Source organism: Mycobacteroides sp. H003 (assembly GCF_001440135.1).
Lineage (GTDB): Bacteria > Actinomycetota > Actinomycetes > Mycobacteriales > Mycobacteriaceae > Mycobacterium > Mycobacterium gwanakae.
The window spans coordinates 114,242-342,494 of the sequence record NZ_LJYL01000010.1; the positions used below are offsets into that span (position 1 = coordinate 114,242).

The window sequence follows — 228,253 nt, forward strand, 5'->3', positions numbered from 1 at the left end:
CATTGTGACTCCTTACTGGTCGTTGTATCTGACGCGGGGCTGGGCGCCAGAGTTGTCGATACGTGCAGCGGAATATGCGTCGTACAGGCACAGTCACCGTTGGCGATGGTGGCGAGCCGCTGTACATGTGTTCCCAACACCTCGGCGAAGGCCTGCTGTTCCGCCTCACAGAGTTCAGGGAACTCGGCCGCCACGTGCGATACCGGGCAGTGATGCTGACATATCTGCACACCGCTGGAGGGTCCACCGGCTCCACCGACCCGCTGGGTACTGGCTGCGTACCCGGCCTTGGTCAGGGCCGCGGCCAATTGATTCACCGTGGCCTCGGTGTCGTGAAACGGTCCACCGGCGACGACATCGCTCAGGATCGAGTCAATGCGACGGCGCGCGAACACGCGCACCGCATCGTCGCCGCCGATCTCGCGCAGCTGACGCATGGCGGCAGACGCGAGGTCGTCGTAGGCGTGATTGAGCTTGGCGCGACCGTCCGCGGTGAGCTGGAACCGCTTGGCCGGGCGGCCTCTGCCGTTGTGCTGCCATGCGGCCGCCGGATTCGAGATGGCGTCCCCGGCCTCGATCAAGGCGTCGAGGTGACGACGCACACCCTGGGGCGAAAGACCGAGCCGTTCGCCAATCTCACCCGCGGTGACTGGCCCGGACTCCATAAGCAGCCGCACCACGGCCACCCGTGTCTGCCCGTCATGAGACACGGCCGGGGCAGCGTCCAGCACCTGCGACGTCGCCGCAGCAGACGCCACCGCAGAGGGCTGGCCGAATTTCACAACACCAGTGTGACGCAATTCAGAATGCCACGTCTAGCAAGGGTTACCTATGTTGATCGCCGCCGCGCCTGCCGGACAGGCCCTGCCCGGCAGGTTCCATGGAGCCGGCACGACGGGCCGATACGCTGCTCGCGTGTCGGTACGTGGTCAGTGGCTGAGTTCGTCGCTGTCGCATCTGCATGATGACGAACGTTCCTCGGCCCCGCTCAATGAGCGCGAGCTCACCGCCATGAACCGAACTCGGCTGTTCGGCGCGACGGGAACCGCCCTTATGGCGATTGGCGCACTCGGCGCCGGCGCGCGTCCGGTGATCCAAGACCCGATCTTCGGTGTTCGGCTACTCAACCTGCCCTCGCGCATTCAAACGGTGTCACTGACGATGACGACAACCGGCGCGGTGATGATGACGCTGGCCTGGCTGATGCTGGGTCGATTCGCCATCGGCAGCCTGCGCAACAAAGGTCCGGACGGGCGTCCGGATGGAACCAGAGGCCCGGTGCGCAGGATGTCCCGCGGCCAACTGGACCGGACCCTGCTGCTCTGGATTCTGCCGCTGCTCATCGCGCCGCCGATGTACTCCAAGGACGTGTATTCGTACTTGGCCCAGAGCCAGATAGCGCGCCTGGGCAAGGATCCCTACACCGAAGGACCAGCGGTCGCCCTCGGACTGGATCACGTGTTCACGCTGTCGGTACCCAGCATGTGGCGAGAAACACCTGCCCCCTACGGTCCCTTGTTTCTGTGGATCGGCAAAGGCATCTCGCGGCTCACCGGCGATGACATCGTCGCCGGAGCACTGTGCCATCGGATCGTCGAACTGCTCGGTGTGCTGTTGATCATCTGGGCAACACCACGTTTGGCCCAGCGCTGCGGCGTCGCAGAAGTCAGCGCGCTGTGGCTCGGCGCCGCGAATCCGCTGCTGCTAATGCATCTGGTCGCCGGAATCCACAATGAAGCGCTCATGCTGGGCCTGATGCTGGCCGGCACCGAGCTGGCCATGCGCGGTGTCGACTCGACACGCCCCCTCATCGGGGTGCGTACCGAATGGGCGACCTGGGTACCGCTGGCCAATCTGCTGGCCGGCACGGTGCTGATTACCGCGTCATCACAGGTCAAGCTGCCTTCGCTGTTAGCGCTGGGATTCGTCGGCATGGCGCTGGCGCGCCGGTGGGGCGGCGGCGTGCGCGGGCTCTTCCAGGCCGGAGCATTACTGGGCACCATCACCGGCGCCTGCACGGTTCTCATCGGATTCGCCAGCGGACTCGGGTTCGGCTGGGTGTTCACACTCGGCACCGCCAACGCCGTCCGCAGCTGGATGTCTCCGCCCACGCTCGTCGCGCTGGGCACCGGGCAAGTCGGCATCCTGCTCGGCCTCGGCGATCACACCACCGCGATCCTGTCCCTGACCCGCGGCATCGGTATCGGCATCATCGGTATCGCGGTGTCGTGGCTGCTGCTCGCGGTGCTGCGGGGGCGCCTGCACCCCGTCGGCGGGCTCGGTGTCGCCCTGGGCATCACCGTGTTGCTGTTTCCGGTCGTCCAGCCCTGGTACCTGCTGTGGGCGATCATTCCGCTGGCCGCGTGGGCCACCCGCCCCGCATTCCGCGGGACGGCCATCGGCATCACCCTGCTCGTGGGCATTTTCGGGCCCACCGCCAACGGTGACAGATTCGCCCTGTTCCAGATCATCGACGCCACCGTGGCCAGCGCGATCATCGCGCTACTGGTCATCGCTATCACGCACGACTATCTGCCGTGGCGTCGGCTGCCTAACGGCGACAAAGACGCGCCGCTTACGCTGACTGACCGTGACGCAACCACCGACAAGGACCGCGCCGCCGGTGCGGATGCGGTCGGTGACGAAGCGATACGGGACAACGACAGCACTCCACAGCCTCGACCTTGAGGTAGAGCAGGCCCAGGTCTTCGCGCTGCTCGGCCCCAACGGCGCCGGAAAGACAACGACCGTCGAACTGTGCGAGGGCTTCCTGCATCCCGACGAAGGCACCGTTGAGGTGCTGGGCATGGATCCGGTCGCGAAGAACTCGGCGGTGCGCGCGCGTATCGGCGTCATGCTGCAGGGCGGCGGCGCCTACCCCACCGCCCGCGCCAGCGAGATGCTCGGCCTTGTCGCCTCATATTCAGCCAATCCCCTTGACCCGCAATGGCTTCTAGACACGCTGGGGTTGACCGACGCCGCCCGCACTCCGTATCGGCGGCTGTCCGGAGGACAGCAGCAGCGCCTCGCGCTGGCGTGCGCACTGGTGGGCCGGCCCGAACTGGTCTTCCTCGACGAGCCAACAGCCGGTATGGATGCCCATGCCAGGTTGGTGGTGTGGGAACTCATCGACTGCCTGCGTCGTGACGGCGTGTCGGTGGTGCTGACCACGCATCACATGAAGGAGGCCGAGGAACTGGCCGACCAGCTCATGATCATCGATCACGGTGCTGTGGTGGCGGCCGGTACACCGTCGGAACTGATGCAAACCGGCGCCGAGAACCAGCTGCGCTTCTCGGCGCCACCACGACTCGACTTGACCCTGCTCACCTCGGCGCTGCCGGAGGGATACAAGGTGGCCGAGGTTACGCCCGGCGAGTATCGCGTCGAGGGCGTGGTCGATCCGCAGGTACTGGCGACGGTGACCGCGTGGTGCGCCCGGATGGATGTGTTGACCACCGACCTGCGCGTGGAGAAACGCAGTCTCGAGGATGTGTTCCTGGAATTGACCGGCAGGGAATTGCGATGACCGACACCACACCCCGTTTCGACCCGGGAACGTTCACGCCGGATCCGCGTGCCAGCGCAGTGCACACCATGCTCTTCGCGCAGTTCTGGCTGGAGCTCAAGCTATTGCTGCGCAACGGCGAGCAGTTGCTGCTGACCATGTTCATCCCGATCACACTGCTCATCGGGCTGACCTTGCTGCCGCTGGGCCAATTCCCCGGCTCGCGTACCGACATCTTCGTGCCCGCCATCATGGCGCTGGCGGTCATCTCCACCGCCTTCACCGGGCAGGCCATCGCCGTCGGGTTCGATCGCCGTTACGGCGCACTGAAACGCCTGGGCGCCACCGCATTACCGGTGTGGGGCATCATCGCCGGCAAGGCGCTGGCGGTGGTGACGGTGGTGGTCCTGCAGGCCGCTGTCATTGGCGCCATTGGTGCCACGCTGGGCTGGCGCCCGCATCCGGTCGGACTACTCCTCGGCGCGGTGCTCATCGCTCTCGGCACCGCGACATTCGCGGCGATGGGACTGCTCCTCGGCGGCACACTGCGCGCGGAAATCGTGCTCGCCCTGGCGAATCTGCTGTGGTTCATCTTCGCCGGACTCGGCGCGTTGACCCTGGAGGACGGTCGCACCACCGATGCGATCCCCCACTCCGTGGTGCTCTTGGCGCGGCTGTCGCCCTCCGGTGCGCTCTCGGAGGCACTGGCCGCAGCCATGACGCTTTCGGTGGACTGGTTCGCGATCGCCGTGCTCGCTGTGTGGGGCTCGCTCGCCGGATACGGTGCGCTGCGCTGGTTCCGGTTCACCTGAGCCGATGAGATCGGGGCTTACCACCGGTCTATACCCGTATGTCCCATGCCAAGCCTCTGCCCCCGATTGCCTCCCGTAACAAGTGGCTCGAAGCGAGCGCCGAGTTGTTGGTCCACGAGAAGGCCGCAACGCGAGCCCTCGATGATCTGGCCGCTCGGCGTCGCCGGATGCCGATGGTCGCGATGCCCGGCGGTTACACGTTCACCGGCCCCGGCGGCGAGCTGTCACTACCGGATCTGTTCGACGGGCGCGACCAGCTCATCGTGTACCAGTTCATGGACAACGGTACCGACGACTTCTGCTCCGGGTGCGCCTCGGTATGCGACAACATCGGCAGGCACGAGCATCTGAACGCCCGCGGGACCAGCTTCGCGGCGGTGTCGGACATGCCGTATGCACAAATCAACGCCTTGAAGCACCGCATGCAGTGGTCGTTCCCGTTCGTGTCATCCCGTGAGACGACCTTCGCCGAGGATTGCGGCGCCGGGAGCGGATTCGGCATCAGCGTGTTTCTGCGCGACGACCACACTGTGTATCAAACCTACTTCAGTACGGACCGGGGCGGGGACAAGATGCGCCTGGACTTCACGCTGCTCGACCTCACACCCTATGGCCGTCAGGAAGATTGGGAGGACTCCCCCGATGGCTGGCCGCAGACGCCGCCCTATCAGTGGTGGCGCTTGCACGACGAGTACTAGCAAAGGCCCCGTACGCTCCCCCCATGGCAGATATCGCGGCAGCCCTGGATCGCTTCGTGGCTGCCTTCAACACCAATGATCTCGACCTGGTGATGGAACATTTCGCCGAGGACGCCGAATACCTGCCAGGGGATGGATCACGCCACGTGGGTCTCACCGCCATTCGCCGTGAATTCGAACCCCAGTTCCGGGGCGCCTATGGCGCGATGACATTCGATGAGCACGACCGGATAATCGACGCGGCCGCACGTAAGGCCACCATCCGATGGACCTGCCGACATGACATCCGCGGGCGCCGGTCCCCCGCGCCACTGCTTGGGTTGGCGACCCGCCTGGTGGCCATTTTCTGCCCCCGATTTGGCTGGGAAGGCTTGGATGTCTTTCACTTTGACGTGCACGGCAAGGTCATCGGCAAGTACTCGTACTCCAACTACGTACTTCCGCGAATCAGCCGCAAACTCGGCTAGTCGGCGGGTGGGCCCACTTTTGCCGCCGGCGACCCGTCAGCGAGGAGTGGCTCGCAACGCCCGATACGCGGCCCGACCGACGATATCGGCCAGGTCCGTTGCGGACCATCGTGTTTCGGGGCTGAGCATCAACCGTATGGCCCCCTCACTGATCGCCAGGAGGGTTTCAACCAGCGGCGGCAAAACAAAATCGACGTCACGAACCTGCCACCGCTGCAGCAGAGGCCGCATGACTTCGCAGATCTGTGTCCGAATCTGCGCCCGGCCCTGCGAAATAGCTTCGGCAAGAACAGGATCCGACTGCGCTGCGGCGATGATCTGCCACGAGGCAGGGCGCGCGGCAACGTCGCCGAGCAGAGCTGCGAATCCGTCGACGAACATCTGCTCAACGGAGCCCGTCCGCTGGGGCGGAAGGATTGCCCGGAGGCTGGCGAGCGCCAGCCGCGTTTCGCGTTCCAGCAGTTGCGTCAGCACTTCATTTCGCCCGTTGTAGCAGGCATACACAACGGGGCGGGTGACACCCATGCGCGTGGCGATGGCAGCCATCGTCACATTCGCCACGCCCTGTTCAGCGGTGATCTGCAAGGCGGTATCCAGGACGTGCGCCCGCCGCCGTTCCGGTCCGAGATGTTCGGCCCGGGTGCGCGGATTCGTCGAGGCTGGCGGCGCAGTGACGGTGTCCTCCTACGGCTGGCCCGGCTATTGCAGATACACGTTGGCGATGATGAGCACCGGCCAGGCGACGATTTCTCCCAGCATAGAGAAGAGCTTGTCCAATCCGGTGAGTTGTTCGAGGTGTCCCCGATGAGTCAGGGCCCAGACAAACCCGATCACCACATACGGCAATCCAATGACTAGCGCCAGATAGACAAGCTGGCGGATGCTGAGGCGACGGTCGAGCAGGTCCTTAATCACGGTGTGTTCCTTCCGAATCATCCAACGGTGCCGAGAATCGGCTCGGACTCTCTAATTCCCTCGTCGCTGGGAGGCTGTCCCTCTCCGAACACGCGGGCCTGCTGCCTTTCCCGGAGTTCTCGATGCGCCCGGCTCGGAATCTCGTAGCCGTAAAGTTCCTGAGCCTCCCTGGGCGTCATGGTTATCGAGCTTTTCGGCGGTACCGACAGCAGAACACGGGCGCCGATGGGCACAGTGGCCGGCGAGATCAGGCGGAGCAGGATCAATTGCAGCCGCTTACTCATGCTGATCGCGGTGAACGCGGCGCTTATCGGTGGCACGATGGCCGCGTCAAGCAGGGGCGCAACGCTTAGCCCGGACATCTCCCGCATCCACCGAGGCATGGTCGCCAAGGTGCCCCGGCGCAAAAACCAGGTGATCACCCTGGTGAAGGGCCGCAACAGCAGCGGCATCGGCGGCAGCATGACCTCCGCGCTGAGCAGGTGCCGCATCGCCTGCCTCGCGATGTCCGAGCCGATGAGCTGTGGCCGCATCTTTTCGAAGTACTCGCCTACCCCCTCACGTGTTCGGGGGATATCACCCGGATCGCACGTCTGCAGTTCCGCGGCACGGGCGCATTCACTCCAGAACTGCGTTTCTTCGTTGCGGGAGAGCCGCCCTGGGCCGTACTTCTCGTAGGCAAGAAGAATCGAATGCCAGGCTGTCAGGTGGATCCACAACTGCGATTCGGGATTATTCGCGTCGTAGTTCTCGCCGGTGACGGGATCGACGCCGATGGCCTTGGAATGAATCTTCACCAGCACATCAGCGGCCTTGGCTGTAGACCTGCTGTCGTCAAAGGCCACCATCGCGAAGTACCGCAGCGTTCGGTCGTAACGAGTCCGTGGCCTCGAATAGATCTCGTGCGTCTTGTCCACGGCCGCGATCAATCCGGGGTCAAGTTCCTCGATCACCACGGCACGCTGAAATCCGATGGACAGCGACGTCGGGTAGCTCCACACACGCCAGGAGACCGATTCGGGGCCGAAGAAGCCGTAGTCCTCAGCAGGTTCAACCTTCGGTAGTGACAGCCAATCCCGGATCACACTCACAGGCCCGCTCCCTCTGCGCCGAATTCCTACGTGATGTAGGAATTTCATACACAGCGTAGGATTCATCACGGGACTGCTTACGTCAAGAGGACAAGCGCCAACTGGTCGATCCATCTGCCCGAACCCCTCGCCAGCACCGGATCGGCAGTGATTACTACAATGCGTAGTTGGCGGTGGCATAGACTCATCGCGTGTTATATCGGGCGTTTTTGCGGGTAGTCGATCTGCTGCCGATGCCGAGCCTGCGCACGCAGCGACTCATCGCCGCGGCGGTCGTGCTGACCCAGGGCGGAATCGCTGTGACCGGCGCCGTGGTTCGGGTCACCGCCTCGGGCCTCGGATGCCCGACCTGGCCGCAGTGCTTCCCCGGAAGTTTCACCCCGGTCGCCGTCGCCGAAGTGCCCCGCATCCACCAGGCCGTCGAATTCGGCAACCGGATGATCAGTTTCCTGGTGGTGATCACCGCCGCGTTGGCCGTCCTTGCGGTAACACGTGCGCGCCGCCGCCACGAGGTGCTCGTGTACGCCTGGCTGATGCCGGCCTCGACCGTGCTGCAGGCTGTCATCGGTGGCATCACCGTATTGACCGGCCTGCTGTGGTGGACGGTTGCGATCCATCTGCTGGTGTCGATGGGCATGGTGTGGCTGGCCACGCTGCTCTACGTGAAGATCGGTGAGCCCGACGTCGTCTCCGACTTTCCGATGGTGCCCCCGCCGCCCGCACCGTTGCGCCGCCTGACCGCGCTGATCGGCGTGACCCTGGCCGCCGTCCTGGTGGCCGGAACGCTGGTAACCGGAGCAGGGCCACATGCCGGCGACAAAAGCGTCACGCGCGTAGTGCCCCGGCTACAGGTGGAAATCACCACGCTGGTGCATCTGCACGGCACACTGCTCATCGCCTACCTGGCGCTGCTGGTGGGGCTGGGATTCGGGCTCGCGGCCGTCGGCGTGACCCGGCCTATCTGGGTGCGCTTCACGGCATTGCTGGCGCTCACCCTGGCGCAGGGATTCGTGGGTGTGGTGCAGTTCTACACCGGCGTGCCAGCCGTGCTCGTCGCCGTCCACGTCGCAGGTGCGGCAGCGTGCACCGCGGCCACCGCCGCTCTCTGGGCGGCGCTGACCACCCCGGCGCTAGCCGCGTCGGTGCTGCCCCAGCGGGCCCAGGCCCAAACGCTCTAACGCCTCGTCAACACCGATTACGAACTTTCGTTGCGCCAGATCGCGCTCTTCGGTCTCCAGCTGACGCCAGCCCAGAGACGGCTCAACCAATTCCAGCTCCAACAGCCGTGGGTCGTCGTCGTGCACTCCACCGATCACGTCGACACGCGCATACAGCAGCTCGGCCATGGCGATGCCGGATTTGGTGGCCGCGGCAGCCAATGCCGAAGCGCCGAACTTCCACAGCGCCGAGGACGGTTTCACCGGCGCCAACCGCTCGGAGTGGAACAGGCCCGACTCGTCGACCTCGGCGGCAGCACCCGGCGGAGGTAGTAGCGCGCCCTTGGTAAACGCATGGGACGGTTCGCCGTTGAGGAAGACCAACGCCGTTTCGCCGTGCACGTCGACTCGAGGGTCGTAGGGCTGGATGAGAACGGTGCGGCCCTCGTCCTGCAGCGCCTCGGCATGATCACGGGCGGCTTCCGGGCACGTGAAACGCCCCGCGCCGCGCGAGCCTCCGGCCACCGCGGGCTTGATCACCAGTTCGCCGTCGGGCAGCACGACGGGCTCGTCGGGTGCGAAGAAGGTACTCGGAACCGTCGGAATACCAGCTGCGGCAAGATCATTCAGGTAACGCTTGTCGGTGTTCCAGCGCACCACCGGCAGTGGGTTGAGCAGGTTGCGCATCGACCCGGCCCATCGCAGGAACTCATCGAGGCGTTCGGGGTAGTCCCAGGTAGCGCGCAGGATCACCAAATCGGCTTGCGCGGTCTCCGGGTCATCCCAGGACAGCCAACGCGCGTGTAGGTCACGAACACGCAGTGCGGCAACAAGTTCAGCGTCGTCACCGTCACCGGAGACGAGTTGGGGGCAGCCGGCCAGAACGATGCGCGGATGGAAGATATCCGGCCGTCCCAGCCTTACGTCCGGGCGACCCACCCGGCCATCTTCTTGGCGTGGCCCGGTGCCGGGGTGGCGGTACTGACCAGCTCGCGGTCCCACTCCTCAACGGCCTCGATGCCTTCGACGGCCTCCACGGCGGCGTGCGCGGTCGCCAGGTCGGTAACCACCTGATCGCCGAGGATTCCGTCGGCGCCGACCAGGGTGATGCGAACACCCGCCTGCCCGATGGGCTGCAGCACTGCCTTGGTGGGCATGTGATGCGCCTTCACGAACGCCGTCAGTGCGCGATGCACGGTCGACGGAACGGACACCTTCCGCTGCTTGTCGGCGGGCTGGGCTTCATCGGTCATGTATAGAGCGTACGTGCCTGGATACTGGTACCCATGCGCGCCATCGAAGTGCCGGTGACCGGCGGACCCGAAGTGCTCACCCTCGTCGAAAAGACAGCTCCGACACCGGGCCCCGGCGAGGTACTCATCGACGTCGACGCGGTGGGGGTCAACTTCCGCGATATCTATCTGCGTAACGGCAGCTACGCCGCCCCGCTCCCCCACATTCCGGGATCCGAGGTCACCGGAGTGGTAAGCGCGGTGGGTGAGGGTGTCGAACACCTTGCCCCTGGCGACCGGGCCGCCAGCCCCGTGGCCGCCTGGGGGTACGCCGAATCGACCACCGCACCAGCCGATTACACCGCAAAAGTGCCCGAGGGCCTGTCTTCGGAGGTTGCCGCGAGCGCCCTGCTTCAAGGCATCACCGCCCATTACCTGCTCACCTCGGTGTACCCCGTCGCCGCTGGTGACACCGTGCTGGTGCACGCCGGAGCCGGCGGAATGGGCTTGCTGCTGACCCAGTGGGCGTCCCATCGCGGGGTCAGGGTCATCACGACCGTGTCGAGCGCGGCCAAGGAGAAACTGTCCCGCGAGGCCGGTGCCGCCGAGGTGCTGCCCTACCCGGATCCCACAGATCCGGCGGAATTCGCCGAGAAGATCCTCGAGCTGACCTCGGGTGAGGGTGTCGCGGTCGCCTACGACGGCGTCGGCAAGTCGACCTTCGAGGCAAGCCTGGCGGCAGTCCGGGTGCGTGGCCTGATCGCCCTGTACGGCGCGGCCAGTGGCCAGGTGCCGCCCTTCGACCCGCAGCGCCTCACCGCGAAGTCGGCTGTGCTGACCCGACCGACCATGGGGCATTTCATCCGCACCCCGGCAGAATTCGCCTGGCGCGCCGATGAGGTCTTGGACCTGGTGTCGCGCGGGACATTGAAGATCACCGTCGGAGCCAGCTATCCGCTGGAGCAGGCCGCCCAGGCCCACATCGACCTGGAGGCACGCAAGACCACCGGGTCGGTCGTCCTAGTGCCCTAGCAGCCCATTGCTGAACAACAGCGGCCAGCCGACCACCGAGTCGACCGCCAGGGCGCAGAAGACCACGGCCAGGTAGTTGTTGGACTGCAGGAACAACCGCAGCGGTTTGATCGGCTGCCCCTTGCGCACACCCGAGTACAGCTGGTGCGCCATCGCCAGGAACCAGACCCCGGCCAGGAACGCGACCGCGGCGTAGATGACACCTGCGGCCAGCGCGAGTGCCAGCGTGGCCAGCACCGTCAGCCAGGTGTAGATGAGGATCAGCCGGGTGACCTTCTCCTCGGTGGCGATCACGGGCAGCATCGGGACCCCCGCAGCCCGGTAATCCTCCTTGTAGCGCATGGCCAGCGCCCAGGTGTGCGGCGGAGTCCAGAAGAAGATGATCAGGAACATCACCACCGCCGGCCACTCAATGGTGCCGGTGACCGCCGACCACCCGATCATCACCGGCATGCACCCGGCCGCCCCACCCCACACCACGTTCTGCGCGGTGCGGCGCTTGAGCACCAGCGTGTAGATGAACACGTAGAAGGCGATGGTGGCGACGGCGAGCACGCCGGACAGCAGGTTGGCAGTCCACCATAGCCAGGCGAAAGCCCCCACGCCGAGCACGATCCCGAAGGTCAGGGCGTTGCGCGTGGTGACCGTCGATGTCGCCAGCGGCCGCCGCGCGGTGCGCTTCATGACCTTGTCGATATCGGCATCGGCCACGCAGTTCAGCGTGTTGGCGCTGGCCGCCGCCATGATGCCGCCGAGCAGCGTGTTCAGGATCAACAGCGGATTCACGTGACCGCGGTCGGCCAGCAGCATCGCGGGGATCGTGGTGACCAGCAGCAGCTCGATGACCCTGGGCTTGGTCAGCGCCACGTAGGCGAGGATTGTCGAAAGGAACGGGCCGCGAGCACGCGCGCCTTGCGTCTCTCGCATCCGCACCGCGCTGATCCTCCTGGGTAATTATCCGGTGAGCCAGCCGACCCGCGGCACTGAGCGCTCTACTACACACGATGGTAGACCGCCAGGGTCGCGCGTCGACAACCAAGGTCGGCCCCCGGAGGTGAACATAGGTTGTCCGCCACCGGACTATCACATTGCCTAGACGGCGTGACCCGGCCGTGAGGCAGCGGCGGGAAATCGGCAGCACTACGATGGGCCCCGTGACCGCGATCGACGAGATCCCGACCGATATCCCAACCCTCACCCGGGCCGACCACCCGGATGACTGGACAGACCTGGACTCGCGTGCGGTAGACACCGCACGGGTGCTGGCCGCCGATGCCGTGCAGAAGGTCGGCAATGGCCACCCCGGCACCGCGATGAGCCTGGCACCCGTGGCATACACGCTTTTCCAGCGTCAGCTGCGCCACGATCCCAGTGACCCCTCCTGGATCGGGCGCGACCGGTTCGTGCTGTCCTGTGGGCACAGCAGCCTGACTCTGTACCTGCAGCTGTACTTGGGCGGATTCGGCCTGGAACTCTCCGATATCGAGGCACTGCGCACCTGGGGCTCGTTGACCCCCGGTCACCCCGAGTACCACCACACCAAGGGTGTCGAGATCACCACCGGGCCGCTCGGCCAGGGCCTGGCCTCGGCGGTTGGCATGGCGATGGCCTCTCGGTACGAGCGCGGCTTGTTCGACCCCGACGCCGCGCCCGGGACCAGCCCGTTCGACCACTTCATCTACGTCATCGCCTCCGACGGCGACATCGAAGAGGGCGTGACCTCGGAAGCGTCCTCCTTGGCCGGTACCCAACAGCTCGGGAACCTCATCGTCATCTGGGACGACAACGAGATCTCCATCGAGCACGACACCAAGATCGCACTGAGCGAGGACACCCCCGCGCGCTACGAAGCGTACGGCTGGCATGTGCAGACCGTCATCAGTGGTGAGAACGTCACCGGCATCGAGGAAGCACTGGCCAACGCCCGTGCGGTCACCGACCGCCCGTCGTTCATCGCGCTGCGCACGATCATCGGCTACCCCGCTCCCACCAAGATGAACACCGGCGGCGTGCACGGCTCGGCGCTGGGGGCTGACGAGGTGGCCGCCACCAAGAAAATTCTGGGCTTCGATCCGGAGAAATCCTTCGACGTGGCCCCAGAGGTCATCGCCCACACCCGCGAGCTCGTGCAGCGCGGCAAGCAAGCACATGCGGAGTGGGACAAGGATTTTGACGCCTGGGCCGCCCGCGAGCCCGAGCGCAAGGCACTGCTGGACCGACTGGAGGCGCGCACCCTGCCCGAGGGCTGGGACGCCGACCTGCCGTCCTGGGAACCCGGCTCCAAGGGCGTGGCTACTCGCGCCGCGTCCGGCGACACCCTGTCAGCGCTCGGCGCCAAGCTTCCCGAGCTGTGGGGTGGCTCCGCGGACCTCGCGGGCAGCAACAACACCACCATTAAGGGCGCCGATTCCTTCGGCCCAACGTCCATCGCGACATCGGACTGGAATGCCCAACCATATGGCCGCACACTGCATTTCGGCATCCGCGAGCATGCGATGGGGTCGATCCTGTCCGGCATCGTGCTGCATGGCCCCACCCGCGCGTACGGCGGAACGTTCCTGCAGTTCGCCGACTACATGCGGCCCGCGGTGCGCCTGGCGGCTTTGATGAACATCGATCCGATCTACGTGTGGACACACGACTCGATCGGTCTCGGCGAGGATGGCCCCACCCACCAGCCGGTGGAGCACCTGGCCGCCCTGCGCGCCATCCCCAACCTCTCGGTGGTGCGCCCCGGTGACGCGAACGAAACCGCCTACGCTTGGGCGACCGTCCTGGAGCGCCAATCCAGCACCGGCCCAGTCGGTTTGGCGCTCACCCGCCAGGGTGTGCCGATCCTGGAAGGCACCAGCCGCGAGGGTGTGGCCAAGGGCGGCTACGTGCTGGAGGCAACCGATGGCCAGCCCGATGTGATCCTCATCGGCACGGGCTCGGAACTGCAGCTCGCCGTCGAGGCCAAGAAGATCCTTGCCGCCAAGGGAATTACGGCCTCCGTGGTGTCGTTCCCCTGTGTGGAATGGTTCGAGTCCCAGCCCCAGGAATACCGCGACAGCGTGCTGCCGCCGTCGGTGCGTGCCCGGGTGTCCGTGGAAGCCGGCATCGCGCAAGGCTGGTACAAGTTCGTCGGCGACGCCGGTCAAATCGTCTCACTGGAGCACTTCGGAGCTTCCGCTGACGACAAGACCTTGTTCCGTGAGTTCGGCTTCACCCCGGATGCAGTGGCTGCGGCCGCCGAAAGGTCCATCGCAGCAGCTCAATAACCCCGAATCAGGAAGGGATGAATCCCATGAGCACATCTGATCAGAACGCTAATCTCGCCGAACTGAGCGAAGCCGGAGTCGCCGTCTGGCTCGACGATCTCTCCCGGGACCGACTCAACTCGGGCAATCTCGCCGAGTTGATCGCGACCAGAAGCATCGTCGGGGTGACCACCAACCCTGCGATCTTCCAGGCCGCCCTGTCCAAGGGGCATGCCTACGACGCGCAGATCGCCGAGCTGGCCGAGCGGGGGGCCGATGTCGACTCGGCGATCCGCACCGCCACCACCGATGACGTGCGCGCCGCCTGCGACGTGTTGGCTCCGCAGTACGAAGCCTCCGAGGGCGTCGACGGCCGAGTGTCCATCGAGGTGGACCCGCGCCTGGCACACGACACCGACAAGACCATCCTGCAGGCGATCGAGCTGTGGAAGATCGTCGATCGGCCCAATCTGTTGATCAAGATCCCGGCCACCAAGGCCGGTCTGCCCGCGATCTCGGCGGTCATCGCCGAAGGCATCTCGGTCAACGTCACCCTGATCTTCTCGGTGGAACGCCACAAGGAAGTGATGGATGCCTACCTGGCCGGTCTGGAGGCCGCCAAGGAAGCCGGACGCGACCTCTCCAAGATCCACTCGGTGGCCTCGTTCTTCGTCTCCCGGGTAGACACCGAGATCGACAAACGCCTCGAGGACATCGGCAACGGTCAGGCACTGTCCCTGCGGGGCCGGGCCGGGGTCGCCAATGCCCGCCTCGCCTACCAGGCCTACGAGAAGGTCTTCGATCACGGTCACAGGTTCGCCGAGCTCAAGAAGGCCGGTGCGCGCGTGCAGCGTCCGCTGTGGGCCTCGACCGGAGTCAAGAACCCCGACTACGACGACACCCTCTACGTGGTGGACCTGGTGGCTCCGCACACTGTCAACACCATGCCCGAGAAGACGTTGGAGGCCGTTGCCGATCACGGCATCGTCACCGGCAACACCATTCACGGAACATATGACGGCGCGCACGCGGTCTTCCATGAGCTCAGTCGCGCCGGAATCGATCTGGACGACGTGTTCGAGGTGCTCGAGACCGAGGGCGTCGACAAGTTCGAGGTCGCCTGGAACGAGCTCATCGACGCCACCCAAGCCCAACTCGACGCGGTATCCACCAAGGAGTGAGCGTGGATGACGGTCTTCACACGAAAGGCTCATCCATGACTGACATTCTTCGCGCGAACGGCGCATCGGCGACAAACCCGTTGCGGGACAAGCGCGATAAGCGTCTTCCACGCATCGCGGGACCCTGCTCGCTGGTGATCTTCGGGGTCACCGGCGATCTGGCCCGCAAGAAGTTGATGCCGGCCATCTATGACCTGGCCAATCGCGGGCTGCTGCCACCGAGCTTCGCGTTGGTCGGGTTCGCCCGCCGGGACTGGGCCAACGAGGACTTCGGCCAGATCGTGCTCGATGCCGTGAAGGAACACTCACGCACCCCGTTCCGTCAGCATGTCTGGGACCGTCTCGCCGAGGGAATCCGGTTCGTGCAGGGCAGTTTCGATGATGACGCGGCCTTCGAGCAGCTCAAGAAGACCCTGCAGACGCTCGACGAAGAACGCGGCACCGGCGGCAATCACGCCTTCTACCTGTCGATTCCGCCGAAAGCATTCCCCACGGTATGCGAGCAGCTGTCCAAGTCCAGACTTGCACAGCCCGTGGACGGCGCATGGCGCCGCGTCGTGATCGAGAAGCCCTTCGGCCATGATCTGCAGAGTGCCCGCGAGCTGAACGCTGTGGTCAACGAAGTGTTCCCCGAGGAATCGGTCTTCCGGATCGATCATTACCTCGGCAAGGAGACGGTGCAGAACATTCTGGCGCTGCGGTTCGCCAACCAGTTGTTCGACCCGATCTGGAACGCCCACTTCGTGGACCATGTGCAAATCACCATGGCCGAGGACATCGGATTGGGCGGCCGCGCAGGCTATTACGACGGCATCGGGGCAGCACGCGATGTCATCCAGAATCACCTGCTGCAGCTGCTGGCGTTCACCGCGATGGAGGAGCCCATCAACTTCTCCCCCGCCGAGCTGCAGGCGGAGAAGATCAAGGTGCTCTCGGCCACCCGGCTGGCCGAGCCGCTCGCCGAAACCACTGCCCGCGGCCAGTACGGACCGGGATGGCAAGGCAGCCAGCAGGTTCCGGGCCTCTTGGAAGAGGAAGGCTTCTCCAAGACCTCAACCACCGAGACGTTCGCCGCCATCACCCTGGAGGTCGACAGCCGCCGCTGGGCCGGGGTCCCGTTCTACCTGCGCACCGGAAAGCGGTTGGGCCGCAGGGTCACGGAGATCGCGTTGGTGTTCAAGCGGGCACCGCATCTGCCCTTCGATTCCACGATGACCGAAGAGCTCGGCGCCAATGCGCTGGTCATCCGGGTGCAGCCCGATGAGGGCGTCACACTGCGGTTCGGCTCGAAGGTGCCCGGTACCGCGATGGAGGTGCGGGACGTCAACATGGACTTCTCGTATGAGCAGGCCTTCACCGAGGAATCACCGGAGGCCTACGAGCGGTTGATCCTCGACGTCCTGTTGGGAGAACCGTCGCTGTTCCCTGTCAATGCCGAGGTCGAATTGTCCTGGCGGATTCTGGATCCTGCGCTGGATTTCTGGGCATCAGAAGGCAAGCCGGACACATACGAATCGGGTACCTGGGGGCCGCAATCGGCCGTGGAAATGCTGGCCCGCAGTGGCCGGGAATGGAGGCGGCCGTGATCATTGATCTGCCCGACACCACCACCAACGACGTCAACAAAAAGCTGGTGGAGCTGCGCGAAACCGGTGGTGCGGTCACCATGGCGCGCGTCCTGACCCTGGTTGTCATCACCGACGCCGGCGATGACGTCGAAGAGGTCATCGAGGCCGCCAACGGCGCCAGCCACGAGCATCCGTGCCGCATCATCGTGCTGGAGCGCAATCCGCTGGCCCCCACCACCGGGCTCAATGCCCAGATCCGAGTCGGGGGTGACGCCGGAACCGGCGAGGTCGTCGTATTGCGGCTGCGCGGCCCTCTCGCCGCCCACGAGCACAGTGTCGTGATCCCGTTCCTGTTGCCCGATACACCGGTGGTGGCGTGGTGGCCCAACCAGGCGCCCGCCATTCCCGCGAAAGATCCGCTGGGACGTCTGGCGATCCGCCGCATCACCGATGCGACGACGGCACCAGACCCCTTGAACGCCATCAAGAACCGGCTCGCCGGATACACCCCCGGCGACACCGACCTGTCATGGAGCCGGATCACCTACTGGCGTGCGCTGCTGGCCTCGGCCCTGGATCAGCCACCGTACGAGGGCATCAACTCGGCAGTGGTATCCGGGCTCGCCACCGAACCCGCGCTCGATGTCACCGCGGGCTGGCTCGCCTCACGTATCGAAGGACCCGTCACCCGGCTGGTCGGCGAGCTCAAGGTGGAACTGCACCGGGACAGCGAGGTCGTCACCCTGAGCCGGCCGCAGACCGGGGCCATCGCGACCTTGGCCCGCACCGGGCGCCCGACAGCATCACTTCCGTTGCCGCGCAGAGAGACACGAGATTGCCTGGCCGAGGATTTGCGCCGCCTCGATCCCGATGAGATCTACCGCACGGCGCTTGAGGGAATCGCGAAGGTGCAATACCTATGAGTGAAACAATCATCGAAAAGTACGCGGATACAGACACTTTGGTGACCGCGGCAGGCGACCGGCTGGCATCGGCAATCGCCGGAGCCCTCGCCGAACGCGGCAAGGCGCTGATCGTGCTCACCGGGGGCGGTACCGGCATCGCCCTGCTCAAGCATCTGCGCGAGGTGGCCAGCGATCTCGACTGGGCCAACGTCCACGTGTTCTGGGGCGACGACCGGTACGTCCCGAAGACCGATCCGGAACGTAATGCCTGGCAGGCCTGGGAGGCACTGCTTGAGCATGTCGACTTCCCGCTGCGCAACATGCACGCGATGCCCAACAGCGAAAGCGAGTATGGCACCGACCTGGACGCGGCCGCACTCGCCTACGAGCAGCTGCTGGCGGCCAATGCCGAGCCCGGCCAGGACTGCCCGGCCTTCGACGTCCACCTGCTGGGCATGGGCGGCGAGGGGCATATCAATTCACTGTTCCCGCATACCGATGCCGTCAAGGAAACACACCGACTGGTGGTTGCGGTGCCAGACTCCCCCAAGCCACCACCGCAGCGGATCACGTTGACACTGCCCGCAATTCAGCGTTCACGCGAGGTGTGGTTGATCGTCTCCGGCGAGGCCAAGGCCGAAGCCGTCGCGGCGGCGATCGGAGGGGCCGATCCGATCGATGTGCCCGCGGCGGGCGCCAGGGGCACCGAACGTACCGTGTGGCTGCTGGACGAAGCCGCCGCGAGCCAGCTGAACTAGGCGCAGGCCCCAACCGGGCCCTCATGCGGCCGCGATCGGCCTACACCCTGTGCGTGGCGGTCTAGTTCTCGTTGCCCTGTCCCGCGGCGAAGAGCGCGTCCGGGTCTACGGACAGGCCATGCGCCGCCTGGGCCGATGTCGGAGCAGACAGCTGAGCTGGCGCACCCGGCGAGGGTGCGACGGCGGGTCCTGGCGCGGGCGTTTTCAGACGCTGCACACTGATCGCGAACTCCGCCACCGCATCCCGGATCGCTGCCGCATGCTCGTCAAGACGGTCCAAGAGCTGCGACAGCGTGCGGCCCATCTTGTTTCCAAGCTCGGAGGCATCCGCCACGGCGGAGGCGATCGTGGTCGCCACGCTGCCGCCCTGGGTGATGGGTGAGGCCGCCCGGGCCGCCGTGAACTCGGTAATGACGTCGTCCACATACCCTTCCACCCATTGCCCGAGCATGCTCCGGGTATGCGTGACCAGGTCCGTCACGACGTTGATGCGCTGATTGACATTCGCCGCGACGAGGCGCAGCTCCTGCAAAGCGTCATCGAGAGCACCTGCCGCCTCACCGAATCCTGTTGCGGCCGCCCCGCTGTGACCGTCGCCCAGCGCACTGAGCACCGCCGACAGTTCCTGTTGCACATTGGTGACATCGGCAATGCAATAGCGCCAGAAGGTGGCTTCGGCGGACGCCGCGACGGGGTCACCCCGCATCGCATTGAGCGGTTCTTCCAGGAACTGCACATGCTCGACCAGGAAGCCCAATCCGGCGTCATAGAGGCGAGTGAGCGGTTTCAGCTCGGCATCAAGGGTGTCCACCGAACCCTTCACCAATCTTCGTCATCGCGGCGACAGTCTGGTCCTCCGCCTCGGCGATCTGCCGAGCTTGATCGTGAAGGCGCTGTCCCGTCTCCACGATGACATCGCCGAGCGTGCGGACCGCGTCAGACAGCTCATCGATGCTTCCCCGCACCGACATCACGAAATCCGACGACACAGACCCCAGGTCCTGATCGCCGAGCCCCTCGCCGTGATGCTCGAGCAAGTACCGCACGGACTCCCCGGCGCTCTCGAGGTTCGCCGCCTCGTGCAACACCACATCGCGGTCAAAGTGGAAGGTCCCGCCCGGCTCATTGCTCATGTGGACGGTCCCAGATGTTCACCCTCCCCAAGGTGCCCCCCGTCCAGGTAGCCCTTGACGTAGTCCATGGCCGGTCCGTCACCGGTGAGGTCATGCAACGTGCTGTGGATCTGGCTGGCCGCATTGACCTGTGCCGCGGCGATAGTCCTGGTGATGATTGCCGACAGATCTCGCGCGTCCATCGACAGTGTGGACTCATCGAGATCCAGCGCCTCGATGCGGCCGCCGGACCCAACGGTCACCGCGACTCCCACATCATCCTTGGCGTGGCCGCGAACCAGGCCCACGGTCTGCTGCACGTACTGGGCGCGTTGCCCAAGAACCTCCAGGCGATCCTGGTACTCACGGATCCATTGGCGGGGGTCACCACGGCACTCCGACATGTCGAGGGGCTCCTTTCCTGGGGGTGCGGCCGGTGAAACGGGAACGTCCCCTCCGCGTCCCCGGTCCACCGACCGCTGATGGCACTCGTCGACTTCTGTGCCATACATAGAGATTGATGGTCCGAGGACATGAATCGGTTCCATGAATTTTGAAGAAATTTCTCGGCAAATAGATGAAACATCAACTACCAGCGAGAATATCTACCGCAGAGACAAAACAGCGGACTACCTGTGGAGTAGTCCGCTGCCGGTAAAACGTCGTTCCGCTATCCGCCGAGCTTGATCTCCAGCCCGACGCCGATGATCGAGATCACCCAAATAGCAGTGACGAAGTAGGTGAGCCGGTCCAGGTTCTTCTCCACCACGGTTGAACCGGAGAGGCTCGACTGCACGCCACCACCGAACAGCGTGGACAGACCACCGCCCTTCGCACGGTGCAACAGCACCAGCAAGACCACGAGCAAGCTCGTGATCACCAGGATGATCTGCAACGCCAATTCCATGGTGGGTAGCCTACCGGCTCGGTTCCGCTCACCTGCGCAGGGACTCCGTTCAGCTCACCGCCGAACTATCGGCCAGCCAGGTATTGCATTCCCACAGCCGATTCTTGAGCGAACCATGCCGCCACCATGCCTCGGCGTGCTGGTTGGAACCGTGGTCACGCGTCGGCTGCTGTCCGTCTCCGCGATCCTGGTCATTCCAGGCCAGGTCGAGTTCCTGCTGAGTGATGGTGCCACCACGTCGGGAGCCAAGGAACATTCCCGAGAAGCACTGGGCCTGCAGTTCCAGTCGTCGGGAGAGCTCAAGTCCCAGCGGTGAATCGACTCCGGCAGCGCGGCGCTGGCGCCAGTACTCATCCCACATCCCGCTGAGCTCCTGCGCATGGTGCCCATACTCGTGGGCGTAAACAGCCAGGTAGATACCGTCATGATTCCCATACCTGCCCGGAGGCACACCCACGATCGACATGTAGATGGTGTTGTTCGAGGGGCAGTAAAAGGCGGCCCTCTCCCTTCCGAAATATTCGCCTCCACAGGGCGAATCCACATAGTCTCCCGCCACTACCAACCCCGGCGACGACCACGGCAGGCTGTGCCCGTCAAGCAGCCGCCGCCACTCCGGATCCATGCACCCGCGAAGGTCGCGGTAGAAGGCGTCGGCGTGCGGGATGTCGAACGGCCATGTGCTCGTGGAGCACGGCGCATTCGTGAATCCCGCGTCCTGATTCCGAAATAACGGATTGTTGCCGAGCGCGAACACCGGCTTGGGGCCAGGAGGCGGCGGGGGCGCCGGTGCCGTGGTGGGCCTCGTCGACGATGAGGTCCACACGGCGGTACTGCGAACTGTGGTCGAGGGGTACTGCCACGTGGTTGTGGCTCGCATCGAACGGTCTCTATTCGGACGCAGTGCCCATACCGCCATCGTGCCCAGCACGAAAGCGACAACCAGAGCGCAACCTACGCCGGCGACGATCAGGCCGGTGTGAGACCCACCGTGCGCACCCGGCCGCGGTCCGTATCCGGTCGGCGGCAGATATACCGGACGCACCGGTGGCACTGGGTAGGCGGGCCGCGGTTGAGGCGCAGGGTATCCCGGCAATGGCGCAACGGGCGGTGGACGCCATCCACGCGGAGGTGGCGCCATCGGAGCCTGCGCGGGCGGCGGTAATGGTGTACCCCAGCCGGGCACCGGCCTGGATTGGTAATACGGCTGCTGCCCCATGTGGTCCGCCCCCTGAACACCTTCGGTGAATGCGCGCCAGCATATCGACCCTGACCTAGGGTTACCGCCGTGGGAGAGATGATTCGCGGGGCGGTGTTGCGGCTGTTGATCTGTTTAACGCTCGGTACCGGATGGCTGGTCGCGGCGACGCCTGCGCGCGCAGACGATCCCGCCGGCACCGTGGCGGTCGCCATGAACCTGGCCGAGGACGGCACGCTGCACATCACCGAAACCATCACGCCTGCCAAGGACCACGTGCTGCAACGTCGCCTGCTGCTCGACACGGCCGTCGAAGGCAATCGGGTACAGCATTTCGAAGTCGACCAGGTAGCCACTACCGGTGCCGCCCAGGCGATCTCGGACGGTAACGCGTTGACCGCCGTCGCTCACGGCCCGGCCACGATCAGCTACACGGTGCGCGGCGCTGTCACCGACATCGGTGATCGGCAACAGGTGTTGTGGCCCGTAGCCTCCGGATGGGACTCGGGACTGCGAAACGTCACGGCCTCGTTCGTGTCCCCGAGCACCAAACCCAGCTCTCCCGAATGCTCCGTGGGCGCACCAGGTTTTCAAATACGTTGTACCTCAGCGCAGGTCGATCACACCGGGGTAATCCGGCTTCAGCAGAACGAACTCCCACCGGATTCTGTCGTCGTCTTCAGTGTCATGCTGCCGGCCGGTACGGTCCCGGCCAGCGCCACCTTCACAACAATCCCCGGGGCGTCGGGGCCGTTCGCGCTGACGAGGTCGTCGATCACCGCGCTCACAGGGCTCGGTGGCACTGCGATCGCGCTAGCCGGCTGGGTGATTACCGCGCGCCGTCGTGATTCACGGGCCGCCGAAATGGCCATCGCCTTGGCCGATCCCCTCGTGCACGATGACAAGGGGGCACGATTCGCAGCACCGGACGGTGTCCTACCGGGACAGGTTGGCACCGTTGTCGATCTGCGTGTCGACGCTGTGGACCTCACCGCGACGATCGTCGACCTCGCGGTGCGCGGATACCTCTGGATCGCCGAAACAGACGGCCCCGGTGCACAGCTCGATTGGCAGATATCCCATCGCGCTCCGATGGATGGCCTACTGACCACATACGAGACCCAGCTGCTGAATATCCTGCTCCCCCAAGGCACCGAGACGGTCTTCGTATCTAGCTTCCAGACACCGGATTCCCGGCTGGATCTTGGCGGCATCTCCGACACGATGTATGCCGACGCCCAGCGCAATCGGTGGTTCCGCCGTTCGCCAGAACACGTTGGCTCCCTTACCCGTTGCGGGATCGGCGTGCTACTCGGCGGTCTCGTGATCACGGTCGCCCTGGCGCTGAGCGTCGGCAGCGCCATGATCGGTGTGGCGGTATGCGGCGTAGGAGCCGTCTTCGCACTGGCCGGAATGCTACTTCCGGTGCGGACGGCTCGTGGCCGGCTACTGGTAGCGCATGTGGCCGCGCTGCGCCGCTACTTGGGTGAGCTCAACATGGAGGACTTGGAGCCCACCGACCGGGAGATCATCCTCACCCGGGCGGCGCCCTACGCTGTGGTCCTGGGGCAGCTCGACGCATGGCTCAAAGCCATGGAAACACTCGATACCGCCGCAGACGGCTCACCCGGAATCGATTGGTACGAAACGACTTCCGAAGAACTCAACAAAACCACGGCGAACATCACCGCGAATCTGCCGACCTTCCTCACCATTCTGGACGGCGTGTTGGCGCGCGGCGCGCACCTACAGAACCTGCCGCAGAACTGAGTTAGAGCAGCGGGCCGCCCGCCGCGATCGCCGACATCTGGGCGAACTGCTCGCCATCCAACGAGGCGCCGCCCACCAGAGCGCCGTCCACATCTTCCTGCGCAACCAATTCGCCCACGTTCTTGGCATTGGCCGAGCCGCCATACAGCACTCGCACAGACGCTGCCACGTCGGCGTTGGCAATCTGCGCCAACTCGGCCCGGATCGCCGCACACACTTCCTGAGCGTCGGCGGCACTGGCCACCCGGCCGGTGCCGATCGCCCACACCGGCTCGTAGGCGACGACGACCTTCTCAACCTGCTCGGAGGTAAGCCCGGCCAGCGATCCCCGTAACGAGTCCACGTTGTATTGCACGTGGTCGCCCGCTTCGCGGATGTCCAGGGCTTCTCCGATGCAGACGATCGGCGTCAGACCGTGTTTGAGGGCCGCAGCCGCCTTGGCGGCGACCAGCGCATCGTCCTCGGCGTGGTACTGACGACGCTCGGAATGCCCGACCACAACGTACGTGACGCCCAGTTTGGCCAGAAATGCACCGCTGATCTCGCCGGTGTAGGCACCCGAGTCGTGTACCGACAGGTCCTGTGCGCCGTAGGTCAACCGCAGCTTGTCCCCGTCGACCAGAGTCTGCACGCTGCGGATGTCGGTGAACGGCGGAATGACCGTCACATCCACCTTGTCGAAATACTTGTCCGGCAACGAGAACGCGATCTTCTGCACCAGGGCGATGGCCTCGAAGTGATTGAGGTTCATCTTCCAGTTGCCAGCGATCAACGGCTTACGCGACATGCGATGCTCCTCTAGCTTTCGAGAACGTCGATACCCGGAAGCGTCTTGCCCTCAAGGTATTCCAGGGATGCGCCACCACCGGTGGAGATGTGCGAAAAGCCGTCGTCCGGCAGATCCAGCGCACGCACCGCGGCCGCCGAATCACCGCCTCCGACCACGCTGAACGCACCCTTCTCGGTGGCCGCGATGATCGCCTCGGCCACCCCTCGAGTACCCGCGGCGAAAGCCGGGAACTCGAAGACACCCATCGGACCATTCCAGAAGATGGTCTTGGCGTTCGACAGCACGGCCGTGAACCGCTTCACCGACTCGGGCCCGATATCCAGACCCATCTTGCCGTCCGGGATAGCGTCTGCAGCAACGATTTCCGAGGGTGAATCGGCGGCGAACTCGTCCGCTGCCACGATGTCCATCGGCAGGTGAATCACGTCGGCATAGGTATCCAGCAGCCGCTTGCACGTATCGACCATCTCCGGCTGCACCAGCGACTTGCCCACCGGCAACCCCTGCGCGGCCAGGAAGGTGAAGCACATCCCGCCACCTATCACCAGGCTGTCGGCCTTGGTGGCCAACGATTCGATGACGGCCAGCTTGTCGGAGACCTTGGACCCGCCGAGCACCACCGCATACGGGCGCTCGGTGCTGGCCGTCAGCACGCGCAGAACTTCCACCTCGGCGGCCACCAGACCACCCGCGTAATGCGGCAGCAGTGTCGCCACGTCGTAGACGGAGGCCTGCTTGCGATGCACCACGCCGAATCCATCCGAGACGAACGCACCGTCGGTACCCGTTGGGCCGCCGACCAATTCGGCGAGCTCCTGGGCAAGCGCTCGTCGCTGCGCGTCATCCTTGCTGGTCTCACGCGGGTCGAACCGGATGTTCTCCAGCAGCAGCACGTCACCGTCGGTCAGGCCTTCGGCACGCGCCAGCGCATCCGTCCCGACAACGTCGCCGGCCACCTGCACGTGCTGCCCCAGGAGTTCGCTGAGCGCCGCACCGACCGGAGCCAGGGACAGCTTGGGGTCCGGCGCACCGTCCGGGCGGCCCAGGTGCGCGGTGACGATGACCTTGGCCCCGGCACCCGCGAGCGCGCGGATGGTCGGGACCGAGGCCACGATGCGACCCGGGTCGGTGATGTTGAGATTGTCGTCGAGCGGGACGTTCAGGTCCGACCGGACCAGCACGCCCTTGCCCGAAACTCCCTCGGCCAGCAGGTCGTTGAGGGACTTGATCGCCATCGTTACAGCGACTTGCCGACCAGGCCGACCAGGTCGACGAGGCGGTTCGAGTAGCCCCACTCGTTGTCGTACCAGGAGACCACCTTGGCCTGGTTGTCGATCACCTTGGTCAATCCCGCGTCGAAGATCGAGCTGTGCGGGTCGGTGACGATGTCCGAGGACACGATCGGCGCGTCGTAGTACTTCAGGATGCCTTTGAGCTTGCCCTCCGCGGCGGCCTTCATGGCGGCGTTGATCTCGTCGGCGCTCGCGGCCTTGGCGAGTTCCACGGTGAGGTCGGTCGCCGAACCGGTGGGGATCGGCACACGCAGGGCGTAACCGTCGAGCTTGCCCTTGAGCTCGGGCAGCACCAGACCGATGGCCTTGGCGGCACCGGTCGAGGTCGGCACGATGTTCAGCGCGGCGGCGCGGGCACGGCGCAGGTCGCTGTGCGGGCCGTCCTGCAGGTTCTGGTCCTGGGTGTAGGCGTGGATGGTGGTCATCAGGCCCTTGACGATGCCGAACTCGTCGTTGAGGACCTTGGCCAGCGGTCCGAGGCAGTTCGTGGTGCACGAGGCGTTGGAGATGATGTTCTGGCTGCCGTCATACTTGTCATCGTTGACGCCCAGCACGATGGTGATGTCCTCGTCGCTGGCGGGCGCGGAGATGATGACCTTCTTGGCACCGGCGTCCAGGTGGCCCTGCGCCTTCTCACGCTTGGTGAAGATGCCGGTCGATTCGACGACGACGTCGACACCCAGGTCGCCCCACGGCAGCGCCGCCGGGCCTTCGCGGACCTCGAGGGCCTTGATCTTGTGGTCGCCGACCACGATGGTGTCGTCGCCCTCCAGGCTGACGTCGTACGGCAGCCGCCCCAGAATGGAGTCGAATTTCAGCAGGTGGGCCAGGGTGGCGTTATCGGTCAGGTCGTTGACCGCGACAATCTCGATGTCGGTGTTGATCCCTTGAGCCTTCTGCGCGTCCAGTGCCCGAAAGAAGTTCCGGCCGATCCGGCCAAACCCGTTTACGCCTACCCGGACAGTCACGTAGCGCTCCCTCTTAGTCTGTTTGATCTGTGGTGTACCCGTTATCGGCACTCACATTAGCCCAGGGGGTGAGCCATTTCGTCCCGGCCCAGTCGCGCGACGATATGGGCGATGACCGCCAACACCAGCGGCGCCACGCCAGCGATGACGAACACCGTGGTGTTGCCGATGATGTGCGCCACCGGAACCACCAGTGCGAACGAGGCGGGCAGGCCGACGAGGGACACGAAGAAGTCCATGCTGGCCGCGCGGCCGAGCATCTCCTCGGGCACGCGACGCTGCATCAGGGTGCCCCAGATGACGTTGGCCGCCTGCATGGTGCCGCCCACGATGATCATGGCGAGGGCGATCATCCAGACGCGTCCGGTGAACCCGATGAGCAGCAGGGGCAAGGACCCCGCTCCCCACATCAGGATCATCACCGTCAGGTACCGGCGGGCAAGAGGCAGTGACGACACGATGAAGGACCCGGCCGCGCCAGCCAGACCGAACAACGCCAGCACCGTGGCATGTGTGCCTGGGTCTCCGCCGTGGTCCCGGATGACGAACGGCAGCAGAATCTCGATGGGCCCGACGACCACCAGCACATAACCGATCGCGAACAGCAGCGTGGCGAAGAACCACGTGGTGCGCACCATGTAGCGGAACCCCTCCGCCAAATCGGCCAGCGCACGGCGCACGGGATGCTGACGTACATCGGGCGCGGCGGCCGGCTCGTGGGTGTGCCGAACCAGCAGCAGACAGCCCAGACCCGCCGCCACCAGCGCACCCTCCAAGAGGAACGCCCCACCCGGTGACCACACGCTGACGATGGCGGCACTGACCGCGGGACCGGCCGCGAGCTGCATCACGGGCCGCAGCACACCTTCGATTCCGTTGGCCGCCAACAGCTCATCGGCGGGCAACAAACTCGGCAACAACGCGGTGTAGGCCGGGATGTAGAAACCCTCGGCGATCCCGAACAACAGTGAGTTGAGCGCCAGATGCCAGATGTGGGCGGCACCCGTCAGCGCGAGCGTCGCGGTGGTGAACATCAGCACCGTCTGCACGGCCAGCGAGCACCGCATCACCCACAACTTGGGCAGTCGATCAGCGGCGACACCGGCGGGCAGCACGCTGATCAGTAGACCCACGCTGAAGGTGGTGCCGACGATGGCCACCTGCGCCGGCCCGAGTCCCATTCGGATGACCTGCCAGACAAGCGCCACCGTCCACATGCCATTGCCCAGCAGGGTCACCGCCAGGCCCAGAGTCAGCAGTCGATAGTCGCGATGCCGCAGCGGACGCAGTGCGCGCGGGAGTCCGGTGCTCTGATGGTGTGGCTCTTCGCCCGAAGAGTCCTCGGGCATTTCCCCAAGGACCGCTTCGGTTTTCACCTGCTTAGCGAAGTCCACCGATTCAGGGTACGAAAGCGCTCCGACAATTCGCCATCGGTTTTCGCTCGGCGTGAGGGGACTTGTTACGCCTCTTCGAGCAGCTCCGGGGTCACCGCGGACTCGGTATCGGGGATACCGTCGGTCTTGGCCTTGCGGTCGGCCATCGAAAGCAATCGCCGAATACGGCCCGCGACAGCATCTTTGGTCATCACCGGATCGGCGAGGCGGCCCAGCTCCTCAAGTGATGCCTGCCGGTGCTCAACGCGCAGCTTTCCGGCGGCCGCGAGATGGTCGGGCACTGTGTCGCCAAGGATTTCCAGGGCACGCTCCACGCGCGCAGCCGCAGCGACCGCAGCACGCGCGGACCTGCGCAGGTTCGCGTCGTCGAAATTCGCGAGCCTGTTCGCCGTTGCTCGCACTTCGCGGCGCATCCGGCGTTCTTCCCACGTCAGTCGGGTGTCCTGCGCGCCCATCCGGGTGAGCAAGGCACCGATGGCCTCGCCATCGCGAACCACCACCCGATCACTGCCCCGCACCTCACGCGCCTTCGCGCTCACGCCGAGCCGTCGGGCCGCACCCACCAGGGCCAGCGCGGCCTCCGGTCCCGGGCAGCTGACCTCCAGCGCCGAGGACCGGCCGGGTTCTGTCAGCGAGCCGTGTGCCAGGAACGCGCCACGCCAGGCGGCCTCAGCATCGGCCACGCTGCCGCCGACCACCTGTGCCGGCAGCCCGCGCACCGGGCGGCCCCGCAGATCGAGCAGACCGGTCTGCCGCGCCAACGCTTCTCCGTCCTTGGCGACGCGGACCACATAACGAGTGGTCTTGCGGATACCGCCCGCGGACAACACGTGCACCACGGCGTTATAGCCGTACAGATCGAAGATGTCCTTGCGGAGACGCCGCGCGATACTGCCCTGGTCGACTTCTGCCTCGACGACAACCCGGCCGCTGACGATATGCAGTCCGCCGGCGAACCGCAGCAGCGACGCGACCTCGGCGCGGCGGCTACTGACCTGAGTCACCACCAGGCGGCTCAGTTCGTCTTTGACCTCGGCGGTCATCGCCACGGGGTGTCCCCTCTCTGAATTCCATGCTGCGTGCTCCCGCCCCCCGCTGCCAGGCGCACCGTGGATTCGGCATCTGTTCCCGCGGCCGCGGCCGCGCTACCCGTTCGTACTCGATCCAAGACCGCCGACAGTTTCGCAGGGTCATGTAAATGTGTACCAGGGCGCGAGACGTCAGCGAACTGAACGTGCGCATTGAACAGGGCGGCTGCCCTGGTCAAGTGGTCGCGTTCGGTGTCATCTGCGGATGCGGATTCGACGACGATGTCGTGTACACCGAACTCGGGCGCGTGTTGCGAGAGTACGTGCAAATGACGCTCCGCGGAAAAGCCCGCCGTCTCGCCCGGCTCCGGTGCCAGATTCAGGATCAGGGCCTTGCGGGCCTGGGTCTGCTGCAAAGCAGCGAAAAGTTCGGGCACCAGGACATGCGGGATGACACTGGTGAACCAGGACCCGGGCCCTAAAACCACCAGGTCGGCGGCCATGATGGCCTCCACGGCCTGCCGGGTGGCCGGCGGGTTGCCCGGATGCATCCGTACGCGGCGCACCTTGCCGGGGGTAGTCGCCAGCGCCACCTGCCCGCGGATCACCCGGCTCATCCGCGGGTCGGACTCCAGACCGGATACGTCGGCCTCGATCTGCAACGGAATCGGGCACATCGGCAGCACCCGGCCGGTGATGCCGAGCATGCGGCCCATCTCGTCGAGCGCGGAGACCGGATCGGCGAGCATGTCGGTGAGCCCGGCCAGGATCAGGTTGCCGATCGGGTGCCCCGCCAGCCCGCCATTGCCGCCCAGGCGGTGCTGGATGGCCGTGGCCCACATGCGCCCGCGCGGGCTGTCGGAGGCGAGCGCCGCTAACGCCATGCGCAGATCGCCGGGTGGCACGATCCCGAGCTCGGAACGAATTCGCCCGGACGAGCCGCCGTCATCGGACACCGTGACCACGGCGGTGATGTCATGGGTGAGCCGTCGCGCCGCCGAAAGTGTGGCGTACAGACCGTGGCCACCACCGAGGGCAACGATCCGGGGTTCGCGGCGCGTGAACGGCTGGTCGATGCCGGGGTTCATTCGCGCCCCAAGTCGCGGTGCAATACCCGCACCGACAGGTCTTCATCGGGGGCAAAGGAAGCGGCCAGGGCCTCGGTGATCGCGACACTGCGATGCTTGCCGCCGGTACAGCCAACCGCGATTGTCATGTAGCGCTTTCCCTCTCGCCGGTAACCGTCGATGACGAGGTTCAGCAGCCGATGGTAGGTGTCCAGGAACTCGTCCGCGCCGGGTTGGCTCAATACGTACTGGCTCACCGACGGATGCTGACCGGTATGCGGTCGCAGCTCGTCAACCCAGTGTGGGTTCGGTAGAAATCGGACGTCGACGACCATATCGGCATCCATCGGTAGCCCATATTTGAATCCGAAAGATTCCACGGTGACGCTCAGATGTGCGACCGTCTCGGTGCTGAAGGCACGCTCGATAGCGGCACGTAGTGCGGGCACGGGCAACGACGATGTGTCGATGACCAGATCCGCCGAGGCCCGGATGGGTGAGAGCAACGTGCGTTCGGCGGCGATGCCCTCGGCAAGGGTCTGACCGCCCTGCAGCGGGTGACTGCGCCGGTTCTGTTCGTAGCGGCGCACCAGGCTCTCGTCGGATGCCTCCAGGAAAAGCACACGTGGGCTGATCCCCCGGGTGGCCAGGTCGGCACGCACCGATTCCAGATCGCCGGTGAAGCCCCGGGAGCGAACATCCATCACCACCGCAAGCTGCGTGATGCGTGAACCCGCGGCAAGACCCAGGTCCACCATCCGGGTGATCAATTCGGGCGGCAGGTTATCGGCGACATACCATCCCAGGTCTTCGAGCACCTTGGCGGTGGTGCCGCGTCCCGCGCCCGATAGGCCCGTGACCAGGACGACGTCGATATCGGCGTTCGCGGGTCCGCTGGCCACGCTAAGAGGATCGATTGTCATCGACTCCATTTTCGACCATGGCGGGCAGTGGTGCTTCGGTTGCACCGGAAGTCGCCTCCGAATTGACTGGACCAACGAGCGCCTCACGTACCGCCAGTGCGGTGGCCGCACCGATGCCCGGAACCGCGGTGATCTCCTCGACGCTGGCCTTCTTGAGCTGCGCCACCGAACCGAAGTGCGAGACGAGCGCGGCCCGGCGCGCCTCCCCCAGCCCCGGTATGCCATCGAGCACCGAGGCGGTCATCCGCCGGGACCTCTTGCTGCGATGGAACGTGATGGCGAATCGGTGCGCCTCGTCGCGAACACGCTGCAGCAGATACAACGCCTCACTCGTCCTCGGCAGAATCACCGGATCCGGCTCACCCGGCACCCACACCTCCTCGAGGCGCTTGGCCAATCCAATGACCGCGACATCGGTGACACCCAGCTCGCTCAGTTCGGCAGCGGCCGCGTTGACCTGGGGCGCGCCCCCATCGACGACGAAAAGGTTGGGCGGATAGGCGAACTTCCTCGACCTGCCTTCCGGAGCCGCAACGCCGGCGACGTCCAACCCCGGAGCCGCAACGCCGGCGACATCCAATACCGCACCACTGTCACCGTGAACCTGCTGATCCTGCACGTGCCGGGCGAATCGGCGCCGCGTCACCTCCGCAATGGACCCGACGTCGTCGGAGCGCCCATCCCCGGCAGCCTCCCTGATGCTGTAGTGGCGGTAGTCCGACCGGCGGGACAGCCCATCCTCGAAGACCACCAGCGAGGCCACCACGTCGGTGCCCTGGACATGGCTGATGTCGATGCACTCGATGCGCAGCGGCGCCTGCTCCAGGCCGAGCGCATCCTGAAGCTCCTGCAACGCCGCCGACCTTGTGGTGAGATCGCCTGCGCGCTTGAGCTTGTGCTGCGACAGGGCCTCTTTGGCATTGCGCTCCACCGTCTCGGCGAGCGCCTTTTTGTCGCCACGCTGCGGTACCCGCAATGAGACCCGGGAACCCCGTAGACCGGTCAACCAAGAGGTCATGCCCTCGGCATCACGCGGCAGCACCGGCACGAGAACCTCACGCGGCACCGGGGCCACGTCGGCATCCGTGTCGGCGACATAAGCGAGATCGGCCTGGTCGCCGTAAAACTGAGTGAGGAACTGTTCGACGAGTCCCTCAAGATCGGAATCGCCCGGGTCCCCCGACTTTTCGACAATCCAGCCACGTTGGCCGCGAACCCGCCCACCACGCACATGGAACACCTGCACCGCGGCTTCCAGCTCGTCGTCGGCGAAGGCCACCACATCGGCGTCGGTGCCATCTCCGAACACAACAGTCTGTCGCTCCAGTGCACGCTGCAAGGCAGAAATGTTGTCGCGCAGCCGCGCCGCCCGCTCGAAATTGAGTTCCTTAGCCGCGTGGTTCATTTCACGTTCCATGTCCCGGGCCAGACGATCCGTCTTGCCAGAGAGGAAGTCGCAGAAATCGAGAACGATCTCCCGGTGCTCTTCGGCGCTCACCCGCCCGATGCAGGGCGCCGAACATTTCTCGATGTATCCCAGCAAGCAGGGGCGGTCAATCTGTTTGTGCCGCTTGAACACTCCGTTAGAGCAGGTGCGGGCCGGGAAGACCCGGGTAAGCAAGTCGAGCGTCTCCCTGATCGCCCACGCATGCGAGTACGGGCCGAAGTAACGCACGCCCTTACGGCGAGGCCCGCGATAGACGAACAGCCGCGGGTACTCCTCGTTGAGCGTGACGGCGAGCACCGGATACGACTTGTCGTCGCGGTAGCGCACATTGAAGCGCGGATCGAATTCCTTGATCCAGTTGTACTCGAGCTGCAGCGCTTCGACCTCAGTGCCCACCACGGTCCACTCCACGCTGCCCGCAGTGGTGACCATCTGCCGGGTACGCGGATGCAGACTGGCGACATCGGCGAAGTACGAGGTGAGCCGGCTACGAAGGCTCTTGGCCTTGCCCACGTAGATGACCCGTCCGTGCGGATCACGGAATCGATAGACCCCCGGCTCGACGGGTATCGAGCCGGGAGCCGGTCGATAGGTCGAGGGATCAGGCACGTATCCAGGCTAGTCGCGGAGTCCGACTAACCCTGGCGAGCAGAGCACGTCCGGCCCGGCCCGTCAGTGGTCGGACCAAGGAATCCCCAGCAGCTCCTGCTCAACCTCGGACTCCCACACGCCAAATGGATCGTCCGCGTAGATCTTGCATCGATAGTGCTCGGGGTCTTCGTGCGGGGCGCACGGCGGAATGTCCGCGTGCGCAGCGTTCAGACTTGCAGTGGCAAACAACGCCAATGCGGCCATTCCGATGATGGATCCTCGCTTCAGGAGGCCAGTGATAAATGCAACACTGCGCATCGCCATTGCCCCCTATTCCGAATCGCCGACTGATTCAAGCGACTCGGCACTGCACCTGCTCTTGAAATCGGTGAGTGGCCGACGAATATCCTGAAGATCTTGTTTTACATCCGGGTGTGAGCTCATGTACTGCCGCAGTTCAGTACGAATTTCCTTAGCATTTTTGCCCTTCAAACCGGACAAGAAGTCATTCACGTCAGGGTGCGTGTGCAGATAGACCGATTCCGAGGCGGAAACCCCCGCCACAATCCCCGCTAAGTCAGCAGCCGAGCAGTCGGGCGGTTCGGCACTTGGGTCTGCGTGAGCAATATTACAAAGAAATACACCCCCGATAAGCATCGACGACACGCATCCAGACATCACCTTCGCCACGGCTATTCGCATAAACAACAGTATGCATCGAGCTAACGTTGTTAACCCATTGATGGGTAGCTGTTTACTTGATCAGGCTCAATCGTTGGATTGCTGTTCATGCGACAACCCGGCACGTATCCGCACCCGACCAGGCTGGGCCCCGCACTTAACGCAGCTCAGAATCACGGGCTTCCAGACGCGGCGCGTGTGATCGGCTAGCCTGAAAAGAGAATCAACTACAAGGTGAGGGCTTTATGACGGTGCGTAGATTGCCTGGTGGATTCATACCCGTCCTGCTCGTAGCGGCTTCCAGCTTTTCTCTGGCGACGGCGATTCACGCGCAGGCCCGACCGTCGAACGACGCCGATGCGGTGATCAACAGCCTGCAGGCCAGCGGCTATCGCGTCACCGTGACGAGAATCGGATCCGGTCATCCAGATAACTGCACCGTCCAATCCGTCAATCAGCAATCGCCGGTTTCCAACGTCGCCAGCGCGCGTGATATGCGCAACAGGCCGACATCAGTTCCAGTCTCCACCAAGGTCGCCCACGTCACGCTGGCGTGCTGACACAGAAGGACGAATTGAATGAAGTTCGGCATTAGTTCCCTGGCCACCGCATTGCTGACGATGAGCGGGATCGCCTTGTCACCCGCGATCGCCGCGGCCGATCCCGACACCCCGGCGCCCGCACCGAATTCTGAAGCCGCCACGCGCACAGCGATACTTCCCGTCTTCGCGCAGGAGGGCATCAAGGTCAGGACCGGTAAACCCGGCGAGCTGCTGACAATCCACCTGCCCGACAGCGCACCCCTCATGCCCGCCGAATGGGGCCCCGACGGAGAGGCGACCTATCGGTCTGCCGACACCGACTTCACGGTGACTCCCCTTGTCGACGGCGGCGAGTACTTCACCATCGTGAAGAAGAACCCTTCCGACTCATTCGACTACAACCTGCACCTCGCGCTTCCCGCGGGCACACACTGGGTGCGTCATGACACCACGCTGCTGATCGAATCCGATGCTGGTCCGGATCAGCCGCCACTGCTGGTCGGGATGTTCGCATCCCCGGCAGTAACCAACAGCAAGGGCACCGCGATCCCGCTGACCGTCACGATCGATCCCGATGGCCAGTCGGTGCTGTCCGCCCGGAGTTCTGAACTCACCAACACGCCCGTCGAAATCGGTTTCTCCTACCACCCGGTGGATCTCACGCGGTAGCCGCTAACGTCATGGAACTGTGAGGATTCCACCACGACCGCTAGCCGTCCTCGCCCTCGCCGCACTCGTGACGGTCGGCTGCTCGACCGACCACGCAATGCGTCCGGGCGCCGGATCCGAGCCGTGCAGCATCGTCACCAATGGCGTTCCCGTCACGAACACCGCCACTGCGGGTCCCTCCGGGGAACACGATATCTCCACCAACCCCGAGGTCGCGACCGGCTATCGCACGGGCATGACTGCCGTACGCACTGCCAGCTTTGCCGTCGCGACGGCCAACCCGCTGGCCACCCAGGCGGCCTGTCGGGTGCTACGCGACGGCGGCTCCGCGGCGGACGCATTGATCACCGCGCAAGCCGTCCTCGGGCTCGTCGAGCCACAATCCTCCGGGATCGGTGGCGGAGGTTTCCTCGTCTACTACGACGCCAAGACCGGTGCCGTCGAGACATACGACGGCCGCGAGGTGGCTCCCGCGGCCGCCACCGAAAACTATCTGCGCTGGATCGATGACGCCAACAGAGCCAAGCCCATGCCCGATGCCCGATCATCGGGCCGCTCCATCGGGGTTCCCGGCATTCTTCGTTTACTCCACGACGCCCATTCCGCGCATGGCACCGTTTCATGGCGCGATTTGTTCACACCGGCAGTTCAATTGGCCGACGAAGGTTTCGAGATCAGTCCGCGCCTCGCCGCCGCCATCGGCGACTCGGCGGCCGGCCTAGCCATCGATCCCGAGGCGGGCACGTACTTTCTCAACCCCGACGGGTCAGCGAAATCCGCGGGGACCAGGCTGACCAATCCGGCTTACGCGAAAACCCTCGGCGCGGTGGCCACCGACGGACCTGAAGTGTTCTACCGGGGCGCCATCGCCGAGGATATCGTCGCGGCGGCAGCAGATACCTCGTCCGGCCGCACCCCGAGCCTGATGACGACGGCCGATCTCTCCGGGTACACGGCCAAGCGCCGTGAATCCCTCTGCACCACATACCGCGATCACGAAATCTGCGGTATGCCGGCACCATCCTCGGGTGGCATCGCCGTCGCCGCCACCCTGGGCATCCTGCAGAACTTTCCGATGGCCTCCTACCGCCCCACCGACGTCGACCTGGACGGCGGTAGACCCACGGTGGACGGAGTGCACTACATCGCGGAGGCCGAGCGGCTGGCCTACGCCGATCGCGACAAGTACGTCGCCGATACCGATTTCGTGGCACTGCCGGGTAATTCACCCAACACCCTGCTCAACCCGACCTACCTCAGCGCACGTGCCAGGCTGATCTCCGGCGATAAGACGATGGGCACCGCCAGGCCCGGCGAATTCAACGTTCCAGCCTCTGCAGCGGTGTCCACTCCCGAACACGGCACCAGCCAGGTGACGGTCGTCGATAGGCAAGGCAATGCCGCATCGCTCACCACGACAGTGGAATCCGCATTCGGCTCATTCCACATGGTCGACGGCTTCATCCTCAACAATCAGCTCACCGACTTCTCCGCCGAGCCCGTGGGCAAGGACGGGCTTCCCATTGCCAACCGGCTACAACCAGGAAAACGGCCGCGCAGCTCCATGGCCCCCACCCTGGTCTTCGAACGTGCGGAGTCCGGCAAGCGTGGCGCCCTGCTGCTGGCGCTGGGTTCTCCCGGCGGTGCGGTGATCATCCAATTCGTGGTGAAAACCCTTGTCGGCATTTTGGATTGGGGACTCGACCCGCAACAGGCGGTTTCCATGGTGGACTTCGGCGCCAACAACTCACGCAAGACAAACGTCGGTGGAGAACACCCCAACATCGACGCGCACAACAACGGCTCCGATGATCCACTGGTCCAAGGGCTGCGCAGTCGCGGACACACTGTCGATGTCGCCGACCAGTCCAGTGGGCTGTCGGCGCTGGTGCGACGAGGTCAGGGGTGGATCGGCGGTGCGGATCCGCGCCGTGAGGGCCTCGTCATGGGTGACACGGGGTAAGCACCCAGATCAGCCCAACTCGCCCTGCCCGGCCCCGTCGATCACGCCCGCGCGCGAAGTGTCCTTGAGTGACACGCCAGAACGGCCCAACCGGCGCGCGCCACCGACCAGACTCGCCGCGATGTGTGCGGCCTCCCGGTAACTGAGCCCGTCCGGCGGGTGGATATTGGAAATGCAGTTGCGGTCGGCGTCGGTACAACCCGGGCGCGGCAGATGCGTGAGATAGATGCCGAGGCTGTCGACAACGCTGAGGCCCGGGCGCTCGCCAATGATCACAATCAGCGTGCGGTACCGTCCCTGCGCGGCGATGTGATCGCCCAGCGCCACCCGGGACTGCGTGGCGATCACGGGTGCGGCCAGGCTGTAGGAAACGCCAAGCTGCAGAACGAGTTCGCACAGCAGCGGGACGCCGTGGCGCATGAGGGCCGTGGGTGACAGACCATCGGCCAGCACGAAGCCGATATCGGCGCCTTCCCGCGGCACCGACGACAAGTCCGCCGGCAACCGCCCGAGGTCGGGTCTGCGTAAATACTCTGCGCGCGAACTCACTTGACTGGTGACCACCGTGGGTGCCCCCAGTCCGATACCACCGACTTCGGCGGTGAGACGCTTAGTGTCCAGGGGCACGTGGACCGCATCGCGGGCGGCCGCGTGCGCGGCGGCCAAGTCCAGCACATCCCGCGTGTGCAGCGCATTGCCCGCCCGGTCCAGACCGATCCGGGCCTGGGTGTTCACCCTCAGTTCTTTCCAAAACTTTTGGCGGGCAACATCACCTGTCGTCATCAGGCACCCGATGCCGTCAGCGCACGCAACGGCGAGCTCATCACGTCAAAGGGAGTGAGAGCGCCGGCTTCGTCGACCATTCCGATGGCACGCAGCCACTGTTCGAACTCGGGTGCCGGACGCAGGCCCAGCGTCCGGCGCGCTTGCAGGACATCATGAAACGACAGACTCTGGTAGCCGAGCATCACATCATCGGCACCGGGAACAGTGATGACGAATGCCACCCCGGCCGCGGCAAGCAGGATCAGCAGTGTGTCCATGTCGTTCTGATCTGCCTCTGCGTGGTTGGTGTAACAAACATCGACACCCATCGGCAGACCAAGCAGCTTGCCGCAGAAGTGGTCCTCCAATCCGGCGCGGATGATCTGCTTTCCGTCGTAGAGGTATTCCGGCCCGATGAATCCGACAACGGTGTTGACCAGGAATGGCTCCAGATCGCGGGCCACCGCGTAGGCGCGCGTTTCGAGGGTCTGCTGATCGACAGGTTTGTCGCCGGTACCCAGGTGGGCCTGGGAGCTCAGCGCCGAACCCTGCCCGGTTTCGAGGTACATGACGTTGTCACCGACGGTCCCGCGCCGCAGCGCCCGGGTCGCATCGCGACCTTCACGCAGCAACGCAATGTTCACTCCGAAAGCAGAATTGGCGCCCTCGGTGCCGGCGATCGACTGGAACGTCAGATCTACCGGCGCGCCCCGCTCGATCAATCCGATGGTGGTGGTGATGTGTGACAGGACGCATGACTGGGTCGGAATGTCGTAGCGCGACCTGATGGAGTCCAGCAGATGAAGCAGCTCCGAGGTGGCTTCCGGCGAATCGGTCGCCGGGTTGATACCGATCACCGCGTCACCGCACCCCAGAAGCAGTCCATCGAGCACGGCTGCGGCGACACCCCGGGGATCGTCGGTGGGGTGATTCGGTTGTAGCCGGGTGGCCAGCGTGCCCACGCCACCGACCGTGGTGCGGAAAGCCGCGCTCACCCGCATCGCCGACCCGACCGCGACCAGGTCTTGATTGCGCATGATCTTGCTGACCGCCGCCGCCATCTCCGGGGTTACCCCGGCAGACACGGCAGCGATGCGCTGAGCGCCGTCGTCGCGGGAAGCACTCTGCAGCAACCAATCCCGAAAGCCGCCTACCGTCAGATGCGAGATGTCCGAGTAGGCGCGACGATCGTGGCTGTCGATGATCAGCCGGGTCACCTCATCGGTTTCGTAGGGCACCACCGCTTCGTTGAGAAAAGTGTCGAGTGGCAGGTCCGCGAGAACCCATGCCGCGGCTGCCCGTTCGGCATCAGACTCCGCCGCGCAGCCGGCCAGCTGATCACCCGACCGCAGCGGCGTCGCCTTGGCCATCACGTCCACCAGCCCGTCGAAGGCGTAGCTGACTCCCGCGACCTGTTGCCGGTACTTCACGTGAGCTCGCTTTCCGCCTCCGCCAGCATCGCGAACTCCTCGTCGGGCGAATTCGCCACCAAACGGTGGCGGCTGTACAGCGCGAAATAGACCATGAATGCCGCGAACACCGCCAGGCACAAGCCCGCGGCGACCGGGTTGACCAGGAAGGTGGCTATGACCGCCAGCACCGCGATGGCCAAAGCGAAGCCGGTGGTGACCACACCGCCCGGGGTACGGTACGGCCGCGGCATGTTGGGCTCGCGCACGCGAAGCACGATGTGGCTGACCATCATCAGCACATAGCTCAGGGCCGCACCGAAGACCGCCATGTTGAGCAGCAGGTCGCCATGCCCCGTCAACGACAGCGCGAACCCGATAGCGCCGGGGACGATCAGCGCCAGCGTGGGCGCCTTCCGCGAATTGGTCACCGACAGCACCGTCGGGAGATAGCCCGCACGCGAGAGCGCGAACAGCTGCCGTGAGTAGGCGTAGATGATCGAGAAGAAGCTGGCGATGAGTCCGGCCAAGCCGATGTAGTTGACCAGCTTGGCGGCAGTGCCGTGGCCGAGCGCCTCGACCAGCGGATTGCCCGAGTCCGACATCTGTTCCGCGCCACCGGCACCCGTGGTCAGCACCAGTGCGATCGCACAGGTCACCAGCAGCACGCCAATCGCCGCGGTAATCCCTCTCGGCACATTGCGTTCCGGATTGGCGGTCTCCTCCGCTGCCAGCGGTACACCCTCGACGGCCAGGAAGAACCAGATCGCGAACGGGATGGCCGCCCAGATACCCAGGTATCCATGCGGCAGGAAACTAGAAGCCCCGGCCGCGCCCGCATCGACCGCGATGTTGGTGAGATTGTGAACGTCGAACTGGCCGGCCGCCGCAACCGCGAAGATCAACAGGCCCACCAAGGCGATCGCGGTGATCACGAACATCACCTTGAGCGCCTCGCCAACCCCGGATAGGTGGATCCCGATGAACAACGCATAGGCGGCCAGGTAAACCCACCATCCGTTGGTGATGCCGAACAGACCCAGCGATTGGACATACGCGCCGATGAAGGTGGCGATGGCGGCCGGAGCGATCGAGTATTCGATGAGAATTGCTGTGCCCGTGGCAAATCCGCCCCACGGGCCGAGCGCACGGCGCGCGAAGGTGTAACCGCCGCCGGCCGTCGGCAGCGCCGACGAGAGTTCGGCCATCCCCAGCACCAGTGCCAGGTACATGCCGGCGATCACCACGGTGGCGATGGCCAGCCCACCGAAACCACCTTGACCGAGGCCAAAGTTCCAGCCCGAATAGTCGCCGGACACCACGTAACTCACGCCGAGACCGGCCAGCAGCAGCCAGCCCGCGCTCCCCGATTTGAGTTGGCGCTTGCGCAGATAGTCCGCGCTTTCCAGATGCTCCTCGACGAGGCCGTGCTTGGTGATCGCCATATCGTTTCCTTGCTCTCCAGAGATCAATTCAGTTGAATGACTTCGCTTTCGAGTGATGTCGCCAGTGGCGTTACTCAGAAGAAGCCCTGTGCCTTGGAGCTGTAGGACACCAACAGATTCTTGGTCTGTTGGTAGTGATCCAGCATCATCTTGTGGTTCTCGCGGCCGATACCCGACCGTTTGTAGCCGCCAAAGGCGGCATGCGCGGGATACTGGTGATAGCAGTTGGTCCACACCCGGCCGGCCTTGATGTCACGCCCGGCGCGATAGGCGATGTTGCCGTTGCGACTCCACACTCCGGCGCCCAGCCCGTACGGAGTGTCGTTGGCGATGGCGATGGCGTCGTCGTAGTCCGCGAAGGAGGTCACGGCCAGCACCGGCCCGAAGATCTCCTCCTGGAAGATCCGCATCGAGTTCGTGCCGGCGAAGACCGTGGGTGTCACGTAGTAACCGCCCGACAGATCGCCCCCGAGCTCGGCCCGCTCACCACCGGTAACCAGCCGTGCGCCTTCGGATTTGCCGATGTCTATGTACGACATGATCTTTTCGAGCTGCTCGTGGGAGGCCTGCGCCCCCATCATCGTCTCGGTGTCCAGCGGATCACCCTGGCGGATGGCCTTGGTACGGATGGCGGCCAGCTCCAGGAACTCATCGAAGATGTCGGCCTGTATCAGGCTCCGCGAAGGACAGGTGCACACCTCACCCTGGTTGAACGCGAACATCGTGAACCCTTCCAGGGCCTTGTCCTGGAAATCGTCACCGGCAACCATCACGTCGGAGAAGAAGAGGTTGGGGCTCTTGCCACCGAGCTCCAGGGTGACCGGAATCAGGTTCTGGCTGGCGTACTGCATGATCAGCCGGCCGGTGCTGGTTTCGCCGGTGAAGGCTATCTTGGCGATCCGGCTGCTGGATGCCAGTGGCTTACCCGCCTCCACCCCGAACCCGTTGACGATGTTCACCACACCGGGCGGCAGAAGATCACCGATGAGAGAGAACAGGTACAGGATGGATGCCGGGGTTTGTTCGGCGGGCTTGAGCACCACCGTGTTGCCCGCGGCGATGGCCGGGGCGAGTTTCCAACTCGCCATCAGCAGCGGGAAGTTCCACGGGATGATCTGCCCGACCACGCCGAGGGGCTCGTGGAAGTGGTAGGCGACAGTGTCCTCGTCGATCTGCGAGAGTGAACCCTCTTGCGCCCTAAGGACACCGGCGAAGTACCGGAAATGATCGATGGCCAACGGGATGTCTGCGTTAAGGGTTTCCCGGACGGGCTTGCCGTTGTCCCACGACTCGGCCACGGCAATGGACTGCAGGTTGGATTCCATCCGGTCGGCAATCCTGTTGAGGATGAGCGCACGATCGGCCGGCGAGGTCTTACCCCAGCCCGGAGCCGCGGCGTGTGCGGCATCGAGAGCGTTCTCCACATCGGCCTCACCGGAACGCGGTATCTCGCAGAACACCTCCCCCGTCACCGGCGTGCGATTCTCGAAGTATCGGCCCTCGGCCGGGGGAACCCATTGCCCACCAATGAAATTCTCGTAGCGGGATGCGAAAGTCATCAGCGATCCCGGCGCACCCGGGCGGGCATAAACAGTCACGGCGTTCTCCTACCTTCAAGACATCACATGTGTCGGTGATCACTGAAGGTAGGTTTTGGCCCGTTGCAGCACGGTTGCAACTTTCGGCCAGCAGTGGCGGTGCTCAGGCGAGATCGGAGTCCAACGCAATGAGGTGGCCACGCGCTGCGGAGCGGCCGACAACGCCCGCACCATGATGATCGTGCAGCGCCTGCCATCCCTGGCGGTCATCGCGCGCCTCCGGCAGGTCGAGCCAACGGCGCAGCAGCTGCAGATCACCGTCGGCAAGCACAGCGCCGCGAAGGCTGGTGCTCAGCTCCAGGCGCAGCCGCGCAACGGCCGGCGCCGCCGAACGCGGCAACAGCTGGCCCGAGTAGTGGTCCATCGCCCTGGCGATATCTCCGGATCGAAGCGCGGCGAAAACATCACCCATATCGCTTCCCACCTGTTCGAGCAGCCGATACGGGCGGGACCCGATCAACTCGTCCCCCACGATGCGCCGCAATCGCGACATTTCGGCGCGGATGGTGACGACGTCGAGATCATTTTCGTCGAGCAGTATCGCCAGATGGTCGGCGCTCAGACCCTCCGGGTGGCGCAGCAATAGCGCCATGATCTCGGCATGGCGACCAGACAGCCGGCGCTGTCCCCCGTCGGTGCGCAAAATCGGGCGGTCAGCGCCGAGCAGCGTGACACGCGGTTCGGCATCACTTTCCGGCTGGCCCCGCCGCGGGTAGTTCAGGGCGATGAAATGCTCAACGGCGACTGCCGTCGCACGGACCAAGGCCAGCGTCTGGGCCGATGCAACGGCCGAACCGCCGGTGAGATCGATGCTTCCCAGGGGCTCACCGGTCAGCGGGTCGTGTATCGGCACCGCGGTGCATGACCATGGCCGGACCAGCCTGCAGAAATGCTCGCTGCCACGGATCTGCACCTCCCGATCCAGGGCAAGGGCCGTACCGGGGGCGTTCGTGCCCACGGCCCGCTCGCTCCAGTCGGCACCGGGCACGAAGTTCATCGACGCCGCCTTGCGGCTCGCGCCCGCGTCGCCTTCCACCCACAGCAGTGCGCCGTCAGCAGCGGTAACCCCGACAAGTACGCCCGAGTCCGTGGCATGGTCCACGAGCAGACGACGGATGACGGGCAGCGCGCCGGCCAGCGGATGGCTGCGGCGCAGCTCGGTCAGGCTCCGCGCGGCGGCCGCCTCGCCGGGACCACGGTCGGGATCGACCCCGGTCGCCAGACTCCGCTGCCAGCTTTCCGTGACGAGGCGCGGCAGCGGTATCGATTCCAGATACGAACCGTCTACCTGGCCCGCCACAAAGAGGTCGTGCGCGTTACGTACGGACGCCAGCGACGCCCGAACACCCCCGCGGCGCGCGGTAGTTCTCGTAGTCGCCACGTTCTCCAAGCTCTCTGCCCTGGCCATATTCGCAGGCACGGTCGGTATTGCCACGATACGTGGACATCGCCGCCAGGACCGGAAACTGAGTGAGATGGCCGTCCGGCCCGCTCATGACCGGCTAGGCCGTGGACGGCTCCGTGTACTTGACGACCAACCCGCGCAGCGCGTCCATCGCGTCGACGGCCCGCTGTTTGTCGATGGCCTGAATTGCCATCAACGGCTCGTATTCGTAGTCGTCCAGGTCCAGCCGTGCCCACTGCGCACCGGCGGGAAATGAGACTCCGACTACCTCGGACCACGGGATGAGTTTGGGACCCAGCACATTACGTACCTCGATCCCCACCACACCGGCACGTACCCGCGGACGCGCGAACATGAGGACCACACCCGCGATGACAAAGCCCACCAACGCGATACCGATCTGGTCGGAGGTCTTGAAGATCACCCCACTATTGGGCGAGATCTTGAGCAGCACCCCCACCGCGACATGCGCGGCCGCGATGATGAAGGCGGCGGCGTACACAAAGTACGGCGAGAGATGCGGTTTGAGGACGAGTTCCCAAGCGTCGTCCCGTGGCGATTCGGTCACGCCTCGGTCCACGGCTGACGGAGCCGGCGCAGGGTCAGCGCGGTGTCGAGCGCGGCCGCCGCCGCCTGGGCGCCCTTGTCTTCGGAGGATTCCGGCAGACCGGCACGGTCGAGGGCCTGCTGCTCGTTGTTCACGGTCAGCACCCCGTTGGCCACCGGTGTGCTGGTATCCAGCGAGACACGGGTCAGCCCGGTAGTCACCGCGTCGCACACGTAGTTGAAATGCGGTGTCTCACCTTGGATTACGACCCCGAGCGCAACGACGGCGTCATGGGTACGGGCCAACGCCTGCGCCACGACGGGTATCTCGATGGCACCCAGAACCCGGACCACGGTCGGACGATCGATTCCCGCGTCAGCTGCTACCCGCTTGGCGCCCTCCAGCAGCGCGGTGCAGATCTGGTCGTGCCAGGTGCTGGCCACTATCGCCAAGCTGAGACTCGACGCGTCACCAACCGTCAGTGACGGGATGCCCTCGCCGCTCACGCGCCGTCGGCCTCAGGGTGATCGTCAAGATCCGCCAGATCATGCCCCATCCGGTCCCGCTTGGTACGCAGGTATCGAATGTTCTCCGAGTTGGCGCGCACCGGCAGGGGCACCCGCTCGATGATGTGCAGGCCGTACCCGTCCAACCCCACACGCTTGGCGGGATTGTTGGTCAGCAGCCGCATGGACTTCACCCCGAGGTCCACCAAAATCTGCGCGCCCAAACCGTAGTCACGCGCGTCGGCAGGCAAACCGAGCTTGAGGTTCGCATCCACGGTGTCCTCGCCGGCGTCCTGCAATTGGTAGGCCTGCAGCTTGTGCATCAAGCCGATACCGCGCCCCTCGTGACCGCGCATGTACAGCACGATCCCACGCCCCTCCTTGGCCACCATCTCCATTGCCGCGTCCAGCTGCGGACCGCAATCACAACGGCGAGAACCGAATACGTCGCCGGTCAAACACTCAGAGTGCACCCGCACCAACACGTCATTGCCGTCGCCTTCGGGCCCCGAAATATCGCCCAGCACCAGTGCCACATGCTCGACGTCGTCGTAAATGCTCGTGTAACCCACCGCGCGGAACTCTCCGTGCTGAGTGGGAATCCGTGCCTCAGCGATCCGCTCCACATGCTTCTCGTGCTTGCGGCGCCACTCGATCAGGTCCGCGATCGATACCAGGGCAAGGTTGTGTTCGTCGGCGAAGACCCGCAGTTCCTCGGTTTGGGCCATCGCGCCCTCGTCTTTTTGGCTGACGATCTCGCAGATCACCGCGGCGGGCCGTAGCCCCGCCAGCTTCGCCAGATCCACCGAGGCCTCGGTGTGGCCCGGACGACGCAGCACCCCACCATCCTTGGCGCGCAACGGAACAACGTGACCCGGCTTGGTGAAGTCATCGGGTGCGCTCGTCGCATCGGCCAGCAGCCTCATTGTCGCCGCGCGATCAGACGCCGAAATCCCGGTCCCGATACCATTTTTCGCATCGACGGTGACCGTGTACGCGGTGCCGTGCTTGTCCTGATTCACCGCGTATTGAGGCAACAGTCCGAGGCGATCGCAATCCTCCCCGGCCAGCGGCACGCAGAGATAGCCCGACGTGTATCGCACCATGAACGCCACCAACTCCGGGGTGGCCTTCTCCGCGGCGAAAATCAGATCGCCTTCGTTCTCCCGATCCTCATCGTCGACGACGACGATGGCCTTACCGGCGGCGATATCGGCGACAGCGCGTTCGATGCTGTCCAACCTGGTCATGGGGACCACTCTCGTTAGGGGCGTGTGGGGCATGTTAATTATGAACCACCGCAAATCGAACGATTCGAGCGCTGTTCACTCAGCGGAACCGGGAAGCTAAGAGCGGTGCTCGAGCAGGCGTTCCACGTACTTGGCAATGACATCCACTTCGAGGTTCACCGGCGTCCCGACCTCGGCAGATCCGAGCGTCGTCAACCCCAATGTGGTCGGAATCAGCGACACCTCGAACCAATCCGGCCCCAGCGCCGACACCGTCAGAGACACCCCGTCCACGGTGATCGAGCCCTTTTCGACGACGTACCTGGCCACCTGCGCGGGCAGTGAGACGCGCACCACTTCCCAGTTCTCCGACGGAGTGCGGAGGAGCACGTTCCCGGTGCCGTCGACATGCCCCTGCACGATGTGCCCACCGAGTCGGCTGTTGACCGCGGCCGCGCGCTCAAGATTGACCTTCGTGCCGGTCCCGATCTTGTCCAGACTCGAGCGCGACAGCGTTTCCCCCATGACATCGGTGGTGAAGACTCCTCCGGGGCGCACCTCGACCACCGTCAGGCAGACGCCGTTGACGGCTATCGAGTCGCCATGTTTCGCGTCCTCGACAACCAGCGGACCGAGCACAGTGAGGCGGGCAGAGTCGCCGAGATCCTCCCTGCCCAGGACCTCGCCAAGCTCTTCAACGATTCCAGTGAACATGGAACCAGACTAGGACGGCCGCGCAGCGCTAAGCGTGCGTCCCCGCCAGCGCGCAGGCCATCTGAACGTTATGAGCGTCGGTATTCAGGTCGTTGGCCTTCCCGTTGACACCGTCGACCGGCGCCCGGACGCCCATGAGGATCATGAGCTTGTTGGCGTTTGTCGCCCACGAACGCATCGGATCGGCGATCGCCGGATCCAGCTCCGGAGTATTTGCCGCCTCATTGGCGAAAGAGGCGGCTTCACGGAGCGCGGCCCGTCCCGTGCCGTTGCTGGACGAGACATACACGTCGCTGTAATTGCCCTCCATACCCGCCAGGTTGTCGGCAAAATCGGAGTAGTTGGTGGCGGCGTAATCAAGTGCCGTCGCGAATTTGGCACACGCCTCGATCGCCGCCGGAGTGGCGGTATCGGAGGTGGGCGCGGGCGCGGACGCCATGGCGGGTCCGGGCGCTACCACGGTCTGCTGCGCGGGTTGTTCCGACGGATCCGGCTGATCGGGCTCCGCATACGCCGACGGCACAACCGTCAGCCCCATGCCGAGCGCAACCAGCGTGGGCACAACCGCCTTGCGGCACAGATGTAGTGACCTCATCGATTCCTCTCCAGATTCTCTGGTGCCGTGACCGTACCGGGAATTCCATAAGACGTCGCGTTAGGGCGGCACCGATATTCGATGGTGAGTTGCGGAATTGTCACAAGTGTGAACGAAAGTTGAACAACCGTTATACGGCGCGAAATTCGACTGACCGTTGAAAAGTGTGCTGGATACCCCTACGGGGTAGTCCCAAACGGCTGCCGCGAAACGGTAACGACACCAGTGGTTTTCGTCACAATCGCCGAGGCAGAAGGCTTTTCGCGTTTCAAATCATCGCGGTTGGAATGGTGTGTACCGACGTACGAAATGGATAGACATTGGGCGATAACTGTTGTCCGTCCATTAACCGTTTAGCAATCCGGCACCCTGAACATTCGTCGGGACAGCTTCCTCACAGAAGTCATGGACATCACCACACAATGAGAGGCGCCACCGCACCATGCTGAAAAGCCTTGTCACTCTGACTGCTGTATGCGCGCTAGCCGCAACTGCGCCCCTCGCCCTGGCCGAACCCGGTGATGATCCGGCGCCCGTGCAGCCGGTGGCCGACGCACCACCTCCCCCTCCCGGCGATACTGGCGCGATGCCGTCGGCGGACCCCGGCACCTTGTCCACCCCAGACGGCTGGATCCTCGCCGTCGCCGCGAAGGACGAGAGCCTGCTGCCAGTGGCACCGTTGACCACCGCGCTGTCCTCGCGCGAATACATCGTCGGCGGCACCTTCATCGGTGGCGTGAAGGGTGGCGGCAAGACCAAGCTGGCCGGTGGAACCCTGGAAGCCGGCTACCAGATTGGCTGCGGTATCACCGGTGGCCCCGTAGAGCTGATGGGTGGCGTCAGCCTCCAGCCCTCTATCAGCATGGCGGGTGTCCCCTCGGCCAGTGCCGGTGTCGTCGGCCAGATCAAGGTCGGCCTGAGGCCCGGCACGGTAACCATCGTCCCGGTCAACAAGAAGACCTTCGAGGGCACCACCACACGCACCACCATCACCGGATTCCGCATCAAGATCGACGGCTGCGTCGGACAGTCCTTCATCCGGTCGTACGCAACCTTCACCAGCTCAACCGAAAACACCGATGACGTGGTCACCTACATGGGTGTCACCAAGGCCGTCTGACGTTGATGACCAAAACTCACTCAGCCGCCCCACCACAAAAGACCACGAGAGGCCCCATTCCCATGCTCAAGAGTCTCGTCACCCTCACTGCCGTGTGCGCGCTCGCGGCGGCGGCGCCGTTCGCCCTGGCGGACCCGTCCGATGACCCACCACCCGTGCAGCCCGTCGCCGACGCCCCGCCGCCGCCCGCCGACGGCCCCCCGCCGGACAACGGTGTCGTCGGCTCGGAAGATCCGGGCATCGTCAAGACCCCCGACGGCTGGACCCTGACCGTCGGTGCCAAAGACGAGACCCAGCTGCCCATCCCGCCGCTGACCACCGCCACCTCGTCGCGCGAATACCTCGCCGGTGGCACGTTCACCGGCTCGGCCAAGGGTGGCGGCAGCACCAAGCTGTCCGGCGGCACGCTGGAAGCCGGCTACCAGATCGGCTGCGGCATCAGCCTGAACACCGTCAAGCTGAATGGTTCCATCGGTCTGAACGTCGGTCTGACCACCGGCGGCATCGGCAGCCTCGGCCTGCCCATTCAGGGCCAGATCGAGGTCCACCCCCAGCCCGGTGAGGTCATCAACGTCTCGGTCGACAAGAAGAAGTACAAGGGCAGCGAAGTGCGCATCACCCTCAAGGACGTGCACATCAAGATCGACGGTTGCATCGGCCAGTCGTTCCTGCGTTCGTACGCCGTGCTGACCAGCTCGTCAAAGGACAACGACGATATCGTCGCCTACTACGGCGTCACGAAGACCGTCTAGTTCAGACCGTCCGATCAAGTCCAGCGCAGAGGAGACGCAGCCATGAAAAACCCCGATCGTCCGTCCATCGTGAAGATCGGGGTGGCTGCGGCTCTTGCCGCCAGTGCGCTGTTCTCCTCCGCGGCAACCGCCGGAGCCGATCCCGGGGAACCCGACCCGGCTCCGGCGCCCGCCCCTGCGGCGCCTCCCGGCCCTCCGGAGCCGCCACCGCCTTCGCAGATCGGCAATCCGCTCGCCCTGTCCGGCACCGAACAGGGCCCCGGTGGCATACCCACCAACCTGGCGATCGTGGGTAATCCCAATCTGATCGGCCAGAATCCGGCACCGGCAGCACCAGCGGCACCGGGTGTCGAGACTCCCGTCGTCACCCCGAACACGAGGGCGCTGAACAACGAGTACCTGTTGCCACAGAACCTCAAACCCGCAGAGCCCGGCAAGGGCGAGATCTACGGGGTGAACCCCGGCGAAGAGAAAGCCGATATCTCCGGCGGTGACTATCTGGGCAGGCTCGTTCGGGGCGTTCAGGACGGTCAGTGGCGAGGCGGCATCGTGGGCCGTGGAACCAAGGAATCGCTCAACCAGCCGCTACCCGGCACCGCCCCGCCTCCCGGAACACGCATTCCCGGTTTGGGTGACGACTCGCAAGGCCCCGCACCCGAGCAGTGGCACTGGACCCCGCCCGAGGCGCCCGAAGGCGCTGCTCCCGCGCCGGGGGCACCGCCGGCACCTGCCGCCGCGCCAGCACCTGCCGCGCCTACGCCTCCCGCGTAACTATCGCCGAAGCGCCTTGCGCGCCAGATAGTTTCCAAAGAACTGCGCCGCCTGGACCAGCGCGATGATGATGACGGTCGATACGATTGTGACCTGCCAGTTGAAACGCTGATATCCCTGCACGATCGCGAAATCGCCCAAACCGCCACCTCCCACCAAACCTGCCATCGCGGACATGTCCACAATCCCGATGAGCACAAAGGTGTAGCCGAGTATCAACGGCCCGAGCGCTTCCGGCACCAGCAGCGTCAGGATGATCCGCAACGGCCCGGCACCGACTGCGCGCGCCGCCTCGATGACCCCGGGGTCGATGGTCACCAGGTTCTGTTCGACAATGCGCGCAATCGCGAAAGACGCCGCGACGATCATCACGAACACCACCGCCGTGGTGCCGATGGTCGTCCCCACCACCCCAAGTGTGATCGGTCCGAGTGCGGCGATCAACACCACGAACGGTATGGGCCGGACGATGTTCACCACTACGTTGAGCAGCGTATGCAGCACCCGGTTCTGCAACAGCCCACCGGATCTGGTGGTGTACAGCAGCACTCCCAAGCCCAGACCGATGACACCGCCCACCACCAGGGTGATCGACACCATGTACAGGGTGTCGCCAAAGGCTTCGAACAATTGCGGGCGCAACCGCTCCCAATTCGTCGTCATCGCCTCACCTGCTGGATGGTCGTCACTGCGGATAAGTCCGAAATAATCTGTGCCACTTGACTATCAGGCCCCTCAAGCTCGAGTGTGAGATTGCCGAAGGAGCGCGACTGAAGAGTGGTGATACCTCCGTAGACCACCTCGAAACGCACCCCGAGCTCGGTGGCACGTGCCAGCGCCGGTCCTATCTGGACACCCTCGCTGATCTCCACTGAGACGATGCTTCCCTTGTGCCGCTTAGCTATTCGGGTGACATCCGCGGCGCTCGGCGTGTTCTGCAGAACCGTGCCGACGAAGCGTTTACCCGCCTCACTCTGCGGAGTCGAGAAAACGTCGAAAACGGTGCCGGACTCGACGACCCTGCCATCGGCGAGAACCGCGACGCGATCGGCCACCGTACGCACCACGTCCATCTCATGGGTGATCACCACGATGGTGACCCCGAACTCGTCGTTCACCGTGCGCAGCAGTTGCAGCACATCGCCGGTGGTCTCGGGATCCAAAGCGCTGGTGGCCTCGTCGGCCAACAGGATCGACGGCGATGTCGCGAGTGCGCGCGCAATCCCGACACGTTGTTTCTGCCCACCGGAAAGCTGATCCGGATAGCTCTTGGCCTTCTCACCCAAGCCGACGAACTCCAGCAGCTCGGCGACCCGCGCGGTGCGCTTCTCGGCCGTCCACCCAGCCACCCGCAGCGGGTAGGCGATGTTTCCCGCCACGGTCCGGGACCGAAAGAGATTGAACTGCTGAAAGATCATGCCCACATCGGTGCGCAGACTACGCAATTCGCGCTCCCCGAGGGCGCTGACCTCGGCTCCGTCCACCACGACCCGACCAGAGCTGGGTCGCTCCAGTCCGTTGATGAGACGCACCAGGGTGCTCTTCCCCGCCCCCGAGTAACCGATCATGGCGAACACGTCGCCCGCGTCGATGTCCAGCGACACGTCATCGACGGCGGTGACGGTCTTCTTGCCCACCCGAAACGTCTTGCTGACGTTCTCGAACCGGATGAGCGGCGCCGCTCCCGTCATTTCTCGGCGCGGATCTGCTGCTCGATCCTCGCCAGAATCGACGCGCAGTCCTGGCCACTCTTTGTCACGGTCAATTGAGTTCCCTTGCTCTCCTTGGCGTATGCCTCGGTGACGGCCGGGGAATGGAAGACATCGACGAGTTTCTGATAGGTCGGATTGTCCTTCTCCTCATCGCGCGCAACGATGACGTTGATGTACGGCTCGGCGCCCGGACTGGCCGGGTCATCGGCGTAGAGCGCGCTCTTGGGGTCGATATTCGACTGCGCCAGATAGGTGTTGTTGATGACGGCGCCATCGGTCGACTTGAGAGACAACGCGGTCTGCGCCGCGTCCACCAGCGTCACGGTGACCCTGGAGGCCCCCTTGTCTATATCGGCCACACTCGGTGTCGTACGGCCGCCCTTGAGCGCGATGAGCCCGGCCGCCTTCAACACGAACAGCGCGCGCGCCTGGTTGGGCGGGTCGTTGGGAATCGCGATCTGTCCGCCTTGTGGAATGTCCGCAATCAGCTTGTGCTTCTGCGAATAGAGTCCGAGCGGCACGATATAGGTGGCACCGACCGGCGCAAGATTCGCGTTATCGGCAACGTTGTATTCACCCAGGAAACGAAGGTGCTGGAATAGATTCACATCGATCTGCTTTTGAGTGAGTGCCACATTGGGCTGGCTGTAGTCGGTGAAGTTGGTGGTGACGAGTTTGATTCCCGCCTTCCCTGCTTCCTCGACAAAGACGTCCCACGAGTCTTTACCCGCCTCTGTGGTGCCGATACGCACGATGTTTCCCCCACGATCGTCGCTCGCGGAGCACCCTACAGTCCCCATGGCTATCGCGACGGCTGCGAGAGCAATGGCAATGCGCTTCATGTCTACCTTCCAAAATTCAGTGTGATCACAATGGTTGACATTGTGGAATTTCTGAAGGCTCAGCAAATTTAATAATGGCCCCAGAACGGCGCCACAGTACCAGAATAGAAAACGCAATGCGCCCTGTACGAACGCGAAATGAGCCGCCGAAGCCTAGGCCGCGGCGGGCACCGCGTCGACCGGCGGCGGGGTGGGCATGGCAGGCAGCGGTGGACCGCCGTTACCCGGCCCGGCAGCCGGGATCTGCGCCACCAACTGCGACTGCATCTGTGCGGATATCGCCGACCAGGACATGGCCGCGGGCTTTCCACCCCACCGCAGCGAGTAGATGCCGACCAGCAATGCCTGGCCGGGCTGGGTGATGGTGTACACCGGACCACCCGAATCACCGTGTTGCCCACCGACATCCGTCATGGTGAACCAGCCGTTGTTGATCGCATCGACCTTGCCGCACGTCTCGCCCGACACCGAGCCCATCAGGCACACCGGGAGCCCGGGTTCGGGGCCCGCGTTCTGGGTCATGCGCAGCGCAACCCCGTTGGGCAGGTTGCTGCTCAGCTCGACCCCGGGCGCGAACGTGATGCCCTCATAGTCCGAGACGACGTCGCCGGGGCCGATCGCTCCGCCTGTTGGCAGGTTCCGGCTCATCAGCAGCACCTCGCCGACACGGTTCCCTCCCAGATCGGTGACCGCGCCGGTGGCGTTGCAATGTCCCGCCGTCAGACCGATTCGCGATATCGGATCGACGTAGCCGAGCGTGCAACGGCTATCCCCCTGGACAATCGACATGCCCGGGAAAGCGACAATCTTGGGCGGAGTTTCCGAGGCTGGATCGGCGAATGAAAGCGCAGGTGAAGCAACGAGAATGCCGGCGGCAGCGGCGACCGTGGACATGCCACATGCCAGTGCTCTGCTCACGTTTTTCACCACAACCAGCCCTCGGTTGACAATCCCGCCCTGCAAATGAGCATGGCGTCGGATTGCTGGGGTGTCAATTTCATCGCCAGCAACGTCGTCGTGTCGCGAGCCTCCCAGTGGTCGCGGTCAGCCTCTACGATCGGTCCCATGCGCAACCGCATCCGACTCGCCCTTATCCCCGTAGCCGTCGCCGCCATCGCCCTGGCCGGCTGCTCCAAGACCGAGAAGGCCGACCCCAGCCTGCCCGAGGCCGCCACGCTGCTCAGCGAATCGGCGGCCACCACCAAGACCCAGACCAGCACGCACATCGTGCTCAAGGTCACCGGCGACAAGCCGACCCTCAAGCTGTCGGACCTGACCGGCGATCTGACCACCACACCCGCCGTGGCCGCCAAGGGCACCGCCAAGACCGGGGGGCTGGAACTGCCGTTCGTCGTGGTCGACGGCGAGCTGTTCGCGCAGCTCGGCAGCGCGTACTCCAGCATGGGACCGGTCAAGGACATCTACGACATCGGGCTGATTCTCGACCCCAACAAGGGGCTGGCCAACCTGCTGGCCAACATCACCGATGCCAAGTCCCAAAAGGTCGAGACCGTCGACGGTGTCGATTCGGTTCTCGTGACCGGAACGATGAACAAGGACGCCTTGAACACCTTCACCGGCGGCACCACGCTCACCGCCGACATTCCGGCCAAGGCGTGGATCCAGAAGGACGACAAGCACCTGCTGACCAAGATCAGTGTCGACACCTCGCCGGGTAACACCATCGAGATGTCGTTGTCCGACTGGGGCAAGCCGGTCACGGTCGACAAGCCCGCCCTGTGACGCACACAGCGACGGAGGAGCCCGGTACCTCCCTACCCCTGCGGCATCGCAGCATCGCCATCGGCGCCGGAAGCCTGGCGGTGCTCCTGGGCGCCCTGGACACCTACGTCGTAGTCAGTGTCTTCACCGACATCATGACTACCGTCGGCATCGCGCTGAACAACATCCAGCAGGTCACTCCGATCGTCACGGGTTACCTACTGGGATATATCGCCGCGATGCCGCTGCTGGGACAGGCCTCCGACCGATTCGGCCGCCGCCTCATCCTGCAGCTGGCGCTGGCGGGCTTCGCGATCGGTTCGATCGTCACGGCGCTGTCCACCGACCTGACGATGCTGGTCACGGGCCGCATCATTCAGGGTGTGGCCAGTGGCGCGCTGCTTCCGGTCACGCTGGCTCTGGGCGCCGATCTGTGGGCGCAACGCAATCGCGCGACCGTTCTCGGCGGTATCGGTGCCGCCCAGGAACTGGGCAGCGTGCTCGGCCCCCTGTACGGCGTACTGTGCGTATGGCTGTTCGGCCACTGGACCGCCATCTTCTGGGTCAACGTGCCGTTGGCAATCATCGCCATCGTATTGGTCCAGTTCAGCGTGCCCGCGCACCAGCACGACCCGAATCGGCCGAAGGTGGACGTCGTCGGGGGCGCACTGCTGGCCGCCGCATTGGCGCTGCTGGTGGTGGGTTTATACAGTCCCGATCCGAAAGTCTCGGCCCTACCCGAGTGGGCCCTGCCGGTTCTGATCGGATCAGGGGTCGCATTCCTGGCGTTCATCCTCTGGGAATCGCGGGCCAAAACCCGGCTGATCAAGCCAGAAGGCGTGCGGTTCGGCCCGTTCTTCGCGGCGTTGGCCGCGTCCCTGGCCGCCGGTGCGGCGTTGATGGTGACACTGGTCAACATCGAGCTGCTCGGGCAGGGAGTGCTGCAGATGAACAAGGCCGACGCGGTCTTCCTGCTGTCCCGCTTCCTTGTCGCACTGCCGATCGGGGCTGTGATCGGCGGCTGGCTCGCGACCCGATTCGGCGATCGGATCATCGCCGTCATCGGCCTGCTCATCGCCGCGTTCGGGTACTACCTGATCTCCGGTTGGCCGGTAGACGTGTTGGATGCCGTGCACAACTTCGGGCTCTTCACGCTGCCCCGGCTCGACACCGACCTGGTGGTCGCCGGTGTGGGTCTGGGCCTGGTGATCGGACCGCTGTCATCCGCGGCTCTCCGCGTTGTGCCCGCCGCTCAGCACGGCATCGCCTCGGCCCTCGTGGTGGTGGCTCGAATGACGGGCATGCTCATCGGCATGGCTGCCCTCGGCGGTTGGGGTATTCACCGCTTCTACCAGAACTTCGATGCGCTGGCCGCCAAGGAACCCAAGCCGACCGGAAAGCCGAATTTCATGGAGCTACAAATGCGGCTCCTGAACCGCAGCATCACCGCCTACAGCGAGATGTACAGCGAGATGTTCGCAATCACGGCAATCGTCTGTGTGATCGGCGCGGTGATCGCGCTGTTCATCGGTTCACACCGCAAGGCGGGGAACGAGGCTCAGTAGCACGTCGGGTCCCATGCGTTCGATCTGGTCGTACTCCCAGTGCAGCGCGCGTGACAGGGTGGTGACGCCCACGTCCTCCACGGCGGGGACGTTGCCACCCAACAGCATTGGGGCGAGGTAGGCCAGGATTCGGTCCACCAGGCCGGCACGCAGAAAGGCCCCGGCCAACGTCGGTCCACCCTCCAGGAAGATGTCGGTTCGGTCCGCCAGCGCCGCAAGCACCTCGGCCGGGTCGTGGGTGCGGATCACCATGGTGTGCGAGTCGTCGTTCAATACCTTTGCATCCGAGGAGACCTCGCGCATACCGATGACGACGCGCAGCGGCTGGTGGGGAAACAACGCGTTCTCGGGCGTGCGCGCAGTGAGCTGTGGATCGTCGGCGAAGACGGTGCCAGTACCCACGAGAACGGCATCGGCGAACGCGCGGCGCCGGTGCACGTCGGCGCGGGACTGCTCGCTGGTGATCCACTGACTGGTGCCGTCATTGGCGGCGCTGCGCCCGTCGACACTGGCGCCGTACTTCCAGGTGACATGGGGACGACCGGTACGTTGTTTGTACAACCATTCGCGCAGCGTTCCTGCCGAGACCAGCTCTGTGCCCACACCGTCGATGACGTCGATACCCAGCGCACGCAAGCGCTCTGCTCCCCCGGCCGCCTGTGGATTTGGATCGGCGACGGCGTAGACAACACGTGAAATACCCGCAGCTGCAAGCGCATCCACGCAGGGGCCGGTTCTTCCCTGGTGATTGCACGGCTCCAGGGTCACGACAGCGGTGCCGCCTGCCGCGGCATCACCGGCCTGGCGCAGCGCCACCACCTCTGCGTGTTCCTGTCCGGGCGGACGGGTGCCGCCGACTCCGGCAACCACTCCCGCCGCATCCAGGATCACCGCACCCACGGGCGGGTTCGGATAGGTACTGCCCTTGACTTCCTCGGCGGCCCGGATCGCCAGATCCATGGCGGCATCGAGACCAATCGGGTTGGTCATATCAGCGGGCCAAATGTGCTGCCGCCCTGGCAGCTTGCTCACGCAAAGCCCGCACCGCCGCTTGGGGGTCTTGCGCCCCGTAGACGGCCGAACCAGCCACGAAACAGTCGACACCGGCCTCAGCGGCCTGCTCGATGGTGTCGGCATTGATGCCGCCGTCGATCTCCACGAGCACCGTCAGTTCACCGGAATCGACGAGCTTACGCACCGTGCGCACCTTGTCGAGCACGCCCGCGATAAAGGATTGTCCGCCGAATCCCGGTTCCACCGACATCACCAGCAGCGTGTCAAAGTCCTTGAGCACCTCCAGATATGGATCCAGAGGCGTGCCCGGCTTGATGCTGAGTCCAGCCTTGGCACCCGCGGCCCGGATGTCACGGGCGACGGCGATGGGATTATCCGTGGCCTCGGCATGGAAGGTCACATTGTGCGCCCCCGCCTCGGCGTATCCGGGCGCCCACCGGTCAGGATTGTCGATCATCAGATGGCAGTCGATTGGGATATCGGTTGCGGCCAGCAGGCTGTCGACGACAGGGAGACCCAGTGTCAGATTGGGTACAAAGTGCCCATCCATGACGTCCACATGCAACCAGTCGGCTCCTTCCACTGCCGCCATCTCATCGGCGAGACGTGCGAAATCGGCAGACAGGATCGACGGGGCGATCATGGGAGCGCGGTGAGACATGCCGTTCAGCTTATGTGCCGGATCATGCGTGTTTACGCAGGAGGGCGGTGAACATGGCATCGGTGCCGTGCCGGTGCGGCCACAACTGCACCGCATCGGTATCGCCGAGCCTGTCCACTCCGGGGAACACCACACGGGCGTCCTCGGCTGCCACCGGATGACGGCGCACTGCATCAGAGACCACACCCACCGTTTCGGCCAGGTGCGGCGAACAGGTGCTGTACACGACGATGCCGCCCGGCCGGGTCAATTCGATGGCGCTGGAAAGCAATTCGCGTTGCAACTTGACCAGCGCCGGAATATCACCCGGTTGACGGCGCCAGCGGGCCTCCGGGCGGCGGCGCAATGCGCCCAGCCCCGTGCACGGGGCATCGACCAGCACGCGGTCGAAGGATCCGGGCACCAAGCCGCTTTCGCGCCCGTCCGTCGTGAGCACCGTCACCGGCAGGGATTTCGTGGCGGCGGCCACCAGTTCGGCGCGATGGGCAGCGACCTCGATCGCCGTGACGTGCGCTCCACGCTCGGCCGCCAGTGCGCCCAGTAGCGCGGTCTTGCCGCCAGGCCCCGCGCACAGGTCAAGCCATTGCTCGTCGGTTCCGTCCAGCGAAGCCAATGCGGTCGCGCGCGCGACCAGCTGGCTGCCTTCGTCCTGCACCTGTGCCAGGCCATCGCGGACTGAGTCGACCCGACCCGGATTTCCGCCGGGCAGGTACACGGCATAGGGCGAGTAACGGCCGACGGTGCCGCCCACCTCGTCGGCCAGCGTGACCGCGTCGATATGCCCAGGACGCGCGGCGAGGTGCACCACGGGACGCTCATCATCGCTGGCGAGCACATCGGCAAGCTCACCTGCCGCGGGGCCAAGTGCATCGGAGAACGCCTGCGCGATCCATCGTGGATGGGCGGTCGCGAAGGCGAGTCGGCCTATCCTGTCGGATTCCGGCGGGGCCAGCTCATCGACCCATTCCTGCTCACTGCGGCGCGAGATCGTCCGCAGCACCGCATTCACGAAACCGGCTCTGCCCTGGTCGAATTCGACGGCCACGGCATCTACCGTGGTGGACAGTGCAGCGTGTGGTTCCACGCGGGTGCGCAATAGTTGGTAGGCCCCCAGTCGCAAGGGATCACGCAACCCCTCGTCAACCTGGTCGATGGTGCGGCCCGCCGCCGACGCGATGACCGCATCGAGAAGACCACGAGCCCTGGACGTTCCATAGGTGAGTTCGGTAGCGAAAGCGGCGTCGCGCCCGGTGATACCGCGTTCACGCAGCAGTGCGGGCAGGGCCAGATTGGCATACGCATCCTGGCGCGATACCGCGCGCAGTACGTCGAGCGCGGCCTGACGTGCCGGGTCGAGCTTGTGGCGTGCACGCTCCTTCGGGCGCGCATCCTGGTTGGGCCGTCGGCGTGGTGGTCGGGTAGTCACAGTGCGCGCACCTCCGCGTCCAGCCGGGCGCCGCGCGCCCAATCGACAGCGTTCATCAGCTTCTTACCTTGGGGTTGTACCTCGTCGAGCGCGATCGGTGTGGTGCCGGTGCCCACCAGCACGTCACGCTTGCGGACCGCGAAGGCTCCGGGTGGTAGTTCCTCGGCGGGCACATCCACATCTGTTCTCACCGGTCCAACCTTGATACGAATGTCCCCGATAGTGGTCCAGGCACCGGGTTCGGGTGTCATGGCGCGGATATGGCGATCTATCGCGTGGGCAGGAAGCTCCCATCGGATGCGTGCCTGTTCCACCGTGATCTTCGGTGCGACGCTCACTCCGTCGGCCGGCTGCGGCACGGCCACCAGTGCCCCGTCTTCGATCCCGTCCATTGTCGATTCAAGAAGCCCCGCACCGGATTCGGCAAGCCGCCCCAGCAGCGCACCGGCGGTGTCACGTGCGGTGATCCGTTCGGTGACCACGCCATAGACGGGCCCGCTGTCCAGCGCGGGCTCGATGAGAAATGTCGTGGCACCTGTTATCTGGTCCCCGGCCGCGATGGATGCCTGCACGGGTGCGGCACCGCGCCACGCGGGCAACAGCGAGAAATGCAAGTTCACCCAGCCGTGAGTGGGCACGGCGAGCAGTTCTGGTTTCAGCAGGGCGCCGTAGGCGACCACCGCGCAGCAGTCCGGAGCGAGTTCGGTGAGCTCACTGACGAATTCCGCGTCGTTGGGCCGCGCCGGTGTGAGCACAGGCAGCCCGTGCTCGCGGGCCAGCTCGGCCACCGGCGACGCCGCCGCGGCCCGTCCCCTGCCCGCGCGGGCGTCGGGCCGCGTCAGTACCGCGACAACCTCGTGACGGGAGGCCAGCAGCCTTCGCAGAGACGGCAACGCCGGGGCCGGAGTACCGGCGAACACTATGCGCACCGCGTCAGTCTAGGAAGGATGCACCGTCCACATCGAATCCCAGGCGCGACGGCCAACCCTGGAGCCGTACACATGGTTCGCCGAGCAGAGCGGCACTAAGTCTGGATACATCCGATACCATGATTTCGATGGCTACCAGAGGACGAGGCCGGCCGAGTGGCGCTCCGTATGATCGCAAACTGCGAGCAGAAGAACTACTTGACGCCGCGGAGCGCGCGATTCGCAACACGGGAGGCACCGTCTCCATCGCCGAGGTTGCCAGGGAGGCCGGATTCGCCCGGTCCGCCTGCTATGCAATCTTTCCCACCAAGGCGGACCTGCTGCGGGCGTTAAGCCGCCGCCACGCCGATCGGCTGATCTCCGGTTCGTGGCGAGACAGCATGGTCGGCGATATACGCGACCAGACCCGGGCGTTTGCCGACATCGTCATCGACTGGATCACCGCGGAACCGGAGCTGTACATCGCGCTTGATCGCGACCTCACCGCGCAGGAACGGCTCGATCACGGGGTGTTCGACCTCATCGCGCAGGTCACCGAGGAACATTTGCAGGCCGAGTTCCCCGGCAATCACATGCAACAGCTGGCGCCGATCTGGTCGCGGCTGGCGGTTGGCGGTGTGCTCATGACGATCAACTGGTGGAGCGCCTCGCGGACTCTTAGCCGGGACGATCTCATCGGCTATATCGTCGAGACCTTCGCCCAGGGCATCAGCGCCGGTCCCGCGCTCGTCGCCGCTAACACCTGAGGTTCGCCCGATCAGCCCACATGCAGCGGGTCGATCTGCACTCTGACGGGTTCCGCGTCGCGCCGGGCACTCAACGTTGCCACTCCACGGCGCAAAGCTGCGGCCATCTCCAGCCCGGCTGTGCGCGGTACGCGTACGAGCATGCGCACCACTTCGGCACCATCGGATATCCCGGCCGGCCGGCGCGCTCCCGCCGGAAGATCGACCGGCCCCAACAGTTCGGCGCCCCCGGGCAGCTCCGCGGTGTCGACCAGGGCAGCCACCGCTGCGGCAGGCCCGTCGATGGCCGCGATGTGCACCTGCGGCGGCAATCCAACCTCTGCGCGCGCGACCAATTCGCCGGCGGCATGCCCCACCGGATCCCACCGGATGAGTGCCTGCACGGTGGGCAGTGTGGAGTCCGCGACCACCACCACGGCGCCACCTTCTTCATGTCCGCGCACCAACGCCGCGGCTGCCATCCACTTCCGCAACGTGTCTTCCGCGGCGCGTAGGTCCTGGCGTCCCAGCAGCGCCCATGCGTCCAAGAGCAGCGCCGCGCCATAACCGTTGGGTGTCAAGGGCTCTGCCCCCGGCGTGCACACCACCAGGCTCGGCGGCCCGGTGACCATGGTGTGCACCTCGCCGCCACCGGAGGTCACCACGGGGACCCCGGGCAGTGCCCGGCCCAGTTCCTCGGCCGTTCTGCGGGCACCCACCACCACGGCGCGGACCGCACTGGAGCCACAGCGGACGCAATGCAGGTCAGCATCCACGCGTCCGCACCAGCGGCAGCTGGGGCTGACATTGTTGGACGGCCCGCCGGGCCCTTCCAAAGCCAGTGGGCCGGTGCAGTGACGGCACCGCGCGACAGTGCGGCACCGGGTACAGGCCAACGCCGGAACGTATCCACGTCGCGGCACCTGCACGAGCACCGAGTGGCCGCGCTTCAACGCATCGCGCGCAGCCTTCAGCGCCACCATGGGAAGCCGCGCCGAACGTGCCGCCGGGTCGCGTTCCTGCGCGTACCCGCTGTCGTCGAGAGCACTGATCCGCGCGCAGGCCCTGCGCACCACAGGCCGGGCCGCCACAAGGTCGTGTGCCCAGCGGCTCTCCACGAGCGCCTGCGCTTCGGCGGTGCGCGCGTACCCACCGATCACCGCCGCGCATCGCAGCTGATGTGCGCGCAGCATGGCCACCTCGCGGGCGTGCGGGTAGGGCGAACGGGGTTCGGCGAGATTGTCGTCGCCGTCGTCCCACACCATCACCAGACCCAAATTGGCCACCGGGGCGAACACCGCGGCCCTGGTACCGATCACCACGGTCGCATCTCCACGCAGTACCGCCAGCCAGCGCCGATATCGCTCGGCGGGTCCGAGTTCCGCCGAAAGCGCGATAACGCGCGGTGCCCCAATATGTTTCACACACTCGGCGGACAACGCATCGATATCGCGCTGATCGGGGACGACTGCCAGCACTCCCCTGCCGGTGCCGGATGCGGCCACCGCCGCCTCGGCGAGGCGAGTGCACCAGGCCTCGCCGGGCAGCGCCTGCCACGCCGCGCGTGCTGCCCTGCCCTGCGACAGTGCCTCGAGAAAACGCTCGCCGCGCTGGTAACGAGCCCAGCCCGATCCGTCGACCGCTGGCAACTCGAAGTCATCGGCTGCCGACGGGCGAGTTTCCTTCTCGGCCCGCGCATGGCGTGGCGGCAGCGCGAGTCGCAACACGTCGGCGCGGGTTCCCGCGTATCGGGCCGCCACCGCGTCAACGAGCCTGCGCACATCCGGCGTCAGCACCCGCGTGGGTGACACCACGCGATCCAGCCACCCGAGCTTGCCCGCGTGATCGCTTTCGGAACGGCGTTCCAGCAGGATCGCGTCGACAAGCCGGCCATGGAAGCGCACCCGCACCCGTACTCCGGGCTGGGCGTCGTCGGATTGCTCCGCGGACACCAAATAGTCGAACTCACGATCGAGATGCGGCACGGTGAGCAGCGGCAGCACCCGGGCAACCGGCTCATGCTCGGCCACCACCCGCGTCGCAGTCACCTGGTGGTTCTAGCAGACGCCCCCGACTCGCAGGTCAGCACCCGTTACAGTGACGGCATGACCGCCACCGAAACCGGCATCGACCCGATCATCCTCAAGATCCTGGAAGCTGTTCCGATTCAGCTCGTTTCGCCGGACGGGCCGCAGGCTTCCCGGGACGCGTATCGCGCGATCGCCACCGCGCGCCCGCCGTGGATCGAGGTGGCCAAGGTAGAGGACCGCACCATCCCGGGCCCCGCGGGTGAGATACCGGTACGTATCTACTCTCCGTCCGAGGATGGAGTGCACCCGGTGTTTGTGCTGATCCATGGGGGCGGCTGGGTGATCGGCGACCTCGATACCCACGACGCGGTCGGCCGCGCCGCGGCCGTGCAGGCCGACGCCGTGGTGGTGTCGGTGGACTACCGACTGGCACCGGAGCATCCCTACCCCGCGGCGGTCGAAGACTGCTGGGCCGCACTGCAATGGGTGCATCAACACGCCGCGGAGATCGGCGGCGATCCGGATCGTCTCGCCGTGGGTGGCGATTCCGCCGGCGGAAACCTGTCCGCGGTGCTGGCTCAGCTGGCCCGCGATAACGGCATTCCGCTGGCCTTCCAGGTGCTGTGGTACCCGGCCACCACCTTCGACGTGACGCTGCCATCGATGATCGAGAATGCCGAGGCACCCGTCCTGGACACGAAGGCCGTCGCGGGGCTGAGCAAGTGGTATCTCGGGGACACCAATCCGGCCACCGCGGGTCCGACGCTGGTCCCGGCGCGTGCCGAGAGCTTCGAGGGGCTGGCCCCGGCGTTCATCGGGACCGCGCAATTCGATCCGCTGCGCGACGACGGCGCCACGTACGCCGAGCTGCTCAGCGGGGCCGGCGTGCCGGTGGAACTGCACAACGCCCCCACTCTTATCCACGGCTACCTGGGCTACGCCGATATCGTGCCCGCCGCCACCGAAGAGCGCGACCGATCACTGGCCGCCCTCAAGAAGGCGTTGCACGGCTAGCCCGGCCCGATCTCCGGCTCAACACATACATCAGCGCGCCCCCCAAGAGCGCTCCGGCCGGCCATGAAAGTGCCGTCAGGCTCTGCGCCGAGGGCGCGAGCGCGATGGCGACCGCCGCCGCACCGGAAACACCCAGTGCGATCAGCGCCGCGGGGTTGAACCCGCGGGCGTAGTAGTAGGCGCCTTCGGTGGACTCGGAGTACAGGTCGGCGGTATTGGTGCGCTGCCGGCGCAGCAGGTAGTAGTCCACCACCAGGATTCCGAACACCGGACCCATGAGCGCGCCGACCCCGCCGAGGAAGTACACGATCGCGGCTTCATTCCCCCAGATCTTCCAGGGAAGCACCGCGACCGATAGGACCGCCGTGATGATGCCCCCGGTACGAAACGAGATGTATTTCGGTGCGACATTGGAGATGTCGTAGGACGGGGACACGAAGTTGAGCACCACGTTGATGCCGACGGTGGCGATGGCGAAGAGAATCGCCGCGACGACCACTATGGCATCGGAGTCGATATCGGCGACCAACTCCACTGGGTCGGTCATCGCGCTGCCGTACTTCTTCAGCGCGGCAAGCGATATGACGATCGAGATCACCACAAAGGCGGTCTCATTGAGCGGGATCCCCAGTGCGTTCCCCCGCAGGATCGCCCGCCTGCTCGGGGCAAAACGTGCGAAGTCCGCGTAGTTGACCAGGGGGCCTGCCATGAATGCGACCATCAGGAATGCGACACCAGTGAATGCCAGCATCGTGGGCCCCGGTGCCAGCGGCGGGCCCACGCGCGCACCGAAGTCGATGCTCCAGCCCACACTGGCCAGCATCCATATCGCCAGCGCGATCATGCCGATCCAGACGACCGGACCCGCCACATCGGACACCTTCCGAACGATCTCCATGCCGTAGTTGAGAATCAGCAGCTGCACGGTCCACAGCGTCAGGAAAGCGGCCCATCCCAGTGCGTGCAAACCCAGGAACGTCGGCTCGGTCCAGGACCGTAGCCCCGGATCCAGGCGCAACAGCAGCACGATGACCGCCGTGGATGCCAGATAGGTCTGGATTCCGTACCAGAAGATGGCCACCAGTCCCCGTAACAGTGCCGGCACGTTGGCGCCGAAGACCCCGAAGGTGGCGCGCGCGAAAACCGGGAAGGGCACCCCCAGCCGCTGGCCGGCGATTCCGATCAGGTTACTTCCGCCCCAGAGCACCAGTACCCCGGTGAACAGCGCGAGCATGGTCTGCCAGCCCGTCAGCCCTAACGCGAGCATGCCCACGGCGAATCCGTAGCTGCCGAGACTGTGCGCCGAGGTCATCCAGAGGCAGAAGATGTCCCAAGTCCGCCAGGTGGCCTGCCCGGCAGTCGTGGGTGCCAGGTCTTCGTTACTCAGCCTGCCGGGCGCCAAAACCTGCGTGAGCTCTCCCTCTGTTGTGGTCATCAGCTCTTCGCCGTGATGTGTTGCGACAGAGCGGGAATAATCGTCTCTCCGTACACCCGCAGTGTCTCCTCCTTGTTGTCGTGCTGCAGATATCCGGCGAATTGGTCCACGCCCAGCGCCTTGAGCTCCAACAACTTTACGATGTGATCCGCCGCGGTGCCGAGCACACAGAAGCGATCGACGATGTCATCGCCCACGAACTCCGCGTGAGTGTTCCCGGCCCGGCCATGCTGGTTGTAGTCGTATCCCTGACGTCCACTGATGTAGTCGGTAAGAGACTGTGGCACTTCACCGTTGGATCCGTATCTCGCCACGATGTCGGCGACGTGATTGCCCACCATTCCACCGAACCATCGGCATTGGTCGCGCATATGCGTCCAGTCCGATCCCACATACATGGGTGCGGCCACGCAGATCCGCACGTCCGCCGGATCCCGTCCGGCCGCCGCGGCGGCATCACGCACCGCCCCGATCATCCACCGTGCGATGTCGATATCGGCCAGCTGCAGGATGAACCCGTCGGCCACCTCACCGGTCAGGGCGAGCGCTTTCGGGCCGTATGCCGCGACCCACACCTGAAGTTCAGATCCTCGACTCCACGGGAATTGCATGGTGGCACCGTGGTATTCGACGGGCCGCGAGTTCGCGAGCTCCCTGATGACGTGGATTGATTCACGCAATGTGGTCAACGTCGTGGGCGCGCCACCGGTCACCCGCACCGCCGAATCGCCACGACCGATTCCGCATATCGTGCGGTTCCCATACATGTCGTTCAGGGTGGCGTACAGCGACGCGGTGACGGTCCAGTCCCGCGTCGCCGGGTTGGTGACCATGGGGCCCACCACAATCCGCGTGGTCTCATGCAGGATCTGGCTGTAAAGCACGTAGGGCTCCTGCCACAACAGATGCGAATCGAAGGTCCACAGATGGGTGAAGCCATGCGCCTCTGCAAGTTTCGCCAGCTGTACGGTCCGCGCCGCCGGTGGATCACATTGCAAGACAACCCCGAAGTCCATCGCAGGTCCTCTCTATCGACCGACCTCAGATGAGGTATTGACACAGGTCGCGGCGCACGAAAGCGCCGTCTCCCTTACTGCCCAGATACTCGTCGCCGTCGACGATCACCTTCCCGCGGGAGAGCACGGTGTCGACATGCCCGTCGATCTCATATCCCTCCCACGCCGAGTGGTCCATGTTCATGTGATGGGTCTTGCCCAACCCGATCGAGGTGTGTCCGCGGGGATCGTAGACAACGATGTCCGCGTCGGCACCCGGCGCGATCACTCCCTTGCGGCCATACAGCCCGAACATTCGTGCCGGAGTCGTCGAGGTGATCTCGACCCATCGCTCCAGAGTGATCCGGCCGTCTACGACGCCCTGGTACAGCAGATCCATCCGGTGCTCAATCGAGCCGATCCCGTTGGGAATCTTCGAGAAGTCACCCACGCCTATGTCCTTCTGCCCCTTCATGCAGAACGGACAATGGTCCGTGGAGACCATCTGGATGTCGTTGGTACGCAGCGCGCGCCACATCTCGTCCTGGTGGTGTTCGCGCTTCGACCGCAGCGGGGTCGAACAAACCCACTTGGCTCCCTCAAACCCCGGCGCACCCAAGTTGTCCTCCAGAGACAGGTACAAGTACTGCGGGCAGGTCTCCCCATACACGTTTTGGCCGGCATCACGTGCGGCGGCCAACTGCGCGACGGCCTGTTTGGCCGAGACGTGTACGACGTACAGGGGCGCACCGGTCAGATTGGACAGCATGATGGCGCGGTGGGTGGCCTCCTCCTCCAGCTGCCAGGCCCGGGCGATGCCGTGGTAGTACGGATCCGTCTTACCGGCCGCAAGTAGTTGAGCCACTAAAACATCTATGGCAGGGCCATTCTCGGCATGCATCATGGTCATCAGCCCGGTGTCTGCACCCACCTGCATGGCGCGCAGTATCTGCGCATCGTCACTGTAAAAGACCCCCGGATACGCCATGAACATCTTGTAGCTGGTAATGCCCTCGTCAGCCAATCGGTGCAGCGCCGTCAGCGAGGCATCGTTGACATCGCCCACAATCTGATGAAAGGAATAGTCCACCGCACACTGGCCCGCCGCCATCTCGTGCCAGGTTTGCAGCGAATCTTCAAGCCGCTCACCGTACTTCTGCACGGCGAAATCGATGATGGTGGTGGTGCCGCCCCAGGCCGCGGCGCGCGTCCCGGTCTCGAAATCATCGGATGCCGTGGTACCGCCGAAGGGCATCGACATATGGGTATGGGCATCGATGCCACCGGGAATCACGTACTTACCGGCGGCCTCGACCACGGTGTCCACGGCGCTGGCCAGATCCACCCCGAGCAGCGTGCTGCCGGGCAACAGGACCGCCGCGATCTTCTCACCATCAACCAGAACATCTGCGGCGCCACGGCCTGTCGCGGTTACCACGGTGCCGCCCCGAATAAGGATCGTAGCCATCGCGGGCCTCCTACGGGGCGACGATCGGGTCGTAGGTGTCCGGCCTGCGATCCCGATAGAACTGCCAGTCCCCCCGCACCTCACGGACCACGGACAGGTCCAGATCCCGGATCACGATCTCTTCGGCACTCTCTGAAGCGATCTCACCCACATAGTTGCCGCGCGGGTCCACGAAGTAGGAACTGCCGTAGAAAGTCACGGCCTGATCCCCGAATTCGCCGTTCTCGGTTCCTATCCGGTTGTTGGCACCGACGAAGTACTGGTTGGCTGCCGCCGCGGCGGGCTGCTCCAGTTCCCAAAGCCTATTGGACAGCCCAGGTTTGGTGGCCGAAGGGTTGAAGACCAGCTCGGCTCCCGCGAGCCCGTAATTACGCCAGCCCTCTGGGAAATGTCGGTCGTAACAGATGTAGACACCGATCTTTCCCACCGCGGTGTCGAACACCGGGTACCCGAGATTTCCGGGCCGAAAGTAGAACTTCTCCCAGAATCGATCGAGGTGAGGAATGTGATGCTTACGGTATTTTCCCAGGTAGGTGCCGTCGGCGTCGATGACCGCCGCGGTGTTGTAGAGAACTCCCGGGCGCTCCTCCTCGTACACCGGGAGCACCATGACCATGTGGTGTTCCCTGGCGAGCGCCGCGAACCGCTCGGTGACCGGACCGGGCACCGACTCGGCGTATTCGTAGTACTTCTTGTCCTGCACGATCCCGAAATAGGGGCCGTAGAAGAGCTCCTGGAAGCAGATCACCTGGGCGCCACCGGACGCCGCTTCGGCGACAAAACGCTCATGCTTGGCCAGCATCGATTCCTTGTCGCCAGTCCAAGTCGCTTGCGTCAGTGCGGCTCTGATCACCGTCATTGGCAGACTCTATGCGCACCTCGCCCGGCGCGCGCGCCAATCCGCACAACACCGGCGCGTACGCCCGGCGGTTGGCCGCTTGTGATGGGCGCAATGCACCCGTGGTAGAACACGTTACAGTTCTGCGGCACACATCAGGGCGATGCCGCCCACTCACCGAGGGAATGGTCATGCACTGGTACACCGGCGACACCACGTACGACACCGTGCTGACGGCGGCCTTCGGTTTCGCGGCATTCGTGATCATCGGAGGTCTTTTCGCGCAGAGTTCGTACGGGCGATTCTCGACGACGAAGCTCGGCCTCAATCTGAACCCGAAACTCGGTTGGTGGCTGATGGAGATTCCGGCGACCGCGGTGTTTCTCGTCTGCTATCTGACCGGACCTGCGCGTTTCGAGCCCACGTCCTTGGTTCTCGCCGGAATATGGCTGCTGCACTACGCCAACCGCGGCTGGTACTTCCCGCTCGCCATCCGCCAGGTACCCGGCAAGCGCAGTACGTTCAACGTCTCGGTGGTGGTCATGGGCATGCTCGTCACCTCGATGCACGGATACCTCAACGGAACCCTTTTCAGCCACGACTTCTTCGGGCAGTACAACCGCGCCTGGCTACACGACCCACGATTCCTGCTCGGCCTGGCCGTCTATCTGTGCGGCTTCACGCTGCTGCTCAGTTCGGAATCGATCGTGCGAAACCTGCGTGACAAGAAGAACCCCGGCGGCGCCGAGTACCGCATCCCGTTCGGCGGTGGCTTCCGATTCGTCACCAGTCCGGCATATCTGGGCGAGCTGATCGCCTGGGCCGGCTTCGCCCTGCTCACCTGGGCCCTCCCCGGCGTCGTCATCCTGTTGATCACGGCCGGCAATCTGATCCCACGCGCATTGGCCACCCACCGCTGGTACCAGGAGAAGTTCGCCGACTATCCGGCCGAGCGAAAAGCGCTGGTCCCCTACCTCATATGAGTACAGCAGCGATAAAAAAAGCGCCGGGCGTGAACACTGTTCACGCCCGGCGCTTTTTCGCGAAGAGGCTAGATGGCTGCCTTGAGCGCATCGACCCGGTCGGTCCGCTCCCACGGCAGGTCGATGTCGGTGCGGCCGAAGTGGCCGTACGCGGCAGTCTGCGCGTAGATCGGTCGCAGCAGATCCAGATCGCGGATGATCGCGCCTGGACGCAGATCGAAGACCTCGTTGATGGCCTTCTGGATCTTGGCCTGGTCGACCGTGTTGGTGCCGAAGGTGTCGACGAACAGGCCCACCGGGGCGGCCTTGCCGATGGCGTAGGCAACCTGCACCTCGACGCGATCCGCCAGCCCGGCAGCCACCACGTTCTTGGCGACCCAGCGCATGGCGTACGCAGCCGAGCGGTCCACCTTTGACGGGTCCTTACCGGAGAACGCACCGCCGCCGTGGCGGGCCCAGCCGCCGTAGGTGTCGACGATGATCTTGCGGCCGGTCAGGCCGGCGTCACCCATCGGACCACCCAGCACGAACTTTCCGGTCGGGTTCACCAGCAGCCGGTAGTCGGAGATGTCCAGCGATTCCTGCTCGAGCTCGTCCAGAACGGTGTTGACGACCTTCTCGCGGATATCCGGGGTCAGCAGGTTTTCCAGGTCGATGTCGGCAGCGTGCTGCGTAGAGAGCACAACAGTGTCCAGGCGCACGGCCTTGTGGCCGTCGTACTCGATGGTGACCTGGGTCTTGCCGTCGGGGCGCAGGTACGGCAGCAGACCGTCCTTGCGGACCTCGGTCAGACGTCGCGCGAGGCGGTGCGCCAACGCGATGGGCAGCGGCATGAGCTCGGGGGTGTCGTTGATGGCATACCCGAACATCAGGCCCTGGTCTCCGGCTCCCTGGGCGTCAAGGGGATCTGCGGCACCCTCCACACGGGCCTCATGTGCGGTGTCGACGCCCTGCGCGATATCGGGAGACTGAGCACCGATGGCGATGTTCACACCGCAGGAGTGCCCGTCGAAGCCCTTGGAGGACGAGTCGTAGCCGATCTCCAGCACGCGATCACGCACGATCTTGGGGATATCGGCGTAGGCGGAGGTGGTGACCTCACCGGCGACGTGGACCTGACCGGTGGTCACCAGCGTCTCCACCGCGACCCGGGACTTGGGGTCCTGTGCGAGCAGCGCGTCGAGAATCGAGTCGCTGATGGCATCACAGATCTTGTCCGGGTGCCCTTCGGTCACCGATTCACTGGTGAAAAGCCGTCCCGCTGAGCTCACCGCGCAGCCCCTTTCAGATCGTTACGTGTCCTAATCATTATGGCCGACGATTTGGTATCGGGGCCATGCCGGGTTGTCAGGTTCACTGACAAAGTCCGGCGACGGCATCCACAATACGGCTTGCCATCAGAACTTTGGTGCCGTGCTCCAACACGACTTCGGCGATCTCACCACCGCCTTGAGCGGACAGCAGCCATCCATCGTTGCTATCCACCTCAAAGGCTCGCCCCTCGCCAACAGCGTTGACTACCAACAGATCACAGCCCTTGCGCTTCAGCTTGGCGCGGGCATGGAACAGTACGTCGCCGTTGGCGTCACCGGTTTCGGCCGCAAACCCGACGATGGCCCGCATCCTGGGCAGCTGCCCGTCTGAGCGCGCACGGACCACCCCCGCCAACACGTCGGCGTTACGCAGTAACTCGATGGGCGCATCGACGGGATTCTCACCGTCGGCGCCGTGGCTCTTTTTGATCTTGCTGGTCGCAACGTGCGCGGGCCGAAAATCGGCCACGGCGGCCGCCATGATCAACACCTCGGCCGCCGGCGCGTGTTTGGTCACCGCATCCTGTAATTGCGCGGCAGAGCTGATGTGCACGACGTCGACTCCGGCCGGGTCGGGCAACCCGACGGTATGACCCGCGATGAGTGTGACCTCGGCGCCGCGCTGTGCGGCCACCCGGGCGATCGCGTATCCCTGCTTACCGGAGCTGCGATTTCCGATGAAGCGGACGGGATCCAGGGGCTCACGGGTGCCACCGGCCGTCACCAGGACGCGCACACCTGCCAGATCGTGCGGGAGAGCATCGGCTCGCGCCAGCAGCAGCTGTGCCAGTGTCGTGATTTCCTCGGCCTCGGGAAGCCGGCCCGGACCGGTATCGGCGCCGGTAAGGCGTCCTGAAGCGGGCTCTAAGACCACCGCGCCATGGCTTCGCAATGTCGCGACATTCTGCTGCGTTGCCGGGTGCTGCCACATCTCCGTGTGCATTGCGGGCGCGAACAGGACCGGACAACGCGCGGTCAGCAGGGTTGCGGTCAGCAGATCGTCGGCGCGGCCAGTGGCCGCGCGGGCCAACAGGTCGGCGGTGGCAGGAGCGACCACGACAAGGTCTGCGTCCTGCCCGAGCCGAACATGCGGGACCTGCGGAACATCGTCGAACACCCCGGTTCGGGCCGGCTCACCCGAGAGCGCCTCGAAGGTGGCAGCACCCACGAACTGCAGAGCCGACTCGGTCGGTATGACCCGGACGCTGTGTCCGGCCTCCGCGAGTTGGCGCACCACAGTGCACGCCTTGTACGCGGCGATTCCTCCGCCTACTCCGACGATGATCCGCGACACAGCCGGACCTCAGGCCCGATGCTCTTCGCGCGAGCCGCTCATCGCAGCTTCTACTCGCCTTCGGTGTGCTCAAGCAGGTCGCCGTGGATCTCGCGCAGCGCGATCGACAGCGGCTTCTCCTGCAGACCCGGCTCGACCAGCGGCCCCACGTACTCGAGGATGCCGTCGCCCAGCTGGTTGTAGTAGTCATTGATCTGGCGTGCGCGCTTGGCTGCGTAGATCACGAGCGCGTACTTGCTCGATGCCCGCGCCAGCAGCTCGTCGATCGGCGGGTTGGTGATACCCAGCGGCGTGTCGAGCGCGGCGTCGTAGCTTTCGGTGCCCGGTTCGACGATGACGTCAGTCTGGGAGGTGCTCACTAAGAAATCTCCTGGATAGGTATATGGCGCTGAATGTGGCGGGCGCGGTATTCGCAGTCTTTGTTCATGCGCTGCCGATTAACGTCCGACCAATAACGATACCAACTGTGCGCAGGCATTTTCCAACTGGTCATTGACGACGACGACATCAAAGTCGCTTTGAGCCGCCATTTCGACCTCGGCAGTTTCCAATCGCCGGGCGATCACGGTCTCCGATTCGGTGCCTCGGCCGGTAAGCCGCTGCACCAGCGCATCCCAGCTCGGTGGCGACAGGAAGACGGTCAGAGCCTGCGGAAGTACCGCCTTGATGGCGCGGGCGCCGGCCAGATCGACCTCGATGAGGGTCGGCCGCCCGGCCTCCATGGCCTCGTGAACAGGCGCCGCAGGGGTTCCTGAACGCTGCAAGCCGCCATGAATATCGGCCCATTCCAGCAGCGCACCGGTGTCAATGAGCCGCTGGAACTCCTCGGTGGTGACGAAGTGGTAGTCCACGCCGTCCACCTCACCAGGCCTCGGGGCCCTGGTGGTGGCGGAGACGCTGAAGAAAAGACCATCCACGTCATCGCGTAACCGATGCACCACGGTGGACTTACCGACGGCTGAGGGGCCGGATAGGACTACTACCCGGCCCCTCGTCGAAGCTGTCATCTGGAGAAGATCAGGAGAAGTCGAACCGCTCCAGCAGCGCCTTGCGCTGACGGTCGCCGAGGCCACGCAGACGGCGGGTCGGGGCGATCTCCAGCTCGGTCATGATCTCCTGCGCCTTGACCTTGCCGACCTTGGGCAGGGCCTCCAGCAGAGCGGAAACCTTCATCTTGCCGAGGACCTCGTCGGTCTCGGCGTCCTTGAGCACCTGCTTGAGATTGGTGCCGCCTTTCTTGAGCTTCTCCTTGAGCTCGGCCCGGGCGCGGCGGGCGGCAGCCGCCTTCGCCAACGCGGCGGCACGCTGCTCGTCAGTCAACTGTGGAAGGGCCACGATTCCTCCGTCTCATACGAAACTCGTCGGTTTTTCTGATCGGCTGGAAAACAACCAGCCAGCGACAGCGACCGTACCCACGCCAACCGACATATGTGAACCCCACCCCCCTCATCTCGGTGAAAATCGCCTGCTAGAGGGGCCGCAGGCGATCCTGCCGAGCAACCATCGCTTCCATGCGTTCCGACCCGGCATTTCTGCAGGTCGCAATTGAATCATATTGTTGCACAATATGATTCACGCGGAGTTGACAACACCGCCGATTCTTGTACCTGAACCGGAGACAAGCAAACCGTGATTGCCATGAGGGCAAACTGAAAATCTTGTGTGAATCTCGTGTTGCGCGTGTCGCGACCCGTCAACGTTCAGTTGAAGAGGCGCAGGTGAGAATGCCGACGAGCAGGCGCCCGGGAAGTTGCTTAGCAAGGCACACCAGTTGCTGGGTAGGGTGCGCCATATGGGTGATTCCACGCACCCATCACGTGAGCGTGATCGGGTATTGGATGCCGTGAGGCTCGTGTCACTGGCCACCGTGGTGGCCTATCACGTCCTCGCGGGTAGCCCCACTATCGTCAAGGGCAAACCAGCCATGTCCGCGAATTACAACGTACATTGGCTATTCTGGCTGATCCCATTGATGCCGCTGTTCTTTTTTGCAGGTGCAGCAGCAAATCTCCATTCCTGGGAATCCGGTAGGTCCTGGGGGCAGTTTCTGATGAGCCGGACGACACGGCTTTTTCGCCCGGTGTTCTACTTCCTCGTCTTCGTCGCACTGGTGACCACCTTGCTGCGCATCACCATGGGCAATTCCAGACAACTCCTGTATCTCGAGATGAGACATATCGAGCTGCTTTGGTACGTCGGTGCGTATCTGCTGACGCTTGCGTTCATGCCGTGGCTGGCCCGCATCCGCACCGGACGCCGGCTGGGCTGGTTCATCGCGGCGATGTGCCTGCTCACAGCCCTGGTGGACACCGTCAGCGTGGTCACCGATACCTGGGTGATGACGGGTTGGATCAACATGATCTTCATGTGGCTTGTCCCCGCCGCACTGGGTATCGCCTATCAGCGCGCCCTGGTCCCCCGCCGGGTGGCCATGGCGGCCGCGGCCGTCGCGTTGGGCGGCACCGTCGCATTGGCCATCCTGGGGCCCTATCCATCAGGGCTGATCGCCAACATGCCGCCGACTCTGCTGCTCGCGGCCAGCGCCATTCTCGAATGCATGCTGGTCATCGCTTTCGGACCAGCCATCAACCGCTGGCTGCAGGGGGCGCGGACGTGGAAGTTCCTGCAGGTCTGCAATAGCGGCAGCATGACGATCTATCTATGGCACTGGGTGGTCACGTTCCTGCTTTCCTACGGGATTTACCTGGCTCTTCGCGTCGGATTGGTGAGCCCGCGCGACGCCTGGTACTGGCCGGGGAACGTACTGCGGCTGGCCATCGTCTGCGCCATCGTGGCCGTGTTCTTCATCCCACTGCGGGCCACAGAACGTCGTGCGCTGCCGTGGTGGGACCGTCCGGTGCCCTCGATGAGCACAGGGCGCGATACCGCGGTCGGTGTCCTGGTGCTGATCGGGGCGATACTGACGCTGGTCTACACCCGGATCTATGTGATCAATCCGCTCTGGGGTGGGTTCACGCCCATTGGACGCTGGGTGGTGGTGGCGTCCCTGATACCACTGGCGGCCGCACGTGCACTGTGCCGAAACCCATTGCACAGCAATGCGAATAGTTCAGAGAACCAATTCTCGCTTGCTCATTCGACACGCAGATAGGCGACGCTGTCCCGCAGCCTCGACACGGCCGCACGCAGCGCTGTGACGTCGGGCCCCTCGCGCAGCACCTCACGCGAGACCGCCGGTAGCAACAGCGATCCCGGAGCCCCACCCAAGCCACGCAGATCCTCGGGCTTACCGCCCTGTGCCCCAAGCCCCGGAACAAGTACGGGGCCGCCGATCGACGACAGATCCGGCGGATCGGTGACGGTGACCCCGACCACGACACCCACAGATCCCGGACCGGCCCCCTTGGCGTTCAACGCGGCCACCTGGTCCACCATCGCCTGTGCGACGGTCAGCTCCCCGGCGCGTGCGCGCTGCACCGGGGGCGCCTCGGGATTGGAGGTCGCGGCAAGGACAAAGACGCCGCGGTCACGTTCACGCGCCAGGTCCAGCAGCGGAGACAACGATCCGAAGCCCAGATACGGCGAGGCCGTGACCGCGTCGGAGCTCAACGGTGAATCGCCCAGCCAAGCCTGTGCGTATGCGGCCATCGTCGAGCCGATGTCCCCGCGCTTGGCATCGGCCAGCAACAGCACACCAGCCTCGCGGAGCCCCGCGATGGTCCGTTCGAGCACCGAATACCCTGCAGCACCATAGGTTTCGAAGAACGCCACCTGCGGCTTGACGATCGCCACGTCGGCGAAGGCCTCCACACAGATATCGCTGAACCGGGCCAGACCCGACGCATCGGCGTTTAGCCCCCAGGCGCGTAGCAGCTCAGGATGCGGATCGATGCCCACACACAGCGGGCCACGGGATGCGGTGGCCGCCTTCAGCCGTGCGCCGAAGGTCACCGGACCCACCGCTCTTCGCGCAAGCGGCTCATCGCTGCCCGACACTCTTCGCGCAAGCGGCTCATCGCAAGCCCGCGTGGAGTTCCTGCAGCGACCGCACGCCGATATCCCCACGGATACCCGCCTCGATCCCCTGCACCGCGGCCGACGCACCCTGCACCGTGGTAATGCACGGAATGTTCATCGACACCGCGGCCGAACGGATCTCGTATCCGTCGACACGGGGGCCGGAGTTCCCGTACGGGGTGTTGATGACCATCGCGACCTCACCGGCCTTGATGACGTCGACCGAGGAACGCGGGGGCAATCCGTCCTCGGCGCCCTGATAGTGCTTGCGCACCTCTTCGCACGGTATTCCGTTGCGGCGCAGCATTTCTGCCGTACCTTCGGTCGCGAGCACCTTGAATCCGAGATCGGCCAGTCGCTTCACCGGGAACACCAGGGAGCGCTTGTCGCGGTTGGCCACCGAGACGAAGATCGTGCCCTCCTTCGGCAACGACCCGTACGCGGCGGTCTGGCTCTTGGCGAACGCGCTACCGAAGTCGGCGTCGATGCCCATGACCTCGCCGGTGGACTTCATCTCCGGCCCGAGCAGGGAATCCACCTGGCTGCCATCCGCCTTGCGGAAACGGTGGAACGGCAGCACGGCCTCCTTGACCGCTACCGGAGCGCCCGGCGGCAGGGTGGCGCCGTCGCCGTCAGCGGGCAGCAGTCCTTCCTCGCGCAGACCGGCAATGGTGGCGCCCAGCATGATCCGTGAGCACGCCTTGGCCAACGGAACCGCGGTGGCCTTCGACACGAATGGAACCGTTCGGCTCGCACGTGGGTTGGCCTCCAGGACGTACAGCACATCGTCCTTGAGCGCGTACTGCACATTGAGCAGGCCCACTACTCCGATTCCGTGCGCGATGGCCTCGGTGGCATTGCGAACCTTTTCGATATCGCTGCGGCCCAGGGTTACCGGCGGTAGCGCGCACGCCGAGTCGCCGGAGTGAATACCGGCCTCCTCGATGTGCTCCATGACGCCGCCGAGGTAAACCTCGGTGCCATCGCACAACGCGTCGACATCGATCTCGATGGCATCCTCGAGGAAACGGTCGACGAGCACGGGGTGCTCGGGTGAGAGCTGGGTGGCCCGCGTGATGTAGCCGTGCAGGGTGTCCTCGTCGTAGACGATCTCCATACCCCGTCCACCCAGCACGTAGGACGGTCGCACCAGCACCGGGTAACCGATATCGGAGGCGATCTGCCTGGCCTGCTCGAAGGTCGTCGCGGTGCCGAATCGAGGCGCCGGCAGACCGGCCGACACCAGCAGATCCCCGAACACCCCCCGGTCCTCGGCGCGATCGATGGCCGCCGGGCTGGTGCCCACCACCGGCACGCCGGCATCGGCCAAACGCTTCGCCAGCCCCAGTGGGGTCTGTCCGCCGAGCTGCACGATCACACCGACGACACCCGGTCCACCGCGGCCGGACTCATTTTCGGCGTGGAACACCTCTAGCACATCCTCGAACGTCAGCGGTTCGAAGTACAGGCGGTCGGCGGTGTCATAGTCGGTGGACACCGTTTCCGGGTTGCAGTTGACCATGATGGTCTCGAATCCGGCCTGCGACAACGTGGTTGCCGCGTGCACGCAGCTATAGTCGAACTCGATACCCTGGCCGATGCGGTTGGGGCCCGACCCGAGGATGAGCACCTTGGGCCGCTCGGTCTGCGGGGCCACCTCCGACTCCGCGGCCGGATCCAGCTCGTAGCTCGAATAGTGGTACGGGGTCTTGGCCTCGAATTCGGCGGCGCAGGTGTCGACTGTCTTGTACACCGGCCGGATTCCCATCCGGTGGCGCAACGATCGCACCCCGTCCTCCCCCGCCAATTCCGGCCGGAGTGCGGCGATCTGGCGATCCGAGAGCCCGTAGTGCTTGGCCCTGCGCAGCAGTTCCTCGTCAAGGATCGGTGCCTCACGCAACTCCGTACCGAGCTGGTGAATCTGCGCGATCTCTTCCACGAACCACGGGTCGACACCGGTGATCTCGGCCACCTGCTCAACGGAGACACCGGCACCCAGCGCGTGTTCGATACCGTAGAGCCGCCCGTCACGTGGCACCCGCAGCTCCTGCAGGAACGTGTCCAGATCCTCGATGGGGCTGGCGTTGTCGGTCCAGAAGCCCGCCGCGGAGGTCTCCAGCGAGCGCATGACCTTCCCGAGTGCCTCAGCGAAGTTGCGCCCCAGGGACATTGCCTCACCCACCGATTTCATGGTGGTGGTCAAGGTGGCGTCGGCGCCGGGGAACTTCTCGAAGGCGAATCGCGGGGCCTTGACGACGACGTAGTCCAGAGTCGGCTCGAAACAGGCCGGGGTCTCCTTGGTGATGTCGTTCACGATCTCGTCGAGCGTGTACCCGATCGCCAGCTTGGCCGCGATCTTGGCGATGGGGAATCCGGTTGCCTTGGAGGCCAACGCGCTGGAGCGCGATACGCGTGGGTTCATCTCGATCACGATGAGGCGACCATCGCGCGGGTTGATGGCGAACTGGATGTTGCAGCCGCCCGTGTCCACGCCGACCTCGCGCAGGATCGCGATACCCAGGTCACGCATCTTCTGATACTCGCGGTCGGTCAGCGTCATCGCCGGAGCCACCGTCACCGAGTCTCCGGTGTGCACGCCCATCGGATCGACGTTCTCGATCGAGCACACGACCACCACGTTGTCGCGGCTGTCGCGCATCAGCTCGAGCTCGAATTCCTTCCAGCCGTAGATGGATTCCTCGATCAGCACATTCGCCGACGGGGACGCCGAGAGTCCCTCGCCCGCCATCCGCTCGACATCCTCGGGGGTGTAGGCCATGCCGGAGCCCAAGCCGCCCATGGTGAAGGACGGGCGCACCACGACCGGCAGCCCGAGGTCGGCGACGGTGTCGCGGACCTCGTCCATGGTGAAACAGACACGGGACTTCGCCGACTCGCCGCCGACCTTCGCGACGATGTCCTTGAACCGCTGCCGGTCCTCGCCGCGCTGGATGGCCTCGAAGTTGGCGCCGATGAGCTCCACGTTGTAGCGGTCGAGTGCACCGTTCTCGTAGAGCGCGACCGCGGTGTTCAACGCGGTCTGGCCGCCCAGCGTGGGCAGCAGCGCGTCGATCTTGTTGCCCTTCTCCGCCTGTGCGGCAAGGACTTTCTCGACAAACTCTGCGGTGATCGGCTCGACGTAGGTGTTGTCGGCGTACTCCGGGTCGGTCATGATCGTCGCCGGGTTCGAGTTGACGAGGCTGACCTGGAGCCCCTCTGACCGCAGCACACGGCAGGCCTGGGTGCCCGAGTAGTCGAACTCGCAGGCCTGGCCGATGACGATGGGGCCAGAACCGATGACCAGGATGTGGTTGAGGTCTGTGCGACGTGGCATCAGCGATTACCCCGATTCTCAAGTGCCGTGACGAACTGGTCAAAGAGGTACTCGGCGTCATGAGGTCCCGCCGCCGCCTCCGGGTGGTACTGCACCGAGAAAGCCGATCCGTCCAACAGCCGGATCCCTTCCACCGTGCCATCGTTGGCGCAGGTGTGGCTTACCTCGGCGCGCCCGTACGGCGTATCGAACTGCTCACCCGCCTCACCTTCGAGGGCGAAGCCGTGGTTCTGCGCGGTGATCGCGACCCGGCCCGTCGCGTGATCGATGACCGGGATGTTGATGCCGCGATGCCCGAAGGTCATCTTGTAGGTGGACCTGCCCAATGCCCGGCCCAGCAGCTGATTACCGAAGCAGATGCCGAACAGCGGGATTTTCTGTTGCAGCACCGCCTGTGTCACCGCCACCACGTGATCCGCGGTGGCCGGGTCGCCCGGCCCGTTGGACAGGAACACGCCGTCGGGCGCCAGTGCGAGCAGCTCGTCCGGGCTGATGGACGAGGGCACCACCTGTACGCGGATACCGCGTTGCGTGAAGTTACGTGGGGTGTTGGTCTTGATCCCCAGGTCCAGAGCGGCCACGGTGAACCGGTGCGCGCCATCGGGTTCCACGATGTAGGTGTCGTCGGTGCTCACCTCTCCTGCCAGGTCCGCACCCAGCATCGAGGGCTGGCCGTTGACGCGCGACAGCAGGAAGTCGGTGGGCGCGTCGGCAACTGTCCCGCTGAAGATGCCCGCCTTCATGGACCCGCGGGTACGCAGGTGACGGACGACGGCCCGAGTGTCGATTCCGGCGATACCGACAATGTGCTGCCCCTTGAGGGCATCATCCAGGGACCCTGTGGCGCGCCAATTCGAGACCCGGTTCGAGGGGTCGCGCACCGCGTATCCGGCAACCCAGATCTTTCCGCCGCGGCTCTCGTCGTCCTCGTCGTTCCATCCGGTATTGCCGATCTGCGGCGCTGTCGCCACCACGATCTGCCGGTGATAGCTCGGGTCGGTCAGGGTTTCTTGGTAACCCGACATGGCCGTGCAGAACACCGCCTCGCCGAGAGTTTCACCCACCGCCCCGAACGGCTTACCGGTGAACACCCGCCCGTCTTCGAGAACGAGCACCGCCTTGTCGCTCATGACGCCTGCTTCCATTCCTGATATTCGCTTCGCGGTCGTGCCAAAAATCCGGTGTCGATCTCGGTGCCCGAGGGCAGCCGCCACCGGATCGCAAGAATTCCTTCGTGGGTGAGCACCTTGCCCGCCAGCGCCTTGGCCGTACGGATCTCGGTGATGACGTCGGCGGGGATCCAGATGTCCGCGGTGCCGCCGCGTTCCAGCAGGATCCCGCCCGTGTACCTGGTCAAGGTGGCGTTCGCGCGGTAGCCCAAGTCGCCCACCGCGATTCGGTCCTGCCAGTCCGGCGCGATGGTGCTGCCGACGTAGAGGCCATCCGCGGGATCGATGACGATGTCGCCGCGCTCGGCGGGCACCACGGGCAGTTCCCCCACGGTATCGATCTGACGTTGGCCGCGTGCGCGCCAGCCGCGCCACATCAGGCGGGCGAGCAGCACAGTCAAGGTGAGCGAGGCGCCCGCCATGATGAGGGCACCGATGAAGTCGCCGTGGTTCACTGGGTCACCTTGCCGTCCCGTGCGGTGATGCGGCCGCGCAGCAGCGTCGCGGTCACGGTGGCAGGCAACGTCATCGATTCGAATGGGGTGTTGGCCGACTTGCTGGCCAATCCATCGCCACTGACGGTCCAGGTGGCGTCGGGGTCAACGATCGTCAGGTTGGCGGGCTCGCCGACTGCCAACGGACGCCCCTGATCGGGCAGACCGACGATCTGCGCCGGCCGCTCACTCATCACCCTGGCGATATCGCGCCAGGTCAGCAATCCCGTTTTCACCATGGTCTCCACGACCACCGACAGCGCAGTCTCCAACCCGAGCATTCCGGGGCGGGCCGCCGCGAACTCGCAGCATTTCTCGTGATCGGCGTGCGGTGCGTGGTCGGTTGCCACACAGTCGATCACCCCGTCGGCGAGGGCCCGGCGCAATGCCTGGGCGTCGGTCGACTCCCGCAGCGGCGGATTTACCCGATACACACCGTCGTAGGAGGCCAGCCGGCCGTCATCGAGCAGCAGATGGTGCGGAGTCACCTCGGCGGTGATGGAAATGCCTTGCCCCTTGGCCCATTTGAGCAGCTCGACGGTGCCGGCGGTGGATGCGTGACAGATGTGCACCGGAGCACCGCTGTCGCGTGACAAAATCGCGTCCCGCGCGACGATGGATTCCTCGGCGGCGCGGGGCCACCCGGTCAGGCCCAACTTGGCCGCGTTGGCCCCCTCATGCGCCACCGATCCGACGGTGAGCCGCGGTTCCTCGGCATGTTGGGCGATGAGCACACCCAAGCCCTTGGCGTATTCGAGAGCGCGCCGCATGATCAGCGGATCGTGCACGCATTTGCCGTCATCGGAGAACATCCGCACCCGGCCCGCACCACGCGCCATCATCGCCATCTCGGTGAGCTGCTTGCCTTCCAGCCCGACCGTGACGGCACCCACCGGATGTACGTCGACCAATCCGACCTGCTGGCCGCGCTGCCACACGTGATCGGTCACCACGGGGCTGTCTGCCACCGGGTTCGTGTTGGCCATCGCGAAGACGGCGGTGTACCCGCCCAAAGCCGCTGCCGCCGAGCCCGAGTCGATGGTCTCGGTGTCTTCACGCCCCGGTTCACGCAGATGCGTGTGCAGGTCGACGAATCCCGGCAACAGCACCTGCCCCGGCGCCTCGATGGCGGTGTCGACTTCCGTCTCGATACCCGCGCCGATACCGGCCTCGATACGGGTGATCTGGCCGTCTTCGATGAGGACGTCGACCTGCTCGCCCTCCCCGTACAGCAGTACGCCCTTGATCAGGACACTCATGCGGGCACCGCCTCTGAGCTGTCGGACGACCCGACCAGCAGGTGGAACAGCACGGCCATGCGGATATGCACTCCATTCGATACCTGTTGCAGAACAGCTGATTGCGACGAGTCGGCCACGGAGGACGCGATTTCCATACCGCGCAGCATCGGGCCCGGATGCAGCACCACCGCGTGTTCGGAGAGCAGCCGCTGCCGAGCCTCGGACAATCCGTACAGCACCGAGTACTCGCGCGCCGAGGGGAAGAAGCCACCGGTCATGCGCTCGGCCTGCACCCGCAGCATCAGCACGGCGTCGGCACCCGGTAGCTCGGCATCCAGGTCATGACTGACCGTCACCGGCCACGTCTCGACGCCAACGGGCAGCAGCGTGGGCGGAGCCACCAGCACCACCTCGGCGCCGAACGTGTTGAGCAGCAGAGCGTTCGATCGAGCGACTCGACTGTGCAGGATGTCCCCGACGATCACGATGCGGCGACCTTCCAGACCGCCCAGCCGCTGCCGAATGGTGAGCGCGTCAAGCAGTGCCTGCGTCGGATGTTCGTGGGTGCCGTCGCCGGCATTGATCACAGCGGGACCGCCGGCCAGTCCTTCTGACGTCCACTGCGCAAGCTGCGCGGCGACCCCGGAGGCCGGGTGGCGGACGATCAACGCGTCAGCGCCGATCGCGCGCAAGGTCAGGGCGGTGTCGCGCAGCGATTCACCTTTGGCCACCGAGGAACCGGACGCACTGACGTTGATCACGTCGGCACTCATCCACTTCCCCGCCACTTCGAAGGAAACCCTTGTCCGCGTGGAGTTCTCATAGAACATCGTGATGATGGTGCGCCCGCGCAGGGTGGGCAGCTTTTTGACCTCACGTCCCGCCAGGGCCTGCAGAAACCGGTCGGCGTCGTCGAGGATGGCGGTGGCCTCGTCGCGGGTCAGGTCGGCCGCCGACAGCAGATGCTTCACGAGGCCTCCCCCTGCGCACTGTTGATGACCACGGCGTCGCATCCGTCGTGTTCGGCCAGCAGCACCTTGACGTCTTCGGAGCGCGCGGTCGGCACGTTCTTGCCGACGTAATCGGCGCGCAACGGCAGTTCACGATGCCCGCGATCAACCAGCACCGCCAGCTGCACCGCCCGCGGCCGGCCCAGATCCCGCAGCGCGTCGAGCGCCGAGCGCACCGTGCGGCCCGAGAACAACACGTCGTCGACGAGCACCACCAGGGCGCCATCGACCCCGCCTTCAGGAATGGAGGTGCGTTCCAGCGGGCGGTGAGGTTTGTTGCGCAAGTCGTCGCGGTAGAGCGTGATGTCCAGGAATCCGGCGGGCACCTCAACACCGGAGAACTCGGTGATGTGGGCGGCCAATCGTTTGGCCAGGGTGGCGCCGCGTGTCGGGATACCGACCAGCACGACGCGGGGCGCGTCACTGGAATCGGAAAGAGCGGTCTTCTCGATGATTTGATGCGCGATACGCGAGATGGTCCTGCCGACATCTGCGGCGGACAACAGTTCGCGTCCCTCTGGTAATGCGCCCACGCTTACGCGAGACCTCCTTCTCCGCCTCACTGGACGGATCGTTAAAGGATGTCACTTATCGCCAGGGAGCTTAGCATCCGGGCACCCACCGGCCTCGGCTGACAGGATGGAGTTATGCCCCAGCCCAACTCAGCCTTCGACGCCGCCCTTGCCCCGATCCGGGCGGCGGTCAATGACCGCATCCTGGCCGGAGCGGTGACGCTGGTGTGGCAGGGCGGGCAGCTCAAACACCTGGCCGCGACCGGATACCGCGATGTCGAGGCGGGCCTGTCCATGGCCGAGAACACCATTTTCCGCATCGCGTCCATGACCAAGCCGGTCATCAGCGCGGCAGCCATGGCCCTCGTCGACGACGGCACGATCCGCTTGAGCGACCCGATCACCACGTGGCTACCGGAGTTCGCCGACATGCGGGTGCTCAAGGATCCGGGTGGGCCGTTGGATGACACGTTCCGGGCGCCCCGCACCATCACGGTGGAGGATCTGCTGACCCACCGCAGCGGTCTGACCTACGACTTCATCGCGACCGGACCTATCGCGAAGGCCTATCAGCCACTGCACACGGCGACATTCAGCGAGCCCGACGCATGGATAGCGGCCATCGCCGCGCTGCCGCTGGTGTACCCACCCGGAGAGCGTTTCCACTACAGCCATTCGACCGATGTGCTCGGGCTACTGATCGCCCGCGCGGCCGGGCTGCCACTCAACGAGCTGCTGCGTCAACGAATCCTGGATCCGCTGCGCATGTCGGATACCGACTTCTTCGTTCCCGAACACAAGGCCGGACGACTGGCACGCCTGTATGGCCTCGACGATCACGACCAGGTTGTGGCGGCCGACCGTGGCTATCTCACCTCGATGCCCACGTCGGCCCCGGCGCTGTGTCGTGGCGGCGGCGCGCTGGCAAGTACCGCAGGCGACTACCTGACCTTTGCGCGGGCACTGCTGGGTGGCGGCGAGGCCGACGGGGTCCGCATCCTCTCCCCGGAGTCCACCGCGGCATTGCGCGCCAACCGGCTCACGCCCGCTCAGCGAGAACTGCCGGCATTCGGCCTGCCGTACTGGACCGGACGCGGCTTCGGCCTGGGCTTGTCGGTCGTCCTGGATCCGAATGCGGCCGCGTTGTTCGGCCCCGGCGGCGCCGGCACCTTCGGCTGGCCTGGCGCGTTCGGAACATGGTGGCACGCCGACCCGAAGGCCGACGCGATCCTCATGTTCTTGCCGCAGTGGCGGATGCCCGACCTGGACCCCAAAGCCGCGTTGGCGAGCACATCCACCCTGCGCCTGCAGCTGTTGCACATTCAATTCGCGCAGGCCGTCTACGCCGCACTGTGAGCGCCGGATCAGTCCAGGTGCGCCTGTAGCAGCCAGCCCGCCATCGAGACTCGGCCGTTGGGCTCTTCGCGGACTTCGGCGAAGCTCTGCGCCGCGCCGTCCTTGAATCCCTCGCCGTTGGCGTACAGCCGCGCCGGGCTGATGTCGTCGATGGTCCAGAACTTGGACACGATCGCGCGCAGCTCGGGTTCGGTGACGGGATAGGGCCCGTCGATGTCCGGGGGGAAGCCCGCCTTGTCGAAAACCAGCACGATGTACGTGGCGCCCGGTGCCGCGGCACGCACGATCGACTGCTGATATCCCTCACGCAAGGCGACGGGCATCGAATGGAACAGCGTCGAATCGATGATCGTCCCGAAGCGTCCGTCGTACCCCGTGAAGTTCGAAATGTCGGCAACGTCAAAGGTGACATTGGTCAGGCCGCGGTCGGCCGCATAACCCTTGGCCAGCTCGATCGCCGTGGGCGCCGCGTCCAGGCCGACGGCGGCATGGCCTCGCTCGGCGAGGTACAGAGCGGTCGCGGCCTCCCCACACCCGGCATCCAACACGTCGCCGTGCACCTTGCCCTGCTCGATGAGCGTCAGGATTTCAGGCTGCGGCTGCCCGATGCTCCACGGCGGCCGAGCGGCGAGCTGCTCGGGCGCCTCACCCCGATACGAGGATTCGAACATGTCTTGCAGGTTCTCGGTCATGGACCCAGGATGCCGAATCCGACAGCCGTGTCAATGCACCTGACATTTGATCAACGAATCTCCCGGGACACCGCGTGCGCGAAATCGATGAGTCGATTCATCTGTGCCACACCATGACTGGAGTACTTCGAGAACTGGAAGTGCTCGATGCTGTGCCGGTATTCCTCCAGCGAAGCCTTGACGGTACGCGTGGTGGTCGAGGTGTAGAGCGTCAGGTCAACCGTCGTCATGGTCACGGCGCCGTCCGGCGCGACGTCGTAGTCGACCTTCAGGGACTTATCGGTGATTTCGGACAGCGGGATGGTGCGCAGGGTCACCGATACCGTGGGATGCGGGGGCCGCTCGTCATGCCCCGCGCAGTGCCCCTCCCTGACGAACCACAGAATCAGCCGCCCACTGTCGATCAGCGCAATCTCGTACCACCACTTCTCACCCCACGCCCCGTGCTCGCAGCCTCGGTTCAGCAGGAAGGTGCCCACCTGCGCTACGTCGACCACCCGGCGTAGTTGATCGATCGCCATCCAGGCATGCGGCGTGAAAACTCCAATCGCAGCACCCAAATGCGGGATGGCTGCCCAGTCGGCATCTCTGTCAAACACGTTGTGCCACCACCCGTCCGAATTGAAGAAGCCGTTCCATCTGCGCGAGACCGCCGTCCACGATCGACTTGGCGAAGTAGAAATCCTGCACTTCCCATTCGGTTTCCGAGATGGAGACCGCACGACTCTTTTCCGGAGTCACCGTCGAGAGCCACAATTCGACGGCGAGCAGCGAGCGCTCCGTACCAAGCTGTTGATACGTCGTCTTCAGCTGACGGTCGGTGATCGCGCCCAGCGGAATCACACGGATCGATGAAGTGAACTCGGAGGAGCCGAGCAGTCCGGACTTGTCCTCGCCGTGCCACATCACAAGCCTGCGGCCGTCGGTCAGCGCCACCTCCTGCCACAGACCTTCCGACTGCTCAGCTGGTTCACGATCCAGAACGAATGCAGACACCTCCGAGATGTCGACCACCGCTCGCAGCGCGTCGAGCGCCACCTTCGGGTCCCGGAGTCCGACGGTCGCGGCGTTGGTGAGGTCCGGATACGGGGCCCAGTCCTGGTACCCATCCCCCTCGACACCGCGCAGTGAACGCTCGATAGCCGCCACCTCAGCCACCCACTCAGCGGGATCCGCATCGGTCCACAGATCGGCGAGCTCACTGCCCGGAGCCTGCACCCGGGCGATCGCGCCGAGCGCCAGGACCGCAAGCGCATATGCCTGGGTTTGCTTTATGGCGATGTCGGCCACCGCTTCCGACCACCGCTCCGCGCCCGCATCGACCTCGCCCGAACATCGCAGGGCAATCACCGCAGCGGCAGCGACCACCGCCGACCCCTCCGGCGCCTCTAGGTAGTCAGCATTCGCCAGACGCAGACATCGTGCCAGTTGAAGCTCGATATCGTCGCCCTGCCTGAGATCGCCCAAGAAGTCAGCAGCGTCATCGTTGTCAAACGGTCCAGCACCCCAGGCTCCCACGCAGCTAATAGTGGCAGAACACCCCACCTAGCGCATCTCAACGTACTTGAGCCGAGGCGCGCGCCTATTGTCTATGTTGCTATCCGGATCACACTCAGGACCGGCCGATAGGCTCGCGGCATCACCGAGAGAATCGAGGCGACCATGACCGAACCATCGGGCAGCGAGCAGTCATTCAACGAGGCCAACATCGCCGAGTTCCGCGCCAACGGCGGCAAGGTCGGCGGCCAATTCGAGGGTTTTCCGCTCATGCTCTTGACGAGCACTGGAGCCAAATCGGGCGCCGAACGCGTGAACCCGTTGGCCTACTTCGATATCGACGGCAAGGCCTACATCGTCGGTTCGTCGGCGGGAAGACCGAAGAATCCCGCCTGGGTGGCGAACCTGCGCGCCAACCCCGCTGTCGCCGTGGAGATCGGCGCCAACCCGAAAACAAAGGCCACGGCCGTCGAACTCCCCCGCGCCGAACGTGATCGAGTGTTCGAGATCGTCAAACAGCGCGCACCCGGATTCGCCGAGTACGAGACCCTCACGGACCGGGTGATCCCCGTGTTCGAGATACGCCTCGACTGACCTATTCCGCGGAGCCGGAAGCCGAGCCACCCCGGATGTGCGGGGTCACCAGCATGAGCTGACCCAGCACGCCGTTCACGAACGCCGGTGACTCATCGGTGGAAAGCTGCTTGGCCAGTTCGACCGCTTCGTCGACGGCCACCACCTCGGGCACGTCCTCGGCATGGAGCAGCTCCCACACCGCGACGCGCATGATCGCGCGGTCCACCGCGGGCAGCCTGGCCAGCGTCCATCCCTGCAGATGCGAGGAGATCAGCTCGTCGATGTGCGTGGCGTGCTCGGTGACGCCGTGCGCGACCGTCACCGTGTAGGGGTTCAGCGGCTCCACGTCGGGCTTCGCCTCCGCCAGGCCGCGACGCTCATCGGCCACGGCGGCTGCCGTCATATCCCGCGCCTCGGCCTCGAACAGCAGGTCCACTGCCCGCTTACGCGCCTTGCGGCGGCCGCCCTTGGCGGAGGCGCGGCCGGTCGAACCGCTATCAGCCATTCACGCGGCCGAGGTAGCTGGCGTCGCGCGTGTCGACCTTGAGGCGGTCACCGGTGTTGATGAACAGCGGCACCTGGATCTCGGCGCCGGTTTCCATCGTCGCCGGCTTGGTGCCCGCACTGGAACGATCACCCTGCAGGCCCGGCTCGGTGTGCGTCACCACCAGCTCGACCGACACCGGCAGCTCGATGTACAGCGGCGCGCCCTCGTTGAACGCGACCTGCACGGTCATGCTCTCCAGCAGGAACCGGTGTGCGTCGCCGACCAGTTCGGGAGTGAGGTGATGCTGTTCGTAATCCTGGCTGTCCATGAACACGAACGAGTCGCCGTCGCGGTACAGGTAGGTGGTGTCGCGCCGGTCGACGGTCGCGGTCTCGACCTTCACGCCCGCGTTGAAGGTCTTGTCGACGACCTTGCCCGACAGCACGTTCTTGAGCTTGGTGCGCACGAACGCCGGTCCCTTACCGGGCTTCACGTGCTGGAACTCGGTGATCTGCCACAGCTGACCATCGATGTTGAGCACCAGGCCGTTCTTGAAATCGGCGGTTGAAGCCACAGTCGTCTATCTCCTTGCGTAACTGTTCAGTACTACTCAATTAATGACGGTGAGTTCCTTGGGGAACCGGGTCAATAGCTCCGGCCCGTCGGGCCGCACCACGAGCGTGTCCTCGATCCGGACTCCGCCCCGGTCGGGCAGGTAGACCCCTGGCTCGACTGTCACCGCCGAGCCAGCAAGCAGTGTACCGGTGGCGCCGGCACCGATACCCGGTGCTTCGTGGATCTGCAACCCCACACCGTGGCCGAGACCGTGACCGAAGTTCTGTCCGTATCCGGCGGCGGCGATGACATCGCGGGCCGCGGCGTCCACACCCTTCAGCGATGCTCCGGGTGCCAGGGCCTCCCGCCCGGCCGCCTGTGCGACCAGCACCAGTTCGTAGATCTCCTGCTGCCACGGCGACACCGATCCCAGCACCAGGGTGCGGGTCATGTCCGAGTGATATCCGGCGACCAGTGCACCGAAGTCGATCTTTACGAAGTCGCCGGTGGCCAGCACCGCGTCGGTGGGTCGGTGGTGCGGTATCGCCGAATGCGGGCCGGCCGCGACGATGGTCTCGAACGACGCGCCGTCGGCTCCGTGTTCACACATGAGGTTCTCCAGGTCGCGGGCGACATCACGCTCGGTGCGCCCAGGCCGGATCCCGCCCGTCTCGATCAAGGCAGATAACGCGGTATCTGCTGCAGCGCAGGCTCTTTCGAGGAGGAGTACCTCGGATTCGTCCTTCACTTCCCGGAGTTTCTCCACCCGGTTCGGGGCCCGGACCAACTCGACGTGTCCGGCCGCCGCGCTCAATTTGTCGAATCCGTCGACGGTGACCACGTGGCTTTCGAATCCTGCGCGCCCGGCGGCGGCCGACGCGATCAGCGCCGCGCCGTAGCCACGGTCGATCAGTGCACGCAGATCCGGAACCTGCGCGGCGGCTTGGGTGCGGTAGCGGCCATCGGTGCACAACACGGTCGCCTTCTCATCCGCTCCGTCGCTCGCGGCCACCCATAGTGCGGCGGCGGACCCCGTGAAACCCGTCAGATAGCGAATGTTGACCAGGTCGGTGATCAGAAGCGCATCGAGTCCGCCGGCGCGCAGACCCTCGCGCAGTCGTTCCCGGCGATCGATATGGCTGAGGACGGTCGTCATAGGTGTCGACGCTACCGCGATACGCTGGGCCCATGCCCGAAGCTGGAACACGTTCCATGACCGCGCAATGGCTTACCCGTGGCGCCGTCTTCGCCGTCTTTATGGTGCTGATCCGCGTGATACAGGGTCTGGCCATCAGCGTTTGGGAGACCCACGGCACCCTCATCAACATCACGCTGGTTCTGGTGTTCGTCGCGGCGGTGGTGGTCTGGGCGGTCACCGACGGCCGCGGCGATGCCCGGCGCAACCCCGATCCGGACCGCCGTGAAGATCTGGCCATGTGGTGGCTGCTGGGCGGCATCTTCGCCGGAGCGGTCAGCGGCCTGGTGATCTGGCTGATCAGCCTGTTCAACGAGGGAATCTACGCGGCGGGCGTCCTGGCCGAGCTCACCACCACCGCGGCATTCGTGGCGCTGCTGGTGTTCGGACCCGCCATGGTCGGCGTATTCGCGGGCCGACTGCTAGTGGACCGCAAGGAAAAGGAGCACGCCGCGCTACAGCAGTCGGATACCGACGTGTTCCAGGCGGTTCAGGACGAAGTGGACGTCACGAAGTAGCGCAGCGCCAGCAGGTATCCCTGCACGCCGAGCCCCACAATCACCCCGGTGGCCAACGCACTTAGGTACGACTTGTGCCGAAACTCCTCGCGTGCATACACATTCGAGATGTGCACCTCGATCAATCCGGCCGTCAATTCGGCACACGCATCCCGTAGCGCAACCGACGTGTGGGTGAACGCGCCCGCATTCAGGATCACCGGATCCTTGGCGTCCGCGGCATCGTGAATCCAGCCGAGCAATTCGGCTTCGCTGTCGGTCTGGCGCACCTGGACATCCACACCCAACGAGTCCGCTTCGGACCCAACGAGTGACACCAGCTCCTCGTAGGTGACACTGCCGTAGACGGCGGCCTCCCGTTTACCGAGACGGCCGAGATTTGGGCCGTTGAGAACCTGGATCGTCACAACATCACTCCCTCACCAGTGGTCGGCCCTGCCACCACCGAGTACGCGGCGGCCAGCAGTGACGGGTCGGGGCCTTCCAGTCGTCCCGGCTTGGCCAACCCGTCAAGCACCACGAATCGCAGTATGCCCGAGCGGGTCTTCTTATCGCCCTGCATCGATTCGACGAGCTGTCCCAGCGCGTCGGCGTCGTAACGTGTCGGCAGCCCGAGCGCCGAGAGCACTCGCGCGTGGCGATCGGCGGTCTCGTCGTCCAGACGTCCGGCCAAGCGCCCCAGTTCGGCTGCGAACACCAGACCGACCGACACGGCGGCACCGTGGCGCCACCGGTACCGCTCGCGCCGCTCGATCGCATGACCGAGGGTGTGGCCGTAGTTGAGGATCTCGCGTAGCTCGGCTTCCTTCTCGTCGGCGGCCACCACCTTGGCCTTGACCGCGATGGAGCGTTCGATGAGCTCGCGCAACACCGGCTTGGACGGATCGATCGCAGCCTCCGGGTCGGCCTCGATGAGCTCGAGGATGACCGGATCGGCGATGAATCCTGCCTTCACCACTTCGGCCATACCTGCGACGATTTCGTTGCGCGGCAACGAGTCGAGGGTCGCCAGGTCCACCAGCACCGCCCCCGGCTGGTGAAATGCGCCGACGAGGTTCTTGCCCGCCTCGGTGTTGATGCCCGTCTTGCCGCCGACCGCGGCATCGACCATCGCGAGCAGCGTGGTGGGTACGTGCACCACCTTCACGCCGCGCAACCACGTGGCGGCGGCGAAACCGGCGGTATCGGTGGCGGCCCCTCCCCCCAGGCTGACGACGGCGTCTTTGCGCCCTATGCCGATGCGGCCGAGTACCTCCCAGATGAATCCAAGCACGGCCAGATCCTTACCTGCCTCGGCGTCGGGAATCTCGACCCGATGCGCATCGATTCCGGTGTCGGCCAGGGTCTTCCGAATTTCCTCGGCGGTGGCCGCGAGGGTGGGCTGATGCAGTATCGCCACCTTGTCGGAGCCTTTGAGCGCGCCCACCAACTCGCCCAATAGACCCGTTCCCACGATAACCGGGTAGGGCGGGTTCACCTCGACGGTGATCGTCGTCGGCTCGGCGCTAGTCATTGTCGGCTCTTCCTTTAGTGTCGGTTCCGGGGGTATCGCTCTTGGTCGCCGCGGGAGTGCCGGAGGTACGGCGCCGCGATCGGGGACGCCGTCGGGGGCGTCGCCGCCGTGAAGAAGCTGTGGTGCCCGCCTCGGGGTTCTCCAACCGGGACACGATGGTCCGGACCACTGCGCCGGGATTTCGCCTGTCGGTGTTGACCTTGATGGTGGCGACCTCTCGGTACAGCGGAACTCGCTGCGAGATGAGGGCGTGGTACTTCTCGGCACGGTCCGGCCCAGCCAGCAGCGGACGCACCACACTTCCCCCGGTGCGCCGAATTCCTTCCGCGGCACTAATTTCCAGGTACACGACGGTGTGCCCGCTAAGTGCTTCCCGGACGCCTGGAGTGAGCACGGCGCCCCCGCCGAGCGAGACCACCCCATCCTGCTGATCGAGCGCCTGCCGAATCACCGATTCTTCGATACGCCGGAATTCTGGCTCCCCGTCGGTGGCGAAGATGTCGGCGATGGTGCGGCCGGCCTGTGCCTCGATGCCGATGTCGGTGTCATAGACGTTGACGTTCAACGCTTTTGCCAGCCGACGGCCGATGGTGGACTTACCCGACCCGGGCAGTCCGACAAGGACGGCTTTGGGGCTCATCCCGCTGTGTTAGCCGCTCTTCGCGCAGGCTGCTCATCGGAAGATTCTCGGCGCGGCTCCCGCAGCGCCACCGCATCCAGGTACGCACCGACGTTGGTCTTCGTCTCGGACAGTGAGTCTCCACCGAACTTTTCCAGTGCGGCACGGGCCACTACCAGCGCGACCATTGCCTCGGCGACCACGCCCGCGGCCGGGACCGCACACACGTCGGAACGCTGGTGAATTGCGACTGCCTCGTCGCCGGTGGACATGTCCACGGTCGCCAACGCCCGCGGAACGGTGGAGATGGGCTTCATCGCCGCCCGCACTCGCAGTGGCTGACCGTTGGTCATGCCACCTTCCAGCCCACCGGCGCGATTGGTGGAGCGCAAAATGCCGTCGGGACCCGGGTAAATCTCGTCGTGTGCGGCGCTGCCGCGTCGGCGCGCGGTAGTGAAACCGTCACCGATCTCCACACCCTTGATCGCCTGGATACCCATGATCGCCGCCGCCAGTTGGCTGTCCAGCCGGTCGTTTCCACTGATGAACGAGCCGAGTCCGACAGGCAGACCGGCGACCACCACCTCGACCACGCCGCCGAGGGTGTCGCCGTCCTTCTTGGCGGCCTCGATCTCGGTGATCATGGACTGTTCGGCTTGTGCGTCGAACGCCCGTACCGGGCTGGCGTCGATGGCGTCCAGGTCGGCGGCGCCCGGTACCGGACCTTCGTAGGGATCGGAGTCGCCGATGGAGATGACATGCGAAATGACATCGACTCCCAGGGCCTGCTTCAGGAAGGCCTTGGCGAGGGTGCCCACCGCCACACGCGCCGCGGTCTCGCGCGCGCTGGCCCGCTCGAGCACCGGGCGGGCGTCATCGAATCCGTACTTGAGCATGCCTGCGTAGTCGGCGTGCCCAGGACGGGGCCGGGTCAGCGGCGCGTTACGCGCGATGTTCTCCAGCTCGGCGGGGTCCACGGGGTCCGGAGACATCACCGTCTCCCACTTGGGCCATTCGGTGTTGCCGACCTCGATGGCAACCGGACCGCCCAAGGTCAGTCCGTGGCGCACGCCGCCGAGCACGGTGACCTGATCGGCCTCGAAAGCCATCCGCGCACCCCGGCCGTAGCCCAGGCGGCGACGCGCCAGCTGCCTGCCGATGTCCTCCGATGTCAGTTCGACACCGGCGACCATGCCTTCCAGGACCGCGACCAACGCGCGTCCATGCGATTCACCTGCCGTGATCCAGCGCAACACGTGCACCATTGTCCCATGCGGGCAGGCCGGTCTTCCAAATCGATCGGGACAGTGGATAGTTCTTTGTCAGATGCCCGGTGCGAGGACCGTCAGCCCGGTCGCTAACGCCGTGGCCAGACACATCGACGGTCCGTGTGGAACCGAAACTCCCCGGCGCCCGCACGCCATGAGCAGCACACCGATCAGGCCGGTCAACAGCGGCGCACCGATTGCCGCCAGAAACCACGTGTCCACTCCGAACGCCGCCGACAATCCCCCGGTGCCGAAGGCGAGCTTCACGTCCCCTGCGCCCATCGCGTGCGGCGAGAGCAGATGTGCGGCCAGGTACATGATCGTCAACGCCACCGCGCCGGCCAACATCGGTGGATTGCGGTCGAGCATTGCCACCGCGACGATCCCGGCGGCTGCGGGCAGCGTGAGCCAGTTCGGCAGCCTGCGGTACCTGATGTCGAAATATGACAGCGCCGCCATCCAGCACAGCACCGCCGCCCCCACCCCGTAAATCATGTGGGGAATGTAGCGCCGCGCGGCTAGATTCGGAGTAGTGACGAAGACATTGTGGAGCCCGCAGGAATACAGCCGATTCGGAGACGAACGCAGTCGCCCGTTCTACGAATTGCTGTCCCGGATACCAGCCTCGACTCCGCGCACTGTCGTTGACTTGGGTTGCGCCAGTGGAATCTTGACCGTCGAATTGGCCCGCCGGTGGCCCGGCGCATCGGTGCTGGGACTGGATTCCTCCGCCGAGCTGCTGGCCACCGCACCCGCTGACCTGCCCGCCAATCTGCGTCTGGAGCAAGGCGATATCGCGGACTTCCGGGCCGACGGCGTGGACGTACTGTTCACCAATGCGGCCTTGCAATGGCTTCCACAGCACCGCGAGCTCATCTCCGCATGGGCCGGGCAGCTCAATCCGGGTGGATATCTGGCCTTTCAGGTTCCGGGCAACTTCGGAGCACCCTCGCATGCGCTGATGCGCCAGGTGGCCGAATCGCCACGCTGGCTATCGCGATTGGACGGTGTGCTGCGCGGAACCGAGAGCACGGACGGAGCCGAAGGTTATGCGCGCCTGGCCATTTCCGCCGGCTTGGTTCCGGACGCCTGGGAAACGACATACGTGCACCTGCTGGCAGGCGAGGATCCGGTGCTGCGATGGGTGCATGGCACCGGGCTGAGGCCCGTGGTGTCGGCACTGTCGGTCGACGAATTCGCCGAGTTCGAGTCGGAGTACGCCGGGCTGCTGCGCCAGGCTTATCCGCGCTCCGGCGAGGTGACTCCCTTCGGATTCCGCCGAATCTTCTGTGTGGCATCCAAGCCGGAAGTGGGTCGATAGAATCGGGCGGTGCCGGATACCAATGCCAAGGAACGCTCACTCACTGGGCACGAGGCACGTTGGGAACGGCACAACTCCGCCCGCCAGACCCGCATCGTGGAGTCGGCCGTCGCGCTGCTCGATGAAACGCCGCCCGGCACCGAGATTCCCGTGCAGTCGATCGCCAAGCGGGCCGAGCTGGCCAAGTCTGTGGTGTACCGGCAGTTCGAGGGACGCGAGGACCTCGATCGGCGCATTCGTTCGTATCTGATGGAGGACTTCGATACGACAATTTCGTCGCAGCTCGATGTCACCAGAGGTTCCATCAACGACATTGCCACCAGAACCATTCGGGCGGTGCTGGATTGGATGACCGATTACCCCCATCGCTATGAGTTCATGGGCTCCGGCACCACCGACGAGGATCCCGCCGTCGATGCGGTCAGTACGGTCAAGGTGCGCATGGAGCAGCGTGTCCGGGGGGTCCTGATCCCGATCACCGAGTTACTCGGAATCGACTACAGCCCCTTCGAATCGGTCACTTACGCGGTGGTGACGATGGTCGAAGGAACCCTCTCCCGATGGTTGCGGGAAACCGACCCCGTGCGCAGCCGCACCGAGATCGTCGAGGATCTGGCAAACTACGTCTGGTACGTGCTGGACGGGGCCGGGCGTTCGATGGGCGTGTCCCTGGACCCGCAGACCGAGCTGATGGCGGCTATCGCCGAATTGTCAGGCGCCAACCGCTAGCGGCGTGCCCGCGGGCGAGCGGTCGGGCTCGCTGCGGTACCGCGACGGACGCCCGTCGATGTGCAGCACCTTCCACAGCGGGCGCACCCACCACGGCCGCATTCCGATGTCCTCGGTGAGCTTGCGCATGTCTCCGAAATACTCGGCAAGGGTGTGACGCGCATGCTCGCTGCGCCAGAAGGCCTGCTTGAAAACCTCACGCGGGATGCCGAACTCGGCGGCGAAGCTCCGTGGCGGAATCATGATCTCGTTCGCCAGCAGCTTCATGACGACCGGGAACAGCAGGGTGCACAGTGCGCGCTTGCGCGCACTCATCAGCGGCATATGTACGCGCAGGAACTCACCGGCGAAGGAGATGTGCCGCGCCTCTTCGGCCACGTGGATTTCCATGGTGCGCCGGACGGCGGGAGGCAGGTCGACGTCCTTGCGGATCAACGACTTCTGGTAGTGGTCGATGGGCTCTTCGCCGCCGAGGATGCCGATGAAGAGGACCACATGCGCCCAGCCGCCCGCTACGCCGATAATCGGCGAGAGCCTGCGGAACCACTTGCGCATGCCCGGGACATCGTCACCGATGCGGTTGACGAGTTCCTGGAACATCTGGATGTGGTTGCACTCCTCGGTCATCTCGTGGAGGCAGTAGCGGAACTCCGGCGAGCCGTTCGGCAGCTTCATGAGGTACTGCATCATGCCGCGGATCAGGATGCTCTCGAAAGCGAGTCCGACCTTGACGCTGTTGGCCAGCCGCCAGCGGCCGATCTCGATCTGACGGTCGAGGGGCAGATCCCGGTACCACTGGGTGGCGCCGAGGGTGTCCAGCTCCGGGTTCAGCACCCAGCGGGGGTCGTTGCGGTCGATCTGGTAATCGGGCGCATCCCAGTCGATGTCCGTGAAGGGATCGAAGTGCAGACGCACCGAACCTTCGGACAGCGTGTGCAGTGTCTGCAGGTACTCCGCGTCGAAATCGCTCGGCCCGGGGACGGTGTAAAGCGGCATTGCTTCCTCCTCGAATTACCTACCAATTTACTGGGACGCGGCATCCCATGCAACATCTGATGGGACCAAAAGTCCCATAAATTTCATTCGCGCAGGTCGCCTCTACTCGTGAGGCTGAATCTGCCTGGCGGCCAGCGGCCGCCAGCGCCGGGTTATCGGGTGCTCAGCGCAGGGCGGAGGCCATCGCCGCACGTGGTGCGGGCTGCCCGGTGAACAGCTCTACCTGGGTGAACGCCTGATTGAGCAGCATCTCCAAACCGCCGACGACCGCCGATCCCCGATCGTGTGCCTTAGCCGCCAGCTCGGTGGGCCAAGGGTGATAGATAACGTCGAGAATCGCCGGAGCCGCAGCCAGGGAATCCGAATAGGGTGCCGCCGCCTCCGCGGGCACGGTGCTCACCAGCACGCCGGACGATGCGCACACCGAGGACAGCGCGGCGTCCCCGAAACCAATCACCGAGGCCGGCAGGCCCACTCGCTGCGCCAGCTCCAGAGCTCCGTGCGCCCGGGTCGCATCCCGAGCCACCACCGTCAGGGACGTGATACCCATTGCCGCCAGCGCCACGATGGCCGGCCGCGCGGTACCGCCGGCGCCGACGATCACCGCCGCACGCTCCGCGGGTTCGATTCCCGCACCGCGCAGTGCTCCGGATACGCCATCGACGTCGGTGTTGTCGCCATGCCAACCGTCATCGGTACGCACCAGGGTGTTGGCGGCACCGATCAGCCGCGCACGTTCGGTGCAGCTCGACGCCGATTCCAAGGCGGCGAACTTGCCGGGCATCGTCACCGAGAAACCCACCCAATCGGGCCCGGCACCGCCCACCACATCGGGCAGCTGCTCAGCCGTGCACTCGATGCGTTCGTACGTCCAGCCCGTGAGCCCCAGCGCGCGATAGGCGGCCAGGTGTAGATCGGGTGAGCGTGAATGCCCTATCGGTGAGCCGAGCACCGCGGCGCGGCGAACCTCAGCCGCGCTCATGCTCTACGCCCGGGAGGCTCATCGCGCACTGTCCAGAATGCCGTTCTTCTTGGCCAGCTCGATGTTGGCCAAATGCTCGTTGTAGTCGGCGGTGAACAACGTGGTGCCCTCGGCGTCGATCGTGACGAAGTACAGCCAGTCCCCCGGCTCCGGATGCTCGGCCGCCTGAAGCGCCTCGGGGCTCGGCGAAGAAATCGGGGTAGCCGGAAGCCCCTGCGACACATAGGTATTCCAGAGTGTCTTGCGTTCGCGGTCGTCATCGGTGGTCGCGACTTCCTGGCGGTCCAACGGGTAGTTCACCGTGGAGTCGAATTCCAGCTTCTGATGCTTGGCCAGCCGGTTGTAGACCACCCGCGCCACCTTCGCGAAGTCACGCGGCTTGGCCTCTCGCTGCAGCAGCGAGGCCACCACCAGCACTTCATAGGGCGACAATCCGGCCGCATCGGCCTGCAGCAACCCCAGCTGCTGATACTGGTCGCTGCTCTCGCGGATGAGGGAGGCCAGAATCTGCTCCGGCTCGGCCATCGGATCGAAGTCCCATCGCCCGGCGGCGATCAGTCCCTCGATGCGGCGGTGGTCGTCACGCACGGCGTTCACTCCGTTGGACGCCCACTGCGGGACCGACAGCTCGGCCTGCGATGCCGTCGTGGCGGCCTGCCGCAAGTCCGAAGCGGCCACGCAATGCTTGTCCCCGTCCAGATCCACACACGAAGCACGCGCGATGAGGGTGAAGATGCCCTCGGTAACCGCGCCATTGGCCACCGCGGAGACGTCATCGAGCTGACGGCCCTCCGGGATGACGAGCAGACCGACGCGGTTGTCTTGTTCGGCCAGACGCGCGACGGCGTCCTTGCCGGGAATCTTGGTGCGCAGCTTGTAGAAGCCGGGCTGGATCGCGGCGATGGCCTGATTGCCTTGCGCGGCATCGGTGAACGCACTCGGAGTGGCCACCACTCCCTCGTCCTTCAGCCGCTGTCCGATGACCTTGGTGGTGTCGCCGCGATGCACCTCGAACACGAAGTCCTTGACTCCGGAGCCCGAGTAATCGGTGACCGGGGCGTCGGCACCGAAGAGGCTGTCCCACAGCTTGGCTCCGCCGACAACGGCGGCGACGGTGATGATGACAACCAGCGCGAGACCCGCCAGTCCGGCGTTACGGCGACGCCGCGCCGCAGCCCTGCGGCGCGCCCGTTCGCGACGGGTCTCGCGAGGACGCGGACCCACCGCCACCGGGACGGCCCGGCGACCGCCTCCCCAGTCGTCGTCGGGCTCCTGGCGATCGTCCCAATCGCGCCAGTCGCTCAACGCGTGCCCCCTTCACTGCCGCACCGGCGACGCTGCTCAAGCCAATCCTGCAGAATGGCCACCGCTGCCGCCTGGTCGATGATGCCGCGCTGCTGACGAGACCGTACTCCTGCCTCACGCAGGGAACGCTGGGCGGTAGTAGTAGTGAAACGCTCGTCTACTAAGCGCACCGGCACGGGCGCGATTCGCTCACTCAGCTCGCGGGCGAACCCGGCGGCATCGCGCGCCGAGGCCCCCGTACCTTCGCGCAGGTTACGTGGCAGGCCGACAACGACCTCTACCACGCTCAGCTCCTCGACCAATTCCACGATTCGGCGAAAATCACTGTCTTCCTTGTTATCCCGCGCGATCGTTTCGACCGGGGTGGCAAGAATTCCGTCGGGGTCGCACGATGCGACCCCGATTCTGACGGTGCCTACATCCACGCCGAGACGACGGCCTCGGCCCGGATCATCCGGGCCTGGACGATCAGGGGCAGGAGCTTCGCTATCGGGCACTCGGTTCAGGCCTGGCGGATCTGTTCACGCAGCGACCGCAGTGCCGCGTCAATACCGGAGGGGTCCTTACCGGAACCCTGTGCCGTGTCGGACTTACCGCCGCCTCGACCGTCCACGGCCGATCCGATGGCACCCACGAGGTCGTTGGCACGCAGCCCCGCGTCTTGTGCGGCCTGGTTGACCGACACCACGAAGGGCACCGAGCCCTCGCCCGCCGCGATCAGCGCGACCACCGCGGGGTCACTGCCGAGCCGACCCCGAATGTCTCCGATCAGGCTGCGCAGGTCACCGGCGCCGGTGCCGTCGGGCAGCCGATGCGCCACCACGGTGACGGTGCCGGCCGACGTGCTCAGGCGTTCCGCGTTGTCCACCAATGTCGAGATGGAGGCCTTCACCGAGGCCAAACGTGTTTGCTCCAGCTCCTTTTCGGCCACCTTCAGGCGCTCCACCAAAGTGGCGACCCGGCCGGGAACCTCCTCGGAGGGCACCTTCAGGCTTGAGGACAGCGCAGCCATCAAGGCACGTTCCTTCGAGAGGTACCGGAACGCGTCCAGGCCGACATAGGCCTCCACCCGGCGCACACCCGAGCCCACCGAAGACTCTCCCAGCAGCGTCACGGGTCCGATCTGGGAGGAGCTGGCCACGTGCGTGCCACCGCACAATTCGAGCGAGAACGGGCCGCCGATGTCGACAACGCGCACGTTGTCCCCGTAGTTCTCACCGAACAGCGCCATCGCGCCCATGGCCTTGGCCTTGTCCAGATCGGTGATGAAGGTGTTGACGGGGTAGTTGGCCTCGACCGCCTTGTTGGCGACGTCCTCGACCTCTTGCCGCTGCGCCTCCGAGAGCGCTCCCTGCCAGCTGAAGTCGAAACGCAGGTATCCGGGCCGGTTCAGCGAGCCCGCCTGAACGGCATTGGGCCCCAGTACTTGCCGCAGCGCGGCGTGCACCATGTGCGTGCCCGAGTGGCCCTGAGTGGCGCCGTGGCGCCACTGCGGATCCACCGAGGCCACCACCTGATCACCCTCGACGAACTCACCGGATTCCACCGTGACCTTGTGCACGAAGAGGGTTTTGGCGATCTTCTGAACATCGGAGACCTTCGCCTGCGATGTTGCGTTGGTCCCGTCGCCGCGAATGGATCCGACGTCGGCGATCTGGCCACCCGATTCCGCGTAGAGCGGGGTGCGGTCCAATACGATTTCCGCCTCGGCGCCCGCCGAGGCGACCGGCACCCGGGCGCCGTCGACAAAGATGCCCAGAATCGTGGCCTGCGAATCCAATTCGTCGAACCCGGTGAATTCCGTGGGGCCCGCGTCCACGAGTTCGCGGTATGCCGTCAGGTCCGCGTGGGCATGCTTGCGTGCGGCGGCATCGGCCTTGGCACGCTGCCGCTGCTCGTTCATCAGCTCACGGAAGCCGTTCTCGTCCACCGAAAGCCCGGCCTCGGCGGCCATTTCGAGGGTGAGCTCGATGGGGAATCCGTAGGTGTCGTGCAGGGTGAACGCGTCGCTACCCGAAAGCGTGCTTTTTCCTGCCGTTTTCGTCTTGTCCGCGGCATCCTCGAACAGCTTCGAACCGGAGGCCAGGGTCCGGTTGAACGCGGTCTCCTCGGCAACGGCGATTCTGCTGATGCGTTCGAAGTCGGTTACCAGCTCGGGGTACGAGGGGCCCATCTCGTCACGCACCACGGCCATCAGCTCACCCATCATGGGCTTTTCGACGCCAAGCAACTTGGTGGAGCGGATGATCCGGCGCAGCAGGCGGCGCAGCACATAGCCGCGGCCTTCATTGCCGGGGCTGACCCCGTCGCCGATGATGATCGCCGCCGTGCGGGCGTGGTCGCCGATGACGCGGTAGCGCACGTCGTCCTCATGACTGCCCTGCCCGTACCCGCGCGGGGCAACCGCTGCCACACAGTCGATGACCGGGCGCACCAGGTCGGTCTCGTAGACGTTGTCGACACCCTGCAGCAGACACGCGATGCGCTCGACACCCATGCCGGTGTCGATGTTCTGGCGCGGCAGCGGGCCGAGTATCTCGAAGTCGGTCTTGGAGGTTCCCTCGCCGCGCTCGTTCTGCATGAACACGAGATTCCAGATCTCGATGTAGCGGTCCTCGTTGGCCTCCGGGCCGCCTTCGATGCCGTACTCGGGGCCGCGGTCGTAGTAGATCTCTGAGCACGGACCGCAGGGGCCGGGGATGCCCATGGACCAGTAGTTGTCGGCCATGCCGCGGCGCTGGATCCGGTCCAGCGGCAGCCCGGCGATGTCCTGCCACAGCCCGATGGCCTCGTCGTCGTCGAGATAGACGGTGGCCCACAGCCTCTCCGGGTCGAAGCCGTAACCACCTTCGGACAGTGGGTTGGTCAACAGCGTCCAGGCAAGCCGGATCGCCTCGCTCTTGAAGTAGTCGCCGAAGGAGAAGTTCCCGGCCATCTGGAAGAACGTGTTGTGACGGGTGGTGATGCCCACCTCATCGATGTCCGGGGTGCGAATGCACTTCTGGACACTGGTGGCCGTGTTGTACGGCGGCGTGCGCTGCCCCAGGAAGAACGGCACGAACTGGACCATGCCGGCGTTGACGAACAGCAGGTTGGGGTCGTCGAGGATCACCGAAGCGCTCGGTACCTCGGTGTGACCGGCCTTCACGAAGTGGTCCAGGAATCGCTTCCGGATCTCGTGTGTCTGCATGTCGTCCTTGCGTGTAGCTGGGGAATCTGACCGGACCACCCTACCGGTGTGTCCACCTACCGCCGGTATACGCCAAGGTCACCAGGGGCCGCCACCAGGTATCTGCTCCGTCACAATTCACCGAGCTAACCGCAAACAGTCCCTTCACATGGACAGACGGGCTCCGGCTTGCCTCACAGCAATCGCGGTCCGGCTCTAGCCGTACGGAGCGTCGCGGATCGAGCTGTCGACGGCTCCGCCGATCGGCGCGGTTGCCAGCCCGGTGAACGGTCCCAGGAACGGGCTCAACAGGATGCCGGCTCCTGCCTCGGCGGCATTACCGGCGGCGCCCGCGCCCACGTCGCGGCCGTACTGCTCCACCCATGGGTCAACCGGTGTGGGTGGCGGCGGGCCTGGATCTTCGAGGATTGGCTCGGGGCCCGGTTCGGGTTCCGGGTCTGCCCACGCCACGGCGGGCGCTGCCATCACAGCGAGCGATGCCAGTAGTCCGCCCGCGGCCACCCGCATACGTAACGCCATGCCGTTCAGTATGCCGAGTGTGCGATTTGTGTCGGTTTTCTGGCCAGAACCGACAGAATCCGCACACTCGATCAGAACTCAGGGCCTTTTCAGCCCACGCCGGATGATGGCGCGCAGCTTGTCCAGCCGCGATCCGATGTCACGCTCGGTGCCGTGATCGGTGGGCTGGTAGTAATCGGTGCCGACCAACTCATCGGGCGGATACTGCTGTGCCACCACCCCGTCGCGGTCGTTATGCGGGTACACGTAGCCGACGGCGTTGCCGAGTTTGGCCGCCCCGCTGTAATGGCCGTCACGCAGATGAGGCGGCACCAGCCCGGCCTTGCCCGCGCGGATGTCACCCATAGCCGCCCCCAGCGCCGCGGGCACCGCACCCGACTTGGGCGCGGTTGCGAGGTGAATGGTGGCGTGAGTCAATGTCAGCTGCGCCTCCGGCATCCCGATCAGCTGGACCGTCTGGGCCGCCGCCACCGCCACCGGCAATGCGGTGGGATCGGCCATCCCGACGTCCTCGCTGGCCAGGATCATCAGTCGCCGGGCGATAAAGCGTGGGTCCTCCCCCGCGATCAGCATCCGCGCCAGATAGTGCAGCGCGGCATCCACGTCTGACCCGCGGATGGATTTGATGAAGGCACTCACCACGTCGTAATGCTGATCGCCGTCGCGGTCGTAGCGCACGGCAGCGCGGTCCACCGACTGCTCTACCACCTCGACGGTCACGGTGCCGCCCGCTCCTCCCGCGGTCTCCGCGGCGACCTCCAGCGCAGTCAGCGCGCGTCGTGCGTCGCCCGCGGCGAGTTGCGCCAGCAGACTCAGCGCCTCGGGATCGACGGCCACCACGCCGCCGAGTCCACGTTCATCGGCGATCGCACGCGTAAGCACTTCCCGAATATCGTTGTCGCCCAATGGCTGCAGCTGAAGGATCAGCGAGCGCGACAGCAGCGGCGCCACCACGGAGAAGGAGGGATTCTCGGTGGTAGCGGCCACCAACAGCACCACCCGGTTCTCCACGGCCGCAAGCAGAGCGTCTTGTTGCGTCTTGGAGAACCGGTGCACCTCGTCGATGAAGAGCACCGTCTGGCGGCCGTGAACGGCCGCGCGGCGTGCATCATCGATGACGGCCCGCACCTCTTTGACGCCGGCGGACAAAGCGGACAACGCCTCGAACCGGCGCCCGGTGGCACCCGAAATCAAGGATGCGAGAGTGGTTTTCCCCGTGCCCGGAGGTCCGTACAGGATGACCGAGGCCGCACCCGAGCCGTCGACAAGGCGGCGCAACGGCGAACCCTGTTTGAGCAGGTGCCCCTGCCCCACCACTTCATCGAGCGTGGCGGGACGCATTCGGACAGCCAGGGGCGCGTTGGGCGGCACCCCGGCGTCCGCCGGGGCCGACTCGAAAGCGCCCCCGGGCACGTCGAACAGGCTGTCTGACACGTCTCAGGCTTACCACGTCGGGCCGACGGGTTCAGCCCGCCGGTTGGGTCACGAAATCGATCAGCTCCTCAACACGGCCGATCAGGGCCGGCTCCAGGTCGGTCCAGGTGCGCACCTTGCCGCGGATCCGCCGCCATGCCTCGGCGATCTCGGTCTGGCTGCCGTGCGGCCAGCCAAGCGCCTGGCAGATGCCGTGTTTCCACTCGATGTCCCGCGGCACGCTGGGCCAGGCATGCAGTCCGATCCGCGCGGGCTTGACCGCCTGCCAGATGTCGACGAACGGATGCCCCACCACCAGGGTGTGCTCGCCATAGGGACCCTTTTGTACCGTTTCGGCGATACGTGACTCCTTCGACCCCTTCACGAGGTGGTCGACCAGAACGCCGAGTCGACGGCCCGGCCCCGGCTGGAATTCCTTCACGATGGCGGCCAAGTCATCCACCCCGCCGAGGTATTCGACGACCACGCCTTCAACGCGCAAGTCATGACCCCACACCTGTTCGACGAGCTCGGCGTCGTGACGACCCTCGACGTAGATCCGGCTGGCCAACGCCGTGCGCGCCTTGAGCCCGTGAACCGCAACCGATCCCGACGCGCTCCGGGTCGCCTTGGTGGGAGTGTGCCGCAACGGCTCCTTGAGAATCACCGGCTTACCGTCGATGAGATATCCGGGACCCACCGGGAAGCCGCGCACACGCCCGTGCCGGTCCTCCAAATCCATCCGGCCGTACTCGATGCGCACCACCGCCCCCACAAAACCCGTCTGGGCATCCTCCACGACCAAGCCCTTTATCGCCGCGACCTCGGTGGATTGCGGACGCCGCGGAGCGTGCGGGTTGTTGGACAAGATGTCGGTGCCATAGCGATCAGCCACCCGGCGATCGTAGGAACGCGTCGAGATCCCAGTGCGTTACGACTCGCCCGCGTGATTAGACCGTGACCAGGACCGGCGGGCGCACGGCGGAGAGCACCAGCAAGTCGTGCGGCGTACACCGTTCAAAGGCAACTTTCGGTGGACATTCTTCATTTGCTGATTCATAGTGCACGAGATGGCTGCGCGTTGGTTTTGGGATCACTGCCAAGCGGTGGAGCTTCTGGTCCTTGCCTTTGCCGCACCAGCTGTTCTGTACCGCGGGTGGCGATGGTGGACAGGTAGACCATCGCTCGCGTTAGCGGCAAGTGCGATTTTTGCAGTGTCCATATGGCCGTGGGCGCTGTGCGATATCGAACCAATATGGGCGGCGTTATCGCCGCAAGCACAGGCCTTTCACGCCGCGGGAGGAATCGGTGTCGTGGCGTCGGCGAGCGCCTGGGTGCTTGTGGTTGAGGCATGCGGTCAGGCCGATCGCCCGATCCGTCGGAAGAAGATCCAGAGACTCGTTGCGGGAGCGACGATTACGTTCGTAGCCGTTGCAGCGTTGACCGTTTCGACGGTATCAACACCGGGAGGGAGTGACTTCTTCACCTACCTGACTGAGCCACGCCGCGACTCACTCAGCCTTTTAGCAGCCACCCTTATCGGCCACATCTTTGCCGCGGCCGTGTTAGCCCATCTCGCCCTGCTCGCGATGCGACGGATGGACCACACGCCGGCCGGCCAAGGCCTGGGCTTGCTCGGAGCGGCCGGCGGTGCGGTCGCGATTGCGGTCGTAACTCGCGGAATCTGCGCCGAGCTTTTCCAGTGGAATGGATATTCACCTCCGACATGGTGTGGGCTAACCGTGCAGACGAGCGCCATCACGGCAGGTGCGGTACTTGCCATTTCGGCCTTGACGTGGCCCCCCGCGGCGCTACGCCGCCAGGTGCGCCACACCCTGCGCCGACTTCAGCCCTTACGTGATGCATTGATCGAACTGTTCCCCGGGCTGGCTCCGCCCCGGCAGTTCCGGGTAGGCCTGACGGCGGTGCCACCGGAATGGATTGGCCAAATTCAGGATGGACTAAGCCTACTCGCGCAGTACCGCGATCTGCCACGTGAAGCTTCTTCACCGCCTGAAAATCGCACGAAACATATTCAGGCAGTTATTGATTGGATCCATGGACAATCGCCATTAGGCATGAGCACCGTATGGCTTCACGCGCCACCACAGCTGACGAACACCGAGTGGATCCAGGTCCTCGCCGATGCATTTATGCCGAGGCGCCCAGTTCAATAGCCAAGCGCCAGAACCATTCAGCAGAATATGTCGTCAATGCGACGCCGAGACGAGGGCTCCCCGGCCGCACCTGCTCGTTCCAGACGGCGTAAAACCAGACCCGCGAAACGTTCGGCATCGATTTCCTCATCGGGCCACGCGCGGGTTTCGTCACACGATCGCTGCAGCATGAAGGCCACCAGATCTATCGAGGCAGCCTCCATGTGCGCTGTCGCGTACTCGGTGATCGCCTGCCCACGGTGACCTAGGACCATATGACCGAGTTCATGAGCAATGGTCCGCTCTCGCGACAACTCCTCTGATCGGACCTTCAGCACGTCCCGGTCCGGGAAAGATAACCACTGCCCAAAAACCCCGACCGGCAACCGCCCGTCCTCGATCGCAATTGGTCTGCCGCGCTGCAGGCCCCACGTCTCGACGAGCGTCATCAGCGAGGATGTGCCTGCCGGCGCAACAGCGAACACTCCATCGACAGCGGTTTTGATTTCTGCGTTTCTCGACCGGCGCGCAAGCACGCCAAAATGGGATATGCCTAAACCCCGCCGACTATGCATCCGCAGAAAATAACAATCCTCGACTCACCCAGCAAGACATGGCATATCCGCTACCTCCATGCAGAGGCCCTGAGAACTCAGTCCTCCATGAGAGATTCGCCGCGCAGCGCCGCGATGACGTCGGTGGCATGACCGGCGACAACGGGGTCGCCCACACGCTCAGCGGCCGCATGTAGCGCTACCCATCGCCCCAGCAGCGCGGCATGGCTGGGCGCAGGATTCCCGAAAGCCACAGTGTCGTCGTCGAGATCGACGTCGATGGTGAAGTATTCGTGCGTGGCGAGCCACACCCACATCAGTCGCGCATCCAGGACGCGCCGCGCAAGCGTCTCGTCGTCGGCCAGCCCGGGGGCGATCGACACCACATCGGAGCGCCACGCTTCGGTCATCGCATCATCGAGCTCAGCGACTTCCTCACGCTCGGCGGCACCGAGAAACTCCGGGTAGACGGTGAGTGCGTGGGCGATGTCCAGCACGATGTCGCGGAATCCGCCCCATTCGTAGTCAAGAATCCGGACACCATGTTCGGTGACGAGGATATTGTCGGGGGCGACCTCGGAGGGACTGAAGGCGCGAACGCCGCCCTTTCCGAAAAGCTCAGCTGTTTGCTGTAAACGAGAAATCAGTGCAGGCGGCACCTCGAGGGCGTACTCGCTTCTCAGGATCTGCTGCAGTGGGTCGATGGTCTCCGCCCCGCCGATGCGCTGCTGCGACGGGTCGACATCGGTCTTCTTCACATCGATGCGCCTGAGCAGCGCAGCAAAGTCACCTTCACGCCCCACGGTGGCTACGTGCATCCGCCCCAGGGCTTGCGCCCACGCCATCAGCGCATGGTTGATCGCGGCACGATTACGCTCTGCCAACAGCTCTGACATGGTCGGCGCGGAACCCAGATCGGTAAGCACGATGAGCCGTTTGGCAATCGAGTAGGCAACCAGCTCGGGGCCGGGCCGATGCTTGGCCGTCAAGGAGTTTGCGAACTGATACGACACAACCTCGCGGAGCACGGCGGCCTCGGATCCGCCTTCGGGGACCTGCTTGATCACCATCGACTTGGGCAACGCGAAAGGGTTCTGCACCGCACGGACCCGAAGGACGATCGCAGGCCCGCTGCCACCGAGATCCTCGGGTTCAGCCAACGTGACGGTTGCCCCCGCGCGCTTGGAGAGCAACTCCTCGGCTGTGGCGATAACCTGCGCGACGGGGTCTGCCAATAGTGTCGTCATTACCGCCTCACCTTACCTCGTCTTTATAAGACTGTGGGGCGGCACACATTCCTCCCGGTATTCACCTCCACGCATTTGCCGATCAACGCGGCGGGTACCACCCTTGCACGTTCTGACCGATCGGTCTAATTTAAGACCATGCGGTCTGAAGAGACGTTGACGTTCACAGAACGGGCCCGACGAGCACAGATAGTGGCCGGGGCCATCGAGGTGCTCGCCGGTGCCGGCTATCCGCAGGCTTCGCTGGCGAAAATCGCCGAACACGTGGGGGTGGCCAAGAGCGCGGTGCTCTACCACTTCACGTCGAAAACCGAGGTCATCGAATCCGTGATGGTTGAGGTCTTCACCCGGGCAGCCACCGCAATCGTGCCCGCCGTACACGCAGAGTCCACCGCGACCGCACGCCTCGCCGCCTACATCAGAGCCAACATCGCGTTCATCGTGAGCAATCGGGTGGCCGCGATAGCCCTGTTGGAGATCATCACCGGTTATCGCAGCGCCGACGGCCTCCGGTTCGACCAGGCAGCGTCCGGCACAGCGCCGCCTGCCGAGTTCGCCGCCATGGACCCCGAGGCGATCTTCGTCGACGGCATCGCGACCGGCGAGTTCCAGCGAGTGTCACCCCGGTTCATGAAGAACGCCTTACGAGCCGCACTGGATGGCGCCGTATGGGAGCTGGGCCGCGACGTGAACTACGACGCGATCGGATATGGGGAGCAACTGGTCGACATGTTCACCAAAGCCGTCGGTGCAGCGCGATGACGACGATCGTGATCTCCGCGTATGGCACCCGCGGAGATGTCGCACCGCTGACCGGGCTGGGAACTCGGCTGCGCGACAGCCTGTCTGCGCATGTGGTCATCGCCGCGCAACATCCCTATGCACAGCTGGTGCGCGCCTCCGGCCTGGAATTTCGACCGTTGCCCGGCGATACCGAGACAGCAACGCGAGACTCCCAACATGGTCAGGCGCTCGTGGACGGCGACCGGATGCGCCCCTCGGGTGCGGCTCTCGCCGAGATGCGCGCCGGACTTGTGGGCGTCGGCGAGGCGATGGCCAGCACCGCACACGACGCCGATCTCCTGTTGGCAGAGGGCCCGGTGGGCACCCTGCTCGGGTATCACGTCGCCGAGGCCCTGGGCATACCCAGTGCAGGGCTCGCACTCCAACCAGCTTGCCCCACTGCCGAATTTGCACCCCCACCACTCACCACCCGCTCGTTCGGTGGGTACGGCAATCGGTTGATATGGCGTCTTGCCCAGTCGGGTGAACGGATCTACACCCCAGTCATCAACGATCTGCGCCGCCACCTCGGACTGGCCCCGGCGTCGCTGCGTCGATATCACGGGGCCCGCGCCAACAGCTGGCCCATCGTGCACGGATATAGCCGGCATGTCGTCACACGTCCCCGTGATTGGCGCGCGCACTGGCACCAAACCGGCTACTGGTGGCCCGCCCCTGACGAAACCTGGCTACCGCCAACAGAGCTGGACGAATTTCTGAAGAACGGACCCGCACCCGTGTTTTTCGGTTTCGGTAGTACTGCCACGTCCCGGGGGCCCGAACTCTCGGAGATCATTGCCACCGCGACACATACCGCTGGGGTCCGAGCGGTCGTGCAACGCGGATGGGCCGGACTTGCCGGTCTGAGCGATGACGTCCTCACCATGGACGATCTTCCGCACTCCTGGCTGTTTCCACGGATGGCCGCTGTCGTCCACCACTGTGGCGCCGGTACGGCCGCGGCTGCGCTGCGCGCCGGTGTCCCCTCAGTTCCCGTGCCCGGCATCATGGACCAACCCTTCTGGGCCGCCCGCCTGTCTCAAGCCGGTGCAGCCACCACTCCGCTACCGCGCGTGTCGCTTCGCGCCGAGGAGCTGTCGGCATCGATTACACAAGCGATCACTGAATCACGGTATCGCCAAGAAGCCCAACGCCTCTCGCGACTGATTAACGATGAGGACGGTATAGGGCCAGCGGTGAAGATCATCGCTGCGATGTTGGACGCCACAACGATGAAAGGTGCACATCATGGCTACTGATCTACTCATGGGCAACGCGCTACTGGCCGGAGCGATAACGCTCGCCGGCGGCGCGATCGGCGCCGGTATTGGTGACGGCATGGCTGGTGCACAGCTCATTGCCGGGGTGGCGCGCCAGCCCGAATCTCAGAACCGTTTGTTTACACCATTTTTCATTACCGTGAGCCTCGTGGAAGCCACCTTTTTCATCAACGTGGCGTTCATGGCACTCTTCGTATTTGCCACCCCTGGCGGGTAGTTAAGCGGCAGCATCCCCCGCCGCCACGACAACCTCGTGGATCAGCCGCATCTTCTCCAGCACCGGACCGGGCAGCACGAAGGGGTACAGGTCATCGCGCCCCATGGAGCGGTTGACCATGTTGAGCGACCACGCCAGCGGCAGCCACATCTCGATGATGGTGTCGAATCCGCTGGGACCTAGAACCCGGCGATCGAAGGTGCCGCCCGCCGGCGCCAGCGCGAAGGAAGCTGCGGTGTCCAACGTGTCGCGGATATGCAGATAGTGCGCGAAGGTCTCCGCCCAGTCCTCGGCGGGATGCATGGTGGCATAGGAGGAGACAAAATTGGCCTCCCACCCCTCGGGCACGCCTTGCTGATAGTGGCGATCCAATGCGGCCTGGTAGTCGGCATCCGCATCACCGAACAGTGCACGGAATCTCTCGACATAGTCCGCAGAAACCCCGACGAGCCGGTAGTAGAAGTAATGCCCGATCTCGTGACGGAAATGTCCGAGCAGGGTGCGATACGGCTCATCCATGGAGATGCGAAGCTGCTCGCGATGCACGTCATCACCCTCGGCGAGATCCAGGGTGATCACCCCGTTGTGATGTCCCGTCATTACCGGTTCCTGCTCGCTGGAGAGCAGATCGAAGGCCAGCCCGAACTCGGTATCGACATCACGCCCCGTCACCGGTAGCCGCAGCTCTGCGAGTTCGGCGATGAGCCGGCGCTTGGCCTTCTCCGCCTCCGCGAACGCAGGCAGGGCCGTGCTGTCAGAGTCGTTGGGCCGGGTGCGTGTGAGCTCACAGGATGCGCATAGCGCGCCCGAAGCCGTGCCGTACACCAGCCAATTGCATTCGGCCACATGAAGGTTCGCACACAGGCGGTGATCATCGGAGTCGACGAACCCGGGTCCGTCGTCGTTGGCGATCACCAACAGCGCCTTGTCCTGAAGCGAAAACCCGACGTGACTGCCACAGGACAGGCACACCGAATTTTCGAATGCCAGATGCTGACCACACTGCGGGCAGATGAAGTCACGCATGCGCTGGGCTCTCCTCACACGGTGCGACGTCCACCGACACTTTGATCGTGCTGCTTTCGGAGTCGGTGTAGATGATGCCGCGCAGCGGCGGTACATCGGCGTAATCGCGACCCCACGCGACGGTGACGTACCGCTCGTCGGCGACGGTGTCATTCGTCGGGTCGAACGCGACCCATCCGTCGGGCGGAACCCACACCGCCGCCCAGGCATGGGTGGCGTCGGCACCGACGAGGCGGGGCTGTCCCGGCGGCGGGTTCGTCGCCAGATAGCCGGAGACGTAACGTGCCGCGAGCCCCTGCGTGCGCAGCGCCGTGACCGCCATGCGCGCGAAATCCTGGCAGACGCCTTCCCCCGCGGCCAGCACCTCGCTGACCTTGGTGGAAATGGTGGTCGATCCCGACCGGTACTGGAAATCGCGATAGATCCGGCCCATCAGATCCACGACGGCCTCCCCGAGCGGCCGTCCTGCTGTGAAACTCACTGCGGCGTAGGCCTCTACGTCGTCGGTAATCTCCGGAGGCACCAAATCCAGCACGAACTCGGTGGCCAGCGCTCCCGCCCCCGACGATTCCGCATAGGCCGGACGGGCCAGCTCCCATGCCTGCGCCCACCCCGCGCCGGGTGGTGACGGGGCACTGACGTCGACGATGGAGCGGGCCGTCACGCTCAGCTCGCGGTGTGGCGTGGTGACGTGGAAGTACGAACTGAGGTTCCCGTAGAGGTCTCTACCGGTGGAACTGTCCGAGGGTTCCGGCTCGACGATCAGCTCGTTTGATTCGCAACGTTGCCAATCGGTGTCACGTGGCGTGAGATAGCCACGGCCATAGGAGCTTGTGACGTCGTCGGAGTATTGGTACAGGGTGCGGTGCGTCACCTGATACCGGGTGACCGCTGAGCCGCTTGGGCCAAGACCGTCGGTCACGGCAACCTCCGCGTCGTGTCGGGTCCCCACAGTGGCTGCATTCCGGTCGGCATGGACAAGTGTGTCCTCGTGACCACGGTGGACAACTCGCGCAATGCCTGATGCACGTTGTCGAGAGTTTCAGCAAGCGTATCGCGCTGCCCATCCTCACCGGCGGCATCCAGATCGGACGGATCAATCCGCCGCAACTGCGTCACCAGATCCTCCACCAGCCGCTCGGGACGCGAGGTCCCCGAGGCGCTCGGCAGTGACTTGAGGTCGGTGCGCAGCGATTCCACCTGATACAGAAGCGATCTCGGGTTCACAGCATCGAACAGCAGCAGGTCGGCCACCGCCTCCAGGCTGATCTTGCCGCGGGTGCGGCGGCGGTACATCACCGAGGACTCGCAAGCCACCAGCGTGGATTCAGTGACCGACTGCTCGGCCGCGCGGCCGCGGACCGCCGTCAGCGTGGAACGCAACAGCGCCGTCAGGCCGAGGCCACGCTCGATGCGCTTGCCGATATCCATCATCGTCCAGCCGATGTCGTGAACTGTCGACTCCGCCGCCAGGCCTGATAGCGCGAGAAGCCCTGCCAATACTTGTGTTTGGGTGGCGGCGAGCACTGTGTCATCGGCGCGAGTGGAGTTGCCTCCCGAACGCGTGCTGTCGTCGTACTCGGCCGCCGCCGCGGCGATGGCCCGGTCCATGCCACCGAGCACCATCCAGGTGTCATTCGACATCTGGTCGCGAACCGCGCGGGCGGCCAGGCCGAGGCGCTCCACCGATTGGGCCAGGGAACCGACCCGCTCCTTGTCCACCGTCAGCGACCACAGTTGGGTTCCCAGATCTTCGGATCCGGTGTCGGTGCCGGTGATATCGCCGAGCGCCTTCAGCAGCACCGGGACGCATTCACTGGCCTCCATGAACTGCCGATACCGATACTCGTGGAACCGTTCCCGGGTAACAGACAACAGCCGAACGAGATTCTCGGCACGCTCTCCGTATCGCCCGAGCCAGAACAGATCGGACAACACGCGCGGCGAGCTGACCGCGTCGGCGCCCGCCAATCGCCCGGCGGGCAAATCCAGCGGCGCGACGGTCAGTGCCCGCTCGGTCTGATCGCGATCCGGCTGCTGGACCCAGATATCTTTGGCGGCAAGGCTGTTGAGTGTCGATCCCGAGTACCCGGAAGCAGCGACATAACCGAGACCACCGATCATCGGCGCATACCCGCCGCGCTGCGCGACGGTGAACAGCCGCATGCCGATCGGTGCCGCGGCGAGGGCGCCCGGCCGCAGATAGGTGGGGGCCACCGACAGTTCGGGAAGTTCCTGACCGACCCAGCGCCAGGGTGCCGCCTCGATACGTGCCCGCAATGTCTCCAGTGTCTCCGAGGACTGCAACGGTCCGGTATATACCTCGTCCGCCACTGTTGATTTGACCAACAGCGTGCCCAGGTTGGCGAGCAGGTGCGAGCGCTCCGCATCGATGCCGCCCCACCAGGTCTGGACGCCCGGCAACGCGAGCGGCTCCTCGAGCAGGCGATACGACAGCTCCGGCAGGAAACGGGCCAGGCCCGGGTTCTCCAGGATCCCGCTGCCCAACGAGTTGACGACGGTGACCGCACCCCGGCGCAGCACCTCGACCAGGCCGACAACTCCCAGACGCGAGTCTGCCCGCAAGTCCAGCGGATCGGAGTAGCCGGCGTCGACGCGGCGTAGCACCACATCCACTCGGCGCAGGGTGCCCAGCGATCTCATCCAGAGTTTGCCGTCGCGTACCACCAGATCCGCGGACTCGACCAGTGGAAATCCCAGTACCGACGCGAGGTAGGCCTGGTCGAATGATGTCTCGGAGTGGATGCCTGGGCTGAGCACGACCACCGTCGGATCCTCGACCGATTCGGGGGCGACATCGATGAGCGCCAGGCGCAGTGCCTGCGCGAACGATGAGGTCGGCCTTGGCGCGACCTTCTCGTAGAGATCGGGAGCGGCGTGCGCGACCACGCGGCGATCCGCCATCGCATACCCGGCACCCGAGGGCGCCTGTGTCCAGTCGGCGTTCACCCGGAAGTCGCCAACGCTCGTGCGGCCGATATCGCATCCGAGCAGAAAGAGCTGATGCCTACCGGGCAGGGCCATGCCGTGGGCGGCCCGCACATAACCGGGATGGGCGAAAAGCAGCTGCGGTGGCAACGCGCCGGATCTGATCAGTTCCTGAGGCCCGTACAGGTCGCTGAGAACGGCGTCCAGCAGCGTGGCCCGCTGGGTGAGACCAACCTCCAGCACGTTCCAGTCAGCGGGGTCGAGTAATAACGGGAGCCCATCCAGACGCCACGGCACCGGATGGGTGGGCGCATCGGGCCCGGACGCAGATCCCGCGACGCGCCGGGGATCCATGTAGGTGATGCCGTCGCTGTCGATCAGAGTGCGGACGCGATCCAGCAGACGGTCCAAACCGGGACGGCCGCGTTGCGCGATGGCGTCGGCCAAGTCGGTCCACGCCGGGCGGACGTTCCCGTCGGGCGCCAGGAACTCGTCGTACCCAGCCTGACTGCCCCGCCGGCCGACCTCGAACAGTGCTCCCTGGGCGCGCGCGCTGCGGTACTGCGCGATCAGCGGGTTATCGGTCAACGGGTAGCCGGGTCCGGCGGGAGCCCCCGAAGCAGGTGCTGCCACCGTCGCTACCTTCCTTCCTGTTCCGCTCTCTCACCTGCGCCCCACCGTCCTCGCACGGCGTAAATCCAGGATGCCGGGCGCGACCGCATCGGTGGACATGCGGGCTTGTTTCTCGCGCAAGTCTGACAAATCGACACGACCGGTGGTGTAACCGGTGGCATCGAAACGCCGACCGCGGCGTGCTTCGGCCGCCACCGCATTGACCGGAGGATCGTCATACGCACGGCCGCCCGGGTGCGATACGTGGTACGTACAGCCGCCGCGAGACAGGGCGTTAGCGGTGTCGATGAGCTCGAATCGCAGCGGGTCATCGACGGTGATGCTCGGGTGCAGAGCGCTGGGCGGCTGCCAGGCCCGATAACGGACTCCGGCCACCTGCACATCCGGGTTTGCCGTCGAGAGCAGCGGGATGGGCTGACCGTTGCAGGTGATGACGTACCGGGATCGGTCGGCGCCGATGACCCGCACCTGCACGCGTTCGATGGAGGAATCGACGTAGCGCGCGGTGCCTCCTGCGGTCGCCTCCTCCCCCAGCACCCGCCACGGTTCGATGGCCCCGCGCAGTTCGACCTCGATACCGTCGAACACCGCGGTGCCGATCCGTGGGAACCGGAACTCGGTGAAAGGATCGAGCCAGCTGGTCTCGAAACCGATGCCGTGCGCGCGCAGATCGGCGGCAACCTGAGCGATGTCGTGAATGATGAAGTGTGGCAACAAGTAACGGCCATGAAGATTTGCACCGTGTCGTATCAGCGGCGCCCGTAGGGGTTGTTCCCAGAACTTGGCGACCAGCGCGCGCACCAACAGAGACTGGACCATCGCCATCTGGAAATGCGGAGGCATCTCGAATCCCCGCAGCTCCAACAGGCCCAGACGCCCGCGCGCACTGTCGGGGCTGTACAGCTTGTCGATGCAGAACTCCGCACGGTGGGTGTTCCCGGTGATGTCGGTGAGCAGGTGCCGCAGCGCCCTGTCCACATGCCACGGCGCGGCGTCCGCAGCACGGTCGGGGCCGGGCGATGTCGTCAATCTCTCGATCTCCGCGAAGGCGATCTCCAACTCGTACAACGCCTCTTCGCGCCCCTCGTCGACACGTGGGGCCTGCGAGGTGGTGCCGACGAATCGTCCCGAGAACAGATACGACAACGCGGGGTGATGCTGCCAGTAGGTCAGCAGCGAGACCAGTAGATCGGGCCGCCGCAACAACGGCGACGTCGCCGGGGTCCGGCCCCCCAACGTGATGTGGTTACCCCCTCCGGTCCCGGTGTGGGTGCCGTCGGTGTCGAACGATTCGGTGGTCAGCCGGGCTTTCCGTGCCTCCTCGTACAACACCTCGAGCTGGCGGGACTGCTCGGCGAAGCTGCCGGTGGGTGTCACGTTGACCTCGATGACACCCGGGTCGGGAGTCACGCTCATGGCTTCGAGCCGAGGGTCCGGCGGCGGGCCATACCCTTCGATCACCAGTGGGCAGGTGGCTGCCGCCTCGACGCGGGCGATGAGATCTACGAAATCGTCGAGGCTCTCCAGGGGCGGCAGGAACAGGTACAGCAGCCCGTCGCGGATCTCGGCAACCATGGCTGTGGTGGGTACACCGTCCGCGGGCACGACGGCCGCGGATCCGGATCGCTGCGTATCGAGTTCGGCTGCAGCGCTGAGCGGATCCGCCTCGGCCGGGTGTGGGGCCGGCTTCCAGGAGACGGCGGCCAGTGGGAGCCGCAGACCTGCCGGAGACCGTCCTTCCGTCAGCACGATCCGGCCGCGACGCAGTTGCCAGTCGGCGCTTTCCCAGCCGCTGCCGTCCTCCCCGCGGTGCAGGGGCAGCAGATGCGCGGCCGGCCGGGTCACCTGTTCGTCCAGGCCTGCCAGCAGCTCCGAACGCCGATCTTCCGAATCTTCCTGCGGCGCTATGTCATCGGCCGTTGATACCGGATCTCCGGCCGGGCGCCGAACCGATGCGGCCAGTCGGGTCAGCGGATCCTCGTATGCCGCGCGCACCTGACTCTCGGGCAGCCCAAGATCGCCGGCCAGCGCGATCAACAACGCACGGTCAGCACCGTCCGGCCTGGACCATTCCCGGTCCTCGGCCCACGGGTCCGCCAGCAGATCGGGGTCAGACCACAGCGGCTGGCCGTCGCGGCGCCAGTACAAGCCGATCTGCCATCGCGGCAACGGTTCACCCGGGTACCACTTCCCCTGACTGCGCTGCACCAAACCGGTTGGCGCCCAGAGCGATTTCAGGCGGGCAGTCAGATCGGAGGCACGGACCCGCTTCTGGGGTCCGTCGGCCGCGGTGTTCCATTCCTCGGCAACCTGGTCATCGACCGAGACGAAGGTCGGCTCGCCGCCCATCGTCAACCCCACCCCAGCGCTATCAAGCCGGACATCGATCTCCGCACCCAGCGCGGTGACCGCCTCCCACGCCGATGCCGTGTAGGGCAGCGTGACTCGGGGGTCCTCATGCACGCGAGTGACCGTGTTGGAGAAATCGAGCGTGGACTCGCACACGTCGGTGGCGCCGGAGATTGCGGCCGATGTCGACGGATGCGGTGTCGCCGAGAGCGGAATGTGCCCTTCCCCCGCGAGCAGCCCCGATGTGGGGTCCAGACCGACCCACCCCGCGCCGGGGATGTAGACCTCAGCCCAGGCGTGCAGATCGGTGAAGTCGGCCACCGGACCGGAAGGCCCGTCGATTGCGGCGATATCCGACGTCAGCTGGACCAGGTACCCGGACACGAAGCGAGCGGCAAGACCCTTCTGCCGCAGAATCGAGACCAGCAACCAGGCAGTGTCACGGCAGGAACCGATACCCACCGCCAGGGTGGTGTCGGGGCTCTGGACCCCGGGCTCCAAGCGCACGGCGTAGCCGACATCCGAGCACAGCGCCTGATTGATGGTGACGAGGTAGTCGATGATGCGTGTGTCGGGTGCCATCGTGAAATTGGCCACCCACGCGCGGGCCAGCTCACCGGGCCCCGAGCCGGGAATCGATTCGTCCACCGGCTTGAGATAAGGCTCGAGATCGGCGGCCAACGCGGGCGGGTAGGCGAAACCGATGTGTTCGGCCCACTCCTCGATGAAGAAGTCGAACGGATTGACCGACTTCAGGTCGGCGATGAGCCCCACGGTGATCGACAATCGACGGGTCCGGTTCGGAAAGACCACGCGGGCAAGGAAATTCCCGAAGGCATCCTGTTGCCAGTTGATGAAGTGATCATCGGGGGCGATACGCAAGGAGTACGCCTCGATCGGTGTCCTGGTATGCGGCGCGGGGCGCAATCGAATCTCGTGCGGATGCACCTGCACGAGTCTGTCGAATGCGTAGCTGGTCCGATGCTCCAGCGCCACCTTGATGCCCATCGGCTGATCCCACCATAACCTGGCCTCACCCGCATGGCCTGCGAATCGGCACACAACCAACCCGCAGGCCCGCAGAGGCCGCGCAGACGCTCTACCGGTAGCTCATCGGCGACCGCTCTCGGCTAGTGACGTCGCAGTTCAAAGATCGGAATCGCCCGGTCGGTCTTCTCCTGATAGTCGGCGAACACGGGAACCTGCTCAACAACCTTCGGGTACAGCGCATCGCGCTCGCTGAGTGAAAGCTCATGGGCTACCACGTCGTAACTGTCAGTTCCGATGTCGATATGCGCATGCGGATGTACCCGCAGGTTATGCACCCATGCGGGGTCCTTGTCCGCACCGCCGAAGGAACCGACGATGTAGATCTTGCCGTCGATATCGAAGTAGGCCAGCGGATTCAGACGCTCCTTTCCGCTCTTCGCACCGGTGTTGGTCAGCAGCAGGATCGGAACGCCGGCGAATTGACCACCGACCTGTCCACCGTTGGCGCGGAATTCCTGAGTTACGCCGTCATTGAATTCGTTGATCACCGCGGCGGGCTGCTCATTGAAGGGTGTGTCATCAGTCACCTCACCAGAGTGCCACCGCTGCGCCGGGTTCTCAGGTTGCACTGTCAGGATGACTGGATGACGGTGGCCGCCTCCCGGGAACGACGCTGGCTCGGCTCGACCGAGGTCTTGGTGGTGGCTCTGATCCTGATGGCCCTGGCTGCCAGCCGGTTACGCGGGATCGTCGACGCCAACGAGAAGCTGGCCACCGCCGGAACGGTGTTCTGTGGGGTGTTCGTCCAGGCCGTCCCCTTCCTTGCACTCGGCGTGATCGTGAGCGGGCTCGTCGCGACGTTCGTCACCCCGGAACGTCTGGCGCGCTGGCTGCCGAACCGGTCCGTTGCCGCGGTGGCGGTGGCGGGAGTCAGTGGCGCCGCGCTGCCCGGCTGCGAATGCGGATCGGTGCCGGTGGCACGCCGGCTCTACGGGGCGGGATCGGTGGGTGCCGCCGCACTGACCTTCATGTTGTCGGCGCCGGCGATCAACCCGGTAGTACTGGTCGCTACCGCGGTCGCGTTCCCGGGCCAGCCGAAGATGGTGCTGGCGCGTGCGGTGGCCTCACTGCTCACCGCGATAATCATGGGGATGGTGTGGTCGCGGTGGGGGCGGGACAGCTGGGTCACCCGCAAGCTGCCCACGGCCCACGCCGGATCCGGCTCCCGCTGGACGACATTCACCGAGGCAGCCCGCCACGACTTTCTGCAGGCGGCCTCGTACCTGGCGATCGGGGCGGTGGCCGCGGCGGCCTTGCACGTGCTGGTACCGGCCTGGGTTTTCGAGCATCTGGCGGGCAACCTTGTCGTCGGTGTGGTGACCATGGCGCTGCTGGCCGTGGTGCTGGCGTTGTGCTCGGAAGCCGACGCCTTCGTCGCCGCCAGCATCACGATGATGCCGCTGATCCCGCGCTTGGTGTTCCTCGTGGTCGGACCGGCTGTCGATGTGAAGCTGATCGCGATGCAGTCGGGGATGTTCGGGCGCGCGTTCGCCGCTCGGTTCGCACCGGTGACATTCGTGGTGGCCACCGCCGTCGCGACAGCCGTCGGACTGGCTGTGCTGGGAACCTCATGAGGCGCGATACGGAGAACACCCTGCTGATCCTGTTGGGGGTCAGTGTGGCCATGATCGCGGTGACCGGAACCTTTACGCGCTACGTCAAACCCGGGCTGCTGCCGTGGCTCGCCTGTTCGGCGGTCATCGTGATCGGACTAGGTCTGGCCGCGATCATCCGCGATGTGCGCCGCGGCCACACCGAGCATGACCACAACCACGAGGGTCACGGAGACCACAGCCACAAGCACGGCGCCACATGGTTTCTGGTGTTACCAATCGTCCTGCTGATCTTCATCGTGCCGCCGGCCCTGAGCGCTCGATCAATCGCGCCGGCCAACATCTCCGCCTCGGCCAACACGCCCCGGCGAGCATTTCCCCCACTGCCACCCGGCGACGCACCGTCGGTGCCGCTGCCAGAGATTCTGATGCGCATCGCCGCAGGGTCCTCGGACACGTTGAGCGGACGCACAATCACTGTTACTGGCTTCACCTTCAAGGACGGTGAACGCACCGACCTGGCCAAGATAGTCATCGTCTGTTGTGCCGCCGACGCCCAGTTGGCCCGGCTGCACATGACGGGACCCGCTGCCGCATCGGCATCGGCGCTTCCCGAGAACACCTGGATCTCGGTGACCGGCACCGTACCCGGCGGACAGAGCTATCGCGGCCCGTCGTCGATTCCGGCTATCGAGGTCGCAGGCATCACCCGCACCGACCCGCCCAAGAGCACCTACTGAACGGAGTCACGTTGCGGTACAAGGCATACCTGTTCGATGTGCAGGGCACGCTGCTGGACTTCTTTGAGCCGGTGTCGCACGCGGTTGCCGAGTACGACCCCGACATCGACGCCGCCGCCTTCACCCGTGCCTGGCGCGCTGACTATTTCGACCGCGTCGCCAACCTGGCACAGTCGGTCGATGGCTGGACGCGGGTACAGGATCTGTACGCACACGGCTTTGCCGATGTCTGTGAGAGCTTCGGGCTGCGGCGCCCCGACTCTGCGACTGCCGAGGTAGTCGCATCGGGCTGGCAGCGCCTCGTTCCCTGGCCGGACGTACCCATCGGACTGTCTGGTCTGCGTTCGCAGACCGTTATCGCCACGTTGTCCAACACCGACATGGCCACCATGGTCAATCTGTTCAAACGCCTGGGCATTTCGTGGGATGCGGTGCTCACCGCAGAGGTATTCGGCAGCTTCAAACCGGACCCGATGGTCTACCGGCGCGCGCTCCGTTACCTCGGGGTGGAGCCCCACGAGGCCGCGATGGTGGCCGCGCATCCGTACGACCTGCGTGCCGCACAAGAGAACGGCATGGGTACCGTCTTCGTCTCGCGGCCTTACGAGTACGGAGATCCCGCGCTGGCTCACGACGACCCCGACCGGGAATTCGATCAGCGGGTCACCGATATCGGCGCTATCGCCTAGCGCAATCGGCGCGGCCGCACCAGCAGGACCAGCACCCCGGCCAGGACGATGCCGAAGAGGTTGACCGCCAGTTGCAGCGCGGACAGTCCCGCGATCTCCCATTCCCCCACGGTCGCCGCCACCACAGCGAAACCCGCGGCGGGCACGGTGGTCACCGAGATGAAGACACCCACCAGCGCGGCCGATTTCGCGGACATCAGCGAGAGCATGCCGGCCGCGCCCGCCAACAACGCGACCACCAATGAGAACGGCCCCACCTGGAAGATGAAGTCGACCTGCTGCAGTTCACGCACGCTCTTCAAGGTCACCCACCCTGCACCCTCGGCGGCCAGCGCCCCGGCGGCAGTCACCGCCATCGCCACCGGGAATCCCACCACCAACGCCAGCAGCGACCGGCGGGCAAGCGACCATTTCCGCCGCACAATCGAAACCGCCAGCGCGGCAAGCGGACCGAACTCCGGCCCGACAACCATGGCACCGACGATGGTGACCGGCGAATCGGTGACCACACCGACCGCGGCAATCAGGCAGGCCAGACACAAGAAGGCCAGAAAGGTCAGGTTGAGGGCGGATTCCTCGCGGGTGCGCCCAATCAGCTCGTCCCAGATGACTGCGTCGGCGGGGTCGCCTTCGGCGTCGTCCTCGGCCTCGTAGGCGGTCTGCGAGATCACCGTATCGAGCACTTCGGCGGTGATCGATCCCCGCTTGTCGATATCGATCGCCTTGAGCCCGTTGAGTACGTCGTTGGCCGTCTCACGAGCCACGTCAGCGGTGATCACGTCACCCGCCGGGCTGATCGCCGCCTCGGTCACCCGCACGATGTGCGCGACTCCCGCTGTGGTGGCGAGGAACTCCACCACCTGGTCGGAGAGATCGGCGGGTGCGATGACCCGAACGTGCAGCACGTGGGTTACGCGTCCGGCTTAGCCAGTTTGTCCGCCTTCTCGGGCTTGGCGTCGATGCCCGATTCCTTGCGCTGGGCCGCCGTGATCGGCGCCGGAGCATCCGTGAGCGGATCGACACCGCCACCGGACTTCGGGAAGGCGATGACTTCCCGGATCGACGGTGTACCCGCCAGCAACGCGGTCACCCGGTCCCACCCGAAGGCGATGCCGCCATGCGGGGGTGCACCGAAGGCGAAGGCGTCCAGCAGGAAGCCGAACTTGTCCTGCGCCTCTTCATTGCTGATGCCCATCACCTTGAACACGCGTTCCTGCACGTCGCGGCGATGGATACGAATCGATCCGCCGCCGATTTCGTGTCCGTTGCACACGATGTCGTAGGCGTAGGCGAGGGCTGTTCCCGGATCGGTGTCGAAGGTGTTCTCCGACTCCGGCTTCGGTGAGGTGAAGGCGTGGTGTACGGCGGTCCAGGCGCCCGAACCGACAGCCACATCACCGGCCGCTGTCGCCTCGTCGGCTGGCTCGAAAAGTGGGGCGTCGACCACCCAGGTAAATGCCCAGGCGTCCGGGTCGATCAATCCGAGACGCTGCGCGACCTCGCCACGCACCGAGCCCAACAACGCGCGCGAGGACTTGACCCCGCCGGCAGAGAAGAAGATGCAGTCGCCGGGTTTGGCGCCGACGTGGGCCGCTAATCCGTCGCGTTCGGCGTCGGTCAAGTTCTTGGCGACGGGACCGCCGAGGGTGCCGTCCTCCCCCACCAGCACGTAGGCCAGACCCTTATGCCCGCGCTGCTTGGCGAACTCTTGCCAGCCGTCCAGGGTGCGGCGCGGTTGATCTGCGCCGCCGGGCATCACCACCGCACCCACATAGGGCGCCTGGAATACCCGGAAGCTGGTGTCGGAGAAGTACTCCGTGCATTCCACCAGCTCCAGTCCGAATCGCAGATCCGGCTTGTCGCTGCCATAGCGGCGCATTGCTTCGGCGTACGTGATGCGGGCGATCGGGGTCGGCACGTGATAGCCGATCAGATCCCACAGCGCGACCAGAATCTCCTCCGCCAGGGTGATGATGTCGTCCTGGTCCACGAAGCTCATCTCGATATCGAGCTGAGTGAACTCGGGCTGACGGTCCGCCCGGAAGTCCTCATCCCGGTAACAGCGCGCGATCTGGTAGTACCGCTCCATACCCGCGACCATCAGCAACTGCTTGAACAACTGTGGGCTCTGCGGCAGCGCGTAGAAACTACCCGGCTGCAGACGCGCCGGCACCAGGAAATCGCGCGCACCCTCAGGCGTCGACCGCGTCAGCGTCGGGGTTTCCACCTCCACGAAATCATGGCGTGCCAGCACGCTTCGTGCCGAAGCGTTTGCCTTGGAGCGCAACCTGATTGCGTTACCCGGCCCCTCGCGGCGCAGATCCAGGTAGCGATACTTCAGGCGTGCCTCTTCACCTGCGGTCTCGTCCAGCTGGAACGGCAGCGGCGCACTTTCGTTGAGCACGATCAGTTCGGCGGCGTTGACCTCGATCTGGCCGGTCGGAATCTCGGCGTTGGCGTTGCCCTCTGGCCGGACCTCGACCACACCGGTGACCTCGACACAGAATTCGGCGCGCAAACGATGCGCCTGTTCGAGCACCGCGTCGTCACGGAACACCACCTGAGATACGCCGGAGGCATCACGCAGGTCAATGAAGATGACGCCGCCGTGGTCGCGCCGTCGAGCCACCCAACCGGCAAGCGTCACACGCTGCCCGGCGTCCGACTCCCGCAACGTCCCCGCGTCGTGAGTGCGCAGCACAAAAGATCCCTTCGACAGTGCTTGTTCTACAAGAGGTCAGTATTAGACGTTTGAGCCTAGCGGCCCGCGTTCGTTGCCCTGTCGGGTGCGCCGTGTCGAGGCTCAGTGCACCTGGGCCCAGGCGATCCGGCGCACCGAGTCGGGATCTTCGATGGTGACGTCGGAGCGAGACCGGATGATTCGGGTGCGTCTGCCGTCCGCGCCGTAGAGCGGCCAGTCGTCGGGGCTGCCCCCGGTGGCGAAATCCAGCCACGCTCGCTGCATGCGGCGCCCGACCGAGGGCATCATCCGTGCGCCCAGTGGGCTCAGCAGCATCCCGACGAACGAACCGTAGCTGTGGTGGACATGCACGATCTCGCTGCCGTGGGTGGCCCCGAGACCCAGGAGCCGGAGGCCCCATGCCGTGTGGTCGAACCTGTACATGTAAGTGTCGACAAAGGCGCTGTAGGCATCGGCGAAAGCCCACATGGGCGCGGCGAACATGGCATCGGAGCCCACCGCCACCAGCGCCGAACGGCTCGGGTACTGCGGGTACGCGGCAATGATCGCGTCTTGATACTCCGGGCCTATCCGATTGAAGTAACCGTTGACGGTCGGCTCGGTGGTGGGCAGCATCGGCGGTTTTACGCGCGCGAACATCGACGCCTCGTGGCTGTTTGACCCGATGATGAGCGGCACCTGATGCACCTCGCCGCGTCGCGCAGCCTCAACAGGGTGATGCGGCAGCAGATCGGTGCCGTGCGTCAGCCCGTAGCCCAGGACAGGAGTCTCGGTCGCGCTCTCGATCTGCAGCTTGGCCGCACCGCGGCGCAGCTCCCGTTGCGGCAAGACCTTGAGCCGACTGGGATCGGTCACATCGAGCAGTTCGAGATACCGATGTGCACGCCGGTCCCGCAGCGCCTTGTCGGCAATCAGCGGCAATGCCGGGCTCTGCGCGATGGCACGCCCGAACAGACCCCCTGCTGCCGGGGTCGCCAGCAGTGCCAGCACCGACGTCGCCCCGGCCGACTCGCCGAAGATCGTGACGCGGTCAGGGTCACCGCCGAACGCCGCGATGTTGTCACGCACCCACGTCAGCGCCGCGATTTGATCACGCAGCGCCAGGTTGTCGTCGAAACCTTCACCCAGGGCACTGAGTTCCAGCCCGCCCAGGGCTCCGATCCGGTAGGTGACGTTGACGACCACGACGTTGCCGTTGGCCGCGAGCCGCGCACCGCTGTAGAGCTCCAGCTGTCCGGCGCCGAAAACGAAGGCTCCCCCCGGAATCCACACCATGACGGGCAGGTTTGCGTGGATGTCCGGTGACCAGACCGTGACCGTCAGGCAGTCTTCGCCGCGAACCTTGGGGTCGTCCCGGCCTGCGCCCACGAACGATTTTCCTTGCGGAGGTAATGGCGCGTGCTCGATGGCGTCACGTACGCCGTCCCAGGGTTCCAAGGGGACAGGTGCCAGGAACCTGAGCTGCTCGACCGGCTGACGCGCGTACGGCACCCCGCGCCAGACCGAAACACCGCCTTCGGTGGTTCCGCGCAGGTCCCCCAACGGCGTGCGCACGACGGTCGGCAGGGCGACGTCAACGGCCACGCATCGAATCGTAATGCGGAAGAGCGCTCCAGAGCCGATAGGCCCCGCCGGAAAGTCCCGGACCCGACATGAACTCTTCGCCATGTAGCGGTACGTGCGTCTGTGGAGTATGCAAAGGTATCGGCAGCCGGCAGCAGTCAATAGCTGAGTGGCAGAGCTACGACACGGGAGTGACAGACCAATGACCTTCAACGAAGGCATGCAGATCGACACCAGCACCACCTCGGGTGGCGGCATGGGGCGCGGCCCCAAGATGGCCATCGGCGGCGGCGTCGGCGGGTTGCTGATCGCGGTGGTGGTGTTGCTGCTCGGCGGCGACCCGAGCCAGGTTCTGCAACAACAAGGCCAGCAGCAGGCAGGCCCCGCGCAGGAACAGACGCAGGACTTCAGCCACTGCAAGACCGGCGCCGACGCGAACAAGTCGTTGGACTGCCGCATCATCGCCACCGGGAACTCGGTGGATGCCGTGTGGACGCAGATCCTCGGACCCAAGTACCCGCGGCCGGGCGTGAAGCTGTTCAGCGGTCAGGTGAACACCGGATGCGGCGCCGCCTCCACGGAGGTCGGCCCCTTCTACTGCCCCGCCGACCAAACCGCGTACTTCGATACCAGCTTTTTCCAGGTGCTGGTGGACCAGTTCGGATCCAGTGGTGGCCCGTTGGCCCAGGAGTACGTGGTGGCGCACGAGTTCGGGCATCACGTACAGAACTTGTTCGGCGTGCTGGGTAAGAACCACCGTTGTGCCGAGGGGCAAGCAGGTGGCGGCGTGTGCACCGAGCTGCAGGCCGACTGCTACGCCGGCGTCTGGGCAAAGCATGCCTCGACCACCGTCCAGGAAGGCAGCGGCGTTCCGTTCCTGAAACCCTTGACGGAGCAAGACATTCGGGATGCATTGTCGGCAGCGTCCTCCGTGGGCGATGACCGGATCCAGAAGCGGGCCACGGGGCGGGTCAACCCCGAGGCGTGGTCGCACGGCTCATCCGAGCAGCGTCAGCGGTGGTTTACCCAGGGGTACAACACCGGCGACTTCCGCACCTGCGACACCTTCAACGCCGACAACCTGAACTAGGCCCGGCGCCCGGCGATCAGAACAGTGTGGGCTCCAACGCGGGCGTCAATTTAACTGGCCTCGTAGGGGTTTCCTCACGATGCGACGCCAGCCCGTGCTTACTCACCAATGGCCCCACACGCTCACGCAGCCACGCCCGGTACTGGGCGGGTACGTACGCGCCCTTGCGGTACAGCTCCCGGTATCGACCGACGAGCTCGGGGTGCGCTTGCGATACCCATGACATGAACCAGCCGCGTGTCGTCCCGCGCAAGTGCAGAGGAAACACGGTGACACCGGAGGCACCGGCATCGGCGATGCGGCCCAATAGGTCGTCGAGATGCTCCACCGTGTCGGTGAGGAACGGAAGCACCGGCGCCACCATCACGTGCGGTTCAAACCCGGCCTCACGCGCCGCGGCGATCAGCGACAGCCTCGCCTGCGGTGTCGCCACCCCCGGTTCAACCGCCTGGTGCAACGTCTCGTCGCCGATGGCCAGCGATATTCCCAGACTCACCGGGACCTGCTGGGCAGCCTCGGCAAGCAGCGGCAGATCCCGGCGCAACAGGGTGCCCTTGGTGAGGATCGACACCGGAGTTCCCGAATCTGCCAGCGCTGCAATAACTCCCGGCATCAACCCATAGCGCCCCTCGGCCCGTTGATAGGGATCGGTGTTGGTACCCAGTGCGACCGTCTCACGATTCCAGGACTTGCGCCCCAGTTCCTTCCTGAGCACCGGCACCAGATTGGTCTTCACGACGATCTGACTGTCAAAGTCAGCACCGCTGTCAAACTCCAGATATTCGTGGGTCGGACGCGCGAAACAGTAGCGGCAGGCATGCGCGCATCCACGAAACGCGTTGACAGTAAACCGAAACGGCAGCATCGATACCGCGGGCACCTTGTTAAGCGCGGACTTACACAACACCTCATGAAAGGTGATGCCCTCGAACTCGGGCGTACGGACGCTGCGCACCAAGCCAATACGTTCCAAGCCAGGGAGTGCACCGTCGTCGGCCGCCAGCGTCTGACCGTCCCACCGCATACCTCTATGCGAACATATGTTCGATGCCCCTGTCAATCCCCCGTCCGTGTCGGAACACTAACTCGAGTTGGAAAGTGCTAGGCGAACGAATCGTCATAGGCGGCAGTGAGAGCACCACCAGCATCACCGGTGTTAACGACCCCCGTAGGCTCGATTAACACTGCGTGCACTTCGCCGTGAGCGCGGGGGCGGTGTTCCACGCCACGAGGGACCACGAACAACTGGCCGGGGCCAACGGTGACATCCCGATCCCGTAACTGGATGGTCAATTCGCCTGTGATCACCAAGAACAACTCATCGGTCTCGTCGTGCTTGTGCCACACAAACTCCCCGCTTAGCTTCACGACTTTGACCTCGTAGTCGTTGAGCCGAGCCACCACCTTCGGCGACCATAGCTCGGAAAACAGCGCCAACTTCTCACCAAGATCCACTACCCCACCGGACATACTCCGATGGTGCCTTCCTCACAAAACGCGGTCAACCCCGCCAAGACCTAAGACATCAAGCCCCTCAGCCAGTGTCGGAACACAAAACTAGGCTGGGTTTCATGAAGCAGCAGTTGCACTTCGTCACCATTGCCGCAACGGATCTGGATGCGACCCGACGTTTCTATGGCGCGTTGGAGTGGACTCCACTGCTCGACGTGGAGGGCGAAATTATCTTCTACCAGTCAGCACCCGGGCAGCTGCTGGGCTTTTTCCTGGCAGACAAGTTCAACGAGGATCTCGCCGCAACCGGTGACCATTCGCGAGTCTCCGGGATCACCCTGGCCCACAACGTCGATTCTGCCGAGGACGTCACCGCGCTCTCCGGCATCATGGCGGCCGCCGGCGGCACGGTTCTCAAACCGCCGCAGCCTGGGCAATTCGGCGGGGTGTTCCACGCCCACATTCAGGACCCCAACGGGCTGATCTGGGAAATCGCCCATAACCCCGGCTGGCGGATCGGCCCGGACGGCACCGTTCACCTTGGGGGCTGAGTGCCCAGATGCACTCCAGATGGTGCCCTGGTTGACTGACAGCGTGACGGATACCGCAACCGAGCTCTTGTTCTCCTATGGCACCCTGCAGCAGGCCGAGGTCCAGCGCACCACGTTCGGGCAGGAACTGGACGGCCATGCCGATGCCATCGTGGGATTCGATCTGGACTACGTGACCATCACCGACCCGCATGTCATCGCGACCAGCGGCAGCGACCGCCACCCCATCCTGCGCCCCTCGGCTGATTCCGCAGCGCAGGTCCCTGGCACGGTCTTCTCGATCACCGCGGAGCAGCTGGCCGCCGCCGACGAGTACGAAGTCGATGACTACCAACGCATTTCGGTGCCATTACGCTCGGGCGCGACGGCCTGGGTCTACGTATTCGCCGGCTGATCGAACATGATCACCTGACGGATTGCCAGGCCATCGGCCAGTAGGTCCATCGCCTCGTTGATGTTCCCGAGTTCGATCCTGGACGAAATGAGTTTTTCTACGGGCAGTTTCCCGGCTCGCCACAGTTGCGCATAGCGCGGAATATCCCGTGACGGTACGGCCGACCCCAGGTAACTCCCCACCACGGTGCGCGCCTCCGCAGTCAGCGTCAGCGGAGAAATACTCGCCCGCGCCGCCGGGGCAGGCAGACCGACAGTGACCGTCATTCCGCCGGGCCGGGTTGCGGCGAAGGCTGTTTCGAAGGCCTGTGGATGCCCGGCGCATTCGATCACATAGCGCGCCGTAATACCCTGCTCCGCAATCTCATCAGGCCCGTATGCCTCGGTGGCGCCGAGTTCCACGGCCCGGACACGCTTCTGTCCGACGGTGTCGACCGCGATGATTCTCTCGACACCGATTGCGCTGGCGGTAACGACCGCAGCCATCCCGACGCCGCCAAGCCCCACCACCATGACCGTTTCCGCCACTTGGGGTTTCACGACATTGAGCACCGCCCCGCCTCCGGTGAGCACCGCGCACCCCAACACGGCCGCGACATCGGCGGGTATGTCCAGGCCCACGGGGACAACGGAAGCCCGATCGACTACCGCGTGAGTCGCGAAGGCCGATACCCCGAGATGATGGTGGATGGGTGATCCCGCGCGATGTAGGCGCACGCCGTTGCGCAACAACAGGCCCGCATTGTTGGTCGCCGAACCGGCCGAGCACGGCAATCTTCCGTCCTCAGCGCAAGCCTCGCATTGTTCACAACGAGGCAGGAAGGTCATCACAACCCGTTGGCCGCTCCGGATATCTGTCACCGCATCGCCCGTATCCACAACGATTCCCGCGGCCTCGTGGCCGAGCAGCATGGGCACAGGACGTACTCGGTTACCGTCGACCACACTGAGATCGGAATGACAGACTCCGGCCGCTTCGATCCGGACCAGCAGCTCCGTCGGTCCCGGCGCCGCCAGGTCGACCTCACCGACGGAAATTGGGCGTGAGCGCGCAAAAGGCCTTGAGAGTCCAGACTTTTCGAGCACAGCGGCGGTGATCTTCATCGCAGTCACCGACTCCGCAACAGCGATTCGAACGCGGCATCGGTACGCTGCAGCGCCTCATCGATGTCGGCGTTGGTGTGCGCCGCGCTGAGGAACCAATTGTGATACGGATGCACGTAGACGCCACGGGAACCCGCCTCGTCGCACCAGCGTCGAGTGAGGGCGAAGTCGTCGTCCTCGGCGAAATGGAGCAGCGGCATTTGCACCGGACCGGACTGCGTGATCTCGAATCCATGAGCACGGGCCTGGGTGGCAAGCCCATGCCTTAGACGCTCCCCCGCACGCCAGATATCTTGCAACGCATCGGTATCCCGCAACTCCGTGATGGTGGCGATCCCGGCCGCCATCGATACCGCGGAGAACCAGAACGAGCCCGTGACATAGGTTTGCGTAGCCGCCTCACGCAGAGCGTCCGTTCCGGTGACCGCCGCCAGCGCATATCCATTCGCAATGGCCTTGGACCAGGCGGACAGGTCGGGTCGCACCCCCAGCGGTTCCCAGCTGCCGGCCAACGCGAGACGGAATCCGCATCGGACATCGTCAAGAATCAACACCGCGCCGGTCCTGTCGCACAGCGTGCGCAGCCCCCGCGCGAACTCCAAGTCAACGAGTTCCTGATCTCGGTACACGTCATGGCGGAACGGACAGACGATGATGGCCGCGAGGTCCTCACCGGCGCGATCTGCCGCTGCGTATACCGAAGACAGATCGTTGAATTCGAAGTAATCCAAATGGGCCCGGTCCTCATGGGTTACACCGGCATTTACCGGTGTACACCACGGAACAGCACCGTGATAGGCACCACGCGCCATCAGCACTTTGCGCCGTCCGGTCGCAGCGCGGGCGATGGTCAGACACGCCGTGGTGGCGTCGGTTCCGTTTTTGGCCAACAATGCCCAATCCGCGTGCGCAATGGTGTCGACCAATAGTTCGGCGAGTTCGACCATGACTGGTGCGGACCCATTGAGACAGTCACCGCGGGCGATCTGACGCTCCACAGCACGCTGCACTTTCGGGTGGCGGTGGCCGAGGACTACCGGCCCCCACCCGCACATGAAGTCGAGGTAGGTCTTGCCCTCGGTGTCCGTGAGCCGACAGCCCTGGCCACTAACCATGTACTGCGGCAACGTGTCCGAGAACCCACGCACGTTCATGTGTCCGTAGATCCCGCCCGGGATGACCATCGCCGCACGTTTGGACAGGCCCGTGTCGTTGTCGGCAGTCATCGAACGAGTTCCTTGGCGACCTCGGCAATACCCGGCGCGTCCAGACGGTATGCCGCGTAGAGCGCGGCCGGCGGCCCGACCGGGATGTACTCATCCGGCACACCGTGCTTGCGGAATCGCACGCCCTGGGCACCCGCCTCGAACAGCACCTCGGCGACCGCCGAACCGAGCCCATTGGTGATGTTGTGCTCTTCGACGGTGAGGATGGCCCCGGTCTCGCCCGCTGCGGCAAGCACCTCATCGGCATCCACCCGGCTCACCGTGTGCATGTCGAGAACTCGTGTACTGATACCGCATTCGGCCAGTTCTTCGGCCGCACCCAATGCGGGATGCACCTCGGTGCCGGTCGCGATGATGGTCAGGTCGGTGCCTTCACGCACTCTGATGGCCCTGCCAAACGTGATCGTTGGGACCGCGGGATAGACCTCTGGATCGCGACCACGGCCCAATCGGATGTACATCGCACCGGGATGATCTACGGCCGTCCGCAGGATCGCCCGCAGGTGGTTCGCATCGGTGGCGCACACCACCGTCAATTCGGCGAACGTGCGTAACACACCAAGGTCTTCCAGCGCGTGATGACTGGTCCCGTAAAACCCCATTGACATGCCCGAGTGGTGGCCGACGATGCGCACCGGCATCCGCGGATAAGCGCAGTCGGTGCGAATCTGCTCGGCGCACAACAGCGCCGAGAAGGAGGCGAAGGTCGCCGCGAAAGGTACATAGCCGCACGACGCCATGCCTGCCGCCGTGGTGATCATGCCCTTCTCGGCTATCCCCATGTTGAAGAAGCGATCAGGGTGCCGCTCGGCAAAATCGGTGGCGCGGTTCGCACTGGCGAGATCGGCGGTGAGCACCACGACCCGCGAGTCCCTGTCCGCGAGATCGGCGAGCTCCTCACCGAATACGAACGCCGGGATCGCACTGACATCGCTGCCATCGAACGAGCGCTTGTCCCGTAGCTCGGTGGCACCGCCACCGAAGATCTCTGCCTGGTCCTGGGTCTCGGTCATTTCACGGCCTCCAGCGGGCGCAGGCCGGCTTCCAGCTCCGCGATCACGTTGTCGTAGTCGGCCCCGACAAGATTGCCGACATGCCAGTCGGGGTTGTATTCCATCAGTCGCACACCGCGTCCCTTCACTGTGTCGGCCACGATCAGTTGGGGTGGACCGTCCTGCACATTCGGCAGACTGTCGAACACGTCGAGCAGCGCATCCAGGTCGTGGCCATCCACACGATGTGTCTGCCAGCCAAAAGCACCGAATCGATCCTCGATGGGCTCGACAGCCATCACGTCATCGGTGAACCCGTCGATGCACAGCATGTTGCGATCGACGATGGCGACCAGCTGGCCCAGTCGATAATGGCCCGCGGCATTGGCTGCCTCCCATATCTGTCCCTCGTGCAGCTCTCCGTCGCCGAGCATGCAGAAGGTTCTGTACAGCCGCCTACCCACGCGTCCGGCTAAGGCCATCCCGACGGCAATCGAGAGCCCGTGCCCCAGCGAGCCTGAGCTGAAGTCGACTCCGCGAACCTTTTTCATGTCGGGGTGGTCCCCGAACGGACTGCCCAGCCGGGTGTAGCTCTCGAGTTCAGATGGATCGAAGTAGCCGACGTCGGCCAGAATCGGGTACAGACCGATCGCCGCGTGCCCCTTGCTGAGCACGAATCGATCGCGGTCTGGCCATTTCGGGTCCGCGGAGTTGTATTGCAGGATCTCGTAATACAGCGCCGCGAAGAGCTCCGCGGCCGAGAATGACGACGTGTAGTGCCCGGCGCCCGCGATCCTGGACAGACGCACCGTCTCGAGGCGCACGAACTTGGCACGGTCGGCGAGGTGTTTCAACAGGGCGTCGCGGTCGGCCGTTCCCTTGGTCGGAATCATCGGTTTCTGCTCCTTTGCAGGTGACGAGGCTGGATGCGACCTCGATCGCCAATGGTGTTGTGGGGCAACAGGTGCGATTTCTTGTGCCGGCTTCGAGTGGGCCGGTGTTCCGCTATGGTGGGACACGCTTCGGCAGAATGCCTCGCATACTGAACTTCCTTCGGAATTTCAGCCAAACCAAGCACTTTTTTCGTTGGCCATCCGTATCGTGCGAGTCGATCCGAAGGAACTGCCGCACCTCGGGGCGGCACGGTATGTACATGTCATTTCGGTCGATCAGGAGGTCATGCATGCAGCGGTACGAGGACGAACGCCCACGTGAGGTCAAGACCGATGAGATCGACGAACTCCTGCTGTGGGAGCTCAATGCCAATGGCCGCATTCCCAACAACGAGCTGTCGCGCAAGGCCGGAATCGCACCATCAACCTGCCACGCGCGCATCAAACGACTTGAACAGCTGGGCTTGATCAAGTCGATCAACGCCTTTGTCGATTACGAGGCACTCGGATTCCCCGTTCAGGCCATCGTGTTTGTCCGGCTGCCTCCCCCTGCCCGGGACCAGGTCAAGGACTATGCCAGCAGGGTGATCCAATTTCCGCAGGTGCTCAACGTATTTCACATGGGTGGGCCCGACGACTTCTTGATTCATGTGACCTGCACATCGACGAGCCAATTACGTGATTTCGTTGCCACCAAGCTCAGCTCCGGACCTGTCGCGGCTACCACCACCAGCATCGTCTTCGACCATTACATCGGCATGCAGCACATGGAGTACGTCAGCGGCTACGAAGAAATGCGGCGACCGATCCGCTAGCCACCGAAGAACATTCGGCAGAATCGCCTTCTGGCCCGCGCCGACCGAAATTCTTGCCGACATCGCAGCCGAATCAGGCACGATGTTCGGAGTTCGTCCGTGGTTGGCCGCATGTTTCGCATCATGAGCACGTCGGCCCGATGCATAAGTGCGTAGGCCTTGCCCGCGAGAGGAACTCACGAATGAGTGCACCGATGCACACACTGATCGGACACCGGATGTCGATAGCCGGCCAGGCGCGCGACAGCAGCTCCGGAGAGGTCATCGAGATCCGAAACAAGTTCGACGGCAACCTCATCGGGACGGTGCCCGCGGGCACTGCCCAGGACGCTCAGGACGCCCTGGATGCCGCCCCCCTCGGATTCAAGGCATGGTCTGAGACACCGACATTCCGCCGGGCCGCGGTCCTCGCGGACGCCGCCGCGCAAATCCGCGCCCGCCGAGACGAGCTCAGCGCAATGCTATCCGCCGAGAACGGCAAGACCGTCGCGCACGCTCAACTGGAGATCGATACGACGGCGCGCATCTTTGAAGGTTTCGCCGAGGAATCCAAACGGCTTTTCGGACAGACCATCCCGCTGGATATCCAGGAGGGCATGCAGAACGATCTCATGGTCACTATCCGTGAACCGTTGGGTGTCATGGTCGGCATCGTTCCGTTCAACTTCCCCGCCGAGCTCTATGCGCACAAGGTCGGTGCCGCGCTTGCCGCCGGTAACGCGATGATCGTGAAGTCGCCGGAAGACGATCCGATTGTCACCATCATGCTGACGGAGATCTTGCACCGTGCCGGAGTTCCTGGTGCCGCACTGCAATTGGTGACAGGCTATGGCGACATCGTGGGAGACCATCTTTCCAAGAGCCCGGACATTGCGGCGGTCACTTTCACCGGCAGCACCGCGGTCGGTGCCATCATCGCCGCCAACACAGGCAAGAACATCGTGCGGGCGTTCCTCGAACTCAGCGGCAACGACGCGTTCATCGTGTGCGATGACGCCGATGTCGACGCTGCCGTGCGGCACGCCATCGCGGGGCGCACCTACGCCAACGGCCAGGTCTGCGTCGCCACCAAGCGCATCATGGTGGTGCGCTCCCGGTATGAGGAATTCCTCGCCGTACTGACCAGCAGAGTCGGCGCCCTACGGGTGGGCGATCCCTCATGCGAGACCACCGATGTGGGTCCGCTCATTACCGAGGAGGCCGCACGCGCCGTCGAGCAGCAGATCCTGGAGGCAGTGGAACAGGGCGCGCGTTTGTTGGTCGGTGGCACCCGGCGAGGTGCGCTGATCGACCCGGCACTACTGGAGATCGATCCCGCCATTGGTATCGCCACGGACACAGAGATCTTCGGTCCGGTATTCGCGGTGCTCGCGGTCGACACCCTCGACGACGCCATCGACATCGCCAACGCCTCACAGTTCGGCTTGAATGCGGCTGTCTTCACCAGCGACCTGAATCGGGCTATCGATGCCGGGCGGCGAATCAAGGCCGGAATTGTTTCGGTCAACGGAGGCAACACCTATCGGCCGGATGTGGCGGCATTCGGTGGGTACAAGAAAAGTGGCCTGGGCCGCGAGGGGATCGCCTACACCCTCGACGAGTTCACTCAGGTGAAAAGCATCGTGCTGCGCGGGGTGCTGGGCGCTGTGTGAAACGCCACCGAGCAGACCCGCACTAGCCGACAATGCCGTCAGAAGGTGACAACGATGATCAACACATCGCACGCTGAATCCCGGGACATCGACGACTCCCCCAGCATGCTGAACCGCGGACTCGGCGTCGGATCGATCGTGTTCATGGTCGTCGCGGCGGCCGCACCGCTGGCTGTCGTGACGGCCAGCGTTCCCCTCATCATCTCGGTCAGTCACAGCTCCGCCGCACCGCAGTTCTTTCTGGTGGCGATGGTCGTGCTGGCGCTGTTCTCGGTGGGTTTCACCTCGATGGGCAGGCACGTACCCAACGCGGGTGCGTTCTACTCCTACATTCAGTGCGGGCTGGGCCGTCATTGTGGTGTCGGCGCCGCGGCGCTGGCGTTGGGGTCGTACGCCGTCATGCTCCTGGGGCTCTACACCTATCTCGGTGTCGCGACCTCGGCCTTGCTGACCACTATCCATCTCGGCGTGCCGTGGTGGGCCAGCGCCCTCGGGTGGATTTGCCTGGTCGGTGTGCTTGGCTACCGCGATATCGAGCTCAGCTCGAAGGTGCTGGGTGTCCTGCTGGTGGCCGAAACACTGGCCGTCGTCGTCGTGGACATCGGCATCATCGCCAGGGGCGGAGCCGATGGTCTCACCCTGGAACCGTTGTTGCCCAGGGCCTTCGCGACGGGTGCACCGAGCCTGGGCCTGATGTTCGGGTTCTTCTCCTTCATCGGTTTCGAGGCCACGGCGGTATTTCGCAACGAAGCCAGGGATCCCGACCGGACCATTCCGCGCGCGACGTTCATCGCAGTGGTTTTCATCGGCCTGTTCTATGCCTTCGCCGCGTGGGCGGTGGTCACCGGGCTGGGCACCGGCAATGCCGTCGGGGTGGCAGCGGCCGAGCCGGAGGCGGTGGTGCAGAACTTGGCGCGCAGCTACGTATCACCAATCCTGACCGATGTGATCCAGGTACTGCTCGTGACAAGCTTCTTCGCGTGCGTGCTGTCCTTCCACAATGTGATCACCAGATATCAATTCACCTTGGCCACAAAGGGTTTACTGCACAGCACGTTGGCCGTGATCGACCGCCGGCACCGCACACCATCGCGATCTTCATTGACCTTCACGATGATTTCGTTGATCGCGATGGTCGTCATCAGCGTGGTCGGGTGGGACCCCATCACACAGACCTATATGTGGTGTACCGGCGCATCGACGCTCGGACTCGTTGCCCTCATGGCGATGACCAGCTTGGCGGTGATCGTGTTCTTTCGGAACTCCGAGCGTGCGCCGAGTCTTTGGCACAGCGCCATTGCGCCGGGACTGTCGTTCATCGGACTCACTGCGGTGCTGTTGTTGGTGGTCAAGAACTTCCCACTGCTAGTGGGCGACACCACGACGGCGGTGGTGCTGGGCGGGCTCATCGTGGCGATCTTCGTCACCGGGCTGGCCGTGGCCGAGCGTGTCCGGCGCGCACGGCCTGATCTATACCAGGCGCTGACCCAGGACTAGCGGGTTACCACTTTCGCAGCGAGCAGGTGACGGCGGTCTCGCCATCGGCCTGGGTGGCCAGGGCACCATCCACGTACACCTCACAGTGGAAGACAGGTGCGCCGGTAACCGCCTTGGCCGCCGCGCTCGCACTCACATATGCCCACTGAGTCGGATCGTTCAACGTGGTCTCCACGACGAATGGAGCATCGGGTGCGATGCGGGTCGATGCGCGCACCAGATACTTGCTCGACTCCGAGTCATACGCCGATGCGCTCGGCGGCTCGTTCTGCAGCACAAGGGTCTGCGACAGGAAGTCACGGTCGGAGCTGATCACATACTTCACCTGGTGCGGTGCCGCCTCCGCCATCGGGGCCATGGCCATCGACGCCAGCGTCAACGTTGCGGTACTGGCCGTGGCGAGCAGAGCTGCTGTGATACGTCCCATACGTGTCATATCCGCGATGCTAGCCGCGCCGTTACTTCGTCGACAATCGAACCGATCGGCACGGGCTGCTGAACTCCGTCCGCCAGCGTCTTGAGCTCGATGTTTCCCTCACCGATTTCCCGGTCCCCGGCGACCAGCGCAATCGAGGCTCCAGAGCGATCGGCACCGCGCATCGCTCCCTTGAGCCCGCGGTCGCCGTACGCGATATCGGTCCGAATACCCGCGGTGCGCAGTTGCGCCGCCACCTTGACGAGCGCCGATTTCGCGTCCTGCCCAAGTGGCACGCAGAACACCTCGCAGCGACCGCTATCGCCCACCGTCACACCCTCGGCCTGCAGGGCGAGCAGGGTTCTGTCCACACCGAGCCCAAATCCGATACCCGACAACGACTGTCCACCAAGCTGCGCCATCAGTCCGTCATAGCGACCTCCGCCACCGATTCCGGATTGCGCACCGAGGCCGTCATGCACGAACTCGAATGTGGTCTTGGTGTAGTAGTCAAGGCCGCGCACCAGCCGGGGGTTCACCACGTATTGCACGCCCAGCGCATCCAGATGGCCCAGAACCTGATCGAAATGTGCCTTGGACTCCTCGGAAAGATGGTCGAGCATGAGTGGCGCATCGGCCGTCATCTCGCGCACCTCGGGGCGTTTGTCGTCGAGCACCCGAATCGGGTTGATACGGGCCCGCTCTCGCGTCGCCTCGTCCAGATCCAAGCCAAAGAGAAATTCCTGCAACAGCTCTCGGTACTGCGGGCGGCAGGACGCGTCGCCCAGCGAGCTGATCTCCAACCGGAAGCCGGTCAGGCCCAGAGAGCGGTACCCGGCGTCGGCGATGGCGATCACCTCAGCGTCCAGGGCCGGATCGTCCACGCCGATCGCTTCCACGCCGACCTGCTGCAGCTGACGGTAGCGACCGGCCTGCGGTCGCTCATAGCGGAAAAAGGGGCCGGCGTAACGCAGTTTCATCGGAAGCTGGCCACGATCCAGGCCATGCTCGATGACCGCACGCATCACCGAGGCCGTGCCCTCCGGACGTAAGGTCACCGACCGATCACCGCGGTCGGCGAAGGTGTACATCTCCTTGCTCACCACATCGGTGGACTCGCCCACTCCACGCGCGAACAGCCCGGTGTCCTCGAACACGGGCAGCTCGATGTAGCCGTACCCGGCCAGCCGCGCCTGCTCCAGTAGCCCGTCACGAACAGCCAGGAACTGCGCGGAGTCCGGCGGCACATAATCCGGGATGCCCTTGGGGGCACTAAAAGTCTTCTCGCTCACTGGATTCCCTCGAGAAAAGGGTTGGCGCGGCGCTCATCGCCGATGCTGGTGGCGTTGCCGTGCCCCGGCAGCACGACGGTGGAGTCGTCGCGGGTGAGCAACTTGGCCGCAATGGAATCGAGCAGCTGCTGATGGTTCCCACCGGGCAGATCGGTGCGCCCGATCGACATCTGGAAGAGGGTGTCTCCGCTGAAGACCACGTCGATGGGCCCGTTGTCACTGTCGACCTCGATGCCGAACACCACAGAGCCACGGGTGTGCCCCGGCGTGTGGTCGACGGTGAGCGTGATCCCGGCGAGCTCGAGCTTGTCCCCATCACCGATCTCGACGAGCTCCTTGGGCTCGGTGAACTCCATGCCCTGGATGAACTGAGCCAGCCCCGGACCGATGCCGGCGAGCGGGTCGGCGAGCATCACGCGGTCCTCGGGGTGGATGTAGACGGGAATCCCGTACTCATCGGCGAGCGGCTGCGCGGTCCAGGTGTGATCCAGATGCCCATGGGTGAGCAGCACCGCCTCAGGGGTGAGGTCGCGCTCGGCGAGAATCTCCTTGACGCCAGGGATCGCCTCCTGGCCGGGGTCGACGATGACGGCTGGGCCGCCCTCGTGGGGCGCCACGATATAGCAGTTCGTGGCGAACATGCCCGCGGGAAAACCGGTGATCAGCACCCGACCAGCTTAGGCGGCGGGTCCTGCTCCATCTCTCAGGTGTGGCTGGCACACTCTCTGGCGACCCAAATTCTTCAACGAAAGCCCTAAAGGAGAACCCGGTGCCGACCAACGAGCAGCGACGCCAGACTGCCAAGCGCAAGCTGGAGCGACAGCTGGAGAACCGTGCAGAGCGCGCCCGTAAGCAGCGGATCTGGGCGATCAGCGGTGCCGCGGTCGTCGCCGTCGTCGTGGCCGTGGCCATCACCGCGTGGCTGGCCATCAGCAAGAGCGATAAGACCGATGCGGCTCTGGACACCTCCACCACCCCGGTCTCCACGGTCGACGCGCCACCAACCTCTTCGTTGCCGACACCCGATGAGCCGCCCGTCACCGGGCCCGCGCTTCCGAAGTTCGTACCCTCCGCGGAGGTGGGCGCCAACTGCCAGTACCGGCCGGCAGATGCGCCCGCCAAGACCATCGAGAAGCAGATGCCACGGTCCGGCAAGATCCCAACCGATCCGCCGACCCTCACCGCCAGCATGAAGACCAGCCAGGGCAATATCGGCCTTGTTCTGGACAACGCCAAGGCTCCGTGCACGGTGAACAGCTTCGCCAGCCTGGCGCAGGGCGGCTACTTCGACAACACCATCTGCCACCGGATCACCAGCGGCGGGTTGTCGGTACTGCAGTGTGGCGACCCCAAGGGCACCGGTTCGGGCGGTCCGGGATACGAGTTCGACAACGAGTACCCGACCACTGCGTACAAGGCCGATGATCCGGCCGCCCAGCAAGCCGTTGTCTATCCGGCCGGCACGTTGGCGATGGCCAATGCGGGGCCAGGGACCAATGGCAGCCAGTTCTTCATGGTCTACAAGGATTCGAAGCTGCCACCGCAGTACACGGTGTTCGGCACCATCGATAAGACCGGGATGGACACCCTCGCCAAGATCGCCAAGAACGGGATCAAGCCCGGGCCACGTGGCGCAGGCGATGGCGCACCCGCGCAAGAAGTGAAGATCATCGATTTGCAGCTCGACTGACATGATCTCGCGTCGCGCAGCACTCGTAGGTGGATTGTCGGCAGTTGCTCTGGCGGCTGTTGGTTGTTCACGAAGCACCGAAAGCCGAACCTCGCCATCCGAACTCGCCTCCCTCGAAAAAGATTTCGGTGGACGCGTCGGCGTGTTCGCGCTGGATACCGGTTCGGGCGCCACCCTGGGCCACCGGGCAGATGAACGCTTCCTGATGTGCTCGACCGTGAAGACCTTCATCGTGTCGGCCATCCTGCACCGCCGCCTGAGTGAACCGGGGCTGCTGGACAAGCGGATTCGGTACGCGCAGTCCGACCTCATGGAGTGGGCACCGATTACGTCCCAGCATGTGGCCGAGGGCATGACCGTCTCGGAACTGTGCGATGCAACCCTGCGCTACAGCGACAACACCGGCGCCAACCTGTTGATCGCGCAGCTCGGTGGTCCGAAGCAGACAGAGAAATTCGTTCGGAGCCTGGGCGACAACGTCTCTCGCATGGATCGCACCGAGGATCAGCTGAACGTCCCGGACGGCGATCTGGACACCTCGACCCCGCAGCAGCTGGTGACCAATCTGCGCAGGCTGGTGCTCGACGAGGGGCTCGATGCGCAGGGCCGTGATCTGCTCACCGACTGGTTGAAGCGCAACACCACCGGCGACCAGTCGATTCGGGCGGGAGTCCCGACGGCATGGACGGTCGGCGACAAGACCGGCAGCGGATTCAAAGGTGAGACCAATGACATCGCGGTAATCTGGCCGACCGGCCGTGCGCCGATTGTCGTCGCCGTGCTGACGGTCCCCGATGATCCGAAGTCCACTCAGGGCAAGCCGACCATCGCGGCGGCCACCCGCATCGCGCTCAAGGCATTCGGCGCCTAGCCGTCTGGCGCGCCGATAACGGGCGTTAGGCGGCCGACGTCACCCGATAAACGTCGTAGACGCCCTCGACGTTGCGCACCACGTTGAGAACGTGGCCCAGATGCTTGGGGTCGCCCATCTCAAAGGTGAAGCGGCTGATGGCCACGCGATCATTCGAAGTGGTCACCGAGGCCGACAGGATGTTCACCCGTTCGTCGGCCAGGGCGCGCGTCACATCGGAGAGCAACCGGTGCCGGTCCAGCGCCTCCACCTGGATGGCGACCAGGAAGACCGAGGACGCCGACGGCGCCCAATTCACTTCGATGATCCGTTCCGATTGCTGCTGCAGAGATTCGGCGTTGGTGCAGTCGGTACGGTGCACGCTGACTCCCCCGCCGCGCGTGACGAATCCAAGGATCTGATCCCCGGGCACCGGGGTGCAGCATTTCGCGAGCTTGGTCAGCACACCCGGTGCGCCCGGGACGGCCACGCCCACATCATCGGAACGCCGCTGGCGAATCGGCATGGTCGACGGTGTGGACCGTTCGGCCAGTTCCTCTTCAGCACTGTCCACACCACCGAGCTGAGCGACCAGTCGCTGCACGACATGCCGCGCCGACACATGCCCCTCGCCCACCGCGGTGTAGAGCTGCGAGGTGTCCTGGTAGCGCAGCTCGCGGGCCAGCGAGGCCATACCTTCGCCATTGACCAAGCGCTGCAACGGAAGTCCACCACGGCGCACCTCACGCGCGATCGCGTCCTTACCGGCCTCGAGCGCCTCTTCGCGGCGCTCCTTGGCGAACCACTGGCGGATCTTCGCCTTCGCGCGCGGCGAAACCACAAAGGTCTGCCAGTCGCGTGAGGGGCCGGCGTTGGCAGCCTTAGAGGTGAAGACCTCCACCACTTCCCCGTTTTCGAGCTTGCGCTCCAGCGCCACCAGCCGTCCGTTAACCCGCGCGCCAATGCAGCGATGCCCCACCTCGGTGTGCACCGCGTACGCGAAGTCGACGGGGGTCGATCCGGCGGGCAAGGTGATGACATCACCCTTGGGGGTGAAGACGAATATCTCCTGCACCGCCAGGTCGTAACGCAACGATTCCAGGAACTCGCCCGGGTCGGCGGCCTCACGCTGCCAGTCGAGCAGCTGACGCATCCACGCCATATCGTCGATCTCGGCCGCCGCGTGTGACTGCGGTACCGCGTTGCGGCCCTTGGCTTCCTTGTACCGCCAGTGCGCGGCAATGCCGTACTCGGCGGTGCGGTGCATATCGCGGGTACGGATCTGCACCTCCAGCGGCTTGCCCTCGGGGCCCACGACAGTGGTGTGCAAGGACTGGTAGACACCGAAACGCGGCTGGGCGATGTAATCCTTGAACCGGCCCGCCATCGGCTGCCACAGGGAGTGCACCACACCGACCGCGGCGTAACAGTCACGAATCTCGTCGCACAGAATCCGCACACCCACCAGGTCGTGGATATCGTCGAAGTCACGGCCCTTGACGATCATCTTCTGATAGATCGACCAGTAATGCTTGGGTCGCCCCTCAACGGTGGCACTAATTCGCGAACCATTGAGCGTGGCAACGATTTCCGCGCGCACCTTGGCCAGATAGGTATCGCGCGACGGTGCCCGGTCGGCGACTAGCCGCACGATCTCCTCGTACTTCTTGGGGTGCAGAATCGCGAAGGACAGATCTTCGAGCTCCCACTTGACCGTGGCCATACCCAGGCGATGCGCCAGTGGGGCAATGACTTCGAGCGTCTCGCGGGCCTTGCGCGCCTGCTTCTCCGGCGGCAGGAACCGCATGGTGCGCATGTTGTGCAGCCGGTCGGCGACCTTGATCACCAGCACTCGAGGGTCACGTGCCATCGCGATGATCATCTTGCGGATGGTTTCGCCCTCGGCCGCGTTGCCCAGCACCACTTTGTCGAGCTTGGTCACGCCGTCGACCAGGTGGGCGACTTCGGTGCCGAATTCGGTGGTCAGCTGCTCCAGGCTGTAGCCGGTGTCCTCGACGGTGTCATGCAGGATCGCGGCAACCAGTGTGGTGGTGTCCATGCCCAGCTCCGCCAGGATGTTGGCCACGGCGATCGGGTGGGTGATGTAGGGATCGCCCGACTTGCGGAACTGTTCGGCGTGCCGGCTCTCTGCCACCTCGTATGCGCGCTGCAGCACCGAACGGTCGGCCTTGGGGTAGAACTCGCGATGGACGGCAAGCAGCGGTTCCAGGACCGGGCTGACGGCGCCACGCTGGGCTGTCATCCGGCGGGCCAGCCGGGCCCGCACCCGGCGCGAAGCACTCATGGTGCCGCTGACCCGCAGCGAATCCGAGGTCGGTGCGGCTGGATCGCTCACGACAGGCAGGGATTCGACCGCGACCTGATTCTCGCTGGGCGCTTGCTCGTCAGCCACGGTTCACCTCCTACCGCCTAGATTAACGCTCAGATCACACGGAGCGCAGTTAATGGCAGCGGCGCCACGACCGCACGGCCGCCCAGACCAGCGAGTTCCAGAACAACACCGGCGCTGACAACCTCTGCTCCGGCGGTGCTCAAGAGCTTCACTGTCGCCGCGAGCGTGCCCCCGGTCGCCAGCACATCATCGATGATCGCCACGCGGTGGCCGGTCAGGTCCACCCCGTCAGCGGGAATCTCCAGCGCCGCGGTGCCGTACTCGAGTTCATAGGTCTGAGAATGCACCGGCGGCGGCAACTTTCCGGCCTTGCGTACCGCCAGGACGCCTACCCCGAGGCGAATCGCCACGGCCGCGCCGAGCAGGAAGCCCCGGGCGTCGATACCGGCGATGAGCGTGGCACCCGAGGCCGCCTGCGCCAACGCATCGGTGACCTGCGAGAGGCCATCGGCGTCGGCGAACAACGGCGTCAGATCCTTGAACTGGACCCCGGGCTCGGGGAAGTCGGCGACCTTCCGGGTCAGCCCGTCGATGAGCGCCGTCACGGCGTCGGCCGAAGTCACGCGGGCAACACCCAGCGGTCCATGTTCCAGCCGGTGCCCCACCGGGTGACGCTCGGGGTGGCGGCGTACATCGTCTTGGGTGCGATCAGTACGCGCGGCTGCCGGTACAGCGGCAGTGTCGGCAGGTCATTCCACAGAATCGCCGAAGCATCGGCGAGCAGCCTGCTCTGATCCCGGGCGTTGGTGGTCACCGCCAAGGCAGCGATGATGCCGTCGATCTGGCCGTTGGCATAGTTCGCCGGGTTCTTCCCCTCGCGGGAACGCAGGGCGTACGCATCCATGAGCCACGAACCCGTCGATCCACTTCCCGGGGCTCCGCCGATGGAGCTGAGCAGCGCATCAATCTGGTTGTTCCGCAACGACTGTGGGGTGATCTCGGGCGAGCTGACGTCCTGCACGGTGATTCCGGCGGGTTCGCAGGCCTGCGCCATGGCGGAGACGATGGCCGCGCGGCGCGGGTTGGGCGCCTGGTATCCCACCCGGACCGTCAGCGGACGATTGGCCGCGGCAGCGCGGGCCGCGACGGGGTCCGAACGCATGAACCGTCCCGCTTCGGCGGCGGCCTCGACCGAGGCGAACGAGTCCCCGATGCTGGTATCCAGTCGCGCATTCATCACCGGCACCCCGGCGATTCCCGCGATGGCATCGCGCGGAGTGCACAGTGCGATCGCCCGGCGCAGGTCGGGAGCTCCGACCGATCCCCCGGCGCCGAAGATGAGTTGTTCCACACCGGAACCGGGCTCCTCGGTACGCGCGAACCCGTCAGGCGCGGTGAGCGTCCCGGCTGATCCGGCAGCGACGTCGACAACCTCGAGATCACCGTCGGACAGCCGCTTTTGCACGTCGATCCCGCTGGGCCACACCGTGACCCGCTTGGTCACCGGCGGGCTCCCCCACCACTTGTCGTTGGCGACAAGCACAACCGAACCATCGTCGTTGTATCCGTCGAGCTTGTAGGGCCCTGACGAGGGGAACTTCGAGAGGTCCAGATCGGAGCCCAGATTCCACTGGTTGTTCCAGAACTCGGCGATCTTCTGCAGTGTCGGAACGTCATTGGCGGAGATGGCGCCGATCAGGTCCGCGCCCCCGCCGAGCTTGTCAGCGATCACATGCCACGGCAACATCGTGGTGGCGGCGAACAACTGGGTCCAGTCGGTGAAGGCTCGATCCGGCGCGAAGGTCACCCGGGCGGTCTTCTGCCCGGGCTTGCAATCCACCGTGGAGATGTCGGCGTATCCCGCCGTGCTTGCCGCATCGAAGTCGGGCAGCCTGCCGGATTGCGCGAACCAGGACAGCACCATGTCTTCACAGGTCACCGGCTTGCCGTCGGAGTAGACGGCCTTTTCGTTGATGGTGTAGTCGAGCACCAGCGGAATGCGGCCGACGACCTCGACGCTGCCGAAGTCGTGGTCAGCGATCACCTGGCCGTCAGGTCCGTGAAAGCCAAACCCGGTGAGCACTCGATTGAAGGCCTGTGCCCCCGCCGAGGCATTCCCCGCGACACTGTTGACGTTGTACGTCGTCAGGCGGCCATCGACGGCGTAGTCAAGCGTTTTCGCCGCCGAGGTCCAACACGAGGTCAGCAACCCCGCCGCCAGTAGCACCGTGGTCGCGATGGCGCCGATTCGAGCGATCCGTCTTGCCCCGGTCCGTGCTGGACTCCGTGAATCCATCAGTGCCGCCGTACGTTCCGCTTACCTTGAGGGCGGGCGCCGGGCCTGGGTTTCGCTGGTCGCACCGTGGTTGTCGAGGTGTCGGAGTTAGCCAATGCCGCTGCCTTGACCGTCTTGGTTCCCGAGCCGGTATCGGCCAGGGGCGCGGCGTCCGGCTTGCGGCGGCTCAGCACCTTCTTGGTGTGGCTCGCCACCAGCTCAGTGCGCTCACGCAATGCCACCAACAGCGGGGTCGCGAAGAAGATGGACGAATACGTGCCCACCAGGATGCCGACAAGCTGAACCAGCGCAAGGTCTTTCAGAGTGCCCACGCCCAGCAGCCAAATGGCCACCACGATGAGCGAGAGCACCGGGATCACCGAGATGAGGCTGGTGTTGATGGAGCGCATGAAGGTCTGGTTCACGGCCAGGTTGGCGTGCTCGGCGAAGGTACGCCGCGACGTGTGCTGGAATCCGTGCGTATTTTCCTCGACCTTGTCGAACACGATCACGGTGTCGTACAAGGAGAATCCGAGGATCGTGAGCAGACCGATCACCGTCGCCGGGGTGACCTCGAAGCCCACCAGCGAGTACACACCCGCGGTGACCAGCAGGTCGAATACCAGCGCGGCCAGTGCGGCGATGGCCATGTAGCGCTCGTAACGTACGGCAATGTAGATACCGGACAGCACCAGGAACACACCCAGCGCCCACAGCGCCTTGTTGGTGATCTGTCCGCCCCAGGTTTCCGATACCGCCGAATCGCTGATGGCGTTGATGGACGGCTTGCCGTCAGATCCCTTGGGCGCGAACCGATCGAAGAGCGCCTTGTGGAGCTTCGTCGATTCCTCGTTGTCGAGTGTCTCGGTGCGAATCTGAATCGAGGCCGAGTCACCGGTTCCCGTGACGACGATCGATTCGGCATCGCGGCCCAGTGTTTGGCTGAAGACGTCCTCGGTCTGCTGGACGGTGGCCTGGCCCTTCGGGAACGACACCTTGGTGCCGCCCTCGAAGTCGATACCGAAGACGAATCCCTTGATCGCGATCGACAAGATCGCGACCACCATGAACGCGCCACTGATCGCGAACCACAGGGTGCGCTTGCCGACGACGTCGACGGCACCGGTTCCGGTGTACAGCCGATAGAAGAACCCGTGTTCTGGTGCCGCAGTGGTGGTTTCCACCGCGCTGGACTTGGCGTCCGTCGCGGTGGCCTTGTCCGTGCCGTCCACGACGTCCTTTTCGGTCCCGTTGCCGTTGCTCACGGTGTCGTTGCTGGTGCTCATGCGTGTGCCGCCGCCTTACGTTCGCGGGCAATCTGCTGGACCGCGCCGAGCCCGTTGTACACGGGCTTGGACAGGGTCGCGGACTTGGAGGACAGGTAGACAAGCGGCCACGTCACCAGGAACACCACCACGACGTCCAGGATGGTGGTGAGGCCCAGGGTGAACGCGAAGCCCTTCACCTGCCCGATGGCCAGGGCGTAGAGCACCACGGCGGCCAGCAGGGTCACCGCGTTACCCGACAGGATCGTCTTACGGGCACGAGCCCAACCGCGCGGCACCGCCGAACGGTAGGAACGGCCTTCTCGTATCTCATCTTTGATGCGCTCGAAGAACACCACGAAGGAGTCCGCGGTGGTGCCGATGCCGATGATCAAACCGGCGATGCCGGCCAGGTCCAGGGTGTACGAGATGTACCGGCCCAGCAGGACCAGGATGGCGAACACCATGGCGCCGGAGGCGACCAGGGACAGCGCGGTCAGGATGCCGAGCACGCGGTAATAGATCAGTGAGTACAGCAGCACAATCGCCAACCCGATGGCGCCCGCGATCAGACCGGCCTTGAGCGAGGTCAATCCGAGTGTGGCTGAAACGGTTTCGGCATCGGAGGATTCAAACGACAGTGGCAGTGAACCGTACTTGAGCGCCGCGGCGAGCTGCTTGGCCGAGTCCGACGTGAACTGCCCGCTGATTTCGGTCTTGCCGCCCGGGATGGGTTCGCGGATGGCCGGAGCGCTGATCACCTTGGAGTCCAACGTGAATGCCGTTTGGGTGCCCTGCTGCCAATGCGCAGAGGTGTAGTCCGCCCAGACCTTCGCGCCGGTCGGCTTGAATTCCATGCTCACCACATAGATACCGCGCTGCTGGTCGAGTCCGGAACTGGCGTCCTTGATCTCTTCCCCGCTGATGATCGACTTGTCCAGCAGGTAGGCGGCCTTGCCACCCTGGCTGTCGTCACCGCAGGTGACCAACGGAAGGTTCGGATCGTCGTTGCCCGCGAGCGGGTCATCGGGGTCGAAGCAGCGCGAGGACTGAACCTGCAGGGCCAGCATCTGGATCCGCGGATCCTCGCTCTGCCTGATCTGCTTCTCGAAGTCGATCAGTTGCTTGCGTTCCTCGCCGCTACCCGGCTTGGGCGGCAGATCGGCGGGCGGAGCCGCCGGAGACGTTGTGGCATTCGGCGTCGCGGGCTGCGTCGCCGGTGCTGGCGGCGGAGGTGGCGGCATCGTGGTGGTTTGCGCCGGATACGGACGAGGCTGCGGTTTCGGTGAAGGCGCCGCGGGTGCGGGCTTGCCACCGCCGGGCTCCGGTGGTGTCGCCTCCTGGCCGGCGCCGCCCGGCTGACCGCCCTGTGGGGCCCCGGGCTGGGGATTCTCCCTGGGCTGCGCCGGCACCATCTGAATGACGGGCCGGATGTAGAGCTTGGCGGTCTGACCGAGGTTGCGGGCCTCGCTGCCGTCGTTACCCGGCACGGTGATGACGAGGTTGTCGCCATCGATGATGACCTCGGACCCGGAGACGCCGAGTCCGTTGACGCGCGCATTGATGATCTGCTGCGCCTGCGTCAGTGCTTCCTTGGTCGGCTTGGAACCGTCAGGGGTGCGCGCCGTCAGCGTGACGCGGGTTCCACCCTGCAGGTCGATACCGAGCTTGGGTTTGGCGTGCTTGTCGCCGGTCAGGAACACCAGCAGGTAAGCGCCAATCAGCAACACCAGGAAGGCAGCTAGATAACGCGCGGGGTGCACAGGGGCCGATGGCGAGGCCACGTGTCCGGTCTCCTTGCTTGTCGAGGGCGGGTCGGGAGGCTTTCAGGGGTGAGTAACGGCGGAGCCGTTACTCCTTGGCCAGCTCGACCCCGGAGCTCTCGACGTCGCGCGATGCCTCGCCAGCGGTGTCATCGGCGTCCTCGGCCTCATCGACGATCTTGTCGCGGATTGCGAGCTTCATCCAGCGCGTCACGACACCCGGCGCGATCTCCAGGTCCACGGTGTCGTCAGTGACGGCGGCGATGGTGCCCTGCAGGCCGGAGGTGGTGTGCACCCGGTCACCGATCGCCAGGGACTCGTGAAGCTCGATGGTGGCGTCCAGAGCTTTGCGCTGCCGCCGGTTCGCGAAGAAGAGGAACGCGCCCATAACGAGGATGAGCGGCAAAAAGACGATGATCGATTCCATGGCGGCTTTCGGGATTCTTTCCGTTGGGTCTTCACGAGGTCAGGCAGGGTCTGCGTGAAACAAGCACGCGACAAGTCACCAGTGTGCCATCCGACTCTGTGGAATTGACGCGAACCCCGGACCTGCGCGTCCTGGACTCAAGCGTCCTCTCAATCGAACAGCCCGGCCTGCCCCAGCACTTGCGGCGGCGGGGTGAGACCCAGATGCGTCCACGCCAACGCCGTGGCCACCCGCCCGCGCGGCGTTCGCGCGAGCATCCCGGCGCGCACCAGGAACGGCTCGCATACCTCTTCGACGGTGGTCGACTCCTCCCCGACGGCCACCGCCAAGGTCGACAGCCCCACCGGCCCGCCGCCGAAGCTGCGGGTCAGCGCGGAAAGCACCGCCCGGTCCAGGCGATCCAGCCCGAGTTCGTCCACGTCGTAGACCTCTAGAGCGGACTTCGCAACGTCCACGGTGATGACGCCGTCGGCACGCACTTCCGCATAGTCACGGACCCGGCGCAACAATCGGTTGGCGATGCGCGGGGTGCCGCGCGAACGCCGGGCAATCTCCACGCCCGCGTCGGCTCCCAGCTCAATGCCGAGGATTCCGGCCGATCGGGCGAGCACGAGTTCGAGCTCTTCGGACTCGTAGAAGTCCATGTGCGCCGTGAATCCGAAGCGATCACGTAGCGGCCCGGTCAGCGACCCCGAACGGGTTGTCGCGCCGACCAACGTGAAGGGCGCCACCTCCAGGGGGATGGACGTCGCACCGGGGCCCTTGCCAACGACGATGTCGACCCGGAAGTCCTCCATGGCCAGGTACAGCATTTCCTCGGCGGGCCGGGCGATGCGGTGAATCTCGTCGATGAAGAGCACATCGTTTTCGACCAGATTGCTCAGCATCGCCGCTAGGTCACCCGCCCGCTCCAGCGCCGGGCCCGAGGTCACCCGCAGCGAAGAGCCCAGCTCGGCGGCGATGATCATCGCCAGCGAGGTCTTCCCCAGCCCAGGCGGTCCGGACAGCAGGATGTGATCGGGAGTACCGCCGCGATTTTTCGCACCGGACAGCACCAGATCCAGCTGCTCACGCACCCGCGGCTGGCCGATGAACTCCCGCAGCGACTTGGGCCGAAGTCCGGCGTCGATATCGTTCTCCCCGACGGTGAGCGCACCAGACATCTCGGGACCGGCATCGAAGTCGTCCTCCGCGCCATCAAACTCGTCGAAGCGGCTCATCGTGTCTTACCCAGCAACGTCAGCGCCGACCGCAGCACGGTCGAGGTGTCTCCCTCGGAATTGTCTTGAGCCAGAACGGTATCGGTGGCCTGTTCGGCTTGTTTGGCGGCGAATCCGAGGCCGATGAGGGCCTCGACGACCTGGGTGCGCACCAACGATGCGGTACCCCGGCCCAGCTCGGTGGTGCCACCGGGAGCCGCCGCCACCTTCTCGCGCAGCTCCAGCACCATGCGCTCGGCGCCACGCTTGCCGATCCCCGGCACCCGGGTCAGCGCATTGACATCACCATCGGCCAGCGCCTGGCGCAGGGCCGACGCGTCGTAGACCGCGAGCGTGGCCATCGCGATCTTGGGCCCCACGCCGGAGACACCGAGCAGCGTCAGGAACAGGTCGCGGGCATCTGTATCTGTGAAGCCGTACAACGTCATCGAGTCCTCGCGCACGATCATCGCCGTGATCAGCCGCACCTGGGCGCCGCGCCGAAGCGTCGACAGCGTGGCCGGGGTGGCGTTGACGCGGTATCCGACTCCGGCGGCCTCGATCACCACATGATCGAGCGCGATGTCGATGACCTCGCCATTGACCGAAGCAATCATCGGGCTACCGCCTTCATCCGGGCCGCGAAGGCTTTCCGCTGCTCTTCGGCGGCGGCCTCCGCTTTCGCCATTCTCGCCAGCATGGGCGCACGCCAGCAGTGACAGATTGCCAGGGCCAGGGCGTCGGCCGCGTCGGCGGGCTTCGGCGCCGTCTGCAACTGCAGGATGCGCGTGATCATTGCGGTCACCTGGGATTTATCTGCCCGGCCATTGCCGGTGACGGCCGCCTTGACCTCCGACGGGGTATGGAAATACACCTCGATGCCTCGCTTCGCGGCACTGAGCGCGACTATTCCGCCTGCTTGGGCGGTACCCATCACGGTCGACACGTTCTGCTGAGCGAAGACGCGCTCGATGGCCACCACGTCGGGGCGGTGGGTGTCCATCCAATGCTCGACGACCTCACTGATCGCCAAAAGCCGTTGCGGCAGAGGCTGATTGGCCGGAGTGCGCACGACGTCGACATCCAGGGCCACCACCTTGCGACCCGAGGAGGCCTCGACCATGGACAGACCACACCGGGTGAGCCCCGGGTCGACTCCCATCACTCGCACGCGCCAGCCCTCTCGCCGTAGAACAGTTGTTCGATAGCATATCGAGAGAGATCACCCATTCGGCATAGCAACACGCGAGGGCTCTGCAAATGTCAACATCCGTTGGCCTAAGCTCAGCGCATGTCTACCGAACCTCGGCGATCGGACGCCACTCGCGCGGCCATCCTCGAGGCCGCCCAGGAACACTTCGCGGGCGTCGGCTACGAGAAGGCAACCATACGGGCCATCGCCGCAACTGCGGGCATCGACCCGTCCCTGGTCATGCGCTACTACGGCAACAAGGCCAAACTGTTCACCGCCGCGGCCAACTTCGACATACATTTTCCCGAAGAACTAGCCGAGATTCCGCGTGATCAACTCGGAGCGAGCTTGGTCCAGCACTTCCTTACCCAATGGGAAGCCGACGACACCATGGTCGCGTTGCTACGGGCCGCGGTGTCCCACGAGTCCGCACGGGCGCGCATGGAGGAGATTTTCAGCTGCCAGATGGTTCCGGTCATCGAGTCATTGACTGCGGATCGGGCCATGGAACGCGCGGCGCTGATCGGTACCCAAATGATCGGCCTAGCGATGTGCCGTTACGTCATCCGGCTCGGCAACGTACCCGCGATGACGCACGAACAGATCATCGAACTCATCGCGCCGACCATCCAGGCTTACCTGGATTGCGACTGCGATTGCGAGGCGCCTTAACGCGCGCTCTCGGGCTGCGTCCACGGGCTCAGCCGTGGCACCCACCGCGGTACGTGCTGTGCGTACTCCGCATAGTCGCGGCCGAACCGCCGCAGCAGGCCGCGCTCTTCGACCAGCGGGAAGTAGATCGCGTTGACGGCCACGAAAACGGCCGCGTAGATCAGCAATCCCATGGAGTTCACCGCCAACGCCTCACCCAGCAGGATGGCGATGACGCCGGTGATCATGGGGTTGCGCGTGTGGCGGTACGGGCCAAGCACGACGAGACGTACCGGAGGATCGAAGGGCGCCAGGGAGCCCTTGCCGGTCTGATGGAAGAGCATGACGGTGCGCGTCACCAGGAACAGGCCGGCGGCCACCAGCAAGGTCCCGATCACCGTCGCCGTCATCGACATCTGATCCGACATCCACGACGGCACCTGCATGCCGGATCCGTAGAGGATCACCAACGGGATCAGAACCGTCACGGTGACCGGCAGCGCGAGAACCGCGCGCGCAGTGCGCCACAGGGTTGTCGTTTCAGGCGCCGGGGCGACTGCTTGTATGGCCATGACGGGCCTCCCCTCACTCGTGGATGTCCTATATGTACGCCTGCTTGACATTCAAGTCAACAGATGTTGACCAACAGTTGTTGACGTCACAGTAACGCCGTCCAGTGAGGTTTGATTCCCGGCCATCGGCACGATTCGGGCCCGCCGTCTGGGTCCGATTACTGTCGTCGGAGTGTCTGTCGGAAAACTGCCCAGCGAGAAAACGGTTCAGTGGTGGCCTCCCCTCGGCGTGATCTTGATGCTGATACTCGGGTTCTCCGTGGGGAAAGGCTCAACGCCGTTCGACAGGTGGTTTTTCGATGCGACCCAGGTCGCGTTCGGGGTGCAGCCACGCTGGCTGCTGTTCTTCACCGATTGGGTGTTCCTGGTTCCGGTGCTCGTGGTGTGCATCGGGTTCGAGCTGTATCGGCGGCGTTGGCGGGTCGCGACAGTTGTCCTCGTCTGCCCCTTCATCGCGAACTGGACCACCCAGGCCACCAAGATGCTCGTCGGGCGCGAGAAGGGCGGATACCTCGCGTATCCCAGCGGCCACACCACTTTCGTGGTGGCCGTGACGGGGATGCTGGTGCTGGTCGCCGGCGGAGCCCTCTGGGCATACATCGCGGCCGCGATTGTCAGCATGCTCGGACTACTCGGGCAGGTCGCCTGCGGGTATCACTACTTCACCGACACCATCGGTGCCGTCCTGGTCACCACCGCGGTCGTGACCCTGGCGTTCTGGGCTGCAGGTCAGTCTTCGTCGAGCGCGGCGAGCACCTCGTCGGACAAATCCACGTTGGTGTAGACGTTCTGCACGTCGTCGCTGTCTTCCAGCGCGTCGACCAGTTTGAACACCTTGCGGGCGGTATCGACATCGACCGGCACGCTCATCGACGGCTGGAAGCTGGCCTCCGCCGACTCGTAGTCGATCCCCGCCTCTTGCAGTGACTGACGGACCGCGATCAAGTCGGTGGGCTCGGAGATGACTTCGAAGGTATCGCCCAGGTCGTTGACCTCCTCGGCGCCCGCCTCCAGCACGGCCGTGAGCACGTCGTCCTCGGACAGACCGTTCTTCTCCAGCGTCACAACACCCTTGCGGGAGAACAGGTACGACACCGATCCCGGATCGGCCATGCTGCCACCGTTGCGAGTCATCGCGACCCGAACCTCACCGGCAGCGCGGTTGCGGTTGTCACTCAGGCACTCGATAAGCACCGCGACGCCGTTGGGGCCATAGCCCTCGTACATGATGGTCTGCCAGTCGGCACCGCCAGCCTCTTCGCCGGCGCCGCGCTTGCGGGCCCGCTCGATGTTGTCGTTGGGTACCGAGGTCTTCTTGGCCTTCTGGATGGCGTCGTAGAGCGTCGGGTTACCAGACGGATCACCGCCGCCGGTACGCGCGGCGACCTCGATATTCTTGATCAGCTTGGCGAACTCTTTGCCACGGCGCGCGTCTTTGACGGCCTTCTGATGCTTGGTGGTGGCCCACTTGGAATGGCCGCTCATGTACCCCTGTACTACTTTCTCTAGGTTCTGTCGCACTTCTGCGCTGCCCGAGTGTACTCGCGCACCTAGGGTGAATCACATGACTGTCCTGGTAGCCGACCCGATTGTCGACACCGTCCTGGACCGATACGCGTCAACCATCGGAGACAGCCTCACCGATTACCGCAATCACCTGTACCGGGGCATGAACTACCAGCTCCGCCTTCTCGGCATGACCCAGGCTCCGCCGGAGATCGCGCTGGCGTGGGCGACACACGATATCGGCATCTGGACGGCGGGGACCTGGGACTATCTGGATCCCTCGGTGGCACTGGCCGAGCAGCTGGCACCGGAGTTCGGTATCACCGACATCGATCGTCTCAAGGCAATGGTGGCCGACCACCACAAGCTCAGGTCGGCCGACGATCTGTGGGTCGAGACCTTCCGGCTGGGCGATCGGATCGACGCTTTCCGAGGCCTGTACGCCTGGACCGGACTGGAACGTGCCGATGTGCGCGAGGTGGTCGAGGCACTCCCCTACGGCGGTTTTCACGGGTTTTTATTGCGAACCGCCGGAAAGTGGACGCTCAAGCACCCGTCACGCCCGATGCCCATGCTGCGCTGGTAACCACCGCGTCGAGCGCATACCGCACGCCGAGAAATCGGGCGATACAGCTGCGCCTGGTATGCGCTCGGCGTCAGGCCTCGCGCACCATGTCGACGAACAGCTGGTGCACTCGCCGGTCCCCGGTGACCTCAGGGTGAAACGACGTCGCCAACGCGCTGCCCTGGCGCACCGCGACCGGATGCCCCTGCGCGGTGGCCAGCACCTCGACATCGCTGCCGACCCGCTCCACCCACGGCGCCCTGATGAACACTGCGTGCAGCCCACCATCGAGCCCCACGAAATCCAGATCACCCTCGAATGAGTCCACCTGGCGACCGAACGCATTGCGCCGCACCGTCATATCGATCGCGCCCAGCGCCACCGCATCCGGACGGGTATCGAGTATCTCGCTGGCCAACAGGATCATGCCCGCGCAGGACCCGTAAACCGGCAGACCACCACGCAGACGCTCGGTGAGCGGGTCCAGCAGTTCGAACACGCGCAGCAAGTTGCTCATGGTGGTCGACTCCCCTCCGGGAATGACCAGCCCGTCTATCTTCGAGAGTTCCTCGGGACGGCGCACGCCAAGCGCGTCCGCACCCGAATCTTCCAGAGCAGCAACATGTTCCCTGACGTCACCCTGTAATGCCAGCACGCCGATCAACGGGCTCACGCCATGTTCCCCTTGGCGATCGACGCCTCGTCGGGGTTGCGCTCGTACCGGGTCAGCCCCTCCTGCACCACCGCCGCGACCATCCGGCCCTCGCGATCGAAAATCCGGCCCTGAGTCAGCGCGCGTCCGTATCCGGCCGACGGCGAGGTCTCGTCGTACAGCAGCCATTCATCGGCACGGAACGGACGCAGGAACCACAGCGCGTGATCCAGGGACGCGGTCTGCAGCACCGCGTCGCGGTGCGGCACCTTGGAAGAACTCAGCAGCGTCAGATCGCTCATGTAGGCCAGCGCGCAAATGTGCAGCACCGGATCGTCGGGAAGCTGCTTGCGGCAGCGGAACCACACCCGCTGCTGCGCGGCCAACCGCGGGTTCCGGTCCATCAGCTCGTCGGGGACGATCCGGATGTCCCATTCGGCGAACTGCCGGAAGAGGTCGTGGCTGAACGACCCCTCCGCGTCCTGCACATCGGGCAGGTCCTCGGGCGCCGGGACGGGCGGCATCAGATCCTGATGTTCAATGCCGGTGTCCAGCGTCTGGAAAGAGGCCGACATGCTGAAGATCGCCTGCCCGTCCTGGATCGCGGTGACCCGGCGGGTGCTGAACGAGCGGCCGTCGCGTACCCGATCAACGAGAAACACAGTGGGCTCGTTGGGATTTCCGGGCCGCAGGAAGTATCCGTGCAGGGAATGCACCAGGTACTGAGGCTCGACGGTGCGGACGGCCGAGACCAACGATTGCCCCGCAACCTGGCCACCGAAGGTGCGGCGCAGGCTGCTCGGGGTCACGTTGCCTCGGAAGATGTCCTTTTCGAGCTGCTCGAGCGTCAGGATCTCTTCGATATCGGCCATCAGATGGTTTTACCAGCCGCGCTCGGCGAGCCGATGCGGCTGCGCGATGTCCTCCACATTGATGCCGACCATCGCTTCACCCAGTCCGCGCGACACCTTGGCCAGCACGTCCGGGTCGTCGTAGAAGGTGGTGGCCTTCACGATCGCCGCGGCGCGCTGCTCGGGGTTGCCGGACTTGAAAATTCCCGATCCGACGAACACACCCTCGGCGCCCAGCTGCATCATCATCGCGGCATCGGCCGGGGTGGCGATGCCACCGGCGGTGAACAGCGTGACCGGCAGCTTGCCGGCGCGCGCGACCTCGACCACAAGGTCATACGGTGCCTGCAGTTCCTTTGCGGCAACGTACAACTCATCCTCGGAGAGCGAAGTGAGCCGACGAATCTCGCCACCGATCTTGCGCATGTGCGTCGTCGCGTTGGACACGTCGCCGGTACCGGCCTCACCCTTGGAACGGATCATGGCCGCACCCTCGGTGATGCGGCGCAGCGCCTCGCCCAGGTTGGTGGCACCGCACACGAACGGCACGGTGAACTTCCACTTGTCGATGTGGTTGGTGTAGTCGGCCGGGGTCAGCACCTCCGACTCGTCGATGTAGTCCACGCCCAGGCTCTGCAGGATCTGCGCCTCGACGAAGTGCCCGATGCGGGCCTTGGCCATGACGGGAATGCTGACAGTGCTGATGATGCCGTCGATCATGTCCGGGTCGCTCATGCGGGACACGCCGCCCTGCGCGCGAATGTCCGCGGGTACGCGCTCCAGCGCCATGACAGCGACAGCACCGGCGTCTTCGGCGATCTTCGCCTGTTCCGGCGTAACGACGTCCATGATGACGCCGCCCTTGAGCATCTCGGCCATGCCGCGCTTGACGCGCGCAGTGCCGGTTCCGGTCTCGGGGGACGTTCCGTTGGTCGTGCTAGTCAACTGAGGGCTCCTGGATGTCGGTTTCTGGCACCAGTCTAATGCGGCCACACCAGCGATTTTGTCCCGGGAGGTGCGGTGACCGGGCTCACCCGATGAGGATCGGGTCGCGGCGCCCATCGGCGGCCATCGCATCTGCGGCAGTGGCGGCCTCTCCGAGCAGCTCTCCCAGCTGATTCGGGAACACCTGCTCCCCCGAGGCCGCGAGTGCGGCGATCTCCTCGGCGTCGCACCAGCGGTGCCCGGTGATGTAGCGCTGCTCCAAATTGGTGCGGCCGTCCGTCGCCGGTTCGAACCTCTTGGTCCGGTGCACGAAGAACAATTCCTCGGAGCGGATGGTGGTTCCGTTGAAGTCGAAGACGGCTACCCGACGCCACAGTGGGCCCACCAGGCGCCCGGAGGGAACCGATAATCCGGTCTCCTCGACCAGCTCGCGCACCGCGCCGTCGCACAGCTTCTCCCCCGGCAAGGTCTGTCCGCCCACGGTGAACCACCAATGCACCGCCGGGCTGGGGGCGGCGGGATCGAAGCCGCGCAGCAGCAGCACCCGGCCATCCTCATCGAGCAGGATGATCCGCGCCGAGGTGCGGAAGTTGGCCAGGGCCGGGTCTTCGGTGCCCGCGCCCTGGCGGTCGATGATTTCGAAATACGTTGGCATCGGTGCGGTTCCGCCCAGACGCAACCAGCGCACTGGTCTGCGCACCCGCAGGGCCAGAGTGTCGCGTACCGCGTCGTTGTGGAAGCGCCGCGCGATCAGCACCCGCGTCTCGGCGTCCGCGAGCTCGGCCACCAGTGCGGGGCGCAGCCGCTCGGAGTCGACGGTGGACAACGCTGAGGCCAGCTGGTTCTCCGCATACTCGCGCCGGTCACGTTCGGCCCGCTCGGCTTTCGCGGCGAGTTTGATCAGTTGGTCGTCCTTGAGCGCATCTCCTACCGCCCGTGCGACGACGGCGCGGCGTGCCAGCGCGGCATCGAGGGCCTGCCAGGACAGGTCGCTGCGCACGTGCAGTCGGTCCAGCCGGTTGGCCACCAGATAGGCCCACAACAGGCCCAGCGCGACCAGCGTGCCGATGAGGGCGATGACGATGACGGTCAACGCCGAGAAGGTCACCAACTGTCGACCTTCACACGCGCACCGGACGCGGTGACAGTCTCGTAGACGAGCATGATCTGCTGCGCGACCACCGACCAGTCGTACCGCTGCACTGCCTCGGTGCCTGCCGTCACCAGCTTCGCGCGCCCCTCGTCGTCGCCGAGCACGTCGATGATGGCCGCCGCCAAGGCATCCGCATCACCGGTGGGTGTCAACCGTCCCGCCGAGCCGTCCAGGAGCACACGGCGGAAGGCGTCCAGCGAGCTGGCGACCACCGCAGTACCCGCCGCCATCGCCTCCACCAACACGATGCCGAAGCTCTCGCCGCCGATGTTGGGGGCGCAGTAGACGTCGGCGCTGCGCATGGCCGAGGCCTTGGTGGCATCGTCCACCTGCCCGAGGAAGCGCAGATGTTTCGCCAACGGCCCTGCCTGCGTGCGCAGTTCGGCCTCATCTCCTCGACCGACGATCAGGATCTCCACATCGGAGAAACTGGCCGCGAGCTTCGGCAGCGCCCCCATTAACACGTCCATACCTTTGCGTGGCTCGTCATAGCGGCCCAGGAAAAGCACCGTCTTACCTACCCGCGGGTAGCCCTCCAGCATCGGCGCCCCGGAAAAGGACCGGACATCGACGCCGTTGGGAATCTCGACCGCGTCAGATCCGAGTGCTTCCATCTGCCAGCGCCGGGCCAACTCCGAGACCGCGATCCGGCCGACGATCTTTTCGTGCCACGGGCGCAGCACCGCCTGAAAGACGCTCAGCGTCAACGACTTCGTGGTAGACGTGTGGAAGGTGGCGACGATCGGGCCCTCGGCCACCATGAGCGCCAGCATGGACAGACTCGGCGCGTTCGGTTCATGCAGATGCAATACATCGAAGTCGCCGTCGACCAGCCAGCGCCGGGTCTTGGCATAGGTGGCTGGGCCGAACCGCAGCCGCGCCACCGAGCCGTTGTACGGAATCGGGACGGCCTTGCCGCCGGACACCACGAACTCGGGCAGCTCAACGTCCGATGACGACGGCGCGAGCAGGCTGACGTGGTGTCCGCGGTCCCTCATGACCTCCGCCAGCTGCACCACATGGGACTGGACGCCACCCGGTACATCAAAGGAGTACGGGCAGACCATCCCGATGCGCATTACGCCTGCCCACCAACGGGATCAGTCTCCCGGGGGGCTGCCCGACCATCAGTGTCCGATTCCCGGCCGGGCGCGGGATGGTTCTCCGGCGCCGGTTGGACCGGCGAGGTCCGCAACCTAGTTCGACGCTCTTCGGACAGATCATCAAGCCACAGCGGCTGCAACATATGCCAATCCGCGGGGCGCTCGGCAATATTGGCGGCGAACTCATCGGCGAGCGTCTGGATGACGACCGCGACATCGCCCGATGACGTATCAATGGGCGCCTGGATCCGCACGCCCCATTGACCGTGCGGCTCGAACCAGCAGTGTGCCGGCAGCAGGCGTGCTCCGGTGTCGATCGCCAACCGGGCCGGGCCCGCGGGCATCCGAGCTTCTGCGCCGAAGAAGTCGACGGAGACACCACTGCGGCTCAAATCGCGATCAGCCATGAGGCAGACGACGCGATTTTCCCGTAGCCGCGTTGCCAGCGTCTCGTACGGCCCGGTGGAGTCGCCGCTGGACGCGAGCACCTCGAAGCCCAGGGTCTCCCGGTAGTCCAGGAAGCGGCGGTACAGCGACTCGGGTTTGAGACGCTCGGCCACCGTGGTGAAGGTCCCGTAGGTTTGGGCCAGCCACACCCCCGCCATATCCCAGTTTCCGCTGTGCGGCAGGGCGATGATGGTGCCCCGTCCCTGGGCCTGCGACTCATCGAGATTTCGGCGACCGAACAGGGAACTGTCCAGGCGAGCGGCCAGGCGCTCCATGTTGTGCGACGGCAGCCGGAATGCTTCACGCCAGTACCGGGCATAGGAACGCATCGAGTCGATCATCAGCCGGTCGGGCACCTCGCGCGGATGCACGCCAAGCACGCGGGCCAGGTTCTTACGCAGCTGTTCGGGTCCACCGTTGCGGGCACCCACCATGGCACCGACATCGAATATGGCGCGGGCGAGCAGATCTGGCGTCATCTGCGTCAGATTCCAGCCGGCGGCATACCCCCAGTCAGCAGCACGTTCGCCCCACACACTCATGACTGATTCGTCTCCGCGGTGTCCTGTCCGGCGTCGGAATTGGGCAGCAGATCAAGTGCGCCGGGAGATGTGCGCACCGCATGCATGCGCTGCGCCACCGTCACCAGGCTCGCGATCGCGAGCACCCACATCGCTACATGCAGCGGTTCCGGTAACCCGAACCCGCCGCTGAAGATCGCTCCGGCAAGCACGATGATGAGCCGTTCCGGGCGCTCGATCAGCCCGCCGTCAGCACGCAGCCCGGAGGCCTCGGCCCGCGCCTTCACGTACGAGATCACCTGCGAGGTGATCATGCAGATCAGTGTGGCCACGACCAAAGACGTTGATCCCCAACCGAATGCCGCCCACCACAGCAGTCCGGCGAACACCGCGCCATCGGCCACACGATCACATGTGGCATCCAGCACCGCGCCGAATCTGGTGCCACCACCACGGGCTCGCGCCATCGCTCCATCGAGCATGTCGAACATGGTGAACAGCCAGACCGCCATGCCACCCCAGAACAGGTGGCCCGTCGGGAACAGGGTGAGCGCGGCGACGACCGTCGCCGCGGTCCCGAAGATGGTGACGGTGTCCGGGGTGAATCCGGCGCGCAGCACCGCGCCGGCAAGCGGGGTGATGATCTTCGCGAACGTCTCCCGGGACAAGAAGCCGCTCATGGCAGCTGCTCCCAGGCGCTGGCGAGTAGCTGGCGGGTGTCCCGCAGGAGCTGTGGCAGCACCTTGGAGTCGCCGATGATGGTGATGAAGTTGGCGTCGCCGCCCCAGCGCGGCACCACGTGCTGATGCAAATGTTCGGCCAGCGATCCACCTGCCGCCGTGCCCAGGTTGAGTCCCACGTTGAAACCGTGCGGGCGTGACACCTTTTTGATCACCCGAATCGCCTTCTGAGTGAACGCCATCAGCTCGCGACTCTCATTCTCGGTGAGGTCCTCGAGCTCGGCGACCTGCCGATACGGCACCACCATGAGATGTCCCGGGTTGTACGGGTACAGGTTGAGCACCGCGTACACGTGCTCCCCGCGCGCCACCACCAGACCGTCTTCGTCGGCCATCTCGGGAATGTCGGTGAACGGAGCGGACTCCGCCCCACTCGACTTCACCGCCTCCACCAGATAGGTCATCCGGTGCGGGGTCCAGAGCCGCTGCAGGTGATCGGGGTCGCCCACTCCCCGGTCGGTGATGGTCGAGTCCTCGTCAGTCACGGGTCCCCAGCTTCATCAGTTCGGCGGTCGGAGAAACGTTCTCGTGTCTGTTCACCCAATCGATGATGGCGGCCACGGCCTCATCACGGGGCACTCCGTTCACCTGGGTACGGTCGCGGAAGCGGAAGCTCACCGCGCCCGCCTCCACGTCACGATCGCCGGCCAGCAGCAGGAACGGCACACGCTGGTTGGTGTGGTTGACGATCTTCTTGTTCATGCGGTCATCGCTGACATCGATCTCGGCCCGAATGCCCTGCGATTTGAGCTGCGAGACAATGTCGCTCAGGTACGGCGCGTGGGCGTCGGCAATCGGGATACCAACAACCTGCACCGGCGATAGCCAGGCCGGGAAGGCACCCGCGTAGTGCTCGGTGAGCACACCGAAGAACCGCTCGATAGACCCGAACAGTGCGCGGTGGATGAGCACCGGACGCTGACGGGTTCCGTCGGCAGCGGTGTACTCCAGTTCGAATCGCTCCGGCATGTTGAAGTCGAGCTGGATGGTCGACATCTGCCAAGACCGGCCCAGCGCGTCCTTGGCCTGTACCGAGATCTTAGGACCGTAGAACGCCGCGCCACCCGGATCCGGGACCAGATGCAGCCCGGAGTCGAGCGCCACCTGTTCCAGGGTCTTGGTCGCTTGCTCCCAGTCCTCATCGGATCCAACGAATTTCGTCTCATCCTTGGTCGACAGCTCCAGGTAGAAGTCGTCGAGCCCGTAATCGGACAAAAGATCCAGCACGAACCGCAGCAGCGACGTCAGCTCTTCGTGCATCTGCTCGCGGGTGGTGTAGATGTGCGCGTCGTCCTGCGTCATGCCCCGCACCCGGGTCAGACCGTGCACCACACCGGATTTCTCGTATCGGTACACCGATCCGAATTCGAAGAGCCGCAACGGCAATTCACGGTATGAACGGCCCCGCGCCCGGTAGATCAGGTGGTGCATCGGGCAGTTCATGGGCTTGAGGTAGTAGTTCTGCCCCGGCTTGCGCACGGTGCCGTCGTCATTGAGTTCGGCGTCGATGTGCATGGGAGGGAACATGCCGTCGGAGTACCAGTCCAGGTGCCCAGAGGTCTGGTACAGGTTTTCCTTGGTGATGTGCGGAGTGTTGACGAATTCGTACCCGGCGGCGGTGTGCTTGGCGCGCGAGTAGTCCTCAAGTTCCTTGCGGATGATGCCACCCTTGGGGTGGAAAACCGGCAGACCGGAACCGATTTCGTCGGGGAAGCTGAACAGATCGAGCTCCACACCGAGCTTGCGGTGGTCGCGCCGCAGCGCCTCTTCCAGCAGTTCGAGGTGCTTGTCGAGCGCCTCTTGCGACTCCCAGGCGGTGCCGTAGACGCGCTGCATGCTGGCGTTGGCCTGATTGCCGCGCCAGTAGGCGGCCGAGCTGCGAGTGAGCCGGAACGCCGGGATGTGTTTGGTGGTGGGAATGTGCGGGCCACGGCACAGGTCGAACCATTCCCGTTCCCCGGTACGAGGATTCAGGTTGTCGTAGGCGGACAGCTCGTCGCCACCGACCTCCATCACCTCGGGATCGTCGGCGCCCGACTTATCGGAGACAAGCTCCAGCTTGAACGGCTCGTTGGCCAATTCCGCCTGCGCCTCTTCCACCGAGCCGTACACCCGGCGTGAAAAGCGTTGCCCCTCTTTGATGATCTGCTTCATCTTCTTTTCGAGGGCCGCCAGGTCCTCAGGTGTGAAGGCGTGATCGATCCCGAAGTCGTAGTAGAAGCCATCGGTGATCGGCGGACCGATACCAAGCTTGGCCTTCGGGAAGAGGTCCTGCACTGCCTGCGCCAGCACGTGGGCGGCCGAGTGCCGGATGACGCTGCGCCCGTCCTCAGTGTTGGCCGCGACCGGCTCTACCTCGGTGTCGACCTCAGGAGTCCACGACAGATCCTTCAACCCACCGTCCACCCGGACGACGACGATGGCGTCCTCGCCCTTGCCCGGCAGACCAGCCTCGCGCACCGCAGTCCCCGCCGTCGTCCCGGCCGGCACCCGGATAGGGGGCACAGGGGAAGACGGGTTGGGCGCAGTCATCAGCAGTTCTCCACTTCAGAGACGGGGGGTTTGCGAACTCATGCTATCGGTCCACACCAGCGCCTTCCCAGCCGATGGGCACCGAGAGCACTCAGGCCGAGCGCGCCCGGAAGGTATTCCGGTAAGCGAGCGGGGAGACCCCGGTGAGCCGACGGAACTGCTCCCGGAAATTCGCAGGTGAACCGAACCCCACCTCGCGCCCGATCCACTCCACGGAGTCCGCCGAACATTCCAGCAGCTGCTGGGCATGACGGACCCGCACGCCGGTGAGCCACTGCATCGGCGTCTGTCCCGTTTCGGCCCGAAATCGCCGGTTGAGGCTGCGCACGCTGGTTGATGCCTGGACCGCGAGGTCCTCCAGGGAAAGTTCTCGATGGGCGTTGTGCTCGATCCACGCCAGCATCTCGCCGAGGCCTGCCTCGGTGCGCTGACGGTTCCGGATGACGTATTGAGCTTGACCGCCGTCCCGGTGCAGCGGCGCCACGGCCACCCGGGCCGCCTCGGCAGCGACCGCCGTGCCGTGATCGCACGTGACCATGTGCAAACACAGATCGAGCCCGGCCGAAGCCCCGGCGGAGGTGAGCACCTGGCCCTCGTCCACGTACAGCACATCGGCATCCAGGCGTACGTCCGGATACATCTGCCGAAACAGGTCAGCGGCGAGCCAGTGCGTGGTGGCACGCTTGCCGTCCAGAATTCCGGCCTCGGCGAGCGTGAAGGCTCCGGCGCAGATGGAAGCGATGCGCGCACCGCGGGCGTGCGCGGCCTGCAGTGCCTCGATGACGCCGTCGGGCGTGGGCGCGGTCACGTCGTTGCGCGCGGGCACCACGATCGTGTCGGCGTTCGAAAGAGCCTCAAGCCCAAGATCTGTGGCGATGCCGAACGGTCCGGCAGAGACGACGGGTGCCGTGCCGCACACCCGCACCCGGTAGGGCCGAGTGCCGTCGGCGAGGTGCACGCGGCGAAACACCTCCACAGCGGTCGCCAGGTCGAACCCGATGGTGTCGGGAAGGGCGAGGACGAGTACCGAGTGAGGCTCGCCCGAACAGCCCGGAACGGAATGCATGCGGCGAGCGTAACTCGTTGTTGGCAATATCTCGTTGGGTACTGTCTATCTGGCCACTTCTGCCGCCGTGATCGGCCGACAACCATGGCAATCATGCAGATAGCGATCCTGGCGTACCCGGGCATGACGGCGCTCGACGCGATAGGCCCCTACGAAATGCTGAGGGGGCTGCCCGAGGCCGAGTTTCGATTCGTCTGGCACGAGCCGGGGCCGATAGTGACCGATAGCGGTGTCCTGGTGGTCGGCGCCACGCATTCCTTCCAGGAGACCCCGGCACCGGACATCGTCCTGATCGGCGGCTCGATACCGGCCACCATGAGCACCGCCGCCGACGACGGCGTTCTCACCTGGCTGCGGAAGGTTCACCTGGGCACGACGTGGACTGCATCGGTATGTAGCGGGTCGCTCATTCTCGGTGCCGCCGGGATCTTGCGGGGAAAGGACGCCACCTGCCATTGGGCCGGGCAGCGGGTGCTCACGACCTTTGGGGCCAATCCCCAGCGGGACAAGCGAATCGTCCGTGACGGCAAGGTGATTACCGCCGCAGGGGTGTCCGCAGGGCTCGATCTTGGTCTGTGGCTCGTCGGCGAGATCGCCGGACAGCCGCGCGCCGAGGCCACTCAGCTGTGCATCGAATACGACCCGCGGCCGCCATTCGATACCGGCCACATCAGCAAGGCCTCGGCCCGCAACAAGGCAGATGCGGTGCTGATGATGAAGGGCATGATCTCGGCACGCGATGCCAGCGCGGAGGTCGTGGCGGGCTCGAAGGTGCTGTGGGCGAACGTCATCGACCGGGTGCGGCGAAGGTCAGCCGCCAAGCCCTAGCGGGCTCTTCAGCCAATGCGCCTCGATTCCGGCCAGCGCGGCGACCCAGCCGACCGCACCCAACACCCACAGCGTGACCACCACCAACGCCGCGGTGAACAGCACCCCGATCCCCCGCAACCACTGAGGTTGAGTGGAAAACCAGGCCATGAACCTGTCGTACCGGGCCCTGACTGCGTGAAGAAGCTTTCTTGCCCAAGAGAACTCGGAGGCAAGAATCGCCAGGCCGAGGAAGACGATCGCCCAGCCGGGCCCCGGATAGGGGATAGCAATGATGCCCGCACCCAGCACTGCCAGACCGATGATCGCAACCGCCATGCGGTAAAAGACGTTCAATGCCGGACGGTCCCGCACCCCGTCGCGCCATCGGGCCCACCGACGGGTACGGCCGCTCACGGCTGACCGGGATTGAGCTTCACAAAGAGAGCGTCGGCCTCGGCGAGCACATCGTCGCCGTCGAGCAATCTGCTGGTCAGGTACACCTTGCGGCCCTCGACGCGGTCCAGGGTGCAGTCGAACTGCAGCTCCTTCTCGATCGGCGTGACCTTGCGGTAGTTGATGTTCAGGTACGCAGTACGCAGCTTGCGCAGGTCCGTGAGCAGCATCGTGCCGGTGCCGATGATCGTGTCGAAGAGCAGGCCGAGACATCCGCCATGCACCGCCCCGTTTCGGCCCAGGTGGTAGCGCCCGAAAGTGGCTGTGCCGGTGAGCACTCCGTTGTCGAAGCTATCGATTGTCATCGGGACCAGCAGGATGTTTCCACGCAGCGGAAGATCGGTGCGACGGCCCGAGGGCGAGTCCCACTCCGAAACCTCGTACGGGTCCAGCAGCTCGTTCATGGCCTCGAGCTGGTTGGCCAGATTGGTGATCACCTCATCGGGTGGCAGGGCGGCGCGAGCGCGATCCTGCAGAGTCCGCAGTGCATCGATGAAACGGCCGTAGTCGGGGCCGCCCTTGAGGGTCGGGTCGGGCGGATTGAACCCGCCACCCTCATGCGCTGTTACTGCTTCCTCGGTGGTCATACTCCCCTACGTTATTGGGGTGGATATTGCACGGCTGAGCCAGCTCCCGTTCACCTACTCCGAGATCGGCGCAACGGCCACCGAGTTACCCGCCGGATATCACCATGTGCGCGAATCTCGGCAGATCGGAACGGGTAGGGCGCGGTTCGACGATGCTGCCGCAAGCCTCATGCGATTCGGTATCCAACGTGGGATCGGGCTGCCCGTACAGACGTCGGCACCGGAGGCCGCCGTCGGCGTGAACGTGATGACGCGGCTATGGCCGTTCTGGGCGCTGTGCCGCATCGTGTACGTGGTGGACGAGCCGAATCGGCGCGGTTTCGCATACGGCACGCTTCGAGGACACCCGGAAACCGGCGAAGAGGTCTTCATCGTGCGCTTTGATCCATCCAATGACGTTGTCTCCGTAGAGATAACCGCATTCTCCAGGCCGTCGTACTGGTGGGTCCGCGTGGGCAATCTGGTGGTCAAGCAGCTACAACGTGTGGTAACTCAGCGCTACCTGCACGCACTGTGAGCGACGCGCGATCGGTTGCTGCACACATAACCCTCCCCCGGTAACCTACATGTTAGCTGGGTGACGGATACAGCTACTTCACTGGCGCGTCGAATAAGCGGGCGTGTCTTGGTCATTTAGCGCCGAAAGACAAACAGGCGCATTGTTCAGCAAATCTTCCGAGCATTCGAATCGTTATGATGTGTAACCTTTTGTTCAACTTCGATTCATGCTTTTTTAGGAGCTCTGAGCCTCATGGTTTCCCTGCCCGCTGGCATCGCGCTGTTCGCCGGAGCCCTGGGCGCCTCGGCCGCAATGTTCTTCGCCCCGGTGGTGGCTGCAGACCTCCCGGTGTGTTCGGCCGGCGAGACGCCGTACAACCACAGCTGCCGGACCGCGTGCGCGGGCAGCGCACCGCGCGTCGGCGGGGCCTGCACCCAGCCCGGCACCAACCTGTACGACCGAGGATTTCACGAGCCCACCCATGAGGGCGCCAACCCACGCACTCCACTGGGCACCAACCCGCAGGTCCCCTACGGGACGAACACCACAACCGTTCTCCAATAAACGATTTCGGGACGGCGCCCGCCGTGCTACGGCGACCAGTTCGCCAGGACCGCGTCCATATCGCCATCTCCGGGCCCTGGCAGATGACGCGCGCCCGGAAACCGATGAGCAGGTTCGGTATACGTGCCCGCGTCAACAAGCCTGGCGATGTTGGATCGATAGATGTCGTCAACCTCCGCGTGGCGCCCCGGTTCCCGGTGCAGCCACAGGTTGGCCGGGTGGATCGGTCGGTCGTACATGCGCCGGAACAGTTCTGTCCGAATATCCTTGAGCCAGTTTGAGTTCAAATTCATGGCGCGGAACTGGCGCAGAGCCTCGAGATCCACCGGCGCCGCGATAATCGCGTTCGCTCCCGAGGATGCCTGCCCGATGACGTGTCCGTAGTAGTCGACAATGTGACCGTTGCCGCCCGCGATGTCGACCGGGTGCTCGGAGGCGGGTGTGGAGTAGACGGGTCCGGAGTTGGGGCACACCATGTACAGGCCGTTGAAGTGCGCGTGCGCCCTGTTTTGCAGTAACCAGGTACCACCGGCGTCCGAACCGGCCGCCGTCATCGGCACCGCCTCGCTGGGCCGATACACCACCTCTGCACCGTTGAATGCCAAGGCCCGCACGGCTTCCGGATACTCACCGTCGCTGCAACACAGCGTGCCGATAGCGCCGATGTCCGGGGTACGCAGCACTGGATAGAAGGCATCGATCCCATCGCCGAACAGCTGCACCCATCGGTCGTACACGTCATGCGGGGTGCACGAGTGCTCACGGCACCAGACGTGATTCTTGGCCGCTCGGTGCACTATCTCACCATCGGGCGCGATCACCACCATGACGTTGAAGAATCGGTCTGCGATGATCTCGGGCCAGCGAGCCTTGCACTGCACGATGATGTACGTCTCATACGTCCGCGCCAGCGCAGCCAGGCGATCTGTCTCCGGCCCCGGAATGTCAATGAAAAGCTCACGAGCACTGCGGATATGCGGAAGGTTGAAGACCTCGTCGGTAAAGCCGGTCAGCGCGCCCTCGGCGAGGGCGACCAGCTTCACCGGCAGGTTGATGCCGACGATCGAGACCGCGGCATGGATGGCCTCCTCGATGTTGTCCAGGTTGCGCGCGATGTCGTCTCGCCTACCGATGCCGTGGACAATGGTCGACAACCCGACCGCCATGTACGGGGCGACCGGCGTACGCTGGGCTATCTCGGTCATTGCACACCGCACCAACGCATCGCGGCCAGTGCGTAGGCCTTGGTGGCACAGACTATTTCGTCGATCGCACAGCGCTCGTCCACCGCGTGTGCCATGGCCAACGCACCCGGGCCCATGCCGACAGCAGGAATCCCCGCAGCGGTGAACCAGGTGAGATCGGTTGCTGTGGGGAATGGTTGGACCTCCGGGGGCCCGCTGAATGTGGACCCGGCGGCAGCCTCTTCGCGTGCGGCGATCACGTTTTGGCAGAACGGGTCACACTTGTCCGTTCGCCCGCCCGGATAGTGCATCGGCCATTCGATGCGCGGAGGTTCGCGCCGCAGCCAGGGATCTGCCGTGACGACGGCGGCCACCGTCTCGAGGATCTCGGCCTGAATTTCGGCCAGGCTGGCCGCGGGCGGATAGAAGACCGCATAGTCCAGCACGGTTTCGTCGGGGATGAAGGCGACGTTGCGGCCACTGCGGGCACCCCCGTCGATCACGTCCAGACCGATGGTGAACTGCCCGCGCTCAAAGAGCGGGTCGGTGCGTGTCTGCTCCCACTGGATCTCCAGCCCGCACAGCGCCGCGTGAATCGACAGTGCCGCATCAATGGCGCTGACCGCAACGGGTTCGGCGTCTGGAGCAGTGGCCGCTTGGGCGCGCATCAGGGAACGCGCCGACGCATGACCGGAGCGGCCGCTGACGGTGATGCGCATGACGAGAACGCCGGGGGTGGCCGGCATGACGGTCAGAGGACGTCGCGCCCCGGTGGGTTCGGCGATGATCGCGCCGTCGGCGGTGTAGCCGCAGGCAAGCACGGCCGAGGTGCCCAGGTGATGTTCGAAGTTCTCTTCGCCGACCACGCCCTGCAGGATCAGGTCACCCCGCAGTTGCACACCTGATTCCCGTAATGCCTTGGCGGCAAAGGCCTGTGCCACCAATCCGCTCTTCATGTCCACGGAGCCACGTCCCCAAACGTGGGTTTCATCATGAAATCCCGAGAACGGATCGTGGGTCCATTCGTCGGAGTCGTTGGCGGGCACGACGTCGAGGTGGCCGTTGAAGATCAGCGATCGCCCTCCCCCGCTCCCCCGAAGCACACCGACCACGTTGTCTCGTCCGGTCACCGCGCCGAACAGCTCCGTTTCGGCTCCGCCCTGCCGGTAGACGCCGGCCAGTAGACGCGCCACATCGGATTCGCCGCCCACCAGGTCGTCATAGTCCTGGTCGGGGTAGGTCGGATTCACGCTGCGCAGCGCGATGGCGTGGGTAAGTGTGTCGAGCAGCTCATCGCGAAGACTGTCGACACAGTCGAGCACTTTGTCTGCCGAGCTCACGAGTGCACCGCCTGCGATTGTGCGGCCGGCGACGTCAACTCGCCACTGTCGTATACCGTCTCGCCGCCGAGGTAGGTCCGCAGCACCCGCGTGCCGCGTAGCTCGTCGAGCGGACAGGTCAGCGGATCTCGGTCGGCGATGATCACGTCCGCGTAGTTGCCCGGTGTCAGTGAACCGATTTCGGGCCAGCCCAGCACCGCGGCTGCACCCGTGGTCCACATCTTCAGCGCCTCGAGCCTCGAGATCTTCTGGTCGGGCCCGTCGTTGTAATGGTCGCTGCCTGCGAAACGGTGCGTCTGGGCCAGCTCGATCTGCTCCCACGGATTCTTCGGGCCCCAGTCCGAACCGCCGGCCAGATCCAGCCCGGTGTCGATCAACCGCTGCAGCGGCTCCAGGTCTTGCCACACATGCCTGCCGATGCGCTCGCCGTACATGGCGCCCTTTCCCCAGGCGAAGCCCGCACTTGTGGTCACCTGAAATCCCAGATCCGCGTATCGCTTGGCCTGCTTGGGTGTGATGGTCATGGCGTGCTGCAGAATCCAGCGCTGGTCACGGAAGTCGTGTTCGCGCACAACACGTTCGGCGATATCGAGGAAATCGTCGTGCTCTCGGAACGCACCCAGGCACAGATTCGCACGGATCCCCTCGGTGGCACAGAACCGCACAAATGCTTCCTCCTTGTCCAGCGACAAGAAGCGCTTGCCCCGTGTCGGGCGCCCGAAGGGGTCGGCGCACGGTTCGTAGGTCGCGAAGTATCCCGAGAAGCATGGGCCGCCCGGACTCATCGTGAGCCCGTTGAGGCGCAGCATGTCGTCCTCCAGATCGACTGCCTGGCCGGCGAGTTCGCGCAGTCTGGCGGTGAATTCGTGCTGTGGTAGCGGGTCAAACGGATAGAAGATGACGGACTCGACATCTAGAGTCGCCAGCACCCGCATGCTCAGCGCGTTGGTCGCGCGTAAATGCCGGTACAGCGCCACGTGTTCGGGTTCCATGGCGTGCCCCTCGTACACGCTGGTAATTCCTTGTGCGGTATAGCGACTCATTTCCGCGAGGGTTCCGGCGACGGCGTTCTCCAGGCTCGGGCGCGGCAGCTTGGTCAGGATCTGCCCCCAGAAAGGGTCGTAGGTGTAGTAGTTGGTGACCGGTCCGCGCAGAATCCCGGTCAGATCACCGGCCTCGTTCTTCTCGATCTCGACGTCACACACCCGGTCCGGGATGAGTGCGCTCAGACCTACGGTGCGCAGGCCGACGCTGTTGAAGGCCACCACATTCGGCATGCGCGGCGCCCACGCCTGAATCAGCACGGGGTGTGCATCGGTCGCGGTGTCCAGGATCCATCGGTCGGGCAGATGCCGCTCGGCCAGATCGCGCTCCGAGCGGCGAATGAAGTAGTGCGGCTCGCCCACCGGGGTACACATGATCCATTCACCCGGCTCGGTTTCCGCGGCCTTCGCGCGGATTCTGGCCACGATGTCCGCGTGATCGACCGCATCGGTGAGATCTACGAGTCCGCCGGAGAGCATCCCGAAATGCATGACATGCGGGTGGGTGTCGACCAGACCGGGCAGTACTACGGCGCCTTGGGCATCGACGCGGCGCGCACCGGCTCCGGCCACATCGTCCATCTCCCGCCGGTCTCCCACGGCGACAACGCGCCCGTCCGGAAGCACCAGCGCGTCGGCCTCGGGAATGGCCGGGTCGAAGGTGCGCACCAGTGCGCCGGTGATGAGTGTGTTGGTCATTGAGGCCTCCCGCCGTTCGTCGATAGGCGCCACCGTATCCCTTATTTTCTCCAAATGGAGAAGTTTATGGAAATGTGCGCCAGTACGATGACGCCCATGACGTCTCCGGTGCGCGAGCCACGCATGGCCCGGGGCGCTGCCCGCCGAGAGTCGCTTTTGGATGCCGCGATCCGTCTACTGGCACGTGAGGGTGCGCGCGCCGTGACTCACCGTGCGGTTGCCGCCGAGGCGGGGACAACTCATGGGATCGCCCGCTACTACTTCGGCACCCTCGATCAGCTCCTGGACGAAGCGCTGCGGCGCTTGGCCACCCGGCAGATCGAAGAAGTGCGGGCGCTGTTCACCGAGCTGCCCGACGCGAAGATCTCCGAACGCATCGACCGGCTGGCCCGCTATGTCACCGAGACTCTGTCCGACGACCGCGACGCGGCAATCGCCCGCTACGAATTCTTCCTCGAGGTCGCTCGCCGCCCCAGCCTGCGGGCCACCCTTGACGAATGGGGCACCACCCAGCGCGCCGCCTTCGCCCAGGAGCTGCGCGGAGCCGGCGTGAGCAATCCGGAGGCAGATGCCGCCGACCTGCTCACCGCCGTCAACGGGCTGGTTCTTGAGCAGCTCGCGCTGCCCATCGACGACTTCGAGACCTCGCGTCTGCGCCCCGCCATCGCGCGGTTTTTTCCGGCACATTGACGCCGTGTGGGAATGAAATCATCGGCGCAGAGGTAGCTACCACACATGGAACTTCATGACGCCGCGCGCACACTCATCGGGGCGGGCGCTGATGCCACGCTCGTCACCATCAATCCCGACGGCACTCCACAGGTGTCCGTGGTGTGGGTAGCCCTGCAATCCACGCCCGAGGGCGACGAGCTGGTGGCCGCTCATCTGTCCGGCAATTACAAGAAGCTGCGCAACATCCGGCGCGATCCCCACGTTGCCGTGACCATCCTGGCGCCCAGCCAGCCCGGACAGCAGCGCGAGTACCTGTCGGTCACCGGTTCGGCTCGGGTCGTAGAAGGCGGCGCACCCGAGCTGCTCAGTCAGCTGGCCATCGCCCTGCTGGGCTCCGACGAGCACTTCCCGCCGCCCGGCTCTCCCGAGGGGTACCTCACCCGCATCCGCCTCGAGTCGGTTGGCGGCCACGGCCCCTGGGCACCGCAACCCTGACATCAGTCGCGGATGATGCCCTTGGTGCGCATCAAGAAGTCCGCGAGAAATCCGTCGTGCGGAACGTCGAAAGCCGCATACGACGTGAGATGCCTGCCGCTGTACACGTTGGCCACCGTCGGCTCGTTGAGCAGATCGTCGATCAGCTCCTCGTCCTTGGTAATCGCGTTGATCACCAAGGAATGCCGCAGCGGGGTAAGGCCGTCGGCGCGTGTCCACGGTGAGATCCACACGCATGGGAACGCCAGCTCCGTGTTGAGTGGGCCGATGTCTGGTCGCGCCAGCAGGTGTACTGCCGGTCGCAGTACCGCCGAGCCGTCACCGAGGTCTGCGACCACCTGGTCGGCGCCCAGCAGCGCCGTGGTGCCGACAGATACGGCGGCCAGGTGCTCGGCATAGCGTCTGGCCGCCGCTATGGGCTGAGCCGGTAGCGCAGCGCGTTCGTCGGTGATCGGAAGCGCGGGGATCGTCGCCAGCCTGGCGGTGATCGCGTCGGCCAGGGGTTGCGGATCGCCTTCGTAGAGAACGGCGGTGGCGTTGGTGCAGGCCATCCCACCCTGCCCGCTGATCGACTCGACGATGACGTCAAGGTAGTCGCGCCAGTCCTGTTCGGCGGTGATCAGGATCTTGGTGCGGCCCGGCCCGTTCGTCAGCACCGTCGGGTCGTCGGCGTAGCCGTCGACGACGTCTTGGCCGCCGTAGACGACGGCGAGGTCGGCGGCGGTGATGATCTCGGCCGCGCCCGCATGGTCGGTGGGTAGATAGAGGGCATCTTCGGGCCGAAATCCGGCCTGGCGTAGGGCATTGATAAGCCGGTGTCCGGTAAAGGGTTCGCGCCGCGATGGACGGATGGCCACCCGGTAACCCAGCGCCAGCGCCTGCGCCCACGTGCTGTGCACACCGGGGCTGTTCCCCGACGCGTGCACGGCGAGCACCTCACCGCGGCGCGCCCACACCGCGCTTCCTCGCCGGGTGCGCTCGTCGCGCCAGTCGATGGCGGCGCCCATCGGGCGGGCAGGCGCCACCGAATCGGCGGCGACCCGTACCGCGTCTGCGATACCAAGCGCACTGGTCCGCGCAATCGCGATCGGTAGCCCCGACACCCGGCTGACCACCTCGACGTATTGCTCGAAGCCGAGGCCGCCGAGGTGCGCGTCGACGAAGATCGCGGCAGCGTCTACCAGCGCGGCGTTACACCGATCACGTGGGAAGGACTTGACCTTGCGCTGCGCACGGATGCTGCGGCTCACATACAGCGGGGGCACGATGCCCAGCTCGGCGACCGGGGCTCCGGCCACATCGGTGATCACCTCACGGTTTCGGGTCCGGTACTCGCCACCGGGGCCAAGGGCGTCAAGTGCGATCACGATCAGTAAACGCCCTCGATCACCGGCTCGCCCTCAAAGCTGGCGACCGGGACCACTTCACTGACGGAATCACCAATCTGATTGTCCGGGCCATTCATTCGAATCGCAGTGTCGCGTTCGAGATTGTTCGGAATGAACATGCCCTTGCTGATGTGATTCATCACCACCTGGCCGCGCTCACCGTAGGGCACACACTCCCCCGTATCGGGATCGATCACCCAGAACACCACGTAGGGTGAGCGCGGATCGAAAACAAAAGCGTCCCCGTCAACGCGAGTCCTGGCCTGGGACAAGATCATTGTGCTGCCGAAGGCCATCGCGATCTCGGCCGTCGGGAAGATCTCGCGGAGCAGATCGAGAGTGTCCAGGTCTACGTGGGCGCCGCTGATCAGTATGTAGCGGATCTTCTGGTTGACCAGGTCCACCATGGCGTCGTCGCGGGCGATGGCGCCCAGCAGCGGCGGGCTGGTGTGCAGGTTGGCGACCCGCTGGGTCTGCAGCACGAACCTGGCCTGCTCCAGGACGTGCTCGACATACTCAGACACTTCGGCGGTGGCGTTGCGTGCGGAGAGTTTCTTGACCCACCGTGGGTCGAGGTCCACCGGATAGAACACCGAACCCAGCCGCTCGCTGACCGCACGCGAGAAATGACCGACCCCGTGCGGGCCACTGGGCATGAGGAACAACAGACCCTGCCCTGCCACGAAGCCGCCGGCGGTGAAGTCCTCGACCTGCCATTGCGTGACCTGCTCAACCCAATCGGGTAGTTGCGCTGTGCGTTTGGGTGCACCGGTGGTGCCACCGGATTCGAAGATCTTGGGCACCGGCGCCGGGGTTCCATAGCCGCGCGGGATGAGGTCCTCGACGGGTGCATCACGCAGCTCGTTGACCAGGTTCGGGAACAGCCGAAGGTCCTCGAACACCTTCACGTCGGTCAACGGGTCGAAGTTCAGGGTCTGCGCGGTGCGCAACCAGAACGCCGACCCGGTGTCCTCGCCGAAATGCCAGGCGATCGCGGCACGCAAGTAGGCCTCGGGATCTGTGACGGGCCCGGTTCGCGGGACGTCCAACAGCGAGAGGTCGATCTCAGCCATGCGGCCATCCTCGCGCAGGAAACGTGATCCTAGAAGGAGTTTCACCGCCGTTCGTGGCACGTTAACCCTGCCGGATCGATGTGGGGCTGTCTACTAGCGGACTTTCGCCGCCCTCCGATCGTCGATTTCGCGGCGCAGTTCTGGCCCCGACCACTTCTCACCGGATGCGGTTGCCTGGTGGATCAGGCTGACGAGCGCGGCGTTGACCGGCGCACTGACGCCGAGCTTCTTGGCAAGCTCGACTACTTCCCCGTTGATGTAGTCGATTTCGGTCGGCCTGCCACGGGTGAGGTCGTCCAGCATGGACGAGCGCGCCTGAGGGTCAATCTCGACCATCTGCCGCGCCGCCCGGGCGAACACGGCGTCCGGCATCCGCAGCACCCAGGGCATGAACGCGAGCGGCGCCGCAAGAGGACTGACCACCGCCTGGCCACTGCGGCGCAGCAGCCCCAGTGCCTCGCGTTGCGCGTCGGCCAGGACCAGACGGTAGTCCCGCTGTCCCAGTTCGGCTTTCAGTGGCAAGCCCGAGAGTGCGTTGACCGCATTGTTGAGGTTGACCACGAGCTTTCCCCACTGCACCGCCGACATGTCCTCACGCACGGCGGTAGGCAACCCGCTCTCGGTCAGTGCCTGTGCCAGGGACTCCGCACCCGTAGAGATCGACAGTTTTCCCTGCGTGCCCTGATGAAAGTGCGCCGGCCCGACCTGCGCGACGTTGAAGCCGACCATTCCGGTGATCACGCGGTGTTGCGTGACGTATCGCGATATCTCGGTGGGGTTGCGTATCCCGTTCTGCAGACTGACCACCACAGCTCCGGGCCGGAGCCGGTCGGCCAGCGACGCCGCCATCTCCGCGGTCGCGGCCGATTTCACCGTCACCAGCACCACATCGGCGGCGCGCACCGCATCGATGTCTTCGGAGAACACGCATTTGTCTCCGGGAATCGTCGCCGACCAACCCAGATAGTCCGAAAGAGCGAGACCACGCTCGGTGATCGACTCGCCTAGGGCGGCGCGGCCGATGTACACCAAGTCATGCCCGGCGGCCTGTAGCCTGCCGCCCACATAACAGCCGATGCTTCCGGCTCCCGCAACAGCGATTCTCATTGGGCTCCAACCTCAACGCTCTGCGCGGTCGCGCGGGCACGATCCCAATAGTACGGATTGTGCGAGTTGATGACCTCCACGTCGTCGCGCGTGGCCAGCTCACGTAGCTGTTGCGCGTTGTACAGCCGCGAGGTGGCATCGGCCTGCACCAGGCTCTGAAACACCTTGAACACCAACGGGCATCGCGGATCTGTGAGCATTTCATCGGGGTGCATGAAGGCATCACCCGCGTGTACGAGCCACCGCGGGCGCCCGATGCCACCGGTGTCGATCACCACGCCGACATGCCCACGGCTATGCCCCGGAAGCGGAATGATCGCGATCTCCTCCGGCAGACCGTGGAGTTGCCGCACGGCGCGGAAGCCGAACCACTGATCGCCACCGATCGAATACTCGGACCAGCGGTCACCTTCTCTACGTCTCATGAGTTCGGGCTGCCCGCTGTAGCGCACCTTGTCGTGCAGTGTCAGCTGCGCGCGTATGGATTCTGCTTCGATCGCGTGCACATGCAAACGCGCGTTGGGAAAGTCGTCGACTCCGCCGACGTGATCGTGGTCGTGATGGGTGAGCACGATGTCGGTGACATCGGCAGGGTCATAACCGAGTGCCTGCACCTGGCGCACCGCTGCCTCCGATTCGACGAACCGAGGGTTGAGCAGAAGCTTCAGGGGACGGCCGATCCTGGCCACCGGATCAGCGATGTCACGGAGGCCAAATCCGGTGTCGACAAGCAGCAGCCGCGTTCCCGTGTCGACGAGCAGACAATGGCAAATCAGCCGGCCGCGCTGCCAGGGTGCTCCCGCGCCTTCCATGAGCCGTTTCCCGACGGGCCCCATCGTGCCACAGTTCAAGTGATGAATGCGCATGGTCAATCCCCTGCCCCGGAAAGCTTCGCGAGCGCATCTATCTCCACCAGCAGCCCGGGCGGGAGGCCACCGAAAAGGGTGGTCCGCGCCGGGTACGGCTTGCTGATGGTGTCCTCGAACGCCTTGTTCAGCTCGGCGAATCCTTCTGGGGCATGAAGGAATACCCGCAGCATCAGCACATCGCCGAAATCGGCTCCGGCCGCATTCAAGATCGCCTCGATGTTGCGCAATGTCTGGACGGTCTGCGCGTAGACGGTCTCTCCGGCCAGGGAACGGGTCTGGGCATTGATCCCCACTTGCCCTGACACCTGCAGGGTGTCACCAATGCATACGGCTTGCGAATAGGCGCCCACGGGATCTGGCGCCGCATTGGTTTCAATCTGAGCCTTCGCCATCAGAACTCCTTGGTTATGAGGTAGGTCCGCTCGCGGGCGGACCAGGAAGGGTTTCTTTCAGAACGCGCAGGGCATTACCGCCGAGAACCCCGGCCGCCCCGGACGCATCGAAGCCAGTCCGCAACAGTGCGTCGATCAGCGACGGAAATCCGGTGGGCCCGTCGAACCCCGGGACATACCTGGGTATGCCGTTCATATCCGTTCCAACGCAGAGATGCTCGGGACCGACGAGCTCTGCCAGGTGAGAGGCGTGCCGGGCGAACTCATCCAGATCGCGCATGCCGACGCCGCGGAACCCCATCGGCCACAATCCGATGAGGCCGCCGGTGGCGGATATCGCACGCGCCTCCTCGTCGCTGATGTAGCGCGGGAATTCATGGACCGCCAATGCGCCGGTGTGCGAACTGACCACCGGTGCGGACGTCTGATCGCAGACGGCCAAAGTGGTCGCCGCGTCGGCGTGCGCAAGATCTATCAGCATGCCCAGCCGGTTGGCTTCTGCGACAACCTCTTTACCGAGGGCGGTCAGGCCCGAGGAGTATCGTCCGGCCCGCACTGCCCGGCTGCCCCTGCTCCCGGTCACCGACGTGCCGATCGTGCCGAGGGCGTTGTCCGCGTAGTGCACCAGACCCAGCACCCGCACTCCCATGCGGTGAAGCTCGATCAACCGATCTGGTTGTGCTCCCACGACATCGGCGCCTTCGACACCGAGCATGACGGTGGCGGTGGCTCCTGCTTCGATCTGCTCGACGTTCTCCACCAGCGCGATACCCGCCGCGGAGGCCTCGGCCCGGGCCAGCTCCAGCTGGGCCTTCACGCCATTCCATGGCGAGCGCAGTCGCCATGCGGTACCCAGCAATGCGTCCCCGACCGCGGTGACGATAGCGAGGTTCACCTTGCCTTTCTGCAGCTGCGACAGCGGTTCGGACTGCATGTCTATTGTCTTGGCGCCCAATGTGCGCAGCCATCGCGGCACAATGCTCAGGCCGTGGGTGTGCATGTCGATGGTCAGCGCGGTGTCGTTGAGCTTCCTGGCTTGCTCGACCGTGGTGCTCATATCGGGCGCCCCTCGATTCCGGGCATCATCGCAGGGCTTCGGGGGCCGTTTTGATCACGTCGTCCCAGAGCGGCTGGAACTGGAACCATCCGGCGACGGGGGTGCCGATCTGGTTGTAGACCGAGACGGCGGTGTCATGGTCGATCGATCGCGGTTCACCGGCGGCCATGGCGAGCAGCTGCGCCTGGCAGGAGCGTTCCATCGTGATGAACCACCAGGCGGCCTCCGCCACCGAGTGGCCCACGGTAAGCAGCCCGTGATTCTGCAAGATCACCGCCTTGGTGGACCCGAGCGCGGATCCGATCGCCCGGCCTTCTTCGAGGTCGCTGACCACGCCGCGGTAGTCGGTGTACACCGCGTGGTCTTCGTAGAAGGCGCATGCATCCTGCGTGATGGGCAGTAGCGGCCGCCCCAGCGATGAGAACGCCTTGCCATGTATCGAGTGCGCGTGCGCCGCCGCGATCACACCGGGCCTGGCCTTGTGCACCTCGGAGTGAATGCAGAACGCCGCCCTGTTCACCGGCCGGCTGCCGGTGATCACGTTGCCGTCGTGATCGACCTGGATCAGGTCGGACACCGTGATGTGACGGAAGTTCATGCCGAAGGGGTTCACCCAGAACGTGTCGGGGAACTCCGGGTCGCGGACGGTGATGTGCCCGGCCACCCCTTCGGAGAAGCCGAATGCCCCGAAGATCCGGAATGCCGCTGCCAACTCGCGCAGTCGGCGATCACGCTCCTGCTCGACCGTCGCTGCCGGTGCCGGACTCATCGGGACGGCATCGGCGGAACCGACCATGTACGCGGACAACCCTTCGTCCACCACAACATCTCCGGAGGTCATGTACCCACCTTTCAATACATATCTGTATCTGATGATCACAAGCTCCCCCCGCCGCGGAAAACCCGTCAAGAGGAGCAGCATCCGAAGATTCGGAGGCGAATAATGTTTGATTACAGATCAACCAGATGGCTGACCATTACGAATTGCCTTACCGCCATCTCGCAGGTTCTCCAGCTGTTTTGCACGCGCTCACTGTAGGATACGTATCTGTATCGAAAATACGTTTCACGGATCACACCACAGAAGGGGCGCCCATGCCGACCGGTTCGACGCGCCGACGCGAACAGACCCGCGCCCGCCTGATGGAGGCCGCACTCGACGTGTTCGCCGACCGCGGATTCCATGGCGCCAGCATCGAGAACATCTGCGAAAAGGCAGGATTCACCCGAGGAGCGTTCTACTCGAACTTCACGGGTAAGGATGAACTCTTCTTCACCCTGTTCGATGCCAGCAGCGACCAACTGATCGCCGCGCTGCGGGCAGCGCTGGATAAATGCCGCACGAGTCCCGACCCCATCAGCACCTTCATCGCCACCATCGACGACAAGGGGCCTGCGCAACGCCGCTGGTATCTCATCAGCATGGAGTTCACGTTGTACGCGATCCGTGAGCCCAGCGCCGCGGCGGTGCTGGCCGAGCACGACGCACGGCTGCGGCGCGAGGCCGCCGGCATCATCAACGAACTGATGACGATCGCGAAGCGGGAACTAGTCATCGATGCCGAGCTCATCGCCCGGCTTGCCACCGCGCTGCGTGAAGGCGTGGCCGCACAGTTCTACGTCGAACCTGAGCTGGCCGAGACACGCATGCTGGAACGCCTGGCCTTCCCCGCCATGCTGCGCGCGTTCTCTCAGCCCGCAGGGTCGATAGCCGGTATCGAATAGCGGTGCCGCCTACCCGGTGACGCCCCAGACCTCAAGCCGGTTGCCGCCCTGCCGCTTGGCGGAGTACATCGCATGATCGGCATCGGCGACCAATTGCCCAATGAGGTTGTCCGGAGCGGTATTCGACGTGGGCGATGGGCAGCTGGCAAGCCCGACACTCACCGTCACCGTGACCATGCCATCTAGAGATTCCGAACCTGCCCGGATCTGCTCGGCGACCTCTCGCGCCTGCGAGGCGGGCCCGAGTAGTGCGACGCAGAACTCCTCCCCGCCAACACGCCCAACGACGGCGTCGCTGCCCGAAATCGCCTTGATGTGCGAGCCCACATCGGCGATCACCTGATCGCCGACACCGTGCCCAAAACGATCGTTGATCTGTTTGAACCGGTCGATGTCGATCATGATCACGCTCAGCTCAGATCGATCAGTTCGTGCCGCCTGGGCCAGCGTCGTCGACTGATCATCGAATCCTCGCCGGTTGTGCAGGCCGGTGAGCGGGTCGATACCGGCCGCCCTGGCATCGCTGGTGAGCGCCAGCTGTGCGAAGTGGATGATCGGCGGCACCCCAACCAGCAGCGTCGCGGTGACCACCGAATCCGCCATGGCCACGGCCCAACCCTGCTGCAGGTCAATAGCGATCGCAAGGAAGGTCAGTGTGGCCAGAGATGCAAGCAAGTACAGAACGATGAGCCGGGCGCCGTGGAAGGAACATATGTAGATCGCCATCAGAGACAGGGAGATAAGGCCGTGCATGCCGGTGCCCCTGTCGGAGTCCGCGAAGCAGGCGATGCACACGGAGGCAACCGAAGTAACCGAAAAGACCACAGATTCGGATTCCTTCGGCAGCGGCCCTAACCACCAGCGCAGCATCCAGAAAAATGCGAGCAGGCTGGCCAGAATGTCGAGCCACCGCCATACACCCGTACGCGGCCCCATCGGCGAAAACTCCATCGCGAGTGGGATGAGGGCCAGTGCGCCGGCGCATCCGCCGACGGCAGCACGCAGCGCCACACGCATGGAGCGCGTCGAGAAGTAGCCCATCATCTGGTCGTAGCGTGACGGCGAGCTCCACCACCGTGTTAGGTCACCGAGAGGCAACGCGCTCGTGACTCCTCCGGTGCCGGTGAACGCACCCATGTATCCCCTATCGTGCTTCAGTTCATCCCGACCGAGGCAAGTATGGCAACACACGATCCCCAGAGTGGCAAGACTGCCCTCACGTGAAGACGATCTGGCGTGGTGGCGGCCGTGCACCCACATGTCGTACATGCCACAAACCGTTGTAAATCCGGCCGGTCTACTGAAAGCCTTTTCCGGAGCTAATCAATAAGCGGGGCAATGCCAGCACGAAGGAGCACACGAACTCACTATGGTCTCGATTCCGGTCTCGGCGAGGAACTTGTTCGCTCTCACTCTCGGCGACGGGGTGCGCCCACCCATACCAACCAGCCATGTTGCCCTGTTCGACGAGCCACACCGCCAGTTGCGCCGTTACGGCACTGACGATCCGCGCGAGTCCAGCGCTGTCCCAGTCCTGTTGGTTCCGCCGCTGGCAGCGTCGGCGACATGCTATGACCTCGCACCGGGTCAGTCACTGGTGGCGCACCTACTCGAGCAGGGTCGCACGCCCTACGTCGTCGACTACGGTGAGATCGGCTGGGCAGATAGACATCTGGGGCTAGAAGCCTTCTTCGCCGACATCATTCCGCAGGCCATCGAGCGCGTACTCATCGATTCCGGCAAGGCGCAGCTGGACCTGATTGGGTGGAGCCTGGGCGGCACCCTGAGCCTTTTAACCGCCGCAGCCGACCGCGGATTGCCGATCCGCTCGATCGTCGCCATCGGCACCCCGTTGGACTACGGACAAATCCCGGGATATCCCGAGGCACGCCGAATCACCAAACGCACCAACGGCTATGCCGTCACCACGGTGTTACGAGCGCTCGGCGGCATTCCTGCCCCGGTGGTACAGGCCGCCTATCGCGCCACCTCATGGGACCGAGAGATCAAGCGGCCCTGGTTCCTCCTGAACAATCTGGACAACACCGAAGCATTGGCCAAGGCCGAAGTGATCGACCGCTTCCAGGACGCCTTCCCTGGTTATCCAGGACGGGCCGTCTCGCAGATGTGGGGCCGATTCATCTATCACGATGAGATCGCCGCGGGCGTGGTCAACGTGGCCGGTTACACCCTCGATCTGACGGCTCTGACGTTGCCGATCCAGCTGTTCGGCAGCCACCGTGATGCCATCGCACCGTGGGAGTGTGTGCATCACGGCATGACGATGCTCAAGTCTGCGGACGTTCGGTTCACCACGGTGGAGGCAAGCCACCTGGGACTGGTGGCGCTGTCGGCCGGTGTCAACGAGACGTGGCCGGCCATCGATGACTTCTTGGCCGAACTGGACGGGCGCTAGTAGGTCGCCGGCGTCCGGAGCTGACCTCATCACTGCGTGCAGAGTATGAAGATCTCTTCTGCCCTGTACTTCTACTGTGGTCCCGGCTGGGTTCGAATTAGCCGCGACGAACTTTTGGACTACTGCCAATGACCTGGCAATCTGCCTGTCTAACAGCACTTTCCATCAGATTTGAAGTAACAGTACGCACCAACAGATACCAGCGCTATACTGCCTGGAACAGCCCACGGATAGCCCGACACAGCAACTATCACTGGTCATAAGATTTCCCGGCTGGATAAGAAGGGAAATAGCTTTAACATGATCAACACAAAACAACGCCGCATGGACAGCATTGCGACAAAAATCAAGGCGTGTCGGGATTGCAACGGCCTGAATGAACCGAGCGTCACTGAGTCAGCACCCGGCTACGGATCTGTGGACTCCCCCGTGATGATTGTTGGACAAAGCCTGTGCGAGCAGTGCATGGAGTCAGGAATCCCCTTCACAGGAGGAAGCGGCAAGCTACTCGACTCCGCGTTCGAACAAGCTCACCGCGCAAAGGGTGACCTGTTCATCACCAACGTGGTGCACTGCCACCCGCCAGGCAATCGCCCGTCGAAGCGCCACGAGATAGACAACTGCCACCACTTCCTACGCGATGAACTCGACATCGTTGAACCGGTGATGGCAATCGGCTTAGGGAAAGACGCCGAACGTGCGCTGACGTCGCTCTATCCAGATGCGCGAACCCTTCCGTGGCCATTCAATGCCCCGAGACTATCCGGCACTGCGCGCAGCCCCGACCTTCTGTTCGCGAAACATCCGTCCTGGATCAAGCGCCAACATGACTCGGGGTTGGAATACGACTACATCGCAAGCCTTGCCCGCGCGATCAGGTGGGCTTTCGATGTCCGGTAAGGCAGGCCATCGCGGGTGGGGCTGGATACGCAAGCGATCATCAGGGCGTTTTCAGGCAAGCTATATCGGGCCGGACAACGTACGACATTTTGCACCAACAACTTTCGAGTTAAAAATCGACGCAGAAGAATGGCTTACCCAAGAGCGCCGCGCGATACAAAACGCTATTTCGTCACTGACGCCCGTTGGCAGTTCCGGCACACAATTGATCTGGCTCAGCCCATCCGAACGCCTAGATCTGGCGACCGAAGTCAATCGCGAAACGCTAGAACAGTACGGAAAACGATGGATTGAACAACGAAACTTAAAGCCGCGCACCAAAATCCACTACAATAATCTGCTTGAGAAGCACATCTGCCCCAAGCTCGGCAACGTGGTGGTGTCCAACCTGAAACCGGCGATGGTGCGTGCTTGGTACGCCAAAACGCTGACCGACAAGCCCACATACCGCGCGCACGCCTACCAACTGTTGCATGCGATATGCGATACGGTCATTAAAGATGAACTGCTAGAACGCAATCCATGCATGATTGACGGCGCCACCTCCACTAAACGGACACGCGAGCCGGTCGTTCCGGACATCGCTCAAATGTCGGTGATCGCAGGCAAGATAGAGAAGAAATTCAAAGCGCTGGTATTGATTTCCGCATGGTGCGGTTTGCGGTTCGGCGAAGTAATCGAACTGCGCCGCAAGGATATTGGTGTCGGATGCGAAATCATCACCGTTGCGCGTGGCGTGACACATCGCAGCACCGACAACCCCGCTGAACGCTGTGTCATCAGCAGCCCGAAGTCAGGCAAGGGCCGCACGGTCGTTGTGCCGCCACATATCCGCGACGATATCGCTCACCATCTGGACACCTACGTCAGCGCTGAGCCTGACGCGCTGCTGTTCGTGCCGGTACGGGGCGGATGCCATGTATCTGATCGGGTGGTGCGTGATGCGTTCCGGCTCTCATGCGCCAGTGCCGGGGTGACCGGGATGCGCCTGCACGACATGCGTCACTTCGCAGGCCACCAGACGGCTCGTGTGGCCAATCTCCCCGAGACCATGGCCCGACTGGGGCACAGCACCCAAACCGCCTCGCTGCGCTATCAGGGGCAGGTGTCGGGCCGTGCCGTCGAGATCGCAGACCAACTATCCGCCCTGGCAGACACAACAGGTGGACGGCTAGTAATCTCTAAATGTGACTGACGACACACATCCCGGCGTGCTTGAAGGTAAGTACCGCGTGGCGGCACTGGCGCTCGCTGACTTAGCAGAAGACGACCAGCCTGAAAGCGAGTTCTTTCACCCGTGGGGCCGGGGAGGCCGTCTATGGCAGGCCGGTCGCTATGCATTAATTGCGCTCCGGCGAAAGATCGATCGCGGCGTTGACGATCTCAATGAAGACGAACAAGCCGCGATCGACAGTTATGCGAAATACAGCGAGGACATTCGCACGCTTGAGGCGGAGACCTATCTCAGCCACGCGCATTTTCACGCCCTCAAAGCCCTTCGGGCAGAGTATGGCTTGACTCTCGAATGGGTGGGGAACCGCTAGCCCATGGCGCACAAAGGTTGTACACACGACGATCTCGACACAGCACTCAAGTTTGGCCAGGTTCGCGGTCTTCGCCTCGTCCTTGCGAGCCTTCATGGCGATGACGATGCTAGACAGATCGCGCTAGATGAGCTTGAAGACTGCCCCGAGTGCCTCCGCTGTATGGCGAGCTATCTGGCCGGTATGGCTGGCTCTATCGGAGTGGCATTAGCTGAGAGCCACGGGTTTGACGCGGATGCCGCCGTACGCCAATTCGAGACACAACTCACCGAAGCAGTTGATGATTTGCCCAGTTGATCCTCTGTCGTTCCCGACAGGTCAGGTACCAGCCGGGACACGTAAAAGTATCAGCAGGTAACGACCATATTCTCGCAATACGGATGGCCTTGTGGGCTATCCGTGGGCTGTGTGGCCCGGTGGGAGTGCGCGCCGGATCGGTCCCATGGCTGCGGCCCTACGTCGCATCTCGGCTTGCGCCTCTACCGCATCCTCCAGCGATTGCATGCCCTCTGCCTCGCCACAGAACGGCCCCGTTTGACCGGCTAGCCTGCCGTACGGCTGGCGCTGCGCGTCATCGCGGCTCATTGGTCGCCCTTGCGATCTGACATTGCCTGATTCGTCGTCAGAGAATTCGACATCAATCGGCGAAAAAGAATCGGACGGTTCCAAGGGCGGGAGATCGGTCGATGACGCCAGGGCGGTGGGGGTATCGGAATCGTCGGCAATCCCCCGTGACCTGCGGTAATCGGCACGGCCACCGGCTGTGACCACCACGTCGGCGTCAAAGATCTCTTCAAACGGTTTGGCCGTAATCTCCACTGTCGCAACAGCTTTAGTGGTCACGCCGCCCCGGTCGAGCGCTTCGGTCATCGCTTTGAGTTTCACGGCGTCGTTGACGTTCGGGTCTACAGCCATTTTCAGCAGCTCTCGGGCCATCCGGTCGGTTGCCTCGGCTAGTCGTCGCCGTGCGGCTGCCTGCACCTGGGGAGCCTTGCCTCCATGGGTCGGGCACACCGTTGTGCCGTCCATCGCCGCACGTTGGCAGCGGTTTCCGTTCTTGCGGTGCGCCTTACAACGCCGCACGCCTGGCTTGGCCTTTTCGGCCCACCATTGCTCTGACCACTTGACGATACGTGAATTTGACGATGGCTCTACACCGATATTTCCCTCGGTATTTCCATCGCCGATTTCGGAAACATTTTCAGTCCCGTTAATCTCGCTCATTTTCGCCGTCCTCTAAATCGTCTATATCTTCATCGTCAAAAACTTCTTCAATCTCCCCCGCAAGTTGGCCGTCTCGCATCCACGGATTATCTTTATCCAGCCCCAGGGATTCACATACCTTGGAATAACACTCTCTACACAGATATTTCCTGAAAACATATCCATGCCCTAATCCCAGGATTACAAAACGGTCAGTTAAGTCTCTAGATAAATCCCTAGGATCGTCCACCTTAAAAATCACGTCTTCGCATGCGCCGCATTTCCGGATCACTACGGGCTGAACTCGTGAGCTATACATGACAAGCCTTGAACTGGTTTGCAGTTAGCCGATTTCCGGACCCTACCTGGAAAAGGGTGGAAAGGGTGGAACGTCCACCCTTACGCTCCGCGAAAAACGGGCAAAGGGTGCTTACCCGCGATTGATCTTTTTCTATATATCCTGGTGAAACACGTTTCGCCGAAACGCCGATTTTTCGAATTCCGCCGACAGGCGTCCACCCTTTCCACCCTTTCCACCCTTTCTCGTACATATCGCTTATCATTTGCTGTCGCTCCGTTCTAATAGCCGCAGCCGATAGCCTTTTGAGCCACGACCAGCACTCTCGATAACCTCAATAACTCCAGATTCAATTAATTCTTGTTCAACATGTTCTTCAAAAAACGAACGATCACGACTCACTAATTTCTTGCGAACGTTGGATCGCGACTCTTCGCCGCCGAAATCCTCAAGAATTGAAACCACGTTTTTCGTGACGCGTTCTATGCGTTCGGCGTCCATGTCTGCTCGTGCTTCCTCGGCGGCAACCGCACGCACTGTGTCCGCTCGTCCCCTCGCCCGGTTGGACGCCTGCGCTTTGTCGGCAAGGGCCGCAACCACACTGCGCCGAGTCGCGTCAGAAACCGCCATGACCATCCCGGCTAGCACCCAATCCTGGTCACTCACAGCATCATTGCGCCGATCTAGCCACATCAGGGCAGCGGCAATCTTCAACCGGCACAACAACCGGTGCCCGTCCAGCGGGTCTGTGTCGGTATCCCCGCGCAACATTTTGCGGCGGTGTTCATCTATCGCGTCCCGTGCCACGTCCGGGAGGCCCAATGTGTGCAGATCCCCTGCTTTGGCGGGCACATCGAGCAGACCGACCGCGCTCGTCGCGCCGAGCACCACTTTCGATGCGCTAGCACCTATCGGCCACACCGGCAGCTCGTAGGCTGCGGGGGCTGCGGGAGCGGTCTCGGGGATGTCCGGGTCGGTGGTCGGCAGCCACACGAACCGTTGCGGAGTACCACCGTCTGCGTCATCGAGCAGGCCACTGCCACGTCCGGGCTGAACACCCACGGTCAAGCACAGCCGATATCGGTACGCGCACAACCGAACCGCCTTGGCCGGATCGGCGTAGGAGAATCCCAACTCTTCACCGCTGTACGCGGAGCGCAATTGTGGCAATAGCGTCGAAGCGTTTCGCGCCGACAATGCCGCCAGGTTATCGACTTCGGGGGCATCGAACAGCACTGCCGATTCCAAACCCACCTGAGACCACACGCCACCCGATTTCTGTTTGTACGCAAATACTTTCGCCATCCCTTCCCCTGACCCCAAGGTGGCAGTCACCGTGGCGGGATCGGTGTGCAGCCAGCGACTCGCCGCACCGGAGGCACCGCCCTTACCGGCACCGGACGGACCAACCAAGGCCACAAACAAATTCAGGGACGCCTCGGACCCGAGCAGAGCGGGCAGCACCACATGCGGCGGGATCGCACACACCGCGCGTGCGAGCACGTACCCGAGCACCGCCCATGGCGCCACGCGGCGGGCTTGGGCGTACTGGCGTAGATCGGTCAGCACGTCGCGCGCGGACCAAAACCCCTCCTCGTCTATCTCGTCGGCGTGCGCAAACGTGAGGGCGTCGAATACCCCTGCTGTGTGGCGGTGGTCGGTGCCGAATTGTCGGTTGGCCTCCGCGCGCAGATCCTCTAGCGATCTCGACAGCGCTACAGTCACCCCGTTGACGACCAGGCGGTGGTATTCGTGCGCACCAATGTGGACGTCGAAATCTTCCCCGCGCTCTGTGTAGGACTCTCTTGCGGCGCTTTCGATTTCATCTATCGCTCGCGCGAACGGGTATAGGCCGATACGCGCCTCCCCGGCGGCTATGCGTAGCGCGTTGCGGGTTTCGTCGCGGGTTCCCGACCGTGCTTGGCGCACCGCACGCGTCAATGCCGCCAGTGCCTTGGGCCGGCCATTTTCGGTCGCCTCTACGATGAACTGGCGCACGATCTCATCAGTGATTTCTTCACCCCTACCGCCCTGGTGTTGGGCAGCGAACCGTGTCCCGACGCCGCGTAGGTAAGTCTGTGCGCTCTCGGGTAGCGCTGGCACAACACCAGGGCGGTGCCAGCGATATTGACCGCCCTCGCTACCGGCCTTGGGATGCGGCGAGGGTTGGGCGATGATCACTGAATTGCCTGACCTGATCTGACCGACCACGGTGCCGCCTGCGAGCGTCAGGTCACCGGAGATGAACGTCTCCGCAGTGGCGAACACGTAGTGCCCGCGCTCACCCGAGGCACGCGACGCCTGAAACATTCCCTCGCGCATCCACGCCAGCTCACCCGGCAGCACGTCGATATCCAGATCGAACGCCACCACACCGCTGCGACCGGTGTGCAAAGCAATAGATGCGTTCGGCCAACGGCCCCACCACGCGGCGATCTGGTCAGCGTCGGCACTGGACTTCTCCGGCCAGCCCTTACCGACATAGCTGCCGGGATTCTTGGGTCGGGCCGGGTTCACCGGGAGCACCGCCAGATGAGCTGATGCGTATGCGTGAGCCGCCTCTGCAGCCGATAGACCTGACACGTCGGGAATCACGATTGACGGCGCAGCGTCAGATGGGGACGTGCGTGTGGCCTTACGCCGAACGTGTTTCCGAGTCTGGCGGGTGTCGGTGGATTGCGTTACCATGGTGTGCGGTATGCCTTTCGAATTACCGACAGAACCGCCCTCAACAAACCCCCCGTTGGTGAGGGCGGTTCTTGTTTTCTAGGCGCGAAAGTCGGCTCGATTGTTGGGCCAGGAATGTCCTTGATCAGCCGGGGTTTAATCCCGTACCCAATGTGGCTGAAATTTCATACCGTGCCACATAGTTTTGCCAGCACACCGAACAGATTTTGAAAAACACAACCTTGTCCCACGGGCAAGCGAACGGAACAATGTTGATGTGAGTCGCCAGCATCCCTCTGCACGACGGTGAGAGCGGCCAGTCGCAACCGGGACCATCGAAGTTGTGCCCTGCGCCCGCGATTCTGGCGACGGTCTCGCGAAACATCATGTCGTAAATACGCTGGTAGTCGCTGTATCCCTGGATCACCCATCGGTGTTGAGGGTATCCGGCCAACACTGCGAATCCTGTGGCTGTGCGTACGTCTTGGTGCAGCTCATCCAACCCGTCACGGGCACAGGTATCCGCCAGTTTTTCGTAGGTTGTTTTTCCTCGGACAAGCAAGTCAAGAAAATCACCCGGAAGTCTGCCCATATTTAGGTAGTGACCTAATGGTGGTTCACCTTGTGGCCCCGACATGAAGTATTTTCGGTTCGTTTCGATCGCATGATCAACCATCGTAGGAATTACGCCTAAAGGTTCACGCTTTGCGTGAAGTATGTAGGCAATTTCTATCGCGGGATTCTCGCGTGCTTTTTGCGTCACAAATCGTTTGATATCGTCCACCTGCTTTAGGTAGCGATCACTCGATGCGGTTAATACATATTTTGGTACGTCGAACATTGGTTTGCCTCTCCAATTGGTTTAATGCCGAGTTATCCCGGTTGACTGCTGTCGATAGATTCGCCACCCCGTACCTGGCTTACCATCCACTTAACTAATCCACGCTCAGAAAAATAGATCGCCCCAGAGATCAGAAAATGTTCGAGCGTACGATCCATTACCGCCTTTTTTAGCGCATAGCGAGTGAGGTCGGGAATTCCCATTTCATTTTGAGCATGCGAGATAAGCTCCTCGTACCCACGAAATCTAATGACGGGGTCGGCCTCATCAATCATCGTCTGAAATTCGGCTCGAATTTTTGTGCTCTCAGGCACTACCGATAGGCTCATCGTATATTTGCCTCTCATTTCTTTTCTCGGAATACCTAAATACCCCCAGGTGGCGCTAGGAGGTCCACTTCGGATGTTCGAATGGAAGCACACCGAACCAACCTCTGACAATGCCTAACCACGAATCGAGTCGACCAATTTTCGACCTCAGTCGCCCCAATCCGATATCCGCTGATAGAAGGCTTTTGGACTAGCCCAAAACAAATAATAAAATAGTTTTTAAGTGGTTCTCACTCCGCCGTTGCTACAACCTCATTCGAGCTCAATGCAGACCGCACACCGGTAGCTTCGCTACGACACGCGTAGTAGTGCAGTCGATTTCGTACTATCCGACGTACTCTGAGGTCAACGGAACCACACGGCTCAAATTTCACGTGTGGGGAACTAGAACTGATTTGAGGTTTGTAAAATGGCTCGTCAAGGTATTCAGGCCAGCGGGGACGTTCTCGTCAATTCTCTAGCTGACGGCACAGATATTAATGCTGTATGGGAAGATTTGATTGCAGCTTTTGATCTCTACAATTCCGAACGCACAACGATCGCATCATTGTTGTCCTTCAAAACCATCAATTCTTCTGATGCGGTTCCACAGTCAGTCGGCAGCGCAAGTTTTGAAGTTGCGACTGAGCACGGTTTGCCGAAATCTGCAGGCACCCCCGCTGATGCACTGCTTCTCGGTTACGATTTCGATGATTTCGATTTACGTACTGCATTTACATGGAAATTTCTGCGCAACGCTGATCGCCGTCAGGTGGACGCAGTAATAAACGGTGTCATGGAGTCCGATAACAAGCTGGTCACCGGGACGATTCTTCGTCGTCTGTTCGACCCGACCGAGGGCGTCAATGAATTCGGTGCGCGAGTGTTCGGTTTGTACACCGGCGCTGACGGTGTCACTCCCCCACCGTATTTGGGCAATCAGTTCCCCAGCAATACGAACCACTATCTACCGACGCAAAACGCCACCCTTGATTCGCAAGATATTGAGGATGCGCTGAACCTGATCCGCATCAAGGGGTACGGGCTGGATTCTTCGTCTCAGTTGCTCATCATCGCCAATCCTGTTGAATCAGAGCAGATTCAGACATGGCGCTCCGGTAAGGAATCACGCTCGGGTGGCCCCATCGCCAAGCATGATTTCGTCCCCTCCGTCAAAGCACCTCCCTACCTCCAGCCAGAAAATATTGTGGGCCAACCTATTTCGGGTGACTATTACGGTCGCGAAGTACTCGGCTCCTATGGCCCCGCGTGGCTGCTCGAAACCTCTTTCGTCCCTGCCGGTTACGTGGCCGTGGTCGCCTCGGGCGGGCCGAACAGCGAGCGTAACGCGGTTGGCATGCGCGAGCACACAAACGTCGCCTATCAGGGGTTACGGACCATCCCCGGCAATTTCCAGGGCTACCCGCTCATTGACGCCTTCTACCAACGGTCCTTCGGCGTCGGTGTCCGGCAGCGCGGTTCGGCGGTGTGCTTGCAGGTGACCGCAGGCAGCACGTACACCGCGCCCACTTCCCTCATTCCGGTCTAGGCTAGGTGCGCTGTGGCACAGGATGATTCGGGCTACGTGCCGGTGGAGTACACGGCGGGATTGCCCACTGGCCCCATACCCGCCAGGGCGAAGGATGCCAGTGAATTCACCTACCTGCCGGGGGAATGTCCACACCGGTCCCCCGGCAGGCTAGGCCGTCAAACCGAACGCACCGGCATCGCAGACGGCCCACCTGGTTTGTACCCCACCGGCACGTAGCCCGATGACAGGACAGGCCATGAAGCGACGCACCTACAAGCGGGATCGGATAGGCCGATTCGCCAGCGCGGGAACCAAGATGACCGGCGCAGCCCTCGGGGCTGGTATCGGCGCTGCTGCGGGCTCCAAGACGGTTCGGTCGGCGGTACGTAAGGCCACCGTTCCCGGATCGGTCAAGGTCAGTCGCACCGTGACCAAGACACAGGCCAGGGTTTCAGCGTCGGCAGCATATGCCGTGGGTGGCGTCCGGGTGGATCTGGCCGGTAGCGCCACGATCACACGGCCCACGCCAACCGCTGGCCGCAAACGTGCCCGGTAGAGGTTGCCTTTCATTCCCCTCTACCAGCACGCCACGTCGCCGGGTCGAGCACTAAGCGGAGTCCTCCGCCTCCCGACTGTGCTCCCCGGCGACGTTCGACATTCTCGCTTAATTGGCGAAGGAAACAGGCGTCCAGTGCGCCATAAATTGAATGAAGTCCAAGTCGAGTGTACGTGATTGCAACGGTTGTGCCGGACAATGTTCTTCTACGTTTAGCTCTAGACGCCAAACTCTGTGTTCTTTTGTAAGTCCTGGGATAACTTTGGTTCCCTGCTCACCTTTATCGTCCACTGATTTAAGAACATATTGACACCCCTGTGCTGGCAGAGCTGCCCGGACGGTCTCGTCTTGTTCCCGCTGCGCGGTTAATTCCTTCGCGTCCGTTGTGTTATTTCCGCGCACCACGTAGACCTTCGATACATCATGTGTGTTTAGGCCGTCAACTATTAGTTGCGCCTTTTTCTGCTGCTGATCAGCTGGAAAATTTTTCAGAGACGTCGGGTCATCTTCGGGAATGAAAAAGAAAAAGATGACCGCACCAATTACGAACGCAAGAATAATCGCACCCAGTGCGCCTAACGCCCATCGCAACTTATGTGTTTTGTTCAACTCTATTCACCCGGATATTTCAAGTGTACGAATTCGACTTGTGCAGGTCCGCCCCAGAAATCATTGGTATTAGGCCACCAATCATCGTGGACGTTCCTGGGGTCGGCATGTTGATCAACCACATCGACACCGTTCATATTGCCCACGTACATTGCGACATGGTCAATCTTCCCCTCATTAGTTCGATAATAAATCAAATCGCCCGGTGTCAAACCAGCTTTAGAGGGAGCCAGCGGGTCATATCCGGTAGGTCCTGGAGTGGGGACAACACCTTTTGTTTCTCCCAGCCCTGAATGTTGCGTGAAATAGTCGTGATTCGCGGCAGCGTTATACCAAGTCTCAGACTCGACGTTTTTCGGATTTAAACTGTTGTTATTGTAATACCAATCATCCGGGTCGCCGTGGTGCCAATCATCCAAGCCGTTCCCCACATCTTTAAAACCACCGGCCCTCAAGGCTTGCGAAACAAAGTTTGTGCAGTCTTGTTCATATTGCCGATAATCGCCGTTATAGCCATCTGCGAAAGCCTCGGCGTATTCGATAGCTTTACGACGTTCTTCCGACGTTCCGGGCGGTAGTAGTAGACCACCAGGAATTCTATCCTGACTGAATTTGTCGTTACCCATCATTTTGGTGAGCTTCCGACCCTCTAGGCCACCGGCCTCGGCCTGCAACTCGCCCGCCACTTTGGCGGCAGTAGACGCCAAACCCTTTGCATGCCAGCGCATAAACTCGGTGAGCTGCTGCGCCTCTGCCTTCTTAGCCGCACGTTGTGAGTCACTACCGCCGTTGTGGGTGCTGGTGGCCGTCAAGTCCTCGGCCACGGCATACCCCTTGCCCTCCGCCTCTTGAATCGCGTTGACGGTCGCTTCCTTGGCTCCACGAATATCCCCGGACCCACGGCGCGCGATGGCAGCGCATTCCCGGTAGATCGACGTCTGTACCCGCACTGCGTCTTGCGCCTCGCGTGCGTCGTCGTAGGCCGACGTGGCAGCACTGCCGGTCCACTGGGTTCCGCCAGGGGATGAAATATTCGCTACATGCTGCGAAAAGGCCGTCTCCGACTGCCCTGCGGCCTTTTCCCACTGGGTAGCCGCGTCATCTAAATGTGTTGTGGACCAATTCAATATCTCTGATTTTGTCGGCATGGAGGCCGGAGCGATAGCCGCCATTACGCCGTCCCACTGATTTTGCCAGCGCTGCCCTTGTCGGTGTCTTCGTACGCCGAGGCATCCGAGGCCAATGTTTGTGCACGCCCCGACAGATAGGCCGCGTGGTCGGCGCGGGCGGCGTCAATGAGCGCTGAAACTGCTTGCACTGCACCTACAGTCGGATCACTACTCGATCCACCAACTGCGGCGCTCGGCCCAGCCAGCTCAGCGGCCAAAGTCTCACTGCGCGCCCCCGCCAGCCGTAGGCCGTCAGCATCGACGCTCAACCCGGACACCGCGCACCCCCTCACGTTGACACAGCGACCCGAACCGCTGCTAGAGGGCACTCTACGCGGTAGCCGGATATGGCGCGACAACCAGTGTTTCGGGCCACGGGAATGCGGGTGCACACTTGACAAAAGCGCATTTCCGGCGCGAAAAATCGAAAACGGGCCAACCCTGGCCCCACAAAGCCGTATTTTTGGACTGTGTCAGCACTTGCGAATAGTTATCTAGATCAACACACGTGGTTACCTGGCGTTGTGGTTGCTCTCGCGCTCGGAGTGAGTAGTATCGGGCTAAATTTATATTTTCGACACAGAGATAGAGATTCCAAGACGTTAGACTACAGGGTTCTTTCCGATTCTCCAATTGTCAGAAATCGTCCTGATGATGACGCGCTAAAAGTAACCTATCTTGATGAGGAAGTGCAGACTCCACGCATCCTCCGAATCAAATTTACCAACACGGGAAAGCAGGTAATAAGAGCTACAGACTTTCTAGATTCATACACCATAAGGTGTCAGGGTTCGTATCTACTTGACACAATTATTACAGATGAATCAGACCAAAATCTCGTGACTTGGTTCGAGTCTGACGGCGCCGACCCAAAGGATGGGAAACTTACACTAACTTGCAATACATTGAACCCTGGCGACACGTTCACAGTGCAGATGATCTTAGACAGTGACCGACCTATTGATGTATCGATTTCGGGCCGAATTGAAGGGCAAACCAGAAAAACTGAAGTTCAGCGACCAAAAAGATTGCCTGTTTTCTCACCTAGAATAAACTATAGTTTCACAGCCGCGATTGCGCTGTTCGGGCTTGGGACAACTATCATTACGCGTGAAAACCCATTTCCATATTGGTTCGGTTGGTTTTGTCTATTTTTCTCACTTCTTCAATTCGCCGTCAGCGTCGTGGACTATATAGTTTATAGGCGAATACGCAAGCGCAATATCAATCCTAATCATTGGTACTATTATTGACGCACGCCAGATTTGCTTTCTTATCGCCCTAAGCCTTTTATGACTTCGTCTAGCTCGGTCCGATCAAACTTCAACAATCGCGTACCCACGCGATGTGCGGGAATTATCTTCTTAGCGACGTAGCTTCTAAGAGTGTTCTTTGACACGCCAATATATTCGGCAGCTTCGGCGGTAGACAAATACCGTGTGGGAATAGACATAAACGAAACCTCTTTATTCTCAGCGCACCGCGCCCTGGTGCTTGGGTTCCGTTTCCCTCCAATGAGATTAACGTAATTGGTGCCTAATCGCTATTGATGGGGTTCGTTGTGACGCGCCTCTCCCCTACGGCGCTAACCGTGCCTCGTTGGTACCTCGTTGGTGCCTGCTGGCATCCGCTGACGGACGGATGCACCCCGGATGACGCCAGGGCGTGTGGGGGGCGCTTGGCGATGACAGCAACCCGAGCAACGAACTCGACATAGCCCTTGGATAGCCCAAAAGGGTTGAAAATCAGGGCGATTATCCCTCTGATCTGCGAAGATAAGGAGTGGTCCCGGCTGGGTTCGAACCAGCGACCCCTCGCGTGTGAGGCGCCTCCCATAAAGTCTACGCAGGTCGATTCTGTATAGGGAAGTCCATCCAGCAGCATTTTTAGTCCAGGGCAAGCAGGTTCATCTGCCCGTTGTGGGTCATCGGTGGGTCAACGAGGGGTTTCCGGGTCCTGCCCCGCCCTGTCGACCGTCTACGGAGCCGACTTCAACGCCGCGATAACAGCGTTCCGCCGGGGTCAACGTCAAGCCCCCAGCTAACACGTCGGCAGCGGGAAGCGCCGCTCAGAGAAGAGTGAGGCCGTCGTCGCTTGCCGCGGCGCCGGAACGCCTATGGTGTCAATGAGCTTCGCGACGATATGCGGAACCTGGCGCCGGATCAGCCCATGACGGGAGCGGACGTGCTGCGCATGATGAAGCTCGCCTGCCCGGCACCGGCGTGTGCAACGTTCTACAAGGCCTCGCGCCACTTCTTTCCGCATGTACTTGCACGCCGAATCCGTGAGATACCGCGGCCCGTGCTGGCACCCACATACTGCTGCGCTTTGAGGACACAGACCAGATCTGCTGTGGGCATCGTCAAGGCGTGTCGACCATTGATGAAACGAACGTTTCTGTCGTTGTGAGATTGACGCCGAACCAGTGTCCTAGGGCGTTTTTGAGACCGTCGTGGTCAGGTTGTTCGGGTGTGCCGGCCCATGCGACGAAACCGTCTGGTCGGATGAGTATCCGGTCGGAGCCACCGGCTCAACCGGACTGCCGACGACGAGGGTCACGCGGTCGCCAAGCTCCCCGTGGAAATCGACGGTGCCGTCGGCGGTGAAGTCGAGCAAGAGGGGTTGGCCGTCGCGGGCTAGCTCGGCGAGTCGTTTTCTTCCGGTCGAAGCCTCGATGGTTAGGTCGGGTGCCCACCAGCCGGCGAGTTCGTGGGCATCTTCGGGTACGGGATAGCGAATGTCGGCTCCCGAAAGCAGGTTACTGATACGGCTGGCAGCCTGCGCGTCCGCGAGTAGTTCGCCGAAGATTTCTCGCAATGCGGTGGCTTCGGGTCCTGGGCGAATGAGTGCTAGCTGCGCACGGCTACTGGTGAGCACGCGCAGGGCCATCGGCCTGCGTTCTTCTTCGTAGGTGTCGAGCACGGTCGGGTCCACACGGCGGTGCACTACGTTGGCGAGTTTCCAGCCCAAGTTGACTGCGTCCTGCAGGCCCAGGTTGAGTCCAGGGCCGCCCATGGTGAAGTGCACGTGCGCGGCATCGCCGATGAGGAAAACGTTGCCAGCGCGGTATCGGGAAGCGATGCGCGAGTTGATGCCGGCGAAGCGGCGGAACTCCACGTCTTCTTCGGGCCCGGCGAGCCGAACCGGGAAAGGAGCGCCGATGACGCGTTCGAGGCTCTCCTGTAACTCCGCCAACGTCATCGGCGCGGCCTCGTGTTCGGGCGCACGCTCATCACGTGCTGTGGGGTCGAGCTCTAATGAGCCGAGCAAGGGTGGCTTGCCCGTTGGTGGTCCCCAGAAGTACAAACCGCGTTCGCCGCGCTGAAAGGGCAGTGGGCCGCCTATGTCGTCTGCCCAGTCATGGGGTGGCAGCACCCCGAACGCGAGCCGGGTGACTACATCTTGGGAGGACATACCGGGGAAATCGATCCCGGCGAGCTTGCGCGTCAGGCTGTGCCCGCCGTCGGCACCGACTAGATAGCGGCAGGTCAGCTCGTACGGACCACTGGGCCCTTGCACCTGAACGATGATCGCACCGTCGTGCTGGGCAAAACCGGTCAGCCGGTGCCCCCAACGTATCTCGATCCCACGTTCGCCAGCCTCCCGAGTCAACGTCTGGGCCAGCTCAGCCTGCGGCGCGGCGAGCATGTACATCCGCGAGTCCACGGCCTCGCTGAAGTCCACCGGCAACGCACCGAACGAGAATTCCGCGATCGGGTGGGGGCGATCGCAGGTGCCCGACAGCTGTTCGTAGACCCCCCGGTGGTCAAGCAGACGCGGCCCTTGTCCCGTCACACCGGCGGCCCTCGGCCCCAGGTTCGGCCCGGACGTCGGATCGAGCACCAAGGGCTTAACCCCAGCCAGAGCGAGTTCGCAGGCGAGCATGAGGCCGTTCGGCCCTGCCCCGGCGATGAGAACGTCGATCATGACGCAGCTCCTCTTAGTGTGCGCGCGGGCAAGCCCGCGCAGAAGCGATCGAGTACCTCGTGATGTTGATGAATGGCAGAGGCGGCTCTGCACCCCTGGATCGGGGTGCGATGCTGCTGCCGACGGCTAGATGTCGATGACGACCTTGCCGTGCACGTGCCTGCCAGCTTGAAGCTCGACCGCGGCGCGGATCTGCTCCATTGGGAAGCTCGCCGCGATGGGTACCCGAAGTTGGCCCGATGCAACAAAATTGGCGATCTCATCGAGGGCTCCGGCAGTGGCGTTGGCGCCGTTGGCCGCGGTGATGCCGTCGACCTGCGCAGCGATGGTGGTGATCCGCTCGTCGGGTACGCCGAGTTCCCGTGCGGCCTGCACAGTCTCGGTCCCGTGCAGGTCGACCGCAGCGGTGACACCCGCGGGAGCTAGCGCACGGACTCGCTCGACTAGACCGTCACCATAGGAGACTGGCTCTGCCCCCAGAGCGCGCAAGGCCTGGGCCGACGATGCCGATCCCGTACCGATCACCTTCGCGCCCGCGTTGCGCGCGAGCTGGACGGCGAAAACGCCGACCCCGCCTCCCGCGCCGCCGACAAGTACCGTGTCGCCTGGGCCGGGACCGACAACGGCAAGTGCGGCGGACGCCGTAGCCCCTGCGATCGCGAGGGTCGCTGCAGTGTGGTCATCAACCCCATCGGGGGTGTGGTAGGCCTGGCCGCCCGCCGCCATGGTTCCCGCGGCGTCGATAACGACATAATCGGCCACCGCACGCGAGAGAACTCCACCGAAAACCCGGTCACCAACGGCGAAGTCGGTCACACCATCACCGACCTGGTCCACGACGCCGGCGAAGTCGGTGCCGAACCCGCACGGCAAGCTCAACCCGAACCGCGCGGCGGTGTCCGCATCAGACGTCATAAACCAGTCCATGGGGTTTAACCCGGCCGCCCTCACACGTACGCGGATGTGGCCCGCACTGGCCAGCGGTGCAGGTACCTGGCGGATAGCCAGAACCTCGGGGCCGCCGAATGACTCAAGCTGGACGGCTCGGCCAGTGGCCAGGGACGTGTCGACGGGCTGTTCTTGCATGCTCAACCTGCTCTTTCCTTCGACGGAATAGAACGGAAGTGGACTATGCTCCGTTTCCGTGAGCAACTCTAACATGAAGCGGAGCGTGATCCGTTTTGGATGACGTGGAGGATCGGCGAACGAGAGCCGATGCGACTCGCAACCGCGACCAGCTCCTCGAGGTGGCCACACGCGTGTTCGCCTCCGCCGACAGCGAGCCATCAATGCGCGCCATCGCACGCGAAGCCGGAGTCGGGATCGCCACCCTCTACCGACACTTTCCCAACCGCGAAGCCTTGGTGGACGCGATTTACCGCGATCAGGTCGCACGGCTCACCACAGGCGCGCGCGACCTAATCGCACAGCTCCCGCCGCCGGCGGCACTGCGAAGATGGATGGACCTGTTCGGTGACTGGATCGCCACCAAGAACGGCATGCTCCACACCCTGGTCGCAATGGTCGAATCCGGCGAGATCGCGCACGCGCAGACCCGGGCCGAACTGCTCGCGGCCATCGACGACATTCTCGACGCCGGTCGTCTCACCGGCGAGCTCCGTACCGACGTCAGCGCCGAAGACATCGCCGCCGGCCTCATCGGCATCTTCACCGTGGCTAAACCACCTGAGCACGACGCCCGGGCCAACCGCCTCTTGAACATTCTCATGGACGGCCTCCGAACCAGACCCTGAAATACACCCCATCCCACCCAACAAGGTATTGGCCGTGGCAGAGGACCGGTGTCGGATTATTGACAAGTCACCGAAAAATCTGCGAACTGGTGAGCGACGCTCGGATGTGGTTGCGGCGTGCCGGCAGATGGACTGGAAGCCGCGCACTCCGGTCATGCCGCAGAAAGACTCAACCGGATCCACGGCCTGAGCAAGAAGACGCCTTGGCGTTATCGGCGGCATGGGAAATGATGCCGCGACACCTCGCGCCGTCCATTCAATGGTTCCCGCCAGCTCCGACCTGTCCTGGTCGAAGGCCTCACTCCCCCAGTAGCTGCCAACGGACTCGACCAAGACACGGCACGTTTTGCGCCTTAGGGACGGTAGCGGTATGCCGGGGTGCCGCTGCGCCAAATCAGTCCTTCACACTGTGGGTTTGGGATCTAATTGGACCCGCCCGAGACGCTGGCGGGGCCGTCGGTGCGGACGATGCAACCTCTATTTGTTCGCGACGCAATGAGCGGTTCTTACCACGGAAAGTAAGGCGTGAATGCCTGGGCATAGTGCTCGGCGGCCGCTACGCAGCCACGATAAGGAGCGTAATCGGTGGTCGTGGTGCTTAGTTGTACACCGTAGATACCGGTGGTTGCTGCGAGATCGACCTCGCAGGCATGGGTCTGCACCGAGTTGGGCAGCACAAAACTCACAGCACGTCGACCACCGATGGTCAGCTCGTGGCGGTCGGTGCCGAGCAGGCTGGTTTGGCCCTGATCCAGCATGTTGTTGGAAGCGATAATCGTGATGTGCTGGCTGCGGTCCGTGGACCGGTAGGTGCAAGCGCGGGTTTCCGTACCGCTAGCTGTGGTGTGTTTGGACACTACGGCCGGACTCGGATCCAGCAGCTGCTGGCGCAGGACCAGATGCGGGATCTGTTCGCAGGGCTGCACAAAGACCCGCGCCAGACCGGCTCCGTTGGTGGGAACCGGTGCCCGAGTTGCGGTTCCGGCAACAACCGAACACGATGCCAGCGTTAGAGTAGTCGCCGCCATCGCGGCCCGGCAAGCATGGTGGCGAGGCATCGCGCTGTTCACTTATCGCCGTTGGCAGGGCAGACCGCCCAGCCGGGGGTCAATATGATGCAACCGTGTCGGCGAATGCAGGGGTGCTGGGCGCCATCGACGCTGCGCGCAAGCTCGGCGCGGCGATGTGATTCATCAGCTCCGCGGACATCACCGTGCCTGGCTGCCCAGCACGGGTTCTTGACGTGTCGATTCACCAAACATGGCCACCCCAGCGGGATGTGTCGTTGTTCTGAACTCACCGCTTAATCATCCCCACATAACATGCGCATACGCAACTATTGCGCGAGAGCGAAGATGGCGTAGGATCGTCTGCGTAAGCGCAATTATTGCGCGGATGTTCGCTGCTGGCGACTGTGAGGATGGTCCACAGATATGGTCATGGACGAGTTCGTTACCGCGGTGCTTGGTTTTGCGGTGGGTTGTGCCGCCACAGCCGCGTTGTATGTCGGGCTGTTGGGCATGGTGGGCGCTACCCGTGTGGTGCGCTGCACAGCCTGTAGCCATTGGATGGTCAGCTGGACTGACTCGGCCGCGATCTGCACGCGCTGTAGACACCCTCTGCTGTGGCACCCGGTAATAGCCATGCGGCGTCGGCGCGGGATTAAAACCGAGGCGTTGACCGTCATGTACGGGCCCGTGGGCGCCCCGGTGTCCCGAAGTGATGCGGGCCTGACGCACGTCCCGGCGAGTAAGGGGTGACGGCAATGCGACTACCAGCGGGGATAGCGGCGATCAGCGTTGCCGCAACGATCGGCGCGCTGGCCGTAGGCGCGGCCCCGGCCGCCGTTGCTCAGGGCTGCCAGCCTGAACAAGCCTGCCGCGGGACGCGGATTCAGCCGGAAAGGCAAACGCAGGCAGACATACAGCCAGGGGTCGCCCCGTCCACGCAGTGTCGGGCATCGATCATGAATCACATGTGCACCGAGCCCGGTAATGCCCAGTTGCAGTCGTGGCCTAATCCGGCGGTCATCCCTCCGGTGCCGGTCACCATCCCGCCGTGGCAGGTTCTCGGAGCCCCCGGCGAGGGCCGCTATCCGTGATTGCCCGAAGGCGGTCCAATGCGAAAGTTACTGCATGTATTCATGTTTGCGATCAGCATGAACATAACGAGTTGGTAGCCGCTGCGTTGAAGTGACACCGCGCCCACCAGTTTGGCTCTGAAACCGAAACCGCACGACAATCCCCCGCGGAACACATAGATGTGTTGCTTGACCTGAATCTCGCATTTGCCCACACCACACTGAACCCTGGTGTTTGCGAATTCTTTACGGGCACACCAGGTTCTTCACAGGTTCATTGGCTAGCTTGGTGCATACATAAAGTATTGATACTGAACGGATTATCGTTATGCCACTGCCCACACATACGCATTGTCCGTACTGCGGCTTGCAGTGCGCGATGTCCGTGACGGGCACATCGGTGACCCCCGTAGAGTTTCCCACCAATCGCGGGAGACTTTGCCAGAAAGGGTGGTCGTCGGCGGATTTGCTTACGCACACCGATCGGCTGTTGCAGCCGTTGGTGCGTCGTGGCGGGCAGTTGCGGGAAACTTCGTGGGATGACGCGCTTTATCGCGTAGCACGAGGGTTTCAGCGGGCACAAGCTGTGGGGGGCCGTGACGCGGTGGGAGTGTTTGGCGCGGGGGCGTTGACCAACGAAAAAGCCTACCTGTTAGGTAAATTCGCGCGGGTCGCGCTGGGGACGGCCAATATTGACTACAGCGGGCGGTTCTGTATGGCCGCGGCCTCCGAAGCGGGATTGCGTTCGTTTGGTGTGGACCGGGGCCTTCCGTTCCCGGTGGCCGATCTGGATGATGCTGGTGCTGTGTTGGTGTTCGGTGGCAATCCGGCAGAAACCATGCCGCCGTTCATGCAGCATCTGGAACCGGCCGCCTCGTGCGGGGGTTTGATCGTGGTCGATCCGCGGCAGAGCGCCACCGCTGAACGTGCGCTGCGCGGCAAAGGGATTCATGTCGCGCTCACCCCGGGAACCGATCTGCCGCTGGCATTGGCGCTGACTCATCTGGCGGTCACCGAAGGATTCGCCGACCGCGCCTACATCGCCGCCCGCACCAGTGGTTTCGATGAATTTTGGGCGGCCGCGGCGCGGTGGTGGCCCGAGCGTGCCGAGCAGGTCACCGGGGTAGCGGTCTCGCAGATGTATCAGGTGGTGCAAACCCTGTGCGCGGCACGCGATCGCGGTGCCGGAGCCTACGTGCTAACTGCGCGCGGCGCCGAGCAGCATCGCGACGGCACCGACACCGTGAGTGCCGTTATCGCGCTGGCCCTGGTGTTAGGGCTGTGCGGGCGCCCGGGCAGCGGCTATGGATGCGTGACCGGACAGGCTAACGGTCAAGGGGGCCGCGAACTGGGCCAAAAAGCTGGGCAGCTGCCCGGCTACCGCAAGATCACCGACCCCGCCGATCGGGCGCATCTCGGGAAGGTGTGGGGGGTGGATCCGGGCGAGCTTCCCGGTGCGGGCATGAGTGCCTGCGAAATGTTCGCGGCCTTGGGCCGGCCGGGTGGGATCCGGGCGTTGATGGTGTGTGGTTCCAATATTGCGGTGTCAGCGCCCGATGCGAGCCGCGTGATCGAAGGTCTGCGATCGTTGGATCTGTTGGTGGTCAATGACTTTGTGCTCTCGGAGACTGCGCAGCTAGCCGATGTGGTGCTGCCGGTGCTGCAATGGGCCGAAGAAGAAGGAACCTTGACCTCATTGGAGGGGCGGGTGCTGCGGCGGCGGCGGTCGGTGCCTGCGCCACCGGGGCCGCGTAGCGAGCTGCACATACTGCAGGACCTCGCGGTGCGTCTAGGGCAGCCGGCAGATCGTTTCCCGACCAGTGCGCCGCAGGTGTTTGAGGAGCTGCGTGCTGCCACCGCCGGCGCCGCTGCCGACTACAGCGGCATCACCTACCAACGCTTAGATGATGGACAGGCCCTGTACTGGCCCTGCCCGGGCGCTGATCACCCCGGCACGCCGCGGCTGTTCCTGGATCGTTTTGCCACTGTCGACGGCAGGGCACGTTTCGTGCCGGTCGAGCCCCGAGGGCCCGCCGAACCCGCCGATAGCCAGTTTCCGCTGCTGGCCACCACCGGGCGGCTCTTGGCCCAGTATCAGTCGGGGGCCCAGACCCGTCGTGTTGCGGCGTTAGCTCAAGCCGCTGGCCCGACGTTCGCCCAGATGCATCCGGATGTGGCCGCGCGGGCAGGGCTTTCCGATGGAGATCAGGTGCAGGTGGTCAGCCGCCGTGGTCGCACAGCGGCCATCGTGCGCTGCGATCCCACGATGCGCCCCGACACCGTCTTTTTGCCGTTCCATTTCCCGGGCCTTGCCTCGGCCAATCGGCTCACCAACGCAGTGCTGGACCCCGACAGCGGTATGCCCGAATTCAAGGTATGCGCGATACGGCTCGACAAACCCACCGCAGCGCCCGACTCACCAACCCATGACCACACCGATCACACGAGCGGTCACCACCGCTCGCAGGAAATCAGCGATCCGGCCCAGATACCAAGGGGGTGCCCGTGACCGCCTCGCAGGTAGTGATTGTCGGATACGGTCTGGCCGGGGCACGACTTCAAGAAGAGCTGCACCGCCTGGACCCCCGCCAGCAGCGGGTGCGCCCTATCGTCTACGGCAAAGAACACATCCCGTCCTACAACAGGATTCAACTGCCCAACGTGTTGGCCGGGCGCCTTAATGCCCACGAAATCTATTTGCGGCCACCGGGCTGGTGCGATGAACAGGGCCTACAAACCCACCTCGGGGTGCAGGTCACTGGAATTGATCGCCTCAACCACACCGTGTCGTGTTCGGACGGTTCGACATGTGACTACGACACCTTGGTCATCGCCACCGGCAGCCGCCCCCATATCCCCGATATCCCCGGTGCCCGTGACGCCGATGGCGTGCTGACCGCGGGGGTGGTGCCGTTTCGGACCTTGCAGGACTGCGCCGATATCGCCGAGCGGTTGCGCCCGGGCAGCCGCGTGGTGGTGCTGGGCGCCGGCCTACTCGGATTGGAAGCCGCACGCGCCGCGCTGCTGCGCGGCGCCCAGGTCACCGTGGTACATCCCAAAGATTTCCCCATGGAACGTCAGATGGATCCCACCGGCGGGTCGGTGCTGGCGCGGGTGCTGCAAGATATGGGCCTGAGCATGGTGCTGGGCCGCCGAGTCACCGAAATCATCCCCGACACCGCCAGCAATACTGTGATCCTCAACGATGGTCAGCAGATACCCGCCGATGTGGTGGTACTGACTGCAGGAATCCGCCCCCAATGCGCACTGGCCGAACAGGCCGGACTCGCGGTCGACAACGCCATCATCATCGATGACAGTTTGATCACCTCCGACCCGGACATCCGCGCTATCGGCGAATGTGTGCAGCACCGGGGCCAGGTCTACGGCCTGGTGCAGCCCGGATGGCATATGGCCGAAGTGCTGGCCAAGCAACTCACCGGCGCCGATCCCGGCGCCCGCTACACCGGAACACGGCAAGTGACGCGCCTGAAGGCGCAGGGCATCGACCTACTGTCGATGGGCGAAATCGATGTCGCCGAACTAGATCCTGATCTGGAAGTGCTGACGTTGGCAGACCCCGCGCGTGGCCGGTACGAAAAAATCGTGGTCCGCGACGACCGGCTGATCGGCGCCATCGCCCTGGGCAGCCCCACAAACACTGGGGTGCTCAGTCAACTGTTCGACAGCCAGGGCCTTGTCCCCGCCGACCGAATGAGCCTGCTGCTCGGTACCGCTCAACCACAAGCACCCGCGCGTCCCGAAGACCTGCCCGCCGAGGCCGTCATCTGCCGATGCAACAACGTCACAAAAGGCGCCATCACCGACGCCTGGATACAAGGACAACGCAGCCTGCCGCAAATCATCGAAAAGACCAGGGCAACAACCGGATGCGGCGGCTGCTCGGACACCGTGGCCGCATTGTGCACCGCCTTGCAGGCATCTGCCCCCGATACCGACCCCGCCCCGATCAACGCTTAGAAAGGATCGCCACGTGGTGGCCCAAACAGAATGTACCCACACCCACAGAACCCGCCGGTGGGGACGATCAGTATTGACATCTATCGGGCGTCAGGAGTGGCTGGACCGGCCTAGTTACCGGCTGGAAAACATTCTGAGCTTTGGTTACAACGCTTTTGGTGGTGCCCGTAACCGGGTAACCAACGCTCTTAACGGGGTATGGCTGGGTCATCCTGTGCATCCGCCGCTGGCATCGCTGGCTTCCGGGGTGCTGGCCGCAACGATGGCTCTTGATGCTCTGGCGGTCGGCGACGCGGTCACTGGTCGGCGCACCCCGGGTGCGCACCGGCTGGCCACCTACACGTTGGGCGTGGGGATCGCCGCGAACATCGGGGCAGCCGCGACAGGGATCACCGACTGGCAACACACCCATAAGCAGGACCGGCGTATCGGTCTGGTGCATGGGCTGCTGAACATGACAGCGACTGCCCTGTACGGGTTCTCATGGCAATCCCGCCGGCGCGGCCACCGTCTGCGTGGCATCACGTTGAGCACGATCGGATACACCATCTCGCTGGGCAGCGGTTACCTCGGCGGACATCTAGTCTTTGCTTCTGGGATCGGCACCGACATGTCCGGGCCGCGGCTTGCCGCCCGCACCTGGACACCTGTGCTGCCCGAGCACCTGCTCGCCGATGGGGAGCTGTGTCATGTTGAGGCCGGCGGGGTCGGGATCGTGCTGGGCCGCGAAGGCCAGTCGGTCATCGCCGTCGGCCATTACTGCCCACACTTGGCTGCCCCCATGGCTGACGGATGGCTAGATCGCGGCAAAATCGTATGCCCCTGGCACGGATCACAATTCGACACCAGCACCGGTGCCGTGGTGCGCGGACCGGCCTCGGCGCCGCTGCCCTGCTACCACACGCGGATCAACAATGGGCACATCGAAGTATGCGCGGCAGCAACCCCGCCGCTGGCCCAAACCGCGCTCGCGCCTGATGGCCCCACTGTCGGCAGCGGTTGCCTGTCTGAGAATGCCAGCCACTGGGAAAACCCCGTCAGGCACAACGAGCCGGAGACCGAATCGGCCACTACATCCCGGTCACACCACGGATACCAGCACAACGAAAGGCACCCGCAGTGAACGCCTACGACGTGTTACGCGAACACCACAACCTGCTGCGCCAACTGGGCCGCACCATGAGCCAAGCACCGGCTGGCTCGCGGCAGCGTCAACGCTGTACCGATGAACTCCTGCGCGAATTCGACATCCACATGCGCATCGAGGACGACCTCTACTACCCGGCCATGTCCGCAGCCAGCACCCTGATCGCGATCGCACACGCTGAACACCGACAAATCTATGACCAACTCGCCGTCGCGCTACGCACCCACCCCAAAGCCCCGCACTACCAAGCCGAATGGGACAGCTTCCTGACCGTGTTGGAAGCCCACGCCGATGAAGAAGAACGAGACTTGATCCCCCCACCAGCACCAGTCAACCTCACCATGACCGAACTAGAGGACCTCGGCCAAAAAATGAGCAGTCGCATGCACCAACTACGTACTTCACCGATGCATAAACTGCGGGTCAAAACCCGGGCAGCCCTGTTGGCGTCCTTCTAACCCCGGGCACGACAAGGCCCCAACACGCGCATATGCGGACCCGTCAGCTCGAACTGCTCAGGGCCGAGGACGTACTCGCCGTGGACGGGCGGATCGCGCTACGCGATGTCCGCCACGGCTTCTAGCCCATCCGCCACCACCGCGGCAGAAGCGAAGCGCCGCACCATCAGATTCACGATCTCGGGATGTACACCCAGCGGTTGCGCGACACCATCGGCGCCGGCTTCCGCGAGACGTTGCTGAAACATCCCATGCGCCAACAGATACGACGCGACGAAGACGCGCCGACCGGTCCCGCGCAGTTCCGCGACCACATCGCGCACTCGCGGCTCCCCCGTCGCGATGTAACCCACCTTGACCGGGCCGGTGCGGCGTGCCAGCACGCTCGCCGCCGTGTGCACCTCATGCCGGGCCCGAGGATCGGAGGATCCTGCCGCGGCGAGCACCACCGCATCGCTACGGCGCCATCCGGCCTCGCGCAGCCGTTCGGCCATGACCGTGGCCAGTACCGGATCAGGCCCCAACGTTTGCGCCACGGCTACCTCGGGATGCCCGCTCAGCTCGATGTGCTGCGGAATATCTTGGTGCACATGGTATCCCGATGCCAGAAACGCCGGAAGCAACACCGTGGGCCCGCCGACCATGGCAAGCACCTCCGACGGCGTCGGGCCCATTACATCCACGAAGGCGGTGCGCACCGAACCGACACGCCGCGATACCGCCTCGGCGAGCGCTGCGATGTTCTCTACGCCTGCGGCCGAGCGGGTTCCATGGGCCACCAGTACTAGTTCAGCCGCCGATGAGCCACGTACGCAAAGGTCGTCATCCATGGCATTCCCCCAATCGTGGTCGGGTCGATCGCCAACCGGTAGCCCAGCGACCGCCCGAGTTGGTGATCATCGAGGTTCGCTACGCGGCAACGGTGTTCCGGTGTCGGCTCCTGAGCATTCCGATTTCGACGTTTCCATTGATCACCCGCACCTCGAAGACTGGCAACCGGCGCGACGCATCATCGAGACAACGCCCGTCAATAAGCGAAAAGACCTGCTTGAGCAGCGGCGATGCCACAGTGGGCTCCCCGCCACGGTCACCGGTCAAACCGCGTGACATCACGGCGGCCTGGCCGAATGGATCGATGTTACCGACCGCGTACAACTCCCCACTGGGCATGAGGAACAAGGCGGCCTGTACGTCGTCGGCCAGGAGCACCGCAGCACCCCGGCCGGGGGTAAGCGAATCCACCGGACAGACCGTTGACCACACGTACTGGTACCGCCGCATGCTGCTGCAGCGATTCTCCTGTGACACCGGCACGGGTGCCTCCCTTCATCATTGTTCCGGCCGCCGCGTATGCGTCCGTTGACTTTTCCTGGTTTAGGCAGCCACTGGCCGCGCCGGACGTTCTCGGTCGTCTCGGCGCCGTTGCCAAGACTGTGAAGTGCTTCTAGTCCCAGGACCGGGACGTTAGGACGGTGCCCGCAATCCCGGGGTGCCTAGCAGCACCGGCACCTTGCGCGGGCCACTGTCGTCGAATGCGATGGTCGAATCGGGCTGATCGGGCGCGTTGACGAATGACACAAACCGTCGCAGCTTGTCCGGGTCGGCCAGGACCGCCGCCCATTCGTCCTGGTAGCCCTGCACGTGACGGGCCATCGCCGCTTCCAGCTCGTCGGCGATGCCCAGCGAGTCCTCACACACGACCGCCCGGATATGGTCCAGGCCGCCCTCGATGGCCTCCTGCCAGGGCGCGGTGCGCTGCAGCCTGTCCGCGGTGCGGATGTAGAACATCAGGTACCTGTCGATGTACTTGATCAGCGTCTCCGAGTCCAGGTCGCCGGCAAGCAATTTGGCATGTGCCGGCGTCGCGCCGCCATTACCGCCCACGTAGAGATTCCAGCCATTCTCGGTGGCGATGACGCCGACATCCTTGCCACGAGCCTCGGCACATTCCCGAGCACACCCGGATACGCCCATCTTGAGCTTGTGCGGCGAACGCAGTCCGCGATAGCGCAATTCGAGCTCGACGGCCATTGCGACCGAGTCCTGAACCCCGTATCGGCACCAGGTGGAGCCGACACAACTCTTCACCGTGCGCAACGACTTGCCGTAGGCGTGCCCCGATTCCATGCCGGCATCGATGAGCCGCTTCCAGATCAGCGGGAGTTGCTCGACGCGAGCACCGAACAGATCGATGCGCTGACCACCGGTGATCTTGGTGTACAAACCGAAATCCCGGGCGATCTCGCCGATGACGATGAGCTTCTCCGGGGTGACCTCACCGCCGGGCAGCCGCGGCACTACCGAGTAGGTGCCGTTCTTCTGCATGTTGGCCAGGAAGTGATCGTTGGTATCCTGCAGCCCGGCCTGCTCGCCATCCAGGATGTGATCGCTGGACGTCGAAGCCAGGATGGACGCCACGGTGGGCTTGCAGATATCGCAACCAGTGCCCTTGCCGTGCTTGGCAATGAGCTCGGAGAAGGTCCGGATTCCGGTCACCTGCACCACCTGGAACAGCTCGGCACGCGACTGCTCGAAATGCTCACACAGTGCCTTGGACTGCTCGACGCCCTGGGCCGCGAGAATCTGCTTGAGCATGGGAATGCAGCTACCGCAGGATGTTCCGGCACAGGTTGCCGCCTTCAGGGCGGGCACGTCGGTGGCGCCCTCACAGATGGCTGCGCAGATCGCCCCCTTGGTCACGGCGTTGCACGAGCAGATCTGCGCATCGTCGGGCAGCGCGCCCACGCCGATCTCCGCACCCGATGGGGCGATGAGGGAGGCCGGGTCCGCGGGCAGCTCCCTGCCGAGCATGGGCCGCAGGGTGCCGTAGGCACTAGCGTCACCGACGAGGATGCCGCCCAACAGAGTTCGCGCATCGTCGGAAACCACGAGCTTGGCGTAGGTGCCCTTGGTGGCGTCATTGAAAACGACCTCGAGCGCACCGTCGGCGGTGGCGTGCGCGTCTCCAAAGCTGGCGACGTCGACCCCCAGCAGTTTGAGCTTGGTGGACAGGTCGGCCCCGGGGAACTGCGCACTGCCGCCCAGTAGCCGGTCCGCGACGATTTCCGCCGTGGTGTACCCGGGCGCGACCAGACCGTAGCAGCGGCCTTCGATCGCGGCGACCTCGCCGATCGCGTAGATGTGCAGATCACTTGTCTGACAGCCCAGGTCGGTGAATATGCCGCCGCGCTCGGCCAGCTCCAGTCCACACTCGCGGGCCAGCTCATCGCGTGGCCGGATACCGGCCGAGAACACCAGCACCGAGGCATCGATCGTCGACCCGTCCGACAGCTGCACCGACAGTGTGCCATCGGCCGCCTTCTCGATGGCCTGGGTGGACACGCTGGTGTGCACGGTCAATCCCAGGTCGGTCACCAGGCGGGTCAGCAGGGCCCCGCCGCCCTCGTCGACCTGCAGATGCATGAGCCGGGGATTGAGTTCCACCACGTGCGGGGCCAACCCCATGAGGCGCAGCGCATTAGCGGCCTCCAACCCCAGTAGCCCGCCACCGATCACAACACCAGCTGAGCCGGGCGACTTGTCCGCGGTGGCCTTGATGGCATCGAGGTCATCCATGGTGCGGTACACAAAGCAGCCCTCAGCGTCCCCACCGGGCACCGGCGGCACGAACGGGTAAGACCCGGTGGCCATCACAAGCGCGTCATAGTCCAGCACGGTGCCCGCCGCGGTGCTGACCGTCTGATTGGTCCGGTCGATACCCACCACCGGGTCGCCGAGGTGAAGTGTCACCATCGGATCTTCCGCGTAGTCGTTTCCGGTGAGCGCCAGCGTGTCCCGGTCCCAGCTGTCGATGTACGAGGACAACGCCACCCGGTCATAGGCGGCATCGGCTTCCTCACCCAGAACCGTCACCTGCCACTGATCGGTGGCATCGCGCTCACGCAGCACCTGGACAAATCGGTGACCGACCATTCCATGGCCGATGACGACGACTTTCTTGTTCATGGGTTTCACACCGCCACTTCGTTTTAGACCCAGGAATCGGCCGCGAGACCCTGACGCGTCACGGCTTTGGCACACGATGCAAACGACGATGTTCGCAACCACATCCCACCGCGTAGGAAAGACCTATGCGGACGAGAAACGGAGGAGGATACTAGTGTCGAAATACCTTGTCGTTCAGTTTCTCTCACTGAACGGCGATGCCCCGATGCACCACCGAACTGGCGTCCCCAACAGCAATACCCTTAAGCGGCCAGCTCTGCAACCGTTGCTGATCTACGGCCGTCGATACAGACAGTGTCGGTTCGCAAACCACCAACCGCGGACATCCAATGGACGCGGCCATCGGCCCTCGCCACTGCGGCGCGGCCGTATCGGCCACGGCCACACCCGAGGAAGCCGAAAGCGTACGAGAAACCGATGTCGGCCAACCCCGCCGCTCAGATCCCGGCCACGCCAGATCAGTGGGCATCGAATTCATGGATCCATCCTCAACCAGAACTATGCGTCAGCGCAACTATTGCGCTATGCGTGATAGCTCACATCAGCCCACGATGTGGGGACACAGAAGACGGGCCGGGTGCGCGCACCCATTGCACCCACAGTGCAAGTCCAATCTTTCTGCGGGTGACAAATACACGCCATCGGCGCGCCACTTGCGACAAAAGCTCCAGCTGGACAACGCATCAGCGCCACGGTACTTGTGATGACCCGCATCACATAGCGCTGCCGCCGCAGCGAGGGCTGGGATGTCAAAACGCTACTTCACCATCGTGTGCGCTGGATGCTCGACTTGGTACCGGTTTTCACACGCCCCCACCGCATTGATCAGCACGCAGGGGTCCGTGTCTTCAGAAGCGCTGCTCTCGGATTGGCAATTACCGTAGATGTTGACCGATTCGCACTGCGCGAGCACGTGCCGGACCGTTGGCGCACCGAGGGACCCTAGATGTATCCCCCCCATCAACGCGCAGGTACAAACCACTGCGCCGATACCGCACCTGACGGCTGGCCTCGCTAAGGAAGGGTGGTGCGAGCGTTTGGCGCAGTTGCTGGCCTTGCCACACCGACACGAGCGCCCATCCGCACGGACCATACGCCTTAAGCGCTGACGCACAGCGCCTGCCATTGCCTCGGTGAGATATTCGTTCTTACCCATCGATATCGGCCTCCCATCACCTCAGCGCGTGATCTACCGCAATAATTGCGTATACGCATATAAATTTACGGCGGCGCGGCCAACAGTCAAGGATTAAGCGCGTCACAGTTCGGTTGCGCCGAGGTGGCGGTCCGGTGGATTTTCCTGTCTGGCACCAAATTTGAGCAGCATTTGCCCGCCATGGCGAACCGCGTGACAGGCAACACGGTGTGCGCCGCGACCTCGAGTCGCCGCAGTGCCGACACCCAGCCAGGCGCCATCATCTCTTCGGCGCCAACCGATGAGGTGCTCTGCGTTTAGGAGGTGCCGGGGCCCGGCGCTAGCGGGGGCGCGTGGTTTAGTCGGGGTTATTCGCCGATGTCGCCGATATGGCCGCGCAATTCGACGCGGCCATCTGTTAGCCGGTATGTCAGGAAGACAATCGCGGCCTTGTTTTGGCGCACCGCCTCGGCGATCACCTGGGAGCGTTCCATAAGCTTGGCCCCGGTTTCCTGCACGTGGCAGGCCACGAATTCATCGACCCCGGTCATTGCCTCACGGCGTCCCCGCAAGATGGACGGGATCACCCGGACGACAAGATCGCGGATGTAGCCCCCGGGCATGGATCCTTCATCGAGCGCGCTCAGGGTGGCTTGCACAGCCCCGCAGGAGTCGTGCCCCAGGATCGCGATCAACGGAACTCCGAGCACGGTGATCGCATACTCCATAGAACCGAGCACCGCCGAGTCGATGACATGCCCGGCAGTGCGAACCACGAACATGTCGCCGAGTCCCTGATCGAAAATGATCTCCGCGGCCACGCGACTGTCCGAACACCCAAAGAGCACTACTTTGGGATCCTGGCCGGCGGCCAGCTGCGCCCGGCGAGCGATGTCCTGGCTGGGGTGGTGCGGCGATCCATCGATAAAGCGCTGATTGCCCGCCTTGAGGTCCTTCCAGACGGCCTTGGAATCCAATGCATCACCAACCATGCATGCGATTATGGCGCACAGCACGTTTGGCCGCGGCACCGGCTCAGAGCACCTATGTTCTATGCGCAGCGCCCGTGTTCCATGCGCAGCGCCCGCGTTCGCCGCCCGCGCGGTGACAAGGCCGTGGCCGCATCACGCGCCTAGGTCCGTTAGACCTCGTCGTTGTCCGAGGTCAAGGCTGTGCCACTTTGGTCGTGAATGCACGTGACTCCCGCATCCTCGCATTCCATGCCGGTACCGCTACTAGGCGGTGGCGGCGCGACATTGTTCGAGTCACGATCGTAGGGTCCGCTGACATCGGAATCCGGATTGCCGTTACCGGAGTTATCGGCGGGCACCGCTCCAAGACGCCCTTGCAGCGACGAGGTTGCTGCGCCGCCGGACATCGGCCCGATAGCCAGGTTCACCCTCGAAATCGCCGATGCGCCCAGACCTATCCCTGGCGCCCAGACCACCAGCGCCACAGCCGCCGCTATGCACGAGACCCCCTCTCGTACCGAGTATTTCATAGTCGTTCACCTCATGATCCACGCCGGGTGACGGTGATCGAGGGTCTCCAGACAACGACGAAGCCTGCCGCGCCACCTCTGGCAACGGCACACAGATCACCACATCAACACGGTGCGCTATCGCAATAATTGCGCCTATGCATACAATGCTACACCGGTGTTGCTCATGCGCAATGGTTGCGCTATAACAGTTAAGCGACAATGATGACGGTCATGGGTTCAGTGCGAAGCAGCACCGGCACTCGACGGGTGTCCGAAGCGCACATCGATGTCGTGATGGAGGCCTGCCGCGCGTTGGTCGGTATTGCCGCAGCCTCGGTAGCTGAGGTCGATGATCATGTCACGCTGCCGCAGCTTCGGGTGTTAATCATGATTTCAACGCAGGGCCCCCTGAATATCGCGGCGATCGCCGCCGGGCTCAAGGTCAATCCGTCCAATGCCAGTCGGGCCTGTGACCGGCTGGTGCGTGCTGGGCTGCTGGACCGCCAAGAGTCCCCGGCGGATCGACGTAACTCAACGTTAAGCCTGACCGATCGCGGCACTGAGATTGTGCAGGCCATCACCGATCGGCGCCGCGAGGCCATTGAACAGGCCCTGCGAGCGATCGACCCGGCCCAGCGTGGCCATGTGGTGTCGGCGTTCAAGCACTTCACCGCGGCCGCGGGAGAATCCGCCGAGCATCTGCAGTTCACCGTGCTATGGCCGGGCAACGCCTAAGTCCACCGGCGCTCGGCCTGTCGCTTGCGGTCCGGTCCAAGCCCCTGCGTGTTTATTGACACCCGCGTGATGCGCACAGTGTCCTAATATGACGCGCCAGATTGTGCAGTTACCGCCGTTTTGGCGCTTCTCGTTCTCAGTGAAGTCTCAGCGCCTGGTGGGCATTGTCGGGGTATGTCGAACATTGATGAAACGAACAAGGCTGATGAACCAGCCGAAGACGCGAAGGCGCAGAGCGCTGAACTGAGCCCGGAGACTGGAACAGACCGTAGGCCGCTGTTCATCCGTGCGGCAGCAATTGCGGGCGCTGCGGTGGCCGTCGTGGCGGTGCTGGGGTTGACGTTCGGTGCCGGGGTCTGGGCGGGTAGCGAGTTTGGTGATGACTATGGCCGAGATGATCGCGGGCATAGCGAGTCACGATCGCATCAGCATGACTCCCATGACGATGATGACGACATCGACGAGCGCGGGCGCCGAGATGCCGCAGAGAGTGAGGGTCGCGCCGATAACGGGGGCATGTCTAGCAAGGGCGAGCAGGTATACCCGGGCCGCGACCGTATCCAGGCTCCGGCAGCCTCCTCAACTGCACCCATCGCTGCGCCGACGACGTCTGGTCGGTCGTAGGTCTGCGATGATTGCCGGATATGGTCACCACCTGTGAGGCCGTATCCGGTGCCGGCGATGCACATCGAGGGCTGGCAGTGAAGGGGCGTGGAGTCGGTAGAGCGCTGTTGAGCCGTGTGCGGGGTTGGGGTGGTGGGATCGCGATCCGCTCAGCGCTGGTGGCGGCCGCCGTGGTGTTAGCCAGTTTGATGATTGTGGGTTCGGTGTCGGTGGTGCTGCTGTATCGCTCGATGTGCGCCGATGTCGATGACGCCGCCAATGCCCGCGCTGCGGCGGTGGCGAAGCGGCTGGGTAAGGAACCGCCCGATGAGCTGGAGTCGGTGTTGTTGTCCACCGATCAGCGGATCGTGGCGGTACAGGTCGTCAACGCCAGCGGCCAGATCGTGCGACGTTCGGACTCGGGCCCCAAGCAGCCACTGATCTTGCTGCGCGGCAATGATTTTCGCAGCCCGCAAGTGGGTGTTCCTGCTACTGCCGATGATGATATTCGTGTGGCTGCGGTGGTGGTTGACGGCCGCAAAGGCCGGTACACGGTGTTGGTGGGTGGCGGTATTGAGCCGATCGAGTCGATGACCTCGACGGTGGCCACCATGCTGTCGATCACTGCACCGGTCGTCGCGGTGGTTGCCGCAGTGGTGACATACCTGTTGGTGCGGCGCTCCTTGCGCTCGGTCGATGCGATCCGTTCCCGCGTCACCCAGATCAGCGCTTCTGATCTGAGCGGGCGGGTGCCGGTACCCGGGCGCGCTGATGAGATTTCGGCGCTGGCGGTCACTATGAACGAGATGCTGGGACGGATTGAAGCCGGGCACACCGCTCAACGCCGGTTCGTCGGGGATGCCTCCCATGAGCTCAGAAGCCCGTTGGCAACGGTGATTTCGGCGCTAGAGATCGCTCAAAACCATCCCGAGGTGTTCGACAAGACCCTCGTGCAGACCGCGTTGCTGCCGGAGGCTCACCGGATGCAGTCCCTTGTCGAAGATCTACTGCTGCTCGCCAGGGCCGATGAGCACGGCCTTCCGATGCGCCGCACCGAAATTGATCTCGATGATCTAGCCAGCGACGAGGTTACGCGGCTTAAACGGGAAACGTCGCTGCAGGTTTCCGGGGATCTGGCGGCGGTCAAAGTCACCGGAGACGCGCTAGGGCTGGCACGGGTGCTGCGAAATCTGGCCGACAACGCCGCCCGCCACGCACGCAGCCAGGTGTCCATCGTGGTCCGCGCCGACGCCGACAACGCATATCTGCAGGTCTGCGACGATGGCCCGGGCATCCCAGTCGCTGAGCGCGGCCGCGTGTTTGAACGGTTTGTGCGCCTTGACGCCGACCGCTCCCGGCACGGCGGCGGCAGCGGGCTTGGGCTAGCGATTGTGGCCGAAATCGTTGCCGCGCACAAAGGCGCGGTGGATATCAGCGGCCGCGAAGGCGGCGGGACGGTGCTGACCGTTCGGCTGCCGCTGGCGAACTAGCTGACTCGGACCCAGTGTTTCGGCTGCACATACGCTTCAGCGCCAGGTTCCTGGGGCCGTGTCGTTACGGTAGCCGGGGTCAGTTGTCGGCGGCGTACTCACCTGATTCGAGCCGGTAGCCCACGCCGCGGACCGTGATGATCAGGTGGGCGCCGATCTTGCGGCGTAGGTAGCCGACATAAACTTCGACCACGTTGTCGGGGCCGTCATAGTGATTGTCCCAAACATTTTGCAGGATATCGGTTTTGGTGACTGCGGCGTCTTTGTTGCGTAGTAGGTATTCGAGTAGGCCGTATTCGCGCGGTGTCAACGAGACCGGGGTTCCGGCGCGTTCGACGACCCTGCGGGTGGGATCTAGCGAGATCTCGCCGGCAGTGAGTACTACGGGACGTTTGGGTGCGCCGCGGCGTATCAGGGCGCGCAGGCGGGCGGTGAGCACCATGAACGAGAACGGTTTGGTCAGATAGTCATCGGCGCCCAGATCGAAGGCATCGGTCTGGTCGTAGTCGCCATCTTTGGCGGTGAGCATCAACGCTGGGGTCCACACGTGTGCGGCCCGCATTCGGCGCAGGACCTCGTAGCCGCTCAGGCCCGGCAGCATGATGTCCAGGACGATCACGTCGAAGGCTTCGTTGGTGGCCTGCCATAGTCCGTCGATTCCGTCGCTGACAGTTACCACGATGAATCCTTCGGCCCTCAGGCCAGCCGTCACCGTTTCGGCGAGCAGCGGTTCATCTTCGACGAGCAGCACCCGCACTGTGCACCTTCCCGGAGTCGCTTATGGTTGCGTTCAGTCTTACAGCCCAGGGTGCGCGGCGCCCGATGCTGGCGCTGATCCACCGACCGAGATGGCGGCGCTCTCGTGGGCGCGTTCCTGCGCCTCCGCTGCCGTGACTGCGGCACCGAACAACATCAGAGCGCCGATGATCAGGATGGCTGCCTCGCGGCGGGCGCTGGTCATAATCCGGGCCTTTCTCTGTATCTGCTGGCCTTGGGGCGCCGATCGCCCGAAGGAACTGCCGTCAGATTGACACCCGGTGGCTGTGAGGATGCTGAGCGCCGAGACCGCATCCGGTTCTCAGCAGATCTTCAGCACCGCGGCGCTAGGGTGCGGCACAGATCCCGGACACCTACAACAGATTTGGCAGGTTCATCGCCGTGTCGAGCTACAAGCTTCCCCAAGTCACCGCCCTATTCTGGGTTCTGAAGATCGCCGCAACCACGCTCGGGGAAACCGGTGGCGATCTGATAGCGCAAACCCTAGGGCTTGGCTATGCTGCCGCCTCGATCTTGTTCATTTCGATTTTTGTGGTGAGTCTGCTTGCGCAGCTGCGTGCCCGCCAGTTCCATCCGGCCTTGTACTGGACGGTGATCGCCGCGACCAGCACCGCCGGCACCACCATGTCCGATCTGATCAACCGCGGCCCCGGCTCAGACACCGACACGACCGGCGGCCTGGGCTATGGGGTCGGGGCACTTCTGCTGATCACTGGACTCGTCATCGTCTTTGCGATCTGGAAGTTGACCCGGGAAACTTTCGACGTCGCCAACATCACCACCTTGCGCGGTGAAGTCCTCTACTGGGCCGCCATCTTGCTATCCAACACCCTCGGCACCTCACTGGGCGACTACCTCGCCGACAGCTCAGGACTGGGTTACTGGGGCAGTGCGGCACTGATCGCCGCCATCATGACGATCATCTTGATTGCCCATTACCTGACCAACGTCTCGGCAGTCCTGCTGTTCTGGGCGGCGTTCATCCTGACCCGACCGCTTGGGGCCACCGTGGGCGACTTACTGTCCAAACCACTGGACAAGGGAGGCTTAGCTCTGGGCACCTGGGGAACCTCGGCGGCACTATTAGCGATTCTCGTCATCGGTATCGCGTTCGGATACCGCAAGACTGGCCCCACCGCAACCGAAGAGGACCCCGATGCCGATCTCCGAGAGCTAGCCCTCGACTAGCCTAAAGACATTGGGTACCCGTTAATCTCATAGCCCAAACGTTTCGCCTATCAAGCCGATCATCGCGACGATCGAAGTGGCCGCAGCGCAAAACACCGCCGACTTGGCCACCAGCCAATGGTCTCGGTCGATCCTGAACCGATCACCGCGACCTGCGGCATCGGCCAGCGCCGCATCAGGGTCAACAACAGTGAAACCGGATCTTCTGTTCATTTCAGGATTGTCCATGGCCTCACCATGCCGGGTAGCGCCTTATATTTCGCTGAGAATGACCGATATTCCTGAACCTGTTGCACGGCTACAGTTTCGGCGCCGCTTCTAAGGCACGGCGGCCCGTCCTGGTCCATCTGACTGCGGGCCGACCAATACCGGGCGGGCTTGGTGGAGTCAGATCGCCGTGCGATGAACATCTTTCAAAGTCCGGCGCCCTAGCCGTTTTATGCACTGGCCTGGATCCCACCGGCTATCAGTGAACGTCGGACAGCGATGAACCTGATTGTGCACCCATTGTTCGATCAGACTAGGGGTTAAGGCCACCCATGCAGGACATTCGGCGCCATTCGACACCGCCTCAACTGGATCAGCCACCTGACCGTCACCACCTGGAAGCACCGCTAAAGAAGATCCACCGCTACAAACTGATCATCGTGGACGAAGTTGACTGCGTCCCGTTCGCCCACGCCGCCGCCAATCTGGTTTGCCAACTCGATGAACGCGACGTTCTGGCAACTCATTCCTGCCGAACGCGCGACAGCTGTCTTAGCCAGTCAATATAACCCCGAACTGCGACTCGACATGATCTCAAGTATGCGGGGCTTGCATGCCTAGAAGCGCTCACACCAAACCAGCAGATTTCCTAATGGTTTTGGGATCACTTAGACAGCATGGCCGACCGCCAGCGTCCGTCGCAGACCAAATCACAAGCTGCCGCCGGCCAGTCAGTCCAGAAACTCGAGCCCACCGCGGGGCAACAAGATTCTGCGCTTGAGGATTCAAACTCCTGCCCTCCCCGCACCTATGCGTAACGCTGCAAGATATGGCAAGACCACCAAAATGGGCAGTAACGGTGCAGACCAAGTCGGACCCGCGATATGAGGTCCGGACGCACGCAAAGCGCCCGGACGGCAAGCGCTACCAGCAGAAGCGCAGATTCAAGACTCTCGCGGCTGCTGTCGAGTGGCACACGCTCGTCATGTCTGAACTCCGCAGCGGTGGCGAAAATCTCTCCGCGCCCCTGACCGTCAAGCAGGCCGTCGAGGACTGGCTGTCAGGACAACGGATCCGGGATACGACCATGGCCGCATACGTAGCCAGCCTTCGCCCCATTGTGGACATGCTCGGCGACCGGGCTATCAGCTCGATCACCAAAAACGATATCGAAAGCGTGGTGCAAGCACTACGCACGGGCGCATCGGTGTCGGGCACCTGGCACGGACCCAAGAAGCTAAAAGGTAAACAGGTGCGATCGCGTTGGGAGGCAACAAGTATCAACCCGATGCTGGCCCGGATGCGGTCAATCATGTCCGACCTTGTGGATCAGGGCGCGTTGCCCCGCAACCCCGCCTCGCTCGTGAAGTCTCTGCGGCCGGTAAGATCCAGCACGACCCGGACTCTGGAAGCCGACGAGATTCCAATCCTGCTGCAAGACACGGAGACCCACCCTTTCGGAATCGCATGGCGGCTAGCGCTCATGGGGCTACGGCGCAGCGAAATTCTCGCGTTGACGTGGGACATGATCGACTTCCAGAAGAATGAGTTGGGCATCGCTACCGCTCGCCTTGCCGTTGCGGGCGGCTCCCGCATCGGCCCGACTAAGACACTCAGCAGCACCCGTAAATTACCGATGCCCACCGACCTCGTCTGGGCACTGCTTCGTCTACAGGGCCGGCAAGCCCAGACGAGAGAAGCCCTCGGCTATCGGTGGCCGAACTCAAATTTGATCGTTCTCGACGCAAGCGGGAAACCTCCGCATCCGCGCACACTGACCAAGGAATGGAAGGTTGCGCTCAGAGCGGCCAATCTCCCCCTTGTTCGTCTTCATGACGCACGGCATTCGTGTGCCACGTTGATGCACCTGAACGGCGTCCCAGCCGTGGTAATCGCTGCCTGGTTGGGTCACGCAGACCCCGGGTTCACCTTACGGACGTATACACATTCGAACCCTGCAGCACTGTCTGCAGCAGCGCAGTATCTCGACAGCGTCACTCAGCAGATCGCGACACCGGAACCGGACGCAGTCGCGTAGCTGCCAGTTTTGACAAGCCGCTACTTCCACGTTGAGCGATTCGCAGACTGAGAGGTGAAGGCGCGAAAGCTGTTACACAAGTAGACATTGCAACAACGAGAGGTTTTTGCATCCCCCAGAAACAGCGAGACCTCCTTATCCACGGGTGCGGGGAGGTCTGCAACGAAGAGCGTACTACGCCTCAGCAAGCCACACGACTCCATTACTAATCTGCAAGAAACTGCGCAGTAGCCGGGGCGCGTTGCGGTGCGCCAAGCACTTTCAGGTCACATACACCAACGAGTTTCTCGGCTGAGCTGACATGCGTCGACCACTTGACTCGGGGTCAAGTGGTCGCAGGTTCAAATCCTGTCAGCCCGATAGAGAATTGCACAGGTAGGAGACAGTTCCGAGAGGCCGGCAGCCGTCTTTTCGACACCCGGTACGGGTATGAGTGGCCACGCAAATGACAACCCGCGTCCGAATCAGCTTCGTCCGGTTCATTGATTCGGGTCTGATTCGACGGGTGCGACCGTGACAGTGGGGAGGTGGCCGGTGAGCGTCAACTGCGCCGCACCCGGACCGACGACCACGCTGCCAAGGAATTTCAACAGATAACTCTCGGTGGTCGAGTCCGCGGCGAGGCGGCGCACCACTTTGATTCCTTCGCGTTCGGCTATGCGCTGGCCACCATTCTGTACGCCGATGGGAGTCACGATGATTCCGCCGGATGCGCCCAAGTCGCGGATCGAATACGCGAGCGCCGCCACTGCGTTCTGCTTCACCTTGGAAGTGGTCAGCCGCCGACATTCGATGACGATGACCCCACCACCGTTTGTTGGGACACCCCTGCCGTCGATCTCCCAGTCGGTCGCGTCCCCGACGAGTGTCTGTTTATGCTGGCGAGATCTTAGGAGACGGCCACAGATCCAGTCCTTAGGATTGAACACTGGAGAGAGCGTCGGGTACCCCACTCGTTCGAACCGACCGCCAGAGCCGTTGTACTGCCTGCGCATTCACTCTTCCACCAGGCCTGGTTTGTCATTTATCCGCCCTCATTCGCCGATCGCTTCCGATCTGGCCACTTCGACTGGCGAGAAAGGCAGCGTCAAATAAAGCACTACGGATTAACCACGTCACACAGCTCCTCAACGAAAGTGATCTACCGCGTCGAACACCATGCTTGGGCGCCCGGGACACGCCCGCTTAGTCTTGGGTTTCGGTACAGACGGTGAATTTGCGTACCGGGTGCGGATATCCTCCGTCAGGGCAGCTATCGAGGGTCGTTGTATCGAGGACAATCTTTGTTGGTTTGATCTTGCGGGGCGCATTTGGATCGGTGCAGGAGACTTTCGCTACAGGCTGGGCCAGGCTGATGCACGCGCCGGCATCCCAGGCTAAGTCGAGGCACGCGGTGTACTGGCCAGTGGCCTGGGAATTGTGGTAGTACGAACGGTCAATATCACCGCATTCCTGGGGAACGTTGACGCGCTGCACGATTCGGTACGTATGTTGTGGCGAGCCACAATCAACGAGTGTGAGTACGGCGTTGACTGCGGGTCCGCTCAGGTTCACGCAGCCGCCGACTGGCGCTTCAGCCTGCCCGTTCGTGGTCAGTGTCGCCGGCGAAGGGAACTGTCCGGGAATGTTATTGAAGTCTGTCGACTCACGAGCTGACGGTGATGCAGGATCGGCCGGTGTTGGTTTTTCTAATTGCCCACACGCCGTTAACGCTGCGGTACACGCCGCAATAACGAGAATCCGAATCTTCATATCCCCTCGAATGAATATAATCGGTAGCAGCCGTAATTCCGGTCTGCTATCTAGATAATGTCAATATCTAGCGAAAGCCCAAGGGCAGCTAGCTGTTTTATCTGGTCATGGCGCAAAGATATTGAAGGATAGTATCCCGCGTCCGCACTGCACTGAAATGCTACTTCGGCGCTGAGGCCCATCGCTGCCACAGTTTCGCGGAATCTCTCACCCACTGGTAAAAGCAGGGTGAGTAGCCGGTCCATTTCGCTCTCTAAGTGGACGGCCTCGTGCTTGCCGAGGTCAATTTTCCAGGCGTCTTCAGTGAAGGCGAGTTGCGGAGAGCGCGCTTCGCCTGCACGCACAGTCCGTGTTGGCGTCAGTAAAACTGCAGCTGTAAATGTGTCGGGGTCAAACAATCCCGTAACGTTCAGCAGCGTTCTGATAACAGGAATGCTGGAAGGATCGAGCTCAGATGTCATTGATATTTATCCCTAGCGGATCGCCCTCGCCACGCCCGCCTTTTGGCTTCACGTAGATATTTCCCTCTCGGTCCTTGTACAGATCGAACTTCGAGGCGTTCTTACCGCCTTTAAGCTCGTGAACATCAAATCCGGCGTTCTCCAGCTTCTTGATGTCTCCCTTGGTTAGGAGCTTATCTTGCGCTGGATTGCGACCGCTAGGGCCTTCGGAGGGCGCTTGGCAGATTGTCAAAGTGGCGCTTGTCCACTGGGCGTTGCCCGGTATGAAAACTGAGGCGCCGGGGGCCACACTTACGGTTCCCGAGAACGGCATCAAACCTGGGAAAGTGCCTAGCCAGGATAGTTGTTGTGTCGCCAAGTTATAGGTGTAATCCGCGCCCACGATCCTTTTCGGAATGCCATCGGTTGGTACGCACGGCTGACTTGTTTCATCGTCGCCAGGTGATTGTTTATGGGGGCCACCTTGCTCAGGTGCGCAACTGCATTCAAAGGCAGGACCCCACTGGCGACTGGGTTGCCCGAAGAGGTTCCCGGCACCACCCATCGCCGACGCGATAAAGCTGGCCATCTGTTCAGCAAGACCGTAATACTGAGCCTGTTGCTGACATTGCTGTTGCAGTTCGCGGTCCTGCTGGTCTTGTTGACTGGGCTGCTGAGTCTGCGTGGGAGCATTATTTTGCTGATGGTCCTGCTGGGGAGAATTCTGTTGTGGTGCTTGGTAATCCGGATTCTCCGTACCGGGTCCCTGAGTGTATGGGGTTGCTGTTTGATAATCAGGGATTTGGGTTCCGTGCGCAGGCTGCTGCCCCTGTTGAGACTGTTGTGCACCTTGCTGCGATGGAACTTGCTGTGCCCCTGGCGATCCCGTGTTGTAGATGCTGATACCAGAATTCTGATCTAACGGCGGCTGGTTGATACCGCCCTGATAGTCAGGCATCTGCGGCGGCAAGCCTGGGGGCTGGAACTGGGATCCATTCATCCCACCCGGGCCCCCGCCAGGGCCACCCGTGGGACCGGTCGGATCCGCAGCGGCTGTCTGGACTGTCGAAAACCCGCTGCCAGGCACGGTGTGGTCGCTGGCCACCTTCGCTCCGCCGAAGGCTAGCGCCACACCGGCGACCACCGCCGATGCTCTACGCAAACCCGTCGACATGCGCCAACGATCACTCATAATCATGCGCAGCTTGCCCCTCCCGATACTTGCTGTACACCACGTACGGGCGCAGCCGATGCGAGGATCATGACAGAATGCACAGGGTTATGTCCAGGCATCTGCGAGATTTTGGTGTTTGCTAAATCGAGCATCACAAGCTGGCTGACGTATCGAACTGGTACGTAACCTGCGGCTACGTGGCGATCACGTATATGCGCAACACGTGCACAGAAGCCGCCCAAGCGTTGGATTAGCTACGACCCCGAGATGGCGCTCCGGCTGTCGTTCTCTGGCGGGCCAGATCGGGCCAGGTTGTTCGGTCCACCTCGCCCGCGCAGCTGGGTGCCGGTTTGTGTGAGTGCATCGTGTATGTACCCATATGAGTGTCCATGGGCGGCCGCCAACGTGCGAATACTTGCACCAGCTTCATACGCCGCCCTGAGCTCCGCGCGCTCCTGGGTGCGTTCAACTCCACGTGTTTTCATCGCGACCTTCCCCCCGGACACTTGCTGACCAATTTTATCCGATAGGCCACACAGATACGTGCCCACCACAAGCGGCACAGCCCCGCCGCACCAGTCCAGACAATGCGCTGCAGCGCTTGTCTGGCTTTATATGCCGGATAGTTCGACCGCGAGCGCCGACCGTGCCATCAACGCCTTCTACAACACCAGACGGCGGGCCCGATCAGTTTGTCCTAGCCGATCGCCGCCCTGCCTCCGACGATGAGCACCAACTGCATTGGCGCGAACCTGGCTCGCATAACTATCAACCTGATGTTCAGCGCCGTCGCCGACCACATGCTCTACCTGCCCCGGCGGGCGAGCCGCAGCTGCTACGAGCCGGTTGGCTCAACGCCATCAAACACTGTCAGGTCGACTACACCGGCGCCAGCAGCTGCCCCGCCCTGACCCAACGCCACCTACCCCGCCGCCGAGCCGGTCCCACTCTGCCCACAATGAGGCCCACGTGATGCATAAGCAATAAGTAGCCCTGGCCGATCGTGGTGCGGGATATCTGTCATGGTCGGCGAGGCAATTATTCCGAGCGCGCGGGCAGCAGAAGAGCGAAAAAGCATGCGAATCGCCACCTGCCATGCCACCAGTAGTGCGAGGTTGCAAGGAACCGTTGCCCGTCGATCTGTGCGAGTTCATCATGAAAGCGCCTGATATAGGGCGGATTATCGGGGTTGTCGTGATCGAGGAGCACGACGTCCGCACCGATGCACACGCAACCCTGCACGTCCGTATCGCCCGCCGTACTTCCGCAGCACCGCTGCGCCTCCCGGCGGTGTGCGACCTTCCCGAAGTCGGTGCCGGCGGGAACGACGACACCTGCTGCCACAGGGAGTTCGTCTGGACCGGCGTGAACGTCACCTCCTGCTGGATGTGCCACTGGCACCGCCGCCCCGAGGATCACCGTACTGCGGTACGTGCCGAACTGCAGGACTGGCGCATGAGTGGAACGCACGAACATAGGAAGAAGTGAGTTGCAGTCCGCTAACCTCAGACGACACACCGGTCACAATTGCACCATCTGACTCGTCAGTACCTGACCATAAGGTGACGATGTCTGGGACTGAACCCGGACTCAGGGACTGACCCAGCTGAGGAGGCCCCCATGGCGGACCGTTCTGCAATCGAGTGGACCGAGGCGACGTGGAACCCCGTCACGGGCTGCGACCGCATCTCGGCGGGCTGCGACCACTGCTACGCGATGACCCTGGCCAAGAGGCTCAAAGCAATGGGCTCAACGAAGTATCAGGTCGATGGCGACCCTCGCACTTCCGGTCCTGGATTCGGCGTGACGATGCATCCCCAAGCGCTCGGCGAACCGCTGCGATGGAAAAACTCGCGGGTGGTGTTCGTGAATTCGATGTCCGACCTGTTCCACGCCAAAGTACCGGTCAACTTCATCCGCGACGTATTCGACGTGTGCCGCGACACCCCGCAGCACACCTACCAGGTGCTCACGAAACGAAGTCTGCGCCTACGCCGCATCGCCGACAAGCTCAACTGGCCGGACAACTTGTGGATGGGCGTGTCGGTTGAGAACGCAGACGTCTTGCCCCGCATCGATCATCTCCGAGAGGTTCCCGCCGTCGTGCGGTTCTTATCCTGTGAACCGCTGATCGGTCCACTCGACGGAATCGATCTGAGCGGCATCGGCTGGGTCATCGCGGGCGGCGAGTCTGGTCCGCGGTACCGACCGATGGAGCTGTCTTGGGCGCGTGGTATCCGCGACGCCTGTCGCGACGCCGAGGTACCGTTCTTCTTCAAGCAGTGGGGGGGCCGCACTCCGAAGGCGCTCGGCCGCGAACTCGACGGCCAACTGTGGGACGAGATGCCCGAGGCCGCGACGGGTTAGCGGCCGTCGTCCACACCTTCGTCGTCATCCGGGCCTTCCTCGAATATTTGGATGCGGCTTGCGGCCGGCCATGGCGAGTTCTTCGGCGCCGTCACTGGAGACACTCGGACCACGAGTCCTTCGCGGAATAAACGGCCGAGCGCAGTACGCACGTGGGGTTCGGTATAGCCGAGGAT

The 228,253-nt window shown here is 64.1% G+C and carries 229 protein-coding genes and 6 pseudogenes (3 of these 235 running past the window's edge); 76 read left to right on the forward strand and 159 right to left on the reverse strand.

Annotated features, from left to right (window positions below; all coding sequences use genetic code 11):
• Positions 1-3, reverse strand: the start of a protein-coding gene (sufB, locus tag AOT87_RS06425) for a Fe-S cluster assembly protein SufB (RefSeq protein ID WP_030093470.1). Its footprint begins 1,425 nt before the window's first position; only the first 3 of its 1,428 coding nucleotides appear in the window; it begins with the start codon at positions 1-3; the stop codon falls past the left edge of the window.
• Positions 1-782 carry the 5' portion of a metalloregulator ArsR/SmtB family transcription factor gene (locus AOT87_RS06430; protein WP_044103926.1) on the reverse strand. The gene continues 1 nt to the left of window position 1, outside the view, so the window shows 782 of its 783 coding nt (coding positions 1-782); its start codon is at positions 780-782; only part of the stop codon is in view: it crosses the left edge, with 2 bases visible at positions 1-2. Before AOT87_RS06430 ends, sufB begins: the two co-directional genes overlap by 4 nt.
• A 133-nt stretch (positions 783-915) precedes the next feature.
• Here AOT87_RS06430 and mptB point away from each other — a divergent pair, with 133 nt between their 5' ends.
• Genes mptB through AOT87_RS06455 form a run of 5 tightly spaced genes read left to right on the forward strand, consistent with a single transcriptional unit; the run spans position 916 to position 5,485 of the window.
• Positions 916-2,688, forward strand: a complete 1,773-nt coding sequence (gene mptB / locus AOT87_RS06435; RefSeq protein WP_057969103.1) for a polyprenol phosphomannose-dependent alpha 1,6 mannosyltransferase MptB — start codon at positions 916-918, stop codon at positions 2,686-2,688.
• On the forward strand, positions 2,630-3,529 hold the full coding sequence (locus AOT87_RS06440; RefSeq protein ID WP_044103927.1) for an ABC transporter ATP-binding protein: 900 nt from the start codon (positions 2,630-2,632) through the stop codon (positions 3,527-3,529). The genes mptB and AOT87_RS06440 overlap by 59 nt, the downstream gene beginning before the upstream one ends.
• A complete protein-coding gene (locus tag AOT87_RS06445; RefSeq protein WP_030093474.1) occupies positions 3,526-4,320 on the forward strand; it encodes an ABC transporter permease in 795 nt (264 codons plus the stop codon). Before AOT87_RS06440 ends, AOT87_RS06445 begins: the two co-directional genes overlap by 4 nt.
• Before the next feature lie 38 nt (positions 4,321-4,358).
• On the forward strand, positions 4,359-5,018 hold the full coding sequence (locus AOT87_RS06450; RefSeq protein WP_057969090.1) for a DUF899 family protein: 660 nt from the start codon (positions 4,359-4,361) through the stop codon (positions 5,016-5,018).
• Between the two features lie 23 nt (positions 5,019-5,041).
• Complete coding sequence (locus AOT87_RS06455) at positions 5,042-5,485, forward strand: nuclear transport factor 2 family protein (protein WP_030093476.1); 444 nt, start codon at positions 5,042-5,044, stop codon at positions 5,483-5,485.
• A 36-nt stretch (positions 5,486-5,521) separates the two neighbouring features.
• Here the strand turns inward: AOT87_RS06455 and AOT87_RS06460 are convergent, their stop codons facing one another.
• From AOT87_RS06460 to AOT87_RS06470, 3 genes are all read right to left on the reverse strand, one after another.
• Positions 5,522-6,070 (reverse strand): TetR/AcrR family transcriptional regulator, encoded by a 549-nt coding sequence (locus AOT87_RS06460; RefSeq protein ID WP_232785662.1) that lies wholly within the window; start codon positions 6,068-6,070, stop codon positions 5,522-5,524.
• Positions 6,071-6,184: 114 nt separating this feature from the next.
• Entirely contained in the window at positions 6,185-6,400 is a 216-nt protein-coding gene (locus AOT87_RS06465; RefSeq protein WP_324612977.1) for a hypothetical protein, read from the reverse strand.
• A 17-nt stretch (positions 6,401-6,417) separates the two neighbouring features.
• Positions 6,418-7,491, reverse strand: coding sequence for an oxygenase MpaB family protein (locus tag AOT87_RS06470; RefSeq protein ID WP_030093479.1), 1,074 nt, complete (start codon positions 7,489-7,491; stop codon positions 6,418-6,420).
• Between the two features lie 191 nt (positions 7,492-7,682).
• On the opposite strand from AOT87_RS06470, the gene AOT87_RS06475 reads away from it, so the two are divergent.
• The gene (locus AOT87_RS06475; RefSeq protein ID WP_057967988.1) at positions 7,683-8,669 is read left to right on the forward strand and encodes a COX15/CtaA family protein; all 987 of its coding nucleotides are present in this window, start codon (positions 7,683-7,685) and stop codon (positions 8,667-8,669) included.
• On the opposite strand, the gene AOT87_RS06480 is transcribed toward AOT87_RS06475, so the two are convergent.
• Together AOT87_RS06480 and AOT87_RS06485 are read right to left on the reverse strand one after the other, a co-directional pair.
• Complete coding sequence (locus AOT87_RS06480; RefSeq protein ID WP_030093481.1) at positions 8,622-9,587, reverse strand: hypothetical protein; 966 nt, start codon at positions 9,585-9,587, stop codon at positions 8,622-8,624. The genes AOT87_RS06475 and AOT87_RS06480 overlap by 48 nt on opposite strands.
• Positions 9,569-9,901 (reverse strand): hypothetical protein, encoded by a 333-nt coding sequence (locus AOT87_RS06485; RefSeq protein WP_030093482.1) that lies wholly within the window; start codon positions 9,899-9,901, stop codon positions 9,569-9,571. The genes AOT87_RS06480 and AOT87_RS06485 overlap by 19 nt, the downstream gene beginning before the upstream one ends.
• 33 nt (positions 9,902-9,934) lie before the next feature.
• Here AOT87_RS06485 and AOT87_RS06490 point away from each other — a divergent pair, with 33 nt between their 5' ends.
• On the forward strand, positions 9,935-10,912 hold the full coding sequence (locus tag AOT87_RS06490) for a quinone oxidoreductase (RefSeq protein WP_057967987.1): 978 nt from the start codon (positions 9,935-9,937) through the stop codon (positions 10,910-10,912).
• Here the strand turns inward: AOT87_RS06490 and AOT87_RS06495 are convergent.
• Positions 10,901-11,839 (reverse strand): heme o synthase, encoded by a 939-nt coding sequence (locus AOT87_RS06495; protein WP_057967986.1) that lies wholly within the window; start codon positions 11,837-11,839, stop codon positions 10,901-10,903. The genes AOT87_RS06490 and AOT87_RS06495 overlap by 12 nt on opposite strands.
• 218 nt (positions 11,840-12,057) lie before the next feature.
• Between AOT87_RS06495 and tkt the strand changes: the two genes are divergently transcribed.
• From tkt to pgl, 5 genes are read left to right on the forward strand one after another with little or no spacing between them, the layout of a single operon-like run.
• Positions 12,058-14,172: a transketolase gene (gene tkt / locus AOT87_RS06500; protein WP_109394815.1), complete on the forward strand. Its 2,115-nt coding sequence runs from the start codon at positions 12,058-12,060 to the stop codon at positions 14,170-14,172.
• A 26-nt stretch (positions 14,173-14,198) separates the two neighbouring features.
• Positions 14,199-15,332, forward strand: a complete 1,134-nt coding sequence (tal, locus tag AOT87_RS06505) for a transaldolase (RefSeq protein ID WP_030093486.1) — start codon at positions 14,199-14,201, stop codon at positions 15,330-15,332.
• A gap of 35 nt (positions 15,333-15,367) precedes the next feature.
• Positions 15,368-16,918 carry a glucose-6-phosphate dehydrogenase gene (zwf, locus tag AOT87_RS06510; RefSeq protein WP_057965933.1) on the forward strand — a complete coding sequence of 517 codons (1,551 nt, stop codon included), beginning with the start codon at positions 15,368-15,370 and terminating at the stop codon, positions 16,916-16,918.
• Complete coding sequence (opcA, locus tag AOT87_RS06515) at positions 16,915-17,823, forward strand: glucose-6-phosphate dehydrogenase assembly protein OpcA (protein ID WP_030093488.1); 909 nt, start codon at positions 16,915-16,917, stop codon at positions 17,821-17,823. Before zwf ends, opcA begins: the two co-directional genes overlap by 4 nt.
• Positions 17,820-18,563 (forward strand): 6-phosphogluconolactonase, encoded by a 744-nt coding sequence (gene pgl / locus AOT87_RS06520; RefSeq protein ID WP_030093489.1) that lies wholly within the window; start codon positions 17,820-17,822, stop codon positions 18,561-18,563. The genes opcA and pgl overlap by 4 nt, the downstream gene beginning before the upstream one ends.
• Before the next feature lie 61 nt (positions 18,564-18,624).
• Here the strand turns inward: pgl and AOT87_RS06525 are convergent, their stop codons facing one another.
• From AOT87_RS06525 to AOT87_RS06545, 5 genes are all read right to left on the reverse strand, one after another.
• Entirely contained in the window at positions 18,625-19,374 is a 750-nt protein-coding gene (locus tag AOT87_RS06525; protein ID WP_030093490.1) for a hypothetical protein, read from the reverse strand.
• On the reverse strand, positions 19,361-19,696 hold the full coding sequence (locus AOT87_RS06530) for a hypothetical protein (RefSeq protein WP_030093491.1): 336 nt from the start codon (positions 19,694-19,696) through the stop codon (positions 19,361-19,363). Before AOT87_RS06530 ends, AOT87_RS06525 begins: the two co-directional genes overlap by 14 nt.
• Entirely contained in the window at positions 19,693-20,079 is a 387-nt protein-coding gene (locus AOT87_RS06535; protein ID WP_030093492.1) for a hypothetical protein, read from the reverse strand. The genes AOT87_RS06530 and AOT87_RS06535 overlap by 4 nt, the downstream gene beginning before the upstream one ends.
• Before the next feature lie 266 nt (positions 20,080-20,345).
• On the reverse strand, positions 20,346-20,582 hold the full coding sequence (gene secG / locus AOT87_RS06540) for a preprotein translocase subunit SecG (RefSeq protein ID WP_030093493.1): 237 nt from the start codon (positions 20,580-20,582) through the stop codon (positions 20,346-20,348).
• A 49-nt stretch (positions 20,583-20,631) separates the two neighbouring features.
• The gene (locus AOT87_RS06545) at positions 20,632-21,801 is read right to left on the reverse strand and encodes a neutral zinc metallopeptidase (protein ID WP_057967985.1); all 1,170 of its coding nucleotides are present in this window, start codon (positions 21,799-21,801) and stop codon (positions 20,632-20,634) included.
• Positions 21,802-21,879: 78 nt separating this feature from the next.
• On the opposite strand from AOT87_RS06545, the gene AOT87_RS06550 reads away from it, so the two are divergent.
• On the forward strand, positions 21,880-23,550 hold the full coding sequence (locus AOT87_RS06550; RefSeq protein ID WP_057967984.1) for a DUF2207 domain-containing protein: 1,671 nt from the start codon (positions 21,880-21,882) through the stop codon (positions 23,548-23,550).
• A 1-nt stretch (position 23,551) separates the two neighbouring features.
• Here AOT87_RS06550 and tpiA read toward each other — a convergent pair whose 3' ends face one another.
• The 10 genes from tpiA to AOT87_RS27590 all read right to left on the reverse strand — a co-directional run bounded on the left by tpiA (position 23,552) and on the right by AOT87_RS27590 (position 33,707).
• Positions 23,552-24,337 (reverse strand): triose-phosphate isomerase, encoded by a 786-nt coding sequence (gene tpiA / locus AOT87_RS06555; protein ID WP_057967983.1) that lies wholly within the window; start codon positions 24,335-24,337, stop codon positions 23,552-23,554.
• 11 nt (positions 24,338-24,348) lie between these two features.
• Complete coding sequence (locus AOT87_RS06560) at positions 24,349-25,575, reverse strand: phosphoglycerate kinase (protein WP_030093497.1); 1,227 nt, start codon at positions 25,573-25,575, stop codon at positions 24,349-24,351.
• A 2-nt stretch (positions 25,576-25,577) separates the two neighbouring features.
• Positions 25,578-26,600 (reverse strand): type I glyceraldehyde-3-phosphate dehydrogenase, encoded by a 1,023-nt coding sequence (gene gap / locus AOT87_RS06565; RefSeq protein ID WP_030093498.1) that lies wholly within the window; start codon positions 26,598-26,600, stop codon positions 25,578-25,580.
• Between the two features lie 56 nt (positions 26,601-26,656).
• On the reverse strand, positions 26,657-27,880 hold the full coding sequence (locus AOT87_RS06570) for an MFS transporter (RefSeq protein WP_030093499.1): 1,224 nt from the start codon (positions 27,878-27,880) through the stop codon (positions 26,657-26,659).
• 179 nt (positions 27,881-28,059) lie between these two features.
• Positions 28,060-29,037 carry a DNA-binding protein WhiA gene (gene whiA / locus AOT87_RS06575; protein WP_030093500.1) on the reverse strand — a complete coding sequence of 326 codons (978 nt, stop codon included), beginning with the start codon at positions 29,035-29,037 and terminating at the stop codon, positions 28,060-28,062.
• Positions 29,034-30,110, reverse strand: coding sequence for a uridine diphosphate-N-acetylglucosamine-binding protein YvcK (gene yvcK / locus AOT87_RS06580; protein ID WP_046253867.1), 1,077 nt, complete (start codon positions 30,108-30,110; stop codon positions 29,034-29,036). The genes whiA and yvcK overlap by 4 nt, the downstream gene beginning before the upstream one ends.
• Complete coding sequence (gene rapZ / locus AOT87_RS06585; RefSeq protein WP_057965939.1) at positions 30,107-31,021, reverse strand: RNase adapter RapZ; 915 nt, start codon at positions 31,019-31,021, stop codon at positions 30,107-30,109. Before rapZ ends, yvcK begins: the two co-directional genes overlap by 4 nt.
• Positions 30,993-33,068, reverse strand: coding sequence for an excinuclease ABC subunit UvrC (gene uvrC / locus AOT87_RS06590; protein ID WP_057967982.1), 2,076 nt, complete (start codon positions 33,066-33,068; stop codon positions 30,993-30,995). The genes rapZ and uvrC overlap by 29 nt, the downstream gene beginning before the upstream one ends.
• A gap of 63 nt (positions 33,069-33,131) precedes the next feature.
• Positions 33,132-33,368 (reverse strand): hypothetical protein, encoded by a 237-nt coding sequence (locus tag AOT87_RS28995; protein WP_131727770.1) that lies wholly within the window; start codon positions 33,366-33,368, stop codon positions 33,132-33,134.
• A 12-nt stretch (positions 33,369-33,380) separates the two neighbouring features.
• On the reverse strand, positions 33,381-33,707 hold the full coding sequence (locus AOT87_RS27590; protein WP_030093505.1) for a heme-binding protein: 327 nt from the start codon (positions 33,705-33,707) through the stop codon (positions 33,381-33,383).
• A 269-nt stretch (positions 33,708-33,976) separates the two neighbouring features.
• Here AOT87_RS27590 and AOT87_RS06600 point away from each other — a divergent pair, with 269 nt between their 5' ends.
• From AOT87_RS06600 to AOT87_RS06610, 3 genes are read left to right on the forward strand one after another with little or no spacing between them, the layout of a single operon-like run.
• Complete coding sequence (locus AOT87_RS06600) at positions 33,977-34,291, forward strand: hypothetical protein (RefSeq protein ID WP_057967980.1); 315 nt, start codon at positions 33,977-33,979, stop codon at positions 34,289-34,291.
• A gap of 18 nt (positions 34,292-34,309) precedes the next feature.
• Positions 34,310-34,942 (forward strand): hypothetical protein, encoded by a 633-nt coding sequence (locus AOT87_RS06605; protein ID WP_030093507.1) that lies wholly within the window; start codon positions 34,310-34,312, stop codon positions 34,940-34,942.
• A 19-nt stretch (positions 34,943-34,961) separates the two neighbouring features.
• Positions 34,962-36,905, forward strand: a complete 1,944-nt coding sequence (locus tag AOT87_RS06610; protein ID WP_109398731.1) for a gamma-glutamyltransferase family protein — start codon at positions 34,962-34,964, stop codon at positions 36,903-36,905.
• A gap of 9 nt (positions 36,906-36,914) precedes the next feature.
• Here AOT87_RS06610 and eutC read toward each other — a convergent pair whose 3' ends face one another.
• The 10 genes from eutC to AOT87_RS06660 form a co-directional block, all read right to left on the reverse strand.
• Positions 36,915-37,688 carry an ethanolamine ammonia-lyase subunit EutC gene (gene eutC, locus AOT87_RS06615; RefSeq protein ID WP_057967978.1) on the reverse strand — a complete coding sequence of 258 codons (774 nt, stop codon included), beginning with the start codon at positions 37,686-37,688 and terminating at the stop codon, positions 36,915-36,917.
• On the reverse strand, positions 37,688-39,100 hold the full coding sequence (locus AOT87_RS06620) for an ethanolamine ammonia-lyase subunit EutB (RefSeq protein WP_057967977.1): 1,413 nt from the start codon (positions 39,098-39,100) through the stop codon (positions 37,688-37,690). Before AOT87_RS06620 ends, eutC begins: the two co-directional genes overlap by 1 nt.
• Positions 39,097-40,524, reverse strand: coding sequence for an ethanolamine permease (gene eat, locus AOT87_RS06625; RefSeq protein WP_057967976.1), 1,428 nt, complete (start codon positions 40,522-40,524; stop codon positions 39,097-39,099). The genes AOT87_RS06620 and eat overlap by 4 nt, the downstream gene beginning before the upstream one ends.
• Before the next feature lie 74 nt (positions 40,525-40,598).
• Positions 40,599-42,122: an aldehyde dehydrogenase gene (gene adh, locus AOT87_RS06630; RefSeq protein WP_030093512.1), complete on the reverse strand. Its 1,524-nt coding sequence runs from the start codon at positions 42,120-42,122 to the stop codon at positions 40,599-40,601.
• Between the two features lie 103 nt (positions 42,123-42,225).
• A complete protein-coding gene (locus AOT87_RS06635; RefSeq protein WP_057967997.1) occupies positions 42,226-43,503 on the reverse strand; it encodes a helix-turn-helix domain-containing protein in 1,278 nt (425 codons plus the stop codon).
• A gap of 121 nt (positions 43,504-43,624) precedes the next feature.
• Positions 43,625-44,095 carry a PH domain-containing protein gene (locus tag AOT87_RS06640; protein WP_057967996.1) on the reverse strand — a complete coding sequence of 157 codons (471 nt, stop codon included), beginning with the start codon at positions 44,093-44,095 and terminating at the stop codon, positions 43,625-43,627.
• A complete protein-coding gene (gene ribH, locus AOT87_RS06645) occupies positions 44,092-44,580 on the reverse strand; it encodes a 6,7-dimethyl-8-ribityllumazine synthase (protein WP_057967975.1) in 489 nt (162 codons plus the stop codon). Before ribH ends, AOT87_RS06640 begins: the two co-directional genes overlap by 4 nt.
• Positions 44,577-45,830 carry a bifunctional 3,4-dihydroxy-2-butanone-4-phosphate synthase/GTP cyclohydrolase II gene (locus tag AOT87_RS06650; protein WP_030093516.1) on the reverse strand — a complete coding sequence of 418 codons (1,254 nt, stop codon included), beginning with the start codon at positions 45,828-45,830 and terminating at the stop codon, positions 44,577-44,579. The genes ribH and AOT87_RS06650 overlap by 4 nt, the downstream gene beginning before the upstream one ends.
• Positions 45,831-45,926: 96 nt before the next feature.
• Positions 45,927-46,523 carry a riboflavin synthase gene (locus AOT87_RS06655; protein WP_030093517.1) on the reverse strand — a complete coding sequence of 199 codons (597 nt, stop codon included), beginning with the start codon at positions 46,521-46,523 and terminating at the stop codon, positions 45,927-45,929.
• 28 nt (positions 46,524-46,551) lie between these two features.
• Positions 46,552-47,118 carry a hypothetical protein gene (locus AOT87_RS06660; protein ID WP_070917552.1) on the reverse strand — a complete coding sequence of 189 codons (567 nt, stop codon included), beginning with the start codon at positions 47,116-47,118 and terminating at the stop codon, positions 46,552-46,554.
• A gap of 442 nt (positions 47,119-47,560) precedes the next feature.
• Here AOT87_RS06660 and AOT87_RS06665 point away from each other — a divergent pair, with 442 nt between their 5' ends.
• The 3 genes from AOT87_RS06665 to AOT87_RS28790 all read left to right on the forward strand — a co-directional run bounded on the left by AOT87_RS06665 (position 47,561) and on the right by AOT87_RS28790 (position 49,761).
• On the forward strand, positions 47,561-48,238 hold the full coding sequence (locus AOT87_RS06665) for an MspA family porin (protein ID WP_057967974.1): 678 nt from the start codon (positions 47,561-47,563) through the stop codon (positions 48,236-48,238).
• Between the two features lie 62 nt (positions 48,239-48,300).
• The gene (locus AOT87_RS06670; protein WP_057967973.1) at positions 48,301-48,990 is read left to right on the forward strand and encodes an MspA family porin; all 690 of its coding nucleotides are present in this window, start codon (positions 48,301-48,303) and stop codon (positions 48,988-48,990) included.
• Positions 48,991-49,032: 42 nt separating this feature from the next.
• Positions 49,033-49,761 (forward strand): hypothetical protein, encoded by a 729-nt coding sequence (locus AOT87_RS28790; RefSeq protein ID WP_044103932.1) that lies wholly within the window; start codon positions 49,033-49,035, stop codon positions 49,759-49,761.
• Here AOT87_RS28790 and AOT87_RS06680 read toward each other — a convergent pair whose 3' ends face one another.
• From AOT87_RS06680 to AOT87_RS06695, 4 genes are all read right to left on the reverse strand, one after another.
• Positions 49,762-50,424 carry a methionine ABC transporter permease gene (locus AOT87_RS06680; RefSeq protein WP_057967972.1) on the reverse strand — a complete coding sequence of 221 codons (663 nt, stop codon included), beginning with the start codon at positions 50,422-50,424 and terminating at the stop codon, positions 49,762-49,764. It lies immediately after the preceding gene.
• On the reverse strand, positions 50,421-51,452 hold the full coding sequence (locus AOT87_RS06685; protein WP_057967971.1) for a methionine ABC transporter ATP-binding protein: 1,032 nt from the start codon (positions 51,450-51,452) through the stop codon (positions 50,421-50,423). The genes AOT87_RS06680 and AOT87_RS06685 overlap by 4 nt, the downstream gene beginning before the upstream one ends.
• Positions 51,449-52,315 carry a MetQ/NlpA family ABC transporter substrate-binding protein gene (locus AOT87_RS06690; RefSeq protein ID WP_030093524.1) on the reverse strand — a complete coding sequence of 289 codons (867 nt, stop codon included), beginning with the start codon at positions 52,313-52,315 and terminating at the stop codon, positions 51,449-51,451. Before AOT87_RS06690 ends, AOT87_RS06685 begins: the two co-directional genes overlap by 4 nt.
• A gap of 153 nt (positions 52,316-52,468) precedes the next feature.
• A complete protein-coding gene (locus AOT87_RS06695) occupies positions 52,469-53,209 on the reverse strand; it encodes a hypothetical protein (protein ID WP_030093525.1) in 741 nt (246 codons plus the stop codon).
• A 171-nt stretch (positions 53,210-53,380) separates the two neighbouring features.
• Between AOT87_RS06695 and AOT87_RS06700 the strand changes: the two genes are divergently transcribed.
• Entirely contained in the window at positions 53,381-54,058 is a 678-nt protein-coding gene (locus tag AOT87_RS06700; protein WP_046253886.1) for an LppX_LprAFG lipoprotein, read from the forward strand.
• A complete protein-coding gene (locus AOT87_RS06705) occupies positions 54,055-55,602 on the forward strand; it encodes an MFS transporter (protein ID WP_057967970.1) in 1,548 nt (515 codons plus the stop codon). Before AOT87_RS06700 ends, AOT87_RS06705 begins: the two co-directional genes overlap by 4 nt.
• On the opposite strand, the gene ribD is transcribed toward AOT87_RS06705, so the two are convergent.
• Genes ribD through fmt form a run of 4 tightly spaced genes read right to left on the reverse strand, consistent with a single transcriptional unit; the run spans position 55,570 to position 59,632 of the window.
• Positions 55,570-56,592, reverse strand: a complete 1,023-nt coding sequence (gene ribD, locus AOT87_RS06710) for a bifunctional diaminohydroxyphosphoribosylaminopyrimidine deaminase/5-amino-6-(5-phosphoribosylamino)uracil reductase RibD (protein ID WP_057967969.1) — start codon at positions 56,590-56,592, stop codon at positions 55,570-55,572. The genes AOT87_RS06705 and ribD overlap by 33 nt on opposite strands.
• A 1-nt stretch (position 56,593) precedes the next feature.
• Entirely contained in the window at positions 56,594-57,259 is a 666-nt protein-coding gene (gene rpe, locus AOT87_RS06715; protein ID WP_030093529.1) for a ribulose-phosphate 3-epimerase, read from the reverse strand.
• 40 nt (positions 57,260-57,299) lie between these two features.
• A complete protein-coding gene (locus tag AOT87_RS06720) occupies positions 57,300-58,703 on the reverse strand; it encodes a transcription antitermination factor NusB (RefSeq protein ID WP_057967968.1) in 1,404 nt (467 codons plus the stop codon).
• The gene (fmt, locus tag AOT87_RS06725; RefSeq protein ID WP_057967967.1) at positions 58,700-59,632 is read right to left on the reverse strand and encodes a methionyl-tRNA formyltransferase; all 933 of its coding nucleotides are present in this window, start codon (positions 59,630-59,632) and stop codon (positions 58,700-58,702) included. The genes AOT87_RS06720 and fmt overlap by 4 nt, the downstream gene beginning before the upstream one ends.
• A gap of 179 nt (positions 59,633-59,811) precedes the next feature.
• Here fmt and AOT87_RS06730 point away from each other — a divergent pair, with 179 nt between their 5' ends.
• Positions 59,812-60,378 (forward strand): TetR/AcrR family transcriptional regulator, encoded by a 567-nt coding sequence (locus tag AOT87_RS06730; protein ID WP_030093532.1) that lies wholly within the window; start codon positions 59,812-59,814, stop codon positions 60,376-60,378.
• A gap of 11 nt (positions 60,379-60,389) precedes the next feature.
• Here the strand turns inward: AOT87_RS06730 and AOT87_RS06735 are convergent, their stop codons facing one another.
• A complete protein-coding gene (locus tag AOT87_RS06735) occupies positions 60,390-62,405 on the reverse strand; it encodes a primosomal protein N' (RefSeq protein ID WP_057967966.1) in 2,016 nt (671 codons plus the stop codon).
• Positions 62,406-62,462: 57 nt separating this feature from the next.
• On the opposite strand from AOT87_RS06735, the gene AOT87_RS06740 reads away from it, so the two are divergent.
• Entirely contained in the window at positions 62,463-63,401 is a 939-nt protein-coding gene (locus AOT87_RS06740) for an alpha/beta hydrolase (protein ID WP_057966039.1), read from the forward strand.
• Here AOT87_RS06740 and AOT87_RS06745 read toward each other — a convergent pair.
• The 4 genes from AOT87_RS06745 to AOT87_RS06760 are packed head-to-tail and all read right to left on the reverse strand — an operon-like array spanning position 63,379 to position 68,158.
• The gene (locus AOT87_RS06745) at positions 63,379-64,836 is read right to left on the reverse strand and encodes an NCS1 family nucleobase:cation symporter-1 (RefSeq protein WP_057967965.1); all 1,458 of its coding nucleotides are present in this window, start codon (positions 64,834-64,836) and stop codon (positions 63,379-63,381) included. The two genes, AOT87_RS06740 and AOT87_RS06745, sit on opposite strands and share 23 nt — an antisense overlap.
• Positions 64,836-65,852: a TIGR03842 family LLM class F420-dependent oxidoreductase gene (locus tag AOT87_RS06750; RefSeq protein ID WP_057967964.1), complete on the reverse strand. Its 1,017-nt coding sequence runs from the start codon at positions 65,850-65,852 to the stop codon at positions 64,836-64,838. Before AOT87_RS06750 ends, AOT87_RS06745 begins: the two co-directional genes overlap by 1 nt.
• A gap of 25 nt (positions 65,853-65,877) precedes the next feature.
• The gene (gene hydA, locus AOT87_RS06755; protein ID WP_057967963.1) at positions 65,878-67,299 is read right to left on the reverse strand and encodes a dihydropyrimidinase; all 1,422 of its coding nucleotides are present in this window, start codon (positions 67,297-67,299) and stop codon (positions 65,878-65,880) included.
• 10 nt (positions 67,300-67,309) lie between these two features.
• Positions 67,310-68,158, reverse strand: coding sequence for a nitrilase-related carbon-nitrogen hydrolase (locus tag AOT87_RS06760; RefSeq protein WP_057967962.1), 849 nt, complete (start codon positions 68,156-68,158; stop codon positions 67,310-67,312).
• A gap of 170 nt (positions 68,159-68,328) precedes the next feature.
• Between AOT87_RS06760 and AOT87_RS06765 the strand changes: the two genes are divergently transcribed.
• Entirely contained in the window at positions 68,329-69,120 is a 792-nt protein-coding gene (locus AOT87_RS06765) for a 3-oxo-5-alpha-steroid 4-dehydrogenase (RefSeq protein WP_057967994.1), read from the forward strand.
• A gap of 68 nt (positions 69,121-69,188) precedes the next feature.
• Here AOT87_RS06765 and metK read toward each other — a convergent pair whose 3' ends face one another.
• The 5 genes from metK to mihF all read right to left on the reverse strand — a co-directional run bounded on the left by metK (position 69,189) and on the right by mihF (position 73,062).
• A complete protein-coding gene (gene metK / locus AOT87_RS06770) occupies positions 69,189-70,391 on the reverse strand; it encodes a methionine adenosyltransferase (RefSeq protein ID WP_030093540.1) in 1,203 nt (400 codons plus the stop codon).
• Between the two features lie 82 nt (positions 70,392-70,473).
• Positions 70,474-71,727, reverse strand: a complete 1,254-nt coding sequence (gene coaBC / locus AOT87_RS06775; protein ID WP_057967961.1) for a bifunctional phosphopantothenoylcysteine decarboxylase/phosphopantothenate--cysteine ligase CoaBC — start codon at positions 71,725-71,727, stop codon at positions 70,474-70,476.
• A gap of 50 nt (positions 71,728-71,777) precedes the next feature.
• Complete coding sequence (gene rpoZ / locus AOT87_RS06780; RefSeq protein WP_225422047.1) at positions 71,778-72,062, reverse strand: DNA-directed RNA polymerase subunit omega; 285 nt, start codon at positions 72,060-72,062, stop codon at positions 71,778-71,780.
• Between the two features lie 102 nt (positions 72,063-72,164).
• Complete coding sequence (gmk, locus tag AOT87_RS06785) at positions 72,165-72,734, reverse strand: guanylate kinase (protein ID WP_057967960.1); 570 nt, start codon at positions 72,732-72,734, stop codon at positions 72,165-72,167.
• 10 nt (positions 72,735-72,744) lie between these two features.
• A complete protein-coding gene (mihF, locus tag AOT87_RS06790) occupies positions 72,745-73,062 on the reverse strand; it encodes an integration host factor, actinobacterial type (protein WP_030093544.1) in 318 nt (105 codons plus the stop codon).
• A gap of 457 nt (positions 73,063-73,519) precedes the next feature.
• Between mihF and AOT87_RS06795 the strand changes: the two genes are divergently transcribed.
• Entirely contained in the window at positions 73,520-74,839 is a 1,320-nt protein-coding gene (locus AOT87_RS06795; protein ID WP_057967959.1) for an acyltransferase, read from the forward strand.
• Here the strand turns inward: AOT87_RS06795 and pyrF are convergent.
• The 7 genes from pyrF to pyrR are packed head-to-tail and all read right to left on the reverse strand — an operon-like array spanning position 74,821 to position 83,459.
• Positions 74,821-75,648, reverse strand: coding sequence for an orotidine-5'-phosphate decarboxylase (gene pyrF, locus AOT87_RS06800; protein WP_057967958.1), 828 nt, complete (start codon positions 75,646-75,648; stop codon positions 74,821-74,823). The two genes, AOT87_RS06795 and pyrF, sit on opposite strands and share 19 nt — an antisense overlap.
• A gap of 52 nt (positions 75,649-75,700) precedes the next feature.
• Positions 75,701-79,039 carry a carbamoyl-phosphate synthase large subunit gene (gene carB / locus AOT87_RS06805; protein ID WP_057965957.1) on the reverse strand — a complete coding sequence of 1,113 codons (3,339 nt, stop codon included), beginning with the start codon at positions 79,037-79,039 and terminating at the stop codon, positions 75,701-75,703.
• Positions 79,039-80,169, reverse strand: a complete 1,131-nt coding sequence (carA, locus tag AOT87_RS06810) for a glutamine-hydrolyzing carbamoyl-phosphate synthase small subunit (protein WP_057967957.1) — start codon at positions 80,167-80,169, stop codon at positions 79,039-79,041. Before carA ends, carB begins: the two co-directional genes overlap by 1 nt.
• Complete coding sequence (locus AOT87_RS06815; protein WP_057967956.1) at positions 80,166-80,663, reverse strand: hypothetical protein; 498 nt, start codon at positions 80,661-80,663, stop codon at positions 80,166-80,168. The genes carA and AOT87_RS06815 overlap by 4 nt, the downstream gene beginning before the upstream one ends.
• Positions 80,660-81,961 (reverse strand): dihydroorotase, encoded by a 1,302-nt coding sequence (locus AOT87_RS06820; protein ID WP_030093550.1) that lies wholly within the window; start codon positions 81,959-81,961, stop codon positions 80,660-80,662. Before AOT87_RS06820 ends, AOT87_RS06815 begins: the two co-directional genes overlap by 4 nt.
• Complete coding sequence (locus AOT87_RS06825) at positions 81,958-82,956, reverse strand: aspartate carbamoyltransferase catalytic subunit (protein ID WP_193601822.1); 999 nt, start codon at positions 82,954-82,956, stop codon at positions 81,958-81,960. Before AOT87_RS06825 ends, AOT87_RS06820 begins: the two co-directional genes overlap by 4 nt.
• On the reverse strand, positions 82,911-83,459 hold the full coding sequence (pyrR, locus tag AOT87_RS06830) for a bifunctional pyr operon transcriptional regulator/uracil phosphoribosyltransferase PyrR (protein ID WP_030093552.1): 549 nt from the start codon (positions 83,457-83,459) through the stop codon (positions 82,911-82,913). The genes AOT87_RS06825 and pyrR overlap by 46 nt, the downstream gene beginning before the upstream one ends.
• Before the next feature lie 141 nt (positions 83,460-83,600).
• On the opposite strand from pyrR, the gene AOT87_RS06835 reads away from it, so the two are divergent.
• Positions 83,601-84,821: a serine hydrolase domain-containing protein gene (locus AOT87_RS06835; protein ID WP_030093553.1), complete on the forward strand. Its 1,221-nt coding sequence runs from the start codon at positions 83,601-83,603 to the stop codon at positions 84,819-84,821.
• Between the two features lie 8 nt (positions 84,822-84,829).
• On the opposite strand, the gene AOT87_RS06840 is transcribed toward AOT87_RS06835, so the two are convergent.
• The 3 genes from AOT87_RS06840 to AOT87_RS06850 are packed head-to-tail and all read right to left on the reverse strand — an operon-like array spanning position 84,830 to position 87,031.
• Complete coding sequence (locus tag AOT87_RS06840) at positions 84,830-85,513, reverse strand: class I SAM-dependent methyltransferase (protein WP_030093554.1); 684 nt, start codon at positions 85,511-85,513, stop codon at positions 84,830-84,832.
• Between the two features lie 50 nt (positions 85,514-85,563).
• Positions 85,564-86,112, reverse strand: a complete 549-nt coding sequence (locus AOT87_RS06845) for a hypothetical protein (RefSeq protein ID WP_030093555.1) — start codon at positions 86,110-86,112, stop codon at positions 85,564-85,566.
• Positions 86,105-87,031 carry a DUF4259 domain-containing protein gene (locus AOT87_RS06850; RefSeq protein WP_052399389.1) on the reverse strand — a complete coding sequence of 309 codons (927 nt, stop codon included), beginning with the start codon at positions 87,029-87,031 and terminating at the stop codon, positions 86,105-86,107. The genes AOT87_RS06845 and AOT87_RS06850 overlap by 8 nt, the downstream gene beginning before the upstream one ends.
• 144 nt (positions 87,032-87,175) lie before the next feature.
• Here AOT87_RS06850 and AOT87_RS06855 point away from each other — a divergent pair, with 144 nt between their 5' ends.
• On the forward strand, positions 87,176-87,604 hold the full coding sequence (locus tag AOT87_RS06855) for a nitroreductase family deazaflavin-dependent oxidoreductase (RefSeq protein ID WP_030093557.1): 429 nt from the start codon (positions 87,176-87,178) through the stop codon (positions 87,602-87,604).
• Between the two features lies 1 nt (position 87,605).
• Here the strand turns inward: AOT87_RS06855 and nusB are convergent, their stop codons facing one another.
• The 3 genes from nusB to AOT87_RS06870 are packed head-to-tail and all read right to left on the reverse strand — an operon-like array spanning position 87,606 to position 89,784.
• Positions 87,606-88,091 carry a transcription antitermination factor NusB gene (gene nusB / locus AOT87_RS06860; RefSeq protein WP_044103937.1) on the reverse strand — a complete coding sequence of 162 codons (486 nt, stop codon included), beginning with the start codon at positions 88,089-88,091 and terminating at the stop codon, positions 87,606-87,608.
• On the reverse strand, positions 88,084-88,647 hold the full coding sequence (gene efp, locus AOT87_RS06865; RefSeq protein ID WP_030093559.1) for an elongation factor P: 564 nt from the start codon (positions 88,645-88,647) through the stop codon (positions 88,084-88,086). The genes nusB and efp overlap by 8 nt, the downstream gene beginning before the upstream one ends.
• Positions 88,648-88,683: 36 nt before the next feature.
• Positions 88,684-89,784: a Xaa-Pro peptidase family protein gene (locus AOT87_RS06870; protein WP_030093560.1), complete on the reverse strand. Its 1,101-nt coding sequence runs from the start codon at positions 89,782-89,784 to the stop codon at positions 88,684-88,686.
• Positions 89,785-89,816: 32 nt separating this feature from the next.
• On the opposite strand from AOT87_RS06870, the gene AOT87_RS06875 reads away from it, so the two are divergent.
• The gene (locus tag AOT87_RS06875) at positions 89,817-90,341 is read left to right on the forward strand and encodes a B-4DMT family transporter (protein WP_193601824.1); all 525 of its coding nucleotides are present in this window, start codon (positions 89,817-89,819) and stop codon (positions 90,339-90,341) included.
• Here the strand turns inward: AOT87_RS06875 and aroQ are convergent.
• The 5 genes from aroQ to AOT87_RS06900 all read right to left on the reverse strand — a co-directional run bounded on the left by aroQ (position 90,314) and on the right by AOT87_RS06900 (position 94,236).
• Entirely contained in the window at positions 90,314-90,748 is a 435-nt protein-coding gene (gene aroQ, locus AOT87_RS06880; protein WP_030093562.1) for a type II 3-dehydroquinate dehydratase, read from the reverse strand. The genes AOT87_RS06875 and aroQ overlap by 28 nt on opposite strands.
• Positions 90,745-91,854, reverse strand: a complete 1,110-nt coding sequence (gene aroB, locus AOT87_RS06885) for a 3-dehydroquinate synthase (RefSeq protein ID WP_030093563.1) — start codon at positions 91,852-91,854, stop codon at positions 90,745-90,747. The genes aroQ and aroB overlap by 4 nt, the downstream gene beginning before the upstream one ends.
• Positions 91,847-92,494 (reverse strand): shikimate kinase, encoded by a 648-nt coding sequence (locus tag AOT87_RS06890; RefSeq protein WP_030093564.1) that lies wholly within the window; start codon positions 92,492-92,494, stop codon positions 91,847-91,849. The genes aroB and AOT87_RS06890 overlap by 8 nt, the downstream gene beginning before the upstream one ends.
• Positions 92,491-93,729: a chorismate synthase gene (gene aroC / locus AOT87_RS06895; RefSeq protein WP_030093565.1), complete on the reverse strand. Its 1,239-nt coding sequence runs from the start codon at positions 93,727-93,729 to the stop codon at positions 92,491-92,493. The genes AOT87_RS06890 and aroC overlap by 4 nt, the downstream gene beginning before the upstream one ends.
• A 66-nt stretch (positions 93,730-93,795) precedes the next feature.
• Positions 93,796-94,236 (reverse strand): A24 family peptidase, encoded by a 441-nt coding sequence (locus tag AOT87_RS06900; RefSeq protein WP_057967955.1) that lies wholly within the window; start codon positions 94,234-94,236, stop codon positions 93,796-93,798.
• Between the two features lie 37 nt (positions 94,237-94,273).
• On the opposite strand from AOT87_RS06900, the gene AOT87_RS06905 reads away from it, so the two are divergent.
• Together AOT87_RS06905 and AOT87_RS06910 are read left to right on the forward strand one after the other, a co-directional pair.
• Positions 94,274-95,062, forward strand: coding sequence for a methyltransferase domain-containing protein (locus AOT87_RS06905; RefSeq protein ID WP_057967954.1), 789 nt, complete (start codon positions 94,274-94,276; stop codon positions 95,060-95,062).
• A gap of 9 nt (positions 95,063-95,071) precedes the next feature.
• The gene (locus AOT87_RS06910; protein ID WP_030093568.1) at positions 95,072-95,791 is read left to right on the forward strand and encodes a TetR/AcrR family transcriptional regulator; all 720 of its coding nucleotides are present in this window, start codon (positions 95,072-95,074) and stop codon (positions 95,789-95,791) included.
• On the opposite strand, the gene AOT87_RS06915 is transcribed toward AOT87_RS06910, so the two are convergent.
• The 8 genes from AOT87_RS06915 to AOT87_RS06950 form a co-directional block, all read right to left on the reverse strand.
• Entirely contained in the window at positions 95,774-96,787 is a 1,014-nt protein-coding gene (locus tag AOT87_RS06915; protein WP_030093569.1) for a diiron oxygenase, read from the reverse strand. The two genes, AOT87_RS06910 and AOT87_RS06915, sit on opposite strands and share 18 nt — an antisense overlap.
• A 163-nt stretch (positions 96,788-96,950) precedes the next feature.
• Positions 96,951-97,769, reverse strand: coding sequence for a shikimate dehydrogenase (locus AOT87_RS06920; RefSeq protein ID WP_081343296.1), 819 nt, complete (start codon positions 97,767-97,769; stop codon positions 96,951-96,953).
• An 18-nt stretch (positions 97,770-97,787) separates the two neighbouring features.
• Positions 97,788-99,074, reverse strand: coding sequence for an endolytic transglycosylase MltG (gene mltG / locus AOT87_RS06925; protein ID WP_057965971.1), 1,287 nt, complete (start codon positions 99,072-99,074; stop codon positions 97,788-97,790).
• Positions 99,071-99,571: a Holliday junction resolvase RuvX gene (gene ruvX / locus AOT87_RS06930; protein WP_057967953.1), complete on the reverse strand. Its 501-nt coding sequence runs from the start codon at positions 99,569-99,571 to the stop codon at positions 99,071-99,073. Before ruvX ends, mltG begins: the two co-directional genes overlap by 4 nt.
• Positions 99,572-99,576: 5 nt before the next feature.
• Positions 99,577-102,264 (reverse strand): alanine--tRNA ligase, encoded by a 2,688-nt coding sequence (alaS, locus tag AOT87_RS06935; protein ID WP_057967952.1) that lies wholly within the window; start codon positions 102,262-102,264, stop codon positions 99,577-99,579.
• 195 nt (positions 102,265-102,459) lie between these two features.
• Complete coding sequence (locus AOT87_RS06940; protein ID WP_057967951.1) at positions 102,460-102,783, reverse strand: hypothetical protein; 324 nt, start codon at positions 102,781-102,783, stop codon at positions 102,460-102,462.
• A gap of 78 nt (positions 102,784-102,861) precedes the next feature.
• Positions 102,862-104,217 (reverse strand): replication-associated recombination protein A, encoded by a 1,356-nt coding sequence (locus tag AOT87_RS06945; protein WP_044103938.1) that lies wholly within the window; start codon positions 104,215-104,217, stop codon positions 102,862-102,864.
• A gap of 31 nt (positions 104,218-104,248) precedes the next feature.
• Entirely contained in the window at positions 104,249-105,091 is an 843-nt protein-coding gene (locus tag AOT87_RS06950; RefSeq protein ID WP_057965975.1) for a DUF3097 domain-containing protein, read from the reverse strand.
• Positions 105,092-105,266: 175 nt separating this feature from the next.
• On the opposite strand from AOT87_RS06950, the gene AOT87_RS06955 reads away from it, so the two are divergent.
• Positions 105,267-106,373 carry a hypothetical protein gene (locus AOT87_RS06955; RefSeq protein WP_131727310.1) on the forward strand — a complete coding sequence of 369 codons (1,107 nt, stop codon included), beginning with the start codon at positions 105,267-105,269 and terminating at the stop codon, positions 106,371-106,373.
• A gap of 17 nt (positions 106,374-106,390) precedes the next feature.
• Here the strand turns inward: AOT87_RS06955 and AOT87_RS06960 are convergent, their stop codons facing one another.
• Both AOT87_RS06960 and AOT87_RS06965 read right to left on the reverse strand, forming a co-directional pair.
• Entirely contained in the window at positions 106,391-106,801 is a 411-nt protein-coding gene (locus AOT87_RS06960; protein ID WP_057967949.1) for a hypothetical protein, read from the reverse strand.
• Positions 106,802-107,004: 203 nt separating this feature from the next.
• Positions 107,005-108,153, reverse strand: coding sequence for a hypothetical protein (locus tag AOT87_RS06965; protein WP_057967948.1), 1,149 nt, complete (start codon positions 108,151-108,153; stop codon positions 107,005-107,007).
• Between the two features lie 138 nt (positions 108,154-108,291).
• Here AOT87_RS06965 and AOT87_RS06970 point away from each other — a divergent pair, with 138 nt between their 5' ends.
• The 3 genes from AOT87_RS06970 to AOT87_RS06980 are packed head-to-tail and all read left to right on the forward strand — an operon-like array spanning position 108,292 to position 110,433.
• Complete coding sequence (locus tag AOT87_RS06970; protein ID WP_057967947.1) at positions 108,292-108,915, forward strand: TetR/AcrR family transcriptional regulator; 624 nt, start codon at positions 108,292-108,294, stop codon at positions 108,913-108,915.
• Complete coding sequence (locus AOT87_RS06975) at positions 108,912-110,195, forward strand: glycosyltransferase (protein WP_057967946.1); 1,284 nt, start codon at positions 108,912-108,914, stop codon at positions 110,193-110,195. The genes AOT87_RS06970 and AOT87_RS06975 overlap by 4 nt, the downstream gene beginning before the upstream one ends.
• Positions 110,185-110,433 (forward strand): F0F1 ATP synthase subunit C, encoded by a 249-nt coding sequence (locus tag AOT87_RS06980; RefSeq protein ID WP_046253928.1) that lies wholly within the window; start codon positions 110,185-110,187, stop codon positions 110,431-110,433. Before AOT87_RS06975 ends, AOT87_RS06980 begins: the two co-directional genes overlap by 11 nt.
• Here AOT87_RS06980 and AOT87_RS06985 read toward each other — a convergent pair whose 3' ends face one another.
• The 5 genes from AOT87_RS06985 to AOT87_RS07005 all read right to left on the reverse strand — a co-directional run bounded on the left by AOT87_RS06985 (position 110,434) and on the right by AOT87_RS07005 (position 118,967).
• Positions 110,434-111,459: a putative zinc-binding metallopeptidase gene (locus AOT87_RS06985; RefSeq protein WP_057967945.1), complete on the reverse strand. Its 1,026-nt coding sequence runs from the start codon at positions 111,457-111,459 to the stop codon at positions 110,434-110,436.
• Positions 111,452-112,381 (reverse strand): transglutaminase family protein, encoded by a 930-nt coding sequence (locus AOT87_RS06990; protein WP_057967992.1) that lies wholly within the window; start codon positions 112,379-112,381, stop codon positions 111,452-111,454. Before AOT87_RS06990 ends, AOT87_RS06985 begins: the two co-directional genes overlap by 8 nt.
• Entirely contained in the window at positions 112,378-114,981 is a 2,604-nt protein-coding gene (locus AOT87_RS06995; RefSeq protein WP_057967991.1) for a circularly permuted type 2 ATP-grasp protein, read from the reverse strand. The genes AOT87_RS06990 and AOT87_RS06995 overlap by 4 nt, the downstream gene beginning before the upstream one ends.
• Positions 114,982-115,071: 90 nt before the next feature.
• Positions 115,072-118,398, reverse strand: coding sequence for a transglutaminase family protein (locus tag AOT87_RS07000; protein WP_057967944.1), 3,327 nt, complete (start codon positions 118,396-118,398; stop codon positions 115,072-115,074).
• A gap of 122 nt (positions 118,399-118,520) precedes the next feature.
• Complete coding sequence (locus AOT87_RS07005; RefSeq protein ID WP_057967943.1) at positions 118,521-118,967, reverse strand: nitroreductase family deazaflavin-dependent oxidoreductase; 447 nt, start codon at positions 118,965-118,967, stop codon at positions 118,521-118,523.
• 57 nt (positions 118,968-119,024) lie between these two features.
• On the opposite strand from AOT87_RS07005, the gene AOT87_RS07010 reads away from it, so the two are divergent.
• The 3 genes from AOT87_RS07010 to AOT87_RS07020 are packed head-to-tail and all read left to right on the forward strand — an operon-like array spanning position 119,025 to position 121,422.
• Positions 119,025-120,014, forward strand: a complete 990-nt coding sequence (locus AOT87_RS07010) for a permease (protein ID WP_057967990.1) — start codon at positions 119,025-119,027, stop codon at positions 120,012-120,014.
• Positions 120,011-120,733 (forward strand): TIGR03943 family protein, encoded by a 723-nt coding sequence (locus AOT87_RS07015; RefSeq protein WP_057967942.1) that lies wholly within the window; start codon positions 120,011-120,013, stop codon positions 120,731-120,733. The genes AOT87_RS07010 and AOT87_RS07015 overlap by 4 nt, the downstream gene beginning before the upstream one ends.
• Before the next feature lie 11 nt (positions 120,734-120,744).
• Positions 120,745-121,422 (forward strand): haloacid dehalogenase type II, encoded by a 678-nt coding sequence (locus AOT87_RS07020; RefSeq protein WP_057967941.1) that lies wholly within the window; start codon positions 120,745-120,747, stop codon positions 121,420-121,422.
• Here the strand turns inward: AOT87_RS07020 and AOT87_RS07025 are convergent.
• The 3 genes from AOT87_RS07025 to AOT87_RS07035 form a co-directional block, all read right to left on the reverse strand.
• Positions 121,419-122,327, reverse strand: coding sequence for a DUF389 domain-containing protein (locus AOT87_RS07025; RefSeq protein WP_057967940.1), 909 nt, complete (start codon positions 122,325-122,327; stop codon positions 121,419-121,421). The two genes, AOT87_RS07020 and AOT87_RS07025, sit on opposite strands and share 4 nt — an antisense overlap.
• 5 nt (positions 122,328-122,332) lie before the next feature.
• Positions 122,333-124,123 carry an aspartate--tRNA ligase gene (gene aspS, locus AOT87_RS07030; RefSeq protein ID WP_057967939.1) on the reverse strand — a complete coding sequence of 597 codons (1,791 nt, stop codon included), beginning with the start codon at positions 124,121-124,123 and terminating at the stop codon, positions 122,333-122,335.
• Positions 124,124-124,225: 102 nt separating this feature from the next.
• Entirely contained in the window at positions 124,226-125,722 is a 1,497-nt protein-coding gene (locus AOT87_RS07035; protein WP_232785668.1) for a carboxylesterase family protein, read from the reverse strand.
• A gap of 166 nt (positions 125,723-125,888) precedes the next feature.
• Between AOT87_RS07035 and AOT87_RS07040 the strand changes: the two genes are divergently transcribed.
• Positions 125,889-126,776 carry a neutral zinc metallopeptidase gene (locus AOT87_RS07040; protein WP_046253938.1) on the forward strand — a complete coding sequence of 296 codons (888 nt, stop codon included), beginning with the start codon at positions 125,889-125,891 and terminating at the stop codon, positions 126,774-126,776.
• 16 nt (positions 126,777-126,792) lie between these two features.
• On the opposite strand, the gene AOT87_RS07045 is transcribed toward AOT87_RS07040, so the two are convergent.
• On the reverse strand, positions 126,793-127,800 hold the full coding sequence (locus AOT87_RS07045) for an Rv2578c family radical SAM protein (RefSeq protein WP_057967938.1): 1,008 nt from the start codon (positions 127,798-127,800) through the stop codon (positions 126,793-126,795).
• A 77-nt stretch (positions 127,801-127,877) separates the two neighbouring features.
• Positions 127,878-128,246, reverse strand: coding sequence for a cupin domain-containing protein (locus AOT87_RS07050; protein WP_057967937.1), 369 nt, complete (start codon positions 128,244-128,246; stop codon positions 127,878-127,880).
• A gap of 101 nt (positions 128,247-128,347) precedes the next feature.
• On the opposite strand from AOT87_RS07050, the gene AOT87_RS07055 reads away from it, so the two are divergent.
• Positions 128,348-128,779 (forward strand): VOC family protein, encoded by a 432-nt coding sequence (locus tag AOT87_RS07055; RefSeq protein ID WP_057967936.1) that lies wholly within the window; start codon positions 128,348-128,350, stop codon positions 128,777-128,779.
• Positions 128,780-128,822: 43 nt separating this feature from the next.
• Positions 128,823-129,173 carry a gamma-glutamylcyclotransferase family protein gene (locus tag AOT87_RS07060; RefSeq protein WP_057966045.1) on the forward strand — a complete coding sequence of 117 codons (351 nt, stop codon included), beginning with the start codon at positions 128,823-128,825 and terminating at the stop codon, positions 129,171-129,173.
• Here the strand turns inward: AOT87_RS07060 and AOT87_RS07065 are convergent.
• Genes AOT87_RS07065 through AOT87_RS07080 form a run of 4 tightly spaced genes read right to left on the reverse strand, consistent with a single transcriptional unit; the run spans position 129,155 to position 133,387 of the window.
• On the reverse strand, positions 129,155-130,276 hold the full coding sequence (locus AOT87_RS07065; protein WP_057969534.1) for an alcohol dehydrogenase catalytic domain-containing protein: 1,122 nt from the start codon (positions 130,274-130,276) through the stop codon (positions 129,155-129,157). The genes AOT87_RS07060 and AOT87_RS07065 overlap by 19 nt on opposite strands.
• Positions 130,277-130,281: 5 nt before the next feature.
• Positions 130,282-131,502 (reverse strand): aminotransferase class III-fold pyridoxal phosphate-dependent enzyme, encoded by a 1,221-nt coding sequence (locus tag AOT87_RS07070; RefSeq protein WP_057969535.1) that lies wholly within the window; start codon positions 131,500-131,502, stop codon positions 130,282-130,284.
• A complete protein-coding gene (locus AOT87_RS07075) occupies positions 131,499-132,515 on the reverse strand; it encodes a transketolase C-terminal domain-containing protein (protein ID WP_030093596.1) in 1,017 nt (338 codons plus the stop codon). The genes AOT87_RS07070 and AOT87_RS07075 overlap by 4 nt, the downstream gene beginning before the upstream one ends.
• Complete coding sequence (locus AOT87_RS07080) at positions 132,512-133,387, reverse strand: transketolase (protein ID WP_057969536.1); 876 nt, start codon at positions 133,385-133,387, stop codon at positions 132,512-132,514. Before AOT87_RS07080 ends, AOT87_RS07075 begins: the two co-directional genes overlap by 4 nt.
• A 290-nt stretch (positions 133,388-133,677) precedes the next feature.
• Here AOT87_RS07080 and AOT87_RS07090 point away from each other — a divergent pair, with 290 nt between their 5' ends.
• The 3 genes from AOT87_RS07090 to AOT87_RS07100 all read left to right on the forward strand — a co-directional run bounded on the left by AOT87_RS07090 (position 133,678) and on the right by AOT87_RS07100 (position 137,351).
• Positions 133,678-134,202: an Lrp/AsnC family transcriptional regulator gene (locus AOT87_RS07090; RefSeq protein ID WP_057969538.1), complete on the forward strand. Its 525-nt coding sequence runs from the start codon at positions 133,678-133,680 to the stop codon at positions 134,200-134,202.
• A 182-nt stretch (positions 134,203-134,384) separates the two neighbouring features.
• Complete coding sequence (locus AOT87_RS07095) at positions 134,385-135,854, forward strand: aldehyde dehydrogenase family protein (RefSeq protein WP_057969539.1); 1,470 nt, start codon at positions 134,385-134,387, stop codon at positions 135,852-135,854.
• A gap of 54 nt (positions 135,855-135,908) precedes the next feature.
• Positions 135,909-137,351 (forward strand): APC family permease, encoded by a 1,443-nt coding sequence (locus tag AOT87_RS07100; protein WP_057969540.1) that lies wholly within the window; start codon positions 135,909-135,911, stop codon positions 137,349-137,351.
• 4 nt (positions 137,352-137,355) lie between these two features.
• Here AOT87_RS07100 and AOT87_RS07105 read toward each other — a convergent pair whose 3' ends face one another.
• The 3 genes from AOT87_RS07105 to AOT87_RS07115 are packed head-to-tail and all read right to left on the reverse strand — an operon-like array spanning position 137,356 to position 139,726.
• Entirely contained in the window at positions 137,356-137,778 is a 423-nt protein-coding gene (locus AOT87_RS07105; protein WP_030093601.1) for a hypothetical protein, read from the reverse strand.
• Positions 137,779-137,783: 5 nt separating this feature from the next.
• A complete protein-coding gene (gene hisS / locus AOT87_RS07110; protein WP_030093602.1) occupies positions 137,784-139,058 on the reverse strand; it encodes a histidine--tRNA ligase in 1,275 nt (424 codons plus the stop codon).
• Positions 139,055-139,726, reverse strand: coding sequence for an MBL fold metallo-hydrolase (locus AOT87_RS07115; protein ID WP_057966941.1), 672 nt, complete (start codon positions 139,724-139,726; stop codon positions 139,055-139,057). The genes hisS and AOT87_RS07115 overlap by 4 nt, the downstream gene beginning before the upstream one ends.
• 101 nt (positions 139,727-139,827) lie before the next feature.
• On the opposite strand from AOT87_RS07115, the gene AOT87_RS07120 reads away from it, so the two are divergent.
• The gene (locus AOT87_RS07120) at positions 139,828-140,748 is read left to right on the forward strand and encodes a peptidylprolyl isomerase (protein ID WP_030093604.1); all 921 of its coding nucleotides are present in this window, start codon (positions 139,828-139,830) and stop codon (positions 140,746-140,748) included.
• Position 140,749: 1 nt separating this feature from the next.
• Positions 140,750-141,619 carry an MAB family class A beta-lactamase gene (gene blaMAB, locus AOT87_RS07125; protein ID WP_057966940.1) on the forward strand — a complete coding sequence of 290 codons (870 nt, stop codon included), beginning with the start codon at positions 140,750-140,752 and terminating at the stop codon, positions 141,617-141,619.
• A gap of 25 nt (positions 141,620-141,644) precedes the next feature.
• On the opposite strand, the gene AOT87_RS07130 is transcribed toward blaMAB, so the two are convergent.
• From AOT87_RS07130 to ruvC, 9 genes are all read right to left on the reverse strand, one after another.
• Complete coding sequence (locus tag AOT87_RS07130; RefSeq protein ID WP_057966939.1) at positions 141,645-144,011, reverse strand: RelA/SpoT family protein; 2,367 nt, start codon at positions 144,009-144,011, stop codon at positions 141,645-141,647.
• Positions 144,012-144,040: 29 nt separating this feature from the next.
• A complete protein-coding gene (locus AOT87_RS07135; RefSeq protein ID WP_057966938.1) occupies positions 144,041-144,574 on the reverse strand; it encodes an adenine phosphoribosyltransferase in 534 nt (177 codons plus the stop codon).
• A complete protein-coding gene (locus tag AOT87_RS07140; protein WP_057966937.1) occupies positions 144,571-146,247 on the reverse strand; it encodes an ABC transporter substrate-binding protein in 1,677 nt (558 codons plus the stop codon). Before AOT87_RS07140 ends, AOT87_RS07135 begins: the two co-directional genes overlap by 4 nt.
• On the reverse strand, positions 146,247-147,491 hold the full coding sequence (secF, locus tag AOT87_RS07145; protein WP_057966946.1) for a protein translocase subunit SecF: 1,245 nt from the start codon (positions 147,489-147,491) through the stop codon (positions 146,247-146,249). The genes AOT87_RS07140 and secF overlap by 1 nt, the downstream gene beginning before the upstream one ends.
• Positions 147,492-147,508: 17 nt before the next feature.
• Complete coding sequence (gene secD, locus AOT87_RS07150) at positions 147,509-149,275, reverse strand: protein translocase subunit SecD (RefSeq protein ID WP_057966936.1); 1,767 nt, start codon at positions 149,273-149,275, stop codon at positions 147,509-147,511.
• Positions 149,276-149,342: 67 nt separating this feature from the next.
• The gene (yajC, locus tag AOT87_RS07155) at positions 149,343-149,681 is read right to left on the reverse strand and encodes a preprotein translocase subunit YajC (protein WP_057966935.1); all 339 of its coding nucleotides are present in this window, start codon (positions 149,679-149,681) and stop codon (positions 149,343-149,345) included.
• A 149-nt stretch (positions 149,682-149,830) separates the two neighbouring features.
• Positions 149,831-150,901, reverse strand: a complete 1,071-nt coding sequence (ruvB, locus tag AOT87_RS07160; RefSeq protein ID WP_044103942.1) for a Holliday junction branch migration DNA helicase RuvB — start codon at positions 150,899-150,901, stop codon at positions 149,831-149,833.
• On the reverse strand, positions 150,898-151,497 hold the full coding sequence (gene ruvA / locus AOT87_RS07165) for a Holliday junction branch migration protein RuvA (RefSeq protein WP_046253950.1): 600 nt from the start codon (positions 151,495-151,497) through the stop codon (positions 150,898-150,900). Before ruvA ends, ruvB begins: the two co-directional genes overlap by 4 nt.
• Positions 151,494-152,051, reverse strand: a complete 558-nt coding sequence (gene ruvC, locus AOT87_RS07170; RefSeq protein ID WP_044103943.1) for a crossover junction endodeoxyribonuclease RuvC — start codon at positions 152,049-152,051, stop codon at positions 151,494-151,496. The genes ruvA and ruvC overlap by 4 nt, the downstream gene beginning before the upstream one ends.
• 120 nt (positions 152,052-152,171) lie before the next feature.
• Here ruvC and AOT87_RS07175 point away from each other — a divergent pair, with 120 nt between their 5' ends.
• Positions 152,172-152,744: a TetR family transcriptional regulator gene (locus tag AOT87_RS07175; RefSeq protein WP_030093615.1), complete on the forward strand. Its 573-nt coding sequence runs from the start codon at positions 152,172-152,174 to the stop codon at positions 152,742-152,744.
• A gap of 89 nt (positions 152,745-152,833) precedes the next feature.
• Here AOT87_RS07175 and AOT87_RS07180 read toward each other — a convergent pair.
• A pseudogene (locus AOT87_RS07180) lies at positions 152,834-153,295 on the reverse strand (methyltransferase); the annotation flags it as partial.
• A 172-nt stretch (positions 153,296-153,467) separates the two neighbouring features.
• Here AOT87_RS07180 and AOT87_RS07185 point away from each other — a divergent pair.
• Positions 153,468-154,079, forward strand: coding sequence for a phosphatase PAP2 family protein (locus tag AOT87_RS07185; RefSeq protein ID WP_109398735.1), 612 nt, complete (start codon positions 153,468-153,470; stop codon positions 154,077-154,079).
• Here AOT87_RS07185 and AOT87_RS07190 read toward each other — a convergent pair.
• Positions 154,025-154,780 (reverse strand): YebC/PmpR family DNA-binding transcriptional regulator, encoded by a 756-nt coding sequence (locus AOT87_RS07190; protein ID WP_057966933.1) that lies wholly within the window; start codon positions 154,778-154,780, stop codon positions 154,025-154,027. The genes AOT87_RS07185 and AOT87_RS07190 overlap by 55 nt on opposite strands.
• Before the next feature lie 79 nt (positions 154,781-154,859).
• On the opposite strand from AOT87_RS07190, the gene AOT87_RS07195 reads away from it, so the two are divergent.
• Positions 154,860-155,387 carry a hypothetical protein gene (locus AOT87_RS07195; RefSeq protein ID WP_057966932.1) on the forward strand — a complete coding sequence of 176 codons (528 nt, stop codon included), beginning with the start codon at positions 154,860-154,862 and terminating at the stop codon, positions 155,385-155,387.
• Positions 155,388-155,457: 70 nt separating this feature from the next.
• Here the strand turns inward: AOT87_RS07195 and pdxT are convergent, their stop codons facing one another.
• The 10 genes from pdxT to AOT87_RS07245 form a co-directional block, all read right to left on the reverse strand.
• On the reverse strand, positions 155,458-156,027 hold the full coding sequence (pdxT, locus tag AOT87_RS07200; protein ID WP_057966047.1) for a pyridoxal 5'-phosphate synthase glutaminase subunit PdxT: 570 nt from the start codon (positions 156,025-156,027) through the stop codon (positions 155,458-155,460).
• A gap of 8 nt (positions 156,028-156,035) precedes the next feature.
• Positions 156,036-156,890 carry an acyl-CoA thioesterase II gene (locus tag AOT87_RS07205; RefSeq protein ID WP_030093621.1) on the reverse strand — a complete coding sequence of 285 codons (855 nt, stop codon included), beginning with the start codon at positions 156,888-156,890 and terminating at the stop codon, positions 156,036-156,038.
• Between the two features lie 9 nt (positions 156,891-156,899).
• Positions 156,900-157,814: a pyridoxal 5'-phosphate synthase lyase subunit PdxS gene (pdxS, locus tag AOT87_RS07210; RefSeq protein WP_030093622.1), complete on the reverse strand. Its 915-nt coding sequence runs from the start codon at positions 157,812-157,814 to the stop codon at positions 156,900-156,902.
• Between the two features lie 85 nt (positions 157,815-157,899).
• Positions 157,900-158,922, reverse strand: coding sequence for an NUDIX domain-containing protein (locus tag AOT87_RS07215; protein ID WP_057966931.1), 1,023 nt, complete (start codon positions 158,920-158,922; stop codon positions 157,900-157,902).
• Positions 158,919-160,046, reverse strand: coding sequence for a glycosyltransferase family 4 protein (locus AOT87_RS07220; RefSeq protein ID WP_057966930.1), 1,128 nt, complete (start codon positions 160,044-160,046; stop codon positions 158,919-158,921). The genes AOT87_RS07215 and AOT87_RS07220 overlap by 4 nt, the downstream gene beginning before the upstream one ends.
• Positions 160,046-161,059: a phosphatidylinositol mannoside acyltransferase gene (locus AOT87_RS07225; protein WP_081343298.1), complete on the reverse strand. Its 1,014-nt coding sequence runs from the start codon at positions 161,057-161,059 to the stop codon at positions 160,046-160,048. The genes AOT87_RS07220 and AOT87_RS07225 overlap by 1 nt, the downstream gene beginning before the upstream one ends.
• The gene (gene pgsA / locus AOT87_RS07230) at positions 161,056-161,718 is read right to left on the reverse strand and encodes a phosphatidylinositol phosphate synthase (RefSeq protein WP_057966929.1); all 663 of its coding nucleotides are present in this window, start codon (positions 161,716-161,718) and stop codon (positions 161,056-161,058) included. Before pgsA ends, AOT87_RS07225 begins: the two co-directional genes overlap by 4 nt.
• Positions 161,715-162,263 (reverse strand): HIT domain-containing protein, encoded by a 549-nt coding sequence (locus AOT87_RS07235; RefSeq protein WP_030093627.1) that lies wholly within the window; start codon positions 162,261-162,263, stop codon positions 161,715-161,717. Before AOT87_RS07235 ends, pgsA begins: the two co-directional genes overlap by 4 nt.
• The gene (thrS, locus tag AOT87_RS07240) at positions 162,256-164,310 is read right to left on the reverse strand and encodes a threonine--tRNA ligase (RefSeq protein WP_057966928.1); all 2,055 of its coding nucleotides are present in this window, start codon (positions 164,308-164,310) and stop codon (positions 162,256-162,258) included. The genes AOT87_RS07235 and thrS overlap by 8 nt, the downstream gene beginning before the upstream one ends.
• 91 nt (positions 164,311-164,401) lie before the next feature.
• Positions 164,402-165,280, reverse strand: a complete 879-nt coding sequence (locus tag AOT87_RS07245; protein ID WP_234796424.1) for a helix-turn-helix domain-containing protein — start codon at positions 165,278-165,280, stop codon at positions 164,402-164,404.
• Between the two features lie 189 nt (positions 165,281-165,469).
• On the opposite strand from AOT87_RS07245, the gene AOT87_RS07250 reads away from it, so the two are divergent.
• Positions 165,470-166,204: a DJ-1/PfpI family protein gene (locus AOT87_RS07250; RefSeq protein ID WP_057966944.1), complete on the forward strand. Its 735-nt coding sequence runs from the start codon at positions 165,470-165,472 to the stop codon at positions 166,202-166,204.
• On the opposite strand, the gene AOT87_RS29220 is transcribed toward AOT87_RS07250, so the two are convergent.
• Both AOT87_RS29220 and AOT87_RS29225 read right to left on the reverse strand, forming a co-directional pair.
• On the reverse strand, positions 166,187-166,600 hold the full coding sequence (locus AOT87_RS29220; protein WP_057966927.1) for a TIGR02611 family protein: 414 nt from the start codon (positions 166,598-166,600) through the stop codon (positions 166,187-166,189). The two genes, AOT87_RS07250 and AOT87_RS29220, sit on opposite strands and share 18 nt — an antisense overlap.
• The gene (locus AOT87_RS29225; protein ID WP_030093632.1) at positions 166,597-167,226 is read right to left on the reverse strand and encodes a PaaI family thioesterase; all 630 of its coding nucleotides are present in this window, start codon (positions 167,224-167,226) and stop codon (positions 166,597-166,599) included. The genes AOT87_RS29220 and AOT87_RS29225 overlap by 4 nt, the downstream gene beginning before the upstream one ends.
• 19 nt (positions 167,227-167,245) lie before the next feature.
• On the opposite strand from AOT87_RS29225, the gene AOT87_RS07265 reads away from it, so the two are divergent.
• Positions 167,246-167,743: a DUF1990 domain-containing protein gene (locus AOT87_RS07265; RefSeq protein ID WP_057966943.1), complete on the forward strand. Its 498-nt coding sequence runs from the start codon at positions 167,246-167,248 to the stop codon at positions 167,741-167,743.
• 234 nt (positions 167,744-167,977) lie between these two features.
• Positions 167,978-168,289: a hypothetical protein gene (locus tag AOT87_RS07270; protein ID WP_057966926.1), complete on the forward strand. Its 312-nt coding sequence runs from the start codon at positions 167,978-167,980 to the stop codon at positions 168,287-168,289.
• Between the two features lie 26 nt (positions 168,290-168,315).
• Here AOT87_RS07270 and AOT87_RS29230 read toward each other — a convergent pair whose 3' ends face one another.
• The 4 genes and pseudogenes from AOT87_RS29230 to AOT87_RS07285 form a co-directional block, all read right to left on the reverse strand.
• On the reverse strand, positions 168,316-168,498 hold the full coding sequence (locus tag AOT87_RS29230; protein ID WP_030093635.1) for a hypothetical protein: 183 nt from the start codon (positions 168,496-168,498) through the stop codon (positions 168,316-168,318).
• A 99-nt stretch (positions 168,499-168,597) separates the two neighbouring features.
• A pseudogene (locus tag AOT87_RS07275) lies at positions 168,598-169,494 on the reverse strand (nitrilase-related carbon-nitrogen hydrolase); the annotation flags it as partial.
• Entirely contained in the window at positions 169,491-170,813 is a 1,323-nt protein-coding gene (locus tag AOT87_RS07280; protein ID WP_057966924.1) for a M20/M25/M40 family metallo-hydrolase, read from the reverse strand. The gene AOT87_RS07280 and the pseudogene AOT87_RS07275, both read right to left, overlap by 4 nt.
• The gene (locus AOT87_RS07285; protein ID WP_057966923.1) at positions 170,810-172,555 is read right to left on the reverse strand and encodes an amidohydrolase family protein; all 1,746 of its coding nucleotides are present in this window, start codon (positions 172,553-172,555) and stop codon (positions 170,810-170,812) included. The genes AOT87_RS07280 and AOT87_RS07285 overlap by 4 nt, the downstream gene beginning before the upstream one ends.
• Before the next feature lie 96 nt (positions 172,556-172,651).
• Between AOT87_RS07285 and AOT87_RS07290 the strand changes: the two genes are divergently transcribed.
• Together AOT87_RS07290 and AOT87_RS07295 are read left to right on the forward strand one after the other, a co-directional pair.
• Positions 172,652-173,245: a TetR family transcriptional regulator gene (locus AOT87_RS07290; protein ID WP_064409026.1), complete on the forward strand. Its 594-nt coding sequence runs from the start codon at positions 172,652-172,654 to the stop codon at positions 173,243-173,245.
• Positions 173,246-173,290: 45 nt separating this feature from the next.
• Positions 173,291-173,722, forward strand: a complete 432-nt coding sequence (locus AOT87_RS07295) for a PPOX class F420-dependent oxidoreductase (protein ID WP_057966921.1) — start codon at positions 173,291-173,293, stop codon at positions 173,720-173,722.
• A gap of 2 nt (positions 173,723-173,724) precedes the next feature.
• On the opposite strand, the gene AOT87_RS07300 is transcribed toward AOT87_RS07295, so the two are convergent.
• From AOT87_RS07300 to AOT87_RS07330, 7 genes are all read right to left on the reverse strand, one after another.
• Positions 173,725-175,089 carry an aldehyde dehydrogenase family protein gene (locus tag AOT87_RS07300; RefSeq protein ID WP_057966920.1) on the reverse strand — a complete coding sequence of 455 codons (1,365 nt, stop codon included), beginning with the start codon at positions 175,087-175,089 and terminating at the stop codon, positions 173,725-173,727.
• Between the two features lie 2 nt (positions 175,090-175,091).
• Positions 175,092-176,183 (reverse strand): phenazine antibiotic biosynthesis protein, encoded by a 1,092-nt coding sequence (locus AOT87_RS07305; RefSeq protein WP_057966942.1) that lies wholly within the window; start codon positions 176,181-176,183, stop codon positions 175,092-175,094.
• Positions 176,184-176,276: 93 nt separating this feature from the next.
• Complete coding sequence (locus AOT87_RS07310) at positions 176,277-177,290, reverse strand: 2-dehydropantoate 2-reductase (protein ID WP_057966919.1); 1,014 nt, start codon at positions 177,288-177,290, stop codon at positions 176,277-176,279.
• Positions 177,287-178,126, reverse strand: coding sequence for an MBL fold metallo-hydrolase (locus AOT87_RS07315; RefSeq protein WP_198528431.1), 840 nt, complete (start codon positions 178,124-178,126; stop codon positions 177,287-177,289). The genes AOT87_RS07310 and AOT87_RS07315 overlap by 4 nt, the downstream gene beginning before the upstream one ends.
• 32 nt (positions 178,127-178,158) lie before the next feature.
• Positions 178,159-178,551: a RidA family protein gene (locus AOT87_RS07320; RefSeq protein ID WP_057966917.1), complete on the reverse strand. Its 393-nt coding sequence runs from the start codon at positions 178,549-178,551 to the stop codon at positions 178,159-178,161.
• A 13-nt stretch (positions 178,552-178,564) separates the two neighbouring features.
• Positions 178,565-179,608, reverse strand: coding sequence for a membrane dipeptidase (locus tag AOT87_RS07325; protein ID WP_057966916.1), 1,044 nt, complete (start codon positions 179,606-179,608; stop codon positions 178,565-178,567).
• A 25-nt stretch (positions 179,609-179,633) separates the two neighbouring features.
• Positions 179,634-180,449 carry a class II aldolase/adducin family protein gene (locus tag AOT87_RS07330; RefSeq protein ID WP_057966915.1) on the reverse strand — a complete coding sequence of 272 codons (816 nt, stop codon included), beginning with the start codon at positions 180,447-180,449 and terminating at the stop codon, positions 179,634-179,636.
• Between the two features lie 254 nt (positions 180,450-180,703).
• On the opposite strand from AOT87_RS07330, the gene AOT87_RS07335 reads away from it, so the two are divergent.
• The gene (locus AOT87_RS07335) at positions 180,704-181,333 is read left to right on the forward strand and encodes a TetR/AcrR family transcriptional regulator (protein ID WP_057966914.1); all 630 of its coding nucleotides are present in this window, start codon (positions 180,704-180,706) and stop codon (positions 181,331-181,333) included.
• Between the two features lie 9 nt (positions 181,334-181,342).
• Here AOT87_RS07335 and AOT87_RS07340 read toward each other — a convergent pair whose 3' ends face one another.
• Complete coding sequence (locus AOT87_RS07340; protein WP_057966913.1) at positions 181,343-182,470, reverse strand: diguanylate cyclase; 1,128 nt, start codon at positions 182,468-182,470, stop codon at positions 181,343-181,345.
• A 232-nt stretch (positions 182,471-182,702) separates the two neighbouring features.
• Between AOT87_RS07340 and AOT87_RS07345 the strand changes: the two genes are divergently transcribed.
• The 4 genes from AOT87_RS07345 (at position 182,703) to AOT87_RS07360 (ending at position 186,193) form a co-directional block, all read left to right on the forward strand.
• Positions 182,703-183,749, forward strand: coding sequence for an alpha/beta fold hydrolase (locus AOT87_RS07345; RefSeq protein ID WP_057966912.1), 1,047 nt, complete (start codon positions 182,703-182,705; stop codon positions 183,747-183,749).
• 300 nt (positions 183,750-184,049) lie between these two features.
• Entirely contained in the window at positions 184,050-184,649 is a 600-nt protein-coding gene (locus AOT87_RS07350) for a uracil-DNA glycosylase family protein (protein WP_057969541.1), read from the forward strand.
• Positions 184,639-185,844, forward strand: a complete 1,206-nt coding sequence (locus AOT87_RS07355; protein ID WP_057969542.1) for a site-specific integrase — start codon at positions 184,639-184,641, stop codon at positions 185,842-185,844. Before AOT87_RS07350 ends, AOT87_RS07355 begins: the two co-directional genes overlap by 11 nt.
• Positions 185,837-186,193 (forward strand): hypothetical protein, encoded by a 357-nt coding sequence (locus tag AOT87_RS07360; RefSeq protein WP_131727309.1) that lies wholly within the window; start codon positions 185,837-185,839, stop codon positions 186,191-186,193. The genes AOT87_RS07355 and AOT87_RS07360 overlap by 8 nt, the downstream gene beginning before the upstream one ends.
• Before the next feature lie 393 nt (positions 186,194-186,586).
• Here the strand turns inward: AOT87_RS07360 and AOT87_RS07370 are convergent, their stop codons facing one another.
• The 5 genes from AOT87_RS07370 to AOT87_RS07385 all read right to left on the reverse strand — a co-directional run bounded on the left by AOT87_RS07370 (position 186,587) and on the right by AOT87_RS07385 (position 191,516).
• Positions 186,587-187,417, reverse strand: coding sequence for a DUF2043 domain-containing protein (locus tag AOT87_RS07370; protein WP_057969545.1), 831 nt, complete (start codon positions 187,415-187,417; stop codon positions 186,587-186,589).
• Positions 187,404-187,658 carry a hypothetical protein gene (locus tag AOT87_RS28635; RefSeq protein ID WP_131727308.1) on the reverse strand — a complete coding sequence of 85 codons (255 nt, stop codon included), beginning with the start codon at positions 187,656-187,658 and terminating at the stop codon, positions 187,404-187,406. The genes AOT87_RS07370 and AOT87_RS28635 overlap by 14 nt, the downstream gene beginning before the upstream one ends.
• Positions 187,659-187,955: 297 nt before the next feature.
• The gene (locus AOT87_RS07375) at positions 187,956-190,382 is read right to left on the reverse strand and encodes a bifunctional DNA primase/polymerase (protein ID WP_081343303.1); all 2,427 of its coding nucleotides are present in this window, start codon (positions 190,380-190,382) and stop codon (positions 187,956-187,958) included.
• 124 nt (positions 190,383-190,506) lie between these two features.
• A complete protein-coding gene (locus tag AOT87_RS28640; RefSeq protein WP_131727307.1) occupies positions 190,507-191,202 on the reverse strand; it encodes a hypothetical protein in 696 nt (231 codons plus the stop codon).
• Positions 191,203-191,234: 32 nt separating this feature from the next.
• Positions 191,235-191,516: a hypothetical protein gene (locus tag AOT87_RS07385; protein ID WP_057969548.1), complete on the reverse strand. Its 282-nt coding sequence runs from the start codon at positions 191,514-191,516 to the stop codon at positions 191,235-191,237.
• A gap of 424 nt (positions 191,517-191,940) precedes the next feature.
• Between AOT87_RS07385 and AOT87_RS07390 the strand changes: the two genes are divergently transcribed.
• From AOT87_RS07390 to AOT87_RS07395, 3 genes are read left to right on the forward strand one after another with little or no spacing between them, the layout of a single operon-like run.
• Positions 191,941-193,059: a hypothetical protein gene (locus AOT87_RS07390; RefSeq protein WP_057969549.1), complete on the forward strand. Its 1,119-nt coding sequence runs from the start codon at positions 191,941-191,943 to the stop codon at positions 193,057-193,059.
• A 12-nt stretch (positions 193,060-193,071) separates the two neighbouring features.
• Positions 193,072-193,278, forward strand: a complete 207-nt coding sequence (locus AOT87_RS27600; RefSeq protein WP_081343304.1) for a hypothetical protein — start codon at positions 193,072-193,074, stop codon at positions 193,276-193,278.
• A 19-nt stretch (positions 193,279-193,297) separates the two neighbouring features.
• Positions 193,298-193,597, forward strand: coding sequence for a hypothetical protein (locus AOT87_RS07395; RefSeq protein ID WP_234796423.1), 300 nt, complete (start codon positions 193,298-193,300; stop codon positions 193,595-193,597).
• A gap of 108 nt (positions 193,598-193,705) precedes the next feature.
• On the opposite strand, the gene AOT87_RS28645 is transcribed toward AOT87_RS07395, so the two are convergent.
• The 7 genes and pseudogenes from AOT87_RS28645 to AOT87_RS07410 form a co-directional block, all read right to left on the reverse strand.
• A complete protein-coding gene (locus AOT87_RS28645; protein ID WP_131727306.1) occupies positions 193,706-194,206 on the reverse strand; it encodes a hypothetical protein in 501 nt (166 codons plus the stop codon).
• Positions 194,207-194,208: 2 nt separating this feature from the next.
• Positions 194,209-195,378, reverse strand: a complete 1,170-nt coding sequence (locus tag AOT87_RS07400; RefSeq protein WP_057969550.1) for an amidase domain-containing protein — start codon at positions 195,376-195,378, stop codon at positions 194,209-194,211.
• Positions 195,378-195,524: a hypothetical protein gene (locus tag AOT87_RS29000; protein ID WP_005120333.1), complete on the reverse strand. Its 147-nt coding sequence runs from the start codon at positions 195,522-195,524 to the stop codon at positions 195,378-195,380. The genes AOT87_RS07400 and AOT87_RS29000 overlap by 1 nt, the downstream gene beginning before the upstream one ends.
• 1,124 nt (positions 195,525-196,648) lie before the next feature.
• Positions 196,649-196,828 carry a helix-turn-helix domain-containing protein gene (locus AOT87_RS29585; protein ID WP_081343305.1) on the reverse strand — a complete coding sequence of 60 codons (180 nt, stop codon included), beginning with the start codon at positions 196,826-196,828 and terminating at the stop codon, positions 196,649-196,651.
• A gap of 909 nt (positions 196,829-197,737) precedes the next feature.
• Positions 197,738-197,887 carry a hypothetical protein gene (locus AOT87_RS29590; RefSeq protein ID WP_341533695.1) on the reverse strand — a complete coding sequence of 50 codons (150 nt, stop codon included), beginning with the start codon at positions 197,885-197,887 and terminating at the stop codon, positions 197,738-197,740.
• Between the two features lie 71 nt (positions 197,888-197,958).
• Positions 197,959-199,302: pseudogene (locus AOT87_RS07405) on the reverse strand (FAD-dependent monooxygenase); the annotation flags it as partial.
• Between the two features lie 126 nt (positions 199,303-199,428).
• A complete protein-coding gene (locus AOT87_RS07410) occupies positions 199,429-200,388 on the reverse strand; it encodes an NADP-dependent oxidoreductase (protein WP_057969551.1) in 960 nt (319 codons plus the stop codon).
• Positions 200,389-200,483: 95 nt separating this feature from the next.
• Between AOT87_RS07410 and AOT87_RS07415 the strand changes: the two genes are divergently transcribed.
• A complete protein-coding gene (locus AOT87_RS07415; RefSeq protein WP_042789414.1) occupies positions 200,484-201,056 on the forward strand; it encodes a TetR/AcrR family transcriptional regulator in 573 nt (190 codons plus the stop codon).
• Positions 201,057-201,562: 506 nt separating this feature from the next.
• Here the strand turns inward: AOT87_RS07415 and AOT87_RS07420 are convergent.
• On the reverse strand, positions 201,563-202,084 hold the full coding sequence (locus tag AOT87_RS07420; protein WP_016888688.1) for a DUF3558 family protein: 522 nt from the start codon (positions 202,082-202,084) through the stop codon (positions 201,563-201,565).
• Positions 202,085-202,821: 737 nt separating this feature from the next.
• Between AOT87_RS07420 and AOT87_RS28650 the strand changes: the two genes are divergently transcribed.
• The 6 genes and pseudogenes from AOT87_RS28650 to AOT87_RS27610 all read left to right on the forward strand — a co-directional run.
• Positions 202,822-203,157 carry a hypothetical protein gene (locus tag AOT87_RS28650; protein ID WP_131727305.1) on the forward strand — a complete coding sequence of 112 codons (336 nt, stop codon included), beginning with the start codon at positions 202,822-202,824 and terminating at the stop codon, positions 203,155-203,157.
• Positions 203,158-203,464: 307 nt separating this feature from the next.
• Positions 203,465-205,645: a molybdopterin-dependent oxidoreductase gene (locus tag AOT87_RS07435; RefSeq protein ID WP_082634992.1), complete on the forward strand. Its 2,181-nt coding sequence runs from the start codon at positions 203,465-203,467 to the stop codon at positions 205,643-205,645.
• The gene (locus AOT87_RS07440) at positions 205,642-207,117 is read left to right on the forward strand and encodes an FAD-dependent oxidoreductase (RefSeq protein WP_165589983.1); all 1,476 of its coding nucleotides are present in this window, start codon (positions 205,642-205,644) and stop codon (positions 207,115-207,117) included. Before AOT87_RS07435 ends, AOT87_RS07440 begins: the two co-directional genes overlap by 4 nt.
• A 73-nt stretch (positions 207,118-207,190) precedes the next feature.
• The gene (locus tag AOT87_RS07445) at positions 207,191-208,240 is read left to right on the forward strand and encodes a Rieske 2Fe-2S domain-containing protein (protein ID WP_346425050.1); all 1,050 of its coding nucleotides are present in this window, start codon (positions 207,191-207,193) and stop codon (positions 208,238-208,240) included.
• Positions 208,237-208,722 carry a hemerythrin domain-containing protein gene (locus tag AOT87_RS07450; protein ID WP_016889329.1) on the forward strand — a complete coding sequence of 162 codons (486 nt, stop codon included), beginning with the start codon at positions 208,237-208,239 and terminating at the stop codon, positions 208,720-208,722. The genes AOT87_RS07445 and AOT87_RS07450 overlap by 4 nt, the downstream gene beginning before the upstream one ends.
• A 29-nt stretch (positions 208,723-208,751) precedes the next feature.
• A pseudogene (locus AOT87_RS27610) lies at positions 208,752-208,847 on the forward strand (DNA methyltransferase); the annotation flags it as partial.
• Here the strand turns inward: AOT87_RS27610 and AOT87_RS07455 are convergent.
• The 5 genes from AOT87_RS07455 to AOT87_RS07475 all read right to left on the reverse strand — a co-directional run bounded on the left by AOT87_RS07455 (position 208,821) and on the right by AOT87_RS07475 (position 215,324).
• Positions 208,821-209,552 carry a sirohydrochlorin chelatase gene (locus AOT87_RS07455; RefSeq protein WP_057966825.1) on the reverse strand — a complete coding sequence of 244 codons (732 nt, stop codon included), beginning with the start codon at positions 209,550-209,552 and terminating at the stop codon, positions 208,821-208,823. The pseudogene AOT87_RS27610 and the gene AOT87_RS07455 sit on opposite strands and share 27 nt — an antisense overlap.
• Before the next feature lie 79 nt (positions 209,553-209,631).
• The gene (nirD, locus tag AOT87_RS07460; protein WP_082634993.1) at positions 209,632-209,985 is read right to left on the reverse strand and encodes a nitrite reductase small subunit NirD; all 354 of its coding nucleotides are present in this window, start codon (positions 209,983-209,985) and stop codon (positions 209,632-209,634) included.
• A gap of 201 nt (positions 209,986-210,186) precedes the next feature.
• A complete protein-coding gene (nirB, locus tag AOT87_RS07465; protein ID WP_016889332.1) occupies positions 210,187-212,688 on the reverse strand; it encodes a nitrite reductase large subunit NirB in 2,502 nt (833 codons plus the stop codon).
• A 1,503-nt stretch (positions 212,689-214,191) separates the two neighbouring features.
• On the reverse strand, positions 214,192-214,815 hold the full coding sequence (locus AOT87_RS07470; protein ID WP_057969952.1) for a carbonic anhydrase: 624 nt from the start codon (positions 214,813-214,815) through the stop codon (positions 214,192-214,194).
• A 149-nt stretch (positions 214,816-214,964) separates the two neighbouring features.
• A complete protein-coding gene (locus AOT87_RS07475) occupies positions 214,965-215,324 on the reverse strand; it encodes a hypothetical protein (RefSeq protein WP_057969951.1) in 360 nt (119 codons plus the stop codon).
• 213 nt (positions 215,325-215,537) lie between these two features.
• Between AOT87_RS07475 and AOT87_RS07480 the strand changes: the two genes are divergently transcribed.
• From AOT87_RS07480 to AOT87_RS07490, 3 genes are all read left to right on the forward strand, one after another.
• Entirely contained in the window at positions 215,538-216,041 is a 504-nt protein-coding gene (locus AOT87_RS07480) for a MarR family transcriptional regulator (protein WP_057969961.1), read from the forward strand.
• A 174-nt stretch (positions 216,042-216,215) separates the two neighbouring features.
• On the forward strand, positions 216,216-216,665 hold the full coding sequence (locus tag AOT87_RS07485; RefSeq protein ID WP_057969950.1) for a hypothetical protein: 450 nt from the start codon (positions 216,216-216,218) through the stop codon (positions 216,663-216,665).
• 20 nt (positions 216,666-216,685) lie between these two features.
• A complete protein-coding gene (locus tag AOT87_RS07490) occupies positions 216,686-218,134 on the forward strand; it encodes a HAMP domain-containing sensor histidine kinase (protein ID WP_057969949.1) in 1,449 nt (482 codons plus the stop codon).
• A 79-nt stretch (positions 218,135-218,213) separates the two neighbouring features.
• Here AOT87_RS07490 and AOT87_RS07495 read toward each other — a convergent pair whose 3' ends face one another.
• Together AOT87_RS07495 and AOT87_RS29005 are read right to left on the reverse strand one after the other, a co-directional pair.
• Positions 218,214-218,891, reverse strand: a complete 678-nt coding sequence (locus AOT87_RS07495) for a response regulator transcription factor (protein WP_005064635.1) — start codon at positions 218,889-218,891, stop codon at positions 218,214-218,216.
• A gap of 39 nt (positions 218,892-218,930) precedes the next feature.
• Positions 218,931-219,095: a hypothetical protein gene (locus tag AOT87_RS29005; protein WP_164497063.1), complete on the reverse strand. Its 165-nt coding sequence runs from the start codon at positions 219,093-219,095 to the stop codon at positions 218,931-218,933.
• Positions 219,096-219,286: 191 nt separating this feature from the next.
• Here AOT87_RS29005 and AOT87_RS07500 point away from each other — a divergent pair, with 191 nt between their 5' ends.
• Positions 219,287-220,099, forward strand: coding sequence for a hypothetical protein (locus AOT87_RS07500; RefSeq protein ID WP_057969948.1), 813 nt, complete (start codon positions 219,287-219,289; stop codon positions 220,097-220,099).
• Between the two features lie 27 nt (positions 220,100-220,126).
• Here the strand turns inward: AOT87_RS07500 and AOT87_RS07505 are convergent, their stop codons facing one another.
• On the reverse strand, positions 220,127-220,327 hold the full coding sequence (locus AOT87_RS07505; protein WP_057969947.1) for a hypothetical protein: 201 nt from the start codon (positions 220,325-220,327) through the stop codon (positions 220,127-220,129).
• Between the two features lie 808 nt (positions 220,328-221,135).
• Between AOT87_RS07505 and AOT87_RS07510 the strand changes: the two genes are divergently transcribed.
• A complete protein-coding gene (locus AOT87_RS07510; protein ID WP_057969946.1) occupies positions 221,136-222,344 on the forward strand; it encodes a site-specific integrase in 1,209 nt (402 codons plus the stop codon).
• A 479-nt stretch (positions 222,345-222,823) separates the two neighbouring features.
• On the opposite strand, the gene AOT87_RS07520 is transcribed toward AOT87_RS07510, so the two are convergent.
• The 6 genes and pseudogenes from AOT87_RS07520 to AOT87_RS29010 form a co-directional block, all read right to left on the reverse strand.
• Positions 222,824-223,273, reverse strand: a complete 450-nt coding sequence (locus AOT87_RS07520; protein ID WP_057969945.1) for a restriction endonuclease — start codon at positions 223,271-223,273, stop codon at positions 222,824-222,826.
• Between the two features lie 256 nt (positions 223,274-223,529).
• A complete protein-coding gene (locus AOT87_RS27620; RefSeq protein ID WP_082634989.1) occupies positions 223,530-223,898 on the reverse strand; it encodes a hypothetical protein in 369 nt (122 codons plus the stop codon).
• 248 nt (positions 223,899-224,146) lie between these two features.
• Positions 224,147-224,557 carry a DUF4279 domain-containing protein gene (locus AOT87_RS07525; protein WP_082634988.1) on the reverse strand — a complete coding sequence of 137 codons (411 nt, stop codon included), beginning with the start codon at positions 224,555-224,557 and terminating at the stop codon, positions 224,147-224,149.
• The gene (locus AOT87_RS29595; protein ID WP_341533214.1) at positions 224,547-224,870 is read right to left on the reverse strand and encodes a polymorphic toxin type 33 domain-containing protein; all 324 of its coding nucleotides are present in this window, start codon (positions 224,868-224,870) and stop codon (positions 224,547-224,549) included. The genes AOT87_RS07525 and AOT87_RS29595 overlap by 11 nt, the downstream gene beginning before the upstream one ends.
• A gap of 141 nt (positions 224,871-225,011) precedes the next feature.
• A pseudogene (locus AOT87_RS29600) lies at positions 225,012-225,734 on the reverse strand (hypothetical protein); the annotation flags it as partial.
• A gap of 230 nt (positions 225,735-225,964) precedes the next feature.
• Positions 225,965-226,195 carry a helix-turn-helix domain-containing protein gene (locus tag AOT87_RS29010; RefSeq protein ID WP_082634986.1) on the reverse strand — a complete coding sequence of 77 codons (231 nt, stop codon included), beginning with the start codon at positions 226,193-226,195 and terminating at the stop codon, positions 225,965-225,967.
• A gap of 252 nt (positions 226,196-226,447) precedes the next feature.
• On the opposite strand from AOT87_RS29010, the pseudogene AOT87_RS29015 reads away from it, so the two are divergent.
• The 3 genes and pseudogenes from AOT87_RS29015 to AOT87_RS07545 form a co-directional block, all read left to right on the forward strand.
• Positions 226,448-226,683: pseudogene (locus AOT87_RS29015) on the forward strand (hypothetical protein); the annotation flags it as partial.
• A 182-nt stretch (positions 226,684-226,865) separates the two neighbouring features.
• The gene (locus AOT87_RS28655; RefSeq protein ID WP_131727304.1) at positions 226,866-227,198 is read left to right on the forward strand and encodes a hypothetical protein; all 333 of its coding nucleotides are present in this window, start codon (positions 226,866-226,868) and stop codon (positions 227,196-227,198) included.
• Positions 227,199-227,330: 132 nt separating this feature from the next.
• On the forward strand, positions 227,331-228,077 hold the full coding sequence (locus AOT87_RS07545; RefSeq protein ID WP_057969942.1) for a phage Gp37/Gp68 family protein: 747 nt from the start codon (positions 227,331-227,333) through the stop codon (positions 228,075-228,077).
• Here the strand turns inward: AOT87_RS07545 and tcmP are convergent.
• Positions 228,074-228,253, reverse strand: partial view of a three-Cys-motif partner protein TcmP gene (tcmP, locus tag AOT87_RS07550; RefSeq protein WP_157859005.1) — the end only. It continues 942 nt past the right edge of the window; the window shows 180 of its 1,122 coding nt (coding positions 943-1,122); its start codon lies off the right edge, out of view — the gene reads right to left on this strand; its stop codon occupies positions 228,074-228,076. The two genes, AOT87_RS07545 and tcmP, sit on opposite strands and share 4 nt — an antisense overlap.

Excerpts from the sequence above, each read along its gene's own strand:
- AOT87_RS06440 (WP_044103927.1), top strand. The coding sequence starts at position 2,630 with ATGCGGTCGGTGACGAAGCGATACGGGACAACGACAGCACTCCACAGC.
- AOT87_RS06445 (WP_030093474.1), top strand. The coding sequence starts at position 3,526 with ATGACCGACACCACACCCCGTTTCGACCCGGGAACGTTCACGCCGGAT.
- AOT87_RS06450 (WP_057969090.1), top strand. The coding sequence starts at position 4,359 with ATGTCCCATGCCAAGCCTCTGCCCCCGATTGCCTCCCGTAACAAGTGG.
- AOT87_RS06455 (WP_030093476.1), top strand. The coding sequence starts at position 5,042 with ATGGCAGATATCGCGGCAGCCCTGGATCGCTTCGTGGCTGCCTTCAAC.
- AOT87_RS06485 (WP_030093482.1), bottom strand. The coding sequence starts at position 9,901 with ATGACCGATGAAGCCCAGCCCGCCGACAAGCAGCGGAAGGTGTCCGTT.
- AOT87_RS06490 (WP_057967987.1), top strand. The coding sequence starts at position 9,935 with ATGCGCGCCATCGAAGTGCCGGTGACCGGCGGACCCGAAGTGCTCACC.
- AOT87_RS06495 (WP_057967986.1), bottom strand. The coding sequence starts at position 11,839 with ATGCGAGAGACGCAAGGCGCGCGTGCTCGCGGCCCGTTCCTTTCGACA.
- tkt (WP_109394815.1), top strand. The coding sequence starts at position 12,058 with ATGGGCCCCGTGACCGCGATCGACGAGATCCCGACCGATATCCCAACC.
- tal (WP_030093486.1), top strand. The coding sequence starts at position 14,199 with ATGAGCACATCTGATCAGAACGCTAATCTCGCCGAACTGAGCGAAGCC.
- zwf (WP_057965933.1), top strand. The coding sequence starts at position 15,368 with ATGACTGACATTCTTCGCGCGAACGGCGCATCGGCGACAAACCCGTTG.
- pgl (WP_030093489.1), top strand. The coding sequence starts at position 17,820 with ATGAGTGAAACAATCATCGAAAAGTACGCGGATACAGACACTTTGGTG.
- AOT87_RS06530 (WP_030093491.1), bottom strand. The coding sequence starts at position 19,696 with ATGAGCAATGAGCCGGGCGGGACCTTCCACTTTGACCGCGATGTGGTG.
- AOT87_RS06535 (WP_030093492.1), bottom strand. The coding sequence starts at position 20,079 with ATGTCGGAGTGCCGTGGTGACCCCCGCCAATGGATCCGTGAGTACCAG.
- secG (WP_030093493.1), bottom strand. The coding sequence starts at position 20,582 with ATGGAATTGGCGTTGCAGATCATCCTGGTGATCACGAGCTTGCTCGTG.
- AOT87_RS06545 (WP_057967985.1), bottom strand. The coding sequence starts at position 21,801 with ATGGGGCAGCAGCCGTATTACCAATCCAGGCCGGTGCCCGGCTGGGGT.
- AOT87_RS06550 (WP_057967984.1), top strand. The coding sequence starts at position 21,880 with ATGATTCGCGGGGCGGTGTTGCGGCTGTTGATCTGTTTAACGCTCGGT.
- tpiA (WP_057967983.1), bottom strand. The coding sequence starts at position 24,337 with ATGTCGCGTAAGCCGTTGATCGCTGGCAACTGGAAGATGAACCTCAAT.
- AOT87_RS06560 (WP_030093497.1), bottom strand. The coding sequence starts at position 25,575 with ATGGCGATCAAGTCCCTCAACGACCTGCTGGCCGAGGGAGTTTCGGGC.
- whiA (WP_030093500.1), bottom strand. The coding sequence starts at position 29,037 with ATGACCGCCGAGGTCAAAGACGAACTGAGCCGCCTGGTGGTGACTCAG.
- yvcK (WP_046253867.1), bottom strand. The coding sequence starts at position 30,110 with ATGAACCCCGGCATCGACCAGCCGTTCACGCGCCGCGAACCCCGGATC.
- rapZ (WP_057965939.1), bottom strand. The coding sequence starts at position 31,021 with ATGGAGTCGATGACAATCGATCCTCTTAGCGTGGCCAGCGGACCCGCG.
- AOT87_RS28995 (WP_131727770.1), bottom strand. The coding sequence starts at position 33,368 with ATGCGCAGTGTTGCATTTATCACTGGCCTCCTGAAGCGAGGATCCATC.
- AOT87_RS27590 (WP_030093505.1), bottom strand. The coding sequence starts at position 33,707 with ATGCTTATCGGGGGTGTATTTCTTTGTAATATTGCTCACGCAGACCCA.
- AOT87_RS06600 (WP_057967980.1), top strand. The coding sequence starts at position 33,977 with ATGACGGTGCGTAGATTGCCTGGTGGATTCATACCCGTCCTGCTCGTA.
- AOT87_RS06605 (WP_030093507.1), top strand. The coding sequence starts at position 34,310 with ATGAAGTTCGGCATTAGTTCCCTGGCCACCGCATTGCTGACGATGAGC.
- eutC (WP_057967978.1), bottom strand. The coding sequence starts at position 37,688 with ATGACGACAGGTGATGTTGCCCGCCAAAAGTTTTGGAAAGAACTGAGG.
- eat (WP_057967976.1), bottom strand. The coding sequence starts at position 40,524 with ATGGCGATCACCAAGCACGGCCTCGTCGAGGAGCATCTGGAAAGCGCG.
- AOT87_RS06650 (WP_030093516.1), bottom strand. The coding sequence starts at position 45,830 with ATGACCAGGTTGGACAGCATCGAACGCGCTGTCGCCGATATCGCCGCC.
- AOT87_RS06655 (WP_030093517.1), bottom strand. The coding sequence starts at position 46,523 with ATGTTCACTGGAATCGTTGAAGAGCTTGGCGAGGTCCTGGGCAGGGAG.
- AOT87_RS06660 (WP_070917552.1), bottom strand. The coding sequence starts at position 47,118 with ATGAGGTCACTACATCTGTGCCGCAAGGCGGTTGTGCCCACGCTGGTT.
- AOT87_RS06665 (WP_057967974.1), top strand. The coding sequence starts at position 47,561 with ATGCTGAAAAGCCTTGTCACTCTGACTGCTGTATGCGCGCTAGCCGCA.
- AOT87_RS06670 (WP_057967973.1), top strand. The coding sequence starts at position 48,301 with ATGCTCAAGAGTCTCGTCACCCTCACTGCCGTGTGCGCGCTCGCGGCG.
- AOT87_RS28790 (WP_044103932.1), top strand. The coding sequence starts at position 49,033 with ATGAAAAACCCCGATCGTCCGTCCATCGTGAAGATCGGGGTGGCTGCG.
- AOT87_RS06680 (WP_057967972.1), bottom strand. The coding sequence starts at position 50,424 with ATGACGACGAATTGGGAGCGGTTGCGCCCGCAATTGTTCGAAGCCTTT.
- AOT87_RS06685 (WP_057967971.1), bottom strand. The coding sequence starts at position 51,452 with ATGACGGGAGCGGCGCCGCTCATCCGGTTCGAGAACGTCAGCAAGACG.
- AOT87_RS06690 (WP_030093524.1), bottom strand. The coding sequence starts at position 52,315 with ATGAAGCGCATTGCCATTGCTCTCGCAGCCGTCGCGATAGCCATGGGG.
- AOT87_RS06695 (WP_030093525.1), bottom strand. The coding sequence starts at position 53,209 with ATGTCCACGGTCGCCGCTGCCGCCGGCATTCTCGTTGCTTCACCTGCG.
- AOT87_RS06700 (WP_046253886.1), top strand. The coding sequence starts at position 53,381 with ATGCGCAACCGCATCCGACTCGCCCTTATCCCCGTAGCCGTCGCCGCC.
- ribD (WP_057967969.1), bottom strand. The coding sequence starts at position 56,592 with ATGACCAACCCGATTGGTCTCGATGCCGCCATGGATCTGGCGATCCGG.
- rpe (WP_030093529.1), bottom strand. The coding sequence starts at position 57,259 with ATGATCGCCCCGTCGATCCTGTCTGCCGATTTCGCACGTCTCGCCGAT.
- AOT87_RS06740 (WP_057966039.1), top strand. The coding sequence starts at position 62,463 with ATGACCGCCACCGAAACCGGCATCGACCCGATCATCCTCAAGATCCTG.
- AOT87_RS06745 (WP_057967965.1), bottom strand. The coding sequence starts at position 64,836 with ATGACCACAACAGAGGGAGAGCTCACGCAGGTTTTGGCGCCCGGCAGG.
- AOT87_RS06750 (WP_057967964.1), bottom strand. The coding sequence starts at position 65,852 with ATGGACTTCGGGGTTGTCTTGCAATGTGATCCACCGGCGGCGCGGACC.
- hydA (WP_057967963.1), bottom strand. The coding sequence starts at position 67,299 with ATGGCTACGATCCTTATTCGGGGCGGCACCGTGGTAACCGCGACAGGC.
- AOT87_RS06760 (WP_057967962.1), bottom strand. The coding sequence starts at position 68,158 with ATGACGGTGATCAGAGCCGCACTGACGCAAGCGACTTGGACTGGCGAC.
- AOT87_RS06765 (WP_057967994.1), top strand. The coding sequence starts at position 68,329 with ATGCACTGGTACACCGGCGACACCACGTACGACACCGTGCTGACGGCG.
- gmk (WP_057967960.1), bottom strand. The coding sequence starts at position 72,734 with ATGACAGCTTCGACGAGGGGCCGGGTAGTAGTCCTATCCGGCCCCTCA.
- AOT87_RS06795 (WP_057967959.1), top strand. The coding sequence starts at position 73,520 with ATGGGTGATTCCACGCACCCATCACGTGAGCGTGATCGGGTATTGGAT.
- carB (WP_057965957.1), bottom strand. The coding sequence starts at position 79,039 with ATGCCACGTCGCACAGACCTCAACCACATCCTGGTCATCGGTTCTGGC.
- carA (WP_057967957.1), bottom strand. The coding sequence starts at position 80,169 with ATGAGCGACAAGGCGGTGCTCGTTCTCGAAGACGGGCGGGTGTTCACC.
- AOT87_RS06820 (WP_030093550.1), bottom strand. The coding sequence starts at position 81,961 with ATGAGTGTCCTGATCAAGGGCGTACTGCTGTACGGGGAGGGCGAGCAG.
- AOT87_RS06825 (WP_193601822.1), bottom strand. The coding sequence starts at position 82,956 with ATGCGACGCCGTGGTCATCAACAGTGCGCAGGGGGAGGCCTCGTGAAG.
- AOT87_RS06835 (WP_030093553.1), top strand. The coding sequence starts at position 83,601 with ATGCCCCAGCCCAACTCAGCCTTCGACGCCGCCCTTGCCCCGATCCGG.
- AOT87_RS06840 (WP_030093554.1), bottom strand. The coding sequence starts at position 85,513 with ATGACCGAGAACCTGCAAGACATGTTCGAATCCTCGTATCGGGGTGAG.
- AOT87_RS06855 (WP_030093557.1), top strand. The coding sequence starts at position 87,176 with ATGACCGAACCATCGGGCAGCGAGCAGTCATTCAACGAGGCCAACATC.
- nusB (WP_044103937.1), bottom strand. The coding sequence starts at position 88,091 with ATGGCTGATAGCGGTTCGACCGGCCGCGCCTCCGCCAAGGGCGGCCGC.
- AOT87_RS06870 (WP_030093560.1), bottom strand. The coding sequence starts at position 89,784 with ATGACGACCGTCCTCAGCCATATCGATCGCCGGGAACGACTGCGCGAG.
- AOT87_RS06875 (WP_193601824.1), top strand. The coding sequence starts at position 89,817 with ATGCCCGAAGCTGGAACACGTTCCATGACCGCGCAATGGCTTACCCGT.
- aroB (WP_030093563.1), bottom strand. The coding sequence starts at position 91,854 with ATGACTAGCGCCGAGCCGACGACGATCACCGTCGAGGTGAACCCGCCC.
- AOT87_RS06890 (WP_030093564.1), bottom strand. The coding sequence starts at position 92,494 with ATGAGCCCCAAAGCCGTCCTTGTCGGACTGCCCGGGTCGGGTAAGTCC.
- AOT87_RS06900 (WP_057967955.1), bottom strand. The coding sequence starts at position 94,236 with ATGATTTACGGGGTGGGGGCGGCGGTGCTGTGCTGGATGGCGGCGCTG.
- AOT87_RS06915 (WP_030093569.1), bottom strand. The coding sequence starts at position 96,787 with ATGCCGCTTTACACCGTCCCCGGGCCGAGCGATTTCGACGCGGAGTAC.
- AOT87_RS06920 (WP_081343296.1), bottom strand. The coding sequence starts at position 97,769 with ATGAGCGCGGCTGAGGTTCGCCGCGCCGCGGTGCTCGGCTCACCGATA.
- alaS (WP_057967952.1), bottom strand. The coding sequence starts at position 102,264 with ATGCAGACACACGAGATCCGGAAGCGATTCCTGGACCACTTCGTGAAG.
- AOT87_RS06940 (WP_057967951.1), bottom strand. The coding sequence starts at position 102,783 with ATGGCGTTACGTATGCGGGTGGCCGCGGGCGGACTACTGGCATCGCTC.
- AOT87_RS06955 (WP_131727310.1), top strand. The coding sequence starts at position 105,267 with ATGGCTGCGCGTTGGTTTTGGGATCACTGCCAAGCGGTGGAGCTTCTG.
- AOT87_RS06960 (WP_057967949.1), bottom strand. The coding sequence starts at position 106,801 with ATGACGCTCGTCGAGACGTGGGGCCTGCAGCGCGGCAGACCAATTGCG.
- AOT87_RS06965 (WP_057967948.1), bottom strand. The coding sequence starts at position 108,153 with ATGACGACACTATTGGCAGACCCCGTCGCGCAGGTTATCGCCACAGCC.
- AOT87_RS06970 (WP_057967947.1), top strand. The coding sequence starts at position 108,292 with ATGCGGTCTGAAGAGACGTTGACGTTCACAGAACGGGCCCGACGAGCA.
- AOT87_RS06975 (WP_057967946.1), top strand. The coding sequence starts at position 108,912 with ATGACGACGATCGTGATCTCCGCGTATGGCACCCGCGGAGATGTCGCA.
- AOT87_RS06980 (WP_046253928.1), top strand. The coding sequence starts at position 110,185 with ATGGCTACTGATCTACTCATGGGCAACGCGCTACTGGCCGGAGCGATA.
- AOT87_RS06985 (WP_057967945.1), bottom strand. The coding sequence starts at position 111,459 with ATGCGTGACTTCATCTGCCCGCAGTGTGGTCAGCATCTGGCATTCGAA.
- AOT87_RS07000 (WP_057967944.1), bottom strand. The coding sequence starts at position 118,398 with ATGGGCATCAAGGTGGCGCTGGAGCATCGGACCAGCTACGCATTCGAC.
- AOT87_RS07010 (WP_057967990.1), top strand. The coding sequence starts at position 119,025 with ATGACGGTGGCCGCCTCCCGGGAACGACGCTGGCTCGGCTCGACCGAG.
- AOT87_RS07015 (WP_057967942.1), top strand. The coding sequence starts at position 120,011 with ATGAGGCGCGATACGGAGAACACCCTGCTGATCCTGTTGGGGGTCAGT.
- AOT87_RS07040 (WP_046253938.1), top strand. The coding sequence starts at position 125,889 with ATGACCTTCAACGAAGGCATGCAGATCGACACCAGCACCACCTCGGGT.
- AOT87_RS07045 (WP_057967938.1), bottom strand. The coding sequence starts at position 127,800 with ATGCGGTGGGACGGTCAGACGCTGGCGGCCGACGACGGTGCACTCCCT.
- AOT87_RS07050 (WP_057967937.1), bottom strand. The coding sequence starts at position 128,246 with ATGTCCGGTGGGGTAGTGGATCTTGGTGAGAAGTTGGCGCTGTTTTCC.
- AOT87_RS07055 (WP_057967936.1), top strand. The coding sequence starts at position 128,348 with ATGAAGCAGCAGTTGCACTTCGTCACCATTGCCGCAACGGATCTGGAT.
- AOT87_RS07065 (WP_057969534.1), bottom strand. The coding sequence starts at position 130,276 with ATGAAGATCACCGCCGCTGTGCTCGAAAAGTCTGGACTCTCAAGGCCT.
- AOT87_RS07070 (WP_057969535.1), bottom strand. The coding sequence starts at position 131,502 with ATGACTGCCGACAACGACACGGGCCTGTCCAAACGTGCGGCGATGGTC.
- AOT87_RS07075 (WP_030093596.1), bottom strand. The coding sequence starts at position 132,515 with ATGACCGAGACCCAGGACCAGGCAGAGATCTTCGGTGGCGGTGCCACC.
- AOT87_RS07080 (WP_057969536.1), bottom strand. The coding sequence starts at position 133,387 with ATGATTCCGACCAAGGGAACGGCCGACCGCGACGCCCTGTTGAAACAC.
- AOT87_RS07090 (WP_057969538.1), top strand. The coding sequence starts at position 133,678 with ATGCAGCGGTACGAGGACGAACGCCCACGTGAGGTCAAGACCGATGAG.
- AOT87_RS07095 (WP_057969539.1), top strand. The coding sequence starts at position 134,385 with ATGAGTGCACCGATGCACACACTGATCGGACACCGGATGTCGATAGCC.
- AOT87_RS07100 (WP_057969540.1), top strand. The coding sequence starts at position 135,909 with ATGATCAACACATCGCACGCTGAATCCCGGGACATCGACGACTCCCCC.
- AOT87_RS07105 (WP_030093601.1), bottom strand. The coding sequence starts at position 137,778 with ATGGGACGTATCACAGCAGCTCTGCTCGCCACGGCCAGTACCGCAACG.
- blaMAB (WP_057966940.1), top strand. The coding sequence starts at position 140,750 with ATGATCTCGCGTCGCGCAGCACTCGTAGGTGGATTGTCGGCAGTTGCT.
- AOT87_RS07140 (WP_057966937.1), bottom strand. The coding sequence starts at position 146,247 with ATGGATTCACGGAGTCCAGCACGGACCGGGGCAAGACGGATCGCTCGA.
- yajC (WP_057966935.1), bottom strand. The coding sequence starts at position 149,681 with ATGGAATCGATCATCGTCTTTTTGCCGCTCATCCTCGTTATGGGCGCG.
- ruvB (WP_044103942.1), bottom strand. The coding sequence starts at position 150,901 with ATGAGCCGCTTCGACGAGTTTGATGGCGCGGAGGACGACTTCGATGCC.
- ruvA (WP_046253950.1), bottom strand. The coding sequence starts at position 151,497 with ATGATTGCTTCGGTCAATGGCGAGGTCATCGACATCGCGCTCGATCAT.
- AOT87_RS07175 (WP_030093615.1), top strand. The coding sequence starts at position 152,172 with ATGTCTACCGAACCTCGGCGATCGGACGCCACTCGCGCGGCCATCCTC.
- AOT87_RS07190 (WP_057966933.1), bottom strand. The coding sequence starts at position 154,780 with ATGAGCGGCCATTCCAAGTGGGCCACCACCAAGCATCAGAAGGCCGTC.
- AOT87_RS07195 (WP_057966932.1), top strand. The coding sequence starts at position 154,860 with ATGACTGTCCTGGTAGCCGACCCGATTGTCGACACCGTCCTGGACCGA.
- AOT87_RS07205 (WP_030093621.1), bottom strand. The coding sequence starts at position 156,890 with ATGGCCGATATCGAAGAGATCCTGACGCTCGAGCAGCTCGAAAAGGAC.
- AOT87_RS07220 (WP_057966930.1), bottom strand. The coding sequence starts at position 160,046 with ATGCGCATCGGGATGGTCTGCCCGTACTCCTTTGATGTACCGGGTGGC.
- AOT87_RS07225 (WP_081343298.1), bottom strand. The coding sequence starts at position 161,059 with ATGAGTGTGTGGGGCGAACGTGCTGCTGACTGGGGGTATGCCGCCGGC.
- pgsA (WP_057966929.1), bottom strand. The coding sequence starts at position 161,718 with ATGAGCGGCTTCTTGTCCCGGGAGACGTTCGCGAAGATCATCACCCCG.
- thrS (WP_057966928.1), bottom strand. The coding sequence starts at position 164,310 with ATGACTGCGCCCAACCCGTCTTCCCCTGTGCCCCCTATCCGGGTGCCG.
- AOT87_RS07250 (WP_057966944.1), top strand. The coding sequence starts at position 165,470 with ATGCAGATAGCGATCCTGGCGTACCCGGGCATGACGGCGCTCGACGCG.
- AOT87_RS29225 (WP_030093632.1), bottom strand. The coding sequence starts at position 167,226 with ATGACCACCGAGGAAGCAGTAACAGCGCATGAGGGTGGCGGGTTCAAT.
- AOT87_RS07270 (WP_057966926.1), top strand. The coding sequence starts at position 167,978 with ATGGTTTCCCTGCCCGCTGGCATCGCGCTGTTCGCCGGAGCCCTGGGC.
- AOT87_RS07285 (WP_057966923.1), bottom strand. The coding sequence starts at position 172,555 with ATGACCAACACACTCATCACCGGCGCACTGGTGCGCACCTTCGACCCG.
- AOT87_RS07290 (WP_064409026.1), top strand. The coding sequence starts at position 172,652 with ATGACGTCTCCGGTGCGCGAGCCACGCATGGCCCGGGGCGCTGCCCGC.
- AOT87_RS07295 (WP_057966921.1), top strand. The coding sequence starts at position 173,291 with ATGGAACTTCATGACGCCGCGCGCACACTCATCGGGGCGGGCGCTGAT.
- AOT87_RS07305 (WP_057966942.1), bottom strand. The coding sequence starts at position 176,183 with ATGGCTGAGATCGACCTCTCGCTGTTGGACGTCCCGCGAACCGGGCCC.
- AOT87_RS07310 (WP_057966919.1), bottom strand. The coding sequence starts at position 177,290 with ATGAGAATCGCTGTTGCGGGAGCCGGAAGCATCGGCTGTTATGTGGGC.
- AOT87_RS07315 (WP_198528431.1), bottom strand. The coding sequence starts at position 178,126 with ATGGGGCCCGTCGGGAAACGGCTCATGGAAGGCGCGGGAGCACCCTGG.
- AOT87_RS07320 (WP_057966917.1), bottom strand. The coding sequence starts at position 178,551 with ATGGCGAAGGCTCAGATTGAAACCAATGCGGCGCCAGATCCCGTGGGC.
- AOT87_RS07325 (WP_057966916.1), bottom strand. The coding sequence starts at position 179,608 with ATGAGCACCACGGTCGAGCAAGCCAGGAAGCTCAACGACACCGCGCTG.
- AOT87_RS07330 (WP_057966915.1), bottom strand. The coding sequence starts at position 180,449 with ATGACCTCCGGAGATGTTGTGGTGGACGAAGGGTTGTCCGCGTACATG.
- AOT87_RS07335 (WP_057966914.1), top strand. The coding sequence starts at position 180,704 with ATGCCGACCGGTTCGACGCGCCGACGCGAACAGACCCGCGCCCGCCTG.
- AOT87_RS07340 (WP_057966913.1), bottom strand. The coding sequence starts at position 182,470 with ATGGGTGCGTTCACCGGCACCGGAGGAGTCACGAGCGCGTTGCCTCTC.
- AOT87_RS07345 (WP_057966912.1), top strand. The coding sequence starts at position 182,703 with ATGGTCTCGATTCCGGTCTCGGCGAGGAACTTGTTCGCTCTCACTCTC.
- AOT87_RS07350 (WP_057969541.1), top strand. The coding sequence starts at position 184,050 with ATGATCAACACAAAACAACGCCGCATGGACAGCATTGCGACAAAAATC.
- AOT87_RS07355 (WP_057969542.1), top strand. The coding sequence starts at position 184,639 with ATGTCCGGTAAGGCAGGCCATCGCGGGTGGGGCTGGATACGCAAGCGA.
- AOT87_RS07370 (WP_057969545.1), bottom strand. The coding sequence starts at position 187,417 with ATGAGCGAGATTAACGGGACTGAAAATGTTTCCGAAATCGGCGATGGA.
- AOT87_RS07375 (WP_081343303.1), bottom strand. The coding sequence starts at position 190,382 with ATGGTAACGCAATCCACCGACACCCGCCAGACTCGGAAACACGTTCGG.
- AOT87_RS28640 (WP_131727307.1), bottom strand. The coding sequence starts at position 191,202 with ATGTTCGACGTACCAAAATATGTATTAACCGCATCGAGTGATCGCTAC.
- AOT87_RS07390 (WP_057969549.1), top strand. The coding sequence starts at position 191,941 with ATGGCTCGTCAAGGTATTCAGGCCAGCGGGGACGTTCTCGTCAATTCT.
- AOT87_RS07395 (WP_234796423.1), top strand. The coding sequence starts at position 193,298 with ATGAAGCGACGCACCTACAAGCGGGATCGGATAGGCCGATTCGCCAGC.
- AOT87_RS07400 (WP_057969550.1), bottom strand. The coding sequence starts at position 195,378 with ATGGCGGCTATCGCTCCGGCCTCCATGCCGACAAAATCAGAGATATTG.
- AOT87_RS29585 (WP_081343305.1), bottom strand. The coding sequence starts at position 196,828 with ATGTCTATTCCCACACGGTATTTGTCTACCGCCGAAGCTGCCGAATAT.
- AOT87_RS07410 (WP_057969551.1), bottom strand. The coding sequence starts at position 200,388 with ATGCAAGAACAGCCCGTCGACACGTCCCTGGCCACTGGCCGAGCCGTC.
- AOT87_RS07420 (WP_016888688.1), bottom strand. The coding sequence starts at position 202,084 with ATGGCGGCGACTACTCTAACGCTGGCATCGTGTTCGGTTGTTGCCGGA.
- AOT87_RS28650 (WP_131727305.1), top strand. The coding sequence starts at position 202,822 with ATGCGACTACCAGCGGGGATAGCGGCGATCAGCGTTGCCGCAACGATC.
- AOT87_RS07435 (WP_082634992.1), top strand. The coding sequence starts at position 203,465 with ATGCCACTGCCCACACATACGCATTGTCCGTACTGCGGCTTGCAGTGC.
- AOT87_RS07455 (WP_057966825.1), bottom strand. The coding sequence starts at position 209,552 with ATGGATGACGACCTTTGCGTACGTGGCTCATCGGCGGCTGAACTAGTA.
- nirB (WP_016889332.1), bottom strand. The coding sequence starts at position 212,688 with ATGAACAAGAAAGTCGTCGTCATCGGCCATGGAATGGTCGGTCACCGA.
- AOT87_RS07470 (WP_057969952.1), bottom strand. The coding sequence starts at position 214,815 with ATGGTTGGTGATGCATTGGATTCCAAGGCCGTCTGGAAGGACCTCAAG.
- AOT87_RS07475 (WP_057969951.1), bottom strand. The coding sequence starts at position 215,324 with ATGAAATACTCGGTACGAGAGGGGGTCTCGTGCATAGCGGCGGCTGTG.
- AOT87_RS07480 (WP_057969961.1), top strand. The coding sequence starts at position 215,538 with ATGGGTTCAGTGCGAAGCAGCACCGGCACTCGACGGGTGTCCGAAGCG.
- AOT87_RS07485 (WP_057969950.1), top strand. The coding sequence starts at position 216,216 with ATGTCGAACATTGATGAAACGAACAAGGCTGATGAACCAGCCGAAGAC.
- AOT87_RS07490 (WP_057969949.1), top strand. The coding sequence starts at position 216,686 with ATGGTCACCACCTGTGAGGCCGTATCCGGTGCCGGCGATGCACATCGA.
- AOT87_RS29005 (WP_164497063.1), bottom strand. The coding sequence starts at position 219,095 with ATGACCAGCGCCCGCCGCGAGGCAGCCATCCTGATCATCGGCGCTCTG.
- AOT87_RS07505 (WP_057969947.1), bottom strand. The coding sequence starts at position 220,327 with ATGGACAATCCTGAAATGAACAGAAGATCCGGTTTCACTGTTGTTGAC.
- AOT87_RS07510 (WP_057969946.1), top strand. The coding sequence starts at position 221,136 with ATGGCAAGACCACCAAAATGGGCAGTAACGGTGCAGACCAAGTCGGAC.
- AOT87_RS07525 (WP_082634988.1), bottom strand. The coding sequence starts at position 224,557 with ATGACATCTGAGCTCGATCCTTCCAGCATTCCTGTTATCAGAACGCTG.
- AOT87_RS29595 (WP_341533214.1), bottom strand. The coding sequence starts at position 224,870 with ATGCCGTTCTCGGGAACCGTAAGTGTGGCCCCCGGCGCCTCAGTTTTC.
- AOT87_RS29010 (WP_082634986.1), bottom strand. The coding sequence starts at position 226,195 with ATGAAAACACGTGGAGTTGAACGCACCCAGGAGCGCGCGGAGCTCAGG.
- AOT87_RS28655 (WP_131727304.1), top strand. The coding sequence starts at position 226,866 with ATGAAAGCGCCTGATATAGGGCGGATTATCGGGGTTGTCGTGATCGAG.
- AOT87_RS07545 (WP_057969942.1), top strand. The coding sequence starts at position 227,331 with ATGGCGGACCGTTCTGCAATCGAGTGGACCGAGGCGACGTGGAACCCC.